Below are 220,615 nucleotides of genomic sequence, written 5' to 3'. Positions count from 1 at the left end.
ATTTCGACCTGCCGGCGACCTTCGAAGGCATCCGCCGTCCGGACGGCCGCGTCGCCACGCGCAATTATATCGGCATCCTTACCTCGGTGAACTGCAGCGCGCATGTCGCCAGCCTCGTCGCCGACGTCTTCAAGAAGAACCCCTTCACCGGCGACAATCCGCTCGCCGACTTCCCCAATGTCGACGGCGTGGTCGCGCTGACCCACAAGACCGGCTGCGGCATGACGCAGAACGAGCCGCTGGCATTGCTCCGCCGCACGCTCGGCGGCTATGCGCGGCACGTCAATTTCTCGCATGTCATCGTGCTCGGCCTCGGCTGCGAGGTGAACCAGATCGGCGGCCTCATGGAAGAGCAGAAGCTCGCCGGCCGCCTGCGCGCGATGGACATCCAGGAGGTCGGCGGCACCCGCAAGACGGTCGAAGCCGGCATCGCCTTCGTGCGCGAGGCGCTCGCCGACGCCGACAAGGTCAAGCGCGAGACCGTGCCGGCCAGCGAGCTCACCGTGGCGCTGCAATGCGGCGGCTCGGATGGCTATTCCGGGGTGTCAGCCAATCCGGCGCTCGGCGCTGCGAGCGACCTTGTCGTGCGCCATGGCGGCACTGTGATCCTGTCGGAAACCCCGGAGACTTACGGGGCCGAGCATCTGCTGACTCGCCGTGCCGTCAGCCGCGAGGTCGGCGAGAAGCTGGTCGATCTCATGCGCTGGTGGGACGAATACACCGCGCGCGAAGGCGCCGAGATGAACGCCAATCCGAGCCCCGGCAACAAGGCCGGCGGCCTCACCACGATCCTGGAAAAGTCGCTCGGCGCGATGGCCAAGGCGGGGACAACCAATCTGGTCGAGGTGCTCCGCTACGCCGAGCCCGTCACCAAGAAGGGCTTCGTCTTCATGGACACGCCAGGCTACGATCCCGTGGCTGCGACCGGGCAAGTCGCGGGCGGTGCCAATCTGGTCTGCTTCACCACGGGCCGCGGCAGCGTGTTCGGCTGCAAGCCGGCGCCCTCCATCAAGCTCGCCACCAACACGCCGATGTACAAGCGGATGGAAGACGACATGGACGTCAATTGCGGCACCATCCTCGAAGGCGAGGAGAGCGTGGAGCAATGCGGCCAGCGCATCTTCGATCTGATCCTGAAGACGGCTTCGGGAAAGCCGACCAAGAGCGAGAGTTTCGATTTCGGCGGCGCCGAGTTCGCGCCCTGGGTGCTCGGCGCAACGATGTAGTCGCGCCGGGAGCGGTGCAATCGCAAGGCAGTCGCAACTGGACAATTGATGACAGCGACGCGTGTAGTTTGCAGCCGGTGCAACGATCCCTCGCCACGTATTGGTACGGAAGTGCGAATCTCGCTTGCGGGTTCCCGAACTTACATCTGGTTAACACTGTTCCCGTAGACAGGAGGTGATGCGGCTCCACAGCGTGGCGGGCCGGCCTTTGCGCGAGGGTCCGACAGATGCAAGCGATACGTCCCACGGGGGTGGAAAATCTCCTCGGTGAGGAGGAGTTGATCGTATCGAAGACCGATCTGAAAGGCCGCATCATCTACGCCAACGATGTTTTCATCCGGATGGCGAAGTACTCGTGGAAGGAGCTGATGGGCGCGCCCCACAGCCTGATCCGCCATCCCGACATGCCGCGCGCCGTCTTCAAGCTGCTCTGGGACACGCTGCAATCCAAGCAGGAGATTTTCGCCTATGTCGTCAACTTGGCGAAGGACGGTAGCCATTATTGGGTGTTCGCCCACGTCACGCCGACATTCGACGAGCGCGGCAACATCGTCGGCTATCATTCCAACCGTCGCAAGCCGGATCCCGCGCAGATCGAACGCATCAAGCCGATCTACAAGACGCTGTGCGCGGAGGAGGCGCGGCATGCCAATGCCAAGGAGGGCATGCAGGCGAGCTTCGAGGCGATGGTCGGGCTGCTGAAGCAACAGGGTGTCGGTTACGATGAATTTGTGCTCTCTCTCTAAGGCGCAGGGAGCGACCGCGCTCGCGTGTGGTCTCGCCGTCGTTGCGGTCGTCCTCTCGCTGCTCGGTCTGACCGGCATCGCCAGTGCCGCCTTGCTCGGCGCCACGGTCGCGCTGCTCGGCTACGTCGTCTGGTGTCAGCACCTTACGGCGGTGGCCGTCGACGAGGTGGTCGATGTGTGTCGCAAGGCGGCGCGCGGCGATCTCGAGGCGCGGATCATGAGCGACCGGCAGGCCGGGCGCATCGGCGCGATCCAGAAATCCGTCAACGACATGCTCGACATCACCGACGCCTTCGTTCGCGAGGCTTCGGCGTCGATGGACTATGCCAGCCGTGGCAAGTATTTCCGCAAGATCCTGGCGCGCGGTCTGCCCGGCTCGTTCCGCCGCTCGGCGGTCGTGATCAATGCCGGCACCGACAGCCTCGGGCGCCGCGTCGAGGAGATCGCCGGCCTCGCGCGGCAGTTCGGCACCCATCTCGACGCCGTTGCGGGCGGCCTCATGGGCGCCGCGACCGATCTCGAATCCGACGCCGGCCAGATGGCGGCCGCGGCGGAGAAGACCAGCCGTCAGACCTCAGGCGTGCTCAGTGCCTCCGACCAGGCCTCGCGCAACGTCGCCACCGTCGCCAGCGCCGCGGAACAACTTGCGTCGTCGATCGCCGAGATCAATCGCCAGGTGGCCGGCTCGACCGCGAGCACGGGACGGGCGGTGAACGAAGCCAATCGCGCCGGCAGCGAGATCCGCAACCTTGCGGACGCTGCGATGCAGATCGGCGACGTCGTCAAGCTGATCAGCGAGATCGCCTCGCAGACCAACCTGCTTGCGCTCAACGCAACGATCGAGGCGGCTCGCGCGGGCGATGCCGGCCGCGGCTTCGCCGTGGTGGCGTCCGAGGTCAAGAGCCTCGCCAACCAGACGGCGAAGGCGACCGAGGAGATCAGCGCCAAGGTCGGCGAGATGCAGCAATCGACCGCCACTTCGGTCGCGGCCGTCGAGGCGATCGCGCAGACCATCGCCGAGATCGACGGCATCACGGCCTCGATTGCAGCCTCGATCGAGCAGCAGGGGGCCGCGACGCGCGAAATCGCCCGCAACGTTCAGGAAGCCTCCGCCGGCACCTCGCAGGTCTCCTCCAACGTCACAGGCATCAGCGAAGCCGCGGCCGACACCGGCCGCGTCGCCGCCCGCGTCAACAGCGCCTCCGAACGCGTCCACGGCGAAGTCGGCACGCTCCGCCACGAGGTGACCCAGTTCCTGCAGCGGCTGACCTCGGCGGCGTAGGATCCGTGCCAACAGCAACGCTGACTTTCCTTCTCCCCTTGTGGGAGAAACTGGCGCGAAGCGCCGCTATGCGGCGAGCCACCCTCTCCCACAAGGGGAGAGGGGACGCAGCGCGGCCTTTGGCCAACACCATTCCCCGCCCCGCACCTTAGCTAGGCACCCTCTGCCCGTTGTTAGTGCTTGATCGCACCCTCCTCAGGTGTTCTGCTCAAAAAAGCTGCTGGAGCACCGTACCCCGTGTCGATCTTCGTCGCATTACACCACGTCACGCATTACAAATACGACCGCCCGATCGACCTTGGCCCGCAGACGATCCGGCTGCGGCCGGCCCCGCACACACGCACGCCGATCCTGAGCTATTCCCTCAAGGTCACGCCCTCCAATCATTTCGTGAACTGGCAGCAGGACCCGCAAGGCAACTGGCTCGCGCGTTACGTCTTTCCCGAGAAAGCCACCGAGCTGAAGTTCGAGGTCGACTTCACCGCGCAGATGACTGTGGTCAATCCGTTCGACTTCTTCGTCGAGCCCTACGCCGACAGCTTTCCGTTCGACTATCCGAAGGACCTGAAGACCGAGCTTGCGCCTTATCTGGAGACCATCAAGCCCGATCGCCTGTTCGCCAAATTCCTCGATTCGATCCCGCACGAGGCCCCGAACACCGTCAACTTCCTGGTCGATCTGAACCGCGAGCTCCAGAAGAAGGTCCGCTACATCATCCGCATGGAGCCCGGCGTGCAGACGCCGGAGGAGACGCTCGCCTCCGGCGCAGGGTCGTGCCGCGACTCCGCCTGGCTCTTGATCCAGACCGTGCGCCATCTCGGTCTCGCTGCCCGCTTCGTCTCCGGCTATCTGATCCAGATCCGTCCCGACATCGACCCGATCGAGGGGCCGCCGGAAGTCGAGAACGATTTCACCGATCTGCACGCCTGGGCCGAGGTCTATCTGCCGGGGGCGGGCTGGATCGGGTTCGACGCGACCTCGGGCATGCTGGCGGGCGAGGGGCACATCCCGGTCGCTGCCACGCCGCATTATCGCTCGGCGGCGCCGATCTCCGGCGGCGCCGGCTTTGCCGAGGTCGAGTTCGGCTTCGACATGAGCATCAAGCGCATCCGCGAGGCGCCGCGCATCACAAAACCGTTCTCGGATGAATCCTGGGCGCGGCTCGACGATCTCGGCGAGCAGGTCGACGGCGATCTTTCGAGCGCCGACGTGCGGCTGACCATGGGCGGCGAGCCCACCTTCGTCTCGGTGGACGATCTCGAGGCGGGAGAATGGAATACGGAAGCGGTCGGCCCGACCAAGCGCGCGCTCGGCGACGATCTGATCCGCCGGCTGCGGACGCGCTTTGCGCCCGGGGGCCTGCTGCATTACGGCCAGGGCAAATGGTATCCGGGCGAGAGCCTGCCGCGTTGGGCCTTCGGCCTGTACTGGCGCAAGGATGGCGTGCCGATCTGGAAGAATGTCGACCTCATCGCCAAAATCGAAAATCCGCGCCGTGCCGAGGTGAAAGACGCCGAGACCTTCATGGAAGGCACGGCGGCCCGGCTCGGCCTCGATGCCGGCTACATCATGCCGGCTTACGAGGACACCGCGTACTGGCTCCAGAAGGAGGCCGAGCTTCCCGTCAACGTCGATCCCTCCGATTCCAAATTGGCGGATCCGGAAGCCCGCGCGCGGATGGCGCGCGTGTTCGACGAGGGCCTCAACACACCGCGCGGCTTCGTGCTGCCGGTGCAGCGCTGGAACGCGCCGCCGCGCTGGCGTAGCGAGCGCTGGCAACTCCGGCGCAGTCATCTGTTCCTGATGCCGGGCGATTCCCCTCTCGGCTTGCGCCTGCCGATCGGCTCGCTCGGTTACGTCCCGCCCAGCCAGTATCCCTATATCGTCGAGCAGGACCCGATGGAGGCTCGGGACAAGCTCCCGGTGTTCACGCTCGCCGCGCGTCCGGAATCCCCGCCGCGGGCGGCGCCCGAGAATCTCAATACCTCCGTCCCGGTTCGCACCGCGATGTCGGTCGAAGTCCGCGACGGTGTGCTCTGCGCCTTCATGCCGCCGGTCGAGCGCATCGAGGACTATCTCGAACTGGTCGCCGCGCTCGAAGCCACCGCGGAGGAGATGCAGCTGCAGGTCCATGTCGAGGGCTACCCGCCGCCGTTCGATCCACGAATCGAGGTGATCAAGGTGACGCCCGACCCTGGCGTCATCGAGATCAACATCCAGCCGGCGAAGAGCTGGCGCGACGCGGTCGAGATCACCACAGGTCTCTATGAGGACGCGGCCAAGGTGCGCCTCGGCGCCAACCGTTTCCTGGTCGACGGGCGCCACACCGGCACCGGCGGCGGCAATCATGTCGTGGTCGGCGGTTCCTCGCCGCAGGATTCGCCGTTCCTGCGCCGGCCTGATCTCCTGAAGAGCCTCGTGCTGTACTGGCAGCGGCATCCATCGCTGTCCTATTTCTTCTCCGGCCTGTTCATCGGCCCGACCAGCCAGGCGCCGCGCATCGACGAAGCCCGGCACGACAGCATCTACGAGCTCGAGATCGCGCTCTCGCACGTGCCGCCGCCTGGCGCGCAGACGCCGCTGTGGCTGGTGGACCGGCTGTTCCGGCATCTGTTGGTCGACATCACCGGCAACACCCACCGTGCCGAGATCTGCATCGACAAGCTCTATTCGCCGGAGGGCACGACCGGCCGGCTCGGTCTCGTCGAATTCCGCGCGCTCGAAATGCCGCCGGATCCGCGCATGTCGCTGGCGCAGCAGCTCCTGATCCGCGCGCTGATCGCAAGGTTCTGGCGCGAGCCGCTGAGCGGCAAGTTCGTGCGTTGGGGCACTGCGCTGCACGATCGTTACATGCTGCCGCATTTCATCTGGGAAGACTTCCTGGACGTCCTCACCGAGCTGAAGCAATTCGGCTACCCTTTCGAGCCGGAATGGTACCTGGCCCAGCTCGAATTCCGCTTCCCCGCCTTCGGCCGGGTCCATCATGGCGGCGTGACGCTGGAGCTGCGCCAGGCGCTGGAGCCCTGGCACGTGCTCGGCGAGGAGGGCTCGGCCGGCGGCACGGTGCGCTATGTCGACTCGTCCGTCGAGCGGCTTCAGGTGAAAGCCGAGGGCTTCGTCGAGGGCCGCCACATCGTGACCTGCAACGGCCGCCGCCTGCCGATGACCCCGACCGGCCGCTCGGCGGAGGCCGTGGCCGGCGTCCGCTTCAAGGCCTGGCAGCCGGCCTCCGGCCTGCACCCGACCATTCCCGTCCACGCGCCCCTGACCTTCGACCTGATCGACACCTGGAACGGTCGTTCGCTCGGCGGCTGCGTCTACCATGTCGCCCATCCCGGCGGGCGCAGCTACGACACCAAGCCGGTCAACACCTACGAGGCCGAGGCGCGGCGGTTGGCGCGCTTCCAGGACCACGGCCACACCCCGGGACCGATGCAGCCGCCGCCCGAGGAACGCACAAATGAGTTTCCGCTGACCCTCGACTTGCGGACCCCGCTTCTGCAATGAGTATGATGGTGGGGCAGGGAGAGGCGCATGGCCGAGGGCGCAGCCGAACAGAACGACAAGGGGGGCAGGGAAGCCGGCCAGCGCCGCCTCGCGCAATGGGTCCGCGACTATAGAAGGCTGCCCGGCATCCCCGACGAGTTCTTAGGCCCGGACGGCACGCCGCGCCCGGTCTGGAACCGCTTCTTCGACGCCTTCGGCGCGCTGGCGCCCGACGAGATCGAGCGCCGCTTCGGCATGGCCGACCGCCACTTGCGCGAGGCGGGGGTCACCTATCGTGCGCCCGGCGACAGCGCCGACCGGCCGTGGGCGATCAGCCATCTGCCGCTCTTGATCGATCAGGCCGACTGGCAACAGCTCTGCGCCGGCATCACCCAGCGCGCCGAACTGCTCGAGCGGGTGCTGCGCGACATCTACGGCGAGGGGCGCCTCGTCGCCGAAGGCGCGCTGCCGGCGGCCGCGATCGCCGGCAGCCCCGAATATCTTCGTCCCGTCTGCGGCGTGCCGCCGCCGGGCGGGCGCTATCTCTCGCTCTACGCCGCCGATGTCGGCCGCGGCCCCGACGGCCGCTGGTGGGTGCTCGGCGACCGCACCCAGGCGCCGTCGGGCGCGGGCTATGCGCTGGAGAATCGCCTGGTGCTGTCGCGCGCCTTCTCCGATCTCTACAAGTCGATGAACGTGCCGCGCGTCGCTCCGTTCTTCGAGGCGTTCCGCGATTCCTTGCGCGCGCGCGCCGACCGCGACGAGCCCAGGATCGGCGTGCTCACCCCCGGCAGTTTCAGCGAGACCTATTTCGAGCATGCGACGCTGGCGCGCTATCTTGGTTTTCTGCTGGTCGAAGGCGACGACCTCGCCGTCAGCGACGACCACGTCCACATCCGCACCGTCGCCGGCCTGAAGCGGCTCGACGTGCTCTTGCGCCGCGTCGATTCCAACTCGCTCGATCCGCTCGAGCTCGATGCCTCGTCGCGGCTCGGTGTGCCCGGCCTGATCGACGTGCTGCGCAAGGACGGCGTCGTCGTCGCCAACATGCCGGGCTCGGGCGTGTTGGAGGCGCGGGCGCTGCTCGGCTTCCTGCCGGCGCTGAGCCGCCGCCTGCTCGGCGAAGACCTGAAGATGCCGCACATCGCGACCTGGTGGTGCGGGCAGCGCGCGGCGCGCGACGAGGTGCTGGCGCGGCTCGACGAGGTCGCGATCGAAGGCGCCTATCAACGCAGTGTGCCCGGCTTCGACTCGAGCGGTCCGGTGCTTCCAAGCGAGCTCGATGCGGCCGACCGCCGGCGCCTCGCCGACGCCATTGCTGCGCGCGGCATGGACTATGTCGGCCAGGAGGTGGTGCGGCTCTCGACCATGCCGGTGTGGGAGCAGGGGCAGCTGACGCCGCGTCCCTTCGTGCTGCGCGTGTTCGCGGCTGCCACGCCCGAGGGGTGGGCCATCATGCCCGGCGGCTTCTGCCGGATCGCCGAGCAGCCGGATGCGCGCGCCGTTTCGATGGGCGACGGCGCCCGTGCCGCCGACGTCTGGGTGGTCTCGGACAAGCAGGTCCCGACCGCGACGCTGCTGCCGGCGACCGACAAGGTGCGCATCCGTCGCATCGCCGGCGTGCTGCCGAGCCGCGCCGCCGACAATCTGTTCTGGCTCGGCCGCTACCTCGAACGCGCCGAGGCGACGCTGCGCCTCGTGCGCGCTTTGGGCTCGCCGAGCGGGCCCAACAAGGGCACCGCGGCGTCAGTGCAATCGGCCGAACGCATCCAGCGCCTGCTGGTGGCCTGGGGCGCGATCTCGCAGACCTCGCGCGCCTCGGCCGGGCGGATCACGGCCGAAGCGTTGCAGAGCGAAGCGCGTTTCGGCTCGGCGCTGTCGCTGGTGCGCGCGGCGCAGCGCACCGCGACCTCCTTGCGCGAGCGATTGTCGCCCGACGCCTGGCAGGTCATCACCGAAATGGCCGAGCGCCTGGCTGACGGGGTCGAGGACGACGACGGCGTGCTGAGCGCGGCCGAACTGACCTTACAGGAGCTTTCGAGCTTCGCTGGCCTTGCGCAGGAGAACATGAACCGCGCCGCCGGCTGGCGCTTCCTCGACATCGGACGGCGCACCGAGCGTGCCATCAACACCACGCGCTTCACGCGCCAGTTCGCCTATGACGAGGCAGGCGACGAGGATCTCGACATCCTGCTGACGCTGGTCGATTGCCAGATCACCTATCGCTCGCGCTATCTGCTGGCGCCGATCCTGGCCCCGGTGCGCGACCTCGCCGTGCTCGATCCCTACAATCCGCGCTCCGTCGCGTTTCAGGTAGCGACGCTGAACGAGCATATCGCCGCGCTGCCGAGCCTCAAGGAGCACGGCCTGATCGAGAAGCCGCAGCGGCTGGCGGTGGGGATGCAGGCGATGCTCGCGACCGCCGAGGCCGAGAAGCTCGAGGTCAAGACCCTGTTCGCGCTGGAGCAGGACCTGCTCAGCCTCGCCGAGGCGATCGGGCAGCATTACTTTCCGCATGGTCCCAATGCCAGCCGGCCGGAAAAGCTGACGGGGCTGGCGTGATCTACGACATCCGTCACGTCACCACCTACGAGTACGAGAATCCCGTCAGCTTCGCCCGCTGCACGCTGCGGCTGCAGCCGAGAAGCGGCGGCGGCCAGGAATTGATCTCGCACAATGTCGAGATCCATCCGCGCCCGGCCGAGCGCAATGTGCGGCGCGATTTCTTCGGCACGCTGACCGAAAGCGTCGTGATCGAAGCCGCCCATCGCAATCTGCGCATCGACTCGCGTTCACGTGTCTCGGTGTCGCGCAAGCCGCCGGCGCGCGATGCGGCTAGCCCGCCCTGGGAGAGCATTCGCGACCTGGCCTTCGAGGCGACGAGCCTCGGACCGGCCTCGCCCGTCGGTTACGTCTTCGCCAGTCCTCTGGTGCCGGTGCTCCGCCCGGTCAGCGCTTACGCGGCGGAGAGCTTTGCGCCGGGTGCGGGCATCCTCGAGGGTGCGGTCGATCTGATGCATCGCATCCGCAACCAGTTTCGTTACGATCCCAAGGCGACGGTGATCTCGACGCCGCTCCACGAGGTCTTCGACAAGCGTCACGGCGTCTGCCAGGACTTCGCCCATGTGATGATCGCAGGGCTGCGCGGCCTCGGCCTGCCCGCGGCCTATGTCAGCGGATACTTGCGCACCGCTCCGCCGCCGGGCCAGCCGCGCCTGCAAGGCGCCGACGCCAGCCATGCCTGGGTGTCGCTGTGGTGCGGTGCAGAGCTAGGCTGGGTCGACCTCGACCCGACCAACGATCTCCTGGTCGGCAACGATCATATCGTGCTTGCCGTGGGGCGCGATTTTTCCGACGTCTCGCCGGTCGACGGCATCATCGTCGGCTCGCAGAAGCAGAAGCTCGGCGTCGCCGTCGACGTGCTGCCGGTGGAGTAGGGCGTTGACAGAAGCATCGGCTTGCCAACGCAAGGCGGGAGTTTGCCATCTAGATGTGATCGGCAGCTTGTGACCCGTTGCGGAGTGGGAAAGGAGGCGATCTGATCGAGAACTCAGTTGGCGTGTGTGCCGATAGAAGCCAGCCGCGAGGCATTTTGAGTCATTCGAGTAGCTGTCAGTCGCAGGAAGTACAACGACAAGCCGGGGTTACGCTCGCATAGCTTCTTCAATGCTTCGTCGCTGATGCAAAGCAGATCCACGTCCGTTGCTGCAATTACGGTTTGCGTACGTCGCCTCTCTAAGGAGAACAATCCAATCTCTCCAAAGAGATCACCTGCGCAAAGTCGCTGATTGATCTCCGGGAGCTCGACTTCACCCGATACTACGATATAAAGCAAATCGGCGTGCTGGCCCTTTCTGAAGATCGTCTCCCCTGTCCTGAAATGCATCGGCCTCATGAATGGCTGCATCCACAACGGCGAAAGATCGGTGGCCGCTGCGAGCTTCGCTTTCCGAAGCAAATTCGTCATGCGAACGAGAAATACCACGTTCAAAGGAAGCAGGACGATGTGCAGAATGAGCACGGGGTAAAGCCCGGCCGCCAAACCGTAGCTGATGAACGCGAAGTTGCTGCAGATTGCCACCGCCCGCAGACTTAGCATTGTGCTCATGCAGAACGTCAGCAGGACAAGAGCCGACGCCAAATAGCCTACAGCTTCAACCAAGGTCATTTTGGTGCCCGACCGGCGCAATCAATATCGGAAAGTATGCCGCTAGAGTCGCTTGTGACATGAGGCAAAAATGAGGCTGAGCGAGAGCGTTGAGGTCTCTTCCCGGACTTCACATTCGGAACGCAGCTCTGGCCGCCACCACAAGCGTCACGGGGCTGCCAGGACTTCGCCCATGTCATGATTGCGGGGCTGCGCGGGCTCGGGCTGCCCGCAGCCTATGTTAGCGATACTGCGCACTATTCTGCCGCCGGGCCAGCCGCGCTGCAGGGCGCCGACGCCACCCATGCCCGGGTGTCGCTCTGGTGCGGGGCCGAGCTCGGCTGGACCGACCTCGATCCAGCCAACGATCGCCTCGTCGGCAACGATCACGTCGTGCTTGCCACGAGACGCGACTTTTCCGACGTCTCGCGGGTCGACGGCATCATCGTCGGCTCGCCCAAGCAGAAGCTTGGCGTCGCCGTCGACGTGCTGCTGGTGGAGTAGGGCGTGTGCGAACAAGCGTCGGCTGACTCACGCAAAGCGGAAGTCTGCAATCCGAATTTCATCGGCAGCAATCGGACGTGCGGGGCTGTTTCGATCGAGTTCAGACAAGGACAGGTAGCTCTGATAGGCTTCTGGCAGCTACGTGAACGTTTCTTGCCAGTCACGAGGCCTGAAGCAGTTGTGCAATCAGGCGCGCAGCGCGTCCCGCGCCGTTTGCTTCCACGGGTCTAGATCGAACTGGTTCACGGAGAGCCGTGACCATTGTTTCCGAGATCTCTTCGGGGCTGACGTTGGCAAATTCCAGGCGATGTCCGGCCTGGTATCGATCCAGGCGATGGGCAACGTGGAAGTTCTGTTCGAAGTGATTGCGCAGCGGAAAATAGATGAATGGCGTACCAGCCGCCGTCAACTCCATGCAAGTCGTCAGGCCGCCCTGGACCAGCGCAAGGTCACACGCAGCGAGATGGCGATCAAGATCGGGCACAAACGCAACAACCTCAACATCGACTGGCGCTCCCAATGAGACCGGATCGATGCGGGGGCCTGCAACGACAATCATCCGGAGTTCTGGGATTTTCGCTTTGGCGGTTGGCCAGGCTTGCAGAATTCGCTTGATCAAGTGAGCGCCCACGCCGGATCCGCCGACCGTCACGATGCAGACCTTCTCGTCCGCAGCGTATCCGAGCGTCTCTCTCAATTCTGACCGGCCGCCGAAGTTCTGCGGGTGCTCGCCCATGATGTAGCCCGCGAAATCGAAGTGCTTCGGCACCCATTCGCGCATGGAAGGGAGATCCTTTCCAAATGACATGGGGGCAATGTCCGCTGTTTCCCCGACGAATATCGCCAGATCGCGCACGGCAGGGTGTCGTTCGATATGCTCGATCATCTCGGCGTTATAATCGGTGGTCAGGAACGCTTCGTGCTGGCCGCCTGAGGGCATGGGGATAAAGCCTACGAAATCCGTAAACCAGACCAAGGGAGCTCTCTTGAGTTCGGGGTGCTCGTGCCAGTAATGGTCGATATCCCATGCCTCGTCGGCGATCACGAGGTCGTATTGCTCTTCTTCGACAGCGTCTTGAAACGTCATGAAATTGGCAACCAGGATTTCGTCCATGCGGCGGATGGCTTGAAAAGCGTGAAGCTCGTGTTCGCCGGCCTCTTGTTCGATGTGGCGCGTTTCGCTGGCGAGACGGCCGCTCAAGGGATGTATTGTCTCGCCGCTGGACGCCAGTAGCCGCGTGACGGGATCCTGCGACAGCCAGTCGATCTGCAAACCGGGAACGAGCTTGCGCAGTTCACGACTGACGGCGATGTCGCGGCGGGCATGCCCGAGCCCAATCGGTGACGACAAGTAGAGGGCTCGCCGCGGTTTGGAGTGCGATAGATTCGGCTTCGCTCTGACCGGCAGGCGGAGCTTGCGCTCAAGAAATTCGGAGATCAATCTGTTGCACTTTGCCGGAACACGCCCGAGTGGATTGTGGCCTCCATCCTCGATCGTCGTGAACTCGGCACCCGTCAGTTCCGCGACGAGTCGTCCGCGAGCGTGGGGCTGAATGCGATCGTCATCTCCATGGATCATCATCACCGGACATTTGATCTTCCGGTACATCGCCTCGCTCACATCGAAGGCTGGTGGAATCGATCTCGCATGGACCGTTTTAGCCAGGATAGGCCCTGTCGTCTCGTTGGCCCAGCCAACTGCGTCTTCAATCTGTTTCGTTGAGTGCGGCTCGGAGAAAATGTTGCCGACAAAGTGTGCGGCAAAATCCGAATAATCCGAGAGCCAATAATCCTCGTTGTACTTGCCCCACTCGTCAAAATTCGTGCGCTTGAGCTGAAAATGGCTCGTTGTCATATAGGGATGGCTGGGCCCGATGACGGCCGACGTGCCGACCAGTACAGCAGCGCTGACGCGGTCAGCGTGGTGTGCAGCCGTTATGCTGATGATCATGCCGCCTAATGAAAGGCCAACCAAAACTGCAGCTCCTGTTGCTGTCGCATCCATGATGGCGAGTAGATCCGCAACAAGGTTGTTGAGAGAGTATGCCGCGATGTCGTCCGGCCGATCGGATTTGCCATTCCCGCGAGGGTCATAGGTCACACAGCGAAACCGTTCGGCGAAATAGGGAACTTGCCCCTTGTACACGCGGGAGTGAACGATGCTCCATGGGGGCACGAAAACGATGGTTTCGGTGCCATTGCCGTAGATCTCGTAGTGGAGCTTGACGCCGTCGCGCTCGACGGTTCCTTCCTGGACCGGCAGTTTGGCGCGCATGACGTCACCTCACTTCAGTGATTCCATGATGCGGATCAGATCGCCGAAGCGGCGAAGGGCTTGCCGAACGGGGGCGCCTTTCTTCTCCAGGCCCAGAAGATAGTGACTCTCGGCACCAATGAAGGCGTTGCCGACTAGAATCGCGACTTCATCCGCGGTGAACGGGCCCAATCCGCCAAACTCGCGCTCGGCGCGCCGTGCCAGTTCGGCAATGAGCGTAATCCATCCCATGATGCCGGTTTGAATAACTTTTGCCACCGCGCCATCGGCCCAGCTCGCCGCGATAAGCTCCTGCAGCACACGAACATATCCCGATCCAATGTCTTCATCGAGGTAGTCGCAGGCCTTGTCCCACTGTTCCGACAATTTGAGCGTTTTGTCGTGGAATAGCACGCTCTGGCGATCGAGCAGTTGCGAATTCAAATACTCGAATAGCGCAAGCAGCATTCCCTGCTTCGAACCAAAGTGATAGTGGATCTGGCTTAGCGGAACGCCCGCGGCAGCGGCGACATCGCGGGTAGATAGCTTGGCGTAACCTTTCTGCCGAAGCACCTTCTTGGCGGCCTCCAAAACTACCGTACTGGTTTCTACCTTTGCCAATGTCCGCGCCATCGCCCCTCTGCGAAATCGTTTCGTGGTGCATTAATTCGGTCGGTCGACCGAAGTCTAGCATAACCCGATAGCATTCAGAAAGTAGCGAACGGGCTTGACTCCAACTCGGTCCACGCCATAATTCGGCCGACCGACCGAAATTGGTCGATCGACCGAATTAGGCTCCGGTCCGCAACTAATGGAGTTAGGTCATGACCGTTATCGACAACGACAAGCTCGGTGCGCTCGTCGGGAAGATGCTGGGAGATCTCGGGGGTGCGTTCAGCGTCCCAACGGCCGGTATCGGTTTCCGGCTGGGATTGTTTGACGCGCTGCATCGCGACGGCGCCTCAACTGTATCCGATCTCGCCAAGCGAACGGGACTTGCCGAACGATACGTGCAGGAATGGGCACTTGCGCAGGCGGCAAATGGATACATCGCCTTCGACGGAACAGACCGGCGGTTCAGCTTGACCCCGGAGCAGGCCATGGTGTTCGCGGTCAAGGACAGTCCCGTATACCTTGAAGGAGCGTTTGATTTGGCTGCGGCGATGGTTGAAGGCCGGCCAAAGGTCGAAGAGGCGTTTAAGACCGGAAACGGAGTCGCCTGGGGAGAAAGCTCTGGATGCCTGTTTTGTGCGGTCGGCTCGTTCTTCCGGCCGGGCTATGTCAACAGCATCGTTCAGGCTTGGCTTCCTGCGCTGGAGGGCATGACGGACAAGCTGAAGAGCGGCATAAGGGTTGCGGACATCGGCTGCGGCGTGGGCTTCTCGACGCTGTTGATGGCGAAAGCGTTCCCGGAGAGTTCTTTCGTCGGCTACGATTTCCACGTTCCTTCGATCGAACAGGCCAATGCCCATGCCAAGGCCCACGGGTTAGCCGAGCGCGTGCGCTTCGTAGCGGCGCCGGCCAAGGATATCGTTGAGCGGGAGTTCGATCTTGTCACGATGTTTGACTGCCTGCACGACATGGGCGACCCAAAGGGATGTGCCAGACACGTTCGGGATCTGTTAAAGCCCGGGGGCTCCTGGATGATCGTCGAGCCGATCGCCGCGGATCATCCGGCCGATAACGTCGGAAACCCCGTGAGCCGTCTCTACTACAACGCTTCGACGATGATTTGTGTGCCGACGTCACTTGCGCAGGAGGTCGGCGAGGCTCTCGGCGCGCAGGCCGGAGAGGCGAAACTCACGGAGGTGTTGAAGGAGGGTGGTTTCCGGCAAATCCGGCGCGCCGCCGAAGGGCCGTTCAATATGGTCCTCGAGGCCAGAGTCTAGTTTGCTGTGAATGTCGCGAGCAACTCTCTTCCCAGTCTCCGGGCCTGAGGCTGGGAGAGGCTTGGCGCGCGGGCGCTCGCCGTTCAGCGCACCATGGTCTCGCGATTCCACGCCTTGTAGTCGGGCGAACCCTGGGTGCGGATCGGACCGTCATAGCCGTACTCCACCATGTGGACGGTCACATAGTCCTCCCCAAGGAATGCGACGCCGTAGGATTGCGGCAGGTCGCAGGCGCTCAGCAGCTTGGTCTCGGAGAACAGCGGATAGCTCGCATGGTTGGTGCCGCGCAGCGATGACACGGGGACGCCGGCAATCGAGCCGGCGAGCGGCAAGTGACAGTGTCCGAAGAAGACGTGGCGGATCTTGGCCCGATGGCGGCTGACGAGCTGCCGGAACGGAGCTTCGTCGAGCAGCCCGATCTGGTCGAACGGGACGAGATGCACCGGCATCGGATTGTGGTGCATGAAGAGCAGGAACGGTCCGTCATGCTCGGCAAGCCGTGCTTCGAGCCAGCCGAGGCGATCGTCGCAATAGCGGCCGGCGTGCGTTTCAGGATGGGCGGTGTCGAGGAACAGGCAGCGCCCGGCGGCCGTGTCGTGCATGCCCTGGACGAAGCCGTTCTCGTCGGCGAGGTCTGGGAACACGCTCAGGAAGGCGGCGCGCCGGTCGTGGTTGCCGATGCACAGCCGGACCGGCAGCGGATATTTGTCGATGCGCTGCTTGAGCCATTGATAGTCGGCGAGATCGCCCCAGTCCGAGAGATCGCCGGTGATCACCATCAGTTCAGCGTCGTGATGATCCTTCAGGGCATGCGCGAGCGCCCGCTCGAAATTGGCCCGCGGATCGCGGCCGCCGATGGTCGCGCCGGGTGCCGTCAGGTGAATGTCGCTCAGATGCAGCAGTTTCATCGCAATCTCCGGTCACCGAGGCGGCACGGAACGCCGGAGCGTCCCGCGCCAAGGCTTTCGCATATGACTCGCGGCGGCGGCCTGCGCGCACGCCTCGTCCTTCGAGACGGCGCTTACGCGCCTCCTCAGGATGAGGCTAATTGGCGCTAGTGCTCGCCCAAACTGCCGCCACGCACTCTTGTCCTCATCCTGAGGAGCCCGCCCAAAGCGGGCGTCTCGAAGGATGGCCGCAGGGAATCGCTCTCAAATGCAACTCCCTGCGTGCCGGTGCATGTCAGGACGTTCAGCGCGCCGCGCCGGTGGTCTTCGGCAGCAGCTTCTGCACGTCCGCGGTCATGTCGGCGAGCACCGCCTCGGGCTCCTTGGCGCGGGCGCCGGAGATGATCGCGTTGAGATGATCCTTGATCACGTCGGTGATCTTCAGGCCGTTGTCGCCGGGGAAGGCGTACCATTTGGTGAGCAGCGCGAGCTGGCTGACCGCGGTGTAGTTGTTGGGGTTCTTGACGTAGAAGTCCTTAAGGTACACGTCGTTGGCGACCTTGTTGGGCGGCATGTAGCCGGTGGTCTCCGCCATGATCGCGGCGCCCTTGGGGCCAGTCCAGAACTTCACCGCCTCCCAGGCCGCGTCGCGCTTGGCCTTGTCCTTGGCGAGGATCAGCACGACATTGCCGCCGGCCGGCAGCCTGCCGTTCGGCGAGACGACGTCCGGGAACGGGATCGTCTTCAGCGCGAACTTGCCGCCGGTCATCTGCGTGACCTTGTTGAGGTCCGAGGTCGAGGTGATGTGGAAGCCGGTCTTGCCGGCCGCGAACGTCGCGCGCATCGACGGCTGGTCGAGGTTGGGCATGCCGGCCTCGTTGACGAGCCGCGCAATCGTGTTGATGGCGAACTTGCCTTCCGCTCCGTCGAACGCGACCTTGGTCTCGTCGGCGTTGAGCATGGTGCCGCCGCGGGCGAACACCGGCGCCTGCCACAGCCAGTTGCCGGTGATGTCCCAGGCATAGGTGACGCCGTTGGTGTCGTTGCCGAGCGCCTTGATCTTCTTGGCGAGCGCGATCAGCTCGTCCCAGCTCTTCGGCAAATTGTTCACGTCGCCGCCGGCCTGCTTCACGAGGTCGAGATTGACGTAGACGATGGGGAGCGAAATCGCGAAGGGCAAGGCGTAGACCTTGCCGCTGGCGGTGCCGATGTCGAACATCGCCTGGTGGAAGCCCTGCTTGTCGAAATCCTTTTCGGCGGCGATGTAGCCGTCGAGCGGCGCCGGGATGTTCTTGTCGACCAGGACGCGGATGCGGTTCAGGCCCTGGAAGGAGACGTCAGGCATCTGGTTGGTCACGGCTTCGCGCAGCACCTTCTGGGTGCCGTCCTCGTAGGATTCGTAGGGCGCCCGCATCGTGACCTTGATGTCGGGGCGCACCTTGGCGAACTCCTCGGCGATGCGCTTGTGGGTCTCGGTGAACAGCTCCGGATAGGGATACTGCATCACGATCTCGGTCTGGGCCTGCGCGAGCGCAGATCCAGCCACGAGCGACAGAGCCGCCGCGGCGATGATGGACTTCAGCATGGATAGACTCCTTGGTTGAGGTGACGTCGTTACTTGATCCCGGTCAGGGTGATGCCCTCGATGAAGCGGCGCTGGGCAAAGAGGAAGGCGATGACGAGCGGCGCGATGATCACCATCGCTGCAGCCATCAGCGGGCCGTAGCTGGTGCCGGCCTCGTTGTTGCGGAAATGAGCGACCGCGAGCGGCGGCGTGCGTAAGTGCTCGCTGTTGAGCACGATCAACGGCCAGAAATAGTCGTTCCAATGCGCGACCACGGAGAAGATGCCGAAGGCGGTCACGGCCGGGATCGCGGCCGGCAACATCACCCGCCAGACGATGCCGAACTCGGAGATGCCGTCCATGCGCGCGGCGTCGACGAGATCGTCGGGCACCGTTTTGAAGAACTGGCGCATCAGGAAGATGCCGAACACCGAGATGGTGAAGGGCAGCACCAGCGCGGCATAGCTGTCCAGCAGCCCGGCCTTGTGCAGCAGCAGGAAGACGGGGACCGCGGTCGCCTGCGGCGGGATCAGGATCCCGAACAGCACCAGCGCGAACAGCGTCTCGCGGCCGACGAAGCGAAGCTTGGCGAGCGCATAGGCCGCGGGCAGCGCCACCATCACCTGCAGCACGAAGATCGAGACCGTGACGATGACGCCGTTGAGGAGGAAGCGCAGCAGATTGGCCTTGGCGAAGGCCTCGCGCAGGTTTTCCGTCAGCGCGAACTGATGCGGGATCAGATGCAGCTCGCTGGAAAAGATCTCGGTCTGCGGCTTGGACGCGGTCGAGATCATCCAGATGAAGGGCGCCAGCATCACCGCGGCGCCGGCGATCAGCAGCACATGGCGCAGGATCGCCCGGAACGGGATCGGATGTGCGTTGCTCATGTGTAGTGCACCCCGCGATCGGCGAGCCTCGATTTGACCAGCGTGAGCAGGAGAACGAACACCAGGAAGACGACGGTAATCGCCGCGGCATAGCCCGAGCGGAAGAACTCGAAGCCTTCCGTGTACATGGTGTGGATCAGCACTTCCGTGGATTTCGACGGGCCGCCCTTGGTCAAGACGTGCACGGTGTCGAACACCTGGAACGAGCGGATGCCGGAGATCACGACGACGAATGTCGTGACGGGCCCCAGCATCGGCCAGGTCACGAGGCGGAACCGCGCCCAACCGCTCGAGGCGCCGTCGATCTCGGCCGCCTCGTAGAGCTGCTTGGGGATGGAGACGAGGCCGGCGAGAAACAGCACCATGTTGAAGCCCACCGCCTGCCAGATGCCGATCGCGCAGAGCGCATAGAGGGCGGTGTTGCGGTCCTGCAGCCAGGCGAAGGCCGGCAGGCCGGCGCCGCGCAACAACCCGTTCACGAGGCCGAATTGCGGGTGCAGCATGAATTCCCACACCACGGCCATGGCGATCAGGGTGGCCATCACGGGCAGGAAGTAGATCGTCCGGTACAGGCTGCGCAGGCTGGTGCCGCTCTGGATCAGCAGCGCGATCGCAAGGCCGGCGACCACGGCGCCGGGCACCACGATCACGACGTAGGTCAGCGTGTTGCGCAGCGCGGTCCAGAACACCTTGTCGGCGAACAGGTCCTGGTAGTTGGCGAGGCCGATCCACGAGAGATGCGGCGCGCCGAGCTGATAGTCGGTGAAAGAGAGGGCGATCACGCCGGCAAGCGGACCCAGCAGCATGACCAGCATCAGCGCAGCCGCCGGCGTCACCAGTGCGTAAGCGGCGAAGGTGCGTCGGCTGCCATGGGCCTGCACCGCGCGCCTTGTCGCACCCGCGGGAGCGATGGCGGCGCTGATGGTGATCGAGCCGTCAGACATGGGCGCGCTCACGGATGCGCCCGGCCTGCTCCAGGCGGAGCTCGATCCGTTTCCCGGCCGGATCGAAAAGCCGCACCGCGTCGGGGGCGAAACCGAAGGTGACGGAGCTTCCCATCGCCGGCAAATGCCTGACGTCCGCGAGCCGCGCGATCAGGCGCAATCCGGCGCCTTCGATCGCAAGGTGCACAAAAGCTTCCGCGCCGAGATTCTCCAGATGGACCACAGCGCCGGAGAACGGCCCCGCGCCGAGCTCGATCCGCTCGGGCCGGACGCCGACCCGGCATTCGCCGGTCGCCGCATGGCACGAGAGCTTCAGGGCGGTCCCGAGCACGTCGACGCCGCCGTCCTTCCGGATCCGGCCGGGGAGGATGTTGATCTTGGGGCTGCCGATGAACTCGGCGACACGGATGTCGCCGGGGTCGTTGTAGATCTCCGCAGGCGTGCCGGCCTGGATCAATTCACCGCCCATCATGACCGCGATTCGGCTCGACATCGTCATCGCCTCGGCCTGGTCGTGCGTGACGTAGACGAACGTGGCCTTGAGGCGGCGGTGCAGCTCGGCGAGCTCGGCGCGCATGTGGACGCGCAGCTTCGCGTCGAGATTGGAGAGCGGTTCGTCGAACAGGAAGGCGACCGGCTCGCGCACCATCGCGCGTCCCACCGCGACGCGTTGCCGCTGTCCGCCGGACAGCTGCCCCGGCTTGCGCCGCAGCAAGGGTGCGATGTCGAGCTGCTCGGCAATCGCTTCGACGTCGGCACGGATGTGCCGCTCCTTGGCGCGCCGGCCCGGCAGCAGCGCCCCCAGCAGCGGCAGCCGTTCGATCGCCGAAAGGCGCCGCATCCTGAGCGGCACCGCGATGTTGTCGAAGGTACTCAAATGCGGATAAAGCGCGTAGGACTGGAATACCATCGCAAGATTGCGTGCGCTGGGGCGAATACCGTCCACGGGGCGGCCGTCGATGCGGACCTCGCCGGAATTCTGCGGCTCGAGCCCGGCAATGATGCGGAGCAGGGTCGACTTGCCGCAGCCGGACGGCCCGACCAGCGAGATGAACTCACCGTCCCCGATCCGGAAATCGACGCCCTTCAGGACGTCGGTGCCGTCAAAGGACTTGCGGATTGCCGAAAGTTCGATTTGCGCCATGCGCGCTGATCCCCTGCTGGTCCGTTTGCGGCGCACGAGGAGTAGGAAGCGCATCTGACATTCACATAACGGTCAATGGCCCAGCTTATGGTCGCCAAAGGTTTTGCTTTCGGGTCCGGAAGACGGGGAATGTCGATCTTGGGTTGCTTGTCGTGGCGTTGACGTCCTCGCGCGTCCGGGCGGTCAATGCGGTGTTCGAGACCGGCAGCTTTGCCGCCGCGGCGAGGCGGCTCGGCGTGTCGCAGCCGGCGGTGGCGCAGCTCGTGCGCGACCTCGAGGCCGAGTTCGGGGTTGCGCTGTTCGACCGCCATGCCCAGACGCTGATCGCGACGCCGCTGTGCCGGCGGCTCTACGCCGCAACGAGCCGCATGCAGGCAGTCGAGGCGGATGCGCTGGCCATCCTGCAGCAGCGTGACGAGCTCACGGGAGGTGAGCTTCGCATCGGGCTCGGCAACGCCATGCCGGGCATGGCGCTGATCGCGGCGTTCCGCAATCTCTATCCGAAGATCCAGATCAACATCGAGATCGGCAGCTGGTCGGCGATCATGGCCGCCGTGATCGACCAGCGCGTCGACGTCGCCGTGTTGCCGGAGGTGCCGCAGGACAATCGCTTCCGGCGCGAGCCTTGCGTCCAGCAGCGCGTCGTTGCGATCTGCCATCCCGTTCACGACCTCAGCCGTCAGGCACGGATCTCCATCGCGAGCCTGACGCAATATCCGCTGGTGTTTCGGACCCGGGATTCCGCGACCCAGCGCGCCGTGGACAGGGCGTTTCGCGCCGTCAACCTGCGCGCCAATCCGGCGATCATCGTCAACACCCGCGAGGGGATGCTGGAGGCCGTCGCCAACCGGCTTGGTGTCGGCTTTGTCTGGGAGCACGGCTCGAGCCGCATCGACCGGATCGCGAAGGTGGCGATCGCGGAAATCGAGACGGAGTCGCCCGAGTACATATTTTCGCTGTCCGGCAAGCGCGGCAAGCTGGTCGAGCTGTTCTATCTGGCCAGAAGCCTCTCGCGTCCGGTCGACGGAGCCGACATCCTGGCGGCCCCCTGAAGCGGCGGCAGCGCCGGAGCCTCCCCGGCTTCTTCGGTTGTGCTGGAATGTGACGGCAACTGTGATGTTGCGCAGCGGGACAGGCAAGATAACGGGGAATTTTTGCCCCGGAGTTTGGTGACCCGGGCCAAGATGAGCTATGCTCCAGACTGCGTCGAGGAGAAGAATGAGACGTCGGGAGATGGCATGGGACACCGGCGGCGGACGGGGCTGCATCCATGATAACCTTACCCAGACTGGCGGCTGAATCGCTGGAGCAGTTCCTCGGCAAGTTCATGCGCCGCCGGTACGATGAGACTTCTGCAAACATCGTCGAGAGCGCGACCCGCACCGCGATGGAATGCATCGGCAACAGCGATGCGCTCTACCACAATATCGAGCATACGATGCTGGTGACGCTGGCCGCCCAGGCGATCCTCGGCGGGCGAAGCCTTCATACCCATCTGTCGGCTGAGGACTATGTGCATGTCCTGATCGCCTGCCTCGCCCACGACATCGGCTATGTGCGCGGGCTGTTCGAGGAGGATGACGCCGACGGCTTCGTCATCGATGCGGCCGACACCAAGATCTTGTTGCAGCGCGGCGCGTCGGACGCGAGCCTGATGATGTACCACGTCGATCGTTCGAAACTGTACGTGACCCGGCGGCTGCGGCATATCCCCGGAGTCGATCCGGAGCGCGTTGCGCGCGCCATCGAGGGGACGCGCTTTCCCGCCCGTGAGGGCCAGGAGTACGACGACGAAGCCTCGATCCTGCGCGCCGCCGACTTCATCGGCCAGCTCGGCGATCCCAACTATCTGCGCAAGGCCAACGCGCTTTATTACGAGTTCGAGGAAGTCGGCATCAACCGCCAGCTCGGCTACGACTCGCCCGCCGACATCGTGAACCGCTATCCGCAATTCTACTGGAACAGCGTCGCACCGCACATCCAGACCGAAATCGGTTATCTCAACAAGACCGAGATCGGCCGCCAATGGATCGCCAACCTCTACAGCAACGTGTTCCGCGCCGAGCGCGACATTTCGCTGTCCGGTCCGCAGAAATAGGGTCTTTGCTCTCGACAGGCGGGCCGCAGGCACCGATGCAGGCTGCCACGTGCTGATCGCTTCATACCACGCTGTTGGTGATCGCGTGCGCCTGGCGCCGGATCGCCCGCAGCTCCGCGACGTCCTTGCGGGCCAGATTGGTGTACTGGTGCTTCATCCGGCCGTTGGCTGCGAACCGCGCGCGGTGCTTGTCCAAAAAATTCCAGTACAGCGTCGTGAAGGGGCAGGCGTCCTCACCGACCGCTTGCCTGGGGTCGAAGCGGCAGCGCCGGCAATGATCGCTCATGCGGTTGATATAGTTGCCCGAGGCCGCGTATGGCTTGGTGCCGACGACGCCGCCATCGCCATGCTGGCTCATGCCGAGCGTATTCGGCAGGGAGACCCAATCGACGGCGTCCCAGAACATCGACATGTGCCATCGGTGCACGTCGTAAGGTCTTACCCCCAGCAGCAAGGCGAACAGCCCAAGCACCATCAGCCGCTCGATGTGATGAGCGTAGGCGTGTTCGATGGTGTGGCGGATGGCCTCGGCGAGACAGCGCATGTCCGTATGGCCCGTCCAGTAGAACTTCGGCATCGGCAGATCGGCATCGAGCGCGTTCTCTTCCGCATAATGCGGCATGCGCCGCCAATAGATGCCGCGCACGAATTCCCGCCATCCGATGATCTGACGTGTGAATCCCTCCAATGCATTCAACGGCGCGTTTCTATTTCCTAGCGCAGCTTGGATGACCTCCAAGGGGCGCAGCTGGTGCAGGTTCAACGGTCCCGACAGGACCGAGTGAAACAGGAAGGGTTGACCGGACCGCATCGCGTCCTGGTAGGTGCCGAACAGCGGAAGCCGTTCGGCGATGAAGTCATCGAGCTGCGCCAGTGCCTCCTTGCGCGTCACCGGCAGGTCGAAACCCTCGATCTTGCCGGGGCTATCGGCGAAGCGCTTTTCGACCAGCCGCAGGACGCCTGTCGTGATCTCGTCCGGTGCGCAGGACGGGCGGGGTGGGATCGGTGGGGCGTTCTTGCCGAACGCCTTGCGGTTCTCCGCGTCGAAGTTCCAGGCGCCGCCGACAGGTCGTCCCTCGCGGTCCATCAGCAGACCGGTCTTGCGTCGCATCGCGCGGTAGAATGTTTCCAGCACCGGACGAGGGTGCTGCTCGCAGAAGGTGGTAAACTCCTCCCGCGAGCACAGAAAATGACGGTCGGCGCGCATCTCGGGCGCTTCGGGCAGGCGGCGCAGCTTCTCGGCCACGCGCCAGTCGCCAGGCTCGAGCACGATGGTGCGCGATGGCCTGAGTTCGCGCTGGGCCCGGGCGATCTCGGTTTCCAAACGTCCGGTGTTCATGAGATCGTCGAGGCGGACATAGCGGACACGGCGTCCGCGCGCGATGAGCTCGTTTCGGAAGTGGCGCATCGATGCCAGGAAATAGGCGATGCGCTTTTTGTGCTGGGGGATGTACGAGGTCTCCTCCATCACCTCCATCTGGAGAACGACATCGCTGGCGGGGTCGAAACCATCGAATGCGGCGCTGTCGGCATCGAGCTGATCACCGAGGACCAGCACGAGGTGTCTGATGTTCTCGGGTGTGCGGGTTCGGTCCACCAGGAGCTCGCGGATTGGGGCTGCACAGGCAAACCTCAAACAGCGCAGCCCGCCGGAAGTTGCTGTTCTCGGTCCGTCGGATGTGAACGACCGCCGCGCGTGTCCGGATCACAGGCTCGAGCGGTTGATCAGACCTCTCGGGCGTGCAGCTGCCACAGCTCGTAGACGCCGTCCCAGTCCGGAATCTCGTCACAGGCGTAGCCAAACACCCGACCGGTTCCGAGCGTCCGGAAGTTTTTCATCGCGCGCAGATGCGCCCCGCTCGCGACGAAGCGGCGCATGCTGAGCACGTCCGACCATGCCGTCATGGTGTGGTAGACACCTGCGCGCACTCTGCCGGCCGTGAGCAGATTCCCCGGCGCGCGCTGCGCCTGCGTGAAGGTTTGCACGGTCCTGAACCAGAACGCCGGAAGCTGAATAACTCCTTTCGGGCGAAACCCCGTCATCGAGACGTAGACCATGCCGGCCCCTCGCTTCGTTGCGTGGTTCTGGAACGGGTCCAGCGAGGGATTGGATCACGTCGCCGGCCGGTCTATGCTCAGAAGCCGAGGTACCAGCATGCGACAACATTCAGTAACCACTGACCTCCTCGATATCGGCTATCGCGAATACGGCGCGCCCGACGGCTGGCCCTGCATCCTCGGCCACGGCTTTCCCTACGACGTGAATGCCTACGCCGAAGCCGCGCCGATCCTTGCCGAGGCCGGCGCGCGCGTGCTGGTGCCCTGGCTGCGCGGCTACGGACCGACGCGGTTCAGGTCAGCGTCCACCTTGCGCTCCGGCGAGCAGGCGGCGCTCGGCGCCGATCTCCTCGCGTTCATGGACGCACTCGGGATCGCGCGCGCGGTCGTCGGCGGCTATGATTGGGGCGGGCGTGCGGCCTGCGTGGTCGCGGCGCTCCATCCGGATCGCGTGGTCGGCCTCGTCTCCGGCAATTCCTACAACATCCAGAACATCGCCCGCGCCATGGAACCGGCCTCGCCGCCGGAGGAGGCGGCACTCTGGTATCAATATCTCTTCCACAACGAGCGCGGCCGCCGTGCGCTGGAGCGCAACCGCCGCGGCTTTGCCCGCCAGCTCTGGACGATGTGGTCGCCGAAATGGACGTTCGACGACGCGACGTTTGAGACCAGCGCCATGTCCTTCGACAACCCTGATTTCGTCGATGTCGTGATCCACTCCTACCGCCACCGCTACGCCCTGGTGGCGGGCGATCCCGCCTATGCGGAAATTGAGGCAAGGCTTGCCGAACAGCCGCAGATCCGTGTCCCGACCATCGCAATCGACGGCGACAGCGACGGCGTCAATCCAGGCACCGCCCATCATGCGCGCAAGTTCGACGGATTTTTCGAGCGGCGCGTCTTCACCGGTGCCGGTCATAATTTGCCGCAGGAACGGCCGGCCGAATGGGCGCAAGCCGTGATCGACGTGCGCAAGGCGGCTGCGTAGCCAGTCAACTCATCTTGAACAGCCAGTCCAACTCCTCATCCTGAGGGCCCGCGCAGCGGGCGTCTCGAAGGATGAAGGCCCCAATGTCGCAGCCGGGCCTGCATGGTTCGAGACGCGCTTCGCGCTCCTCAGCATGAGGGTGGTGGATCAGAATCGACGCCCGCGTTTCCGATTTTTCGTCCTTGCGGGAACCTTTTCCAATCGCAGCCGTCCAAGCTGTAGGGCCCCGTCAGGATGCGGGCTCGTGGGAGGGGAGAATTCCGATGAAGTCGCGCGTGCGCAAGCTGGAACGTGTCGCGGTGGCGCAGGCGCCGGTCGAACGGCCCGACCGGGCGGAGGTCGAGCAGGCGGTCCGGACCATGATCCGGTGGGCCGGCGATGATCCCGCGCGGGACGGCCTGCGCGAGACGCCGGACCGGGTGGCACGGGCCTTCCAGGAGTACTTTTCCGGATACGCGCAGGATCCGACCGAGATCCTGCAAAAGACTTTCGAGGAGATCGAGGGCTATGACGAGATGATCGTGCTGCGCGGCGTCCGCTTCGAAAGCCATTGCGAGCACCACATGGCGCCGATCGTCGGCCGCGCCTGGGTCGCCTATATCCCGCAAGGGCGCGTCGTCGGCATTTCCAAGCTTGCGCGCGTGGTGGACGTCTACGCCAAACGCCTCCAGATCCAGGAGAAGATGACCGCGCAGATCGCCAACACAATCAACGACGTGCTCAAGCCCGAAGGCGTCGGCGTCATCATCAAGGCGACGCATCACTGCATGACCACGCGCGGCGCGCACAAGCCCGGCACCGATCTCGTCACCAGCCGCATGCTCGGTGTGTTCCGCGACAACGCGCTGACCCGCCAGGAACTGCTGGGGCTCGCGAATTCGGATTGACTTGGCGCTGACCCGCCGCATTCGATCTTGATTTGCGTCAAGGTTGCGGCAGGCGAGGTCTGATCTGCTGGCTGTTGTCCCTGTCAGGTGCGTGCTATCATGGCCTGTGCCCGGGGGCTCGCATGCAGGAGTGACCCATGACAACTGCGTCAGACACGTCTCATCCGTCCAGTCTCGGCTCGGGTATCTCTGCGCTCCATGCCAAATGGGGCTGGATCGTCGCACTCGGCGTCGTCTACGTGATTGCCGGCTTCGTCGCGCTCGGCAGCATGGTGATGGCAACGGTGGCGAGCGTGATCGTCGTCGGCGCGATGATGATCGTCGCCGGCGTCACCGAGGTGATCGGCGCATTCCAGATGAAGAGCTGGGGAAAATTCCTGATCTGGGCCTTGCTCGGCGTGCTCTACATCGTCGCCGGCTTCCTCACCTTCCAGAACCCGCTCTTCGCCGCGGTTCTGCTCACGCTGTTCCTCGGCGCCGCGCTGCTGGCCTCCGGCGCGGTCAGGCTGTTTCTCGCCTTCAGCATGAAGCGCGAAAGCCCGTGGGTCTGGGTGGCGGTGTCGGCCGTCGTCACGCTGCTGCTCGGGCTGCTGATCCTCGTGCGCTGGCCGGTGAACAGCGTCTACATCCTCGGCCTGTTCCTCGGCATCGACCTGATCATGGCCGGTGCTGGATGGGTCAGCTTGGGCTTGGCCCTGAAGCGGCGGCACTAAAGCGTGTGCGGCGTGTGCCGGGCCATCAGCAACTCGACGCAAGACCATCGCGATGAACTCCGCTGATCTGACGCGCTGACAAGAAGCAGCGCGCCGTGCAGTCATTTTGCCGCGGCGACAATCATCGGGGAGAAACCATGAGAGCCGCCCTGGCCGCAGCGCTGGCTGCCGCCTGCCTGTCCATGCCTGCATTTGCGCAAAAATCCTACGGCCCCGGTGTCAGCGACACCGAGATCAAGATCGGCAACACCATGCCCTATAGCGGGCCGGCCTCGCCGCTCAGCATCACGGGGCGGGTCATCGCCGCTTATTTCGACGAGGTCAACGAAAAGGGCGGTGTCAATGGCCGCAAGCTCAATCTGATCTCGCTGGACGATGCCTTCTCGCCGCCCAAGACCATGGAGGCGGCTCGGCGCCTCGTCGAGAGCGAAGGCGTCGCCTTCATCTTCGCCACCATGGGCACCGCGCCAAGCTCGGCGATCGCGAAATATCTCAACAGCAACAAGGTGCCGCAGATCTTCCTGATCAGCTCGGCCTCGAAATGGAACGATCCCGCCAACATGCCGTGGTCGATCGCCTTGCCCTGGGCGCCGAACTACACCAGCGAAGCCGCGATCGACGTGGCCTACGCGCGCGCCAAGAACCCGAATGCGCGTTTTGCGGTGCTCTACCAGAACGACGACGCCGGCAAGGAATATCTGCGCGGCGTCAAGGAAGCGCTCGGCGCCGACGCCGACAAGGCGATCGCGATGGCCTCGAGCTTCGAGGTCGCCGATCCCACAGTGGACTCCCAGGTGCTGACGCTCGCCAACACCAAGGCCGACGTCTTCCTGATCTATTCGGTGACGCCGCGCGCCTGCGCGCAGGCGATCCGAAAAGCCCATGAGGTCGGCTGGCAGCCGACGCGCTTCATCGCATCCGGCTGTGCCAACAAGGCCACGGTGATGGTGCCGGCCGGGCTCGATGCCGGCAAGGGCGTGCTTTCACTCGGCTCGCTCAAGCCGTTCGTGGCCGAGCCGAAGAACGATCCGGCGATGTCGGCCTATATCGATTTCATGAAGCGGCGCCTGCCCAATGCCGACGTCAACAACGTCGCCGGCCTCTACGGCTACACCGTTGCCGAGGCACTCGTGGTGCTGCTGAAGCAGTGCAAGGACAATCTGACGCGCGAGAACATCATGGCGCAGGCGGCCAATTTGAAGAACGTGCCGCTGTCGCTCCTGATGCCCGGCATCACGCTGAACACCACGCCGCAGGATTTCCGCCCGATCAAGGACGGCTACATGCTCCAGTTCGACGGCAATGACTGGGTGATCGCGAGCGAGCTGTTGCGCGGGACGTGAGGGCAGGGTTCTCGCGAACCCGGAATCGTAGGGTGGGCAAAGGCGCACTTGCGCCGTGCCCACCATCTATCAATGATCACGAGAGAACGCGTGGGCACGCTTCGCTTTGCCCACCCTACGGTACTCAGGAGTGAGAGCGGAGTGCGCGGCGGCAGTATGAACAAGCGCCGGTGTTGCTTAGCCTCACCCTGAGGAGACCGCGAAGCGGTCGTCTCGAAGGGCGAGGCGCGCGCTCCGCTTTCCACGAACAGGAGACCCCAATGGACTTCCACCACTCCGCCCGTTCGCTGGAACTGCAGGATCGCGTTCGCCAGTTCATGCGCGTGCATGTCGAGCCGGTCGAGGAGCTCTATTACGAGCAGGTGAAGCCGGAAGCTTCACGCTACAAGACGCCGCCCGTGCTCCAGGACCTGAAGAAGCTCGCGCGCGAGCAGGGGCTCTGGAACCTGTTTCTATCAGGCGAGCACGGCCCCGGCCTCACCAACCTCGACTACGCGCCCGTGAAGGAGATCATGGGCCGCATCCTCTGGGCGCCCGAAGTGTTCAACTGCTCGGCGCCCGACGTCGGCAACATGGAGGTGCTTAGCCATTACGGCACCAGGGCGCAGCAGGAACGCTGGCTGAAGCCGCTGCTGGAGGGGCGCATCCGCTCCGGCTTCTCGATGACGGAGCCGCAGGTCGCCTCCAGCGACGCCACCAACATCCAGTGCGAGATCACGCGCGACGGCGACGACTACGTCATCAACGGCCGCAAATGGTTCACGTCAGGGGCGATGAACGAGGATTGCGAGATCTTGATCGTGATGGGCAAGACCGCGCCCGATGATCCCGACCGCCATCGCCAGCAATCCATGATCCTGGTGCCCAGAAGCACGCCCGGGGTGCGCATCGTCCGCGACATGCTCACTTACGGCTACGACGATGCGCCCGTCGGGCACCCCGAGATCGTCTACGAAAACGTCCGCGTGCCCGCGGAGAACATCCTGCTCGGCGAAGGCCGCGGCTTCGAGATCGCGCAAGGCCGGCTCGGGCCCGGCCGCATCCACCATTGCATGCGGCTGATCGGCTGCGCCCAGCGCGCGCTGGAGTTGATGTGCCAGCGCGCGGTCTCGCGCACAGCTTTCGGCAAGCCATTGGCCGAGCAGGGCTCGGTGCGCGAGGACATCGCGCACTCCTTCTGCGAGATCGCGCAGGCGCGGCTGCTCACGCTACAGGCCGCCGACAAGATGGACCGTGAGGGCAACAAGGCCGCGCGCGACCTGATCGCCGCCGCCAAGATCGTGGTGCCCAGCATGGCCGCCCGCGTCATCGACCGCGCCATCCAGATCCACGGCGCCGCCGGCGTCTCGCAGGACACGTTCCTCGCGCGTGCTTACGTCTACGCCCGCTTCATCCGCATCGGCGACGGCCCGGACCAGGTGCACCTGGCCGCGGTGGGGAAGGAGCTGATCAAGCGGGGCGGAGTGATGGGTTCGTAGCATTCATTGTGGTCTAAAGAGATCGGGATCAATCGTGACCGCGGTTCAAGCATGAGCAGCAAGCGGGGGAGGTGAGCAAAACACTGCGAAATCGATTCAACCTAAAGCCGTTCCGCTTTATACGAACAGAATCCGCTCCGTCTTTACGATCCGATCGTCGTCCTCGATATCGATGATCCCGAGCGAGATCAGCCCATCGAGTCCCTTCTCGAATTCGGCTGAAGTCAGCCCGCTTCGCGACAGCATCGTGCTTTTCGACACCGCGGCAGCTGGATCGGACCACAGAATGAGCACGAGAGAGGCCTCGCGCTCGCCAAGTTCAACGACGGCGTTCTCGACGAGCGACTTCAAGGCCCTGAGCAGCCCCACCGCGATCCCGAGCTTGCTTGTGCTTGCCAATCCGCCGGCGATGCTCAGGCCTGCATCGAAGAGCAGCTTGTGCCAGTTCAGAACCCAGTTCCGCAGCCTCGCGCTGAGGACCTTCTTGGTGCCGGGCTCTTTTCCTGCCGTGACAACGATGCGCTCGAACGCCAGCTTGGCAGCTGGTGCGCCCGGCTCGTCCGCGTGACCGAGGATGAGGCTTCGGACGTCGTCCGCGGTGCCCGCGTGGCTCAGTTCAGCATCGAGCTGGGAGGGGCTTTCGATGGCTGAGTCACTCATCTCTGGCTCCGTGTTGGTCGAGAGGCGGCAGCAACTCGGTGAACTCGAACTGGAGGCGAACGGTCGGAAATCCAGGCATGTCGAAATGGGCGCTCAATTCGGAAACCGCCGGCTCCTCCAACGACCACACTTCGGGTGGGAAAAGCGGAAAAGAAACCCAATTCTCCAACGCTTCCCGAGCGGCAGGGCCGAGCACGCCACCCAGCCGCTTTTCGATGATGCTTCTCCGGGCCCGTTCGCCCGAGACCAGATGAGAAAGCAGGTCGGCCGTGGCCTGCCGGGCCAGAGACGTGACGGCGGGTGTCTTGGCAAGCGACATCGCGAAGCGCTTTTTCTCGTCGATCGAGACCTTGAGACCTTCTCTCGTCAGAAAGATGTGGTCCTTGTAGTGGTACCAGTGCGGTTCGTAAGGCAGTTGGACCATGCGGCCGTCGTCGTGCCAAACGACGATTCCTGGCAGCGGCGGTTGAGCAATGCCCCAATATTGCGCGATCGTTACGCGTGAGCCCTTCCATTCCCCCATAAGGTTCCAAAAATACTGTTCAAGAGTCTCGGCCTTGTGCAGATGTTCTCGGATCAGAGGTTGGTAGTGATCCAGTCCAGCATAGAGGCGCCAGATCGTGCGCACACGCATCAGATGAACACTGATCCGTTCGCCGGTATCGGTTTCAAGCTCGAGATCATCGAGGTCTTGATCGCGGTGCTTGACGTCCACGAGCAGACCCGTCGCGCGACTGGGAAAATGGAGGCTTGCGCCACATCGCAGCTGCGTTACGAGCTCGTCAGGTTCATCGCCCTCGAAGAAGGGCCGGGTATCCTCCACCAGCTTCGGCGTGCTGAGGTTTTTGTCGGCAATGAACCCGTGGAGATCCCACAATTCAAACGTGCTGAGAGCTTCCTCGTCTTTGAGCGCAGCCGCAATCCGGGCTAGCGCCGGCTGATCGAGTGAAAGCACGCTGTCGAGAAGGCCGGAAATGATCGCGTCTTTGCCGGCCCGTTCTTTCCAGACCTCCGAAATGACGGGATGATCGCACAGCAGCTTGATGAGCAGAGGAAGGGCAATCGTCGGTCGCGCCAGCGCCGGATTGATGCGCCGAATGTGAGCGACGGCGGTTTTTATCCAGAGATATCCAACAAGGTAGGGGCTCGTTTCCGGGCTGTTCGGTTCGGCGAACAGAAGGCGAAGCAGTCCGTCTTGCTTGTCGGGTTTCTCGTAAATCTGAGACTCGCGCGCGATGCGAAGAACCCCGCCGCTGTCCTGATTCCAGGCCAATTCTATCATTTGGGCGTGAAGAGGAACGGGATTGGGGATGATGATGTCGTCGGCCTTTTCGTCGGCATCGAGCTCCGCATAAACGGCCAGTCCTTCCAGGATCGGAAGATAGATGCCGAGCAGGAGCTTCGCGGACGCCGTCAGCGTCAGGTCGCCTCCCTGGCGAAAGGCGCGCAGAAGCCTGGCCGCTTCCGCACTATAGGCAAGTCCGAGGCGCGTCGTTCGCGCACAGGCATGATGGGTCAGTTCGTGATGGATGATCGTGGCGACGCTCCGGTCATCCACCATCGGAGGCTCCACCACAAAGGGAAGCCCATGGAAGGCGTGAACCGCCCAGACGCCTTCGTGCTCGATCAGCCCTGTGAATGGGTGCCAGTGCGCGTCATACCGTGCCGACCGCAAATCCATCCGAGCAGATCCGACCAATGGCGGCTTCAAGTTGAATGGCGATCATCAATCTAGATGAAAACTTTCAGAACTTCAATCTTTGGTAAGCATGCACGCGAATGCCGGATGTGCTTCACGCAGACGCCTGCGACCCAGGTGCCGTAGGTGTTTGGAGCGAGCTGGGTGATCGAACCGCCGCGGCGGGGGCAGCGCCCCCAACGATGCATCATGCGGCTGTTTTGCCCGGCGCGTCAAATGAAGTTCGAGGAATCCGCAAATCGCCGTCGCCGGCAGCTAAGCCGTTGAAATAGCTGTCGCGGTCTACTGTGCATGGGGTTGTTTTTCAGCTTTTGCTGGCGCGGCCCCTTCGCTCGTTCCTGGGTGGCGTCCGCGCGGTCACCCTGCCTTGGCGACCCGCCCGTCCGCCGACCCCGCGCGCAGGTTCTGGAAGAACGCCTCCACCTCGCGTGACAGCGTCTGCGCCGTCTCGGTCACGCTGCTCGCGGCGGTGAGGACCGATGCCGCCGCCGTGTCGGTCTCACCGATGGCATCGCGCAGCGAGGTGATGTTGGCGACCAGCGTCTCGTTGCCCTGCGCCGCGCTTTGGGCGTTGGAGGAGATCTCGCGTGTGGCCTGGTCCTGCTGACCGATGGCGCCGGCGATCGCCGACGTCACCTCGTTGATCTCGCGCACCGCCCCGCCGATCTCGCGGACAGCGTCGACCGCGTTGCGGGTCGAGGCCTGGATCATCGCGACGTTCTCGCTGATCTCGGCGGTGGCCTTGGCGGTCTGGCCCGCGAGCGCCTTGACCTCGTGAGCGACCACGGCGAAGCCGCGGCCGGCGTCGCCGGCACGCGCGGCTTCGATGGTGGCGTTCAGCGCCAGCAAATTGGTCTGCTCGGCGATCGCCTGGATCAGGTTGAGCACGCCGTCGATTCGCTGCGTGGCGGCGGCGAGGCTCTCGATCTCGGAGATCGACTTCTCGGTTCGCTGGCCGGTCTGCTCGACCGCGCCGGCGCTTTGCCGCACCTGGCGGCCGATCTCCACCACCGAGGCCGACAGCTCTTCGGCCGCGCCCGCGACCGCCGTGACGTTGTGCGAGGCCTGCTCGGTCGCGCTCGCCGCGGTGCCGGCGCGGCTGCTCGCATCCGCAGTGACGCGCGTGATGGTCTGCGCGGTCTCGCGCATGGTGGAGGCGTTGTCGCTGAGGCCGCGCATGATCGCGCCGATCGCCTCGCGGAACCCTTCGACGGAGCGCTCGATATGGCGGGCGCGCTCCTCGCGCGCGGCGGCGTCTTGCGACACCTGCGAGGCGAGGTTGCGGTTGCGGCCCATGGCGTCCTGGAACACCTGGATGGCGCGGGCCAGCGCGCCGATCTCGTCGGCGCGATCGGAGTGCGGCACCACGACGTTCTCGGCGCCGTCGGCGACCTGCTTGATGGTGGCGGTGATCGCGGCGAGCGGCCGGGCGATCGAGCGGGCGATGATGGCGATGCCGATGACGACGAGCGCCAGCGCCACGCCGGCGAGGCAGGTGAGGACGAAGGACAGCGTACGGTTGGTCTCGGCTTGTTGCGCGATCTGCTTGGCGCGTTCGGCGTAGACCTTGGAGAGCGCTTCGAGGTCTTTGTTCAGCGCAGAGCGCACGGCGCGGTTGGCGTCGTTGTCGCCCCATTCGCGGCCGGCGGCGGCATTGATCTCGACGCCGCGGCGCACCAGCTCCTTGCGGAACTCGACGAACTGCTCGATGCGCTTCTTGAAGGTGGCGAATTGCTCGGCATCGTCCGCCTTGACGATGGTCTCCCAGCGTTTCACAACGTCGAGGATCTGGGCGTTGAACTTCAGCAGTCCGTCGCCGTATTTCTTCACCACGGCCGGCTCGGTCGACATGTAGACGCCGCGCGATTCCATCACGACGGCATAGACCAGCGAGTTGACCCGCTCGACGTTCAGGGCGGCGGCATTGGCGGTTTCGATCGCGCCGGTCAGCTCGACGCTGCGGCGGCTGTTGTAGTCGGACAGCAGCGCGATCGCCGCGGTGAGCAGCGCGAACAGCGCGAAGATCGCATAGAGCCTGGCAGCAAGCGTGAAGCGGCCTGCCGGGGTGGCGGCATTCCCAGATCGGTCGGATGTCATGTTCAAGGAGCCTGGAATGGCCTGAAGCGGCGGGTGAGCACGGTCGTGCGGAATTGATGCAAAATTATGCGGAACGAAGATGGATGTGGCGTTAACGCGGCCCTTTGGCCGCCTTCGCCCTTGGTCGAAAGAAAGTAAGATATTTCAGCGTCTTGATCCGAAGATATAGTTTGGGGATAGTCCTGGAGTCGGCCGTTGGCCGACGAACCCCCGGAGCGGCCCTTGGTCTACCGCCACAGCATCGACGCCACGACCTACACCTTCCCTGATCTGCGCGACCTGCTCGCCAAGGCGACACCGCCGCGGTCCGGCGACCGGCTGGCCGGCATTGCCGCCGCCAGTTCCGAGCAGATGATCGCGGCACGGATGGCGCTCGCCGACGTCCCGCTCGCCCGGTTCCTGCAGGAAGCCGTCATTCCCTATGAGGACGACGAGGTCACCCGCCTCGTGATCGACAGCCATGACGCAAAGGCCTTCGCGCCGGTGGCCTCGCTCACGGTCGGCGCTTTCCGGGACTGGCTGTTGTCCGACGCCGCAACGCCGGAGGTCCTGAAGACGCTCGCGCCCGGCCTCACGCCGGAAATGGCGGCCGCGGTGTCGAAGCTGATGCGCAACCAGGATCTGATCCTGGCCGCGCGGAAATGCGAGGTCACAACCGCGTTCCGCAACACCATCGGCCTGAAGGGCCGGATGAGCACGCGGCTCCAGCCCAACCATCCGTTCGATGATGCCAGGGGCATCACCGCCTCGATCCTCGACGGCATCCTGCTCGGGGCCGGCGATGCCTGTATCGGCATCAATCCGGCGAGCGATGATCCGGCCGTCATCGCCCAATTGCTGCGGCTGCTCGACGAGGTCATCGCGCGGCTGAACATCCCGACGCAGGGCTGCGTCCTGACCCATGTCACGACGGCGCTGTCGCTGATCGGGCAGGGCGTGCCGGTCGACCTCGTCTTCCAGTCGGTCGCCGGCACCGAGGCTGCCAACCGCAGTTTCGGCGTCGACCTCGCACTGCTCAAGGAGGCGCACGAGGCCGGGTTGTCGCTGAAGCGCGGCACGGTCGGGCAGAACGTGATGTATTTCGAGACCGGGCAGGGCTCGGCGCTGTCGGCCAATGCCCAGCACGGCGTCGACCAGCAGACCTGCGAGGCCCGTGCCTACGCGGTCGCCCGCGCCTTTGCCCCGCTCCTGGTCAACAGCGTGGTCGGCTTCATCGGCCCGGAATATCTCTATGACGGCAAGGAGATCATCCGGGCGGGGCTGGAGGATCATTTTTGCGGCAAGCTGCTCGGCCTGCCGCTCGGGGTCGACATCTGCTACACCAACCACGCCGAGGCGGACCAGGACGACATGGACAATCTGCTGACGCTGCTTGCGGCGGCCGGCGTCACCTTCATCATGGGCGTCCCCGGCGCCGACGACGTCATGCTGAACTACCAGTCGACGTCTTTTCACGACGCGCTCTATGTCCGCGACGTCTTCGGTCTGCGCCGTTCGCCGGAATTCGACCATTGGCTGGCGCGCGCAGGGATTACAGATGCTGATTTCCGCCTTGCAGGCGATTCAGGCCTGCTGCCGGATTTTGCCGCGCGGCTGATCGCATGAGGCGAAGCCGCCAACTCGCCGAGGAAACCATCGGGCGCTCTCGGGATTATGCTCTCGCCACAATATTGAGAAATTCCGGCGGCAGCATTACGCTGGCAATTTCCGCAACCAGGTCGTGGCGGGGGAGCTTTGATGCGAGCTGAAAGTAACGGAACGTCCCGGCGGATTCTCTGCGTGTTTCCGCGCTACACCTCATCCTTCGGCACATTCGAGCATTCCTATCCCCTGACCGATGGCGTCCGCGCCTTCATGCCGCCGCAGGGACTTTTGCTGATCTCCGCCTATCTTCCGCAGGAGTGGCAGGTCAAATTCGTCGACGAGAATCTGCGCCGCACGACCAGGGAAGAGTTCGAATGGGCGGAGGCCGTCTTCGTCAGCGGCATGCACATCCAGCGCCAGCAGATGAACGACATCTGCCGCCGCGCTCATGAGTTCGATCTGCCGGTCGCGCTCGGAGGGCCCTCCGTCAGCGCCTGCCCGGACTATTATCCGTCGTTCGACTATCTGCATGTCGGCGAGCTCGGCGACGCCACCAACCAGCTGATCGAGATACTGTCGCGCGACACCTCTCGTCCCGAGCAACAGGTGGTGCTGACCACCAAAGACCGCGTGCCGATGACGGAGTTCCCGATTCCGGCCTACGAACTCGTCGACGTCAAGAAGTATTTCCTCGGCAGCATCCAATATTCCAGCGGCTGTCCCTATCAGTGCGAGTTCTGCGACATTCCCGGCCTCTATGGCCGCAACCCGCGCATCAAGACGCCGCAGCAGATCATCGCCGAGCTCGACCGGCTGCGCGAATGCGGCATGACCGACACGGTCTATTTCGTCGACGACAATTTCATCGGCAATCGCAAGGCAGCGCTCGACCTGTTGCCGCATCTGATCGAATGGCAGAAGCGGACCGGTTACGTGGTGCGCCTCGCCTGCGAGGCGACGCTCAACATCGCCAAGCGACCCGAGATCCTCGAGAAGATGCGCGAGGCCTACTTCATCACCATCTTCTGCGGTATCGAGACGCCCGATCCGGACGCCCTGAAGGCGATGCAGAAGGACCACAACATGATGGTCCCGATCCTGGAGGGCGTGCGCACCATCAACTCCTACGGCATGGAGGTCGTGTCGGGCATCATCATGGGGCTCGACACCGACAAGCCGAATACGTCGGAGGCGCTGCTTGCTTTCGTCGAGGAGTCCCGGATTCCGCTGCTCACCATCAACTTGCTCCAGGCGCTGCCGAAGACGCCGCTGTGGGACCGGCTGGAGCGCGAGGGACGGCTGGTCGACGATGACGGCCGCGATTCCAATGTCGACTTTCTGCTGCCGTATGACGAGGTGGTCGCGTCCTGGAAGCACGCGATGGCGGTCGCCTACGCGCCCGACAAGGTCTACGCGCGCTATCAGCATCAGTGCGACAACGTCTATGTGAACCGGGTCAAGGTCCCGGTGCCGGACGAGATGAAGACCTGGCGCAACATCCGGCGCGGCCTCGTCATGCTGCGCAACATCGTCTGGAAGGTCGGTGTGCTCGGGGACTACAGGGGCGTGTTCTGGAAGTTCGCGCTCGGGCGGATCAAGCGCGGCGACATCGAGGGGCTGATCGGCTGCACGCTGATCGCGCATCATCTCATCACTTTTGCGCGGGCGGCCTCCAGCGGCAGACAGAACGCCTCGAACTATTCGATCCGGCTGCGCGAGGCCGCAGTTCCCGCAGAATGACGCGACATGTCTGATCCGGCCGTCCCGCGCCGTCCGGCCCTCGATCTCAGGGCGTTCACGCCCGCGCGCGTCGCGCTGGGACGTAGCGGCGCGAGCCTGCCGACCAGGGCACTGCTCGATTTCACCCTGGACCATGCGCGTGCACGCGACGCCGTGCACGCCGCCTTCGATACGCCGCGGCTGGTCGCCGAGCTCGGTGCGCTTGGACTTGCAGTCACCGAGGCAAGCAGCAGGGCCGTCGACCGCGGGCAGTACCTGCGGCGGCCGGATCTGGGACGGCAGCTCGATGCGGCATCGGTCGAGGCCCTGACACGTGTCGCCTCGAAGCCGTGCCAGGTGGCGGTCGTGGTCGGCGACGGCCTGTCGGCGGCTGCGGTCCACGCCCATGCCGTGGCGGTGCTGACGCGCCTTTTGCCGCTGCTCGCAGCCGACGATGCTGTCGCGATCGGCCACATCGTCGTCGCCTCGGGTGCGCGCGTTGCGCTGGGCGACGAGATCGGCTGCATTCTCGGCGCGCACATGATCGTGATGCTGATCGGCGAGCGGCCCGGCCTCTCCGCGCCCGACAGTCTCGGCGCCTATCTGACCTTCGCCCCGAAGCCCGGTCGCACCGATGCAGAGCGCAATTGCGTCTCCAACATCCACCACGCCGGGTTGAGCCATGACGAGGCCGCTTTCAAGATCGCCTGGTTGGTCCGGGAGGGAATGGCGCGGGAGGTCACCGGCGTGGCGCTGAAGGACGAGAGCGCGGACCGTGCGCCGCGTCGAATTGGCACATTCTCGCCCGGATGACCGTTATCCCGGGTCCAGATCGCTCGGTTTCCTGATCGATTCGGCCGCGCTGGCCTGCTTGCGAAAAGACCGGTTGACCTGCTAAACCGCTGCCGGCGATTTTCCGCGCATTTTCAAAGGGCAAGCCCCATTGGTATGGCGTTTTCAAGCCGTTCGCGCGCAATAAGCTCTCAACCGAGCCGATTTAGGAACTGGACAAGGCATGCTCGAAAAGCACAGCGAGAATGAGGTTCATGTCGACAAGGTCGAGCAGGGACCTGCGTCCTCGATCGCCTTCGGGCTGGAGCGCCTCGGGCTGATCGCCGTCCGGGCGCCGATCGTGTCCTGCATCGTGCTGCTCGCGCTGATGGTCGGCGCGGTGTTCGGCATCTACCGCATCAAGATCGACGATTCGCTGTCGCAGCTGTTCCGCTCCGACAGCCGCGAATTCAAACAATATGAAGAGGTGACGAAGAAGTTCCCGGCCGAGGAATTCGACGTTCTCGTCGTGGTCGAGGGCAAGACCCTCCTGGACCGCAGCAACCTCGAGAAGCTGCGCGACTTCGTCACCGACCTGCAACTCGTCGAAGGCACGCGTGGCCTCGTGTCGCTGTTCTCGGCGCGTCAGGCGCCGGCGCCGGGCAAGCTGCCGGCGGCCCTGTTCCCGCCTGAGTTGCCCGAGGGTGACGCGTACAACAAGTTCATCGAGACCGTCAAAAACAACGAGATCATCCGCGGCAAGCTGCTGTCCGAGGACGGCACGCTGGCGCTGATCGTGCTCTCGCTCGATCCGGAGGTGGTCGCTTCTAACAAGCTGACCAAGACCGTCGCCGACATCCGGGCGCTGATGAAGGAGGACCTCGGCGACACCGGCCTCAACGTGCAGCTCTCCGGCGTGCCGGTGATGCAGCTCGAGATCCGCAACGCGGTCGAACGCGACGGGCTGACCTACAACATCCTCGGCATTCTCGCCGGCTGCATCATCGCCATCATCTTCTTCCGCAAGATCTCCTTCATGGTTGCGGCGGCATTCCCGCCGATGATCGCGATCCTGCTGGCGCTCGGCGCGCTCGGCTGGGCCAATTTCAACCTCAACATGTTCCTGAACGTGATGACGCCGCTCATCATGGTCATCAGCTTCTCGGACTCGATGCAGCTCACCTTCGCCGCGCGCGACCGGCTGATCGCAGGCCAGGACAAGTTCACCGCGTTCAAGAACGCGGTGCTCGTGGTGGGCCCGGCCTGCGTGCTGACGCACGGCACCGCCGGCATTTCCTTCATCGCGCTGCAATTCTCCGACTCCGACCTGATCCGCAAGTTCGGCGAGGCGGGCCTCGCCGCCACCATCATCGCGCTGATCGCGGTGCTGTCGCTGGTGCCGGTGTTCGGCGTGCTGCTCGTGCGCAACGAGAAGGTGTTCGCGGTCAAGTTCCAGGGCGCCGATGCCGGCGTGCAGGCGCTGCGTAATTTCTGCTACTGGATCGCGGTGCGCATGGTGGGCCGGCCCGGCCTGTTCAGCCTGCTCGCCGTGCTGTTCGTCGGCGGCCTCGGCGTCATCTACGCCAATCTGGAGCCGCGCTACCGGCTCGCCGACCAGGTGCCGGACAAGCGCCAGGCGGTCGCCGCCAGCGACCGGTTGGATGCCAAGCTCACCGGCGCGAATCCCGTCAACGTGCTGATCGCATTCCCCAAGGGCGAAACGCTCTATTCGCCGGAGACGCTCCAGACCATCGCCGACGTGCATTCGACCGTCGAGAAGTCGGCTGGTGTCGGCAACGTCTGGTCGCTGGAGACGCTGCGTCGCTGGCTGGCGGAAAAGGCCGGCAGCGCCGACGTCGCAACGCTGAAGGAATATGTCAACGTCATCCCCGAGCATCTGGTGCGACGTTTCATCGACGCCGAGCAGGACGCCGTCGTCGTTGCCGGCCGCGTGCCGGACAAGGATTCCAGCCAGCTCCTGCCGATCGTCGACAAGCTCGATTCCGAGCTCGACGCCGTCCGCAAGAAGCATCCGGGCTATGAGATCGCAGTGACTGGTCTTGCCGCCATCGCCGCCCGCAACTCGGCGAGCATGATCGAGAAGCTGAACCACGGTCTCACGATCGAATTTGCGCTGGTCGCGATCTTCATCGGTCTCGCCTTCCGCTCCTGGGTGGTGACGCTGGCTTGCATCCTGCCGGGCATCTTCCCCGTGGTGATGTCGGGCACGGTGCTGTGGGCGATGGGCGAGGGACTGCAATTCGCCAGCGTCGTCGCGCTCACCGTCTCGTTCGGCCTCGGCCTTTCCGCCACCATCCACTTCCTCAACCGCCTGCGGCTGGAGAACAAGCCGGGCGTCGGCTCGGCGCTGGCGGTGGAGCGGGCGACCGTGCTGGTGGGACCTGCGCTGATCCTGACCACGGTGGTCTTGGCCTGCGGCCTCGTCGTCACGGTATTCTCCGACCTGCCGTCGCTGCGGCTGTTCGGCTGGCTCAGCGCCTTCTCGATGGTGATGGCCCTCGTCGCCGACCTCTTCATCCTCAGGCCGACGGCGATGTGGCTGATCAACCTGCACGACAAGCTGCAGGGCCCCGACAAGCCGGCGATCTGAGCAGTTGGCGCCGGACGCTGCCCGGCGCGCCTTTACGCTTCGATGCGGATGATCCCGTAGGGATTGAACTTGAAGTCGCCCTCGGCATAGTCCTGCTCGCGCGACAGCGCGAGCTTGCGCTCGCGCAGCGTTGCCGCGATGCCGCGCTCGGCCATGGCGTCCGCGATCTCGTCCATCAGCTTTGCCGCCTTCCGGTCGCTGCCGCGCGATCGCGCGACATAGATGTCCGGCAGTCCGACGAGGTGGAAGCCGACGCTTTCGTTGTAAGTGTCGCCGGCGAGCGGACGCTTGGCGAAGGCGAGGCGGCAGGCCCGGCCCATGGCTGCCGTGACGGCAGGGCCCTGGCTCGTGTTCGCGGCCGCCTTGCACTCCCGGGCCAGTTGTCGCCATCGTGCAAGGCCGTGGGCAACGCCCGCGCTTTCGCCCTTCACGGCGGTGGCACCGGCCTCGATCATCTCCTCGACGATGCGCAAGGCGGCGGCCGAATAGGCCACCGTCTTCTGCTGCTCCATCGGCGGGCTCAGCACATAGAGCACGGCCTTGTGGTCGAGCACCGCCATTTCGTCCGCCTCGGACCACGCCTTCGGAAAGACGCGGTCCCAGCACACCCCGAACGAGCGCTCCATGTGCGGATCGGGTTTGGCTTGCGAATAGGTGCGGTCGATCTCGAAGTTGAAGTCCGCGATCGTCTTGGCCACTGCCTCGGGTGGATGCAGCAGGCCTTCGTCCTTGCCGAGGAAGCAGAGCACGTGACGAGGCTTCACGGGCGAAGGCTGCATGTCCGCCCCTCGCTGAACTGACGATCGATCATTGGCGAAGGCGCCACTGGCGGCGAAGACGCCGGCCGCCTTCAGGAGGAGTCTGCGGGTTGGGTCCATGTCCGCTAACAGCCAGCAAAAAGCCCCCGGCTCGCGAAAACCGGAGGCTCTTCCCTAACGTCTGAAGGCTTCAGCCCTTCGTCATCGTGATGTTGACGCCGCGGATCTCGCCCTTGGAGGAGATCTGCACCGTCTGCTTGGTGCCGTTGGTGCGCAGCGACAAATTGGCGGCGAAGCCGTTGGCCTCGACGAAGACCTCGATCTGGCCGCCGCCGGCGGTGCCCTGGAGATTGCCGAAGATGTTGCGGCTGGACTCGCTCCAATTGCCGGAGATTCGGTCGCCCTGGCTCGTCACGTCGCTGGTGAGATTGAACTTGTAGCTGTCGGAGGCGCAGTTCAGCGCCTGCTTCAGGTTGAGGCCGCTGCCGGCGACCTTGTAGTCCGCCTTGCAGCGGATGCGCTCGGTGGAGCCGTCGGACAGCGACACCGTGCCGGTTCCGGTCCACGCGCCGTCGAAACCGGCAAACGGTCCGGACGACTGAGCATGGCTTGCCGATGCCGAGAACAGCAGCACCGCCCCGATGCCGGCCGCCTTGATTGCCAGTCCAGATCGCCCAAAGAATGTCATCTCGAATATCCCGTTTTGGAACGACGTTCGCTTCGATCGAGAACGTCTCGCCACATCGAAAGTTTAGTGCTCCGAGCCAGTGTCAGGTTCAAAGCCGGACTGCCAGAGATGGTGGCTCACGTCGTCTCCCGCCATGCCGCGGCGGGGCGATTTGCCGTGTTTCGGTGGGTTTCTGAAGGGGCGGGCAGGGTGAAGAGATGCAGCCCTGCAACAGGCGCGCAGTAAAATGCCGGGTTCCTGAAATCTGACGTAGTATCAATCCCTTACATCTGCCAAGGAAGGCGCAGGGAAGACCTGATTTGGCGGGCGCGGCGCCAATTTGGCCGCATTTGCCAGTGCTTGTGCCTTCTCCGAGGCCGCTGTGGAGGCGGCGACTTGCCATCAGAACAATCCGTTCCGGCCATCCGCCCTGTGCAGCCCGGGATCGGTGCGATTCTGCCGTCAGAATGAAGGAATACAATGCGTAAGCTTCTCGTCGCTCTCACCCTGCTGTCGGCCTCACTTTCGACCGCAGCGCTCGCCCAGCAGGGGCGCGGCACGGATGCCGAGCAGAAGGCCTGCACGCGCGATGTGCAGAAGTTCTGCCGTCCGGTCATCGACCAGGGCGATTTCACGATCCTGGCCTGCCTCAAGGAGAACCGGGCCAAGATCTCCCAGGCCTGCGACCAGGTCCTGAAGAACCACAACCAGTAAGCTCGGCCGCTGGCCTATGGAGGCGGCCCCCGGGCCGCCTCCTCAGGCGCAATCCGAGGGGCGGCCATCGACACACAGGATTGGTTTTGCGGCCGTATTCCCCTATATGGGTTTCACTTTCCTGACTTAACTACTTGATCTTTCTTAACTTCGTTTCCGGCTGTGTCAGTTTCTGTGTCAAAAAGCCGGTCTGTGATCGTGGCGTCTTCGTCGGCGTGCAGATACGTGTTGAACAGGTGCTGAGCCGATTTCCAGCCGCCGAGCTTTGCTACCGTCTTGACCCCTATCCCTTTGCCGTGGAGTGCCGTCGCGAAGCCGTGCCGGCAGCTGTGGAACGTGAGCGGCTCGATGCCGGCCGCTTTCGTGGTGCGCTCCCAGGCGTCTCGCGCTGTGGTGTAGGCAATGGGAAACGGACCTTCTCCACCTCTAGGGAGGTTTGCGAGGGCAAGGAAAATATCAGTTGGAAGGTGCGCTTCTCGCTCGCTCCCAAGCTTTGACTGGCGGATAAGAACTTTGCGCCCTCTAAAGTCAATGTCTCCCCACCTAACATCGAGAGCTTCAGAGATCCTTGCCCCTGTAGAGAATAGAAACAGCGCAAGAACAGCAATGTCGGATCGGTCTGCGTGTCGCCGGAAGGCATTAATCCACTCCAGGGTGACGGGCTTCTTGACCTTGGTGTCGACCTTGAACCGCTTCATCCTCAGCGGAGGGCATAGGTTTAACTCTGCGCAGTGATTGATGACGGCCAAGGTGGGAACGATTACTTGTCGGTTGCGGGTTGAATTTTTGGCATTCGGATAAAGGTCGATCGCCGATTGACGGATAGAACCAGAATTGATGTCCGCAATCTTCGCATCGCCCCAATATTTGACCAGCGGGGCGAGAAACCGAGACGGCTTTCCAGCCGCCAAATAGAGCGCACTTGCCTTCGGCCATGTCAGGGCCTTCTCTTTTCCATCGAGACCACTTTTCCAGAACGTGTCCTCAATATCGGACGCAACTCTTTGCGCGGTTTCCTTGTTAGGTGTGCCAGTAGTGCCGCGGAATCGATGTCCGGCAAGCGTCCCCCGGTAGTGGTAGACAGAGCTTCCCTTACGTCGATAGACTTTGAGGGGCATGGCTTTGTGGCCTCAAGAAGGGTGGAAACATCCTCGGGTAGGAGCGCCATCCGGTTGCCCAAAACGCGACACGCGCCAAGCCTCTTCGCAAGCATGCGCACACGTCTTTCTGACCAGCCATAGCGGCTGGCGAACTCTGCCGGCGTAATGCTCTCTGGTAGCGTCATTCGAACACTCTATCAAACAAAAGCGATTTCGGCAAATCGTGAAAAACGCCACTCACGGTTTTTGTGCGGTGTTCTCGGGCAAACATCGATCATCGTGAATGTGCTTCGATGTGTCGGCTGGCTCGGACGTGAACCAATGCTTGCAGCGGCGACACCGCCAACGCGCCGGTGCGGCCTTGAACATGATCTGAACCTGATCAGTCCGGCATTCCGGGCACTTCGGCTGATGCTTCTCAATCTGCTCCTGTCGGCGCAGAATCTCGCGAAGCTCGGAATGACTGAGGGGACGCACGATCATGCGTAGACCTCCAGCGGCGTCCCGGACTTGATGTAGAGCGGGTGTTTCGGATAGCCGGCTTTGGTCTTTCCGAGGCAGAAGACGGCAGGCCGGTGCGAGCGGAGCAGGCCGCGCACGTCTTTCGCGCGCCGCTCAGCCATCCGATGGGCGCCCCAGGCGCATATAGCCACGTCGCAGCGGCCGATCGCGGCCTCAATAATATCGTCATTCCGCTCGCCGATCGGCGCCAGAGCCTTGGCGAGGTCTTCCGGATCGGTCGCACGGAAGGCGAACAGATTGACGACCTCGAAGCTCCCGTAGTTCAGGCACTTCGACAGCCGAATACAGGAACGGATCGTCGCGTCATCAATCTCCGCGTCGGCCGTTGACGGGTTAAGCATGACGAACAGGGCGCGTGGGAGCTTGTGATCCCACGTCCGCCGCAAGAGATAGCGGTAGGTGCCGCAGTCGGACAGCACTGCATCCCGTTCCAGGAACAGGTCAGCCATGGTCAGGCCCTCGTTCTTGGGAAATGTGCTCGGGGGCGCGGCCGATCTCTTCGCTGAGAATGTCGCGGACCAGATCCCACGCCTTGTTGAAGCCGTGCACGCTGTCGTCCCAGCCCGGCTTCATGTCGCAAAGAACGTCGTTCGCGATCCGATCAATGCGATCCTTCAGTCGCTGCAATTCAATCTTTGTCATTGTCGCAATCCTGATCGTTGTCGAGGTAAAGGGCGACTTCCCAGCCGACCATGCCCATGTCCTTGAGTTGGGCTTCGGCTTGTGAGCGGGAGAGTTTCTTCCCCTGGTAAGCCTCAATGATCGGCCAGTGCTTGCGCGTCTTGGATGGATCGAACGTGTGGGTTTTCATTGGCCAGCCTTTCGTTCATGTGGGATATGTTTCACGCTGCGAACTCCATCATGCCAACAAGTCGAGCTGCACTGGCGGAGCCGCTTTCGGCAAGCCGAGTTGCGAGAGTGCGCAGCGCATACGCTGCTTGAAGGCTGACAACGCCGTTGCCGAGCATGCGAAGTCGGTCCACCCGAGCAACGTCCAGCCGGGAGGCCAGCCCATCAGCCACTCGACGAAAAGCGGGTTCAAGCTCCGGCGCGGATGTGAGGACACTTGCCCAACTTCGTAGATCGGATGGGCCTGGCGGAAAGAGGAGGCTTGGCCGCTGAGCGTCAGGACCGGCTTGTCGTGGTCTCCTTGGCTGTACTGATAGGCTCCGTCCTCCTTCGCGCGTGGCGTGGCCCACTGCGATGCCTGACGGGTAAGCGAGTGCTCGCCCGCTTTGGCGTGGGGAGTCCAGTCTGGGCTGTCGCCCCGCTTCTCCTCCGAACTCGTCGGAGTGCGCCACTGAGCCGCTTGCGCCGGCAGCGGCGTTCCGCCAGAGATGAACTTCTGGTTCGGACCACCCTTCTCCCCGTCCGAGGCGCGGGGCGAGCTCCACAGGATTGCTGCGGTCGAAAGACTTTCCTGAGTGCCGCTCTTGGTCGGGTCCGACCTGTCCTGAAAGCCTAGCCGCGCCTCGCTGGCTGCTGGCGTGGGCCAGTTCGCCACCACGTCCTCCAACCGCCCCCGAGGATCGTTCACGCCATCTCTGAGCGCTCCCACCGCACCATCCCCGACTCGCATGGTCGGCCACCGCGAGGATGAATATGCGCTCGCGCTCATGGCTTGCGCCGACCTCTGCCGCCGTGAACAGTCCTCCCTCAACCTGGAAGCCCAGCCGGTGAAGGTCTCGCCAGACTCTCTCCGCACCGCCCGAAGACAGCATCCCACGGACGTTCTCGATGAGGACGAACCAAGCACCGCTTTGGACGATGATGCGGCGGGCATCTGACCAGAGATCCCGCTCGTCCTCTTCTCCGAGGCGTTTGCCGGCGAGGCTGTGAGGCTGGCACGGGATGCCGCCAATGAGGCCATCCACGAGGCCACGCCATGGGCGGCCGTTGAAGGTGGTAACATCGCTCCATAGAGCGGCCTCAGCCATGAGACCTTGCTGCATCGCGCTGACCAGGTGCGAGCAGGCGAAGGCTTCCCTCTCCACGAGCACGACGCTGCGAGCGCTTGGGATCGCCAGCTCGACGCCGAGGTCAAGTCCTCCTCCGCCTGTGCAAAGGCTGATGAGGTTGAAGCTGTGGGGACGTAGAGCCACATTCACGTATCAGCCTTTCGTTCTTGCGGAGCGTGAGTCGTCCTGCGGGCAATAAGCCGCTCAGCCTCCTGCATGACCGCAATCGCTAAAAGCTTGTATCGCTCCCAGCCTTCGACGCCGCCGACATCAACGCGGTTGGGATCTTCGCCTCTGTGCAGGCAAATTTCACGAGCCATAGATCGGACTTCGTGCATGACTTCGGTCGGCGGTGCTATACCGGCAGTCTGCCTTCCAGGTGGAAGCCACCCGCGCTCACGGTATTCGCCTGCGATAGCGTGCGTTATCGCGTACCAAATTTGATCCAACTCGGCTCGTGTCACTTGCCCTCTCCCACAGTCGATGTGTGCGAGCGGATGGCCGCCGCTATGTTTCGGCATGCGGTTTGATATCCAACGCCGGTCTGTGTGATGGCCTCGCCGTTAACCCAGCTCTTGGCCATGTCCTCAGCAAGCTTCGCAAATTGCTCCCGAGCATTCTCGACCAGTGAGAGCGCCTGGTCGCGCTCGCGTGCCGTGTCGGACAACAGCTTTGCTTGGATGCCGGCGTTCTTCTCCAGCAATTCCACGACACCCTGAAGCCGCTCGACCTCGTAGATGTAGTCCACGCGGTCCATGCCTTCGGATGCTGCCGGCGGCATCTTGTCCTCGACCTGTGAGAGCGCCTGTGCGAGTTTAGCCTCGGCGGCATGCAGCAGCGCGCCTAGCTCGTCCTGCGTATGAACTACCTCGGCATGAGCCAAGTCGGCTTCTTTGCGCAGCCGAACGACCTCTAGGCGCAGCTCAACTTCCTCCTTCGTGGGAGCCGCGCGCAAGGCCTCAAGATCTTCGCGAAGCTGTTCAATCGTCTGTTCGTGCGCCCCAACGATATGCTGAAGCTGAGCAACGGACAGGCCTTCGGATGCTGCCGGAGACAGCTTCATGCATTCCGCGCACCGTCCATTGGGACCGATTGCATCACAAGGCCCGTACCAAGGATGTGGGCCTTCGGATGCTGCCGGAGTGCGAAGGGCTGTGGCGTCGGGGGCCATCGCCCATGCGATACGCTGTTCAAAATCTTGTTGGGCAATGGCCTTAGCTTCATCGGGGCTATCGGCCCGACCGATCAAATTCAGATCATGCTCAACCGTGAACGAGTCTGCACCGATTTCGATTTGGTAAAATGTGCCAAACGGCGTTTCAGCTTCATATCCAGAAAGCTCGCTATATCCGTCGCCGCGATCGATACTGGCTTCCAGCCATCCAAGGCCATTGACCTTGGCTACACCTCTTTGGGCATGACCATCCACCTCCTCAATGGCCGCCATGAGCTTCCGCGGTGTCTGCTCGCGGTAGTCCTCGCGGTCGAGGATGTCGATGATCCTCTTGTTGCGGTCCTGGTCCTTCATTCTAGCCTCCCGTTGCTAAGGCGTAGCCGGCGACCGCGCCGAACATCACAAGCGCGGAGACCGCGCCAGCAGCAATCCCGACGCCGAGGCCCTTGAGTATCAGCTCGATGATGTGGATACCCATCATTCCCCTCCGTTTCTCATATCTGCTGAGTGAGTCAGGCAGCGTCGTCGTCGAACTCTTCGACGCCCCACAGCAGCTTGTGCAGATGGCGAGCAAGTGCTTTGTCGGCCTCTTCCTCAGACCACGGTTCGTAGCGATGGCTGCTCAGGTTGGCAAAGTTGAAGCGGGCAGTTACTGCCGGCGCCCCACCTTCAGAAAGCCAGTTGTGCTCGAACGGACGCTTGACCGTGTTCATCAGCGCGCAAAGCCAAGGGTAGGGCGGCGCCCATGCTGTCTCAAAGCGCAGCGTCAGCGTGTCGTCGGTACGTTCAACCGGATGGTGGTCGTAAGCATTCCATTTGGTGCCCCAATTATGTCGGCACCATTCAAGAGCGGTCATGCCCCTACCGAACGCCTTCTCATGGCGGATGCCAACGCTCCCACGCCAAACCTGCGGCGGGATAGGAACGAGGATTTCGAAGTCAACCTCCCCATCTGCGTTGCAAGTCGCCTTCAGGATATCGTCTTGGACGGCAGCAACGACGTTGCGGAAGATGATTTCGTTGATGCAATGGTTCGGCATTTCTAGTTCCCCTGCTAAGTTATTGAACGCGCCTACGCATTCTCCTGATGTGCTGCTAGGTGATGGTGAGCTTGCTCACCCACCACACGAAGAGCGCTACAAGCGCGAGAACGATCGCTATTCCAATGATCCAAGCCATCACCGGTGCTCCACTGTTCCGTTCATGCGTTTACGTATCCCGCTGGCTTTCGAGCCGGGCATTGGGCGCCGCGACGTCGGCTTTAAGCCAAAGCGCTGCTTCAAGACGCGGTCGGCCTTGCGCATGCGCGGGTTGTCCTCGGTGTGAGTCTTCACGTCAGCGCAGGTCTTGCAGTGGACCTTGCAATTCTCGAGCGTCGGCTCGCCGCCGAGCCCGTCCGGCGTGACGTGCTCGAAGATGATGCCGCGCCGCTCGTTGCACTCCAACCCACATGACTCGCAGTAAACCTTGCTGTTGCGCGTCGCCCGCTTCAGCGCCGCCTTGCGGACGGACTGCGGAAACTCGCGCCGGCGGTGTCCGAGAAGGCTGCTCATGCCGCCACCTCGAGATCAAAGGCGCCACGCTCCCGCAGCCAGAAGAACAGCGACCGACAGCGGCGCAGGTCATCCCATGCGTCGTGCACGCCGGCGCGCGGCTCCTCGCCAAGCAGGATCCGGCAGGCATCGTCCAAGCTCGGCCAGCGATAGGATCCGGACTCATGCTCGCTGGTGAGTTTGCAGAAGGGGGTGGCGGCGGTCATGGTGTCGACGAATTGCAGGCCTGGCCGCGTCCACGTCTTGGCATCACGACCATTACGAGCCAGGACAGAGGTGATCACATCCCGGTCGAAGTCCAAGCCGTGGCCCACGACGTAGCGGGCCTGACTGGCAAGGCTTTCGCGGCCACAGAGCACGCCAAGGGCCGCCAGCTCGGACACCCCTGTACGGCTCGCTAATTGGCTGGAAATGCCATGCACCTTCTTCGCCTCCTCGGAGACTTTCCGGTCTCCAGCCCTAATCCCCGTGCGGATGGCGGCGAGCTCGTTGCCGGCGCCGTCGCAGAGCTGGGCGGCCAGGCTCACCACCCACGGCTGGTTGGGATCCTCCAGTGGGAGGTTCTTCTTGAGCAAGCCGCTGGTTTCGCAGTCGACGAACAGGAGCATCACAGCAGCTCCCTGAGTTCGGATTCGATGGCGTCCTTGTTCCCGAAATTGACCCAGAACGCGTCATAGATCGCGACCGCGGTTGGGCCGCTGGGACCGTCCTTGTGAGCCGCCCAGCCGCCGCGCTGATCCCAGAACTGGGTCGCGTATTTGGGCAGGCTTTCCTTCTTCTGAGCCCGCCGCAGGGCCGCGGCATATTCGATGCCCCATCCTTCAGGCAGTGGCGGGGATGATGTATCGCCAGCCGTACTCGCCGCATCATCCCCGCCGCCTTCGCCCGACGCACGACCAGCGGGCGAATCCTCTGAATTGTTGCCAGCGGACGAGGGAGGCGTGGGGGGCGCTTCGTCCGCTGGCGCATCCGGCTGAGAGTGTGGGGACATCTCGACCGAATTGGAGTCTGGATCATGAAACGTGACGCCGTGGTTGGCGCCGAATGCGTGAATCAGTTCGATTAGGTTGGACATTTCGTCCTTCGAAAGGTCGGAAGACGACCGGCCAAGGTTGACGAAGCCGTTGCCGTCGATATTTGGCACAACCCTTAGTTCGCGCTTCAGGGCGTCCAGGAAGATGAATTTCCAGTCATCCGGCGAAAGCTTGATGCCGTGCCATTGGACTTGCTCAGAGACTTCCGTGAGCATGGCCCAAAGCTTGTCATTCTGCTCGCCCGAGCGCTTGGCTTGCTTGAACTCAATCCTCATCCCCAGCTTCGCGGCCATACACCACCGCGCCGCCTTTTCGCGGTCGGCATTGCCGTTGACGGTGATGAGAAATCGGCTCATGCCGTACGCCTCTCGTATTGAGCCTTGAGCTCCCCCACCTTGCGATCCACCTCCGCAATGAACTCGCGCACCTGTTTCTCCAGGTCAGCAATCAGTTCGTCGTTCCTTGGCACACGAACGATGAACAGGCTCATCATCTCCGGCATGCGCGGGTCGAACGATACGAAATCGCACCATTGCCGACCTGTGCATGCCATCTGCCATTGGACCTGGGTGAGGTATTTCCCGGGCATGGCGCGGCCGAGGAGCGTGTCAATGTGGGTGGAGGTGTTTGGGCACTTGATCTCCAAAAGCCCATCAGAACCGATAAGTCCGTCTGGAGAGGCCCCGCTATTGGCGATTGTGGGATGGTCGACGAATGCAGTCTGCTCGACCGTAGCGTCCGTCCGGAACTCATACGCCGATCTGGCGTGAGGCTCCTGATCCGTGCCCCACTGCATTTCGGGGCTGACGTAGGTGGGGGCCACCTCGCCAGTCAGGCGCTCAGCGATCAGCTGTCCCATGTAGTTGGCGCGCGAGGCCGCTGGGCCGGTCTTGGTTCTAGCGACCACGTCAGAAACGCGTGAGGCCGTCACCTTGCCAAGACGAATGGCGAACCATTCGGGAGAGCCTTGGATGATCTCAGTCATGCCTGGCCCTTCTTGGCGTTGAGGGCGTCGATCGCGCGCTGATACTGCTTTGCCGGGATGGCAGAGATCTCCTCAACCTTCATGTACCCGCAGAAGCGCTGGAGATTGGTCCCGGTCTCGGTGATCAGCTTTTCAATGGCTGTGACCTGTTCGGCGGTAACAAAACCGCCGTTATCCGCAATCCCCGCCGCCTTTGCGTCGTCATCGTTGGACGCAGCGAGGCCTAGCGCAGCCTTGAGCGTGTAGCGCTGCAGGTAGGTGATGGTTGATCCTACCGCCTGAATGCTGTTCTTGTTACCGCTCTCGTCGCGTCCGGCCGAAAGGGTGTTCTCCTCCGAATAGCCACCGCGATGCGACACGATGCAGGTCACCGTGACCGGCTCATTCACGTTCGATGTAGTTTTGAAGCGATACGACAGGCCGTGCTTGGCGAGGATCGGATCGACGGTGCGGGCGATCTCGCCCAAGTCCTCGTGGCGGTAATTGGTCCGCCCCTTCGCCGACGTGAAGTCCACCACCTTGTTTTTGATGATGGTGGGGATCTCGGCTTTTGCCGCTGCCATCGCCTCGTCAAATGCCTTGCGTGCCTGGTTGTTCTCCCATCGCTCCTGGAGCGCCATCAGCTTCTCCAGCACCTCAATGTCGGCGCCGGCGGAAACAGCCTTGTGCAGCATGTCCATCGGCGTCATCGCGACCACTGACGCCTCTTGAACCTTGGCCACAGCCTTACCCATGTTGACCTCCCCCTCAATCACTTGTGGCTTCACGACACACTCCGACGGTTCAGATGCTCGGCAGTCTTGCGCACGACGATGTCGGCACAGACCTTGAGCTGTTCGGCGATCTTGCTGACTTCCTCGGCCGCCAGCTTCTGGCTCACCGAGCTCTTGCCCTGGTTAGCGCCGCGGAGGGCGGCGATCTTCCGGTTGAGGATCTGATGGGCCAGCACGATCTCGCCGATCATCCATCCGGTGTTGGAGTAGAAGTCCGGCTCGGACTGCTCTTGGATTTGCTCTGCGGCGGTCATGGCTTGAACCCCAACACTTCGAGATAGGCGCGCGTTAGCGGGTCATACTGACCGGCGCGGTTGCGCAGCTTCTTGCCGCCGTCTTCCGGGTCTTTCTCCGCGTCCTTCGCAAGCATGCGGGCAACATTGCCTTCGCAGTCCTGCTCCAGGCGTATGCGATACACTTTCTCCGACAGGTCGCGGATATAGGCCGGGTCAAAGGTCGGCTTCGGTTCTCGCTTATTCACCCGAAGAACTCCTGCAGGTCTTGAAGGCTGATCGCGTTGGCCTTCACCAAGACGATGGCGACGACGAAGATGGCGAGCGTCACGACCAACTCGACCGCAACGAGGCCTGCGAATGTGGGTGAGGGTGGCTCTGGGCGGCGCTCAGTCATGCTGTGAAAGCTCCATTGCCCGGGAATGGCTCCAGAGCGGCGTTTGCTGGGGCTGCGGGCGCCGTGGAGAGCCCCGCGGCCAACTCTTCCTTGCTCGGCATGCCGAACGCGGAGAGCGTCTGAGCGACCAGCCTGCGCAATGACAGCTCGTGCGGTTCAGGAAGGACGCCGCTGGCGCAAATCCCCTCGCAGTAGCCGATCAGCTCAGCGACGGCGAAGCGCTTGGGCATGTCGGAAATGGTGCGGTCGAGGTCGGTCATTGCTTGCTCCGATCTGCCGCGCACTGGATGACGCCGAGAAACACCCCGAGCACAACACTCATGTATCCAATCATGACGGCTCCAACGGCGGGCTCTGGGAGCCCAAGAAGCGCGACGGTCTTCAACGAGAGAAGCAGGATGGAGACAATCAAACTTCCAAGTCCCGCAAATATTCCCAACACAAGTGCAACGCTCTTAAGCACGGTCAGAAAGCACTTCATCGCGCCGCCTCCTTGCTGGAGCGTGGGGCCCAGCGACATGTCGCCTGATGGCCGAGAGCCACGACCGTGACGCCAACGGTCACAAGACACCCGCGCCAGCTGATGAATGGAAGGTCAACGACAGACCAAATGACAAACCAGCCGACCAACTGGACCAAGATGCCAATCCATGGATTCATCACGCAGCCTCCTTGCCGAAGGCCTGCGCAGCCGAGATCGCAAACCGCAACGCGGTCTCAACCCGGCTGAGCATGTCTTCCTGAATGAATTGTTCGGGGGTGAACTCGAGCGACAGATCAAAGTCGTCGGCGCCTTCAAACCCGGTCGGGCCGATGTCCCAGACCAGCTTGCCGTCGCGATGGAACATCGACGCGCGGCCGGCTTCGATATTGTCGAGGTAGGCGACGATCGACGAACAACAGCCGTACAGGTTCTTGTTGATCGCGATGCGGAGGTCGGTCGGCTTGGTCATTCGTGCGCCCCGTCGTGCTTGGGATGACCATTCACTTACACTAGATGCAAGGCGCCGTCCAGCACTATTTGCACTAGTTGCAAGAAAAATGTTGAGGAGCGAATCGGCCTATTGCGCCAGGTGCAAGGCGAGGGCATATATGTTCATGGTTTGTGCCCGTGGTGGGCCAAAGAAAAAGCCGCCTTCGCGGGGCGGCTCACTAGAAAGTATTTTTATGCAGGTTGGTACAAAACACCATCAGTCAACTCTTGTCAACGACAATATCGAGGACCTGGGAGCCATCAGGCTGGCGCGGGAACCGTGGCGCTTTCGGAAGGCCGTCCTGAAAGCAGACCTCCCTATGGGAGCGAAGATTGTCGCGGTCGCCATCATCGAGTTCGTGAACCGCAAATCCGGCCAGTGCTTCGCCTCCGAGAAGACGATCGGGGAGAGCTGCGGCCTCACCGAACGCGGCGTGCGCAAGGCCATTAGCCAACTCAAGGATGCGGGTTGGCTCAGGGTAGTGAGGCGCGGCGTCAAGCGCACCAATCTGATCTTCCCATTGCTGCCGGTGACAGGAACGGCTGAGCATGGTGACCGGCACGAGCAGGTAGGAGTGACCGGCACCACGGTGCCGCCTAACCTTAGAGAAGAACCTTTGAGAGATAACCATACTGATAGACCTCTCGTGGAACTACCAGAGAGCCCTACTGCGGAGATTTTGGCTTTCGATAGCAGGAAGGAGGAAGCTTCAGATCCAACCGACAGCCCGATTCGACGAGCTATCAGCGATCACGCCGCTTACTGCTACATCTCTGCGGCTGCAGTGACGCTGCTAGGGCGCCAAAAGAGCCCAAAACTGCCAGACGGCAGGTTCCTTGATAAAGCAATTTGGGATGCGATCCCGGCCGGAACTCGCTTGGCTATGACGGAGAAGGCCAGAAAGGGCCGCCTGATGCGCTCTGAGGTGGCAGCGGTCGTCCGGGGTATTGACGTGGATGGCCTCTCAGCGGGCGTCTAATGGCCCCCTGTCCCCGTTTTACTGCCGACAATTCGCTGAGCCATATCCCGGATGACATCGCGCTCGACAGCCTTCGCCTGATCCCAGATCGACCAGATGGCATCGGGGTCGTTCGGGTTCCGCATCAGTAGTGAAGCTGCATCGGTCTGCAAGGCATCGGCGATGGCTTCCAACGTATCTTGGGTATAGGGCTGCTCTCCCTTTTCGATCCTGGAAATGCTGCTCCCACTGGTGTCCAGCCGCTCACCGAGCTGATCCTGGGTCAGGTTCCTAAACTCGCGCCATTCCCTGATGAAGGTACGGCGCCGCTGCTTGGGGCGGGGATATCCAATTCTCTTTGGCATGCGCCTATCTTTGCATTAGATGCAAAAGAAATCCTCATCGCTAGATGCAAAAGTGATTGCCAAGCGTCTTGCATCTAGTGTAAGAAAGGCGGCATGCACAGTGACCGAGAAACAGCAATCCGGAGATGGCGCAAGGAAGCGGGGCTGAGCCTCGAGGAAGCCTGCGACCGATTCCCCATGCATGGGTTTAAGCGCCCATCCACCGCGAAACTTTCGCGGATCGAGAATGGTCAGGATGTCCCGCCTGACATGGTGGCTGAATTTCAGGCGGTGACAGGCCTCATGCCAAGCGAGATCAGTCCAAAGCTCGCCAAGATTTTTGCGGCCGAGAGCGGAGCCGCCTAATGCGCCCCCTGCAGCCGCTTCTTCCCCATCAACTCGCGCATGTTGAACGCTTCCAGGGCAAGCTGTTCGCAATAGCGGGAGAACATCAGCAAATCCTCCGTGGAGGAGACGACGGTGTAGAGCCAGTTGATCTGGCCGAAGCGCATCGCGCCGCAGACCAGACGAACATCGTGGCCGCTTCCGCCTATCTCGCCGTGGATCTTGGTCACGACGTATTCCGGCAATCCGAACGTGTCGACAGTCTGCTCTCGCACTTCCGGCATTTCCATTTCCATTCTCCCGCCCTCGTTGGCGCGAAATGCGCGCGGGAGAATCATGCAACCGGTTCCGCGTGTCACGCAAGTGACAAAGAAGAACCTCCGGTCTCTTACGTGCATTTTTGAACAGTTCCACCGCGGAACTCGCAAGATGTATCACTTTGGAACACAACTTGAGGGGAATGACATGAACAAGCTACCGACTACGCCCGGTGAGCAGCTTATGGCGCGCGATCGTCTCCGCGATTCGGCGCTCAATCTCCTCGAGCGCGGCTTTGTGGCGCTCTTCACCGCCGGCGCGATGCTCGCCAGCGCGTTCCTGCTTCTGTTCTGCGAGATTCGATAGTCGCGCGATTTCAGCGTTGCAGCGGAATCGGTTGAGCAGGATTTCGGCTTCAAGTTTCACAGCATCACCCTGGAAGTTCGTCATGGCCACAGCATCCTCCATTGATCGGAAATCGGCAAATCAGGCGGGTGAAGCGCGCTTCGTAAATGCGAAGGGTCGCTCAGACTTTTTTGGCCAACTCGTTGAGATCATTCGCAGGACATGGCCGCGTAAGACGGTGGCCAACGTCGCGCACATCACCGGAGTTTCAGAGCGGTCAGTGCAATTCTGGCTCGCTGGACAGACGAACATGTCCATCGAGAACGTCGCCGCTCTGCTCAGAACTGATGCCGGCTACGACATCCTCATAGCGCTTATGGGAGATGCCGACCCGGCGTGGTGGGTTTCGCTGAAGCTCGCCTACAAAATCCGCCAGTCCAAGCGAGTCATCGCGGCGGAAAAGAAGCGCACGGAAGAACTGCGAGCCCTTCAGGCTCAGATCGATCTTTTCGACGAAAAGTAAGCATCACCAAGTCGCGAGGCCGCGCGCGATCGGCCGTTCTGTCGGGCAGGACATATCGTGAAAACACTATTGGTGCGGGCCGCATTGCGGCTCGCGGAATGGCATACGGCGCGGGCGACGTTCTGGAATGACGTCGCCGAATGGCTGAACACGGGCAGGCCCTTTGCTGAGATCCGCAAGCATGAGGGGGATGGCGAATGAGAGTCGTTTGCGTCGACCCCACCGTATCGCAGGGGAAGCTATCGGCCGACGCCGTCTACACCGTCATCGAGATTAGCTCTGGCGTGGGTGGCGACTACTTCGTGCTCGCCGAGACCGGCACCTCGACTTGGTTCGTGGATCGCTTCCGTCCGTTCAACGACAACAGCCAGTTTCTGTCCGGTGCCGATGCCAAGACAGAGGTTTTTGACAATCGCCGCAAGCAGGAGGTGCGAACGTGAACATCCATGTGAGAGCGTTGAAAAACTCCTTCTGGACGCCAGAGCGCGACCGGGAGCTGATCCGGGCAATAGAGGACAACAAGAGCTGGGGTGAGATCGCAGAGTACATGGGCAAGCACCCATCCGCCGTAGCCGGCCGCATCAAGCGGCTCAAGGACGCTGGGGCCGTGGTCATCCCAGCCGATTATCGCATCAAGCAAGTCGCCATCGCCAATAAAGCCCGCGCTGGCAAGCCGATTAATAGGCCAGCGCCGCCCGTGGACGCGAACTTCCAGATCATCGGAATTGCTGGTCTCGACGCGTTGGAGCCGTATCACTGCCGCTTTATCGCGAACGACGATATGTCAGAGCCGCTGTACTGCGGCCACTCCGTCGAGAAGGGAAGCTACTGCGCCCACCATCGCAGGGTCGTCTACCAGGCTCATGACGATCGGATGGGGGCGGCGCGATGAACCGAAAATCCAAGATCCCGGACACCACCAAGCAAGAGTTGCTGGAGCACTATCTGCAGCACGGTTTTGCGAAGTCTACCGTGCGGTGCGCCGCTCTCGGCCTTAGCCCGAAGTATGCCGCCAACATGGCAGCGGCGATGGGCATCCATCGGCACAAGAACAACGGCACGAAGACATCGACTAGGTCGGCCGACGATCCGAGATGGGCCCGAGCCGTCGCCGTCGGCGAGGTGATCGCATGACACCTCCAGACTTCAAAGACCCCAAGATGGTCGAGGCGCGCAAACGCATCATCAAGCAAATACTGGACGAGTACGACATCACGCGCGAAGAGCTGCTCGGCAACCGCCGCTATGGCGCCCTTGTGGAAGCCCGCCGCGACGCCGCTCATCGGCTGCGCCATGCCGGCTTCAAAACCTGCAGGATAGGAAAGATCCTGCGGCGCGATCACACGACCATCTGCCAGTATTTTTCCGAGCAGATGGGCCCACGCAAATTGGACCGGATCAGGCTTGCCAGGCTGCTTGAGGCCGTTCCTGAAGATGCTCGCGCCGTCATCACAAGGGCTGCGGAAGCCGTAGGCGTGCATCCATACGCGGTTGTTCGTGAATGGCTGGTCGAGCGCGCCGCAGTAGAGGCGGGGAGGATGGCAGCGTGAACATCAGCAAGGAATCCATCGTCGTCACAGACCATGCCGTCTGTCGCTATCTTGAGCGAGCCATGGGCCTCAACCTGGAGCTGGTTCGCGAGCACATCCTTTCCATCTGCGGCGATGCCGCGGCGTTCGGGGCGGTCTGTGTCCGCGCTGAAGGACTCCGCTTTGAGATCGACGGCAATCGCATCTGCACGGTGACACCGGATCACGTCATCCCCAACAGGACGGGCCGTGAAATGGCAATGCGGAGGGCGCGGGCGTGACCGAAAAAAAATTGCCAGAGGACAAATCCAGAACGGTAATCCTGTCCGATGAGATCGCGGACATGCTCGACGCCTACGCCAAGGCTGAGGGCATCACGCGGGATTTGGCGGCGAGGCAACTCATTCGTGACGGGCTGGAGGCGGCATGACCTACCAGCGAAAACACAAAATGTGGACCGGTGTTGAGATCGCCAGGCTCGGCAGGTTTTGGCCCGCAATGTCCAAGGATGGTCTTCTGGCTGAGTTCGCGCCTCGGTCTTGGGAGTCCATCAAGACGATGGCCTATCAAAACGGCTTCAAGCGTCCCCGCCACCTTGGCGGCAAGACGAGTTGGGTGAAGGTCGCGAAAGACCATCGGCCCACGTTCCATTTCCCGGAAGTGCCGGCGCCACAACCAAAGAGGCCATGGTCATGAGAAAATTACTCCCCAATCGTCGCGCCCATGAGGCTTTCCATTTCTACCATTGGGAGCAGAAATTCATTGCCGGCATCGGACGCGCAACACCGTCGGCCCAGATCTTGGAAGTTTGGATCAATACGGGAAAGACAGGCACCCAAGCGGAAACACTTGCGAGGGATTCAGCTGTGCTCTTGAGCCTAGCGCTTCAATATGGCGCGCCGCTTTCCGAGATAAGCAGGAAAATGATGAGAGACGCTGATGGCACGCCTTCGGGCCCTATGGGCCAGCTTGTGGAAATCCTCTCGCGCGGCGAAGGCGATTCCGGAACCGCAGAAAGCGCGCCTCGCGTACCTGACGGCCCCGGAGCCGGCGGTGCTCTTGCTGAATTTGCAGATTGAGGGGGAGTTGATGCGGGTTGAGATCAGCCGCGAGCAGCTATCCGGAATCGTGGTTGTCGGCACGCGTGAGCTGCTGTCGACGGGGGGCGGCCGGTGATCGTGGCAGGCTTCGACATCGCGACGACGACTGGGGCGGCCATCCTCGATGGCAGCAAAGTCGTGCACATCGAAGCCTTCCGCGCGAAGGGTGACGATGATGCATCGATCTTCACCAGCTGGCGGGCTTGGTTCAGGGCCATGCTGATCTCGCATCAGGTCGAGGCGGTTGCGATCGAGGCGCCGTTGGTGACGGACATCAAGGCCCCCGACAAGCGGCCGAATGCCAAGCCTGGCCAGGTCCGCAACCCCGTCACCATGAAGACCTATCTGCGCCTGTACGGGCTGCGCGGTCATGCCGTGCAGATATGCAACGCGCTGAACATCGAATGCCGGGAACTGCACCAGTCGACATGGCGCAAGGCGTTCACAGGAAACGGACGGGCGAGCAAGGAGGACACTCTGGCGCTCGCCCGCCGCATCTATCCGAACCTGAAATCAAAGGACGCCGCTGAGGCGCTGGGCGTGGCTTGGGCGCTGAACGGCGAGCTGAGCAAGCGCGATCTGTTCGAGGGGGCAGCATGACGCCATACGAGGACTGGAAAGACGCCGCCAATACGGCACCTCTACTCACTGTAGCGCAGATGTTTGGCGCCAAACTCAAGCGAGCCGGGCAAGAGTGGGTCGGCCCCTGCTGCTTTTGTGGCGGCACCGACCGTCTAGGCATCAACCCCGGCAAAGGGAAATGGGTCTGCCGTGGGCATGGGGGCGGGAGGTCTCCGGTCGCTCTCGCCATGCATCTTGGGGGTCTCACATGGAAAGCGGCTGCAGAGCAGATTGCAGGACCATGCCCCAGCGGTCCAGCGCGGCCCCTCAGTGAGGCGGAGAAAGCCGAGCGCAACAGACGTCGGCTTGAAATGGAAGCCACTCAGCGAGCCCGGGAGGCGCAGCAAATGCAGCAGGAAGAGAACAGCAGGGAAGCAGCGCGGCGCATCTGGGAGGCATCCAAGCCGATCCAGGGGACGCTTGCGGATACCTATCTGGTCAAGCGCGGGTTCATCGGGGTGGTGGAGCCGGTCTTTCGCTTCCACGGGTCGTTGCCGTATCCGGGCAAGGAGAAGCGATACCCGGCTCTGATCTGCCGGGTTGACGACATGATGGGGGAGTTCACCGCGGTCTGGCGCATTTTCCTGCGGGAGGATGGGCGCAAGGCGGATGTTCCCAACGCGAAGCTCGGGCTTGGCCCGGCCGGCGGCGGCGCTGTCCGCATCGGCGGCATGGCCGGCAAGATCGCCATTGCCGAGGGCATCGAGTCCGCTCTCGGCTATTGGTGCATGACCGGGCGCAAGCAGCCTTGCTGGGCGGGCCTGTCGACAAGCGGGCTCATCGGGTTTGAAGCACCGCTCGGTGTCGAGCAAGTCGTGATCGCTCCCGACGGCGATGCTCCGATCAAGAAGCAGGGCGACGAGTACGTTCCAGCCATTCCAGCTGGCCGCAAGGCTGCAGAGGCATTGCGCGGCCGGATGCTGGAGGAGGGCGTGGCGTGCGCCATCGTGGCGTTCCCGCCGATCGGGAAAGACTTCGCGGACCTGTGGCTCGAGATGCAGAGGGAGGTGGCGTGATGGCCGAGAACAGTAAGATTGAGTGGACAGATCACACCTTCAACCCATGGATTGGCTGTCAGAAAGTCTCTGCCGGCTGTGACCACTGCTATGCCGAGACGCTATCGAACCGCTACGGCTGGGTTCAATGGGGCCCGCACGGCGAGCGCAAGCGAACCAGCGCGGCTAACTGGCGGAAGCCCGTCCAATGGGACAAGGCCGCGAAAAGCGCCGGGCGGCGTCCGCGCGTGTTCTGCGCAAGCCTTGCCGACGTATTCGACAACCAGGTGCCAGAGCACTGGCGTATCGATCTGTTCGACCTGATCGGCCAGACCGAGAACCTAGACTGGCTCTTGCTGACCAAGCGACCGGAAAACATCATCAAGATGCTCCCGACAAATTGGAGCGTTCCCGACTTCCCCAATGTCTGGATAGGCACGACGTGCGAAGATCAGGCCGCCTATGATCGCCGCTGGCCAATCTTGGACGATGTCCCGGCTATGGTCCGGTTTATCAGCTACGAGCCGGCTATCGGTCCGCTGCGCCTCCACAACGGTCCTCAGCAACCAGACTGGCTGATCTGCGGCGGCGAGAGCGGACCCGGCGCGAGGATGATGGACCCGGATTGGGCGGCGGCGATCAAGCGCGATTGCGAAGCGGCCGGCGTCCATTTTTTCATGAAGCAGATGACCGGCAAGAAGCCGATCCCGAACCACTTGATGCTGCGCGAGTTTCCGAGGTTCGCAGCTTGATTCACGATTCCCTCGCCAACGAACGGAACTTCATCGGCGCGTTGCTGCGCTCGCCGCACGACCTCTGGTCCGTGCACGAGATCGTCACGCCCGACTGCCTCACCGTCCAGTATCACCGGGACATCTATCTCGCGATGCTGAAGGTGGCGCCGCGCGGGACTGTTTCGATCACGGCGCTGCAAGCCAACCTGCCGGAGGAGTACGCGGAGGCAGGCCCCACCATCGCCATCCTGATGGCGCTGAAGGAGAGCGCACTGGAGGCAGGCAGCGCAACCGACTATGCGCCGTTCCTTGCCGAGCGGTCTGCCATGCGCAAGCTGGACGCGCTCTCGGACTGGCTCAAGAAGGAGACCCGCAAGACCGAGAAGACGGCGGAGGACATTTCGGCGGAGGCTGGACTACGGCTCAACTCCATCCTGCTCTCAGCGGCCACGCAGAAGCCGCGGCCGATTGGAGAGATCGCGGAGGCCGTCACCAAGCACGCCAACAGCGCACAGATGGCTGATACTCCCGAGGGCATCGTGTCCGGCATCTCGAGCCTGGATGAGATCCTTGGCATGTTGCTGCCGGGGGACCTCGGGTTCGTCATCGCGAGCCAGGCGGACGGCAAGTCGGCACTGTCGGCCCAGATCGGCATGCACGCGGCAACGCAGGGCATACCCGTGCTCTTCATCCAGATGGAGATGGCAGCCGAGCAGATGGGAGCCCGCGAACTCGCAAAGCTCTCAGGGCTCTCCGTCGCCCAGATCAACGAAGGCGCCATGGATGCCTACCAGTTCGATAGCCTCGTGGCGGCCCAGCGCTCACTCAACACCGTCCCGTTCTACGTCCTCGACATGGAGGAGGCGACCGTTCGGCAGGTGAGGGCTCAGTGCCTCGCCATGCAGCGCAACGGTGGCCTCGGCCTCGTCATCATCGACCAGCTCGACAAGCTTAAACCTGAGGGCAAGTACCGGGACCGCTTCGAGGCCTATAAGGAGGTTACTCGGGACCTCAAGCGCATGACCAAGGGTCTCGGCATCCCCGGCATTTGCCTTGCCCAGCGGACGCGCTCTGCCCAGCGCAGGGACGATCCGACACCCCATGTGCTCGACGCAGATATTCCCTCGATCGAACGTGATGCGGACTGGATTATTGGCCTGTGGCGCCGGGAGAACTTCTTGCAGATGAACAGGCCGGACCACCGCGGCGGCGAGGAAGCCAAAGCGCGATGGGAAACCGAGATCAACAATTGCCGCGGCTTGGCCGAGGCCATCACCTTGAAGCATCGCCGGCGCAAGGCGTTCCGCCAGTGTCGGATGCACTTCGATGGGGCCCTGATGAAATTCTCGGAGGGCAAGTGACCGATCTCCCTGCCATCCTCTCCGAACTTGGGATCAATCTCATCCCAACCACCGCGCGTCGTCACCCCGGTGACACCAAGTGCGCGGAGGTGCTTCAGAGCCTTTTAGAGCGCCATGGAGAGGGGCATGTGATCCTGCTCCTGCGAACCATCATGGAGAGCGCACGCAACCGGATGGCGCTTGTAGAGCCGGTAATTAGGGCTGTGTCGAGCGTCATGCTTGCGCGGCCGGATTGGCCGAACAAGGGGCTGGCTTGGCTTGAGGCCTTTGATGACATAGACCTCTGCCACCTATGGGAAGAGGCAAAGCGGGATCAGGGAGCGCCGGCGCCAAGGCTTGGGGTCGAGGCACGGCTGAACGAACGGCTGAGAGCGATCTTCGGAGAGCGGATACAGGAGAGGTTAATATGAATATTTCCCAGATACGAGGGGCTGACCAATGACCGATGCGTTGTTTGATGGGGTCGTTATTACCGTCTTGACCCAAGCATATCTTGGGATTGCGATTCTGGTAACACGAGTGTCGCGAAGACGGCGCATGGCGCACGGCCTTGAGCCGTCGTGGCTCGCGGCTTCTCTCGTTGGAATCGCATGGCCGCTGGCGGCGGTCTTGTTTGGATTTGTGACCATCGTTACCGGCAATGCCGGAATCTACGGCGAGCCGCACAATCACGATATCAAAGCAGGAGAATCTTGATGTGGACTCCCGACCTTGTGAAGGCCCGCTTCCTCGAAGCAGCCGACACCGAGAAACTTCTGCCGCGCCCTCGCGTTGGCAACGGTGCCGGCTTCTGGCCCAAGCACATGTACACGCAGGACGATCTCGACGGCTGGGACGAAGTCGCGCGCACCGACAACGCCGACCGTTGGGCGACGAACCGCAAGCTGACCCGTGAGGCGATCTCGCGCCACGACGAATGCCTCGACTGGACCATCCGGCTGCTGGATGATGAGCGGCGCCGACACATCGTCTGGCGCTGGGCTTTCTGTCAGGTCAACGGCTGGAGCTTCAGCGAGGCGTGCAAACGGCGCGGGTGGGTGAGGATGACGGCTTATCGTCGCCTTGATGCCAGCTTTGAGCATATTTCAATGCAACTCGGTCTAGCGAGCACTTGGGTGCGCTATCCGGCCCAAGATTGGCTGTTACAGGTTTCGGGCTGTGATGCTACAAGTCTGCCAGCATACGGAAGAGGCGCGGACGCACCGCAGCCCATCAAATTCACCCCAGGTTATCGCACCGAGAAGTCATCGCACCTCCTCAAGGATGAGGCAGCGGTTGAGGACTTCCAATCGCATCTTGATGCGGTCAATGCCGAACGGCGGAGGCTGCAGGAGAGAGAGGCGAAGCGGAGAGCGAAGATCGGCGAAAGAGCTACGGCTTAAGCATTACCGGGCTTGGTGCCAGTAGCGCGCCAAGTCCGGAGCTGAAGGAGCAGTACCTGGCTTTCCCGGATGCGCTCTCGGTAGAACTCAGGGCTCAAGCTGCGGTTTCCGTATTTGCCTTTAGCGTCTTCTCGCATCATGTGGCGCCAGCGCCGCAAGGTTCGCAGGGAAGTTGAACGGTCATAGGCAATCCGCTCAGCGGTAGACATGGCGGCAAGTGCGCGATTGTGCGCAGCGATCATTGCCTCGGTCTCAGCATCGAGTTCTACGACGGTAGAAGGTGGTCGCTTCTTCTTGGCCATGCGCGATCAAATCACGAAGGCCTGAGTCCTTCAACCCGCCCGCCCCACCCGTGCGGGGCCGGGACGCCGTATAGGGGCGGGCTCATCTGTGCCATGGCTCGCGAAGGCCATGGCAGCGGCTCTCGGTCAAGGCCGAGAATGTCCGCCTCGCGGCCCCGCAAGGGATAGGGTTCGCGCCCGAAACGCCGGCCATGCAAGTGGGGCGTGCCGCAGTATCCAAATCGGGGCACTCAGCCTAACCGCAGAGCTGCATCACCTCCCCGGCGGCCCGTTCTACGTGGCCAGAGCTCGCACCTGGCGAGTGCCCCGAGACCTTTGAGGACAACATGAACTTCGGCATCCCTGAGGCCTTCACCTATCTCGAGCCGATCTTGTTCGGGGTGGCCGTGGTCTCTGCGTTCTTCCTTGGGATGCTTGTGAGGGGTTTTCGTGGCTGACCCGAACGGCACGGCTGAGTGGTTGATCGCGCTGTCGATCGTCGGGTTGGTCATTGTGTCCTTTTCGCTGACCGAATGGTGGGATTGATGGGCGAGGTCGTGCAGTTCATCCCGCGCAACCGGCGCTATCTGGAAGACTTCCCGGTGATCCCGTTCAAGATGCCGCAGGTGGTTGCGCCGGCGAATGCCCATGAGCGTGAGATCTTCGCCACCGCGCCGTCGGAGATGAACCCCGACAAGGAGCCCGCATGAGCGCCGTTACGGACTTCAAGGCGATCAAGCTCAAGCTGGATCGCATGGAGCAAAAGGCGGAGTTCGAGAAGAACAATCCGACGCCAGCGCAGCAATACGCGGCGTTCGATTGGTCCAACTTCGTCGGCGGTGTCTTTGTCGCACCGGAGACCGACCCCGCATGAAGTGGTCCTATGACCAACCTCTGGTGATCGAGCTGGGCCCCAGGCCCCTCAGCATCGTCAAGGTGAAGCATGGGGTCACAGAGGCCAAGCTGAGCGATGGGCGCCTGGTGCGCCTCTCCGTGCATCTGGACAGCGTTGCGAACAACAGTGAAGGCAACCTCGATATCACCCATTCGGTCACGGCCGAGGTGATGGCAGAGCCGGACTCACTGATCCACGACATCCACGAGCAGGTTCAATGATGATGATCTGCGGGCTGAAGGTCATAATCTCGTGCGAGGTCCCGGAAATTCTTAGGTACGGGGTCAACAGTGTTGTTTTGACGCCTCGCGAAGCCATGGATGTAGCGGTCGACTCATATGCGCCGAAACCCGGCGGGCCGCTTGTGAGGCTGATTGAAGGTCATTCGCGCTATTTGGAGAAAGTGTGCTCTTCGGCTTCTTGCTGACCGCGTTGTTCGTCCCGGACTGGTCCGGTGCGGCCACCACGCCGCGGTGGGCACTGGCTGCGGTTGCGCTTCCGCTCATGTTGCGGAGTGGCGGGATCAGGTTCACAGCTGCCCACCTGTTCGGGCTTCTGTTCGCCGCCTATGCCGCGGGCTCGGTGCTTTGGGCGCCCCAGAAATGGGAAGCGATCGACGCGCTGCTCAAGCTGGTCGTGCTGGCTGAGGCCTTCGTGCTCGGCTCGCAGATGAAGGACATCAGGCCCATCGTCGCCGGCGCTGCGCTGGGGCTTGGGGTCTCGAGCGCGATCATCCTGCTCGGCATCCAGGTGCCGCAGACCAGCGATTATCCGGCTGGGCTGTTCGTCAATTCGAACGCTTTGGGTGAAATCGCCGCGCTGGCCTTGGTCGGTGCCTTGGTGCACCGGATCTGGTGGGCCGTGCCTCTGATAGCGCCGGCTCTGGTCGCCTCGCACTGCCGCGGGGCGTTCCTGGCGCTCGGTGCGGCCGTCATCCTGTGGGTGTGGGGCAGGTCCAAGGCCGCTGCGCTGGCGCTGTCAGCCGCTGGCATCGCCATGGCGCTATGGATGGGCTCAAGCGATTCAGCCCAACAGCGCCTCGACATGTGGGCCGCGATCGTCCCGCAACTGACTGTGTTGGGGAAGGGGATAGGCTCGTTCTACACCCTGTTCCCGCTCTACTCGCCATTTGACACGCTGCTGCAGCGCCCGGAGCACCTGCACAATGACTGGCTCGAGTTCGCCTTTGAGCTCGGAATTGTCGGAGCCGTTCTATATTCCGCATTCCTCTGGAGCGCGCGTTCCATCGTCCTTGCCGTCCTCGTCGTCGAGGCCGTCTTTGGCTTCCCGCTTCATCTCGCGGCTACAGCGGTACTTGGCGGCATCCTGTCAGGTCACGCTGTTCGGGATCGGGTTGGCGTTCGCGGTAGCGTCGCTTTCTGGCGAGACTTCATATTCGGCCGGGGTGAGTTCGGGTGTTCCCGCGGAAGCGGTCATGCACCTGCGTTCGGCGGCGGTTTCCTATCCCGGTAACAGGATATTCCGGCAGGAGTCGGCGCTCTATCTGTCGAAGCTGGCGGACAGCCAGCCGGACGACGGATGGAAGCAAGCCACGCTCGCCGAGATCTATCACGCGCTGGAGAGCGACCCAACGTCGCCGGCGCTGCTGTTCAACATGAGGCGCATGGAGAATGCGCTGGGCCGTGAGCCCACCCATCAGCCCATGTTCGATTACCTCGCCCGCGTCAGCGAGCCCATGAGGAAGATTAAGGCCGGCGCTGTCCCGGAATAGGCAGCAACCCGCCGGTTCACACGGCATCAACAAGAGGAAAGACCATGTTGAAAGCGCTTCGCGGCGCCGCCGTTGCGGCCGTCGCTACCCTTGGCACTGTCGCCATCGCCTATGCGAATGGCATGTTCACCAATCTCCCGGTCGTGGAAGGCGCCGCCTATTGCGCCATGTACGCCGGCGACGGCACGACCTGCGTTCAGAACGTCCCGGCGGGCCCCACGGCCGTCACCGGCAACGAGCGCGTCCCGGCCGACACCCGTCTCCCCAACGGCCAGAGCCCGCAGACCGTGCTGTTCAGCATGGCCAACCTGAACGCCCTGCCGCTCACCGTGTCCAGCATCACGACCAACCCGCAGACCGTCACCGCGGCGGCCACCTCGGGCGGCGTCATCCTGCGCAACGCAGGCGGCGGCACGGTCATGACCGCTGTCACCATCAACTTCCCGACGGCTCCGGTCGACGGCCAGCAGTTCGCGGTCTCCGGCGATGCCAACGTGACCACGCTCACCCTGACCGCCCAGAACCTGCCCGCTGGCGTCACCATCAAGCAGAACCCGACCGGCCTCACCGCGGTGAACTCGGCCGCCATGGGATTCCGCTGGATGTACAACTCGACCAACAACGCCTGGTTCAGGCTCCAGTGATCTGAAGGACCACAGCCCATGAAACTCTCCCGCAAACTTGCAATCGCAATCCTTGCGCTCGTGGGCTGTGCCTCGGGCGCTCTGGCCACCGGCCCGCTCCAGAACGGCAGCTATGCCACGATCGACCAGGGATGGCTCTATGACCTCTCTGGCGGTCGCAACCGGACCTATCAGTCCGGTGTGGCAGCCGCCGGATCCAGCCAGGCCACCGCCACCCAACTCTCGGGCGGCGTGGCTCTGATCATGATCGAGTCCGGCACCGGTGGTTTCAACCTCCCGACCTGTCGGGCCGGCATCGAGCTGTGGGTCTACAACAAGAGCGGCGCCACCCTGACCGCCTATCCCACCGTGGCCAACAACCCGGTCACCGGCGCTCAGGACACCATCAACGGCTCGACCACCAAGGGCCCCCTGTCCGACGCAACGCCGTACTTCTTCGGCTGCGCCAAGGATGGGGCCTGGTTCTCGAAGTAAGGGAATCGTCATGAACGAACTCGCCGCCTCTCTGTTCGGTAGTCCGAGTCTGGTTGCCCCACTGGGCGGTGAGCGTGGGTGTCTCGGGGCCGCATCCAGATACCAGCGCGCTGTTGAGCAGATGAGGCAGCAGGGCAGCAACCTCCCTAGTACCGTTGGGATTCTTGGTGGCTCATCCCGCGTTACTCCCGAGCTCACCCGCTTCGACCCCTCCACCAACACCCGCGTCCCCGTCACCCAGGAATGGGTAGACGAGGCCGTGGCGGAGATCGTGCGGCTCAATATCGAGCTGAGCGCCATGCCCGGTTCTGACCCGGGCGTTGCATTGCAAGAAGTCGACCGCATCTGGGAAGCGGTGAGGGCGGCGAGCGCCGTTTAAGTCATTGCCAGCACTAGCAAATCCCAAACATGAGCGTTTTGCTCAAGAGATGGCAAAAGGCAAGACGGCAGACGAGGCCTATCAGCTGGCCGGGTACAAAGCCAATGATGGGAATGCCGCTCGTCTGAAAGGAAATGAAAGGATTTCTACCCGGGTGAAAGAGATCCTGGAAAGGGCCGCAACCCGGGTGGAAATCACACAAGCCAAAGTGCTGGAGGAGCTGGCCAAGATCGGCTTCTCGAACATGCTCGACTACATGACGATTGGTCGTGATGGCGACCCATTCGTTGACCTCTCCAGTATGAGCCGAGAGCAGGCGGCTGCGGTCCAACAGATCGTGGTTGAGGACTACAAGGACGGCCGAGGCGAAGACGCCCGCGACGTCCGCAAGATCACATTCAAGCTCGCAGATAAGCGCGCTGCCCTCGTGGACATCGGCAAGCACCTTGGCATGTTCAAGGAGGTTCATGAGGTGAGTGGCCCGGACAAGGGGCCCATCCAGACCCAGGACGTGTCCGCCCGTGACAAGCTCGCTGATCGAATCGCTGGCATCGCTACAGCCAGAACAGCGAAGGATGGTCTTGGCTGACCTGACTGAGGCAGAGGCTGAAGCCCTGCTCTGGGACTGGCGTGCATGGGCAAGGCCGAACCAGTTGGCCCCTGAGGGCGACTGGATGACCTGGCTGGTGCTCGCCGGCCGTGGGTTCGGCAAGACCAGGACCGGGGCCGAGTGGATCCGGGAAGAGGTTACAGCCAAGCGGATGGGCCGGATTGCCCTGATCGCTGAGACTCAGAAGGACCTTGAGGAGGTCATGGTGTTCGGGGACAGCGGGATCAATTCCGTGTTCCCGCCGCATCAACGGCCGCGGATCACCAAGAAGCCGGTGAGGATTGAGTTTCACACGGGCGCGGTGGCCTTTGGCTACAACGCGACCGAGCCCGACCAGCTCCGAGGCCCGCAGTTTGACGGGGCCTGGGGCGATGAGCTCGCCAAATGGCGCTACGCTCGAGAGACATGGGACCAGCTGCAGTTCGGTCTGCGGCTTGGTAAGCGGCCAAGGCAGATCGTCACCACGACGCCGCGGCCCATTCCGATCCTGAAAGAGATTCTGGCCGCCAGCACCACCGTGGTGACGCGCGGCGTGACGACGGACAACAGGGCCAACCTGGCGGCCTCGTTCATCAAGAGCATCACCGAGAAGTACGCCGGCACCCGGCTTGGTCGGCAAGAGCTGTCAGCCGAAATCCTGGATGATGTCCCTGATGCGCTATGGACGCGGGCGGCGCTGGATCGTGATCGCCGGAAGCCTGATCAGGTTCCACCGCTTCGTCGGGTGGTAGTGGCGGTCGACCCGGCAGCGAAGAAGAACGACATCCCAGAGGATGGCGCGGCCACGGGCATCATGGTTGCCGGCGTGGGCGAGGATGGGCGCGGCTACGTGCTCGATGACGCGACCTGCCGGGAAAGCCCGAATGGCTGGGCCCGCAAGGCCATCGCCTGCTTCGACCGCTACGAGGGCGATTGCATCGTTGGGGAAATCAACAACGGCGGGGACATGGTGGAGAGCACCATCCGCGCCGTCCGCACCACGGTGCCGTTCAAGGAGGTCACAGCCTCCCGAGGCAAGTGGGTGAGAGCCGAGCCGATCGCCGCCCTCTACGAGCAGGGACGCATCTCGCATGTTGGGACGTTCGCGGCGCTTGAAGACGAAATGGTCAATTTTGGGCCGAATGGAATGGTTGGCGATGCCAGCCCGGACAGGGTCGATGCCTTGGTCTGGGCGCTCACCGAGCTATTCCCGGCCATGGTGAGGAAGGTGGTCAAGGTCGTGGACAAGCCCAAGATCGATCGCCCCGCGCACCCGCAAAGCTGGATGGGCTAAGCCTCCGTGGACCGCAAATTCACCCCCGCCGAGACAGAGAAACTGATCGAGCGGGCCCAGAAGCAATTCAAGTCCTACATGGACTGGGAAGGGCCGTTCCGGTCATCGTTCGAGGAGGACATCCGCTTCGCCAATGGCGATGCCGACAACCAGTGGCAGTGGGATGGTGAGGTGCTGCAGTCCCGCAAGGACTGCCCGTCCATGACCATCAACATGACCTGGATCCACTGTGCCTTGGTCCAGAACGAGATCAAGAAGAACCCGCCGGCCATCACCGTGCGCCCCGTCGGCGGCGGCGCCACGATGAAGTCGGCCGAGGTGTATGGTGGCCTGATCCGGGAAATCTCCCGCGCCTCCGACGCCATCAACATCTACCTCAAGGCCTCGGAGAGCCTTGTGCAGGGCGGGGTGGGCTACTGGCGCGTCCTGACCGAGTACGAGGCCGAGGACAGCTTCGACCAGGTTATCCGCATCAGGAGCGTCCGCAGCCCGCTTGGCGTGGCCATGGATCCGGATGCCAAGGAGCCTTCAGGAGCAGACGCCAACTGGGGCATGATCTTCGAGGACGTGAAGAACGAATATCTCGAGGACGAATACGAGAAGTACAAGACCACCGTTGGCGCCGAGAACGCCATCACGGCCAATATCGCGGCCTCGGACTGGAAGAACGAGGACTATACCCGCGTTGCGGAGTGGTACGAGAAGGAGAAGTTCCAGGACCAGCTTCTAGGCTTTGCCGACCCGGAGAGTGGGGCATTTGCGACCGCGTTCCTTGGCGATATCAAGGAAGCCGGGATCAGGCAGCGTATTCTTGCCGACACACGCACCCAAAAGCGCGCGGTCACACGCTCCCGCATCTGCTGGTACAAGATTTTCGGCGACAAGATCGTGGATTACCGGGAAGTCCCCGGCAAGCGCTTTATCCCGATCGTCCGGGTGGTGGGCCAGGAAACCATCATCGACGGCAACCTCGACCGCAAGGGCATCGTCCGCGGTCTGAAGGACAGCCAGCGCAATATGAACTACTGGGTCTCCGCCGGCGCCATGCAGGTGGCGTTGCAGACCAATGTGCCGTGGGTCGGCCCGGCCGAGGCCTTCGAGAACATCAAGCAGTGGGAGGATGCCAACCGCGGGCGCTTCGCCTACCTGCCATACAATCACAAAGATGCCGACGGGGAGAAGATCGACCCCCCATCGCGTCCCGCGCCCCCGGTGCTGGCCACGGCCTACATCCAGGGCATCCAGATCGCGTCCCAGCAGTTCAAGGACATCACCGGCCAGCACGAGGCCACGCTGGGAAAGCAGGACAACGCCGAGTCCGGCCGCGCCATCCAGGCGAGGCAAGGGCAGGGGGAGACATCGACCTTCCACTTCCCCAACGCGCTGGCGCAAGGAGTGGCCCATACCGGGCGCATCATCCTGGACATGGCGCCAGAGGTCTACGACACGCCGCGCCTGATCCGCATCTCCAATGCCGACCTGTCGCAGTCGGAGGTGAACGTCGACCCGATGGCCCAGGAGGCCCACACCGAGGTCGACAAGCAGGACGAAGAGAACACCACAGAGGTCACGTGGAATCCCAAGATCGGCCGGTATGAGGTCGAGGCCGAGGCCGGCCCGTCCTACCAGACCCAGCGTGAATGGACCGCTGAGGCGCTTGGGACGCTGCTGGCCCAGAACAAGGACCTCTGGCAGATCATCGGCGATTTCTACGCCCAGAACCTGGACTTCCCGGGCGCGGAGGAGATGGCAGAGCGCATCCGCCGCGGCATGAACCCGGCCATCCTCGGCAAGGGCCCGTCACCCAACGAGCAGAAGCTGCAGGGCGAGATGCAGAACTTGCAGCGCCTGCTTCAGTCGCTCACGGAGACGCTGGCGCAGAAGCAGCGCGAGCTCGACGACAAGGAAGACGAGATCCAGGTCAAGGTCGCCGACGCGCTCACCAAGCGCATGGATGCGGAAAGCCGCCGCCTCAAGGAGGCCGGCAACGCGCAAGCCAACTTCGCCGCGGCCGGGCTTGAGCCCGACATCCGCAACATCATGGCCGACGCCACGGCGGAAGCGATGAACCCTGGTCTGGCAGAGACGCTGCTGGAGCGGAAGGCGGTTGAGAAAGAGACCGAGAAGGAACCAGCCGAATGAAGAAACTCGCCCTCATCCTCGCCCTGATCTCGGGCCCGGCGCTGGCCAATGAGGCCAAGCCCACGCTCTGGATCATGGCGGTGCAGCTCAAGGGATCGGCCTTGACGGTCACCTATCCGACCGAGGCGGCCTGCCGTGAGGCGGCGAAGATGACCTCTGCCAGCATGAAGAAGGCGGCCATCGGGCGCGCCGACTGCCTGCCGGTGGTGCAGCCTTGACCTCACAACTGATCCGCATGCAGGCGAAAGAGATCGCCGGCATCTTCTACGACGAGAGTCAGCGGTCGCTCCGGTTTCGCATCGAGAACCCCGACCAGGACGCCTATGTGGCCGCCAACTGGCCGCATTTCGTGGATGTGGGGATCGCGGCCCTGACCATGACGCTGCGGGATGAATCGACACCACAGCACCAGAAGGACGTCATCTACGAGGAGCTTTGCGAGCACTGGGAGCGGTCGCAGCGGCCCAGCGCCCGGGAAGTGCTCCAGGCTTCGCTTGAGCCCCGCGAGCGCGAGGACATCAAGCATGTGGATGCCATCCCCGAACTACCAAGCGTGGGGATGTGATGGGCGCTGAGATGGCCGCGGCTGCCGGCGCCTATGACGACGCGGCGGCGCTCGTATTCACGCTGGTCTGCATTGGCTGGCTGGCGATCGGTGCCCTCGTCATGAGGGCCGATCAATCTGAAGACATGGAGAAAGACTGCAAATGAGGAACCGTTTCCTGAACGGTGTCAGTTTCCTGCCCTTGTTCGCCCCCGAGACGGGCGATGGTGGCGGTCAAGCCGAGCTCGAGCTGGATGCCGGCGGTGGCGACATCGCCGAACAGCTGGAGGCGGCAGCCGACGACGACAAGAACGACCTTAACCACTCTGGCGACGACGATGGCGCCGAAGAGGTCAAGGCCGGCGACGACGGCAAGGAGCCCGAGAAGGCGGAGGGGGACGAAGCCAAGGGCGACGAAGAGCCCGAGGACGAGAAGGCCGAGCTGGAGCAGCTGCGGAAGGCCAACAAGGCCCTCGGCAAGCGCATCAGCGCGCTGTCCAAGGACAAGCGTGAACTGCACGCCAAGCTCCAGGAGAACATCCGGGAGGTCCCCAAGGCCGAGGACGACGCCGGCGGCGAAGGCGAGGACGCGCCCCAGCGCTCCGACTTCAAGACCAAGGCCGAGTTCGAAGCCGCGGTGGAAGCCGCGGCCGAGCGCAAGGCGGCCGAGCGCCTAGCGGTTCAGGAGTTCAACAAGGCCTGCAACGCGGTGGAAGCCGCCGGCTCCAAGGCATTCGGCGACAAGTGGGCCCGCGCCAAGGCCGAGCTCTCCATGCTCGACGACCACGGCCGGATCCCGATGGATATTCTCTCCGTCGCGCTGGAGACCGAGAACCCGGCCCGCGTGCTGTTCGTCCTAGGCAATGACATCGAGAAGGCGACCGAGCTCATGGGCATGACCCCGATCAAGAGGGCCATTGCCATGGATAAGATCGCCTCCAGCAAGCCGGCCGAGCGGCCTGTGTCCAAGGCGCCGGCTCCGATCGAGCCCGTGGGTGGCCGCGGCAGCCGCGATGATAGGCCTTCTGACCGCGACTCCGACGAGGAGTGGAATCGGAAGGAAGAGGCCCGCGAGCGGCGGTTGATGGAAGAGCGCCGGAAGCGGGGGTATTGAGATATGGCCGACTACGATTTGTCGATCCACACCAACCCGGACGCGCGGGCTTGGGCAAAGTTCTTCATGGAGTGCAATCCGAGCTCCAGTGTTGACGAAGAGACCATGATCGGCTGGTTCGCCAACGCGATGATGGCCATGCACGATCACTTGCTACCGGCTTCGGCGCCAGTGGTTTTGCCGGATGGCTCCGCTTTCTGCGTAGCCTGATTTGACGTTAGAGCCCTCGATCGCGGCTTAAAGCGACGTTCTTGCACGCATCCGCGGGCCTCGTGCTCCCGCCCCGCCGCTAGGGTCAAGTGCGTTTGCGCCCGCCAATTCCTCACAGCTCGGGCGAGTGAGGATCACCCCAAAACCCCTGTTCCGACGACGCTTGGAAGCGGTCGCGGACGCATGCCCCGAGGCATTTCCCCATGTCGAATACCCTTCTGACGCGGCTCGAGATCACCCGCAAGTCCATCCGCCTGTTCATCAACTCCAACGCCTTCATCAAGAACATCGACCGCCAGTATGACAGCCAGTTCGCCGTCACCGGCGCCAAGATCGGCGCCACGCTGCGCGTCCGCCTGCCGAACGACTACACCGTGACCGATGGTCCGGGCCTGTCGCTGCAGGACACCGCGGAGCAGCAGACCACGCTCACGGTCGCGACCCAGCGCCACGTCGATACCGGCTTCACCACGGCGGAAATGGCCCTGTCCCTCGACGACTACGCCGAGCGCATCGCCAAGCCGAAGATGAACAACCTGGCCGGCAACGTCGCCAAGACCGTCATGCTTGCCATCGGCGAGTCCGCGGCCAACGCGCAGGCGAACTTCAACGGCACCACGATCGTATCGCCGAACGCGCAGACCTTCGTGCAGGCCGGCGCCGTGCTGGACGACAACTCGGCCCCGATGATGGGCACCAAGGGCGACCGCAAGATCGTCAACGATCCCTGGACCGACGCCCGCACCTCGACCTCACTGGCCGGCCTATTCAACCCCGTGGCCCGCATCTCCGAGCAGTACGAGTACGGCTCGATGAAGCAGGCGCTGGGCTTCAGCTGGATGCGCGACCAGACCGTGATCAAGCACACGGCCGGCTCGTTCAGCGCCGGCACGGTCAACGGCGCCAACCAGTCCGGCACCACGCTGGTCACCAACGCCATCACCGGCACGCTCAAGCAGGGTGACATCATCACCATTGCCGGCGTGATTGCGGTCAACCGCGTGACCAAGCAGTCGACCGGCATGAGCCGCCAGTTCGTCGTCACGGCGGACGCGGCCTCGGGCGCCACCTCGCTCAGCATCTATCCCGCCATCGTGGCGGCGGGTGCGGGCGGCGCGGACTCGCAGTACCAGACCGTGGTTTCCGCCCCGGCCGACGGCGCGGCGATCTCGCTCTATACCGCAGCGGGCGCGGTCTACCGCAAGTCGCTGGCCTACGCGCCGGAAGCCATCACCATGGTCACCGCCGACCTCTACATGCCCACCAAGGGTGTGATCGACTCGGCCCGTGCCCAGTACGACGGCATCTCGATGCGTTCGATCTCGGCCTACCTGCCGGGCTCGGATCAGGCCATCAACCGCGATGACGTGCTGTTCGGCTATTTGGCGATTAGGCCAGAATGGATGGTTGGTCTTTACGATGCAATTTAACTAGCTGTAATCGCTAGTTAATTTCCGCTGGCGGGGGTCATCTCCGCCGGCATTTTCATGGAGCAAACTATGTCGCGATCCGCGATCCCCAACTGGGGGCAGGAATACCCCGAATACGAGTACAAGGCTTGGCCCAAGTATGTCGGCATGACCGACGAGGGCGAAGCTTTGATCGCCAAAGACAAGGACGAGTTCCACGAGTTGAAGGAGCTTGCCGTCTATCCGAAAGTCCTCGGCAAGGACAAGGATGGCAACGACGTCGTTGCGCAGACCCCGCGCGATGAACAGTGGCTGAAAGCCTCAGTGGCCAAGCCGTCGGAAGACCCGGCTGTGGCCGCCAAGCGCGAAGCCGATCGGATCGCCGCGGAGGAAGAAGTCAAGCGCAAGGCCGAGGCCTACGACAAGATGATGGCCGAAAAGGAGGCAGCTGACAAAGCTGCCGCCGAGAAGGCCGCTGCCGAGGCTAAAGCCGCCAAGGCTGCCGAGGCTAAAGCCGCCAAGGAAAAGGCCTCCTGATGCCCACAGGCACGGACATCTGCACGTCTGCGCTGATCCGCGCTGGCGTCCTCGGTGTCGGCAACCCGCCTTCCGCCGACCAGATCAGCCGTGCCTTGGTGCTTCTGAACGACATGCTGGCGCTTTGGTCCGCCAAGCGCTGGCTCAACTATGCCGAGATTGACCACACCATCGTGGTGACGGGGGCTCAGTCCTACACGATCGGACCCGGAGGCACGGTGAATGTGACCGCGCGCCCAGACCGCATCGAGTGGGGCTATGTCCGCCTGCTCAACGGTGGCGGCGCCGGAAATCTCCCGGTCGACGTCCCGCTGCAGCAGATCTTCTCCTATGAGGACTACGCCAAGGGCGTGGCGCTGAAGACGCTCAAGACCCAGCCCATGGCATTCTTCTACGACTCGGACTTCCCGCTGGGGAAGATCTACCCGGTCCCGATCCCGAACGACGCCACCCGCTACGAGCTGCATTTCGGCACCCGCACCATCCTGCCCGTGCTGGTGACGCCGGCCACCAACATCGTCCTGCCGCCGCAATACACCTACGCCATGCGGTGGAATATGGCGAGCGAGTGCCGGGCCGAGTGGCGCCTGCCGCCATCCAAGGCGATCGACGAAAAGGCTGCCGACGGGCTCAAGACCATCCGCTCGTCTGCGGTCCAGGTGCCGTCGCTGGCGCTTCCTGGGGGCCTTGGCGGCTCGCAGGGCGTGTACAACCCTTGGAACGATTCTTCGACGAATGTGCCATGATCGGTAGAAGAATTGGTTGTTGGACATTCATTGCCGCCGACCCGGATTTCTCGGGAAGATGGGTCGCTAGATGTCTTTGCGGTGTGGAGCGTTCCTTCCCCGAGCATCGTATACGCAAGCCACAAGGGCTTAGTTGTAAGTGCCAGGGCGGATTTAGCGCGGCCCGCGCCAAACACGGCATGTCCCATGAGCCGATCTACGCGATTTGGGGCGGCATGAAGAATAGATGCAGCAACCCCAAACACCCAGCTTTTGAAAACTACGGGAAGCGCGGGATTGTTGTTTGCGACCGCTGGCTGAAGTTCGAGAACTTTTTAGCTGATATGGGCGCCACTTATCGTCCCGGGCTTACGCTGGAACGGGAGGATAACGATGGCGACTATGGTCCGTTCAACTGTTTTTGGGCGACCATGGCCCAGCAGAACCGCAACCAGAGGCGCAACGTTTACATCGAGACATGCCGCGGGCGCATGACCATGCAGGACGCCGCAAAGATTGCTGGCATTACGTGGCGTGCCATGGCGCATCGAGTTAGGGCTGGGTGGAGTGGAGAACGTTTGTTCGTCGCTAATACCGCGCCAAATAAGGCTCGCGCAGCGTGACTCGCATAGCGCTAACGAGCGGAGCCTATCAGGCTAGGAGCATAATTTCTAACGCACAACGCTCGATCAACCTCTACTGCGAGAACAACCCGCCCGAGACCAATCCGCCGGTCCCGTTCACGCTCTACCCGAGGCCGGGATTGCGCCGGCTGGTTCAGGCGCCCACCTTCGGCATCGGCCGCAACGTCTACTGCGACAGCCAGGGCAACGGCTACATGGTGGCCGGGCAGGTGGTCTACTACATCGACCCCAGCTTCAACCTGACCGCGCTGGGGACGATCGCGGCGGGAACGTCGATCGTGTCCATGTCGGACAATGGCACCACCGTGCTGCTGGTCGACGGCACCACGGCCGGCTACACCATCGACATCCAGTCGAAGGCGTTCTCAACCATCAGTGACCCGGCCTTCTACGGCGGCAACTGGGTCAACTACATCCGGACGTTCTTCGCGCTCAACCGGCCGGGGACCAACCAGTTCTACATCTCCGGCTCCAACGCGGTGACGTGGGATGCGCTGGACTTCGGCCAGAAGACATCGAGCGCGGACCCGCTGGTGGCCGCGGCGGCGCTGAACGATCAGCTCTGGCTGCTCGGCACGCGCAAGGGCGAGGTCTGGTACTACTCGGGCAACGTCGATTTCCCGTGGCAGCAGCTGCCCAACGTCATCATCGAGCACGGCGTTGCGGCCACCTATTCGATCGGGCAAACCGACAAGTTCCTGTTCTGGCTGACGCAGGACAAGGATGGCAGGCCCTGGATCGCACGCGGTGCGGCCGATTACTCGGTGCAGAAGGTCTCCACCTTCGCCATCGAGAACGAGATTCAGAACTACGTGAAGTGGTCCGACGCGGTCGGTTATTGCTACCAGATCATCGGCCACACCTTCTACCAGATCGACTTCCCTTCCGCCGACAAGAGCTGGATTTACGATCTCAGCAACGAACAATGGAACCAGTATTCATCCATTGACGTGAACGGCAACCATCACAGGCTGAACGGCTTCCTCTCGGCCTACATGTACAACACCAATGTGATGATCGACTGGAAGAACGGCGACCTCTACGCCTTCGACCAGGACACGTTCACCGACAACACCTTCCCGATCGTCTGCATCCGCGGCTTCCCGCATCTCGGGGCGCAGGGCAACGAGGTCTCATATCCCGGCTTCATGGCCGACATGGACGTGGGCGAGGTGCCCAACATGCTGATCGACGACGACGGCACTGCGACCGCCAATCCTTGGGCGTCGGGGTTCAGCTCGGCCTTCGGGCCGTTCCTGGATCAGGGCACGCCGATCGTCACCATGCGCTTCTCCAACACGCGCGGGAAGACGTTCGGCAACAAGCGGCAGCGCTCGCTTGGCTCAACCGGCCAGTACAGCCAGATCCTGAAGTGGGACAGCTGCGGCATCGCGCGGGACGGGGTGTTCGAACTCGAATGGGCGGTGCCGTGCAAGACCGCGCTCAACGGCGCGTTCCTGTGGCCGGAGCCGGAGCAGGCTGAGACGTGACGGACAGCCCCACATTTGGTCTGCCGGCCGATCGCAAGGCGGTGGACGCCAAGACCGGGGCCTGGATCAATTACTGGTATCAGTGGGCGGTGCGCATCTCGCAGCTGACCGCCGAGAAGCCGATGGCGCCTGTTTCGGTGGGCGCCTCACCCTTCACATTCACGGCCGGCACGATCGGCAACATGTTCGTCACCGGCGGAACGGTGTCGAGCATCGTCCTGACGCGCTCCGGCACATCGATCACGTGCCAGGCCAACCAGTTCATCCCGATGGCGGCCGGCGACACTATCACCGTGACCTATTCATCAGCGCCGACCATGACCTTTGTCCCGAGCGCGAGAGCATGACGCAGGAAGACCAGATCGCGCTCACCAAGGCCTTCGGCCGCTGGTTCAATGGCAACGAGGCGGCGGCCCGTTTCTGCGCCGACATGACCGAGATTGCCCATGTGTGGGACGATCTGGTCGACGCCGACAAGCCTGTGCCGAGCGCAGAGGCTGAGCGCATCATGCGCAAGGCGGTGCTCGAGCTGCCGGCCAACGAGTTCTATCGGGCCAATTTCGGCTTTCTCCATCCCGTCATGGTGATGGTGTGGGGGCAGTGGGCGTCGGCGAATGCCATGGAGGCCCGTCCGATCCGGGGCGACCGCGAGAAGGCCTTCATGCTTCGCGCCTCGCTCTATCAGCTATTCCACGCCTGCGCCGTCCTGTGCGGCGGGCTGGATTGGGCCGCCCAGATCGGCCCTGAGATTTATCGCTTCTACGGCGAAAGCCTGGAGTCCTTTGATGCCTGATCCGGTCAGTGGCGTTCTTGGAGCAGCCGGCATCGGCAGCTCTGTCGCCAACATCTTCGGCGCACAGTCGGCGGCCGAGGCCCAGAAAGAGGCTGCGGCCAAAGCCAACGCGCTTGCCTTGGAGCAGCAGCAGAAGGGCCTCGACACCCAGAAGAGCTATTTCGACACCAGCACCAAGGACCTTGCATCAATCGCCGGGCAGGGCTCGGAGGCCTACAAGAACCTGCTCTCCGCGATCCCCGATCTCGTCAAGCCGATCGTGATGGATCAGAAGGCGCTTGAGGCAACGCCTGGCTACCAGTTCAACCTGGAGCAGGGCATCCGCGGCGTGAACCTGTCGGGCGTGGCCTCTGGCATGTCTGGTGCACAGGCAAAGGCCGCGTCGCGTTATGCGACGGGTCTCGCCGACTCGACCTACCAGAACCAGTTCAACAACGCGAACACCAACAAGCAGAACGCGTTCAACTTCCTGCTCGGCTCGGCAACGCCCGGTATCGGCGCTGCGGGCACCTACGCGGGCGCGGGCACGTCGGCCGGAAACGCCGCGCTCAGCAACACGCAAGGCGTCGGCAACACGCTCTCCGGCAACACGGTGGGCGCCGGCAACGCGCAGGCCGCGGCCGACATCGCGACCGGCAAGCAGATCGGCAACATCTTTAGTTCGGCGGCCAGCATGGTTGGGGGCGGCGGCTCCAACCCGTTCGGCAACTACGGCATGTATGGCGCCGTCGGCAATCCGACCAAGGCCGGGAGCCTGTACTGATGGCTGAGGTTGATACGTCGTTCTACAAGATCGCGGCGGACGCCGACCCGTTCGAATTCCAGAACCGACTCCTGGAGAACAGGCAGAGGCAACAGTCCGTCGAGGCCAACAACATCAAGCTTGCCACGGAGCGGTTCAAGACGATCAACGACGCCGCGTCCGGGATCCTCAGCGATCCGGAACTCGGCAAAACCGATGTCACCAAGAAACTCTGGGACACGCTCGGCCGCCTGACCAAGGGCGATGCCATGACCGCCCAGCATGCCGTCCAGTTCATGCAGCAGTTTCCGACCGACCCGCAGCGCCAGCGGGAGGCCATCCAGGGCGTCCACGCCCAGACGCTGGGGGCATGGGAGCGCGGCAAGGCCTATCTGGGCACCGTCGAGGGCATCAACACAGGTGGTGGCATCAAACTGGTCCAACAGCCGGCGTTCGGTGGCGCCCCGCCGCGCGAGCTCGGCTACATCCCGAACACGCTCTCGCCGCAGACGGAGACGGTCAACCCGGACCTGTCCCGGAGCTATGTCGGCGGCACCGGCAACCCTCCCATTCAATTGCCCTCCGCACCCGCAGCGGCGCCCGCCCGTGCGGCGCGCCCCGCGCCTGCCGCCACAGTGCCCGTCGCTCCGAAAGCTGCTCCAGCGGGCGTTATGGCCGCCCCAGCGCCCGGCGAAGCCGAGGCCAAAACCAAGGCCGGCGGCGCCGGTGGTGCCATGCTGGCCGACGAGCGCGTGCGCGCGTCCAACTTCCGCCGTGAAGTCTACCCGCTCGAGCAGGCCATCCCGGCCCTTGAACGGCTCGGCAAGACCGGCACCGGCCCCGGCACGGAGGAAGTCAATAAGATCAAGTCCTTCCTGCAGTCCGCCGGCGTCCCGGGGATCGACGTCAACAAGATCAAGGACTTCGACGAGGCCCGCAAGTACCTCACCGACTGGGTCACGGCGAACGGCGACAGCTCGACCAACGACAAGCTGGCGGCGGCCTTCGCCTCCAATGCCAGCACCAAGATCTCCAACGCCGCCGCGGTCGACGTGGCGAAAGCCGCCCTGTCGCTGCGGCGCATGAAGCAGGCCCAGCTCGAGGAGTTCGAGGCGTCCGGCCTGCCGGAATCGCAGTACGGCAAATGGGCCGCCAAATGGAATCGCGAGCAGGATCCGCGCATCTATGGCTGGGACTACATGAACGACAGCCAGAAGAAGACTTTCCTGCAGAGCGTGACCGGGCCCAAGCGCGACCTGATCATCATGCAGTTGCACAAGGCCGCCGATAGCGGCTTCGTCGACCCGCAATCCCTCGTACCTTCGAAGAAGTGACCTATGCCCGTTGATCCACGCGCATTCGAGAAGGCATGGGGGGTGCAGGCCGCTCCCGATTCCGTCGAAAGCAAGGGCGTGGACGTCGATTCCTTCCTGAAGGCGTGGGGCGTCACGGCCAAGGATCGCATAGACCAGGCCTTTGAGGACGTGAAGGGCGCCAAGCCGACGGTCGTGAAGTCGAAGGGCGGGATCGCCCGGGAGGCTGGCGCCGGCATCAAGCGCGGCGTGATGGATTTCTACGACACGGCGGGCGAATATCTCTGGCGCGGCATCGACAATCTCGCGAAGGGGCACCCAAACGAGCGTGAGATCAATCGGCTCACCGGCAGGGATCTGTTGGCGGCCAAGTTCGGCGAGAACGCCTACGAAGGCGAGTTCGGGGACAGCATCCCGGCGACCGCCGGCCGCATCGCGGGAAATGTCGCGGTCACGGCTCCGCTCGTCTCGGTCGGCTCAGCGCCGCTGGCGGCGGGTGCTGCCCGGCTCGGTGCTGCGGCTCTGCCTGGCGCTGCGGAGGCCATCAACGCCGCTCGCGTGGGCACCGGGGCGACCAATCGCCTGATCGCCACCGGCGCCAATGTCGGCAGTGCGGCGGCCCAGGGCGCCGTGCAGGGGGCTATGGGCAATGCGCTGTTGGCCGGGGATGAACCGCTCAGCAAGGCCGTCGGCGAAGGCGCCACCATTGGCGGTGCCGTGGGCGGCGCAGTTCCTTTTGTCGGTATGGCTGCTCGCGGCCTTGGCCGTCGGGCTGCTTCTCTGGTTGAACCGTTCACGGAGGCGGGGCGCAGCCGCATCGTGGACCGCACGCTGCGCGGGTTTGCTGGCGAAGGCCCGACCACGGCCGTTCTGGACGAACTGGTTCCGGGCTCTCGCCCGACGCTGGCCCAGGCGACCGGGAACGCGGGGCTAGGCGCGGCGGAGAAGAATCTGCGCAATGTCCCGGGCGTCACCAACATGTTCGCCGAGCGCGAGGCCGCCAACAAGGCGGCGCGCACCCAGGCTTGGGAACGACTGGCCGGCACCGAGGGCGACATCGTGGCTGCCACTGCCGAGCGCGACGCGGCTGCGGGCCCGCTGCGCGAAGCCGCATTCATGGGCGCCAGGCCGGCAGATGCCGCCCCGGTCGTGTCCAAGATCGACGAGATCCTGGCGAGCCCCTCCGGCAAGCGCGATGCCGTGTCCTCGGCACTGAAAACCATCCGCGGCAAGATCGCCATGAAGGACGGCACGCTCGAGAGCGACGTGGAGCAGCTGTACGGGGTCCGCAAGGCCATCGACGATATGCTGAGCCCGCTGGCGCAGGGTACGGGCAGGGACGCCCGGCAGGCCGCGCGCGAGTTGCAGGACATCAAGACGGTGCTGGACCAGCGCATCGAGCGCGCCGCGCCCGGCTTCAAGGATTACCTCTCCGAATATTCCGAACTATCCAAGCCGCTCGACCGCATGTCGCTGCTGCAGGGCCTCAAGATCACGGATTCTCAGGGCAACATCACCCTCGCCAAGCTCGACAACGCCATCAAGTCGATCGAGAAGGCGCGATCGTCAAAGGGCGTCCACGCCGCCAAGTCGCTGTCCGATGAGGAATTGTCCGCTCTCCGCGCCTTGCGGAAGGATATGCGCCGCGAGTCGCTGCCGGCCGCCAAAGCCAAGCCGCCGGGCTCCGACACGGTGCAGAACCTTGCCACATCGAACGCGCTGGGGCGGTTCCTCGGAAATGCGGCGTCCGGTACGGTCGGCGGCGGCCTGATCGGGGCTGGTTATGACCTCTATCACGGCAATTTGCCGGGGACCGCGGCCGGCGTCGGTGCTCTCGCTGGAATGGGCGTCAGGCGCGCTCTGGCGTCCAAGGACGCGCAGGTGCTGGACCTACTCGCCAACCGACTTGTCAACCCACAGATCGCGCCCACGGCGCTCCAGAGTGCCCCGGTGAACCGGCTCTATGTCGGGCCGAGCCTCACTCCCGCCGCCGTGGTCGGGGCCAACCGTCTGCTCGCTTCGCCGCTCCCGCCAGCCCGCAATGAATGAGCGGATGAAAACCGGCACCCAAACCAGAATCGCCGTCACGATTACCGTTCTCAGCGTCATCTAAGGCCCAAAGCACTCATGATGAAAGTCAGGAGCCGCGTCCTCGCGGCCATCGTTAGCGTGTGTCTGTTGTACCTGAACGCAGGTTCAGTTGCCATGGCCGGCACGCTGCTCCCGCCGGGGGAACAGACGTTTCTCGACGAGAACGGGAACCCTCTCGCCGCCGGCTGCGTGTATTTCTATACCCCCGGCACCTTCAGCCCCAAGGCGACCTACCAGAACGCGGGCCAGACCGTAGCCAACACCAACCCGGTGCAGCTGGATGCCGCCGGCCGGGCGATCATCTACGGCACCGGCACCTATCGCCAAGTGGTCAAGAAGACCGGTCCCAACCCGGGCCTGCCGTGCTCCCCTGCCGGTGACCAGGTCTGGGACCAGCTGACCGCGAGCACCGATTCCTCGACCACGATCTTCGCCGGCGCCAGCGCGGGCACGCCGAACGCCATCACGGTGACGGCCCCGGCCTTCTCCGGAACCGATGGTCAGGTCATCAACTACATCTCGACCAACACGAACACGGCCGCCGCAACCATCAACCCGTCCGGCTTCGGTGCGGTGCCGATCGTCCGAGACTCCGCGACGGGACCCGGCGCGCTGACCGGCGGCGAGCTCGTCGCCACCAACGCGGTGTCACTGATCTATGACGCCACCGCCGGCACGTTCCACATCCTCTCCCCGGTGACCTGGCCGAACACGTCGGGCGTGCCGGTCGGAACGACCATCGACGTCATGGGCTTTACCGCCCCGACGAACTATGCCTTTGCCTATGGACAGGCGGTCAGCCGGACAACCTACGCCGCCCTGTTCGCGGCACTGACGACCAGCCAGTCCGGGACGATTTCCAACGGCTCTCCGACGATCACTGGCCTGACAGACACCACGCAGTTCGGCCGCGGCATGCCGGTCGAAAGCCTCGGCATCCCGGTCGGCACGACGCTGCTCAGCTGCACGTCGACCTCTTGCACCATGAGCGCCAACGCAACGACCTCGCGCACGGGCACGATGACCTTCTTCGCCTACGGCGCTGGCGACGGGTCGACCACGTTCAATTTGCCAGACTTGCGCGGCATGGTTCTGGTCGGGCGAGACAACATGGGTGGCACCGCGGCGAACATTGCCCAGGTCTCGACCACGCTCACCACCACGGCGGCGTCCAGCACGGCGACCGTAGGATCCGCAGCCGGCCTCACCATCAGCATGGTGATCACCAACGACAACGTCCCGAGCGGCACCGTTATCAACTCCATTTCCGGCACGACCATCACGATGAGCGCCCCGGCGTCGGGCTCGGCCATCGCTGCTCCGGCGCGGTTCAGCCCGTTCCCGGACGCGCAGGCAATGGGCCGCGCCATCACCTCGCTGAGTGCAACACTCACCACGCCGAACCTGCCGCCATACACGCCGGCCGGCACCAACACCCTCGGCGCGGCCAATTTCCAATACAACCAAATCTCGAACGGCTCGACTGGCGGGTCTCAGAACGTCATCACCCAGATCGTCAACTCTGGCGGTGGCCAGGTCATGATTACGAATTTCACACAACCGACGTTCACCGGCGCGCCTCAGGGCGGCACCAGCGTGCCGTTCAGCATCATGCAGCCCTCCCGCATCGTCAACCGCGCAATCAAGCTGACCCCATGAAAAAGCTCGCTCTCGCGCTTCTTCTGGCCCCGCTCTGCGGGGCTTTTTTTATGGCCGCGCCGGCGCACGCGCAGAAGACCAAGGCCGAGCTGAACGCTGAGGTCAGCACGACCTTCCCGGACAACACGTCCGGCCTGATCACACCGTCCGGCGTCCGCACGTTCCAGAACGACCTGATCAACTCGATCATGCCGACGGCACCGGTGGTGTCCGGCAACCTGGCCTGCTTCAACGGCACCACCGGCCTGCTGCAGGATTGCGGCACAGCCCCCAACACCATCACCATTGGCGTCACGACCATTGCCAACGGCACCAATTCGCGCGTGCTCTACAACAATGCCGGGACGGTAGCGGAATACGCTATCACAGGCACCGGCAGCGTGGTGATGTCGACCGGTGCTGCGATCGGCACCCCGACCATCACCAACCCGACCTTCTCCGGCACGGCATCCGGCGCCGGCACGCTTCCGACCACGTTGCTGAGCGGCACGCTCCCCGCGGCCAATCTCGGGGCCCTAACCGGCGATGTCACCACTCCCGGCGGGAGCTACGCCACATCGATCGCCGCGAATGCCGTCACGAACGCCAAAATGGCGACGATGGCTGCCCGCACGGTCAAGGGCAATGCCACCGGCGGCTCGGCTGTCCCGACCGACGTTGCGCCGGCCGCAGCTCGCTCGAGTTCGCTGCTCAACATCGACAGCTTCACCGGGCACGGCGACTCCATCTACACGATCCTGGCGACCGACCGCGTCGTCGGCACCAATGCCGCATTCACCGCCTCGCGGACCTGGACCCTGCCGGCGGCGAACGCCGTCAACGCGGGCCAGTCCATACTCGTTGCCGACTTCCAAGGCACGGTCACGGGCAGCAACACCCTCGTCATCGCGCGCGCCGGCAGCGATACCATCAACGGCGGCACCAGCGTCACGATCAGCTCGGCCAATGGCGGCTTCTTGCTGGTGTCGGACGGCACATCGAAATGGACCGCCCAAGCCATCGGCGCCTCGGTGGCATCCGGCGTGTCCTCACTCGACGGCGCCACCGGCGCGATCTCTGCTCAGTCCGGCAGCTTCAAGGTCGTCGGCTCGACCTTGTCTGGCAATGTGCTGTCATCCCGGACCTTCGCCGCGACGCAGGACCTGTCGGCATTCTCCGCCATCCAGACGCTCGGCTATTCGGCGGCCGGCGACGGCGGCGGCGCGATCTTCCAGAAGACGGCCGGCAATTTCATCGACACCCGCATCACCGGCGGCACGCTGACGAATAACGGCACATCAGGCTGCACCGACGGCACCTATTACACGCTCTCTTTCACGGGCGGGAACGGCCGCGGCGAGCTCGGTGGCACCACGGGTGTGATCACGGTGTCCGGCAACGTCGTGACCTCGATTGCCAACGTGGGCGGCTACAACGGCGCCATGGCCGTCGGCTACCTCGCCGGCGACGTGCTCTCCGTGACGGTGCCGGGCTGCGCATCGACCGTGACATGGACGGTATCCAGCGTCTCGACCCCGACCGGATCCTTCACGGACTCCGCCGGCAACAAGTGGCAGATTACATTCCCCGCCGCCGGCCTTGATGCGCGTTCGATGGGCGTCAAGTTCGATTGGGACGGCACCGACGGCACCGCGACCGACAACTTCACCACGCTGCAGAACGCTTTCAGCTTTGCCTGGTACAAGACCAGCACGAGCGTAGACGTCGGCGGCTCGCAGGGTGGCCTGGTTCTTCTGACGAAGCAGACCGCAATGATCGGCTGCGCAGCGTCAAACCCCATCGTGGTGCCCTACGGCGTGAAGGTGAAGGGCCAAGGGAATTACGCATCCGTCATCAAGATGTGCGACACGTTCCCGACCAGCTCCAACCAGTGGGAACTGTGCAATTCGTTCTCGCACCTGGCTTGCTTCGCGACGCTGCTTGAGGATTTCCAGATTTTCAACGTGATCGCCACCAACGGGTCCTCGGGGCGGTCGGTGGTCTACACCAACAATGCCCAGCACGAGGCCGGCATGCGCCGGATGGCGATCTATCCCGGCGGCTGCGGGCGTGGCGCGACCTATGAAACCGGGTATGGCGGCGCGACTTACATCCTGCTCGACAGCGTCGAGTTCAAGGGCGGGAAGTCCGATGCCAATTGCGGCGGTGCGGCTGGCGCCCAGATGTTTATCAATTTCGGCTCGGTTCAGGTCATCGTCGATAACCTGAACGTCTCCGGCTATTCGGCCGGCATCGGTGGCCCGCGCACCAACGGTCTTTCGATCAATGGCGGGTTCGTCGACATCCGCGGCTTCCATTCGGAGCAGGTCGTCAACCCCGCCACCATCAACATCGCCGGCGGCGTGGCCAATGGCATGGTGCGGGCACGGAATGCGATCGGCGGCGTCGACTGCGTCGGTCTATTCCTCCTCCCCAACGGCAACACCTTCGGCAACTTCATGATCTCACCGCCGATGGCGCAGAACGGCTGCACTCACATGGTCGTCAACAACATGGCGGGCGGTGCCGGCAACATGACCGCGGCGACCGCAACGGATGTTGTCTTCCTGTCGTCCGGCGGCGGCGGCAACAAGGCTTGGTAGCGTCAATAAGGGCGGCAGCCACGGGCGACGTGAGACCCTATCGAGTAACAGGTCTCGTCTCTCTGCGGCGTGACTGGGCCAGCGCTCACGGGCGCTGGTGCCGAGGCGCCGGGTTTGGCCGGCTTGGGTGGAAGTGGTGGCGGTGCAGGCTGCACCAGCGCCCAAAGGACATAGACAACGGCAATAACGCCGCTCGCTTTGACTGCGATCCAGTCGAGCGGGCTCAGCACCGGCATGGGGTCCATGTCGGTCACCAGCGGTCTAGGCCGAAGTGCTCGGGGGGAAGTTCCTGCATCCGATCGCGGGCGATCTGGTGGCAGCGAACCCGATGCAGCCGACGGCCGAGCCAGGCTAGGGCGGTGCGAAGGAGTGGCAGCATGGCGTCACGTCCTGAGAAAGATGAGCAGAATCAATATAGCGCCGAACGGCCAGACAATGGCCGCAAGTCGCGCGACTTCCTTGGCGTGGGTGCTCATTAAGGTTGCGTAGCACCGCCGCGCGCCAACGGTCAATCGGTGACCCATAGGGTCGTCTTACGGAGTTGTTCATGGTCGATTTCGACGCTCTCACCCGGGCGGGCCTCAGGCGCTGGGAAAACGCCAAGCTCACCCGGAAGACGCTGAGCGACAACGTTGCCAAGTCGCTCGTCGGCGCCAAGAAGCGGTATCAGGCTGTCGAGGCCAAGACGGGCGTCCCCTGGTTTGTGATCGCCGTTATCCACGAGCGGGAGTCATCCCAGAACTGGGGCCGCTCGCTGGCGCAGGGTGATCCTTGGAACAAGGTTTCCGTCCGCGTGCCGGCCGGCCGCGGCCCATTCAGTTCATGGGAAGAGGCTGCGATCGACGCGCTGGTCAACTGCCACCCGCATCTCGCCAAGCGCAAGGACTGGAGCCTGGCTGGCATCCTGATCGCGCTAGAGCTCTACAACGGCCTTGGCTACGCCAACAAGGGCGTCCCGAGCCCGTACCTCTGGGCCGGGACCGATCAGTACAAGTCCGGTAAGTACGTCGCGGACGGCCGCTACGACGCCTCGCACGTCGACCAGCAGCTCGGCTGCGTCGCTATGCTCAAGTCGATGATGGCGATCGACCCGACCATCACATTCACGGGCGCCAAGTTGACGCCTCAGGCGCCCAACTCAACGCCTAAGCCCGCCGAGTCAACGCCTTCGGCCGCCGGCGGCTTCCTTTCCGCAATCCTCAAACTCTTCGGGAGAAAGTAAATGGAGATCTTCAGCCTCATTGTTGGCTTTGTCGGCGGCGGCGCGCTGATCTGGTTCTGCAAGGAGCCCGTCACGCTCTGGTACAAGGGCGCCGAGGACTACGTCGGATCACTCAACGACCGGATCCAGAAACTGAGGGCGAAGCTGTGAGCCCGGAGATTATCGCGCCACTGGCGCGCGTTCTCCTCCGCTACATCGGCGGGGCGATGATCAGCGCCGGTGTTGCGATCAGCCCGGGAACGCTGACAGATCCGGACTTGATCCAGGTTCTGTGCTTCCTGATCGGAGGCATCTCCACCGCAACGTCCGAAGGCTGGTACATCATCGCCAAGAAGAAGGGGTGGAGCACCTGAGATGCTTTCATCCATCCTCAACTGGCTCCTGTCGGGGCCGCTCGACCGCATGCTCAAAAGCGTCGACAACGCGGTCGACAACGAGACGACGCGAGAGCAGATCAAATCTGAATTGGCGAAAGCCTACCTCTCGGCGCAAGTCTCCGTCCTGACGGGGCGAGGGTGGTGGTTTCCGCTGTTCTTTGTGGCGCCGGCGGGGTTCTGGTTTGCCTCCGTCTGCGTTTACTCGGTGTTCTGGTGCAGGGACTGCGCTTTCGCACAGCCATGGACCATTGCCGCGCTACCGCCTCCGCTTGATGGGTGGGTTGGCGGCGCGATCATCGGTTCTCTTTTCGTTGGGAAGGCCGGCGGGGAGATCATTTCGAGGCTCCGGCGATGAGCCATTTTCATTACCTGTCCAACATTCTTCCGCAGAGCAAGATGGAAACCATCACCGACGTTGCCGCAGTGTCGGCCATCGCCAGCCCGTGGTGGTTGCCCTACCTGAAATTCGCATCTGAGGAAGCCGCCCTCCTGCTCGCGCCGGCGGGCCTGCTTTGGTTCGTCGTGCAGATCGTCGCCAAGATCATGGTGACGCGGAAGGTCCTCCGGGACGACCGCAAATAGTCCTCAATCCAAGAGGTGATGAGTGAAGATTGCCACAACCGGCATTGTGCTGGGGATTCTGGCTGGGCTGACGCTCGGCAACGCCAAGGCCCACGACAAGAACAAGCCGGGTCTGGACGACTGGTATTTCTCGCTCCGGAGCAAGGGTAATTCGCCCTGTTGCGGCGGGCCATCTGAGGACGCCACGAAGCTAGAGGAGCTGCAGTGGCGCGCAAAGGGCAGCGCCTTTGAGGTGTTCATCGACGGCGCCTGGATCGACGTTCCGGAGTCGGCTGTCGTGCCTGTCCCGAACAAGGATGGCCGGGCGCTGGTTTGGCTGTCCTATGCGGATGGCAAGCCGGTGGTTCGCTGCTTCATGCCTGGTACGATGGGTTAAGCCCCGATGGCATCCAAACCCACGCCGGAAAAGACCATCATTGAATCGCTCAAGGCCTTACGCCGCTATGACGGCAACCAAACCCACGCTGCAGCCGCCCTCGGCCTCTCGCGAGGGGGCCTCCAGGATCACATTAGGCAGGCGGAGAGAAGGAAAATCGAGCTGCCCCCTGCGGAGGAGCCGGCGGAAGAAGAGGCCCCCAATCCCTTCGCTATCCCTCACGCGCCACAGGTCTCGACGGCCACCGGTGCGAAGTGGGTCATCCAGTCAACCAAGGACAACCGGTACATCTTCGGCGCCATGGGCGACCTCCACGCCGCCAGCAAATACACCCGCTGGGATGTCCGCGAGGACCTGATGCGGCGGGCGGTCGAGGAGGGGGCCTCCTGCATCTTCGACACCGGCAACTGGATCGACGGCGAGGCGACGTTCAACCGGTACGACGTGGAAGCCGTGGGTCTCGACAACCAGGTTGGCATCCTCGCCAGGAATTATCCCAAGGTCGGCATCCCCACCTATGCGGTGACCGGTGACGACCACGAGGGCTGGTACATCCGCCGGGAAGGCATCGACATCGGCCGCTACACCGAGAGCGTGATGCAGGACGAGGGCCATGAGTGGCACAACCTCGGCTACATGGAGGCCGATGTGGTGCTTCAGAACGCCAATTCCGGCGCCACGTCCATCCTGCGCGTCGTCCACCCCGGCGGTGGCTCGAGCTATGCAACGAGCTATCGCCCGCAAAAGATCATCGAGTCCTATGAGGGCGGCGAAAAGCCGGCTGTTGTCTTCTTCGGCCACTATCACAAGCTCGACTGCAACAACATCCGCAACGTCTGGTCTGTCCAGACCGGATGCTCGCAGGACCAAACCCCGTTCATGCGCAAGAAAAACATCGAGGCGCATGTCGGCGGCGCCATCGTGGAGATGGAGCAGGATCCCAAGACAGGCGCCATCATCGCCTTCAAGCCGGAGCTGAGGCGCTACTTCAACCGGGCCTATTACGTGGCGGAGGGCAAGGCCAACGGCCGATGGTCCGGCCACGGCAAGGTCCAGATGATCCCGAGGCGCGCGGGACAGCGATGAACTACCGAATCCGCGAGGTGGACGCGAGCGATGACGAAGTCGCCGACACCATCCGCGCGTTCAACCGCGACACCGGGGATTTCCCGGACCTGACCGACAACGAGCTCGACGGCTTCCACTGCTATTGGTGGCTTGCCTATCTCGGCAAGGAGCCAGTCGGCTTCGCCGGCATGGTCCCGTCGCAGCGGTACAAAAACACTGGATACCTGAAGCGGGCAGGGGTGGCGCCCGGCCACCGCGGCCACGGCCTGCAACTGAAATTCTTCAAGGTCCGCGAGCGCAAGGCCCGCGCGATCGGCTGGACGCACCTCGTCAGCGAAACCACCAACACTGTCTATTCGGCGAACAATTTCATCCGCGCCGGATACCGGCTCTTTGAGCCTGAAGTCCGATGGGCGTTCGAAGCGTCCTTGTACTGGAAAAAGCCTCTCTAACTGCCACCACCTGGAGAACTACCATGCTGCGCAAACTGCTTGCGACGGCCTTGCTTTGCTTTGCGGGCATGGTCGGAAATGCGGACGCACAATCCCTCAACCTGATCAAGGTCACGAGCTGCGGCGCCGGCTCCTACAATGTGCCGTACCTGACCGTTGACGCGACCGGCACGCTCTGCACCGCGGCCTCGGTCTCCGCGTCGATCTCCGGATTTGCTCCGACGACCACTGGCACGCCCATCAGCGTGACCACCGGCGGCGTCACAGGCTCGCTCCCGGCAGGGGCTGTGGTTGTCGCCACCAACGTCGGCACCGCCCAAGGCGCCTACTGCAAACTCGGCGCGAGCGCGACGACGAGCGACCAATACATTGCCCCGAATGGCGGCTGGTTCGCCTTCACCGTCGGCGCCAATACCCAGCTGACCTGCATCACCTCCACAAGCACCACGACGGTGAACATGGTGGGCGGCTCTGGCCTGCCGACCGGCACGGGTGGCGGTGGAGGTGGCGGCGGAGGTGGTGGCGGCGCTGTCACCATGGCTTCCGGTGCAGTGGCCTCCGGTGCTTACTCGTCCGGTTCGATCGCCTCTGGCGCCTTCGCTAGCGGCTCGATTGGCGCCGGTGCCTTCGCCTCTGGCGCGGTGCCGAGCGGTGCCTATGCCAGCGGATCGTTGGCATCCGGCGCGGTGGTCGACATCACCAACCTGTCGACGCCGATCACTCCAGCCACCGCAACCGCCACCAAGGGCACCTTGCTCGGCGGCCAGTACAACTCGACCCAGGCCACCTTCACCAACGGCCAGCAAGGCTCGGTGCAACTGTCCGCACGCGGCGCCATCATGGTTAACCCGGGCGCGGAGACGTTCAACGTTGCCAACGCCGGCACCTTTGCCACGCAGGCGGCGCAGTCAGGCACATGGACCGTCCAGCCCGGCAACACCGCCAACACCACGCCTTGGCTTACCAGCATCAGCCAGGGCGGTAACACGGCTGTGGTCAAGGGCGCGAGCACGGCCGCGTCGGCAACTGACCCCGCCGTCGTCGTCGCGATCTCTCCAAACGGCCAGAACGCCAACGGGCAGGCCACGGCGGCGAACAGCTCGCCGGTGGTGCTGGCGAAGAATACCGGCACCGGCGCGACCATCGCCGGCGCTGCGGTCGGCACGGCAGGTTCGGCCGCCACGGAAGTGGTCACGGTGCAAGGCATCGCCGGCGGAACGGCCATCCCGATCTCTGGATCGGTGACGGCATCGGGCACCGTCGCGGCGACGCAGTCCGGCAATTGGGCGATGCAGGCTTGCACGGCCTATCATCTGTCCGGCGGAACGGCGGCCTCGACCAACTCCACATCGATGAAGGCCTCGGCCGGCACGCTCTGCCGCCTCACGCTGATCAACACCCAGGCGAGCACGCTTGGCTACATCAAGGTCTATGACAGCGCGACGGCGCCGACCTGCTCCAGCGCCACCAACCTCAAGCACGTCTATCCGATCTTGGCCGGGCCTGCCGGCGTGCAGGTCATCGACGGCATGGGTGAGGTCTACAGCAACGGCATCGCGTTCTGCGTGACGGGCGGCGGTGGCGATACCGACAACACGAACGCCCCGACCGGAATCTACGTCGAAGCCAGCTACAGGTGAGCAGCCATGAAGCGCTATCTCTTCATCCTCGCGGCGCTTGCGTTTGCGGCGCTGGCTGGGCCGGCTGAGGCTGCGACGCGGTTTTGGGTCGGTGGAACCGGAACGTGGGACGGCTCTGATACCACACATTGGGCGGCAACCACTGGAGGCGCCGGTGGGGCGTCTGTTCCTGGTTCCGGCGATACAGTTACCTTTGACGCGAATTCCGGCGGCGGCACGGTCACTGTCAACACGACCGTCAACGTCACATCGATCACTGCTGGCGCTTTTACATCAGGAACGCTCGACTTTTCTGCGAACAATAATAACGTCACGGCTCAAACTGTTTCATTCACCGGAAACAACACCCGCACCATCAACATGGGCAGCGGGACGTGGACGATCACAGGGACGTCCGCCACGGTATTCGATTGCACGACGACCACCGGCCTGACCCCCACGTTCAGTAACGCCACCATTGCGTTGAATGCGAACTCAGCAGCGCGCGTGTTTTCTGGTGGCGGTCAAACCTACGGCGCAGTATCGGTCGGCGCGAATTCCACCAAAGGCGTCGTAAATATCAGCGGGACAAACACGTTTGCCTCCATCACCGTTGATAGTGGCAACACGCTAACCCCTCCTCAAGGCGCCACCACAACGATTACGGGGGCGCTCTTGATGACTGGCACGTCGAGCGCGCCAGTGGGACTGATGTCAAGCGGTCCAGCGACAAACGCTGCAACCGTCTCGGTCGGCTCTGCCTCAACAATCGATTGGGGAGGCATCTTGCGCGTGACGAAGGCGGGAGCAGGCTCGATCACCGCAACCAATTCGCTCGACATGGGCGGCAACACGAACATTTCGATCAGCGCACCCTCGGGCGGGGGTGGCACTGGTCACGTTTGCGTGGGTTGCTGACATGCGGTTCTTGACGCTCGTACTAGGGTTGCTTCTCGCGCTCTTGAACCCGGCTTCTGCGCAGTTCGGGTTCAACCAATCATGGTCCGGGTCTCCAAACGGCACCAGGAACGTCACTCAGCCGATCGTCAATATGGGCGGCGGACCGAACATGCTCGAGCGGAGCCTGTTCGCGACGAACACACCTTCGCTCGATTACAGCCAATGGTATACGCCCGGCAACGGCAGCCCGGCCATATCGACCGCCGACTACTACCTCATGTCGGGGTTCTATTGGTCGAGGCCATATGATCTCGACACGATGGGAGCTGATGGCGCCGCGATCAAGGCGCGGGAGGGCTATCGATACGTCTGGATGATGTGGGGCGATCATCCGGGTAGCATCACCTTTCAGGCGACAAATGATCTTTACGTCGGGTATTCCAACGACCCGCAGGTTTTGCCCGATCCGACGACAATGCGGATGCTGCGTCGGCAGGAGCAGTCGATCAACGTTGTCGACCAGAACGGCCACTTGCAGAACACGTTCTTTCCCTACCAGACGCCTTTCCTTGTCTATAATCCAGACCCAGGCGCACTTGCTCCGTTCTACATCTACGCTGAAGGTCAATCGCTCTCATCGCAGCGTCAGCACGAACTGACGCTGATCACGACAACCGATTTTTTGACATCCACGATCGTCGGCCCCACCATCCCAACTACCGACTTCAATGGGTGGACGAGCTACGGCATGCCGCAGCGGCTTGGCGTCAACAATTGGGTGGTTTACTCTTTCGGAAAGATTGATGGGTCTGCGACAAGCGTCGTCCACTACAAATACACAAGCACCGATGGTTGGGCTTGGACACCAGACTATTCGACGATCGTCGCGGGGCCCGGCCCGTACCTGACAATCTCGGGCCAGACCTACCTCCTAACGAAAGAGACGAGCACAACCAACGACTATTTGGCGCTGCTAGCTGTTGATGCGAACAAGGTTTCGCTCGGCGCATACACGCGGATCAGCACTGCATTCGGCCCAAGCCAAGGTGACGCCACGACAGCCTATCCCGGACCAACCTACCTTCAGGACGTGATCTCCTACGAGGAGGACGGGATCGCGTCAATTTATGTGCCGCGCGGGTTCTATCGAGCCAACGCCAACAACAAACTCGCACCAGGGCCGTTCCTCAACAAATTTCCAACCTTCATCTCCGTCACCGGGACAATTGCCGCGACCACCGGCAGCAACGGTATCTTCACGCTCATATCGAACACGAGCGGGTATCCGCTTGAGGTGAACCAAGGCATCCTACAGTGGGCCGGGAATCCGGTCATAACCTCCGACAACGGCGACGGCACCTATGGGATTGCCATTGGAGGCGGCACCGTAACTCCGACCACCGGCCCGACAGTTTTCCCCATCACTCGGAACGGTGGGTTGTGGCAGCAGTTTGTCGATCAGTATTTCTACATCACTGACCCGACCGCGGCCGCGAGCGCGGCGCCTCTCGGCGTTCGAGCAAGCTGCGCTGCAGGCGTCGCTACGATCCAATGGAACAACTCTCTTCCGCACCAGAACTATCGCGTCTATTACGGCACTACGGCCGGCACGCAGTCGACCCTCGTTGGTGACGTGACCGGGGTCTCGACCACCTACTCCCCGACGCTCAACCAGATGTCGTGGTTCAAGGTGGTCACGCTGAACGGCGGCGAGCAGAAGTCCCGCGTGGTGAACACCTATTGCAGTTCCAATACTGCGATGGTGAACAAGCATGTCACGCGGGTCTACAATGACGGCGGCGACATCTCCCGCATCAACATGAGCTTCCTGGCGACCGCGGACGCCACGCTCACGTCGACCAACACCTGGAAGACGCTGGAGCTGTGGACCGACCTTCGCTTTGGCTACAAGGACAGCGGCGGGTTCATCACCAAGATCTACGATCTCGGCACCACGAAGCTGCCGCGTGGGGGCGACTACACGCCGACAACGAGCAGAACGTGGCCATCGACGACCAGCGGCACGACCTACAGCGCGACAGGCTTCCGCGGGACGACGCCGGCGTGGTCGAACTCCTCCACCTCGATCGGCTACTACGGCAACGGCCGCGGCAACCCAATCCAGCGCAAGAGCGCGCTGACGTTGATGGCCGCCTACCAGAAGTCCAGTACCTCTGGCGTGGCCGCGCTCTTCGGCTACGGCCAGAACGGCGGCATGTATTTGCAGCAGGCTTCAGGATCTTCCGGAGACGTTGTGTTCGGGATGGCCGCAAACTGGGAGGCAAGCACCTACGTCACCGCGACTGTTCCGTTCAGCTCGGCGACTACGGCCCATGTCGCCGCTGCGACGTTCTCATCCAATGGGACGATGACCGCATGGCTCGATGGCACGGCGGGGACACCCTTTGCCTCGAGCTTGGGGAACCCAATGCCGAACATCAACAACAGCGTGATTAAGGGGCAGTACGAAAGCACCAGGTCGACCGGCCCGGTTCTCTGCTCCGGGTCCGCAACATGCCTCCAGACCTTCGCGACACAGGCCTACTCGGCGGCGACAACTCAATCCGTGTCGATCCAGGCGGGCTTGCTGGTCTGGGAGGAGGATCTGTCCTCGACGAAGGTGCAGACCTTCACCAACCTCTACAACTGAGGCCAGCGATGTGGACCCGGCGCGCTTTTACTGGACTTCTGCTGGGCGGTCTGGCTAGCAGTCGGCTGCTGGCCGCTCCTTTCAACCCTTCGTGGTCAGCCTCTCCGAATGGCACGCGCAATGTTTTCGACAACGTGCTGGACTTTTCCTCTTTCGGGGGCTCGCCCGGCGCGAGCGGCGCCACCAACATCGCGGCTGTGGCGGCGTTCAATGCGGCTTACGCGGGTCTGTCTGGCCGAACGCGCCTCTATATGGCGCCAGGAACGTATAACTTCAGCTCGACATTCAACATTGCCAACACGGCGCCGCCGGCCGGCAGTAGTCTTGTTATCGATGCCTACGGTGTGACGATCGCGGCCCCGAGCGGCACGGCAAATGCCGTCGCCGCAAATGCCGGCATCGTTCAAGGCTCTGACAACTTCAAGGAAACAAGAATTGACACAGTCAGCGCGGGCTCTGACACGGTAACGCTCAAGACGCCGAGCGAGACGAGCCGATATTCTGCCGGGAAATGGGTAGCTGTGACCGGCATCAACATGCAGGGTGCCGGCGACCCTCCAAATCCCGGGATCTTTGAGTTCAAAAAGATCCTGAGCGTCGGTGTAGGCACACTGACATTCACCGAACCGTTGGTGAATACCTACCTTGACACATGGCCAGCGTACCCTGGCGGCGGCGTCGGTCGCGGCGGACCGGCATCGGTCTATCCGCTGCAAGGCGCTTGGGACCAAGAGGTGGAGTTCAAGGGCGCTGCCTTCGCCGACACAAATAATCTGGTGTACGGCAAAGTGCGCGTCATGCAGTGGACGGACTGCGCGTTTGCTACGTTTGGACCGTGCCCATCTGTCAATCTACTCTATCGCAGCCTTCGGTGCTCCGGGCCTGGGACCGGCGCTTTGGAGGTTGACAAATTCGTGCAGCGCGCGGAGTTCATCGACAGCACCCACCGAGCTGTAGACTTTCAAAGCGCGAGTGTGAACGAGCTATATGTCTCTAATGTAGTGCAGGCCGGGGCAACTGCCACGAGGTGGCGAGGTGGCGCGAGGGTCAGTAACGTCTTTAGCGGTCTATCGACCAGCAATTTCAATTTTGGCGAGATGAACTATGGCTGCATGGGACCGGCGTCGTTGACGGATTGTTTCGCCAGCGCATCGACGTTCTTCAATCAGACCAGCCCATTCTCCGACTACACGGAAGAGGGAGGCGGTGTCTTGAGCTACCCTGGCGGCCCTGGGACAGCAAGCAACCCTGCGCATTGGTGGGGGACACCAGGTGGTAATGCCGTGCTGCTCGATAGCAGCAATAATTTCGCCAGATCCTTCCAGGTCAGCGACGTGTCGCAGGCAGCCGGGCGCACCTACATCCACACCAACCTTCCGTTTCCGGTGCCAGCGACCATCAACGGCCGGTCTGCTCCGTGGAAAATTATCGCCCACCCGTGCCCGTCCGTGACGATAACGAACTCTTCCGGCAATGCGCAATTCGCGGCGCAGTCGGCGCTGCCGGCTGGGTCACCGTTCAACAACTGGACGCTTTAGCCGCCGAGTTCATGACTGCTCGCAGTCTGGCTGGCGCCCTGCGGTGGTGATAGATCCGCTCCATCAGGCTGGTTGCCTTGGCCATAAGCGGGCTTGGTCGGTGGAACTGCTTGCGGGCCAGCGCCTGCTTTTCAGCCGGCAGCGTTCGGATGACACCCTCCCAATCGTGATACCAGATAGGGTCCGTGACGAACCTCGCCGTCCCGTGCTCTATCATCAGATCCACGCAGGCTTCATCGTGCCATGTGAAGTGATCATCCACGATCGATGTCATATCGATCCCGGCTTGCTCGTAGCCGCCGATCCAATCCTTGTCGAACTCGACGCGCTGCGATGACTGCCTGACGATGTCGAGGATATGGCCCTGCCTATAGAGCTTCCTGCGCTCGAATGCGGGCCGCGTTCCATAGATGTTGTCCAGCATGCAGTAATAGCGCATCTTGGCTTCGCCGAGACGCTTCCGGATTCCGGAGTAGTGCAGCATCTTGATCTGATGGCACGTCAGAGTAGGCGTCCTGTGATCGATCGGAGTGCTCTTGGCGTGGATCGAGGCGACCTTGAACTCTCTCCCGTCGTCCACATAGCCGCGGTCAATGACCGAGTGAATGTAGCACTCCGAGAACGAGAACAGCTCGACCCTGGGAATGCAGATGACCGTCCCAGGAGGGGCGTTGAGGATCGTTCTCCACTCCGGAGATGCGGTCGCGTTCGCAGTCAGCGCCTCGTCAGCGTCAAGCCGGATGATGACCTTCGATCCCTGAACTTCAGATCGGGCCAGTTGGTAAAGCCTGCTGATTGTGTTAGCTTCGTTCAGGTGCTGTTCTGTGTTCTCGAACAGCTTCACCTTTGGGAAGCCGGCGGCGATCTCTCGCGTGTCGTCCGTCGATTGCTGGTCTAGCAGAATGATGGTGTCGGCGAACGTGCTGTTGGTTTCGAGAAAGCGCTTGATGCTCCTGCCTTCGTTCTTGATCTGCGCAATCACGACAACGCGAACGCTCATAAAACACCTCAAATTGCAATAAACAAAACTACCCCACGTTGCCCCTCCCGCCTAGCCCCTAAAGAGGGTTAATGGGCGGGCGTACTCTTAGGGTGAGCGAGGAGGTGCTGGGCGAGGCATCCAATGCGTCAGGTTTTCTTCCCCGATATAATGGAAGGAGGACGTATTCTCGGAATAGGCTTGATACCAGTGCCCTTCCTCGTCCCACTCCTCTTGCATGAACTTGCAGTCCGGCAGCCTTGCTTTGTAACTGGTTGACCAGAGGTCGATCAAAGTTCCGTCCCTTGGAGCCGTTTCGATCGGCTGCCAAACTTCGAATGTGCAGTTTTCCATGGGGAAAGTATTCATCGCTTCCTCGTACTTGGCTTAACTCAGGGTGTGCGCGGGGCTGTTTTCCGATCTAAATCATGAAGGCGCCTTCTTAGGTTCCTTCCCCGTTGGATGTAGGGTTGGTCCGGGAATTTCTCTTCCTGTTCAATCAGGAGGACGATCAGCATGTTTCGCTCCTCCTCGGTCAATTCTAGCAACATGGTCATCGCTTCCTCGTACTTGGCTTAGGTGCCAACGGGTGAGGCAAAATAAGCGTCTAGCGCCGCCAGCACAATTTCGTCGTGGACGGGATCTACGAGGAGCTTTTCCCTAGCTCTCCAATCCCCTTTGGTGCCGCCCCAGAAGTATTCGCCGCTCGCGACCACGTAGGCGTCTGTCTGTGTGCCGATGACCGCCCCGTCTGCATCGTATTTCATCGTGCGATACTCGCTCTTGAAGCCCAAGCAGCGGCCAGCAGCACCATTGAAAATGAACAGGCCGGGAGGGCAGTTTTCAAGTCGTTTTGCCATAGGCATCCTCATCCTGCTCAGGTGCTCGGGTCTGGGATCACATTCGCCGAAACAAACTTGGCGCCACGCTGGGCGGCCTTCTTCCAGTTATCGTGCAGCACCCGCACGTTGTCGCCAGGCGCAACCATAGTATCGATCTGGTTGATTTCAACGCGAACCCAGATCCCCAGCAAATTGGCTACCCTGACGGCATCGGCGATGGCTTCTTCAACGCCAGGGCCCGCAATCGTCTCAAGCTTCAGAAATGTCGCGCTCATTGTCGATCTCCATTCGAGTGAGTCTGGCTGTCGATGGGGCGACCCTCGATCTGATGATCGCTCCAGCACATCCAGCACAGTCCGGTTCCCTCGTGCGGCTCTGGCTTGTCGAGGTAGTCAAAATAATACGCCTCGCCGCACTCTTTGCAGATCGGTCCCTTGTGTTTTCGCATCAGCATATCTTTCAGGTGAGTCAGGCTGGGTCTGGAAACAGCCGCTCAAGGCGGTCTATGATAGCCTCGATGGTGGATTCGAGCGCATTCATCTTGGCCTCGTCCCATTCAGCGTCGGACGATACGCGCTGCCGAACCTCCAGCAATTCTCTGATCTGCTTCCATGTCTCTTGCATGTCGTCCTCTTCCAATGTGCTTCATGCTAATTTTGCGCCGTCAACAGCCCGCGCGACCTCCCCAAGTGTGAGGCTGGCCGTGTCGGACCCATCGTAGTTAAGGCGGGCAACTAGCAGGTTGAACAGTTGGCCCGTCGTGATGTCGTCAACGGCCAGAAGATATTCTGCCTTGTGGGTTTCATCCTCCCACGTGAGGGAGGATTCTGGCGCGAACTTGTGCCAAAGACGGATGCCGATTTCGAGCCTCGCGTCACCGTTGGCGATAGCCTGCGCTTCCTTCAGGTAGCGATCCGCTGCGGCATCGTTCTGGATTGTGTTCTTCTTCCAGTCCGGAGACTGCATCCTGTAAAAAGCTGCCTTGTAGTTGGCGATTTCCTCAGGGGCGGCATCGTGTGTTCTGATTTTGCCTTCGCTCATACTGACCTCCGCAGTCGTTCGATTTCTTCCTTGATGCCCTTCGGGACATAGAATCCGCAGTCGCCTACCATGACGACTTCAAGGTCAAATGGATCAATGACTCGTCCGCCGCGTTTATAGAGCCGTGCGACTTTTGAGGGGCTCATCTGGATGGTGCGGCCTATGCTGTCAGACACGCGCCATCCGATCATGCGGCTGAAGAATCCCATGCAATGGATGTTATCGCGACGGCGGATGAGCCAATGCCAACAGTCGTCGCGCGGGAGTAATCCATCCCATTCATCTACGGTCATCTGAGTATCCCTAAAACGTGCCAAGCGGAGTTAGTGGCTATCCTGTTGCGCTTTCGCATTTCCTATATGTGCTCGACCCTGCCGGTGATCTCGACAAGTTGGCCGTCAGTGAACTTGGCGTTGTACTCATGCCACTCGCCGTCCTCCAAGCCATAGAAGTTCAGGATGCCGTGGAAGTTTGTGTCGATCTCGCCGTGTTTCGCATCCGGAGGGTTGATGTCGTACTTTGGCTTATGGTGGATCAATCGGCCGTCGGCGCGGATAACGTAGGTTTCAAGATACGGGTCATCGAAATCCTTCGTCTGGAGTTCTCCCTTCCAGCCATCGGGCAGCGGCAACTCGCACTTCACGTAGTCGAACATTCCCATCGGCGTTCCCCTTCAGGTCCGAGCACACATTCCAGATGCGGCTATCTGCCGGCCTCGATCGCATCGGCCTTGGCGCGCATAGCATCTGCCTTGGCCTTGCGGAGCTCGGCTTGGTAAGCCTCGCGGATGTCTTCCGGGAAGGCGTCGATCACGCCCCGAGCATACTCGCGCTGATCGCGATAACCCTCGACGTCGCCGCCATAGCAAACGGCATCCATGCACATCATGTCGGCCCAGAACTTGGCGTGAGCCAGTTTCTCCAGCACTCGCCTCTGTTCGTCGATCGTCATTTGTCGCATTGTCTTGTCTCCAGGTAGCATTACTTTCATGTGAGCGGGGCTGTCAGCCAGCGAAGGCCGCGGCGCCGCCCAGGAAGGCCTGCCGGCGCTCGCGCCACCTCGCGCGGTATAGACGGTCGATGTAGGGGGCTGCCCATGTTCGGTATTGCCAGTAACCGATCGGATGCCCGATCGCCGCGTAACGAAATCTAATCCCTGCCATGTCGTCCTCTTCCAATGGTTGCCTTGACGTTCATCCGGTTTGTGCGTCGTTAGGGCGTGAAGTGCTCGACCGCCTCGCTGATCACCCATACGAGGACGCAGAAGCCGGCGAGACCCCAGATGGTCAGGATGGCCAGCCCGACGTTGCGGTGCCAGCGCTCCAGCTTCTGCTCGTCCGCGTAGCTTCTGATGCGGGTCGGGCCGGGGTGGTTGCGGAGGCCGTTGGTCATGTGTCGCTCCGGTTAGGCGGGCTTGCTTCGATAGCGGGCGAAGTCGTAGCCGCTGCCATCCTCGTACTTGCGGACCTTGAGGAGCTTTCCCAGGGCCTCAGCGTGTTTCTCATGGGCATCGGTGTCTCGGCAGCACGCGCAACCCTCACTGCGCATGTAGTCGGCGATCATGGTCCTGATCTCGGCTCGCTCCTTCGGGGTCATCCCACCACCTCGCTCTTGGACTCGACGGGAGGGGCGGCAGGCAAGACCGCGATGTCGATACGAAAGGAACCGTCCGCTTCCAATTCGCAACCGGTGATGTAGGATTTCCAAGCCAGCTTCGGGTTGATGTCGGAGCCCAAGGCCGCATGAAGCCTGCCAAGAGCACGCATGCTTCCGCCGACGGTCGCGAGGTCCAGCAGCCGCCCCGGCAGCGGCGTAATCCGGAACGAGAAGCGTTGATCCTCGGGTATCTCGGCAACGCCGACGTAGCGCCTCTCTTCCTCGCTCACAGCGCCACCTCCGTCTTGGCGGCCGGACGCGGCGGGATGATCTCGACCCGCACAGGGCCTTCCTCGGCGTACTGAGCTGCGTAGCGGTTGATCTCCTGCTCGACCCTGGGGCCATCGGGTCCGGACACGGCGGCCACCACCATACCATCCTGCCAGACCCGGCCGCGCCACTCTGTCTTCTTCCATCCTGATTTGCTCATGCCTGCACCTCCGTCTTGGCGGCCACCCGAACGCGGGGCCTGAGGATGGCGTCCTGACGGGCCTTGAAGGCCGGCGTCGATCCCTCCCGCTCCATGCCCATACGGAGGCCGAGCTGCATGCGGCGGGTATCGTCGCGCTCGTTGCGGAGGGCGCAGTCCAGGGCATGAACAAGCCCGGAACGGCGCTGTGTCAATTGCGTGTCAATCTTCTCGCACGTTCTCGACTCGTTCGCGCTCGAAGTGACGGAACTTGCAGGGCCTATAGCCGCCTCTGCGCTGATATCGTTGTAGTTTTCACCCTTTGCCATCTTCCGCGTATTCCCCTATATGGGGGCCGCGGCGGCATCGCCGGCACGAGCCCGTGCGAGCGGAAAAGCCCTTCCTGTCCAAACGATTGTAAACCAGCCCTCGATGACCTCTGCGAGCGAATTGCGATCCGGTAAGGGTGACCGCGACGAGAATTTTCCCGTCGCGTCCTGGATCATTCACCCGCGTCATCGCGCGCTGATCCTGGCCTACTACAACTTCGTCCGCACCGCCGACGACATTGCCGACCACGCCACGCTGCCGGCCGACCAGAAGCTTGGCTATCTCGACCTGCTCGAGGCGGAGCTGCTCGGCAAGGGCGACACCCAGGCCGAGGCCGTCGCCCTGCGCCGCGCGCTGGCCGAGCGCGGCATGGCGCCGCGCCATGCGCTCGACGTGCTGATCGCCTTCCGCATGGACGTGACCAAGCTGCGCTACGAGACCTGGGACGAGGTCATCCACTATTGCCGCTATTCGGCGATGCCGGTCGGCCGCTTCATGCTCGACGTTCACGGCGAAAGCACCTCGACCTGGGCCGCGTCGGACGCGCTCTGCGCAGGCTTGCAGATCAACAATCACCTTCAGGATTGCGGCAAGGATTTCCGCGAGCTCAACCGCGTCTATCTGCCGCGCGATGCGCTGGCCGCACACGGCGCCTCGGTCGAGCAGCTCGGGCTCGCCCAATCGCCGCCGGCGATGCTGGCCTGCCTGCAGTCGCTCGCCGCGCGCAACGAGGCGCTGCTCGAGGAGGGCAGGTCGCTCACCGCGGAGATCCGGGACTTCCGTCTCGGCGTCGACGTCGCCGTCATCCAGGCCTATGCGGATCGTATCGTGCGCCTCCTGAAGGTGCGCGATCCCTTGCGCGAGCGCGTGCATCTCAACAAGTTCGAGCTGCTTGCCTTCAGCCTCGCCGGGATCATCGGCGAAGCCGGTCGCCGCGCGATCGGACGCAAGGCCGTTTCCAGACCGGGGGCTGCCCATGACGCTTGAGGCGACCACGCCCGGCGCCAATTACGGCTCGACCGCATCCGGCAGCTCGTTCTACGCCGCGATGCGCATCCTGCCGCGCGACCAGCGCCAAGCGATGTTCCTGATCTACAGCTTCTGCCGCCAGGTCGACGACATCGCCGATTCCGATGGGCCGCGCGAGGAGCGGCTCGCCGCGCTTCAGGAGTGGCGCAACGACATCGACGCGCTCTACCAGGGCCATCCGCCGCCGCGACTGAAGGACTATGTCGCCTCGGTGAAGACCTTCAGCCTCAAGCGCGAGGATTTCCTCGCGATCGTCGACGGCATGGAGATGGACGTGCCGCAGGATATCCGCGCGCCCGACATGGCGACGCTGGACCTGTATTGCGATCGCGTCGCCAGCGCCGTGGGGCGGCTGTCGGTGCGGGTGTTCGGCATGCCCGAGGACGACGGAATCCTGCTCGCCCACCATCTCGGCCGCGCGCTGCAGCTCACCAACATCCTGCGCGACATCGACGAGGACGCCGGCCTTGGCCGGCTCTATCTGCCGCGCGAGGCGCTGCTGCATGCCGGCATCACGTCCGATGACCCGAACCGCGTGATCGCCGAGCGCGCCCTGCCGAAGGTCTGCCTGCCGCTGGCGCAGCGCGCAAAATCGCATTTCGAGAAGTCGGACGAGATCATGAACCGCAACAAGCGCCGCCTCGTGCGCGCGCCGCGGATCATGTCGAAATACTATCATTCCATTCTGGACCTGCTGATCGCGCGCGGCTTCACCGCGCCGCGCGAGCCGGTGCGCGTGTCGAAGGTCACACGCATCCTGATCCTGCTTCGCTACGCTTTCATCTGATGCAAAACACAGCTCATATCATCGGCGCTGGAATTTCCGGCCTCTCCGCCGCCGTGCGGCTCGCCAATGCCGGCTTCAAGGTCGCCGTGCACGAGGCGACGCACCAGGCCGGCGGGCGTTGCCGGTCCTATTTCGACGGCGCCACCAACCTCACCATCGACAACGGCAATCATCTGCTGCTGTCGGGCAACAGCCACGCCCGCGCCTATGCGCGCGCGATCGGCACCGAGGCCGGGCTCGTCGGCCCCGAAAGCGCGCAGTTTCCCTTTGTCGACATCAAGACCGGCCAGCGCTGGCAGATCGATCTCGGCGACGGGCGATGGCCGACCTGGGTGTTCGACGAAAGCCGCCGCGTGCCAGACACCGGCCTCACCGACTATCTCAAGCTCGCGCCGCTGATCTGGGCGTCGGAACAGACGCTGGTCGGCAAGTCCATTCCGACCGAAGGCGTGCTCTATCAGCGCCTGGTGCAGCCGCTGCTGCTCGCCGCTCTCAACGTCGATCCGCCCGAGGGCTCGGCGGGGCTTGCCGGCGCCATCGTCCGCGAGACGCTGCTTGCGGGCGGGCAGGCCTGCCGTCCGCTGATCGCGCGTGACGGCCTCAGCGCCGTGCTGATCGAGCCTGCGGTGAAGTTTCTGCAGGATCGCGGCCACACCGTTCAGCTCGGCCATGAGCTGCGTTCGTTCGTCAGCGCGGACGGAAAGGTGACCGCCCTGAATTTCGGCGGTGAGGATGTGGTCCCGCTCGGCACCGGCGACGTCATCGTGATGGCGGTGCCGCCGCGCCCGGCAGCCAGCCTGCTGCCCGGCCTGAAGACACCGACCGAATTCCGCGCGATCGTCAACGCGCATTTCCGCTTTGAGCCGCCCCCGGGAGCGGCGCCGATCCTCGGCGTGATCGGCGGCGTCGTGGAGTGGCTGTTCGCGTTCCCGAACCGGCTGTCCGTCACCATCAGCAACGGCGACCGTCTGGTCGAGATGCCGCGCGAGGAACTCGCGCAGACGATCTGGAACGACGTCTGCAAGGCCGGCGGGGTGTCCGGTGAGCTGCCTCCTTGGCAGATCGTCCGCGAGCGCCGCGCCACCTTCGCCGCCACGCCTGCCCAGAACGCCCTGCGTCCGGGGCCGGTCACCGCGCTGAAAAACCTGTTTCTCGCCGGCGATTGGACTGCTACGGGATTGCCAGCAACCATCGAAGGATCGGTCCGGTCCGGTGATCGCGCCGCCGATCTGGTTCTGGCCGCCAAAGCTTCCTGACACGCGGCCCTGACGGGTGAATGTCCCGGTCAATTTCGTTGGACTATCGGAGCAATCGAGCGACATGGATTCCGTGAACGCGACCAGCCGCGAGGCCTTGAACTCGAAGGGTCTGGATTCGAAGCTATTGGAATCGAGCATTGCATCGGCGGCCGAAGGCGTTCTCGGCTTCCAGCAGCCCGACGGCCATTGGGTGTTCGAGCTCGAGGCCGATGCCACGATTCCCGCAGAGTATGTCTTGTTGCGCCATTATCTGGCCGAGCCGGTCGATCCCGTGCTCGAGGCCAGGATCGGCAATTACCTGCGCCGCATCCAGGGCGCCCATGGCGGCTGGCCGCTGGTGCATGACGGCGAGTTCGACATGAGCGCCAGCGTGAAGGCGTATTTCGCGCTGAAGATGATCGGCGATTCCGTCGACGCGCCGCACATGGTGCGTGCACGCGAGGCGATCCGCGCGCGGGGCGGCGCGATCCACAGCAACGTCTTCACCCGCTTCATGCTCGCAATGTACGGCGTGCTGACCTGGCGCGCGGTGCCGGTGCTGCCGGTCGAGATCGTGCTGCTGCCGTTCTGGTCGCCGTTCCACCTCAACAAGATCTCGTATTGGGCGCGCACCACCATGGTGCCGCTGATGGTGATCGCCGCGCTGAAGCCGCGCGCGAGAAATCCGAAGGGCGTCGGCATCGACGAGCTGTTTCTCCAGGATCCGCGCTCGATCGGCATGACGGCGAAGGCGCCGCACCAGAGCATGGCCTGGTTCCTGCTGTTCCGTTCGCTCGACGCGATCCTGCGCGTGGTCGAGCCGATGTTTCCCAAGAGCCTGCGCAAGCGCGCGATCGACGCCGCGCTCGCCTTCACCGAAGAGCGACTCAACGGCGAGGACGGCATGGGCGCGATCTACCCGCCGATGGCCAACATCGTCATGATGTATGATGCGCTCGGCAAGGACGAGAATTTCCCGCCGCGTGCGATCACGCGCCGGGGCATCGACAAGCTGCTCGTCATCAACGGCGAGGAGGCCTATTGCCAGCCCTGCGTCTCGCCGGTGTGGGACACGACGCTGACCGCCCATGCGCTGCTCGAAGCCGGCGGCGACAAGGCGGTGCCGGCGGCCAAGCAGGGCCTCGACTGGCTGATCCCGAAGCAAGAGCTCGAGCTGAAGGGCGATTGGGCGGTGAAGCGGCCCGACGTGCGTCCGGGCGGCTGGGCCTTCCAGTACAACAACGCCCATTACCCCGATCTCGACGACACCGCCGTGGTGGTGATGTCGATGGACCGCATGCGGCGGGAGCACGGCGCCACCGGCTATGACGACGCGATCGCCCGGGGCCGGGAGTGGATCGAGGGCATGCAGAGCGACGACGGCGGCTGGGCCGCCTTCGACGTCAACAATCTCGAATACTACCTCAACAACATCCCGTTCTCGGACCACGGCGCGCTGCTCGATCCGCCGACCGAGGACGTCACCGCCCGCTGCATCTCGATGCTGGCCCAGCTCGGCGAGACCGCGGCAACCAGCAAGCACGTGGCCGACGGCGTCGCCTATCTGCGCAAGACCCAGCACCCGGAGGGGTCCTGGTACGGCCGCTGGGGCATGAACTTCATCTATGGAACCTGGTCGGTGCTGTGTGCCCTCAACATGGCCGGCGTCGACCACGAGGACCCGATGATTCGCAAAGCCGTGGATTGGCTAGCATCGGTCCAGAACGGGGACGGCGGCTGGGGCGAGGACGCGGTCAGCTATCGCCTGGACTACCGGGGATGGGAGCCTGCCCCCTCGACCGCCTCGCAAACGGCATGGGCCTTGCTTGCCCTGATGGCGGCAGGCGAGGTTGATCACCCGGCCGTCGCCCGCGGGGTGGAGTACCTGATTGCAACACAAAATAAAAAAGGACTGTGGGACGAGCAGCGGTACACCGCCACAGGCTTCCCCCGCGTGTTCTATCTACGTTATCATGGTTACCCAAAGTTCTTCCCGCTGTGGGCATTGGCGCGGTATCGGAACTTGCGGAACACCAACAGCAGGGTGGTAGGGGTCGGAATGTGACTTTGGGGACGGGGGACTACGCTACCGCGGGTTACGCCATCGATCCGCGGCCAATACTGATCGTGACCGGATTGGTTCAGGAGGCCCGCATCGCGGCCGGCCCTGGAATGGCGGTCATCTGTTCATCCAGCAGCCCGACCCAGTTGCGGGCGCTTCTGACGGTGGTGGATCCCCAGACGATTCGCGGCGTCATCTCGTTCGGCGTGGCCGGCGGGCTCCACCCGAGCCTGCGCTCCGGCGACGTCGTGCTGGCGACCGAGGTGCTGTCCGGCGACACCCGCTGGGCTGCAGGCCTGTCGCTCGGCGACGACCTGATCGAGCGCCTGACCTCGGGCCGCCGCCGCGTCGTGCGCGGCAGCCTCGCCGGGGCGGAGGAGGTGGTCACCGGGCGGTCCTGCAAGGCGGCGCTGCATTCGGAGACGGGGGCGTTCGCCGTCGACATGGAGAGCCACATCGCGGCCGCCTACGCCGCCGAGGCCGGGCTGCCCTTTGCCGCGGTCCGCGTCATCAGCGACCCCGCCCACCGCGCGCTGCCGGCGCTCGCCCGCGCCGCGATCAAGCCGAACGGCCAGATCGACCTCGGCGCCGTGCTGCGCGGCATCGTCCGCAATCCGACCACGCTGCATGCGCTGGTCTCGACCGGCATCGACTTCAACCGCGCCCTGCGGAGCTTGCGCGGCTGCCGCGACTATCTGATCGGCACCGAGCTGATCGAGAGCGAGGAGCTGGTGTCGAAAGCGGCTTGAGCGGGGTCGTTCGAGCACGCAAGAGGAAAGGCCCGGTCGTGCGACTGGGCCTTTTGTTTTGAGCTGCGCGATTACCGTCACGGCGAGTGGCGTGCATCTGCTCGCTTGAATGTAAGCCCATCTGAGCTTATCTTACATTCGTCTTACCTCGGGAAAATCCAGGCAATGGCCGGCACGGACAAGCTCACCACCGTCGTTTCCACTAAGGGACAGGTCATCCTGCCGAGCGCTATTCGCAAGGCGCGGGAATGGAAGGCAGGAACGCGGCTCACCGTCGAGGAGACCTCGGAGGGCGTCCTGTTGAAGCCGGCGCCGGCCTTCGCGGCGACGCGACCGAAAGACGTGTTCGGCATCTTGGCTTATCGAGGCAAGCCGAAAACGCTCGAAGAGATGGACGCAAGCGTGCTGGCCGAAGCCAGGCGGCGGCATGATCGCGATTGATACCAACCTCATCGTCCGCTATCTGACCGGGGATCACGTCAGCCAATCCGCGCGGGCCCGCGCCTTGATCGACGCCGAGAGCGTCTTCGTTCTCATCACGGTGCTGCTCGAAGTCGAATGGGTGCTGCGAAGCGCGTACGGCTATCGGGCCGCCGACGTTGTGCACGCGCTACGTGCTTTCGCCGGACTTCCGACCGTCACCGTCGAGGACGGCACGACGATTGCGGCGGCGCTCGACCTTGCCGAAACAGGAATGGATTTCGCCGATGCGCTGCATCTAGCGAGATCCGGACATTGCGAGGCCTTTGTTACTTTCGATCGTAAGCTCGTCAAAGCGGCGAAAGTGGCGGGCCATGAGGGGGTACGCGAAGCGCGGTGATCGCTCGCGGTATCGGGTCAGAATTAGGTGACAGTGCTGGACTGCACCCCTGAAGGGACACACGACAATTACAGTGACACTGTCATCGTGATTCCCAACGCTTGCGAGCCTCACGCCCTCGTCCAGTCCTCCAGCCGCAATCCGGCAATGCGCTGGAATTCGGCGGTGTTGTTGCTGACGAGCGGCAGGCCGCGCGCGATCGCCTGACCGGCAATCAGGATATCATAGGGGCCGATCGGCGTGCCGCGCCGCGCCAGCTCCGCCCGGATCTCGCCGGCGGCTCGCGCGTCCTCTTGGTCGAGGTCGAGGATGTCGAGATCGGCAAAGAGGAGACGGAGCGTCTCCAGATTGAATTCAATCTTCTGGCTGCGATAGGCGCCGAAGTAGAGTTCGTGGGCAACGATGGCCGAGATTGCGAGTGCACCGGGCTGGCTGGATTCGACCCGGCGCAGGAGAGGCTCTGACCGGCGTGTGACGAGTGAGATGATGGCGTTGGTGTCGAGCAGCCATTTCGTCATCGAAACGCCTGCTCCAGATTGGGCCGCGTCTGCTCTTCGGGTTGCTCCCGGCCTTCAGCCATGAAGTCTGGGCTGAAGCCGCGCGCGATAGCCGCGCGAAGCGACGCCCAAGGGCCGGTGGCGCTTCGTTTCGGGCGCAGGATCACGGCATCGCCTTCGCGTGAGACCTCGACTTCCTCAACCGTAAAACGAAAATCCTTCGGAAGCCGGACGGCCTGAGAGTTGCCGGACTTGAATACCTTGGCGATGTGGGACATGGCGACCTCAAGTATATCCCTTTGAGTATATACATCATCGTAGCGTCATCTGCAAGACTGAGCCCCGGTCTACTTTGCATGGGGTTGTTCTCAATGTTTGCGAAGACGCGCCGAGCGGCGTCGGGCAAAACACCTGTGGCCGGGTCAATCCCTCCTCGCGAAAATATTCCACTTTCCCGAATTTCGGATTTATGGCATAGAGCGCTCATCCCGGCCCTGCCGGAGGGGCGCTTCGCGATCGTCACGAGATGCGGGCCGGGGTGCGGTGGACGCGGCAGCGCCGGCGCGATAGGCGGTGACAGGGACGGGCGACCGTTGAGTCATGCGCGACGCGGTACGACACGGCGCGGTCACAGCGGTCTTGTTGATGGTCAGGGGCGCGCACATCGGGCCCCGGATGCTGAGGCAGGGCCGTCCGCGGACGGAGAAGTCGTGTGGTCCCGACGCCCGGGGTTCTGGCGTCAAGTCTTGCGGTGATGTGGCGGCCAACCGGCACGCGCGTCGATCAGCGGCGAGACGACGGGGGCAATAGTGCAACGCTCCCCGAGGAGAGCACGAAGGACACCGTTAAAACCATCCGCGCAGGGAAGGCCGGGCGACCGGCACACCTGTGGTCCACCCCGTGTGCGTTCTTGACGCCCACGGACCTGCGGGTGCCGCCGGCGCCCGGCCTTCCCTGCGCCCTCTGGCCTTCATGGGGCGCGAACGAATAGCAAAGCTCGGGCGAATGAAGCCGCGAGAACGCGGTGGTGTGTCTGCAGGGAAGAGACCTCATAGCAGAGCAAGCTGGCGCCGCACGGCGGAGAGTGAGCGTGACGCGATGTCCTCTCGTGCCCCGGACGCAGCCAGCGCGCACTTGCTGCGCGGTGCGCTGCAGCGCGTCCGGGACACGGACCGTCGGCACAACGCCCGCAGACGAAAAGGCCCGGTCGCGTTGGCGGCCGGGCCTTCGTGGTATAGTTGTTTGCGTGCCTTACGCCGCCGTCGAAGCCTTCTGCGCGGCCTTCGCCTGGGCCGTGGCGGCCTCGTCCTTGCGGATCTCCGACAGCTTCTTCTGGACCTGTTCCGAGAAAATGTACTGCGCCGGGCGCTGCTTGCTCATGTCGATCTCCGGCGCCATGGGACCGGAGGTCTTGATGCCGCGCAGCGACACCCACATCGCCTTCAGCGGGTTGTTGAGTGCAGCCGTCGCCGCGGTCGGCTCGTAGCCGCAATGGGCCATGCAGTCGGCGCACTTCTCATAGCGGCCGGTGCCGTAGGAATCCCAGTCCGTGGTCTCCATCAGCTCCTTGAAGGTTTTCGCGTAGCCTTCACCGAGCAGATAGCAGGGCTTCTGCCAGCCGAAGATGTTGCGCGCGGGCATGCCCCAGGGCGTGCACTCGTATTCCTGGTTGCCGGCGAGGAAGTCGAGGAACAGGCCGGAATGCATGAAGTTCCACTTCTTGCCCTTGCCCATGGCGAAGACGTCGCGGAACAGCTTCTTGGTCTTGGTGCGGTTGAGGAAGTGCTCCTGGTCGGGCGCGCGCTCATAGGCATAGCCCGGCGACATCGAGACGCCGACACCGAGCTCGACGGTGAGGTCGAGGAACTTGGCGATCTCCTCGGCCGGGTGGCCGTCGAAGATGGTGGCGTTGACGTTGACCGTGAAGCCGCGCGCCTTGGCCGCCTTGATCGCGGAGACGGCGCGGTCGAACACGCCCTTCTGCGACACCGCCTTGTCGTGGTGGTCGCGCAGGCCGTCGAGATGCACCGAGAAGAACAGGTAAGGGGAGGGCTCGAACAGATCGAGCTTCTTCTCCAGCAGCAGCGCGTTGGTGCAGAGCGAGACAAACTTCTTGCGCGCGACGAGGCCGCGCACGATCTCGCCGATCTCCTTGTGGATCAGCGGCTCGCCGCCGGGAATGGCGACCATCGGCGCGCCGCACTCATCGGCCGCGTCCCAGCACTCCTGCGCCGTCATGCGGCGGTTGAGGATCGCGTCCGGGTAATCGATCTTGCCGCAGCCGACGCAGGCGAGGTTGCAGCGAAACAGCGGCTCCAGCATCAGCACGAGCGGATAGCGTTTGCGGCCAAGCAGTTTCTGCTTGAGCAAATAGCCGCCGATACGCATTTCCTTGAAGAACGGGATAGCCATTACAAGTTTCTTTCTGGGCTTTTCAATTCGGGTGAGTCAGCTCGCGGCCAGTTGGGCCGGAAGCCGGAATTCGATGTTTTCCTCGCGGCCCGGCAGCACCGAGACCTTCACTGGTCCGATCCGCCGCATCGCTTCGATCACGTCATCCACGAGTACCTCGGGCGCCGAAGCGCCCGCCGTGACGCCGACGGTTTTGGCATCCTTCAACCACTCCGGATCGAGCTCGCTACCGTCCGCAATCAAATAGCTCGCGACGCCGGCCTCAGTGCCGATTTCGCGGAGCCGGTTCGAGTTCGAGCTGTTGGCAGCGCCCACCACCAAGATCACGTCGACCAGCCGGCTCAAGTCCCTTACCGCAGATTGGCGGTTCTGTGTCGCATAGCAGATATCCCGGATATCCGGGCCTTGAATATCTGTAAAGCGGGCCTGAAGGGCAACGATGATGTCCTTGGTGTCGTCGACCGACAGGGTCGTCTGGGTGATGTAGGCCACTGGCGTATCCGGCGGCAGCGTGAGGGCCTTAACCTCTTCAACGCTTTGGACAAGCTGCACCGGCCCCAGGATCTGGCCCATCGTCCCCTCGACCTCGGGGTGGCCGGCATGGCCGATCAGGATCAGGGTCCGGCCCCTGGCAATGTAGCGCTTCCCCTGATTGTGAACTTTCGTGACCAGGGGGCAGGTGGCATTGAGCACCGGAAGGTCGCGCGCGGCGGCCTCTTCCTCGACGCTGCGGGCGACGCCGTGGGCGCTGAAGACCGTGACGGCCTTCGGCGGAACCTCGGAGAGTTCCTCGACGAAGATCGCGCCCTTGTTCTTCAGGCTTTCGACGACGTATTTGTTATGCACGATCTCGTGGCGCACGTAGACAGGCGCGCCGTACCTCTCCAGCGCCCGTTCCACGATTTCGATCGCACGCACCACGCCCGCGCAGAAGCCGCGCGGCTGCGCCAGATAAACTTCCATGGGACGCCCATCACGCAAGTTGCACCAATCCGCTTCCGTCTGTCCCCAAGCGGCACCCTAATACTGACCAATGAGTTGCAATATCCGCACCATTGGTTCGCACATGCGGTAGCCGCGCACCCGTGCACCATGCAGGCGCAACACTTTGTGTCAAAAAATCGGCAGCAAGGAAAGCTCGGAACCTTGACGGGACAGGTGGAGGTATTTTAGTAGGGTTTAGATGTCCTTAAGTGCGCGATATTTGTGCATCGGGAATGGTCACTTTCCCGCCTCAACTCCCGGGCTATACCGGCCGCCCGCATGATTTTGCCATGGTCTCCCCGCCGTTTACCTCGAACCATCGCGCGGCGAGAACAACCCAAACAGCAATAGGTTTCGCCCGGGAACTCCGATAAACAGCGGGCGTTTCCGGCAAGCTGATAACCGCAGAAAGAAAAGAAGTGCTGCAAAGCGTCGTCGTTGCCATCGTCAGGGCCTGTACCCGGTTCGCCTCCCTCGTCGTCGTTCTCGGGCTGCTGCTCTCGGTGGCCGCGGGCTATTACGCCGCTCGCCACTTCGCCATCAACACCGATATCAACTCGCTGATTGCCCAGAATCTGGACTGGCGGAAGCGTGACCAGCAATTCGACAAGGCGTTCGATCAGAACGAACTAATCCTCGCTGTGGTCGAGGCCCGCACGCCGGAAATGACAAGCGCCGCGGCAGACGCGCTCTATGCCAGGCTGAAGGACGACAAGACCAACTTTCACTCCATGCAGCAGCTCGGCAGCGGCGAGTTCTTCGAGAGGAACGGTCTGTTGTTCTTGCCGACCGAGGAGGTCGCCAAGATCACCAGCCAGTTCGAAGCCGCCGCGCCGCTGATCGAGATCATGGCCGGCGATCCCTCGATCCGAGGCCTGACCGGCGCGCTGGAAACCGGACTTGCCGGCGTCAAGCGCGGCCAGGTCAAGCTCGACAACACCGAGCGGCCCTTCAATCTGATCGCGCAGACGGTCGAGACCGTGCTCAACAAGGGCAATGCCAGCTTCTCCTGGCGCGAACTCGTCAGCGACGAGCCGCTCAAGGATTCCGACAAGCGCGCCTTCATCGAGTTCAAGCCGATCCTCGACTACAACGCGCTGGAGCCCGGCAAGGATGCGACCGACGCGATCCGGAAAGCGGCAGCCGAGCTCGATTTTCCAAACAAGTACCAGGCGCGGGTGCGGCTGACCGGTCCTGTGCCAATCGCCAACGAGGAATATGCAACCGTCCAGGAGGGCGCCGTCGTCAACGGCGTCGGTACTATCCTGGTCGTGCTGCTGATCCTGTGGCTGGCGCTGCATTCGTCGAAGATCATCTTCGCCGTGTTCGTCAATCTCTTCGTGGGCCTTGCGATCACGACGGCGGCCGGCCTGATCATGGTCGGATCGTTCAACCTGCTGTCGATCGCGTTCGCGGTGCTGTTCGTCGGACTCGGAGTCGATTTCGGCATCCAGTACAGCGTCCGCTACCGCTCCGAGCGCTACAAGCACGATGACCTCACGGGCGCGCTGGTGCTGGCGGCGAAGCGCTCGGCGGTGCCGCTGTCGCTGGCGGCGATGGCGACGGCCGCAGGCTTCCTCTGCTTCATGCCGACCGACTACAAGGGCATCGCCGAGCTCGGCCAGATCGCCGGCGTCGGCATGATGGTGGCGTTCATCTCGTCGATCACCGTTCTGCCGGCCATGCTGAAGCTTCTGAACCCGCCCGGCGAGCCGGAGCCGGTCGGTTACGCCTTCCTGGCGCCGCTCGACCACTTCCTCGAGACGCACCGCGTGCTGATCGTCGGCGGCACGCTGCTGCTCGCGCTCGGCGGCCTGCCGCTGCTCTACTTCATGAAGTTCGACTTCAATCCCATGAACCTGCGCAATCCGAAGGCCGAATCGATCGCCACCTTTCTCGATCTGCGCAAGGATCCCAACACCGGTGCCAACGCCGTCAACGTGATGACCACCTCCCAGGAGCAGGCAAGGCAGGTCGAGGCGAAGCTGGAGAAGGTGCCCGAGGTGCTCAGGGTGATGTCGCTCAACAGCTTCGTGCCGGAGGACCAGGCCCCGAAGCTGAAGCTGATCGCGCAGGGTGCCAAGGTGCTGAATCCCGCGCTGAGCCCGGAGCAGATCGATGCAGCGCCGTCGGATCAGGAGAATGTCGAATCGCTGAAATCGTCAGTCGACAATCTGCGCCGGACGGCGGGCGACGCGAAGGGGCCGGGGGCGGTCGCCTCGCGCCGTCTTGCAGACGCGCTCCAAAAGCTCGCCGATGGCGACGAAGCCACGCGCAACAAGGCGCAGGACGTGTTCGTCACGCCGATGAAGATCGTGTTCGATCAGCTCAGGAACGCCATGCAGGCCGGGCCCGTCACGCTGGAGTCGCTTCCGCCCGAACTCGTCAGCGCCTGGAAGAGCAAGGACGGCATTATCCGGGTCGAGGCGCTGCCCAAGGGCGATCCCAACGACAACGACACGCTGCGCAGATTCGCGGCGGCGGTGCTGGCGGCCGAGCCGACCGCGATCGGCGGACCGGTCTCGATCCTGAAGTCCGGCGACACCGTGGTGAAGGCGTTCATCCACGCCGGCATCTACGCGCTGCTGGTGATCGGGCTCTTGCTGTGGATCACGCTGCGACGGTTCGTCGACGTGCTGATGACGCTGGTGCCGCTCCTGGTTGCCGGCGCGGTGACGCTCGAGATCTGCGTGTTGATCGGGCTGCCGCTGAACTTCGCGAACATCGTCGCGTTCCCGCTGCTGCTCGGCGTCGGCGTCGCGTTCAAGATATATTATGTCGTAGCCTGGCGCTCGGGCAGGACGAACCTGCTCCAGACCAGCCTGACGCGCGCAATCTTTTTCAGCGCGCTGACGACGGCGACTGCGTTCGGTAGCTTGTGGCTGTCGAGCCATCCCGGCACGTCCAGCATGGGCAAGCTGCTGGCGCTCTCGCTGGTGACGACGCTCGCCGCCGTGCTGCTGTTTCAGCCTGCCCTAATGGGCAAACCCCGCGATCTCAGGGAGTAGGCAGATGTCGCCGACGGGGTCGGCGGCGGCGGTGCCCTTCTGACCGGGCTTCGCTGCGGCGGCGGCCTTCTGAGCCGCGGGCGCAGGCGGCGAACTGGCGCCCGCCGTGGCTTGGGCTGCTTGCGCGCCTTGCGCCTTCGGCGCGGCGGCGGCGCCGGATTTCGGCGCGCCCTTCGCCATGGCGTTGACAGGGCTCGAGGGGATTGGCGGGGCCACCCGGGTCCAGGTCTCGCCGCCGCAGAGGAAGCCCATCACGCAGCCCTTGATTTCGAGCTGGTCGGGCCCTGCCGGCGTGATGGTCGCGCTGTAGAGCTGGCCATCCTTGGCGTTGTAGACCTGTCCCTCCCACTGATCGACGCCGGACTTCTTCTTCATGTCGATCAGGGTTGCCATGCCAAGCGTCGGCCTGTTCTTTTTCGAGGCGTCCGGATTGTTCTCGTCGCGTCCCCCGGGCTGCTTTTCCCAGGAGACCGCGCCCCACATGCTGCCATAGCATTGGGCGACGCGAATGTTGGCGACGCCGTCGGCGACGCGCCAGTCGCCAGTCGGGTCTGCAGCGAGCGCGGGGGCCAGGCAGGTGTAACCGCCAGCCAGTATCAGTCCGCTGTAAAGGGCTAAACGCATGATGGTTCCTTGGCAGTGCAACATGATCTAAAAGCTGTGCTTGCGAAGATGGGTAGAAAAAGGGCAAAAGGCCGCACAAACCGTTTTCGGCAACGCTCCATTTTCAGTTGACGAGACGGCCCTCAAGCGAAGTATGTAGCGGATGCACAGCCCAAATCCAGACATGTCTCAGCTTTTCGCGGACCGTCAGGCCCAGCGCAGCACCCTGCATAACCGGTATTTGAACGAACAGTTCGTCCGGGTTCTCAAGACCATCGGCTACGATGTCGGTTTCCAGAAGGGGCAGGGACAGTACCTCTACGATCGGGACGGCGCGCGCTACCTCGACCTTTTGTCGGGTTTCGGCGTGTTTGCGATCGGGCGCAATCATCCGGTCATGCGCGAGGCGCTCAAGAGCGTGCTCAATGCCGACCTGCCCAACCTCGTTCAATTCGACGTCTCCGTGCTCGCCGGCGTGCTCGCCGAGCGGCTTCTGAAATACGTTCCCTATCTGGACAAAGCCTTCTTCGCCAATTCCGGCGCCGAATGCGTCGAAGCGGCGATCAAGTTCGCGCGCGGCGCCACCGGGCGTCCCGGCATCGTCTATTGCGCTCACGGCTATCACGGCCTGACCTACGGCGCGTTGTCGCTCACGGGCGATTCGAACTTCCGCACCGGATTCGAGCCGTTGCTGCCGGGCTGCACCCCGATCCCGTTCAACGATCTCGCCGCGCTGGAGAAGGCGCTGGCCTCGCGCGAGGTCGCGGCCTTCGTGGTCGAGCCGATCCAGGGCAAGGGCGTCAACATGCCCACCGACGAGTTTCTGCCCGGCGCGGCCGCGCTCTGCAAGAAATACGGCACGCTGTTCGTCGCGGACGAGATCCAGACCGGCATGGGCCGCACCGGCCGGTTTCTCGCGGTCGAGCACTGGAATGTCGAGCCCGACATGGTGCTGCTGTCGAAGTCGCTGTCGGGCGGCCACGTGCCGGTCGGCGCCGTGCTGACGCGCAAGAGCATCTTCGACAAGATCTTCAACCAGATGGACCGCGCGGTGGTGCACGGCTCGACCTTCTCCAAGAACGACCTCGCGATGGCCGCGGGCATCGCCACGCTCGACGTCATGGAATCGGAGAAGCTGATCGATGCCGCTGCCAAGCGCGGCGCCGAGCTGCGCCTCGCGCTGACGCGCATGGTGCCGGGTTACGAGCTGTTGAAGGAAATCCGCGGCAAGGGCCTCATGATCGGGATCGAGTTCGGTCCGCCGAAGTCGCTGCGCTTGCGCGCCTCCTGGAACGTGCTGGAGACCGCCAACAAGGGCCTGTTTTGCCAGCTCATCACCGTGCCGCTGTTCAAGGATCACAAGATCCTGACGCAAGTCGCCGGCCACGGCAGCCACACCATCAAGCTGCTGCCGCCGCTCACCATCACCGAGGAAGACTGCAGCTGGATCGAGAAGGCGTTCGACGACGTCATCGCCGGCAGCCACAAGGTCCCCGGCGCGATCTGGTCGCTCGGCAAGACGCTGGTGGACAACGCGGTGCGACGGTCGGCCTGACCTTGATCGTATCGCAGCCCGGTTGCGCTGCGTCGATCCGGGCTACGGCCCGAGCTTTGCGAACTCTCTCACGGCCTCGACCACGGCTGCCGGCACTTCCTGCGCGACACAATGCCCGGCGTCCTCGAAGACCAGCGTGCTGACACGCGGGATCAGCGACACCGCGCGTCGCGCCATCTCCTTGTAGATCGGCCCCGAATTCGCGGCGGTCGTGACGCGCACCTGGCAGTCGATCTCGGTCAGCCAGGAAAACGGATTGCCGCGGGCGTCGCCCAGGTACACTTGCTCCATCGCCTCGTATATCGGGCGCAGGATCGCGGACTCGATCTCGGGTGTGCAGCAGAGGCGGACGCGTCCATCGGCGAGCGGCACGAAGCCGTGACGCACATAGGCGCGCAGCGAGGTCTCGGTCCAATCCGCAAAAGCTGGTGCCGCGCGGTAGCGTTCGAGCACAGCGTCGGTGCTGTCGAATTCGGCCCGCCGTCGCAGCGTGCTCTTGAGGCGGACGACGGATTCGTCGCTCAGATCCCCGGAGCGCGCCGCGCGCGGATCCATGACGGTTGGCTCCATAACGAACAGACGCGTGAAAAGGCCAGGCCGAAGCTTCGCCGCGAGCAACAAGTCCGTCGCCCCTGCGCTGTGGCCGATGCCGTAAACGTCGCGCAGCTCCAATTCGTCGATGACCCGGCAGACGTCATCTGCGTAATCCAGGAAGTGATAGGCGCCGGGCTTGTGGCTTGCGCCATGACCGCGGCGGTCGAGCGCGTAGACGGTGTAGGTCGATGCAAGTTCGCGCGCAACCTCGTCCCAGACATCGGCGACGAAACCGGTGCCGTGGACGAGCAGGGCAGGCGGCCTGCCGCTCTCGCCCCACTGCAGCATGGCGATGCTGGCCTCGGCCGGGCCGATCGAGAAACGGTGCGGGTCGATCATGGGTGGCAAGACGCTACTTCGCATCCTCCAGGATCATCGTCGCGCCCTTCTCGGCAATCATCGCCGTCGGCGTGTTGGTGTTGCCTGAGGTGATGGTCGGCATGATCGAGGCATCGACGATGCGCAAGCCCGAGAGGCCGTAGAAGCGCAACCGCTCGTCCACCACGGCCATCGGATCGTTCGCCGTCCCCATCTTCGCCGTGCCGACGGGATGGAAGATGGTGGTGCCGATGTCGCCCGCGGCCTTCGCAAGCGAGGCGTCGTCGTCACCGACGGAGGGGCCGGGCAGATATTCGCTCGGGCGATATTTGGCGAGCGCCTTCTGCTGCATCAGGCGGCGCGTGGTGCGGATGGCGTCGGCGGCGACCTGGCGGTCGTCGTCGGTCGACAGGTAGTTCGGCGCGATCACCGGCTTCTCGTCCGGCGCGGCCGCGCGCAGCCGCACGGTGCCGCGCGAGGTCGGCTGGAGATTGCAGGCGCTGACCGTGATGGCAGAAAAGCGGTGCAGGGGATCGCCGAACTTGTCGAGCGACAGCGGCTGCACGTGAAACTGGATGTTGGCGCGGGCGCGCGTCGCATCGGAGCGGGTGAAGATGCCGAGCTGCGACGGCGCCATGGTTAGCGGGCCGCGGCGGCGGAAGGCGTAGTCCAGCCCCATCAGGCCACGGCGGAACAGGTTGTAATAGGTCTCGTTCAGCGTGCGCACGCCCTCGACCTTGTAGATCGCGCGCTGCTGCAGGTGGTCCTGGAGATTGCGCCCTATTCCGGGCTTGTCCATGACGATGTCGATGCCGAGCGGCGACAGCCAGTCGGCAGGGCCGATGCCGGAGCGATGCAGCACCTGCACCGAGCCGATCGAGCCGGCGGAGAGAATCACCTCACGCCTGGCGCGTGCCTCCATGATCTCGCCGTTCTGGACGAAGCGCACGCCGACGGCGCGGCCCTGCTCGATAATGAGCTGGTCGACCAGCACGTGCTTCTCGAGCCGCAGGTTCGGACGGTTCAGTGCGGGCTTGAGGAAACCGCGTGCCGACGACCAGCGCCGGCCGCGCTTCTGGTTGACGTGGAAATAGCTGGTGCCTTCGTTGTCGCCCGTGTTGAAATCCGGGATGCGCTTGACGCCCATCTCCTCGGCGGCGTCGCCGACGGCATCGAGAATGGCCCACGACAGCCGCGGTGCCTCGATGCGCCAGCCGCCGCCCGCGCCGTGATGCTCGCTGGCGCCGAGGAAGTGATCCTCCAGCCGCTTGAACAGCGGCAGCACGTCATCATAGCCCCAGCCGGTCAACCCAAGTTGGCGCCAGTGATCGTAGTCGGCGGCCTGTCCGCGCATCGAGATCATGGCGTTGATCGCCGAGCAGCCACCGATCACCTTGCCGCGGGGATAGGCCAGCGATCGGCCGTTCAGGCCAGGCTCCGCCTCGGTCTTGAACATCCAGTCGGAACGGGGATTGCCGATGGCGAAGAGATAGCCGACCGGGATGTGGAACCAGATCCAATTGTCGTCGCCGCCGGCTTCGAGGATGAGCACGCGCTTGCTGCGATCGGCCGACAATCGGTTCGCTACGATGCAGCCGGCAGTGCCCGCTCCGACGACAATGTAGTCAAATTCACCTTCGAGCCGCCTCGGCATTCTGTTTCCACCCGGATCGTCACTTGACGTTCCATCCTAATAGGCAGACGCAGCGGGCCGGGACAAGCCCGGCCATGCCGCGTCGGCAGGGCTAGACCCCGATGCTGGACGGTTGGGTGGACCGGCGCTTGCATGATAGATTGCATATTTCCAACAAGCTCGAGACCCTCCATGCCCATCGTGAACCGCGTCGCCGACCTTCAACCCGATATCCAGGCTTGGCGGCGGGACATCCACCAGCATCCCGAGCTACTGTATGATGTCCATCGCACCGCAGCATTCGTCGCAGAGCGCCTTCGGGAGTTCGGTTGCGATGAAGTCGTCACCGGGCTCGGCCAGACCGGCGTGGTGGGCGTGATCAAGGGCAGCAAACCCGCCGATGGGGGGCTCAAGGCCATCGGCATGCGCGCCGACATGGACGCGCTGCCGGTAGAGGAGCAGACCAACCTGCCTTACGCCTCCAAGATCCCCGGCAAGATGCACGCCTGCGGCCATGACGGCCACACCGCGATGCTGCTCGGGGCGGCGCGCTATCTCGCCGAGACCCGCAACTTCGCCGGCGATGCAGTCGTGATCTTCCAGCCCGCCGAAGAGGGCGGCGCCGGCGGTGCGGCGATGGTGAAGGACGGCCTGATGGAGCGCTTCGGCATCGAGCAGGTGTACGGCATGCACAACGGCCCCGGCATTCCGGTCGGCTCGTTCGCGATCCGGCCGGGCCCGATCATGGCGGCGACCGACGAGGTCGACATCATGATCGAGGGCGTCGGCGGCCACGCCGCGCGTCCGCACAAATGCGTCGATTCCGTTCTGGTCGGCGCGCAGGTGATCACGGCGCTGCAGTCGATCGTGGCGCGCAGCGTCGATCCCCTCGAATCTGCGGTGATCTCGATTTGCGAATTCCACGCCGGCCACGCCCGCAACGTCATTCCGCAGACGGCGACGCTGAGAGGCACCATCCGCACGCTGTCGCCGGAAGTGCGCAAGCTGGTCGAGAAGCGCGTGCGTGAAGTCGTGGCGGGCGTGGCGCAGATCACCGGCGCCAAGATCGACCTGCGCTACAAGCGAAATTATCCCGTCGTGAACAACCATGCGGCGGAGACCGAGGTGGCGCGGCGCATTGCCACGCAGGTCGCGGGCGAGGCCAACGTGCACGACATGGCGCCGCTGATGGGCGGCGAGGATTTCGCATACATGCTGGAAGCGCGGCCCGGCGCCTTCATCTTCTGCGGCAATGGCGATAGCGCCGGCTTGCATCACCCCGCCTACAATTTCGACGACGAGGCGATCGTCTACGGCACGTCCTACTGGGTGAAGCTGATCGAGGAGCAGCTTGCGGCGTCGTGAGCCGCACTGCCGTCTGATCAGGCGGCGCGCGCAGCTTTCCTCTGCAGGCCGGCGGCGATCTTCAGATCTTCGACGAAGCGCCGATATTCCAGCGCCCTGGCTTCGGGATCAGGCAGCCGCAGCAGATAGGACGGGTGCACGGTCACCAGCGCCTTGCGGCCTTCGGGAAGCTCGATGAGCCGTCCGCGGTTCTTCCCGATCGGGGTGATCTTGCCGAACACGCTTTGAGCGGCGGTTGCGCCCATCGCGACGATCAGTTCGGGCTGAAGCGCCGCAACTTCGCGCTCATACCACTGCCGGCAGGCCCGGATCTCGGGCGTGTTCGGCTTCTGGTGCAAGCGGATCTTTCCACGCGGCACGAATTTGAAGTGCTTCACCGCGTTGGTGACATAGACCTTCTTGCGGTCGACGCCTGCCTCCTCCAGCGCGCGGTCGAGCATCTGACCGGCAGGGCCGACGAAGGGATGGCCGGCGAGATCTTCCTTGTCGCCGGGCTGCTCGCCGACCAGCATGATGTTTGCGGACTTCGGGCCCTCGCCAAATACGGTCTGCGTCGCGTCCTTGTAGAGATGGCAGGCGCGGCAATGCGCGGCTTCCTCACGCAGCGCTTCGAGATCGCTAACGGCAGACTTGCGTGGCATCGGGGCCTCCGGCCGCTTCTGAGGCTTGTGCGGATCGCTTGCGGCATTGGCGATCATGGCACCGGTCATGCGCTCGGCGTCCTCGATCAAGGGCTTAATGATCGAAGCCTCGGGCAGGTTCCTCCAGTATTTCTTCGGCATCTCGGCCTGCATCGCCTTCACCTTGAGCCGGGCGGGGTTGAAGATGCTGGCGTAGTAGCGCCGCCAGGTTTCCTCCAGCCGGTCTTCGCCCGGCGCCTTGCTCTTGCTGACGCCCTGCGTGAACGAAAGCGCGTGGCCGTCCCAATGCGCGCAGAGGTCCGGCGTCAGGATCGACCAGGGCATGTCGGCAAAACGTTTTGCGAAGAACGGGGCTGCGAGCTCGACGATGTGATGCTCCGGCTCGAACCAGGCGACGTAATGCGCCTCGCGTTCCCTGCCGATCTCACGGAAGCGCACGAAGGCATGCATCTTGTGCTCGTCGCGATGGACCGCTTTTGCCATGGAAGTGACCTGCGCGACATCGGGGTTGGTCGCGACCTCGATAAGGTCGCTATTGTCCTTCAGCCGGAACAGCAGGCGATAGAGGATCGCAAAGCGTTCGCCATCGCGGTGCAAGATGGCGGCCTTGGCGAGCTCGACGAATTTGCCTGGTACGTTGAAGGTGCCCTCGTTCACCTCGAGGATCGGAGACGGCGAGGGCGGTGCGAACAAATCCGCTTCGCCGCCGTGCACGGTCCAGGTGACATCCGCTGGATCCACGTGATGAAGCACGAGACTTCGCGCGGCTCTGCGCCAGCCGTCGAAATCGGTTTCGGTGTCGAGCGTGATGTACTGCATCAGAAGCCAAATCCCAGTTGCGTTGCCTTCGGCTTGAACCGTTCGATGAGACCGGCGGCATCGAGGCGATGCGGCGAGGGACGGTGGTCGCTGAGGACGATGAAGGGCAGCGCCTTGCGCTGGGGCACGTGCAGCCGCGTGAGATCGGCCGCGCGGATCGTGGTGGTGCGCCGCGCCGCGATGATGCGTTCGACCGCCTTGGTGCCGAAGCCCGGCACGCGCAGCAGCTCCTCGCGGCTGGCGCGGTTGACGTCGAGCGGAAAGCGGTCGCGGTGACGCAGCGCCCAGGCGAGCTTGGGATCGATGTCGAGCGGCAGCATCGCGCTGTCGTCGACGATCTCCGCAACGTCGAAGCCGTAGAACCGCATCAGCCAGTCGGCCTGGTAGAGCCGGTGCTCGCGCAGCAGCGGCGGCTGCACCAGCGGCAAGGCGCGGCTGGCATCGGGGATCGGGCTGAAGGCAGAATAATAGACGCGCCGCAGCTTGTACGAGCCGTAGAGATTGGCACTGGTGTGCAGGATGGTGTGGTCGTTCGCGCTGTCCGCGCCGACGATCATCTGCGTGCTCTGTCCAGCCGGCGCGAAGCGCTGCGGCTTGGCCTTGGTCTTCGTCGCGCGGTTCTCCTCGGCCTCGTCCAGCTTCAGCCGCAGCCGCCCCATGGTGCGGCGGATCGCGCGGACGTCCTTCTCTGGCGCGAATTGCTGCAGGCTCGTTTCCTCAGGCATCTCGATGTTGATGGAGAGGCGGTCGGCATATTTGCCGGCCTCCGCGATCAGCGCGTCGTCGGCTTCGGGAATGGTCTTCAGGTGGATGTAGCCGCGGAAATGATGTTCCTCGCGCAGCTTGCGCGCGACGCTCACCACCTGCTCCATGGTGTAGTCGGGGCTGCGGATGATACCGGAAGAGAGAAACAGGCCCTCGATGTAATTGCGCCGGTAGAAGTCGAGCGTCAGCTTGACCACCTCGTCGATGGTGAAGCGGGCGCGCGGCACGTTCGAGGAGGCGCGGTTGACGCAATAGAGGCAGTCGTAATTGCAGGCGTTGGTCAGCAGCACCTTGAGTAGCGAGATGCAGCGTCCGTCCGGCGCATAGGAATGGCAGATGCCCATGCCTGGCGCGGTCGAGCCCATGCCCTTGCGGTCGCTGGAATCCCGCTTCTCGGTGCCGCTGGAGGCGCAGGAGGCGTCGTACTTGGCGGCATCCGCCAGGATCTCCAGCTTGCGTTGCACGTCCATATTTGAATCCCTTTGATTCCGCTCATGAATCCGAAGTCGCGCCAATTCGATTGACTCTTCGGATGCCGTTAGCTTTATATTAGAACATATCATGAACAAATGAGCCAGCCGCAGGTTCTTCTTTTTGAGAATCTCGGCAATCACTTCTGAGGAGCGGCGAAGCATGAGCGGCGCACGTATGAGCGCGCTTGCGATCCTGCGCGGCCAGATCGAGCGCATCGAGACTGCGGAGGTCGTGCATCAGCACGATCGCGCCGCGCTCGGCCATCACGAGGCCGATGGCGCGCTGAAGGGCGGGCTTGCGCGTGCGGCGGTCCATGAGGTGTTTTGCGAGGGGCGCCAGGGCGCGGCCGCGACGGGTTTCGTCATGGGTCTCGCGAGGCTCGTCTCGGCACGCAAACCGCTGCTGTGGGTTCGGCAGGATTTTTCGGAAGTGGAAACCGGCGCGCTGTCGATGAACGGTCTCGCCGAGCTCGGCCTCGATCCGCGCCGCGTGGTGACGGTGCGCGCTGCCGATGTCGAGAGCGCGCTGCGCACCTCGGCCGATGCGCTCGCCTGCGATGCGCTCGGTGCCGTCGTGCTCGAGCTCTGGGGCGATGTCAGGCAGTTCGATCTGGTGGCGAGCCGCAAGCTGACGCTGGCCGCACAAGGCTCCGGCGTCACCGGCCTGATGCTGCGGATGGCCGCGCAGCCGCTGCCCTCGACCGCGGAAACGCGATGGATGCTGCGCGCGGCGCATTCGCCGCCGGGTGCCGCATGGGATGTCTGGGGCACGCCGCGCTTCGATGCCGAGCTGTTGCGCAATCGTCATGGCCCGTGCGGCCGGTGGATCATGGAATGGAATTGTGATGAGTGCCAGTTCAGCGAGCCGTCGACGTATTCTCAGCCTGTGGCTGCCGCGCCTGCCCATCGACCGGATTCAGCGGTTCTTCAGCAGCGCCGGACTGGGTAAGAGCAACAATGAGCCCAGCATCGTCGTCATCAAGGACAACAATGCGCTGGTGATCCATGCGCTGGACGAGGCCGCGGAGCGTCTCGGCCTGTATATCGGCCAGCCGCTCGCCAATGCGCGGGCGATGTGCCCAGACTTGCGCGTGTTCGACGCCGACCTCGTGGCCGATGCGAAGACGCTTAGTGATATCGCCGACTGGTGCGACCGCTTCACGCCGCTGGTGGCGCTGGATCCGCCGCACGGGCTGTTCCTGGATATCACCGGCTGCGCGCATCTGTTCGGCGGCGAGGCCACGCTGCTCACGACGCTGGTCCGGGCGCTGGCCCGCCAGGGCTTTGCCGTCGGCGCGGCGATCGCGAGCACTTCGGTCTGTGCGCGCACGCTGACGCGGCAGGCCTCAGGCAGCATCGTTGCGGATGGCGGGGAGGCGGCGGCGATCGGCGCATTTCCGGTGTCCGCGCTCGGCGCGGGCGAGGCCATCACCACCGGCTTGCGCCGCGCCGGCCTGAAGACCATCGGCGATGTCGCCGCGCGCGCGCCGGGCGAGATCACCGCCCGGTTCGGTGCGCGGTTCTCCACGCTGCTCGCGCATGCGCTGGGGCAGGGCGATGCGCCGATCAGCCCGCGCAAGCCGCTGCCCGATTACATCGTGGAGAAGCGCTTCGCCGAGCCGATCGCGACCGACACAATGATCGCAATGACGCTGTCGCGCCTGGCGGACACGTTGATTGCCTCGATGGAGAAACAGGGCAAGGGCGCACGCCGGCTGGAAGCCGCCTTCTTCCGCACCGACGGCGTGGTGCGTACGATCACGGTCGAGACCGGGCGTCCCGTGACGCGTAGCGCGGTGATCGACCGCCTGTTCCGCGAGCGGCTCGATGCGCTCGCCGATCCCCTCGATCCCGGCTTCGGCTTCGACATGGTGCGATTGTCGGCGAGCCGCACCGAGATCGTGGTGCAGGAGCAGCGCGATCTCGACGCCCACGTCCATGACAATGACGAGCTTGCCGCGCTGATCGACCGCATCGCCGCCCGCATCGGCGGCAAGCGCGTCGTCGTGCACCTGCCGCAGGACACCCATATCCCCGAACGCGCGGTGCTGGCCGCATCGGCGCAGCACCATCTCGCGGCTGCCATGCAGGCCGAATGGCCTGCTCGCACCGAGAGCGAGCCGCCGCTGCGCCCCTTGCGCCTGTTCGACAAGCCGGAACCCATCAAGGTGCCGTTCGCGACCGTGCCCGATGGCCCGCCGCATCAGTTCACCTGGCGGCGTGCACTGCATGCGGTGGTGCGGGTGGAAGGGCCCGAGCGCATCGCCATGGAATGGTGGCGGCAGGACGGCAAGCAGCTGACGCGGGACTATTTCCGCATCGAGGATGCCGAAGGCCTGCGGTTCTGGATTTTTCGCGACGGTCTTTATGAAGGCGAGGTGTTCGACGGTGACGGCAAGCCCGCGTCTCCCGGCTGGTATGTGCACGGTCTCTTCGCATGAACAGCCCCGCTTATGCCGAGATCGGCATCACCACGAACTTTTCCTTCCTGCGCGGCGGTTCGGATCCGCGCGCCTATGTGCATCAGGCGAGCGCTTTGGAGATTCCGGTGATCGGCATTGCCGACCACAACACGCTCGCGGGCGTGGTGCGGGCCTACAAGGAGCTCGACAATGACGAGGTGCTGCACAAGCCGAAGCTGCTGATCGGCGCGCGCATCGTCTTCAGCGACGATACGCCCGACATCCTGGTCTATCCGCGCGATCGCGCCGCCTATGGCCGGCTCTGCCAGCTTCTCACAAGGGGCAAGCGCGGCGACGACATCACGCGGATCGAGAAGGGCGAGTGCCGTCTCACCTTCGCCGATCTCCTGGAATTCTCGGAAGGCCAGCTCCTGGTCCTGACGCTGCCGCATCGCTTCGAGCCGTCGCAGGTGCTGGATGTGCTCGCAAAGCTGAAGGCGAGCCGCGCTGAGGGCGTGTGGCTGGCGGCGAGCCTGCTCTATCGCGGCGACGACAAGCGTCGCCTGGCGCGGCTCGATGATCTCGCGATGAAGGCCAAGGTGCCGCTGCTCGCGACCAACGAGGTGCTCTATCACGATCCCCGCCGCCGTCCGCTTCAGGACGTGCTGACCTGCATCCGGGAAAAGACCACGATCGCGGCGATCGGAAGGAAGCTGGAAGCCAATGCCGAGCGTTTTCTGAAGACGCCACGCGAGATGGCGCGGTTGTTCCGCGATTTCCCCGAGGCGATCGCGCAGACCATGCGTTTTGCAGACAAGATCGACTTCTCGCTCGACCAGCTCAAATACCAGTATCCGGACGAGCCGGTGCCGCCGGGCAAGACCGCGCAGGGGCATCTGGAGGACCTCACCTGGGCGGGCGTCGACAAATATTTCGGCGGCATCGACAAGATCGACGCAAAGCTGCGGGCGACGCTGAACAAGGAGCTCGCGCTGATCGCCGAGCTGAAATACGCGCATTACTTCCTCACCGTGCACGATATCGTCCACTACGCGCGCAGCCAGAACATCCTGTGCCAGGGCCGCGGCTCGGCGGCGAACTCGGCCGTGTGCTACGTGCTCGGCGTCACCTCGGTCGACCCGACCAAGGTCGACCTGTTGTTCGAGCGTTTCATTTCCAAGGAGCGGCTGGAGCCGCCCGATATCGACGTCGATTTCGAGCATTCCCGGCGCGAGGAGGTGATGCAATATGTCTACCGCCGCTACGGCCGCCACCGCGCCGCCATCATCGCCACCGTCATCCACTACCGCCCGCGCAGCGCCATCCGCGACGTCGGCAAGGCGCTGGGCCTGACCGAGGACGTCACCGCCGCGCTCGCCGACACCGTCTGGGGCAGCTGGGGCAAGGGCCTCAACGACATGCAGGTCAGGCAGGCCGGGCTCGATCCGAACAATCCCATGATCAACCTCGCGGTTGAGCTTGCGACCGAGCTGATCGAATTCCCGCGCCATCTCTCCCAGCATGTCGGCGGCTATGTGCTGACCCAGGACCGGCTCGACACCTATGTGCCGATCGGCAATGCCGCGATGGACGACCGCACCTTCATCGAATGGGACAAGGACGACGTCGACGCGCTTCGTATGATGAAGGTCGACGTGCTCGCGCTGGGCATGCTGACCTGCATCCGGAAGTGTTTTGATTTGATCGATCAGCACAAGGGCCAGCGATTCGTGCTGGCGAGCGTTCCGCAGGACGACCCCCGGGTTTACGACATGCTGTGTGCCGGGGAGTCGCTCGGCGTGTTCCAGGTCGAGAGCCGCGCGCAGATGAACATGCTGCCGCGCCTGAGGCCGCGGACCTTCTACGATCTCGTCATCGAAGTCGCGATCGTGCGTCCCGGGCCGATCCAGGGCGACATGGTGCATCCTTACTTGAGGCGGCGGAACGGGCTCGAGAAGGTGAGCTATCCTTCGCCGTCGCCCGAGCATGGTCCCGCGGACGAACTCTACAAGGTGCTGCACAAGACGAAAGGCGTTCCCCTGTTTCAAGAGCAGGCGATGCGCATCGCAATCGAGGCGGCAAAATTCACCTCCGAGGAAGCCAACGGCCTGCGCCGCTCGATGGCGACCTTCCGCAATGTCGGCACCATCGGTCAATATGAAGAGAAGCTGATCGGCAACATGGTCGCGCGCGGCTACGATCCCAACTTCGCCAAAAGCTGCTTTGACCAGATCAAGGGATTTGGCTCCTACGGTTTCCCTGAGAGCCATGCCGCGAGCTTCGCGCAGCTCGTCTACATCTCCTCATGGCTGAAGCACTATCACCCCGACGCCTTCTGCTGTGGCCTGTTGAACTCGCAGCCGATGGGCTTTTATGCGCCGGCGCAGATCGTCGGCGATGCCCGCAAGAACGGCGTCGAGGTGCGCGACATCGACGTGTCCTACAGCTTTGCGCAGAACACGCTGGAGGAAGGGAGCGGCAAATACTGCGCCGTGCGCCTGGGCTTCCGCCAGATCGACGGCTTTCATTGGCTGGACGAGGATGAGGAGCGCCTGAAGCGCTCCCGGTCGTCATTCCGGGACTTACCCGAAGAATTTTCCGTGATTGGGCCGGTCTTGCCGCAGGCTCCGTTCACCTCTCCCTATGGGAGAGGTGTAGCACCGCCGATGCCTCAGCAGGACTGGGCCGACCGCATCATTGCCGCCCGCACCCGCCGTCCCTTCACCTCGCTCGAAGACTTTGCCCGCGACACCGGCCTGCCCAAGCGCGCGCTGATCCTGCTAGCCGATGCAGACGCGTTCCGCTCGCTCGGGCTCGACCGCCGCGAAGCGCTGTGGCAGGTGCGGCGGCTGCCCGACGACGTGCCGCTGCCGCTGTTCGAGGCCGCCACCGCGCGCGAGCAGCCGGACGAGCACGCCAAGCCGCTGCCGCTGATGCCGCGCGCCGAGCAGGTGGTCGCGGACTACCAGACCATCCGGCTCTCGCTGAAAGGCCATCCGATGGAGTTCTTGCGCGAGATGTTGTCGCGTGAGCGGATCGTCGCCTGCAAGGAGATCAGCCATGAGAACGAGCGGCGCCGCGTCCGCTGCGCCGGCGTGGTGCTGGTGCGGCAGCGGCCGGGCAGCGCCAGCGGCGTCGTGTTCATGACGCTGGAGGACGAGACCGGCATCGCCAATGTCGTGGTCTGGCCCAAGATCATGGAACAGTACCGCAAGGAGGTGATGGGCGCGCGCCTCATCGAGGTTCAAGGCTACATCCAGAGCAGCCCCGAAAAGGTGACGCATCTCATCGCCCAGCGCATGGTCGACCGCTCGCATGATCTGGTCGGCCTCGCCAACGATGCGCTCGCCCGCAAGCATCCGCTGCCGGCAGGCGCCACCGTCGTCGAACCCCTCAACGAAGACCCCCGCGCGCTCACGGACATGCCGGCCCAAAAAATCCGTCACCCCCGCAACGTCCGCATCCTGCCGCCCTCGCGGGACTTTCATTGAGGGATTATGGACAACCGCAGGAATCGGCCGATCCTGCCCAGCGATCAATACGATTTGAATCGAGTCTCTAAGCAACCTGAAAGCGAGGCGCGCCTATCATTCGTAGTGCCCATTTTGACACGGCGGGAGTCAATATTTGCAGCTGAAAGCGCCGCAACGATCGCGCGGCCTCGCCGTCGCCGTAAAGCCGGAGCGAAGGCCCTCCCGCATCGACAGGCTGGGCCTCTGGTTCTCCAAGAGCAGCATGATCGACGGACTTTGGATCGGGACAACCGAAAGCAAGCCTTACCCGGCGTTGCGCCGCGTGGAAGAGGCGCTCCAACTCATCAAGCGTCACGATACACTCAATTATTCCCGTATCTCCCGCAATCTCGATCGAATATGGGTACATCTGCTCCCCAGCGCCCAGGCGCACTATGATCGGTCACTGAACGCCTGCGCCCTCGATGAACGTTACGTTCTCAACGAGACAATGACACTTGAGCGGATCGCCTCCACTATCGTCCATGAAGCGACCCATGCACGGTTAGAGGGATGGGGGATCATCTATGAAGAATCGAGCCGCTATCGAATCGAGGCGGCCTGTCTTCGGCGCGAGCTCAGCTTTCTCAAGAAGCTGCCTGACACCGGGCTCATGCAGGAGGAAATCGTTCGTACATTGGAGTGGTGTGAAAGCGACGAGACCTACCTTTCCGACGCCAGCTTTCGGAGCCGCGAACACCAGGGCCAGATCGATACATTGCGCTATTTGAACGCACCGGATTGGCTCATACAATTTGCAATGTGGCTCATTCGCAGGCGACGTTCGCGCGTATCCGCCCCATAAGCGTCTTTGCCTCTGCGAGGAGAGAAGCGGCGAAGCGTCCAGACTGTTCCCCGGGAAGATTCTGGCTTTCTTCTCTGAGCCCGTCATCGGGCCGCGCTTTGCGCAATCCGTTAACTCGCAATGCCAAGTTTGTCGAGAGATCGCGCGCCCACGCTCAGTCGTCATACCCGCGAAAGCGGGTATCCAGTACGCCGCGGCCCCTCGGCTCAATCACAACCGTCTCTGGAATACTGGATCGCCCGGTCAAGGCCGGGCGATGACAGTGTGCCCCTCAAAAATTCACCCGGTTCGAGATCGCGCCGTCCACCACGAGATTCGATCCCGTCGTGAATCCCGACACCGGGCTCGCCAGAAACACCGCCGCGCTCGCGATCTCCTGGGGCGTTGCCATGCGTCCCGTCGGGTTGCGGCTCATCGCATCCTTGTAGCGCTCGGGCATGTTCTGCTCGATCATCTCCCAGACGCCGCCCTTGAAATAGACCGTGCCGGGCGAGACCACGTTGACCCGGATCTTCTTCTTCGCATATTGCCGGGCCAGCCCCTTGGCCATGTGGATCAGCGCGGCCTTGACCGGGCCGTAGGAGCTGGCCGTGTCGGCCTGCGCCGCCGCGATCGACGAGATGATCACGAAGGCCGCATCGCCGCTGCTGGCGCCGCTTGTCTCGAGGAACGGTCGTGCGGCATCGAACGCATGCACGGCGCCGAGAACGTCGAGCCGGAAATTCTGCTCCCACGACGCGGGATCGCCGCCTTGCGCCATCGCGCCGGCATTGGAGAACAGCATGTCGATGCCACCGAGCTCCTTTGCAGCAGCTTCGATCCAGCCCTTCAGCGCCGCGCCGTCGGTGACGTCGACCGTGCCGCCGGTGGCGTTGATGCCGCTTGCCTTCAACTCCGCGACAGTTGCCGCAACCTGATCGGCATTGCGCGCGCACACCGCGACATTGGCGCCTTCGCCGGCCAGCGTCGCCGCAATCGTCCGCCCGATGCCGCGCGTGCCGCCGAGCACGATGGCGTTCTTGCCCTTGAGACCGAGATCCATTGTTTGACTCCTTTTTCTTGGTCGGTGCAGTGTAGTCTCGTGTGTGGAGGCGCCGCAAATCCATAGTCAGACCGTCACCCTGAGGTGACCGCTTCTTCAGCGGCCCTCGAAGGGCGACAGCCCGGCTGCCACCTCGGCCGTTCATCCTTCGAGGCTCGACTTGTGATGCGTGGCATCGCAAGCCTCGCACTTCAGGATGACGGGAATGGCAGCGAAAGCTTCAACAATTCCATCCTCACTCCGGCGCTGCCCCCACCGGCGGACCGCCCGGCGGGCGGTGCAGGAAGGTCAGCGAGGCATAGGCGCCGACCCAGGAGCCGATCGCCGCGAACGCGACATAGAAGGCATTGTCGGTGTAGCTGATCACCGCATAGGAGGACAGCAGGTACCAGACCGCGCTCCAGTTCGCCGCCGGCACGCGCTTGCGCGCGATCACGGCGGAGGTGAACATCACATAGACCGCGTCGGTGGCCGCCGTAGCGATGAACACGGCACCTGCGGTGAGGGGATCAATGGCGGCCATGGCGATCCTTCTTGTGTTGATGAAAGTCCGAAATCAAGGGAGAGGCTCGGTCACGCAAAAACCTGCCGGCATTCCCGGCCTTATCTGGAGCCAAGTCGGGCGCGCCGGCGGATGACGTCGTACATGCTGCGTTCATCGAGAGCATGCCATCTGGCCTCGGCATGTTGAAGGCAGCGCGTCATGCCGCGATTTGTCGAAGGCACCGGCACGACGTCATCGCCGGCGATACCGTTCAGCAGCCATCCTTTCCGATCGCCGGCGAGAAGCTGACATGAAGCTTACAGCTCTGCAAATTTTAACGCTAACAGCGAAGAGCCGGGCGCTTTTTAGGTTGTTCGAAATCGGAATTCGGGACTATTAGCGCGACCGATAGGGCACTCATTCGCCGAGATCGTCGCAGGCACGACCGGGCTCCATGACAGCAAAAAATACGATGCGATTGCATGTGTTTACAAAACGACGGATGATCTCTTCCGTAGTTTTACTGGCCCTTGCCGGTGCCGCTGCCTACGGCGTGCTCTACGCCGCGCCTAAAGAGAAGAAGCACTCCGAGATCTCCAGCCAGTCGCGCAAGAATGCGGTGGCTTTCACGCCGACGCCGTCCGAATGGGCGACGCTGACCATCGAGCCGGTCAAGGCGAAAAGCTTCCGCGCCGAGTATGTCACCGAAGGCAAGGTCGCGATCGACGAAGACCGATCGACGCCGGTGTTCTCGCCCTATGCAGGCCGGGTCACCAAGCTGCTGGCCAGGCCGGGCGAGATGCTGAAGCAAGGCCAGCCGCTGTTCACGATCGAAGCCGCCGACACCGTGCAGGCCCAGAACGATTTCATCGCGGCGATGACGGCGCAGAACAAGGCAAAGTCGGCGATCGACCTCGCCGACCTCCAATTCAAGCGCGCCAAGGACCTGTACGAGGGCCACGCCATTCCGCTGAAGGATTATCAGCAGGCGGAGGCGACCCAGGTCCAGGCGCAGAATGACATGCGCTCCTCTGTGACGGCGCTGGAAGCCTCGCGCAACAAGCTGCGTATCCTCGGCTTCACCGACGAGGCCATCAAGGCGTTCCAGGAAAAAGGCGTCATCGATCGGGAGATCACGATCTATTCGCCGATCTCCGGCACCGTCGTGCAGCGCAAGATCGGCCCCGGCCAGTACGTCAACTCCGGCGCCAGCGATCCGGTCTTCGTGGTCGGCGATCTCTCCACGGTGTGGCTCACCGCCTTCGTGCGCGAGAGCGATGCGGCCGCAGTTTGCATCGGGCAGGACATCACCGTCAACGTGATGGCGCTGCCGGGCCGTCCGTTCAGCGCCAAGATCAACTACGTTGCCGCCGCGATAGATCCCGCCACCCGCCGCCTGCTCGTGCGCGCCACCATCGACAACAAGGATGGGCTGCTGAAGCCGGAGATGTTCGCGAACGTCACGGTCTATTCGGCCGGCGACCGCGCCGCACCCGCCGTGCCGAAGCAGGCGCTGATTTATGAGGCCGACAAGGTCCGCCTCTGGGTTGCGCGCGAGGACAAGTCCGTCGAGCTGCGCCAGATCAAGATCGGCCTCATCAACGGCAACCTCGTCGAGGTCACCAGCAATTTGAAGCCCGGCGAGCAGATCGTCACCAAGGGCAGCCTGTTCATCGACCGCGCGGCGTCCGGCAGCTGATCGACGACCCAAGAAAATTGAAGACCTGAATGGATCGTCTCGTCGCCCTTGCCGTCAACCGGCGCTTCCTGATGATCGGGATGTTCGCGGCCGTCCTGATCGGCGGCCTGATCGCGTTCAGCCGGCTCAACATCGAAGCCTATCCGGATCCGACCCCGCCGATGGTCGACATCGTGACGCAGAGTCCCGGCCTGTCGGCGGAGGAAATCGAGCGCTACATCACCATCCCGATCGAGACCCAGGTTGCGGGCCTGAAGAACATCACGACCATCCGCACCATCTCGCTTTACGGCCTCTCCGACGTCAAGATCCAGTTCTCCTTCGCCTACACCTATGACGAGGCGGCGCAGCAGGTCCTGAACCGTCTGGCGCAGCTCGCGCCGCTGCCCGGCAACGTGCAGCCGCAGATCTCGCCGCTCAGCCCGATCGGCGAGATCTTCCGCTACCGTCTCGTCGGGCCGCCGAACTACAGCGTGCTCGATCTCAAGACCATCCAGGACTGGATCCTCCAGCGCCGCTTCCGTGCCGTGCCTGGAGTGATCGACGTCACCGGCTGGGGCGGCAAGAGCAAGACCTACGAGATTCAAGTCGACTTCAACAAGCTGGTCGCCAACGGGCTGACGCTGCCGCAACTGCTTCAGGCGGTCGGCAATTCCAACGTCAATGTCGGCGGCAACACCGTCGATATCGGCCAGCAATCGGCGGTGGTGCGCGGCGTCGGCCTGATCCGCTCGATCGACGACCTCGCCAATACGATGGTGGCGCAGACCGGCGGCAATCCGGTGCTGGTCAAGGACGTCGCCACCGTCACCGTCGGCGAGAAGCCGCGTCTCGGCATCGCCGGCCTCGACGAAACCGACGACATCGTGCAGGGCATCGTCCTGATGCGCCGCGGCGAGCAGAGCTCACCGACCATCAAGCGCGTCCACCAACTCGTCCAGCAGATCAACAACTCCAGCATCCTGCCGCCCGGCGTACGCATCGAGCGTATCTACGACCGCGGCGACCTGATCGAGCTCACCACCCACACCGTGCTGCACAACATGGTGGTCGGCATCCTTCTGATCGTGCTTTTGCAGTGGATTTTCCTCGGCAATCTCCGCAGCGCGCTGATCGTCGGCGCCACGATTCCGTTCGCGCTGTTCTTTGCCGTGATCATCCTGGTGCTGCGCGGGGAATCGGCCAACCTGTTGTCGGTCGGCGCCATCGATTTCGGCCTGATCGTGGACGCCACCGTCATCATGGTGGAGGCGATCTTCCGTCGCCTGACGCAGACGACGCCGGTCTCGGAATCCGGGCATATGTCCTCCGAGACGCTATTCGGCATGAAGAGCCATGCCATCCTCAGCGCGGCCGCCGACGTCTCGCGCTCGATCTTCTTCGCCGCGGCGATCATCATCGCCGCCTTCCTGCCGTTGTTCACGCTCTCCGGGGTCGAGGGCAACATTTTCGGGCCGATGGCGCGGACCTATGCCTACGCGTTGGCCGGCGGGCTGCTTGCGACGTTCACCATCACGCCGGCGCTGTCCGCGATCATCCTGCCCGCCCATGTCGAGGAAACCGAAACGAAGGTGATGCTGCTCCTGCACCGGTTGTACTCGCCAGTGCTGCATTGGGCGGTCGCCAATCGCACCATCGTCCTCGGCGCTGCGGTCGGCCTCGTGCTGACGACGGTCTTGCTCGCCCGGCTGCTCGGCCTCGAATTCCTGCCGAAGCTGGAGGAGGGCAATCTCTGGATCCGTGCCACCCTGCCGCCGACCATCTCGCTCCAGGAAGGCAATTCCTACGTCAACGAGATGCGCAAGCTGATCCGCGCGCGGCCGGAGGTCGAGTCGGTCGTGTCGCAGCACGGCCGTCCCGACGACGGCACCGACGCCGCCGGCTTCTTCAACGCGGAGTTCTTCGCGCCACTCAAGCCCGTGAGCCAGTGGCCCGGCACCCGCGACAAGGAGGAGCTGACCGCGCAACTTCTCAAGCAGCTCGACGATCGCTTCCCCGGTGTCGAGTTCAACTTCTCGCAATATCTCCAGGACAACGTGTCCGAAGCCGTCTCCGGTGTGAAAGGCGAGAACTCGATCAAGCTGTTCGGCAGCGACCTCCAGGCGCTGACCGACACCGCCAACAAGATCAAGCAGGTGCTGGCCACCGTGCAGGGCGTCACCGACCTTGCGGTGTTCACCTCGCTCGGCCAGCCGACCGTCCAGATCGACATCGACCGGGCCAAGGCGGCGCGCTACGGCCTCGCGCCGGGCGACATCAACGCCACCATCAAGGTCGCGATCGGCGGCGACACGGCCGGCGATCTCTACGAGCCCGGCAGCGACCGTCACTTCCCGATCATCGTTCGCCTCGCGCCGGAATACCGCCGCAGCGCCGAGGCGATCCAGAATTTGCGGATCGGCGCGCCCGGGCCGAACGGCACCGTCACGCAGATCCCGCTGAGCGAGGTCGCCACCATCAGCCTCGTCTCGGGCGCGGCCTACATCTATCGCGAGCAGCAGGAGCGCTATCTGCCGGTCAAGTTCTCGGTGCGCGAGCGCGATCTCGGCAGCGCCATCCGCGAGGCTCAGGACAAGATCGCCGAGCAGGTGCAGCTGCCGCCCGGCTCGCACATGGAGTGGGTCGGCGAGTTCGGCAACCTCCAGGACGCGATCCGCCGCCTGTCGATCGTGGTCCCGATCTCGCTCGCGCTGATCGGCGTGCTGCTCTGGTTCAATTTCGGCTCGATGACGGACACGCTGCTCGCGATGAGCGTGATCCCGATGGCGATCTTCGGCGGCGTGCTTGGCCTCTTGATCACAGGCACGGCATTCAGCGTCTCCGCGGCGATCGGCTTCATCGCGCTGTTCGGCATTGCCGTGATGGACGGCATCATCATCCTGTCGCAGTTCAACCAGCTCATCGAAGAGGGAATGGACCGCATGAGCGCAGTCGTTCGCACCGGCGAGCTCCAGTTGCGACCCGTGCTGATGACCTGTGTCGTCGCCGGCGTCGGCCTGTTGCCGGCGGCCCTGTCGGAGGGCATCGGCTCGCAGGTGCAGAAGCCGCTCGCAGTCGTGGTCGTCACCGGCATGATGCTGGCGCCGGTCGTGATCCTCGTGACCTTGCCGGTGCTGATCTCCTTCTTCTCCCGCCGCGCGCGCTGACGCATGATCCGGAAAAGTGCGTAGCGGTTTTCCGAAAGATCATGCGCAAAAAAGATCAGCGCGATGGTGCTTCATCGATCTCATCGCGCTGTAACGCGCAGCGGTGATCTCAGAACCCGTAGAGCCGCGCCGGATTGCCGACCAGGATCTTCTTGCGCACCTCCGCATCCGGCGCCCACACCGGCAGCTGGTTGAGCAGGCGGCCGTCGTCGATCTGGTAGAGCGGGGCGATGTCGGTAGGCTTGCGACCCTCGACGCGGCTCGAATCCGGATGCGGCCAGTCGGTACCCCAGACGATTCGGTCCGCATTGGCCGCGATCAGCGCGCGGGCATAGGGCACCATGTCCTGATAGTCGGGGGCGAGCTTCGAGGAGCGATAGGCGCCCGAGATCTTCACATGGGCCTTGCCGGACTTCACGAGCGCAACGAGATCGGAGAAGCCCGGCTGCTCCAGCCCGAGCGAAGCTTCGAGGCCGCCGAAATGGTCGAACACGACCGGCACCGGCGCCGTCTCGACCAGGTCCTTGATCGCCGAGATCATGGCCAGCGTGGTGTAGAGCTGCACGTGCCAACCGCGCGTCTTCATGCGCTCGACGGCGGCGGTGAAGCGCGGCCGGCCGACAGCGGGATCATTGACGCCGCCCGTCGCCAGATTGAGGCGGATGCCGCGGAAGCCGTCCTGATGCATGGCATCGAGTTGGGCCTCCGTCGTCTTGTCGTCGATCACGGCGACCCCGCGCGCGGTCGCGCCGCGCGCCTTCATGCCGAACAGGGTGGAGGAATTGTCGGTGCCGTAGACGCTCGGGGTGACGATCACCACGCGTTCGATGTGCAACGCCTTGTGCAGCGCGGCCATCTCCTCCGGACTGGCCGGCTCCGGCGTGTACACGCGCCCGGCGAAGAACGGGAATTTCTCGACGTCGCCATGGATGTGCGTGTGGCAATCGCAGGCGTGCGCGGGGACGTCGAAATTGACCGGCGTCGCGGGCTGTGCCGCACGTGCCTGCGCTTTGCTGGTCATGGCTACTCCGGCGGCAAGGGAGGCGAGCAGGACGCTGCGTCGGCTGAGCATGGTTTCTCTCCCGGCTTGTTGTTTTTATCGGCGAGTGGGGGAGACTATCACATCAGCCGGGCAACCGCTCCGTTTCGCTGCATAGCTGCCCGACAAGACCCGCAAGCGGACGTGAGCCGTCCACGCGCACGACCGGGCAGGGCAGGCCCGAGAGCCACGCTTCATGCTTGGCGAGACTGCGGCCTTCGCGATCGCCGGCTTCGTAACGGGAAGCCCATTCGACGAAGTCTTCGGTCTCGCCATGGCGCCAGCCACCCGGCGCGACAGCATCAGCGCCGAAATGGGCGGCCTCGCGGGCACGCAATCGTTTCATCCGGATCTCGCGCGGCGCAGTCACGAAGACGACCAGATCGAAGTACGAAACGAGCTCTTCGCCCCAGCCGGTGACGGATCCGCTCAGCACCCAGTCGAGACGCGGCAAGAACATCTCGCGCATCAGGCGCAGGCGATCGGCGACGGGGCGGGTCGTTCGATAAGGCGGCACGGTCGGCAGCCAGAAATAGTCGTCGCTGTCGTGATGCGGCAGCGCCAGCCGGCCCGCGAGCGCGCGACCGATCGTGGTCACTCCGGAGCCCGAGGCTCCCATCAGATGGATGCGGCAGCTCTTCATATGCACAACCTGAGACTGGCCGAAAAGACGTGAAAACCGCCGGAAAACGGAGATGGGACGTATGAGGGCGACTCACACGCCCGTTCAGGAGGCGCGGCGGCGCCTTGATGTCCGTCCGCTTGTCGCGGGTTGGGCCGACAATGTCAGGCCCAACGCGCCGAGGATGCGCATGACCGTGCCAAACTCGGGATTTCCCGTCTCGCCGAGGGCCTTATACAGGCTCTCTCGGTTCAAGCCGGCCTTTTTCGCGATCCTGCTCATGCCGCGCGCGCGTGCGACGAGCCCAAGCGCGTCACGCACGAAGTCGGCATCGCCGGTCTCCAGCGCAGCCGCGATATAGGCCGCCTGACGCTCCTCTGTATTGAGATAGTCGGCGGTATCGAAACGCGTCGTCCTGGATGTCGTCTTCAACGCCGATTTTGCTGCCTTCGGCATCACAATGTCTCCGCTAGTTGCTCGGCTAGCTTGATGTCTCGTCGTTGCGTCCCCTTGTCGCCACCGCAGAGCAGGATCACGATCTGTGCTCCGCGCTGCACATAGTAAATCCGGTAGCCCGGGCCGTAGTCGATGCGCGTTTCCCGGACATTACGCCCGACGCTTTTGCTGTCACCGGGGTTGCCCATCTCCATGCGGCGAATACGAACGGTGATCCGGGCAACCGCGTTGGCGTCTTTGAGGCGCTCCAGCCACTCCGAAAAATGTCCGGTTTGCCTTACCTCGACCATAAGCTGCAATTGTAGCCCATAGGCTACAGAATGTCAAAGAGGCGGGAGGCTATGGTGGCAGCTCGAGATGCTGATGCGATATGGTTGGGCTTGGAGGTGCTGCGCGCGAGGCTACTGCCCCGACGGCGTCCGCAGGCCGTGCCAGGCGTCGCGAACCTGATGGTAGTGCACCTCGGGCAGATAGTCCGGCGTGTTCAGGTTCAGCGTCTTCACGTCGAGATGGCCGATCGCGCTGAGCAGCGTGTAGGAGGCGATCACGCGGTCGCGTTGCGCGCCGATCAGGCGGGCCTTGGCCAGGATCAGATCGGCCTGCGAGTTCAGCACGTCGACGGTCGTGCGCTGCCCGCCGGCGGCCTCGCGCTGCACGCCCTGGAGCGCCACGGTCGCAGCCTTCACCTCGGACTCCGAGGCCGACACCGTGACCTTGGCGCCCTCATTGGCGACCCAGGCGCTCGTCGCCGCAGCGCGTGCCTGGTTGCGTATCTGGTCGAGCACGAGCCGGCTCTGCGCCGTGATCTCCTTGGCCTGACGAGTCTGCGCCGCAGCCTGGCCGCCGTCGTAGATCGGTGCCGTGACGTTTGCGACGATGGAGGCCTGGTCCTCCGCGAACGTGCCGAGCGTCGGGTCGTTGTTTCGGCTCTTGCTGGCGCTGCCCTGGATGGTCGCGCTCGGCAGCAGCGTGCCTTCGGCGATGCGGATGTTGGTGGAGGCGAAATCGACATCGAAGCTGGCGGCCATCACCGCCGGATGCTGGCGGATCGCCATCGTCTGGGCATCCTCGCGGCTCTTCGGCAGATAGCGGTCGACGGCTTCGGCGGGCCTGAGCTGCGACGGCGCATTGCCGATGACCTGCGCATAGGTGGCCTGGCTGACGGCAAGCGCGACTTCGGCCGCGTTGAGATCGGCAAGGCCGCGGTTGAGGCGGGCTTCGGCCTGGGCGGAATCGGTCGGCGTGACGTCACCGGCGTTGAGGCGGCGCTGGGTCACCGCGAGCGTTTCGCGCAGGAAGGCGACGTTGGAGCGCTGTGCCTCGACCAGCGACTGGTTGGCGAGCACGTTGGTGTAGGCGGTGACCGCATCGAGCAGCACGCCCTGGCCGACATTGCGCAGCGCCTCGCGGCCGGACTGCACCTGAAGCTCGGCGGCCCGCACGCTGTTGGCGGTGCGGAAACCGTTGAACAGGGTCTGCGTCACCGTGACGCCGACGATCCACGGCTTCAGATTTGCGGTTTGGATGGTGTTGTCGGGCAACAGATTGCGCACCGATTGCAGGCCGGCGCTCAGGCTGGCGACGATCTGGGGCCGGTAGCCTGCGAGCGCCTGCGGCACGTTCTCGTCGGTCGCGCGCTGGCGCGCCCGTTCGGCATTGAGCTGCGGATTGGTTTGATAGGCCTTGGCGAGTGCCTCGGGGAGAGCCTCGGCCCAGGCCCGGGAGGAGGGGGCGCAAGAAAGCGCCAGCGCGGCCCATGTTGCAAACACGGAAACCACGCCCGATCGATGCCGCATCATCACGCGACCAGCTCTGGCGGCACGCCCAATCATGTAATCCCGCAAACCTTGCCTGTCCGCCCCCGCCGACGGCGGCCGTCTTAACTGTTTAACCAGCGCAGGTCTCGCAGGCAAACTGCCGCGGGGAAAACCCCCATGAAATCCGTGCTTGTTGCAGCTTCGTCACAGCGATTTCCATCGGGGCGAGAGAGACTTACACCAGCCTGACTGGTTTGCCTCTATCGGTTCTTGTTCACCGGCTTGCGCTTCTCGATGAACGCCGCCATGCCTTCGGAACGGTCTTCCAGCGCGAAGGTCGAATGGAACAGGTTGCGCTCGACGCTCATGCCCTCGGCGAGCGTGGTCTCGAAAGCGCGATTCACCGCTTCCTTGGCCATCGCGGCCGCAGGGCGCGACATCGCGGCGATCTTCTCGGCTGCCGCCATCACGTCGTCCATGAGCTTGTCCGCGGGTACGATGCGGCTGACGAGGCCCGAGCGCTCGGCTTCCGCAGCATCCATCATCCGGCCGGTGAGGCAGAGGTCCATCGCCTTGGACTTGCCGATCGCACGCGTCAGGCGCTGGGTCCCGCCAATGCCGGGAATGGTGCCGAGCGTGATCTCGGGCTGGCCGAACTTGGCGGTGTCGGCGGCGATGATGATGTCGCACATCATGGCAAGCTCGCAGCCGCCTCCCAGTGCATAACCGGCAACTGCGGCGATCGTCGGCTTGCGGCAACGCGCGATGCGGTCGCCGCCGATCGCGGCGAAATCCTCGGAGAACATGTCGATGAAGCCTTTGGGCTGCATCTCCTTGATGTCGGCGCCGGCGGCAAAGGCCTTCTCGCTGCCGGTCACGACGATGCAGCCAATGGCGTCATCGGCCTCGAGATCCTCGACCGCTGCGGCGATCTCGCGGAAGACGCCGAAGGAGAGCGCGTTGAGCATCTTCGGCCGGTTCAGCTTGATGATGCCGACCGCACCCTGGCTTTCGACGATGATGTGTTCGAACGTGCTCATGCTCCACCCACGCTTTTGATTGGATGAGCAATGTGCCCGCTGGCGCGGTGGGCTTCAAGGGGGCCGGACCGAGCTGCGCGTTGGTCGCGCGTCCCGGCGGAACCTGCGATCAAGCCATGAACATGCGCGCGGCAGAGGCCAGGGTCAGCAGCGTGCCGACGCCGATGAAGATCTTGCCGATCAGGGAGCTCTGGTCCCAGGCCGAGCTCTGCTGGCTGGCCATCACCGGTGCCGGCCGTGGCTGCGCCTCGGTTGCGGCAATCACCGCCGTCTGCACCGGCGGGTTCTCCTGCACGGCACGATCGATGTCATTGATCTGATCGGGCGCGACGACCTGGCTGTCCTGGCTCTCTGTGCTGGTATTATCGGCTGCTGCCTGGACGTTGTCGTTGGCCCGATTGGTCATCGCGGAGGCCGCAGCGGCACTTGGCGTGTCGGCGGTGAGCTGTGCATTGGCGTTGGCGACCTCGGGCGGCATCTGGGCCCACGCCGGCATCTCAGCATCGCTCTTGTTGATCTTGTCTTGCTTGGCCTCATCAGCCTTGGCCACGGCGTCCTTCTTGTCGGATTTCTGGGCAGCCTTGCTGCTGCCGCTGGTACGGCGCGCGTCATGGCGGCGGGGCTTGGCCGTGTCGGATCCCTTCGCGGCGCCGTCGGATTTGTTGCTTGCGGCCGAATCCGGCGCCGCCTGTGCAACGCCCCCGAACAGCAAGACAAGCCCGGCCAAGAAGATCAGGGCTGCGCGCGTGCTGGCTTTCATCATGTCGACGATCTCCCCAATTCCGCCCGTCCCGGCTGCGAACAGAGACCCCGGCGCGTGACGACAGCGGGGCAAAAAAGGGGAATCTTCGGGCTACGCCCGCCAAAAAAGCGGCAAACGCTCGCGCGCAAGCTGGCTGCCCGATGCAGGCGGCACCGATCGGTGTTATGAGGCCTCGCAGACGTCGACGGCGGCTTTGGTCGCGCAGGTGCGGTTTTGATCACGAGTTTGTGATACGAACGTTGTGCGCGTAACAAATTGATTGAGCGGCCGAATTGCAAGTGAGGGGCGCGGGTGCGCGGACGTGAGGACGAATGGACCGGCCTGATGCGGTCGGCCATGGCGGGCGATGATGCGGCGTATCATCGCTTGCTGAAGGCAGTCGCGCCGGTGCTGCGCGCTGCCGCGAGGCGCGGCTTGGCGCGGGCTGGTCAGCCTCCCGATCAGGCCGAGGATATCGTGCAGGAGATTTTGTTGGCGGTGCATCTGAAGCGGCATACCTGGGACAGCGAAGCTCCTTTCGCGCCCTGGCTGTTTGCGATCGGCCGTAACAAGCTGATCGATGCGCTCCGGCGGCGCGGCAAGCGTGTGTTCGTCAATATCGACGATTTCGCCGAGACGCTGCCGGGCGAGGCGGCGCAGGAGACGGCTTCGGCCGGCGAGGTCGCCGCGCAGCTCGGCACGCTGCCGCAGCGCCAGCGCGACGTGCTGCAGTCGATCGCGGTCGAAGCCGCGTCGATCAAGGATACGGCGGCGAAGTTATCGATGAGCGAGGGCGCGGTGCGGGTGGCGCTGCATCGCGGACTTGCGGCACTGACGGCCAAACTGCGGGACCATTAGTCATGCACACCGATCAACTCATTCGCTCGCTCGCCGCCGACAACCCGCACCGCGCGCCGCGCGTCGGCGCCGTGCTGAGCATGGCGCTGCTGGTGGCTGCGCCCCTGTCGATCCTGATCTTTGCGACGTTCTTCGGCGTGCGCGCCGACGTGATGACCGCCATGCGCAACCCGTTCTTCGACATGAAGTTCGCGGTGACGCTGTCGCTCGCGATTCCCGCCATCATCGTCAGCCTGCATCTGTCGCGTCCCGAAGCCCTGCTGCGCGGCTGGGGCTGGCTCTTGCTGCTTCCCGTCGGGCTGCTCGCCGTGGCGATCGGCAGCGAGGCGATGATGGCGCCGGCAATGCCGATGACGATGCGCCTGATGGGCAAGAATTCCAGGGTATGCCTGGTGGCGATCCCCGCGATGTCGCTGCCGCTGCTTGCAGGGGCATTGTTCGGGCTGCGCCACGGCGCGCCGTCGCGACCCGCGCTTGCCGGAGCGCTCGCCGGCCTGGTGTCGGCCGGGCTCGCCGCGACCCTCTACGCCTCCCACTGCACCGACGATTCCCCGCTGTTCGTCGCGACTTGGTACACGCTCGCGACCGCGTTGGTGACCGCGATCGGCGCGCTGGTGGGGTCGAGGGTGTTGCGGTATTAGCAGCGCGCCGGCTCACGCCGCCGGGGTCGCTTGCAGCTGCATGCGGTGGAAGCGCAGGACCTGCTGCGCGGTCGACGCGCGCAGCGCCTCGTAAGTGTCGCGCAGCGTCAGCATGTCCGTCTGCGAGCCGCTGGAGAGCTTCTCGCGCATGGCGATGATGGCGCGCACGCTCGACCATTGCATGCCGGCGACCTTGGCGAGGATCATCACGCCTTCGGTGCGGCTCTCGATCATCATGGTCTCGGCGGTCTCGACCGCGACGCCTGCGAGCGCAGCCAGCGCCGCATTGGTCTCGTCGAACTTGCCCTGCTCGGCGAAGGCCTTGACCTGGAGCTCGTTGAGGCGACCGTCCGCGTGCAGCGACGTCACCAGCGCGCGGGCCATCTCGGTCTGCTTCGTCATGGCGACGGCGCGAACCCGTTGGGCCGCTTCCTCGACGGCCCGCGACACTTCGATCGCGAGCTCGGGATGGGCGGCCGCGAGCTTCTTGCGCACGCTTAGGGATGCCTTGGCGACCAGCCTCAGATAGTGATGACGCGGCAGGTCGGGCCGCAGTCCGATGCAGTTGGCGAGGTCGTCGTCGCGTTCGGCGCGGACGACGAGGTCGGCGAGGCTTTGCTCGGAGAGCCGCGCGCCGGGATTGCCGACGGTCGACTGCACCACGTCCTCGTTGCCCCGCGTCACCAGCACGTCGGTCAGCGCTTCCGACAGCGTATGCCGCAGCGAGATCGCCTTGAGGTGGGCCTGGCCCCTGGTACGCGCGATCTCGATCAGGGTCGCTTCGTCCAGCCGTTCCGATTTCGACAGCACCGGGCCGGCGACCTCGATGACCTCGTCGAGCGCGAGCGTACGGATGGTCTGCGGCGGCGCACCCGCGATCGGCGCCAGGCGTTCGGCAAGCAGCGTCCTGGCCGAGGTCTCGATCTGCCCGATCAGGCACTGGAACACGTCGTCGAACACGCGGACATGGTCGTCGGAATAGTCGAGGGCGTTGCCCGCGAAAAGATCGGTGACCCTGCGCAGCGTCTCGACCCGGCGCGCGACCGTGCCGTGCGAGAGCGCAGCCTGCAATTCGTCGAGCAGATCTTCGGATTGTCTTGAGGATTTGGATCTCATTGCCCTGTCCTGGAGCGTTCGGCCCGGCGTCTGCCGTGCCGGAAGAAAATGGATTGGTCAGCCCGTTGCAATGCAGTTGCGCCCCTGCGCCTTGGCGGAATAGAGCGCGCTGTCGGCGCGCGCGAGAAACGAGTCGGCAGTATCATTGTCGCGCAGCGTCACGACGCCCGCGGAAATGGTCACCCGGATGCTCGGGGAGAATGCGCTCCAGTCGAGGTCGGCGACGATGCCGCGCAAGCGCTCGAGCATGCGGCACGCCACGTCGCCCGGCGTGTCCGGCAGCAGCAGCAGGAATTCCTCGCCGCCGTAGCGCCCGAAACTGTCGGTCGCGCGGATGTTGGCGAAAATGGTGATTGCAAACGTGCGCAGCACTTCGTCCCCGACCGGATGGCCGTGGGCGTCGTTGATGCGCTTGAACCAGTCGAGATCGAACAGCGCGATCGCGCAAGGCGTGGAGTCCTGCCGTGACTTTTCGATCTCGGCGTCGAGGAGCCGCATGATGCAGCGGCGGTTGTAGGAGCCGGTGAGCTCGTCGAGCTCGGCCAGCTCCTCGATGCGCTGATAGGCCGCCTTCAGCTCGATGCTGCGGCGGTACAGGACTTTGCGCAGGGTGGCGCCGAACAGCCCGAGGAAGGCGCATTGGCCGATCACCAGCACGAAGCAGAGCATGGAGGCGGTTCGCTGCAGCAAGGTCGCGACCGGCAATCCGATCGGCAGGTCCGATCCCAGGAAAACCGAAGCGAGCCCGCAGGTGGCAAGGCCCCAGGTCAGTACTGCCTGACTCGAGGTCATGCGCAGCGTGCCGAACGCGAAGATCAGGAACAACACGGCGAGGAACGTGACCCCGATCGTCGGCACCGCGAGCAGGAACACCAGCTGCAGGGCCATATGCGCCGAGATCTGATAGACGGTGAGGTAATGATCGTCGAACCGGTCGCCGAAACCGGCTTCAGACAGCACCGTGAAGGTCCCGATGATCAGGAGGCCGCTCAGCCAGAACAGCGACGGAACGACCATCGAGACCGCGCCGTCATAGGCGTAGAGCAGCAGGACCGAGGCGCCCAGCGAATAGCTTGCGACCTGGGCGATGTACATCTGGCGGCGCTGCCGGGCCCGGCGCGCCTTGACTTCGGGAGCCGTCGTCTCGGGCACGGAGACGACATCCGCGACCTCTGCGGCATTCCTCTCCGGAAAGGACGTCGCGGCCGTGCTCATGGTCCCGCCATTGGTCGATGTCAGCGTAAAAACCTACGTGGCAAGCCTTTAGGTTTGGTATCCTTTGAAATCGAATCCGGAGCGTGCAGGACCGAACAAGGTGATCAGCCAGCTTGGGTTTACCGGCGATCAATATCGTTTGCGCTGCGGTCGAGCCGAAGCAGGGCTTGGCGCGACAAAGGTGGTGCAGGGCTGCTATGGAACCGGATGAGGCCGGCCGCCTGTGCCCGGACAGGCATTCCGCAGGGAAATACCGAGTATTATGATACCAATTCGGATTGGCGATGCTGACCACCACGGGTGGGACCAGAAAAATGCCCGTATGTGGGTTAGCTCACACAGGCCCCCGTATGACTGCGGTAGCATGAACAATTTTGCCCTCCCCGTCGAACCGTCCAGCGCATCGACCCGACCAACTTTGCGAGACGGCCATTGAGCGCGACACAGGCGGCTTCGGACGAGATCCTGATCGCCAGGATCGCTCAAGGTGACCGGCTTGCCATGCAGGTGCTGTACGGGCGGCACCATGTCAGGGTTTACAGGTTCGGTCTGAGGCTCGTGCGGGACGAGCAGGCGGCGGAAGACCTCATCAGCGAGGTGTTTCTCGACGTCTGGCGTCAAGCCGGCAAGTTCGAGGGCCGATCCGCCGTTTCCACCTGGCTGCTGGCAATCACCCGATTCAAGGCCCTGTCTGCGCTCCGGCGCAGGAAGGATTTCGAGCTGGACGAAGAAGCCGCCAACGCGATCGAGGACACGTCCGACGATCCGGAAACGGTGGTGCAGAAGAAAGACACCAGTGAGGCGTTGCGGGAGTGTCTGACGGGCCTCTCGCCGGACCACCGGGAAATCGTCGATCTCGTCTACTACCACGAGAAGTCCGTGGAAGAGGTGGCCGAAATCGTCGGGATACCGGAGAACACTGTGAAGACGCGCTTGTTCTATGCGCGCAAGAAACTTGCCGAACTGCTGAAGGCAGCCGGCGTTGAGCGAGGCTGGCCATGATGGCTTTGAGCAAGAAGATGCTGGAGCAAGAGCCCGGTGAAATTGAACTGCTGCTGCCCTGGCACGCTGCCGGCACGCTGAACGTGCGTGATGCGCGCCGTGTCGAGGAAGCGCTGGCGCGCGATCCCGAGCTGGCCAGGCAATATGCCGCCATCCGCGGCGAGTACGAAGAGACCATCCACCTGAACGAGAGCCTGGGGGCGCCGTCGTCGCGCGCGATGCAGAAGCTGTTCGCCGCGATCGACGCCGAACCGGCGCGTGCGACTGGCTCGCTGCCGCTGTCGGCGCGCATTGCGACCTTCTTCGCGAGCCTGTCGCCGCGCACGCTGGCGTGGTCGGCGAGCCTCGGCGCCGTCGCGCTGGTGCTGCAGGCCGGAATCATCGGCGCGGTGCTGATGAAGAACCAGCCGGCGACCTTCCAGACGGCTTCGGTCTCGACCAGCGCGCCGATCACGCGCGAACTCGGGTCATCCGCCGCGCCGTCGCGCGCGTTGGTGCGCTTCACGCCCGAGGCGCGCGTCGCCGACATCACTGCGCTGCTCGACAGCTACCAGGCCTCGATCATCGGCGATGCCAAGGGCGGCATGTTCCGCCTCCAGTTCGACAAGGCGATGAGCCAGGACGAGCTCGCCTCGCTGCTCGGCAGGATGCAGCGCGAGAAGTTCGTCAACCTCGCCGTCGCGGCGCCCTAAGGGCGCCGCTGAGCCGATGACGGGCAAGTCCAAGAGCAGGTTGCGCGCCAAGGCCCACGCGTCATCGGTCGCCGCCGTGCTTCTGATCGCCGTCTGTTTCGGTGCCCAGCAAGTGCAGGCGCAGGCGGTCATGCGTACGCCGACGATCAGCGTGCCCTCGCGCACGCCGACCATCACGCCGAGCATCACCCCGCGCGTCAGTCCCAATGTCGCGGCGCGCCCGGTCGGCGTCGCCGGCGGCCCGCGGACCATGGCGACCATTCCCAACACCACCTCGCGCATCCGGCCGACGGTGCCGGTGCTGCCCTATGCACGCTATTCGCCGAACCTCTATCCGGCCTGCACCGCGCCCAATCGCGGGGCCGACGGCGAATGCGCGGGCCAGCCGAGTGCTGGCGGAGATGGCATCGGAAAATCGGGCAAGAAGACCGCCGGCAAGGGGCGCGGCAGCAGGACGCCGGCCGCGGTGACCTCGACCAGCTTCGCAGGCGAGTTCGTCGCCGAGATCGACGCTGCGCTGTCGTCGGCCGAGGCCGACCAACTGGCGCGCCGGCACGGCTTAAGGCGCATCTCGTCGGAAAATTTCCCGCTGATCGGAGCCACCTTCGGCCTGTTCCGGATCAGCGACGGCCGGCCCTACGAGACGGTGCGGCGTGAATTCGCAGCCGACGGCAGCGTGCGCTCGCTCCAGCCGAACTTCCGCTACGTGCTCCAGGATCAGAGGTCGTCGCGGACGACCGAGGGCGATCCTGCGCAATATGCGCTGACGAAGCTCCGCCTGCCGCAGGCGCATACGCTGGCACATGGCGCCAACGTGACGATCGCCGTGATCGATTCCGGCATCGACGCCAGGCATCCCGAGCTTGCCAATTCCATCGCCGATAGTTTCGACGCGCTCGGCAGCTCCGAGGGACCGCACGTCCACGGCACCGGCATCGCCGGCGCGATCGTGGCACATGCCCGGCTGATGGGCAGTGCGCCGGAGGCCCGCATCATCGCGATCCGGGCTTTCGGCGGCGCCAATGGCGGCGCCGAAAGCTCGTCCTACATCATCCTGCGCTCGCTGAATTATGCCGCCGAGCACGGTGCGCAGATCATCAATATGAGCTTTGCCGGCCCGAAGGACGCGGTCATCGAACGCGCCATCGCGGCGACCGCCGCGCGCGGGCTCGTGCTGATCGCCGCCGCCGGCAACGCCGGCCCGAAATCGCCGCCGCTCTATCCGGCCGCCAATCCCAACGTCATCGCGGTCAGCGCGACGGATCAGCAGGACCGGCTGTTCACAGCGTCCAACCGCGGCAATTACATCGCCGTCGCAGCACCCGGCGTCGACATCTTCCTGCCGGCGCCGGACGGCAAGTACCAGATGACGTCGGGGACCTCGTTCTCGGCCGCCTACGTCTCCGGCGTCGCGGCGCTGCTGCTCGAGCGCAACCATGCCCTGAAGCCGGAAGCGCTGCGGACGACCCTGACGAAGACCGCGCGCGACCTCGGCTCGCCCGGGCGCGACGAACTCTTCGGCGATGGTCAGACCGATGCGTTTGCCGCAGTGATGGCAGTTCCCGCCGACAGCGCGTCGCCGGTTGCGGCGGCACCCGGTACAACAAAACGTGAAGATGCCGCCAAGCGCCGCGATGAGCCGGGCAGCCGCGCGATCGAGCAGCCGTCGCTGTCGAGCACGGACGATAAATCCACGATTTCTCAGGCGGATAGGCCGGCGACGCGATAGCGTCTGCGACAAAGATGCGCGCGAAGCCGAAAGCAAAAAAGCGAACGCCGCCTTGAACGTTCAGCCAGCTGCCACGACCAAATTATGTGGGAGCGGTCATCCCTCCCCATCGGTCATATCAGGCGCGAGCGCCCATCCACCCCAAGCGCCCATATGGCTTGACCCGTCCGGTTGTCCCCCCGGACGGGTCTTTTCTTTTCAGAGCGTTTTCCTCCGACATGGATTCCGTTCGCGCGAAGAGCATGCGTCAAACCGAAAATCCAGAGCTCTGATCTTCCTTCGATCAAAACCGAGACTCCGGGTGTCCGATCCTTCGAAGTCTCCCATTCGTTCATCTTGCGGTTGAGGTTCTCCGGAATTTGGCTCGCCGTCGCGCGCGCAATGCGCCGCAACTCCGTTATGCTTGCGGGGAGCTTGACTCGAAAACACGGTAATTCTCCGCACGACTACGGTGTTTGATGACGAACGCCGTGTCGCTGCTGGACAAGTCAAAACTTTTCCACAAAATATTCATGTCGCGTCTAAATTGATTCGTGTGCGTTGCGTCTCCGCGTCCGTATTTTCTCCCGACGGGCTGGTTCATGACACATCGCCTAGAGTTTATCCGCGACGCGGCTGGCAGCCGCCAGATTGCGGCGCGCTGGTGCGCTCTCGCCGAGCAGCGCCTGCAGCATCTCTCCGAGATGTTCGAGACCGGCCGCTGGCGCCGCTATCATTCCGAGATCGCGTTCCTCGAAAACATCCAGGAAGCCAAGCGGGCAGTCCAGACTTGGCGCGCGCTCGCAACCGGCGGTGACGTCGCCGAGGCAGCTGCGAGCGTAACGCCTGCCTTCGGTTGGTCGCCGGCGGCGATGCCGCGCGAGCAGCCGCCGCACACCGTGCAGCCGAAGGCCGTGCATATCGTGCCCGAGACCGCCGTGCCGGTCAGACTCGACCCGCAGCCGGATGTGCTCGCGGAGATCACCGAAGCCCCGATTGCGCCGCTCTCCGAGCCGCCGGCGCTGGCGCCGCTCACGGTGCCCGATGTGGCGGCATTGCCCGCAATGCCCTCGTTCACCGCCCCAGCCGAGATGCCGCTGCTCAGGGCTCCCGCGGCGAAGGCACCGCTCACTGCGCCTGCCGTGAGGTCACCACTCGCGCCCGCCGTGGCACCGTTCACCGCGCCCGAAGTAAGGCCGCCGCTCGCGCCGCCCGCTGTGAAGACGGCGCCGGCGGCCATGACCGCGCTCCTGCCGCAGTTTTCCCCGCCCGCCGAGGAAATCGTCGCCGCCCCCGAGCGCGTCGTCGAATTCACCTTCAGCCTCGACGGCCTGGAAGCCAAATACCCGTTGCTCAGGAACGCATTCTGAGGCGGTGAGTGAGGCTAGAGAGTATCGGCCGTGTTTCGCGCCCCGTCATCCTGAGGTGCGAGGCATGGGACGCGACGCGTCCCATGGGGAGCCTCGAAGGATGAGCGGCCCATCTGCCGCCCCCATCTGTCGCCACAACGAGCTTACTACTTCGACCTAGGCGCTCCCGCGCGTCGCCGCGCAAACTTGCTCACCGAACTCCAATCGGAACGAATGAGTGCTTCCTTCTTGGCGCGGCTCCACCCCTTGAGCTGACGCTCGGCGGCTATCCCATCGGTGATCCGATCGAAATACTCCGACCAGACCAGGATGACCGGGCGTCTTGAATAAGTGTAGCCCTGGTGAATTCCCGCATTGTGTTCATCGACACGCTTGGACGTGTCCTCGCCGGTCGCGCTTCCGATATAGAACGAGCCGTCCGCGCAGCGCAGCATGTAGACATAGATGCCCACAACATCATCCTTCGAGGCTCCCCACGTGGCGCGTTGCGCCACGTGTCTCGCACCTCAGGATGACGGCCGTGTTTGGGTTGTCAAGTTTTGATGCAACAATCTCAGGATATCATCCTGAGGTGCGAGGCATGGGACGCGACGCGTCCCTTGACGAACTCCGAAGGATGCGTGGCCCAGCTCTCAGCCGCGCCTACCGTCGCACCGCATTGCCGCCGACCACGATCTGGGCGAACCGCTGGGCTCCATCGGCCGAGAGATCCGATGTCACCGCCCGGGCGTGGTCGAGCCCGACCACCGCACCGCGCGGCGTCTCGGAGATCATGTTGTTGTTGACGAGGGCGGTGCCCGCGCCCGGCATCACGGAAACGCCGACACCTGCCAGCGCCTTGCGGATCACGTTGCCCGTGATCGCGACGTCGCGCAGATATTTGCCCCAGCCGGCGACGATGCCGTAGGACGGCGCGTTCTCGATCACGTTGCCGGTCACCGATGTGTCAGCCTCGACGTAGATCCCGACGCCGGCATCGTCGTCGGGCGCCGTGCCGATCGGCCGTTTCGGGATCAGGTTGCGGATGATGTTGCCCTGGACCACCGCGATGCGGCCGCCTTCGTTGAAATTGCAGACGGAGACGCCGACGGCAGCGCCATCCACGATGTTGTTGGCGATCACTGCGGCCTCGAACGCGAACTCGGAATAGAGCGCGACCTCGCGCACATCGCTGACGCTGTTGCCTGATATGTGGATGTTCGAGGCTGAGTTGCCGCGCACGGCCGAATAGTCGCAATTCCTGATGCGGTTGCCGCGCACGATCACGTTGCCGGCACGGAACGCGTTGATGGCATTGCCGTACTGGCCCGAGCCGCCGGGCCCCGCCTTGATGTTCTCGATGCGGTTGTCCGCCACCAGCGTGCCATCGTCGCCGATCGCGGTGCGCAGGATCTCGATGCCGTTGTCATTGGTGCCGGTGATGGTGTTTCGGGACACGCTGAGGCCCCGGGCATCGAACGAGACCACCGCCGTCAGCGCGATGTCAGTGAAGATGTTGCCGGAGATCTCGCCCGCGACCTGCTCGAGCCAGATGCCGCTGCCGCCGGAGTTCGCGATGGCGCAATCGGTGATGCGAACGTCCTGGCCGCCGAGGACGTGGATCAGGCCGCGCCGCGCCGGCAGCGGGATGTTGCCGCCGTCGAAGGTGATGCCGGTGAGGCCGATCGCATCGGAGCCGTCGCTCTGGATTGCCGAGGCCCCGCCGCTGAAGACGAGCCTGGTCGCGCCGCGCACGCCGATCAGTTGCGCGCCCCTCGGAAGCCGCAATAGGCCGGCCCGGTAGATGCCGGGCGGCAAGGCGAGCGGCACCTGCGCCCGAGCGGCCTCGTCGATCGCACGCTGCAGGGCGCGGGTCTGATCCTCGCTGCTGCCGGGCCGCACGCCGTATTGCGTCGCGTCGCGGCCGAGCAGCGACGTCAGCGGCGCCGCGCGCGCAGCGTCAACTGGCATGACGAGCGCGCCGGCGGCAATGCCGGCGGTCGAAGCCCCGATGAGATGACGGCGATTGAGGTCCATGACGCGTCCTCCGGCGGACGCGGGAGATGTCCGCGCCGCCTAGGTAGCGCAGGGCGGCGAAGGCGGTGAGGATTGTTTGCGGTAGGGTTAAATGTTTACGCAAGAGACGGTGCCGTAGGGTGGGTTAGCCGTAGGTAGGCGTAACCCACCGTGTTGCCGCGAATACGGAACCGCTGATGGAGATGTCGTGGATTGCGCTTTGCTAATCCACCCTACGAAGCGGGCTACGAGACCGGCGTGTTCCGTGCCTTCCGTGCCAATTGAACCATCTCCATCAGCATCGCTTCCCCCGCATCCACCAGCTCCTCCAGCGTGATCCGGGCGCTGCCCTTGCGCCGTACGGCGCCGCTGCGTGCGAGCGGGGGGATGTGGATGAACGCCGCAAGCTGCGGACCACCGGCCTTCATGGTCTCGATCGCCCGCCAGCTCAGATAGTTGCAGAGATAGGCGCCGGCATCGCGCGAGGCCCGCGCGTCGATGCCGGTGAGGCGCGCGGCGCGCAGCAGTCTTGCGGTATGGGGGCCGAACATCATGGCATCCGCCTGGCCTGCGATGCCGCGCTTGCTCGATCTCGTATTGGCCGCATCGGGCCAGAGCATGGTGACGGCGTTGCGCGCGCGCGTCTCGATGCGCAGGTAGGGCGTGCGCGCGGCGAGGCCGAACATGAGAAGCGCATCGGGCTTTTGCGCGGCGAGCACGTCAGGCAATTGGCGGTCGACCGCGGCATAGGTCACCGGGAAAATGTGACTCGACAGCGCGACATCGTCGAGCGCCGGACGGCGCAGCTGGGTCAGCCGGGCCACCAGCGGCTGGGTCGGGTTATAGGGCGCGCCCGGAAACGGTCCGAAGCCGGTGAGGAGAATGCGAAGCTTGTCGCTCATTGCAGCAATTCCAGGATCTGCTCGGCGGCGAGCGCCGGCGTCAGATGGCCGTCGGCCACTTCAGTCTCGATCTTGCGGACCTTCGTCCGCACCGACGCTTCGCTGCGCAGCCTCGCCAGCATGCGCTGCTCTAGCATCGACCACATCCACTTCACCTGCTGCTCGCGCCGCCGCGCGCCGAACTCGCCGGACGCGTTCATCGCGGTGCGGTGATCGAGGACTTTTTGCCAGATCGTTGCGATGCCATCGCCGGTCAGCGCCGAATAGGTCTCGACCGGCGGATGCCAATGTTCGGACCTTGGTGCCAGAATGTGTAGCGCGCCGCGATAATCGGCGGCGGTGACCTTGGCGCGCTTGAGGTTGTCGCCGTCGGCCTTGTTGATCGCGATCATGTCGGCGAGCTCGACCAGGCCCTTCTTGATGCCCTGCAGCTCGTCGCCGCCGCCCGGCAGCATCAGGGCGAGGAAGAAGTCGGTCATGTCGCAGACCGCGGTCTCGGACTGGCCGATGCCGACGGTCTCCACCAGCACGACATCGAAGCCGGCCGCCTCACACAGCAGCATCGCCTCGCGCGTCTTGGCCGCGACGCCGCCGAGCGTGCCCGAGGACGGCGAGGGGCGGATAAAGGCCTCGCTCGAGGCCGACAGCCGTGCCATCCGGGTCTTGTCGCCGAGGATCGAGCCGCCGCTGCGCGCCGAGGACGGATCGACCGCGAGCACCGCGACCTTGTGGCCCTGCTCGATCAGGTAGACGCCGAGCGCGTCGATGGTGGTGGACTTGCCTACGCCCGGTGATCCCGTAATGCCGACGCGGAACGCCTTGCCGGTGTCGGGCAGCAGCATCTGCACCAGCTCACGCGCCAGCGCCTGATGATCGCCGCGCCGGCTCTCCACCAGCGTGATAGCGCGCGCCAGCGCCGCGCGGCTGCCGGCGCGGAGCTCGCGGGCAAGGGTCTTGATGTCGAGCGAGGCCTTCTCAGTCATGCCTCTGCTTTACAACGCCGAGGCGGAGCAGGCGAGGGCCCGCCCGCCCGATATCAACGGGTGGTCACAGCCGCGGCCTGCGCCGGCTTTACCTTCCGCCACACCCACACCATCACCGGCCACAGCAGGGCGCCGATCGCCATGGCGGCGAGCACAGCGGCGACCGGCCGCTCGAAGAACGGCAGGATGCTGCCGTCGGACTTGATCAGCGAGGTGACGAAGGCCTGCTCGACCATGGTGCCCATGACGATGCCGAGCACCATGGCCGCGACGGGATAGCCGTTCGCCTCCATGACGTAGCCGATCACGCCGAAGGCGGCGACGGTGACGACGCCGAACATGTTGTTGCCGATCGCGAACGAGCCGACCGCGCAGCACAGCATGATGATCGGCATGATGGCCGAGCGCGGCGCCAGCAGGATGTAGCTGGCGACCCGGATCATGGCGATGCCGAGCGGGATCATCATGATGTTGGCGATGATGAACATCAGATAGATCGCATACATGCTCGACGCCTTCTCGGTGAACAGCGTCGGGCCGGGATTGAGCCCCTTCATGTAGAGCACGCCGATCGCGATCGCCGCGATGGTGTCGCCGGGGATGCCGAACAGCAGCGAAGGCACCCAGCCCGAGGCGATGCTGGCATTGTTGCTGGCGCCGGCCTCGACCAGGCCTTCGACATGGCCGGTGCCGAACTTCTCCGGCTCCTTGGAGAAGCGCTTCGACATCGCGTAGGAGACCCAGGCGGCCATGTCGGCGCCGGCACCCGGTAGCACGCCGATGATGATGCCGACGATGTTTCCGCGCGTCATCTGCCAGTGATACAGCTTCGTCAGCCTCCATTGGCCCGCCATGATGCTTCCGAATTTGCGCCGCGGCAGCGGCGGCGGCTCGGGCGTCAGCATCGCGCGCATCACCTGCGCCACCGCGAACACGCCGACCAGCGCCGGGATCGGCTCGATGCCGCCGAACAGATCGGTCAGGCCGAAGGTGAAACGCGGCACGCCGCCGGGATTCTCGATGCCGATGCAGGCCACGAGCAGGCCGATGAACATGCCGGCGATCGCCTTCACCGGCGAGGAGCGCGCCACCAGGGTGGCGCACATCAGGCCGAGCAGTGCCAGCCAGAAATATTCGAAGGTGGAGAACGACAGCGCGATCTCGGCCAGCGGCGGCGCCAGGATCATCAGCGACAACACGCCGGCGATGCCGCCGACCGCGGAGAACCAGACGCCGGCACCCAGCGCCAGTTCGGCCTGGCCCTTGCGCGTCATGGCGTAGGCCTCATCCGCATACGCGGCGGAGGCGGGCGTGCCGGGGATGCGCAGCAGCGCGCCGGGAATGTCGCCGGAGAAGATCGCCATCGACGAGGCCGCGACGATGGTCGCGATCGCCGCGATCGGCGAAAGATAGAAGGTGACGGGGACGAGCAGGGCGGTCGCCATCGTCGCGGACAGGCCGGGCAGCGAGCCGATCACCAGCCCGTACACGGAGGCCGCGAACATCGAGATGATGACCTCCCAGGTGGAGATCAGCGCGAACGCGTCAATCAGGGTTTTCAGCATCGATCACCAGGGTGCCGGCAACAGGCCGGCGGGCAGCGGCACGCGCAGCAGCTTGCCGAAAATGAGGTGGATGGCGAAGGGCGAGAGCGCCGCGAGCGGCAGAGCCAGCTTCCACCTCGCCCCCAATGCGGTCGAGGTGATGTAGACCATGATGGCAGCGGTGATGATGAAACCGAGCCGGTCGGCGGCAGAGACGTAGAACAGCAACAGCGCCGGTGGCAACAGCGCGCGCAGGCCGTAGAGCTTGCTCTGCGGCGGCGGCGCGGCGGCCTGGCCGTCCTCGAACGGGACCAGCTCTTCCTCCTCCTCGAAGGAACGGCCGATGCCGAACGCGATCGCGAGCCCACACAGCGCGAGGCCGCAGCCGATCACCAGCGGAAAGACGTTGGGACCGACCGGTTGCCCCGGCACCGGCGGCAAGAGGTAACCGCCATAGGCGGCGGCCGCACCGAGCGCGACGAGAAACGATCCCGTGATGGAGTCGGGAAGACGCATGGGAAGTCCTGTCAGAGATAAACGCCCTCTCCCCGCGTGCGGGGAGAGGTGATCAGGGCGTCGCAGCCGCAGATCACGCCTTGCTCAGGCCCGCGGCCTTCATCGCCTCGCCCATCTGGGCGTCGCCCTTGTCCATGAAGCCGGCGAAGTGAGCGGCATCGCCCCACACGGTGCCGAAGCCGCGATTGCTCATGAAGTCCTTGTACTCGGCGGAGTCGTAGACCTTCTTCAGCGCCGCGGTCAGCTTCGTTGCGATCTCCGGCGGCAGGTTCTTTGGCCCGGCAATGCCGCGCCAGGCGCCCGTCGCGTAGTCGATGCCCATCGCCTCCTTCAGGGTCGGCACGTCCTTGAAGATCGGGTTGCGGGCCGGCGCCATGATGGCGAGGCTCCTGGCCTTGCCGGCCTCGATGATGGCGCGCGCCTCCGGCACCGAGCACGTCGTGAGGTCGAGGCCGCCGGCGGCGAGATCCTGCATCGCAGGTGCTGCGCCGTTCGAGGGCACCCAGGCGACCTGATTGGCGGGCAGGCCCATCGCCTGCATCCAGCCGACCAGCGCCAGGTGCCAGATGCCGCCCTGACCGGTGCCGGAGGCCTTGAACTTGCCGGGAGGCGCCGCCTTGATCGCGTCGGCGAGTTCCTTGACCGTCTTGTAGGGCGAGGAGGAGGAGACCTGGATGCCGGGCGGATCCTCGTTCATCAGCGCCAGCGGGGTGTAGCTCTTCGGTGTCAGCTCGGTCAGGCCCTGCCAGTGCATCATCGAGATTTCGACCGTGAGCATGCCGATGGTGTAACCGTCGGGCTGCGCGGTTGCGATCGCGCTGTGGCCGACCACGCCGGAGCCGCCGGTGCGGTTGACCACGTTGAAGGGCTGGCCGAGGTCCTTCTCCAGCAGGGCTGCGACAATGCGCGCCGTCGCGTCGGTGCCGCCGCCAGCGCCCCAGGGGACGATCACGGTGACCGGTCGGGCCGGATAGGCTTGCGCGAATGCGGGCTTGAAGCCGAAAGCGGCGGATGCCGCGGCTGCGGCGGTCGAAGCCGCAAAGGTGCGGCGCGAAATCTTGGACATTGAATGCCTCCCAGCGGCGCCCGTGATGCCGGGCGCTCTTGTCAATGACGGCATTCTAGTCGGCTTTGCAGCGCCGCCGCAAGGTAGCGCTACCAACGCGTTGTGAGCAACATGTCGCTGCTCAAGCCTTGATCACTGCTCTTCCTCATCGCCCTTCGGCCGTGAACCGCCGAAGATGCGCGCGCCTTCCCCCGTGAGGTACGGCTTCAGCGTTTCCCACGGCACGAAGGCGACATATCCGCCTTCGGCGTAAGCTCCGACCGCATAGGGCGGATAGTGGAACGTCAGGCCGGAACTCTTGCCGGGTTCGGTTGACGGTGCGAGCGTCACCGCGCCGATCTTGAGCAGGCGCGGCTCCACCGACTTGAACCACTCGTCGGTCGCGGTCTCGCCGGCGCCGCGCTTCTTTTTTTCGTCCTTGAGCGAAGCAACGATCGCCTTCACCATGGCCTTCAGGGTCGCCCCGTTGTCGGCGGTCTCGGTGAAGAACGGGCGGATCGAGATGCGCTTCTTGCCGGCCCTGTCCCACAGGATCGTGTTCACGTCCGAGTTGGGATGCGCGCCGCGCGTGTTCATGTAGTCGTTGCGCAGGACGCTGACATAGCGGTCGGCAATGACGGAGCGGATTTCATATTTGCGCTCGAACTCCCAGCGACCTTCCCAAGAGGTCTGTGGATCGGCTTTGCGCGCGGCGGCAGCTTCCGCGGCATTCTTGTTGAGCCACTTCTTGCCCTCGGCGAGACAATCCGCGGCCAGCGCCGCATCCGCCTTGATCCTGTCGTCGAGGAACACGCGTGCCTCGATGCTCCTGGTCTTGACGATCGCATCGGGCTTGGGGTCGGCGGCGTGCGCGGGACCGAACAGCGCGCAGACCGTGGCAACAGCGAGCGCGCGCATCAACGTGGGCGCGAGAGACATCACGCAAATCCTTCTTGTCGGAAACTGACGGTGAAACTATTCCGCCGCCTCGCTATGCCCGAGCCGGGCGTTCAGCTTGCGGATCAGCTCCTCGGCCGCTTCGGCGATCACAGTGCCCGGCGGGAAGATCGCCTCCGCGCCGGCGGCATAGAGCGCGTCGTAATCCTGCGGCGGCACCACGCCGCCGACGATAATCATGATGTCGTCGCGACCCTGCTTCTTCAGCGCGGCCTTCAATTCCGGCACGGCGGTGAGATGGGCGGCGGCGAGCGAGGAGACGCCGAGGATGTGGACGTCGTTCTCGACCGCCTGCCGCGCGGCTTCGTCGGCGGTGGCGAACAGTGGCCCGATGTCGACGTCGAAGCCGATATCGGCGAATGCTGAGGCGATCACCTTCTGGCCGCGGTCGTGGCCGTCCTGGCCGATCTTGGCGACGAGAATGCGCGGGCGGCGGCCCTCGGCCTCCTCGAAGGCGTCGATCAGCGCTTGCACCTTCTCGACCTGGTTGCCCATGCTGGACGCCTCCCGCTTGTACACGCCGGTGATGGACTTGATCTCGGCGCGATGGCGGCCGAACACTTTCTCCAGCGCATCCGAAATCTCGCCGACGGTCGCCTTGGCGCGTGCGGCATCGATGGCGAGCGCGAGCAAATTGCCGTTGCCTTCGCCGGCCGAGCGCGTCAGCGCGGCGAGCGCGGCGTCGACGTCCTTCTGGTTGCGCTCGGACTTGAGCCGCGTGAGCTTGTCGATCTGAAGCCGGCGGACATTGGTGTTGTCGACCTTGAGGATCTCGATCGGGACCTCGTCGGTCGGCTTGTACTTGTTGACGCCGATCACTGCCTGCCTGCCGGCGTCGATGCGCGCCTGGGTCTTGGCCGATGCCTCCTCGATCCGCAGCTTCGGCACGCCAGCCTCGATCGCCTTGGCCATGCCGCCGAGCTCCTCGACCTCCTGGATATGGCTCCAGGCCTTCGCCGCGAGGTCGCGCGTCAGCCGCTCGACATAATACGAGCCGCCCCAGGGATCGATGATGCGGGTGGTGCCGCTCTCCTGCTGCAGGAACAGCTGGGTGTTGCGGGCGATGCGGGCCGAGAAGTCGGTCGGCAGCGCCAGCGCTTCGTCGAGCGCGTTGGTGTGCAGCGACTGGGTGTGGCCTTGGGTGGCCGCCATCGCCTCCACCGTCGTGCGCATCACGTTGTTGAAGACGTCCTGCGCGGTCAGCGACCAGCCCGAGGTCTGGCTATGCGTGCGCAGCGACAGCGAGCGCGGGTCTTTCGGGTTGAAGGGCTTGAGCAGCTTGGCCCAGAGCAGGCGCGCGGCGCGCAGCTTGGCGACCTCCATGAAGAAGTTCAGGCCGATCGCCCAGAAGAACGACAGCCGCGGCGCGAAGCGGTCGACGTCGAGGCCCGCGGCAAGGCCTGCACGCAGATATTCGACGCCGTCGGCCAGCGTATAGGCGAGCTCGAGGTCCTGCGTCGCGCCCGCCTCCTGCATGTGATAGCCGGAGATCGAGATCGAATTGTACTTGGGCATCCGTTGCGAGGTGAAGGCAAAGATGTCAGAGATGATCCGCATCGAGGGCGCGGGCGGGTAGATATAGGTGTTGCGCACCATGAACTCTTTCAGAATGTCGTTCTGAATGGTGCCCGACAGCTTCTCCGGCGGCACGCCCTGTTCCTCGGCGGCGGCGACGTAGAGCGCGAGGATCGGCAGCACCGCGCCGTTCATGGTCATGGACACGCTCATCTGGTCGAGCGGAATGCCTGCGAACAGCGTGCGCATGTCGTAGATGGAATCGATGGCCACGCCGGCCATGCCGACGTCGCCGCCGACGCGCGGATGGTCGCTGTCATAGCCGCGATGAGTGGCGAGGTCGAAGGCGACCGAGAGGCCCTTCTGCCCCGCAGCCAGGTTACGGCGGTAGAACGCGTTGGAATCCTCCGCCGTGGAGAAGCCGGCATATTGCCTGACCGTCCAGGGCTGGTTGACGTACATGGTCGGGTAGGGGCCGCGCAGGAACGGCGCGATGCCCGGATAGGTCTCGAGAAAATCGAGCCCGGCCAGATCAGCCTCGCCATAGGCGGGCTTCACCAGAATGCCCTCGGGCGTCAGCCACGGCTCGGCGCTGGCGCTCGGCGCTGCGGTGGTTGCTCTCTCGAAGGCGACATTGGCAAAGTTCGGAATGCGGCTCATGGCTTCAACCATATCATCAATCATGATCCGGATGCTGATGGCTGACGATGGTCGCCATCTTCTCCGGTCCGTAATTCTGCTGCGTGGTCTGGCTCGGCAAATTGGCGATGCCGACGACCCAGCCGAGGCGGGATTCTGTGCCGAACTGGCGCGTCGGGATCACCCGGTCGGGGCGGTCGAACGCGCCGGTCATGATCTCGATGCGCTCGCCGTCGATGCGCCCGAAGCTCAGCGGCGTGCCGCAGGCGGCGCAAAAGCCGCGCTCGGCGATGGTCGAAGATCGGAACAACGACGGCTGTCCCCTGGTCCAGGCAAAGTCCGTCTTGTTGATGTCGGCAAACGAGGCGAACGGCGCGCCGGCTGCCTTCTGGCACATCCGGCAGTGGCAGATCGAGACCCTGTTCGGTGCCGTCATGACGGCAAAGCGCACGGCGCCGCATTGGCAGCCGCCAGTGAGAACAGGTTTGCTGGTGTCGGTCATGACTGCTCCATCCGTCGGTATGCGTCTTGCAGCGTGGCAAGCGCATCGCCTCCGGCGAAGACAAAACCCGTGACGCCGGCGGCCCGTAGCGTCGCCTCGGCATCCGCCGGGCGACCTGCCAGATAGATAAGCCGACTGCCTGCGGTTTGCAGGGCCTTCGCCGCGGCTTCGGCGTGTTCCGCATAGACCTTGTCGCTGGAACAAAGACAGGCAATCGCGGCGCCGGAGGCCTTGAACGCGGCGGCAAGCGTGGCCGGATCGGCAAAGCCCTCGCTGTCGATGGCCTGGATGCCGCCGGCTTCGAAGAAGCTCTTCGCAAAGGTCGCGCGCGCGGTGAAATCGGCGGGCGTGCCGAGATTGGCCAGAAATACGCTCGGCCGCACGCCGCGCGCTTTCAGCACGGCATCCGACCTGTCGCGCAGCGCCTCGAACGGTTCCGCGAGCCGGATCGGCGAGAGCGGATCGAACTTGTACTTTTGCTCGCCATACGGTGCCAGCGCGATCGGCGCCGCCTTCAGCACGGTGGCTTCGCTCTCATGCAGGTTCGGAAACTCGCTGGCGCCGGTCAGCACGTCGCGGCGCTTGGCGATGTTGGCCTCGCGCGCCTTGCGCGTGGCCGCGACCCTGCTCTGGAATACGCCCTGCTGAAGCGCCGTGAAGGCGCCGCCGGCCTTCTCGCTCTCCTGAAACAACGCCCAGGCCGCTTCGCACAGCTGCGCCGTCAGCGTCTCGATGCCGCCGCTGCCTGCCGCGGGATCGCTGACCTTGGCGAGGTTGCTTTCTTCCAGCAGCAGAAGCTGGGTGTTGCGCGCCACGCGCCGCGCGAAGGGATCGGGCAGGCCGAGCGCCAGCGTATGCGGCAGCACCGTGATCGCGTTGGCGCCGGCAAGCCCCGCCGCGAACGTGGCGATGGTCGCGCGCAGCATGTTCACGTAGGGATCGCGCTGCGTCAGCATGCGCCAGGCCGTGTCGGCGGCAATGAACATTGGCTTGGGCGTCAGCCCGCATGCCGTTTCGATGCGCGCCCACAACAGCCGCAGCGCGCGGAATTTCGCCATGGTGAGGAACTGGTCGGCATCGGCGGCAAGCCGCGCATAGACCATGCCCTGTGCGGCTTCCAGCGGAATGCCGGCGCCTTCGATCGCGCGCAGATAAGCAATGCCGCAGGCAAGCACGAAGGCGAGTTCCTGCACTTCCGAGCCGCCGGCATCGTGGATCACGCGCCCGTCGGCAGAGGCAAACGGCCCCTTGAAGCCGAGCCCGGCGAGGCCCTGGATGGCGCCGGTGATTGCGGGTGCGATCTCCTCCCAGGTGTATGGGGTGTGGCCCCACACGGCGCCCGCCGCAAGCGGATCGAGGCCGAAGCGGATGTTGCAGGCGGTGGGATCGAGGCCTGCGCTCTTCACGTATTCCGCGACATGGATCGCGGCCATCCGCGACTGCGGTCCGATCTCGAGCTCAATGCCGATGCCGGCGTCGAGATGAATGCCCTGCAAGACCTTTGCGACCGCCTCGGCCGAAGGTTCCAGGCCGAAACCGCGCGCGCCATTGGCGCCGGCGAACACCAGCGCGAGCCCGGTCGCGCCGTTCTCGAGATCCTGCAGCGCCTGCGCATTGGCGAGTGCTGCATCGGGATGGTCGATCCGCTGCAGGATCTGCCACGGTGCTGCCGGCAGCCGTCCTGGCACGGTCGCGGCGCCCTTGGCGCGCGGATAGAGCGGATCGATCTTGATGCCGTCATAGGTCTTGCCGACCAGCTTCTCGAACGGCGCGCCCTTCAGCACGCCGTCGACCAGCTTGCGCCAGTCTTCGACGGTGGCCTTGGGAAAATCCGCCGCCAGCGGCAGGTCGTCAGTCACGGAGGTCATGCGGCGCGGGGCTCCCGAATATCTTGTTATTCGCGGGGCGAAATTGCCACGGCGAAGCGTCCCTGCAAACGGTTGTTTTTGGTTAACCGGTATCCGGAAGCCGCTCAATGCCTTGCGTCGAGACGCTGGCAAGCCCGTCGCGTACACGAATACCCGAGATCACGCGTTCGGGCGCGATTTCGGCCAGCGGCACCAGCACGAAGGCGCGCTCGAACAGGCGCGGATGCGGCAGCGTCAGGTCGGGCTTTTGCAGGGACACGTCGTCATAGGCGATCATGTCGAGATCGAGCGTGCGCGGCCCCCAGCGCCGCTCCTTGGTGCGCGTGCGGCCGAACTTCTGCTCGACTTTCTGCAGCACGAATAGAAGCGCGTGCGGATCGAGGTCGGTCTCGATCTCGATGCAGGCGTTGATGAAGGGATCCTGGTCCTCGTCGCCCCAGGGCGGGGTGGCGTAGTCCGAGGAGCGCGCGATCAGCGCGCCCTGCGCCATGCCGCAGATATGGGCGATCGCCTTGCGGAACGTCGCGCGGACATCGCCGACATTGCCGCCCAGCGCGATCAGCACGTTTCCCATCAGGGATGCCGCGAGCGCGTCAGCACGATGCCGACGTCGTCGAAGATCGCGGCGATCGGCGCATGCGGCTTGTGCACGGTGATCTTGACTGCGCGGATGCGCGGGAACTTCGACAGGATGGCATCGGCCACCGCTCCGGCCGCGCGCTCCAGGAGCTTGTAATTGGTGTTCTTGAAGGCTGCGGTCGTGGTCGCCACGACATCGGCATAGGACACGGTGTCGGCAAGCCGGTCGCTGCGCGACGGCTCCGACAAGTCGGTATAGAGCTCGAGATCGATGACGAAGCGCTGGCCGACTTCGGTCTCGTGATCCATCACGCCGTGGCGGGCATGGATCGACAGGCCGGTAACGAAGATCGTGTCGGTCATGGCTTGCTCTCGATGGCATGCACCACCCGCAGCGCCTGCAGGGTTTCGGCGACGTCGTGGGTCCGGATGATCCTGGCGCCGCGCTGCGCGGCGATCAGATGTGCCGCGATCGAGCCGGCCAGCCGCTCCGATGGCTCCGACGGCGACACCGAGGCGATGAAGCGCTTGCGCGAGGCGCCGACCAGGATCGGCAGGCCGAACATGTCGAGTTCGCGCAAGCGCGCCAGCGCGGTCATGCTCTGCTCGACAGTCTTGCCGAACCCGATCCCGGGATCGAGCACGATTTTGTCGCGTGCGATGCCTGCCTTTGCGGCAACATCCAGCGAGCGCAGGAAGAACGCCTTCATGTCAGCGACGATGTCGATGGCGGGATCGACGCTGTCGCGGTTGTGCATGACGATGACGGGAGCGCCTCTCGCGGCGATCAGCGGCGCCATGCCGGCGTCGCCTTGCAGGCCCCAGACGTCGTTGGCGATCGCCGCGCCCTGCGCGAGTGCGAAGGCCACCACCTCCGCCTTCATGCTGTCGATCGAGACGGGCACGCCGAGCGCCACCACCTCGGGCAGCACCGGTTTCAACCGCGCCAACTCTTCCGCCGCCGTGACCGGCCGGGCGCCCTTGTAGGGCCGGGTGGACTCGGCGCCGATATCGATGATGTCGACGCCCTCAGCGATCATCGCCCGCGCGCGCGCCAGCGCCTGCGCAGGTGCGGTGAACGCGCCGCCGTCGGAGAAGGAATCCGGGGTGATGTTGAGCACCCCCATGACCGCAGGAAACGGCCGCCCCACGAGTGTCCGCAGTGCCTCGAACCGGGCCGAGCCGGCTGCCGGGACGGATTGGGAGGGCGAGGCGTTCATGCGGGTGGCTTTGCGCGGTCGCGAAGGGGGTGTCAAGACGGATTGGGGGCGCCGACGGCTACGGGCATCGCTCTCTCGCCGTCACCCTGAGGTGGCCGCTTCTTCAGCGGCCCTCGAAGGGCGACGGCCCGGCTCTGTCCGTGCGGATGGAGCGGTGGCCGTGCATCCTTCGAGGCTCCCCGCGCGACGCTAAGCGCCGCGCGTCTCGCACCTCAGGATGACGGGGAGGGAGCGTAGCCGATCAATACGTGATCTTCGGCGGCAGCTTCTTGGCCTTGGCGATGATGTCGCCGACCGACTTCTCGGAAGGCAGCACGCGAACGAGCTTCTTCTTCTCGTTGGCCTCGCGCATGCTCTGCGCCAACCTTGCCGGATTTCGATAGGCGAGCTCCCGCACGGTGGTCACGCCGGCGGCGCGGACCAGGCCGACCTTGGCTCTGCCCATGCCGGGGATGCGCATGTAGTCGGAGACGTTGGCCCATTCCAGCAATTGCTGCTCGCTGATGCCGGTCTTGGCCGAAAGGGCCTTGCGGCCCTTCACGGTGGAGGCGGCCTCGAGCAACGCGTCGGTCGTGCGGATTCCCTGCGCCTTCAGCTTGTTGGCGGCAAAGGTCGGCAGGCCCTCAATCTCGGAGATCGGATATGTCATGATGCTCGATGTGAAAAGCGTCGCTCAGGCGAACTGGCTCAGGCCCGGCGTCCCCGCGATGATCTTGCCCATCTGATCCGCTCCGATTTTGTCTCGCCCGTAGCGGAAAAGTTCACGGGCGACGTTCTGTATGTCGGACATTCCGAGGCCGAGGCCCATCAGGCGCGTGCCGACCGCCATCAAGCCGCCGCCCATCAGCCGCGACAGGCCGCCGCCGCTCTTCGAAGCCTCGATGGCAGCTTCTGCTCCGGGGATCTGGTCGATCAGGGCCTGCACGCTCTCGGAAGGACCCTCGCTGCGGAGGAAGCCCAGGATAATGCCGACGGTCTTTTCGGCGACAGCACCATCTATGCTGGCGTTTGTCGCCAGCCGTCCGATCAGCTCGTCCATAAAACCCGCCCCTCAACCGGTTTACATGCCGGAGTCTTGCTTTCGAAAATGATCTTGAGCCGGTGTGATGTGAAATTCAAGCGATGAACGCACGCGCTGGCGCGATTCATCTTCGAACCCGCGAAGAGTGTTGCTGCCGTGCAAGAGCGAAGACGGAATCGGCGAAAAATTGCTGCCTTGCGAACACCTCATTCCGACTTTCGGCTGATGTCTCCGTCCGTTTCCGACGATGTCGCACGCCTAGAACGCGTTGAACGGTTTAAATTGGTGCGCGACATGCGTAAACTACGGAACTGGTGCATTCGGTTTCGATACGCGAAACCACGCAGAGAGATCAGAGAGAATAATGACCGCACAGGACAGCAAGCTCGGCGATACCGACGAAAAGATATTCGTCGGCAAGGGAGACGAGCAGGCATGGCTGACGCTGGCGCTCGCCAATCGCCACGGCCTGGTCACGGGTGCAACCGGAACCGGCAAAACCGTGTCGCTGCAAGTGATGGCGGAAGGATTTGCGCGCGCCGGTGTTCCGGTCTTCGCAGCCGACATCAAGGGCGACCTCGCCGGTATCTCGGAAGTCGGCGAGGCCAAAGACTTCATTCTCAAGCGCGCCGGCGAAATGGGTCTCAAGTTTCAACCGGACCAGTTCTCGACCGTGTTCTGGGACGTGTTCGGCGAGCAGGGTCACCCCGTGCGCGCGACCGTCACCGAAATGGGGCCGCTGCTGCTCGCGCGCATGCTCGACCTGAACGACGTGCAGGAGGGTGTTCTCAACGTCGCCTTCCGCGTCGCGGACGAGAGCGGCCTGCCATTGTTGGACATGAAGGATCTGCGATCGCTGTTGGATGCGATCGTGCCCGCCAGCGGCAAGAAGGGACCAGATGCTGAGGAAGATCCGTTAGCAGAGATCCGGAAGGCCGCGCAGAGCTTCGGCAATGTGAGCAAGGCGACGGTTGGAACCATTCAACGCCAGCTGCTGGTGCTGGAAAACCAGGGCGGAACGAAATTCTTCGGCGAGCCTGCACTGGAGCTGAAGGATTTCATGAAGACCGATAGCGACGGTCGCGGCATCGTCAACATCCTGGTGGCCAACAAGCTGATGGAGAGCCCCAGGCTCTACGCGACGTTCCTGCTGTGGTTGCTGTCGGAGTTGTTTGAGGAGTTGCCGGAAGCCGGCGACCTGCCGAAGCCAAAACTGGTGTTCTTTTTCGACGAGGCGCATCTCTTGTTCAACGACGCGCCGAAGGCGTTGATGGACAAGATCGAGCAGGTGGTTCGTCTGATCCGTTCCAAGGGCGTCGGCGTCTATTTCGTCACCCAGAATCCGATCGACGTGCCGGACAAGGTGTTGGCCCAGTTGGGCGGTCGCGTGCAGCATGCGCTGCGCGCCTTCACGCCGCGCGACCAGAAGGCGGTCGCCGCTGCGGCGCAGACCTTCCGGCCCAACCCGAAGCTCGACACCGCCAAGGTGATCACGGAGCTCGGCAAGGGCGAGGCGCTGGTGTCCTTCCTCGAGGGCAACGGCACGCCTTCGATGGTGGAGCGGGTGATGATCCGGCCGCCGACGGCGCGGATCGGGCCGATCACGCCCGAGGAGCGCAAGACGATCATGAGCAGGAGCCCGGTGAAGGGCAAATACGATACCGCAGTGGATCGTGAGTCCGCCAGTGAGATGCTGCAGAAGCGCGTGGCCGGCACGGCTGCGCCTGCCGACGCACAAAATGGTGGAGCCGGCGCAGGCGGCGGAATTCTTGGGCAGTTGGGCACGATCGTCGGCACCATCTTCGGCACCAACGTCAAGCGCGGTCGCCTCTCGACCGGCCAGGTCATTGCACGGGACGTGACGCGGTCGGTGACCAACCAGGTGATCGGCGGGCTGGCCGCCAATGTCGGCAAGTCGATCGGCGGCCAGCTCGGCGGCTCGATCGGCCGCACGCTGGTCCGCGGCGCGCTCGGCGGATTGCTGCGGCGGTAGGCAGAACGCCGACGGGTACACATTCAGGTGAGGGGACTCTCCAATCCTTTGCCGGTCTGTTACGTCCTGTTTCGCCGCCGCAACAGGACCGCATTGTGACCACGCCCGCACCGTTTCCCAAGCCCGACGCACCCAGACGCTTCTCGCCACGTGCGCCGCTGGACCTGCTCTTTCTGTTCTGCTGCGTTCTCCTGACGGCCGACGTGCTCGTCCCCGAGATCTTCGGCCGCGGCAAGACCAAGGACTATCTGCTCTGGTACTGGGCGGGGCAGCAGGTCCTGGAAGGCGCGCCACTCTATCCAGCCACGCCGCAGGGCTATTTCGACTTCATCTATCCGCCGCTTCCGGCGATCCTGCTGGCGATCCCGAGCTGGTTCGGCAAGATTCCGCTCTACGTCGTCCTGTCAGTCTTGAACGCCGTGGCGTGGTGGTACACCGGGGCGCTCTCCCAGGTCATGACCGGCTCGGACCGCAAGCCTGGCCCCTGGCTGGAAGCGCTGCCGGCCATCGTCACCGTCACCTTCGTGTTCGACATGTTCGATCTCGGGCAGCCAAATCTCCTGCTGCTGGCGATGATGCTCTACGGTTTCTGGAGCTTGCGGCAACATCGGTCGTGGCTCGCCGGCTTCATGTTCGCGCTCGCCGCTGCCATCAAGGTGTTTCCGATCGCCGTGCTGCCCTATCTGCTCTGGCGACGCAAATGGGCCGCCCTCGCCAGCACGATCGTTTTCACCGGCATTCTGCTCTATGTCCTGCCGGCCCCGATCCGTGGCTTCGAGCGCAACGCGGCCGAACTTGCCACCTGGTACCAGGGCATGGTCGGGACGAGCTCGGAAAAGGGCTTCGGCCAGCGCGACGAGCAGAACTGGTCGTGGGTCAACCAGTCCCTCATCGCGGTTACGCATCGCCTGGTCCGGCCGATCAACTACAATCAGGATGATCCCAGGAAGCCGCCGCGCACGATGAATGTGATCGACGTCGACTACCGAACGGCAAACTGGATCGTGCTCGCGCTGTCGGCGCTGCTCGGGCTCGCCTTCGTCGCAATCATGCCGCGGCAAGCGCACCGAACCGCGCGCTCCGATGCCGAGGAGCTCGGCATTCTGTTCTGCCTGATGACGGTCGCCTCGCCTTTGGCCCGGCAATACTACTTCATGTGGCTGTTCTTTCCGATGACGGTTCTGATGCATCGCGCGGCCTTCGACACGCGTGCGCGCGTGCGCCTCGGAACCTGGCTCGCTCTCGCTGCGGCCGGCATCCTCATGCTGCTGTCGCTGCCGTGGTTTCCGACCCTCATCCAGGCCTGGGGCAACAACCTCGCTGCGACCGCCATCCTCGCGGGGTGTCTCGCCTGGCACATCAGGCATCCGCCGGTTGCGGCTAGCTCCCACGCCGCCGTGGCGCTAAAACCCGGGACCTCTTGAGACCAACAGTCAGGATCGCAATCATGGCCAATGCGCAGCTCCAATCCGTGCTCGACCACATCGACAAGGATTTCGACAACAGCCTGGAGCGCCTGTTCTCGTTGTTGCGGATCAAATCGATTTCGGCCGATCCGGCCTTCGCTAATGATTGCAAAGCTGCGGCCGAGCATCTCGCCAGGGACATCGCCAGCCTCGGTGTCGCCACCGAGGTGAGGCCGACCGCGGGCCATCCCGCCGTCGTCGGCAAGACCGGCGCGGGCGGGCGGCCGCACGTGCTGTTCTACGGCCACTACGACGTGCAGCCGGTCGATCCGCTCGATCTCTGGCACCGTCCTCCGTTCGAGCCCGTCGTCACCGATCATGCCGACGGCCGCAAGATCATCGTCGCGCGCGGCGCCGAGGACGACAAGGGCCAGGTGATGACCTTCGTCGAGGCCTGCCGCGCCTGGAAGAAAGTGACGGGCTCGCTGCCGGTCGACGTCACCTTCCTGATCGAGGGCGAGGAGGAGGTCGGCTCGAAGAATTTCGTGCCTTTCATCGAGGCCAACAAGGACGAGTTCAAGGCCGACTACGCGCTGGTGTGCGACACCGGCATGTGGGACCGCAACACGCCGGCGATCACGACCTCGCTGCGCGGCCTGCTGTACGAGGAGCTGAAGATCACCGCAGCCAATCGCGACCTGCATTCCGGCGTTTACGGTGGCACCGCGATGAATCCGATCCGCCTGCTCACGAAGATCCTGGGTGGCCTGTTCGACGACGACAACCGCATCACGATCCCGGGCTTCTATGACGGCGTGAAGGATACGCCGCCCGACATCCTGGAGCGCTGGAAGAAGCTCGATTTCACACCCGAGACCTTTCTCAAGCCGGTCGGCTTGTCGCTCCCGGCGGGCGAGAAGGGCAGGCTCCTGGTCGAGCAGGCCTCGACGCGGCCGACCTGCGACGTCAACGGCATCTGGGGCGGCTATATCGGCGAGGGCTCCAAGACGGTGATTCCCTCGCATGCCTCGGCCAAGGTCTCGTTCCGCCTGGTCCAGGGCCAGGACCCGCAAAAGATCCGCAAAGCCTTCCGCGACTACGTGACGGCGCGCATTCCGGCGGACTGCAAGGTCGAGTTCGGCGACCACTCCGCCGGGCCCGCGATCGCGCTCGACTGGACCATGAAGCCGCTCGCCGCCGCCAGCAAGGCGTTGACGGAGGAATGGGGCAAGGAGACCGTGCTGATGGGATCCGGCGCCTCGATCCCGATCGTCGCCGATTTCAAGCGCACGCTCGGCCTCGACTCGCTGCTGGTGGGATTTGGCCTCGACGACGACAACATCCACTCACCGAACGAGAAATACGACCTGCAGAGCTTCCAGAAGGGCATCCGCTCCTGGGCGAGAATCCTCGCTGCACTGGCCGAGGTGAAATAGGCTGGGTGCGGTAGGGTGGATTAGCCGAAGGCGTAATCCACCAACCGATGCGCCTGCTCCGAGAGAAGAGGTGGATTACGCTTTCGCTAATCCACCCTACGAATTTCACGAAACAAAAACGCCGCCCGGAATTGGGCGGCGTTTCATTCCAAAAGGCGTAGAGGTTCGTTGGGCTCTACTCTACACCAGATCCCGACAATCTCAAGACCTGTAGCCCGGGAGCTCGCGGTCGAGCTTGCGCAGCAAGGGCGGCCACACCAGGGTGGTGGCGCGCAGCTCGGCGCGGTCGCGGTTGGCGAGCAGCTCGGTGTTCTTGTCGATCGCGCTGTGGTCGACCGGATAGACCGGGGTCCCCAGCGCGCGCGTGCGCACCTGCATCGAGCAGGCGCGCTCCAAATGATACATGCGTTCGAACGCGGAGGCGACCGAGCGGCCGACCGTCAGCGTGCCGTGGTTGCGCAGCAGCATGTGGTTGTGGTCGCCGAGATCCTTTTGCAGCCGCGGCCGCTCGTCGTGATCGAGCGCGATGCCTTCATAGTCGTGATAGGCGAGGTCGTGGGTGACGAGCTGCGCGGTCTGGTTCAGCGGCAGCAGGCCTTCCGCGCTGCTCGACACCGCGGTGCCGTCGAGGGTGTGGAGATGCAGCACGCAGATCGCGTCCTCGCGCACCTCGTGGATCGCCGAATGGATGGTGAAGCCGGCAGGGTTGATGCTGTATTCGCTCTCGGAGAGCTGGTTGCCGTGCAGGTCGACCTTGACGAGGCTGGACGCGGTGATCTCGTCGAACATCAGCCCGTAGGGATTGATGAGGAAGTGATGGTCGGGGCCCGGCACGCGCGCCGAGATGTGGGTGTCGACCAGATCGTCCCAGCCGTACAGCGCGACCAGGCGATAGCAGGCGGCCAGATTGACCCGTTGCTGCCACTCCGCCTCCGTCATGTTGGAGGGCACTTCCCTCAGGCGGGCTTCTGCTGGCGACATGGCTGATCTCTCCGAAACATCGTTGTTGCGGAGCGGGAGCGTAGTCGCGGGCGAGACCGGCAGCAAGGCGCATCGGAAGCGCGGCAGGCCAGCGCCGCCCGCATGCTTGTCCGTCCTGGCCGAAGAGCGAAGGCGCGTAGCCCGCATGAGCAAAGCGACATGCGGGGCCACTCCAACAGAGATCCCGGATCTCGCCTGCGCCCATCCGGGCCACGGCTCGCGGAGAAGAATCCTACGGCGCCGGGATCGACAGCAGGCCGGAAATGGCGCGGCCTCGGATGTCGTAGACGCGGGCGAACACCACGTCGTCGCGCTTGATCTCGACCATGACGGGCGCGGTGAGGCCCTTGCAGTAGAACTCGCCGAGCGTCATGGCGAAATCGGCCGCGTTGGAATCCCAGCCGATGGTGAAGTCGGGCCCGAGCGCGACCTGCGCCGGGCGCTGCGGACCGCACACCGCCACCTTCCATTTGCGGTTTGCGGGCGGCACTTCCTGGCGCTCGACCAGCTGCTCGCGCAATTCGTCGGAGGCCTGCTTCAACGCGAGGCCCCAATAGTCCAGCATGAAACGGTTGTCGGCGCCGCGGACGGTACCCGCGACGTGGTTGAAATGGCTGTACTGATACGGATGCAGCCGGATCATCTCGGCGAGCGGGAGCGCGAGGCCGAAGCAGAACACCGCCAGCACGACCGGCTGCCAGGTGCGGTGATTGGCGCGCAGGCGCTCCATGGTCCAGGCGAAGGCGACGCCGCCGAGCACCGCCATCGGCGGGATCACGAAGACGAAATGGCGGATGCCGTTGTAGAGCGCAGGGCGCTTCACCATCGCGATCGCGAGCGGCAGCGTGGCAGCCAGCGTCAGCATCAGGAGGATGGTCTTGCGGCGCGCGGGAACCTCGCGCCGCGGCAGCATGGCGAAGGTGCTGAACACCGCGCCCGCCGTCAGCACCAGCATCACTTCGGGCAACTGCAGTGCGAACAGCGTCGGCAGATAGGACCAGGGCATGTCCGGGACCGACACGATCGCGCCGTCGAACATCTCCTTCCACGGCTTCTCGAAGAAATGCGAGAAGTAGGTCAGCGCCTCGAACGGATTGCCGGGCCGCATGATCGACCACGGCCAGATCAGGCCCATCACGAGGTAGCCGAGCACGAGGCCGGGCAGCAGCACGTAGACGACATGGGCAAAGCGGCGGGCCGACTCGCGCAAACCTTCGTTGCGCAGTTCCTCCAGCAACAGCGGTACGAAGCCGACCATGGCGTAGACCAGCGCGAGCCCGCCGAGAACGCGGCAGCCGAGTGCAAGGCCGGCGCCCAGGCCAACGATCAGGATCGTGCGCGGCGACGGCTGCGGATATTCCTCGGCGAGCCGGACGAGCCCGAGCATCAGGATGATCATGGCCACTGCGAAGGGCGCATCCTTCGGGTTCATGAACATGTGGCCGTAGAAGGTCGGGCATAGCGCGAGCAGCAGCAGTGCGGCAAGACCGGCAAGGGGCCCGCCGACGCGTCGGCCGAGCCGCCACGTCACCGCAAGCCCGATCACGCCGACGATGGCGCCGACCAGACGGCGCGTCTCGAACAGCTCGAGCGGAATGACCTTGTGCAGGAGGGCTGCGGCCATGTCGAAGCCGCCGCCATACATGTAGAGATTGGCGAAGGAGAGCGCCGCGGTGTCCTTGAAGCCGGAACTGAACATGCGCAGCAGCAGGTCGGCATATTCAGCGTGGGTGTAGTCGTCCCAGCCGAGCCCGTAGTCGCGGAAGGTCAAGCCTGCGATGACGGCGACCGCGGCCAGCACCAGCATGGCGAGATCGTCGCAAGTTCGTTCGATCGAGCGCCGTTGAGGCGTGTCGATCGCCGACGTCGTGATGGATGTCATGGCTATCGGTGCCCCGGAATCCCCTCTTGGCCCTGCTGGCGCGCGCGGGCCTCAACCCCGGACTCCGTATAGCGCAGTTCCATTACCAAGTAATTGGGCATTATGGCTAAAATCCTGATGCGACGCAGCAATTCCGGGTTGGCCGCAATTCCGATAATCTCGAGTGCGGCCTAAGCCCTACCCACCCGCAGCTGAAGGGAATGTGAATAAGTCCCTGATTTCCTTCCCTTTAGGAACGCCGCCCAGAATTGGCCGTTGGCGTGGAACATCGTATGACGGTATCGTGGCGAAGCGGTTGTCGCGGCGGGTGCGCGGCCGGGGGTGAGTTCGATGAATTTGGCATTGTTGATCGCGGGGATCTGCGCCGTCCTGGCGGGCCTCCTTGCGGTCATTTTCGGCCTGACAATCAGTGAATTCAGCCTCGGCGGAACGCTCATAATCGCTGGCACCATTGCCGTCTGCTCCGGAATGTTACTGGTCGGCCTGCATCTGGTGCTGCTTGAACTGAAGGGCATCGCGCGCCGGCTGACCGATGCGGTGGCCTCGTCCGAGGTTCGGGTCAGGCCCGTGCTGCCGGGGCTCGCGGTGCCGGACGCCGGCACACCCGAGCCGGTCGCCGCTGCGACGGCGCGAGCCGAGTCGGCGCCGGCACGGCCGCCAGCAAGTCCGCCGCCATGGCAGAGCGAAGCTGCCGCGCGCGAGCGTTCGCGCGCCGAGGGACCGCAGGAGGGCGAAGCTGCTGCGCCGCCCGCCGCTGCGGAAGCGCCGCGCCGGCGCAACCTGCTGTTCGCCTCGACCTCGCGCAAGGAGCGCGAACGCGCGGAGGCGAAACTGCCCGAAGATGCGCCGCCGCCTGCCGAGCCCGGTGAGGCCCCGAACATACCGCCTGCGAACTTCGATGCTGCCTGGCCGAAGCCGGATCGTACGCGCCCGCCGGAGCCGCCGGTCGAGTCGCGCCGCCCACCCCGGCGCTCGCCTTCATCCCTTGCCGAGACCGCCCCGCCACCTGCCCCCGAACCGCCCCAACCGGTCGAGCAGCCGCCGGTGACGGTCCTCAAATCCGGCGTCGTCGACGGCATGGCCTATTCGCTTTATTCCGACGGCTCGATCGAGGCGCAGATGCCGGAGGGCATGATGCGCTTTGCCTCGATCGACGAGCTCCGATCCCATCTCGACCAGCGCGGTTGAGGCGCTCGCCCCACAAGTATGGCGGCGCTGCGCACCAGTCATCCGCGCATCGTCGTCAGTTATCCCAATCCAGCCGAACGCTGTTGACACGGAATACTCTGGCGGCGTCAATCCGGCAGACGCAAGCGGGAGAAGGGACGGCGCATGTCGGATGCCGGGGCGAAGAACTTCATCGAGCTGACGGCCAGCATCGTGTCCGCCTATCTCAGCAACAATCCAACGCCGGCGGCTGAGATTCCCAACCTCATCAGCCAGGTGCATGGTGCGCTGGTGCGGGTCTCGTCGGGCCGCACCGAGACCGCGCCGCTGGAGCCCGCCAAGCCGGCCGTCTCGCTGAAGAAGTCGATCGCGCCCGACTATCTGGTCTGCCTCGAAGACGGCAAGCGCTTCAAGTCGCTGAAGCGCCATCTGCGCACGCAGTACAACATGACGCCGGAGCAATATCGCGAGAAATGGGGCTTGCCGGCCGACTATCCCATGGTCGCCCCGAATTATGCGGTGGCGCGCTCGCAGCTCGCCAAGCAGATGGGCCTCGGACAGCAGCAGCGGAAGAAGGGCAAGTAGAGCCGGCGCGCTCAGTTTCGTAGGGTGGGCAAAGCGCAAGCGTGCCCACCTTCTGTGTGTAGTCGACGAAAGCTCGTGGGCACGGCGCAAGGGCGCCTTTGCCCACCCTACGAGAGCATCTTACGTCGCTTCCGCGAGCGCCTCTTTCGCATCGGCCTTGATGCGCTCGACCATCGAACGCAAGCCGTTGGAGCGCTGCGGCGTCAGATGATCGCGGAAGCCGAACTCGTTGAACACGGCGATCGCGTCGGTAGTGAGGATCTCCTGCGGCGTGCGCCCCGAATAGAGCGCGAGCACGATCGCGACCAGCCCGCGCACGATATGGGCATCGCTGTCGCCGCGATATCGTAGGACCGGCGCACCACCATCGCGGTCGATCAGCTTCTGCAGCCACACCTGGCTCACGCAGCCCTGCACCTTGTTCTCGGCGGAGTGTTCCGCCTCCGGCATCGGCTCCAGCGTACGGCCGAGCTCGATGACGTACCGGTAGCGGTCGTCCCACTCGTCCAGAAGCTCGAAATTGTCCCTGATTTCGTCGATCGTCGCCATGCTGGCCCTTGTTCCCGCTTCCGGCCAATATAGGGATGCGAGGCCCCGAAATCGATAGGGTTTGGCGCTAATTCGCAAGTCCCGGGCCGCGCCATTCCAGCGCGAGGTCGTCCTGGGTCAGGGTATCACGCGGCGCTTCGCTCGCGGCGATGTCGCCTTCTCCGGCAAACGCAATGGAGCCGGTATGGTCGGGCGCCTTCTTGTGATCGGCCTTGCTGCCGTCGTTCTTGTCGTTGGTGATCTGCTCTTTCTTGTCGTTGATGATCTGGTAGAGCTTCTTCGCACCGTCCTGGGCGCGCTGGCCGATGATGGTCGCGGCCTGGCCGCCGACCTCGCAGGCCGCCGGCTGGCGCTTGCAGAACTGGGTCATGTCGGAGACGGCCGCGGTCGCAGCCTGCACCGCATCGGAGGCGCCGATCTGCGGCATCTTCTCCGATTCGGGCGTCTTGTCCCTGGGCAGGAGCACCAGCACCAGCCCGAGCCAGAATGTGATGCGGAGCAGAAAGCGCATCTTGTCGACCTGTCGGTTAGAGTCCGCCCGGGGCGATCTCCGGGGAAGTCGGACCTAGCAACCCTCGATAAATCGCAAGTGATTGCCTTGAGCTTAATTCGCGGAAAATTGACCCAAGATTCTTCGCAAGCCGCGGTCTCGTAAATTTTCGATTGACGTCCACGGGTCGCGATTTCCCCGGCGGCCCTTCGTCCACCAATTCGAAACCATGCGGAGGATGGTGAAACCCTGTGTTCACCATCCGCAGCGAAGACCTCGCCAAATTGTCTAAAAAGCTCCGCGATCACGCGGTGTTCCGCGGCACTCGGCACCGCCTTAGCACTCGTTTAAGGTCGCTCTGACACGGTGGCTCAACGACAAGGAGGCGTTCCGGCGCGTCTTCCATAAGACGATTGAGCTGAAGCGCGAGACCCGTGACAGTTTTGAGTATCATCCGCGATTGTCTCGATGCGCTGCTGCATCCCTCCGCGCGCTACGATGCGCTGATGCGGGCGCGCCATCGTGCTTTCATGGCACCGCGGCTGCTCGGCAGCCTGGTCGCCTTCGCCGCATTCCCGGTCTATCTCGCCATGCGCGGCGCACCGAGCGCGATCGAGGTCGCGGCCTTCGCCTGGCTGATCGCGCCGATCATGTTATCCTGGTTCCTGTCGCGCACCGGCCGGTACGAAGGCGCGCATGTGCTGTCGTCGCTGGCGCTCGCCGGCCTGATCATGGCGGTCGCGGTCACGACAGGCGGCATCGAATCCTTCGCTGCGGTCTGGCTGGTCGTGGTTCCCCTTGAAGCCGCGCTGTCGGCATCGCGTCGCGTCGCGGCTTTCGCCTCGCTGCTCGCGCTGTCCTGCGTCGGGATGCTGATCCTGATCGGCCAGCTCGGCTGGGTGCCGGCGGTGGAACCGAGCGCTGCGGAGCGTGGTGTGCTGATGGCCTTCGGCGTTGCGTCGGCGACCCTCTATGCCGCGGGCCTCGCCTTCGGCGCCGAGTCGCTCGCGCGTACCAGTGTCGCACTCCTGTCGCGCGAGGAGGAGCGCTACCGGCTGCTCGCCCGCAATATGAGCGACGTGATTTCGCGGCACCAGCGCAACGGCGCCGTCGAGTTCATCTCGCCTGCGGCAGAGGCGATGCTCGGCCTGCCGGTGACGCAACTGCTCGGTCATGGCTTGTTCGACCGCGTCCATGTCGCCGACCGGCCGGCATATCTCACGGCATTGTCCGACGCGGCGCGCGGCGATGTGCGCAGCGTCGAGTTCAGACTGCGGCGGGAACCCGTCGGTGCCGAGCGCGGTCAGGTCGATTTCATCTGGGTCGAGATGCGTTGCCGCCCCCTCGACCAGGAGAGGGCCCATGGCGTCACGCAGGAGAGCGAAGTGGTCGCCGTGATGCGCGACGTCACCGGCCACAAGCTGTCCGAGCAGGCGCTGGATCAGGCGCGCAGCGCCGCCGAGGCGGCCGATGCCGCCAAGACGCGCTTCCTCGCCACCATGAGTCACGAGCTGCGGACCCCGCTCAACGCCATCATAGGCTTTTCCGAGATGATCGCGCAGGAGCAGGCCCTGATGCTGGGCGCAGCCCAGCGCAAGGAGTACGCCGAGCTCATCAACGCGTCCGGCCAGCATCTGCTCTCGGTCGTCAACGGCATCCTGGACATGTCGAAGATGGAGTCCGGCAATTACGAGATTGCGCCGGAACCGTTCGCGCCGCGCGCCTCACTCTTGCATTGCTGCAATCTGCTGGCGCTGAAGGCGCGGGAGAACGGCATCGACCTGATCACAGACGCGCCGCAGGACCTGCCGGTCATGACCGGCGATCCCAGGGCCTTCAAGCAGATCGTGCTCAACCTCGTCGCCAACGCCATCAAGTTCACCGAACGCGGCGGCCAGGTTTCCGTTTCCGCTGCGGTGGCGGGTTCGCAGCTGACACTGCGCATCAGTGATACCGGCGTCGGCATCGCACCCGACGACCTCGAGCGCGTCGGTGCGCCGTTCTTCCAGGCCGGCAAGACCTATCAGCGCCGACACGAAGGTACCGGCCTCGGACTTTCGATCGTCAAGAGTCTCGTGGCGTTGCATCTCGGCGAATTGACGGTACAAAGCAGGTTGGGGGAGGGCACTGCCGTCACCGTCAAGCTGCCGCTCGTCTACGCGCCGCCGCAGGTCAAGCCGGCGAATGAGAAGGCGAGCGAGGGCAAGATCGCGACCTTGACGCCGGGGCTGCGCCAGGACCTTCACGACCAAACTCACGACCAACCCGCTCTGGTGAAGAAAAGTGCCTAGGAAGTCTGCAAAGGACGACAGCGCGCCGCGCCGCCGTGGCGCCAAAGCGGCGGTCGTCGATGTCGAGACCGAGCGCAACCTCGTGCTGCGCGTGCTGCTGCACAGCCCCAAGGATACGCTGGCCGGCCTCGTCGCCGTCGGCGCGATCGCTGCGATCGTGGCCAATGCGCTGTTTCTCCAGACCGGCCGCCACCCCGCGCCGATGTTCGGCACGGTGATCCATCTTCCCGCGCCGTCCTCCGTGCCGCTCCCGAATCCACTGCCGCGTCCACGCCCGGTCGGCGCCGATACCTCGCCGCTCGAGCCGCGCGCGACGGAGTTCCGCGCCGAATCCAAGCCCGTCGAGTCTAAGCCTGCCGAACGCATGGCCGAGAAGGCGCCCGAAAAGCCCGTCGAAGCGACCGCCTCGACGCGGTCGAACGATCCGATGACCAATCTGGTCAAGGCCACGACCTCGACGCCGCCCGCGGCCCTGCGTCCGCCGGCGCCGATTCCGGCGCAAGGCCCGGCCGCACGGCGCATCGCCGGCGTGCAGCGCGCGCTGTCGGAATACGGCTACGGCAATCTGAAGATCACGGGCACGATGAGCGGTGAGACCCAGGCCGCGATCCAGAAGTTCGAGCGCGAGCACAAGATGCAGGTCACCGGGCAAGTGTCCGACCGGCTGCTGCGCGAGCTCGCCGCTGCGATCGGCCATCCGGTCGAATAGCCGCACCGCCAGTCATTGACGCCGATCAATTCCGCGTAACGCGCTCTGCACATCAGCTCGGCGTCCGCGGGCGAGCGCGATTTGCGTGGGATCAATGAACGTCCGCGGCCTCCCGGAACATGATCGCTCATCCTCATCAAGGAAGAGAGGTCGTCATGTTCAAGGTCTCGATTCTCGTCTGGATCATGCTCGGAACGGTGCTGGCGGGCGTCAGCCTCATCGTGGTGCTGATGGTCCCGAGCTTCGCCGCCGACGCCATCAGGAACATCCCCTATGCCGTGGCGCTCGGATTCGCGCTCGCGATGCCGCTGTCATATGTCGTCGCGACGCAAATTCGCGGTGGTCAGGGCGACATACGCTAAGCGTGAGATGCACGAGGCTGGCGCGAGACCTCGCGCTGGCTTATCGTCGCACTCATGCGTCTAAAATCCAACATCTGGGTGGCCGCCTACCTGCGCCGCTGCCAAACGGAAGGCGTGTTCGGCGCCGTGCGGCGTCGCGGTGCCGAGGAGGCGGGCGCCGTGTTCGTCAAGGTGTCGCTGCTCGACGGCAATGCGGTGCTGTATGCGCCGGCGCCGCAGTCGTCTTACGACGACGGCCGGCCGGTCGATCGCTTCTTCGTGCCGGTCGCGCCGCAACCACTGCCGGAGCAAACCGTCGAGGAACGGTTGACCAAGGAAATCCGCTTCGATCCTGATGCCTGGATCGTCGAGACCGAGGACCGCGCCGGGCGGCATTTTCTGGATCTGGCGAAGACGTAGCTGCTGCCATGGGTTGGAGTTTGTTGCGTGCCCCACCGTTGCCGCTTGTTGAGTTGGCGCGGGGACATCAACGCTCTGATGATCCGCCCGCACCCGTCCGCACCGCCGGGCTCGCGCCCGGCTGCACGCCCGGTCGCGTCTGGCTTGCGCCGGCGCGGGCGCGCTGGCGGTCGCCGTCGTGCAGCGCCGATTGGTACTTCGCGCGGGTGACGGCGAGCGTCGAGCCGCGCCAGGCGGCCAGCATCACCAGCGCCGAGCGCTCGGCGAGGCGGTCGTAGAGGCGCGACAGCCGGTACACGGCGTTCACGGACGTGCCGATCTCCGGCTTGAAGAACAGCAGGATGCGCTGGAACACCGGGCTCGGCATGTCGAGCGCGCGCGCGGCGACCGCGAGCGCCTCGCCGCCGGCATCGCCGACGATCTGTGCCGCGACGCGCGAGGGCAGGATCAGGCTGTCGCCGAGCTCGAAGGCGAAGTTCTCGACGTCACCTGCGATGGCCGCCATCTCCAGGATCTGGATAGCGCGTCTGGCGCGCACGGTGGGAATGCGCGGCGCCGCCTTCAGCGGGGTCTGCGAAAGATTGTGCAAGATCAGCGCGCGCTCGGAGGCGCCGGCGCGAAAGAACATGTCGTGGATTTCGGCGGCTTCCTTCGGCTGCATCGCCATGTTGGCGGTCAGGCGCTGCTCGGCCTCGGTCGGCTCGCGCACCGGAGGGGGTGCAGGCGACGTCGTCGGGATCTCCCGGGCCAATGGAACCCGGCGGCCTTCCTGTGCCGCGACCAGCCCGAGCTTCTGCAGCACGGGGACAGGCGTTCGCGGATAGACCGCGAGCCGCGCCTTGACGGCTGCGCGTGTCGCATCGTCGACCTGGTCGATCAGCCGCGTCGCGAGCTCGACGAACTGCCGCTGCTCGTCTTCGCTGTGGGTGCTCGTCTGGACATAGAGGTCGGTCAGCACGCGCAGCAGCGTCGGGCGGACGTCGACACCTTCGCGACGGGACAGGGTCATCAGCCCGTCGAATCCGGGAAACAGCGACTTGGTCATGGAGGCGTACGCAACTCGGAAGAGATACTCGGGGCGAGCCTAGCGCACGTTCTTTTAAAGGCTCGTTAAGGAAAACGAGCCGTGAAGCCGGGCGTGCAATTTGCGGCGTTGTCGTGCCGCAACGGGACGGCGCGGTGCAGCCCGTGGGGTTACGGTTCCAATACCGCGTTTACACCCCGTTAACCATGAACTGATCTTAATGAATGCATGTTGCTGGGGCGCGTTCGGTCGCGCGGCAATCGAGAGAGCTGACATGGGGACCATCATCGAATTTCCGGCCGGTCGCCGGGTGGGCTCGTCCGGGGATGTCGCTCCGCGCGCGGACATGGGAACGATCCTGATCCTTCCCGTGATCCGCATCGAGCGTGAGGCGGACGAAACCAGCGGCGATCGCGGGCCGGAGCAGGGCACAGCGCCGGGGCGCCGTCGTCGCCGCCGCTGACATCCGGCTTCATGCTATGCCGGACTCCATCCGCCAGATCCGGCCCCTTGTGACGGCCGTCCTGCTCGCGCTTGCGGGCGCGACGCTCTGCGCCTGCAGCGGCGGCGATTTCGGCCGCACCCGCGAGAGCATGCGCAGCGACGACATGCATCGCTGGCTGGGTGCGGAGGTCACCTCCAGCGTCGGCCTGAAGCCCTCGCAATTCCAGCTCACCGACGAAGAGCGTCAGCTTCGCGATCTCGCCTATCCCATGATCGAGCCGCCGCTGTCGCGCCCGGCATGGAAGAGCGTGTTCGGCGACTACAAGGCGATGCCCTCGCCCTGGCGGCAGAAAGTCGTGTTCGACCGCACCATGTACGGCCGCACGCTGATCGACGAGCCGCACCGCTCGCACTCCTCGCGCTATGCCCAGCTGATCGAGGACGTGCGTAACGACATCACCCGCTTCGAGCCGTTCTTCGCCTCGGCGATCCGCGTCATCGATCTCGACAGGAAGCGCGATGCCAGTATGGCGCGCGTCTCCGCGCTCTCGCCGAGGGAGAGGGACGATGCGGTCGCGCGCATGCAGGAGAACTCGCTGATCGTCCAGTGGGTGCAGCAGTGCCTGGAGCAGCGCATCTCGTCCTATCGCTGGGCGTTGGAGCGCCTGGTGATCCAGGCGCCCGACGGCATGGCCGCCGATGCCGACCGCCTGATCGGCGAGCTTGCCGCGCAGACCGCCAATCCGCCGGTCCAGGGCCAACCGCCTTACGGGCGCGCGGTCGTCTCGAAGGGCTGATCCGTACCACCAATGTGCCGGCCGAACGCGGCCACCCTTTCTTTGCGGCCAATCAGCACGATCAGCTCGAGCCGCCGACTCGCTGTCCGCGGAACTCATGCGGACCGCAGCCACCAGCCCTGTTGAGGCATTTGGGAACCGCCTTGATTGCCCTTGTCCTTCCGCGCGGCCGGGATAGGATCATCTCGTTTTCTTCAAGTCATTTTTCCCAAAGGTCCTTCGATGAGCTTAGAGGCCATTGGCCCGTTTAAGAGTCGTCCGAACGTTAGCTCGCGCCACCTGCTGGCACTCGCCATTCTGCTTCTATCGACCGGCTCTGCAGCCGCGCTGTCGAGGGAGGCTGCGCTCGAGAATTGCCGGATGACGGTCGGCAAGCCGATCGTGCAGGCGTGCATGCGCGCAGGCGGAGGGCCGGGCGGCGGCGCCAATCTCGAAGCCTGCCGCGCCAAGGCAACGCCTCAGGTCAGGGCCTGCGTGATGGCGGCGCTGACGGCCGCCAATGGCCGCGCCAATGTTGCCGTCGAGCTTCCCAAGGAGGCGGCACCGAAGCTGGACATTGGTGCAGAGCTCCCGAAAGACTTCGTCGCGCCGCCGCGCAGCATCGCCGACATCACGGCGATCCTCGACGGCGACAAGCCCGACGAGAAGATGATTGCAGAACTGAAGTCGGAAGCCGACGCCGTGCCCACCGGCAAGGAATCCCGCCCGGATCTCGCGCAGCTCTATTTCGATCGCGCCAATGCACGCGCGCAGCTCGGCCGGCTCGCCGAAGCGATGGCTGACGCCGACAAGGCGGTGGAGGTCGGGCGTGGCGCCGTCGGCCCCAACCAGCTCGGGCGGATGCTGCAGCTTCAGTCGCTGCAGCACTCGCTCGCGGGCGATCCGAAGCGCGCGCTCGAGATCATGCAGAGGCTGTTGCGCGAATCGGCCAGCATGCCCGGCGCCAAGGGGATGCAGTTCGTGACGAACCGCGGGATCGCGGCCGTCCTCCTTCAGATGGGCGACCTCGGGCAGGCTGAGGCCTATCTTCGCCGCAGCCAGGCCGCGATTCAGGAGGCCCGCACCAGCGCCCATCCGAACTGGCGAGCGGCCTATGCCAAATTCGGCCAGAGCTGGGAAGGCGAGCTGGAGCTCACCCGCGGCGCGATCTTCGAGGCACGCGGACAGTTTGCCGATGCCGAGGCCGCCTATCGCACCGCCGAGCTGCGCAAGCGGGCCAGCACGAAGGCGATCATGGCGTCGGACAGTGCGCCGGCCGAGACCATTCTGTTGCAGGCGATCGACGGCATCGTGTTGAGCCAGGCACGCATGAAGGCGAAGCAGGGCAGGCTGGCCGAGGCCGAGGTGGACGCGCGCCGGGCGCTGCTGTCGCGCCTGAAGGATACGGGCAAGTACAACTCTGTGACGCCGCGTTTCGTCATGGGCCTGGCGGGCATCCTGGTCGACCAGGGCCGTTATGAAGAGGCCGAGAAGCTCGGCCGTGTCGCCCTCGACATCAACACCACGGTGGGTGTGCCCGCGGATTCGCAGGCGACGGTTCAATTGCTGTCGCAGCTCGCCGGCATTCTGACGCTTCGGCGCCAGAACGCCGAAGCGGGCGAGATGTTTGCGCGGATTGAAAAGGCCGTCGTCGGCTGGGACCCGCAGCGCCGCCAGGTGTTCGAGCTCAATCCCTCGCGCATCCTGTCGCTCTATGGTTCCGGGCAGCTGGACGCCGGCATTGCCGCCGCCGAGCAGCTCGTGAAGAAGCAGATCGCCCGGGTCGGGGAGAATCATTTCGAGGCCGCCGCGGCGCGCGGCACGCTGGCGGTCGGGCTGATGCGCGCCCGCCGCGATGCCGATGCGATCCGCGAGTTCAGGGCTGCCATCCCGGTGATGATGGCGAGTGCCAATGAAAACGCCGACGACGAGAACACGACCGTGGTGGCCGCGCGCAGCCAGCGGCTGCAGATCATCGTGGAAACTTACCTGTTGCTGCTCGGCAGGGCGGAAGGCGCCGGCAAGGACGTCGGGGACGAGACGTTCAGCCTCGCCGACGCGGTCCGCGGCCGCTCTGTGCAGCAGGCGCTTGCAGCCTCGAGCGCGCGTGCGGCGGCGAAGGATCCCGCGCTCGCCGAACTCGTGCGCAAGGAGCAGGATCTCACCAAGCAGGTCAACGCCCAGCTCGGCACGCTCAACAATGTGCTCGCCCTTCCCGCAACGGAGCGCGACGAAAAAGGCGTTCAGCAGATTCAAGCCTCGATCGCCACTCTGCGCGGCCAGCGCGACACGGCGCGCCTGGAGATCAAGCGCAAGTTCCCGATCTATGCCGATCTCGTCTCGCCCAAGCCGCCGAGCGTTGCCGAGATCCGTGCGACCCTCGCCGATGACGAGGCGATGCTGTCGTTCTATTTCGGACAGAATGGCAGCTTCGTCTGGGCCGTGCCGAAATCCGGACCGGTGGCGTTCGCCGTCGTGCAGGCCAGCATGGGTGATGTCGAGAGGAAGATCCGCAAGCTGCGCGAGGCGCTCGAGCCGCAGGCTGCGATGATCTCGGACATTCCGCCGTTCGACCTCAAGCTCGGCCACGAGCTCTACGAACTGCTGCTCAAGCCGGTCGAGAGCGGCTGGAAGCCGGCCAGGAACCTGATCGTCGTCACCAACGGTGCGTTGGGCCTGCTGCCGCTCGCCCTGTTGCCGACGGCAGCAGCAGAGGTGGCCGCCGACGAGGACCCGCTCTTTATCGGCTATCGCAACGTGCCGTGGCTGGCGCGAACCCATGCGGTGTCGACGGTGCCGTCGGCGGCGGCGTTGCGCACGCTGCGGCAATTGCCGCCGGGCAAGCCCGGCCGCGGCGACCTCGTGGCCTTCGGCGATCCCTATTTCAACAGCGAGCAGCACGCCGAGGCGGAAGGCGGAGGAGAGAAGGTCCAGATCGCCGACGCCGGCGGCAACATCACGCGCGGCGGCCCGCTGAAGCGGCGGAACAGCCCAAAGCTCGACGGCGTCGACAGCGCCGAACTCGGTCTGCTGCCCCGTCTGCCCGACACCGCCGACGAGTTGAAGTCGATCGCGCTGGCGCTGCAGGCGGACCCGTCGAAGGTGCTGTTTCTCGGCAAGAGCGCGACCGAGAGTGCGGTGAAGACCATGGATCTCTCCGGCTTCAGGATCCTGGCCTTTGCCACCCATGGACTGGTCCCGGGCGAGCTGAACGGGTTGACGCAGCCGGCGCTCGCCTTGTCGTCGCCGGCGGTGACGGGCGAGGGCGGCGACGGCCTCCTGACCATGGAGGAGATCCTCGGCCTCAAGCTGGACGCGGACTGGGTCGTCCTGTCGGCCTGCAACACCGGCGCCGGCGCCGGCGCAGGGGCCGAGGCGGCATCCGGGCTCGGGCGCGCATTCTTCTATGCCGGAACGCGCGCGCTGCTGGTGACGAACTGGTCGGTGCATTCACAATCGGCGCGGCAATTGGTGACCGATCTGTTCAAGCGGCAAGCCGACGATCCCAAGCTGTCGCGGAGCGAAGCGCTGCGCCAGGCGGCGATGGCCCTCGTCGATGGCCCCGGTTATCTCAACGGCGAAGGCAAGACCGAATTCGCCTATGCGCATCCGCTGTTCTGGGCGCCGTACACCATCATCGGCGATGGCGGCTCGCGTTGATGATCAAGGAAAGGGGGCACTGACATGAAACGGAATGTCTTGCTTGGTCTTGCGGCTGCAAGTTTGTTGGTCTCGGCGCCGTCGCGCGCCACGTTGCTGATCACGGAAGAGGAAGCCAAGCTGCCGCCTCCGAAGGGCGCGGTCGCCGTCGACCAGCGCGGCATCATGCGCGGCCCCAAGGTCGAGTTCGTCTCGCCGGGCGATTCAGCGAGGTCGCCCCTGCCGCTGGTCTTGAAGTTTCAATCCTACGGCGGGGCCAAGATCGATCCGGACTCGGTCAAGATGATCTTCCTCCGGACGCCAAACGTGGACCTGACCCCGCGGGTGAAGCCTTTCGTGAAGGCCGATGGCATCCACATGCAGGACGCAGAGCTGCCGCCGGGCGAATACACCGTGCGCGTCGACATCAAGGATAGCGACGGCCGGCCGGGCACCACGATCTTCACCCTGAAAGTGGCGCCCAAGTGAAGTGCCCTTATTGCGGGTCGGGACATGCGGAGGGGGCGCTGGCTTGCGCCGCCTGCGGGCGCGACATTGCCGTTCCTGCGACGCTGATCGCAGAGCGCGACGATCTCCTGCGCAAGCGGGAGGAGCTGCGCGATGAACTGCGCCGCGCCAGGGACCAGGTCGATGCCATCAGGCTGCGAAGGAAGTCGCGCTAGCGATGGAATGTCCGTTCTGCGCCGAGACGATCAAGGACGAAGCCATCGTCTGCAAGCATTGCTCGCGGGACTTGCGCGTCGTAAGGCCGATGCTGCGCGAAATCGACGAGATCGTGACCGAGCTCGACAAGCTCAGGCGGGATCTCGATCGCGTCAATGTCCGGCTCGAGCGCTACAACAATCCGCTGCGCTACTACGGAACGCATGCGGTGCTCTATGTCGCGATTCCGTCGCTGTTGCTGGTGATCGCGCATGTGCTCGTAACCATCACCTTCAACCTGTCTCCGGTCCCGCTCCGGATCGCATCGATCGTCATACCGCTCTTGTTCGGATTCATCGCCTATCCGCTGCACAGAGTGTTCGCCCTGACGTCGTTCGTGCTGGCATTGCTGACCGCGACTGTCAGCATCCTCGCAATGCTGACGGTCACCGGGATCCACGATCATGTTCCAATCCTTCCGACGATCTGGATCGAGTGGCGCGAGGTGTTCGAATATGGCGCGAGCATCCTGCTCGCCTTCGTCTCGGGCAACATTCTCAGCGTCGTGATCTTCCAGATCCTGCCGCGCGTGCTCACCCAGGGCGGCAAGCCAAACGCCTTCGCCTTTCGCGTGGCACGTCTGCTCGGGCATCATGTCGGCGAGGAGCAATTGCGTCGCCGTGCCCGCCTGATTCAGGACCTCATGCAGACCGTAGGGCCGTTGGCCGGCGTCGCCGCGACCGGCATCGGCTCGATCTATGCGGGCCTGAAGGGCTTGCTCGAATAGCCCGCGCTCGCTGCCGGCTCGGATGCGGTGATGTCCGCCACAGGCTCAGCAAGCTCCGAAAAAGGCCCCAGCTCGCGGGGGATAGTGGGGGGCATTGAGCTGGGGCCATTCGGGGCGCCCTTGGGGAAGGGCATCGGGAAAACGTGGCAGTCGCCCGATCGTTCCGTCTCAGCTCAACCCGTTGCGTTCAGCTGCGGCAACGGTTCTGAAACCATCCGGCCGCCGCCCTGTGGCTGGAACCGCGTCGTACAGCGGAACAAAATACGCTGTGTGCACTTTTAAACAGAACGGTAACGGGGGAAGCAATGGCGCCGGATCTACCAATCGTCCTGGTCATAGAAGACGAAGATGCCATCCTGGCTCTCGTTGAAGACGCCTTGGAAGAAGGGGGCTTTCAGATTGCGACCGCGAAAACGGGCGAAGAGGCCATCACGCTGTTGAAGGGTGATCTCTTGCCGTACCGTGCTCTCGTGACTGACGTCAATTTGCCGGGCCGCGTCGACGGCTGGGACATCGCGAGAGCCGCCCGTGAAGTCGATCCTCATTTTCCCGTGGTTTACATGACCGGCGGCGCCGCGGAAAAGTGGCCGGTTCTCGGCGTGCCAAACAGCATTCTGCTGCAAAAGCCGTTTGCGCCGGCCCAGGTCGTCGCGGCTGTTTCACAGCTCCTCAATGCGGGCTCGCAGCAGGCGGGTCCCGCCTGAGGTACCGCACTCCGTGTTCTGCACGTCCGACAAACGAGCGGCCCGAGGAGACGCGCCGCGAGCCTATCGCGTCTCCACCACTTCGCCGTCTTCCTTCACGAACCGGCCGACCGGACTATCCAGGAGATCGATCACGACCTCCGAAGGCCGGCACAAGCGTGTGCCCTTCGGCGTCACGACGATCGGACGGTTGATCAGGATCGGATGCGCGAGCATCTGGTCGATCAGCTCGTTCTCGGACCATTTGGGATCATCGAGGCCGAGCTCGCGATAGGGCGTACCTTTTTCCCGCAGCAGCGCGCGAGCTGAGATCCCCATCGCCTTGACGAGCTCGACCAGCTTGTCGCGCGAGGGCGGCGTCTTCAGATATTCGATGACGTCAGGCTCGACGCCGCTCTGCCGGATCATCGCCAAGGTGTTGCGCGACGTGCCGCAAGCCGGGTTGTGATAGATCGTGACGCTCATCGACGTATCTCTCTATGACTGGCAGACCGGCGTGCTGCTCGGCCGCCCGCGCACGATGATTTTATTGGCGGGCCTCGGCAGCCGCGGGCACTTTACCCGCTCCCGCTTCGTACCACCCCCGCGTGGCCTTGACGATGCGGACGACCGACAGCATCACCGGCACCTCGACGAGCACGCCGACCACGGTGGCTAGCGCCGCGCCGGACTCCAGGCCGAACAGGCTGATCGCGGCGGCGACTGCCAGCTCGAAGAAATTGCTGGCGCCGATGAGTGCCGCTGGGGCCGCCACGCACCAGGCCACGCCGAACCGTCGGCTGAGCCAATAAGCCAGGCCCGCATTCAGGTAGACTTGAACGAGAATAGGGACGGCGAGGATCGCGATGACGCCGGGCTGCCTGACGATCTGCTCTCCCTGGAAGCCGAAGAGCAGCACCAGCGTCGCGAGCAGTGCGACAAGCGATACGGGCTGCAGCATGCGCATGACGCGGTTGAAGCCGTCCTGGCCGTCTCTCAGCAGGATTTTGCGCCACAGCTGGGCGACGACCACGGGAACCACGATGTAGAGCACGACGGACAGCAGCAATGTGTCCCAGGGCACGCTGATCGAGGCCACTCCGAGCAGCAACCCCACGAGGGGCGCAAACAGGAAGACCATGATGACGTCGTTCAGTGCGACCTGGCTCAGCGTGTAGTGGGGCTCTCCCTCGCAAAGATTGGACCACACGAACACCATTGCTGTGCAGGGTGCGGCGGCAAGCAGGATCAAGCCGGCGATGTAGGACGGGATCTGACCGGACGGCAGCCACGGTGCGAAGAGGTGGCCGATGAAGAAGGACCCGAGCAGCGCCATCGAGAACGGCTTCACGGCCCAATTGATGAAGAGGGTCACGCCGACGCCACGCCAATGCTCCCGGACCTGGCCCAGCGACCCGAAGTCGATCTTCAGCAACATCGGCACGATCATGAGCCAGATCAGCATCGCGACCGGCAGGTTGACCTTGGCAACCTCGGCGGCCGCAACGGCGCCGAAGAAGCCGGGCATCACGTGGCCCAGCGCAACGCCGACCACGATGCAAAGCGCGACCCACAAGGTAAGGTATCGTTCGAAGATGCCCATCGTCACGCCACGTCGCTCTTGCCCGAGGTCGTTCCCTCGGAGCGGCCGATTTCCCGAAGCTTGGTCCCGAGCGAAAGCCGGTCGATGCCGTCGAGGGGCAGGTTCACGAACGCGCCAATGCGGTTCTTCAGGTAACGGAACGCCCTCGAGAAGGCCGCAGTTCTTTCGAGCTCGGTGCCCTCGACCGCCGCCGGATCTTCGATGCCCCAATGCGCCGTCGTCGGTTGGCCCGGCCAGACGGGACATGCTTCGCCAGCGGCGTTGTCGCAGACGGTGAAAACGAAATCCATCACCGGTGCGTCGGCGGCTGCGAATTCCAGCCAGCTCTTCGAGCGCATCCCGTCGATCGGATAGTCCATGCTCTCGAGCGTGCGCAGCGCCAGCGGATGCACGGCGCCTTTCGGTGTGCTCCCTGCGGAGAAGGAGCGAAAGCGTCCGCCACCGTCCTTGCGAAGGATCGATTCGGCGAGCACGGAACGGGCCGAATTGCCCGTGCAAAGGAACAGCACATTGTAAATGCGATCAGACATGGACCTTTCCCTTTCGCTTGGGCGGAGAGCAGGGCTGCAAGCTCTCGAGGACCGGCATGCAGACCTCCGGTCGTCCGCCGCAGCAGTCCCGCAACAAGAAAACCGCGACGTCTCGAAAAGCGCCGAGGTTGGCGCGGTAGACAATCGAGCGGCTGTAGCGCTCGGATGTTACAAGACCGGAGCGAGACAGGACCGAGAGGTGAGCCGAAAGCGTATTGGCCGGGACTTCGAGGAGGCGCGCGAGGTCACCTGCAGCAAGCCCCTCGGGCTCGTGCTTCACCAGGATTTGGAAGGCCTGCAAGCGCGTGGATTGGGCAAGCGCAGCGAGCGCCAAGACAGCTTGTTCATTTTCCATACATCCAGAGTTATGGAAATTACGTATTCATGTCAAGACAGGGCTATTTTTTGGCCACCGCTTCGAGATCTCCATGTCGAATGAGACATCGCGATGCCGTCCGCAACGGCTCGAGTGAGGCTTGCAGCATAAAAGAGCTTGCTCAGCTGTCATCAAAACTTAAACTTGTGTTTCCATAATTCTATTATTAAAGAATTATGGACACGTTGTCCGGTCGCGAAAACTCAGCATCTGGTCGCTTGAGAACGGACGTTCAGCCGCCGAAGCGCCGAACCACATCCCGCTGCCTGCCAATCTGGTTCAGCAAGATCGAGAACGACTGGAAGGACGACCTCGGCGGCTGAGGCTTTGCAAGTGGGTGAGATTCGATGGGGCGAATTATGCCGACTGACAGCGAGCAACGCGGCGGAAGGGGCCTTGCGAGTGACTGTGACTGCGGCTGCGGACGTGGACCCCGGTCACAGAATTCGACCAACCTCGCAGCGAGACCGGTTGAGATCGACGTATACGAAGCCGCGCGCCTCGCGGCGCTGGAAGAGAGGAATACGGAGCTGAAGCGCCGGCTCGCCGAGCAGAGGCGCGAGGCGAATGCACTCCGCGCTCAATTGGCGAGCAAGCGACAGCGGCCGCCCGGCATCGATCCATGACGTCAGGGCGCAAGCCGCGTGGTGTCGCCGATTTCGTCAAGCCTTGTTTTCAGAGCCGCGCGGTCTAGGGACTGCAGCGGAAGATTGACGAAGGCTTCGACGCGCCGCCGGATCATCGCGTAGAGTTCATTGAGCAGGGTGGTCCGCTCGGATGCCGAACCACTGAACCGTGCCGGATCCGGTAAAGGCCACGCCGCTGTGAGCCGATTGCCAAGTTGCTGGCATATTTGCCCGTGCGGTACGTCGCATAGGGCGACGACAAAGTCCATGCGCGGCGCATTCGGTCCCTTGAATTCGCTCCAGGCCTTGCAGCGCAACTGGGATGTCTCGTAGCCCAGGATCTCGAGCCGCCTGACGACCTCGGGGAGCGGCGCGTTCGCGGGCTCGGTGCCGGCGGAATAGGCCCGAAAACGCCCGCTACCAAGTCTTTCGAGCAGGGCTTCGGCCATAATGGAGCGCGCCGAATTCTGGGTGCAGAGGAACAGCACGTTGAAGGCGGGCACGATCGCATCGATCGGTTCCTCGCCCTCCTTCAACGCGGCCGCCGGTTGGAAGCCGCAGATATCGGGCCGCCCCTTGCAGCATTCACGGGTGAGGAAGTCGACGAGTTGCTCGAAGGCTTTTGTATTTGCGCGGTAGTTCATGACCCGGCCGTCCCGTTCGACCTCAATGAGGCCCGCACGGGAGAGGATGCGAAGATGGGTCGACATGGTGTTGTGCGGCACGGCGCAGCGCCGGGCGATTTCGCCCGCTGGCAAGGTGTTGGGATGGACCGCAAGAAGTTGGCGGACGGCCGCAAGTCGGGTCGACTGCGCAATGGCGCCGAACCCCTCGATGGCTTTTGTGCTCGGCAAGGATCGCTTCATTAGGTTATTTGCTTCTGTCGACGATTGCCGACAGATACCCCGCAAGTTTTGCGGTAAAATGTCGGGAAGCAAAGTCAGTCGAGCGCAATCCCGGCGCGCTGTTGGGGCGGTAGGATAAAAGCGGCGCGGGGATCGCTGCGTTTGAGCTTGATAGGGTTGAGCACGACGCCGCTTGCCGAAAGGCTTTCCTGTGTTGCGATCAGTTCGTCATCGGCGACCGGCCCAAGGTCGACGTCCCTGTCCGGCAAGACGACGATCGCGCGCACGCCTATTTTTACAATGACTTGTCCGCGTCCGGCGACCGCACGCCGCGACCATTCCTTGAGCTTGGCGTAGTAGGGCGCGCGCGTCCAAGCATCAGACCGGGTGGGATCGACATGGACGAAGATGGTTCTGTGGCTGACATCCTCGAAGCCGATGAGAAGCCTGGCGGTGGACGGACGCCAACCTTCGTCAAGCTCATGAAGCGTCAGAAAGCCGCAGAGAAAGTCCCGACATTCGGCAGGACGCAACTCGTATGCGCGGCAGCCGGTGCCAATCGCACATTGCTCGCACCATTTGCCGAGCGGCTTGTTCAAGGTTTGGACCTCCAGCAGCTTGCAGCAAAGCGTACAAGATCCGCATCCTCGCAGCGGGTGGGTCGACGAAACGCTAGGGCCTTTAATGTCCATAAGTCGAGATTTATGGACATATGCGTTTGCACTTTCATGACGCTGCCACGACACCCCGTCACTTATATTTCGAAATTGCTAGAATTACGGTTGACGCCGGTCAGCGGCTGGCCCATATTGGCCGGATGAAGATAGATGATGCGGCCGCCCGACTCGAAGCGCTGGGCAGCCCGACGAGGTTGAAGATCTACCGAGTGCTGGTGCGCGCGGGAAGCGTCGGCATGCCGGTTGGCCGTCTGCAGGAACGCCTGAAGATCCCGGCATCGACGCTATCGCATCACGTCAAGGCGCTCGTTTCCGTAGGGCTAATCACTCAGGTTCGCGAAGGCACCACGCTTGTTTGCCACGCCGAATACGACACGATGCGGGGCTTGGTGGATTTCCTCGTCGACGAATGCTGCGTCGATGAAAATCAATGCAAGGAAACCCAGACAGCGGCCTGAGCACTTTGCCCGCTTATTCGGTCATTCTAGAAGTATGGGATCAGAAATATGATTACAGGAAAGACGGTCGCGATCATCGGTGCCGGGCCAGTCGGGCTCGCAGCAGCCGCCCACATTCTGGAACGGGGTATGACTCCGGTCGTCCTAGAGGTGGGACCGGAAGCCGGCCACGCAGTGAGGCAATGGCGGCACGTCCAGCTCTTCTCACCGTGGCAATACAACGTCGACAAGGCGGCCGCGCGCCTGCTCGCGCCGACCGGCTGGAATTCGCCGGACCCGAGCTCCTATCCGACCGGCGGCGAACTGATCGAGCGCTATCTCGCGCCGCTCGCAACGCGAACGAAGCTGCGCGATACCATCCGGACCTCGAGCCGTGTCACGGCCATCAGCCGCGCGGGCTTCGACAAGGCGAAGACGAAGGGGCGGGAGCAAGCGCCTTTCGAAATTCGCTATCAGAACGGCAAGGGCCCTGAGGTGCTGCGCGCCGATGCCGTCATCGACGTCTCGGGTACGTGGTTCTCGCCCAATCCCGCCGGCAGCAACGGCCTGCCTGCGATCGGCGAACGCGAGCACAGTGCTCATATCGCCTACGGCATGCCGGATGTGCGGGGCACGGATCGCGGCAGATACGCCGGCAAGACCGTGGCCGTGCTCGGGGGCGGCCATTCCGCGCTGGGCACGCTGATCGAACTTGCACGGCTCGCCGAGGAGGTGCCCGGCACGCAACCTGTTTGGCTACTGCGCGGCGACGATCCTGCCAAGGCCTTCGGCGGCGGCAGCAACGACAAGCTCGCCGCGCGGGGCGAGCTTGGCTCCACCTTCGCCGCGCTCGTGGCTGCCGGGAAAATCAAGGTCGAGGCAAATTTCGGCGTTACCCATCTTTCGGACTTCGAAGGGCGTCTCAGGATTTCGGCAGGCGCCTGCTGCGGAGCGCGGAGCGTCGTTGCGGACGAGCTGGTGGTGTCGACCGGCTTCCGTCCTGATCTGTCGTTCCTGTCGGAGCTACGGCTGCGGCTCGACCCCGCGATCGAGGCGCCCGTCGCGCTTGCCCCTCTGATCGACCCCAACGAGCACAGCTGCGGCACGGTGCGGCCTCACGGCGCGCGCGAGCTCGCGCATGACGAGCCCGGCTTCTACCTCGCAGGCATGAAATCCTACGGCCGGGCGCCGACCTTCCTGATGATGACCGGTTACGAGCAGGTCCGTTCGATCGTCGCCGACATCGCCGGCGACAAGGAGGCCGCGGCCCGGGTCGAGCTCGTGCTGCCGGAGACCGGCGTCTGCACGCGCGGCGGCGTCGAGTCCACCGGCGCGGCGGGATGCTGCGGTGGTCCCGCGACGCAAGACGTCTCGGCCTGTTGTGCGGCCGATGAAACCGCGAAGAAGGCCGGCGCTTCGGGGTGCGGCTGTTCATGATGCGGGTTGCCGGCGATCGGCCGACGGGTCCGCTCGCTCTGATCATCGCACTCGGCACCACGCAAACCATCGCGTGGGCGTCGAGCTATTATCTTCCGGCGATCCTGGCGGCGCCGATCGCGCGAGATCTTGGCCTCGTGCCGACTTACGTGTTCGGGGCGCTGTCGGGCGCGCTGGTCATCTCCGGCCTTCTCGGTCCGCGGGTCGGCCATGCCATCGATACGTTCGGGGGACGCGGGCTGCTTGCGATCTCGAACCTCGTCTTTGCGGCGGGCTTGCTTACGCTGTCCTTTGCGCAAGGCGTGGTGGTGCTGATGGCCGCCTGGATGCTGCTCGGGATCGGCATGGGCATGGGCCTGTACGAGGCTGCGTTTGCGACGCTCGCCCGCATTTACGGCACCGGCGCGCGGAAGTCGATCACGGGCATCACGCTGATCGCCGGCTTCGCCAGCACGCTCGGCTGGCCGCTCACGACATGGTTGGAAGCAAGCTACGGCTGGCGCGTGGCGTGCGAGGTTTGGGCCGTGATCCACATCCTCGTGGCGCTGCCGCTCAACCTCGCGCTGCCGCGCGCGGCGGCGATGCCGCAGACGTCGGGATCGGGCTCGGGACAGGGCCAGCGTACCGGAGGCCAGAGCGAGACGTTCGCGATGATCCTGCTGGCCTACATGTTCGCGGCGGCCAGCTTCGTCAGTTCGGGAATCTCGGCCATCCTGCCGACCATGCTGGTTGCCTTCGGCGCGACGCCGGCGCAGGCCTTGCTTGCGGGCGCGTTGGTGGGACCCGCTCAGGTCGGAGCCCGTCTCCTCGAAGCCGGATGGCTCGGCCGCTTTCATCCGCTGTTCTCGGCACGGCTGGCGACATTGACGAACCCGATCGGTGTGATTGCGCTGGTCGCGGGCGGGCCACTGTTTGCGCCGGCCTTTGCCGTCTTGTACGGCGCGGGCAACGGCATCATCACCATCGCGCGCGGCACGTTGCCGTTGACGCTGTTTGGACCGGCCGGCTTCGGCAAGCGGGTCGGCGTGATCTCGCTGCCGTCCCGCGTCACCGGCGCCCTCGCGCCGCTGGTGCTGGGCCTGATGGTGGATCATATCGGCCGCGGCGCGCTGTGGATCAGCGCGCTCGCTTCCGTCTCCGCGTTCGTCGCGCTTCTGCTGCTGCGCGCGGACCGGACGACATCGGAGCCGCTGCAGGCGGGAGGAGCCAATTCGTAAGCTGACCGGATGGTCGCTGATCGCGATGATGTGCATCGGCCAGATCGGCAATCTGCTGCCGCACGTGACACTCTCTGCGAATCTGGCGCAGCACCTGATGCCGGCCTGGGGGCTGTCCGCGGCGGAGGGCGGCCTGATGGCGAGCGGCTATGCCTTCGGCTACATGCTGGCGGTGCCGGTGCTGACCACGTTGACCGACCGCATCGATGCCCGGCTCGTGCTCCTGGGCGGCTCGATCGTCAGCGGGCTTGCGACAATGGCGTTCGGCCTCTTTGCGCAAGGCTTCTGGTCGGGCATGGTGATCTGGTCGCTTGCGGGCCTTGGCTTTGCCGGCGCCTACATGCCCGGACTGAAGGCGCTGACGGATCGTCTGCCGGCCGGCGACACCTCGCGGGCGGTCACGCTTTACACGTCGAGCTTCTCGCTCGGCGTCGGCCTGTCCTTTCTGGTCGCGCAACTCGTCGCGGATGGCTGGGGATGGCGCACCGCCTTCCTCGTGACCGGCATCGGACCGGTTGCGATGGTCATTGCGTGCGTTCTGATCGAGCCGCGGCGGCCCGCGCCCAGATCGGGACGTCTCCTGAACTTTGCGCCCGTCTTCGCCAACCGCGAGGCGCTGGGCTACATCCTGGGCTACGGCGCGCACTGCTTCGAGCTCTACGGCATCCGCACCTGGCTGGTCGGATTCTGGACCTTCGTCGTCTCGCATCAAGGCGCGCCGTCCTGGTTGAGTCCCATCGTGCTGAGCGTCTGCTTCGCGGTGATCTCGATGCCGGCCAGCATCCTCGGCAACGAGGCCGCGCTGAAATTCGGGCGCCACCGGGCGATCACGGTGGTGATGATCGCGTCGGCCTGCGTGGCGGCCGTCATCGGCTTCAACGCAACCGCGCCGGGATGGGTGCTGGCCCTGCTGCTGCTCGTCTATGGCCTGACGGTGCCCGCCGATTCCGGTGCGTTGACCGCCGGCATGTCGGCGGCGGCCGTCTCCGAGCATCGTGGCGCAACGCTCGCCCTGCATTCCACCGTCGGCTTCGGCCTGTCGGCGGCCGGCGCCTGGGGCACGGGCGTGGCGCTCGATATGGCCGGCGGACCGCAGAGTGCAACCGGCTGGCTGCTGGTCTTCGTCGTGCTGGCGGCCGGAATTGCGCTCGGCCCGCTGGCGCTGCTCTGGGCGCGGACGAGGCCGCCCGCCCTCAAGCTCACGCGTGAAAACACCAGATGATGGTGGCGGACATCGGCTGAACGTCCGGCGGCTTCCTGTGAAGCGGGACGGATAGCCGCCGCCCTTCAGGGCTGCGGTGGATAACGCTCGAACGCCGGCAGATCGTGCGCGTGCTCCATCCAGCGCAGGCGCTCGGCGACCTGCATCTGCATCATCGGCGGCACGGCCTCGGGATCGTCATAGGTCGCGCTCTGGATGTCGATCATCCCCGGCAGGATCTCGCCGTTGACGTAGAACAGGCCGGTGCCGCAATCGCCGCAGAAATGCCGCCGCCCGTGCTCCGAGGATTTGTAGACCTTGGGCTCCCCCTTTGTCACCTTGACGGCGTTTTCGGCATACATCGTCCAGCCGACGACCGGGGCGCCGGCGTGCAGCCTGCAATCGCGGCAATGGCATAGCGCGTGCACGATCGCCTCGCCCTCGACCTCATAACGGATTGCGGCGCAGTGACAGCCGCCGGTGATGGTGCTCATTCGTTCCTCCCCGACCGAGACGATCTTCAATCGATAGTCATCGAGACGTGCGGCTTCAACATCCCAAGCGGATCGAAGTTGCGTCCTACTGTCGCCTGACAGCTGCTGCCATTGTGCGCGGATGCGAGATCGGCTCCGGATAGGGATACGCGCTGCTCCCTAGTCCCGATCAGCTGACGCCGTGCGCAGCGATGTGGAGACGTACTCCTCGATGCCAACATGCCTGTGTTTTGCCCGACGAGTCAAAGGAGCTGCACGTCGCCGGAGGCAGAGTGATGGTTGAGTAAAGAGCCCAACGATTTCAACGCCAGCTCTACTGTGCATGGGGTTGTTTTCGCACTTTCGATTGGGCGCTTTGAAATTCCAGGCCTCAGCGCCGGCGCGGTGCCTCGGCCTTGGCGGGCGCCTCGGTCTGCGGTGCGCAGGTCGCAGCCTGGAGCGAGCCTTGCGCCTGCTGCATCAGGCCGGGCTCGGGGGCGAGTGCCTTCATCAGGATCAGGCCGGTCGTGGTCGGGGAATCGATGATCAGGCGGTCGGCCGCGGTGACCTCCTCGTCCTCCGGCAGCTCGCTGTGCTGTGCTTCCGTCATCAGATCGAGCTCGATCACCTTGCGGCCCGCGGAGCGGTCGTTGATGGCGTAATAGGCGATTTCGTTACGGGTGTAGAACGACACCGAGGTGTAGGCCTGGCTCACCGGCACCGTCAGCTTGATCGGTCCGCCCGAGAGGTCGTAGCGGCAGATCGCCAGCGCAAAGGCCGGGTCCATGAACGGCATCGGCGAATCGTTGGGGGCGGCGAGGGGAAGCTGGGTGACGGCGTTCACCTTCGTCATCGGCGTCAGCCGCGAATAGGCATCCTGCGTCGCGATCCGCGGCAGCGCCAGCACGCTGACGAGATGGACCACGAGGCCCAGCACCACGCCGGCGATGATGGTGAACGCGAGCCGGATCATGAGCAGCCCACCGTGGTGATGCTGGGCATCGGCGCATCGCGCTGGGTGCGCGTGGCGACCCCGACCGGCGTATCGTAGAGCCGCAGCATGAGTGCGTAGCGCTCGATGCCGCCGGTCGGCAGCCAGTTGCCCGCGCGTGAGCGCGAGGCGATGCGGATCTCGAACGAGCCGTCGGATTGCCGCACGATCTCCTGGCTGGTGAAGCCGTAGCGGGCCAGCGAGTTTGCGACGAGGTGGCCCTTGCGGTCGTACAGCGTCAGCGTCCAGAACCGCGCGGGCGGCGTCACGCCGGAGACGACCACGTCGCAGCGGCCGTCGAGCGCCTTCTTCTTGTCGTCGGTCGTGGCGGTGAAGGCGACGCCGTCGCCGGTGCCGATCGGCAACTCGCCGTTGCGCACGATGGTAGCGCGCGAATAGGGGTCGACGTCTGCGGTGCCGGTGCGCGGCCGCGCGGTCCAGGGGCCGATGGTCAGCGCGCCGATCTCGGTGCCGCGCGTCGTCGTCATCCAGGTCGCACCCAGGCCGACCGCCGTCGCGAGAAGGAGCGCCGTCAATGTGATCAGGATCAGCCGCACTTGTTTCGATCAGTTCTTGCGTGGGGCGGAAGCGTTGGCGTTCTCTTCCGCATAGTTCTGCGGGAAGGCGAGCGCGCTGGTCGACGACGACGGCTTCGCCGGCTTGCCGTCGTTGGCCGCCGATTTGTTCGCGGTCTTGGCCGCATCGTCGAGCAGCTTCTCGACGCGTACAAGAATGTCGGCGCCGCGCTTGGTCAGCACCGGCGGGGGGCCCGGCTTGGTCTCCAGCACCTTCGGCCCCGCATTGGCTTGCGCGTTGCTGACATGCTGCGGCGGCAGCTTCTGGCCCATGCCGATGCCGGGGATCTCCCGGACCTCGACGCCCTGATGCGCCACCAGCATGATGTCGTGCCAGGTCTGCGCCGGCAGCGAGCCGCCGGTCATGCGGTTGGTCGGCGAATAGTCGTCGTTGCCGTACCAGACCGCGCAGGTGAAATTGCCGGTGTAGCCGACGAACCAGGCATCGCGATACGCATTGGTCGTGCCGGTCTTGCCCGCGGTCGGAATGCCGTCGAGCGCGGCACGGCGCGCCGTGCCTTCGCTGACGACGTGGCTCATCATGCCCGCCATGTCGGCGGCGACGGAGGCGGGGATAGCCTGCCGCGGCTTCGGCCCGTCGCGGTCCCAGCGCCAGACGAGGTCGCCGGCGCCGGTGCGCACCTCCAGCACCGCATGCGGCGTCACCGCCTTGCCGCGGTTGGGGAAGGTCGCATAGGCGACCGCGTGCTCGAGCACGTTCACTTCGTCCGAGCCGATCGGCAGCGACGGCGTGTCGGGCAGCGGCGCCTTGATGCCGAAGCGGCGGGCGACCTCGACGATTTTGGCACGGCCGACCTTGGCCGGGTTCTGCGCCTTCGGCTCGTTCCTCCGGCCGATCTCGATCGACAGCTTCACCGGCACGACGTTGATCGATCGCGTGATCGCCTGCGTCAGCGTCACCGAGCCGGAATAGGAATGGCCATAGTTCTGCGGGCACCAATTGCCGATGCAGACGGGGCCGTCGACCACGATCGAGTTCGGCGTGTAACCGTTCAGGAGCGCGGTGGTGTAGACATAGGGCTTGAACGAGGAGCCGGGCTGGCGATAGGCGTCGGTGGCGCGGTTGAACTGGCTGGCGCCGTAGTCGCGGCCACCGACCATGGCGCGGACGCCGCCGTCGAGATCGGCGACCACGGTCGCCGCCTGAGTCGCGTGGTAGTCGCGGCCGAACTGGCGCAGCTGGTTCTCGACCGCTTCCTCCGCAGCCTTCTGCACGTTGGTGTCCATCGCGGTGCGGACCACGAAGACGCGCTCGGTGTAGGATTTCGGGAACGTGTCGACCAGCTTGCGCATCTCGTCGAAGGCGTAGTCGAGATAGTAGTTCGGCGACGCCTCGTCGCGGCGGTCGACCGCGAAGGCCGGATTGCGGCGGGCGCCGAACACCTGGCCCTCGGTCATGAAGCCGGCATCGACGAGATTGTCGAGCACGACGTTGGCGCGGGCGCGGGCGGCGGGCAGGTTGATGTGCGGCGCGTATTTGGTCGGCGCCTTGAACAGGCCGGCGAGCATCGCCGCTTCCGCCAGCGTCACGTCACGCGCCGACTTGTTGAAGTAGAAATGCGCCGCGCCGTCCACGCCGAAGGTGCCGCCGCCCATATAGGCGCGGTCGAGATAGAGCTTGAGGATCTCGTTCTTGGTCAGGCGCCATTCCAGCCAGACCGCGAGGAAGGCCTCGTTCACCTTGCGCTCGATGGTGCGCTCGTTGCTCAGGAACAGGTTCTTGGCGAGCTGCTGGGTGATCGAGGAGCCGCCCTGGCGGACGCCGCCGGCCTGGGCGTTGGTGACGAGCGCGCGCGCGGTGCCGGCGATGTCGATGCCGAAATGCTCGTAGAAGCGGCGGTCCTCGGTCGCGAGCGTCGCCTTGATCAGGACGTCGGGAAAATCCTCCAGCGGGATCGAGTCGTTGTGCTTGATGCCGCGGCTGCCGATCGGGTTGCCGTAGCGGTCGAGGAAGCTCACCGCGAGATCGGACTTCTTCAGCCAGTCTTCGTCCGCGGTCTCGCGGAAGGCGGGGATGGCGAGCGTGAGCATCACGATCAGGCCGCCGAGGCCGAGCGTCGCCGCCTCCGAGAACGGCTCGATGAAGACCCAGCGCTTCCACCGCCCGACATAGAAGCGGTCCATGAAGGTGGAGTAGCGCTCGTAGAGCTCGCGGATGCCCTTGGCCGAGGAGAACAGCGAGGAGTCGATGCGCGCATCGAGATCCAGGAAGAAGTTCCGGATCCTCTGCTTCCAATGCGGTGGTATGATCTGGCGCACCTAGAACCCTTGCGGCTTGCTTCGAAAGCGTTCAAGCACCCGGCCGGGGCGGCATCGAGACGTCTTGCGGGAATGTTGCGGCAAACCCAAGGCGCCCGGCCAGCATCCGAGGGGCTTGCTGTTCCTTCTAGCCGAGCGGGGCCCATAAACCAATGGTCACGCTCGCGATTTTGAACAACAGGCTGAGTTGACCCCGGGTCATTACGGGCCTCAAAGGGGCCTTGCTTGCACCCTTGCCGCCGCGCGCCCTAGATGGCGTCGCCGTAGCTCTTTTTAGAATTTTGTTGAGGCGCATGACCGCAGCTCCCAAACGACCTTCCGGACAAGAAGGATTCTTCTGGAAAACCAAGACGTTGGAAGAGATGTCGGGGGACGAATGGGAAAGCCTGTGCGACGGCTGCGGCCGCTGCTGCCTGAACAAGCTCGAGGACGAGGACACCGGGCAGATCTACTTCACCCATATCGGCTGCAAGCTGCTCGACGGGATGAGCTGCGGCTGCAAGGACTATCCGAATCGGTCCGACAAGGTTCCGGACTGTGTCCGCCTGACCCCGGCCAACGTCCGCACCCTGAACTGGCTGCCGCCGAGCTGCGGCTACAAGCTCGTCGCCGAAGGGCGCGACCTCTATTGGTGGCATCCGCTGGTGTCGGGCGATCCCAACACCGTGCATGAGGCCGGTGTCTCCGTGCGCGGCCGGGTCGAAGGCAGCGAGGAGCAGGTCCCGGACGAGGAGCTCGAGGACCACATCGTGCAATGGCCGGCGACCTTGCCGAAAGCGGCCCGCCTGAAGCGACGTCCGAAGGCCTGATCCGCCGCGCGCCTTTCAGTCACGCGTTCGGGATGGCCCGGGGGCGGGATGCACCCATGCGCCGCGGTGCCTGCCTGGGAAAAGCTTTGCTGTCTACATTGGGCTGCATAGAACGAATCCTTCGCGGCGTTGCGCCGCCACATGACGCCCGATCGAGATGAGCAAGTTCGAACGGCAGAGCGACTCTGCCGACATCCAGGCATTGCCCGACGATATCGCCGAGGAGCTGTCGCGCCTTCCGAGCGAGGTCATCAGCGTCGACGACGCGCCGTCCATCGCGCCGCCGGTGCCGTTGAGTTCCGACGAGGTCCGCACCATCGTCATCAGCCTAATGCTGACGATGTTCCTGGCCGCGCTCGACCAGACCATCGTGGCGACCGCGCTGCCGACCATCGGACGCCAGTTCCAGGACGTCTCCAATCTCTCCTGGGTGATCACCGCTTATCTGCTCGCCTCGACCGCGGTTGCGCCGGTGTTCGGCACGCTCAGCGACATCTACGGCCGCAAGGCCATGATCATCACCTCGCTCAGCCTGTTCGTCGCGGGCTCGGTGCTGTGCGCGATCGCCCCGAACATGCCGATGCTGATCCTGGCGCGCGGCCTTCAGGGCCTCGGCGGCGGCGGCATCATGCCTGTGGTGCAGACCGTGATCTCCGACGTGGTCAGCCCGCGCGAGCGCGGACAATACCAGGCCTATTTCTCCAGCGTCTGGATGGTCGGCGGCATCCTCGGCCCCGTCATCGGCGGCGTGTTCGCCGAGCATCTGCACTGGTCGATGATCTTCTGGATCAATCTGCCGCTGACGGCCGCGGCGCTCGCGCTGCTGCTGCCGAAGATGAAGAAGATCCCGGTGTTTCACCGCAGGCGCAAGGTCGACTGGCTCGGCGGCGTGTTGCTGATGGCCTCTGCCGTGGTCTTCATGCTGGTGCTGACTTGGGGCGGCACGCGCTATCCATGGCTGTCGCCGACCGTGCTCGCGATGCTCGGTGGCGCGGTCGCGCTCGTGGTCAGCTTCGTCTGGCACGCCCGGCGCGCCGACGAGCCGTTCCTGCCGCTGCCGCTGCTCGGGGGACGGGTGGTGCCGTTCGGACTGATGGCAGGCGGTTGCGCGCTCGGCGCGATCACGGGCCTGACGGTCCAGCTGCCGCTTTACTACGAATCCGTCTATCACCTCAGCGCCAGCGAGGCGGGGCTTGCGCTGATCCCGCTCGCGGCGGTCTCGACGGTCGGCGCGGCCGTCGCCGGCCGTACCATGGCGCGGGCCAAACACTATAAGCGCGTCGCCATCATCGGAACGTCCTGGGCCGCGCTGTGCGGCCTCGGCCTGACGCTGACGACGCTGCCGCTGTGGGGCCTGCTGACTCTGATGGCCGCGTTTGCACTCGGCCTCGGCACCACCTTTCCGGTCTGCGTGGTCTCGGTGCAGAATTCGGTCGCCCGGCCGCAGGTCGGCACCATCACCGGCGCGTTGAACTTCTTCCGCTCGCTGATGTCGTCCTTCACGGTCGCGGCGTTCGCGGCGATCCTGCTGATCGCCCTGGGTGCCGACATTCCGCTCGCCGGCGAGCACCATGTCGCAGGCGGCATCCCTGCCATTCCCGCCGAGGACATGCGGCATGCGTTCCGCTACGTCTTTGGTGCCGCGACGGCGCTGATGACGGGTGCTGCGCTGTGCCTGATCGCGATGGAGGAGCGGCCGCTGGCCGGTCCCACCGTGACCAAGCACGTCGAGATGGCGGAGTGAGCGGCTCCGCCGGCTGAGCATGATCCGTTGCACCGCGGCGCGCGCCTCGTCCTTCGAGACGCACGCGGGCCTTCAGGATGAGGCTAGGCGACATCGGTGCTCATTGAAACCAGCGCAACGCATTCGGTCCTCATCCTGAGGCCCGCCCACGGCGTCTCGAAGGATGGCTACAGGCGATATCGCTCCCGGATGCGATTGCCTGCATGTTCAAGGAGCGCCCGTCTCACGTCCCCGGCCGCGACACCTCGGTCTCCTTGCTGGTGATGAACTCCAGCAGCACGGGGATGCCTTCCTGTGTCTTCTGGATGCCGCGCCTGATCGCGGGGACGATGTCCTCCGGTCGCGTCACCCGCTCGCCATAGCCGCCGAAGGCGCGTGCCATAGCGGCGTAGTCGCCGGAAATGTCGGTCGAGCGGTATTTCTCGGTCGAGACCGGCATCACCTTCAACTCGATCGCCATGGAAAAATTGTTGAGCAGGATCGACATGATCGGGATGCGCTCGCGCACCGCGGTCTCGAAATCCATGCCGGTGAAACCGATGGCGGCATCGCCCCAGACGTTGATGCAGAGCTTGTCGGGCTTTGCGAGCTTGGCTCCCATCGCGAGGCCGAGGCCATAGCCGAGTTGTGTCGTCTTGCCCCAGCCGAGATAGGTGAGGGGTTTTGTCGATTTCCAGAACGGCGAGAGCTGGTCGCGCGGGCTGCCGGCATCATGGGTGATGATGGTGTTGTCGATGTCGACGGTATGCTGAAGGTCCCACAGCACGCGGTAGGGGCTGAGCGGCGCCTCGTTGCTGGTGAGCTTCGGCATCCACTTCGCCAGCCATTCCTTGTGCGAGGCCGCGATCTCGGCCGCAACAGCCGAGGCATCGCGATCCGACGTGACGGTCCGGCCGATCTCTTCGAGCAGCGCGTCGAGCACGAGCCCGGCGTCGCCGACGAGGCCGATCCTGGCCTCCACGTCTTTGTTGAGATGGTTCGGATCGAGCGTCGAATGGATGATGGTCTTGCCCTTCGGCATCGCGATGCCGAAATTGGTCTCCGTGAACGAGCAGCCGATGCCGAAGATGACGTCGGCCTCAGCGAGGAATTTCGGCACCGCGCGCGGCACCGCGAGCCCGCCCGAGCCGAGCGACAGCGGATGCGTCTCCGGAAACGATGATTTACCCCCTAGGCTGGTGGTGACGGGGATCGCCAGCCGCTCGGCCAGCCGTTTCAGCTGCGGCCAGGCCTCGGCATAATGCACGCCCTGGCCGGCATAGATCACCGGCCGCTTCGCATTGACGAGCAGGCTGGCAGCCTCCTTCACATGCACGGGGTCGGCGCCGTACCGCGTGCGCAGCACCGGCGTGTAGTTCAGCGGCTCCGGCACCTCCTCGTTCCACATGTCCGAGGGAATCTCGACGATCACGGGGCCGCCGCGGCCGTTCTTCAGCTTGGTGAAGGCGCGGCGAAAGATGTTGACGACCTCAGCGGCCAGGATGATCGGCTCGGACGATTTCGCGAACGGCTTCATCGCCTCGCTGGAGTTGAAGTTCGGCTCGACATGCGCAAGCCGGCGCTGATAGCCCATCGGCAGCACCAGCACCGGCACGGATTCGCCGAAGCACTGTGCGACGCCGCCCATCGCGTTCTCCGCGCCCGGCCCGTGCTGCATGCAGAAGGCCCCGATGCTGCGTCCCGACGTAACCCGCGAGATCGCATCCGCCATGTGGATGCCGATGCGCTCCTGCCGCACCATGACGGGTCGGATCTCGGCCTTGGCCGCGTGCTCGATCAGATGGTTGACCGGATAGCCGCAGAGGATCTCGATCCCCTCGCGCCGCATGATTTCTGCGATGGCGGTGCCGAGCTTCATGGCGTCTCTCTCCTTGGGCCTGGCCGGTTGGTCCGGCTGATTGACCGAGAGAGGATCAGGAATTTACGGTGGCGTAAAGCGCGTGCGGGGAGCGTGGCGGTAGGCCAGCTATGCATCGCGAGTGTGAACAGGCCCCGACTGTTGACGATGGCCGCGGTCGCGCGCGGTCGGCCTCGCGCGTTGCAGCAAGCGTGAGGCAGCAAGCAGGTCCGGCGTCTGGAAGCCTTCGGTGAAGTCGTCATGGATCGGGGCAAGCAGTCGGACGGCCTTGGCTCTGCGGCCGGTCGCAATCCAGTGTGAAGCGAGATCGGTGGCGATGCGCAGCGAGAACGTCTTTGCGCCGATGGCTCGCGCCTCCGTGAGGGCCTGTTGCAGCCGCTTCTCGGCGCGCAGCGGCTCGCCGGCCTGGAAAAGGACCGCCGCGTCGACGCGCTGAAGTTCTGCCCGGCACCAGCGCTCGCCTTGACGCTCCTGATGGCCGATCGCCCGCGTGATCGCCTCGCGCGCCTCCGCGAGCCGGCCTTGCCGTAAGTATGCGCGAGCGAGGAATGCGAGATAGCTGCCGATCCGCATCAGGAAGCGACATTCGATCAATTCTTCGATCGCTGTGCGAATGTCCTCCACTGCACGCGGATCGCCGCGCACGTCGCGAAGACAAGCCGAGAAATAACGCTCGACCGGAACCCAGCGCGAGATGCGCTCGCGTTCCAGGTTGCGACGCAGACGCTCGGTGAAGCCCGCAAGCGCGTCCAGATTTCCGGTTTCGAGCGCGACGGGAAGCGCAGCGAGCCCGAGTGCGTTGGACTGCGACACCCAATGGCCGCTGCGGTCGGCGGCGTCGACGGCATCGCGAGCCAGTCTTGCTGCGTAGTCGGCTTGTCCTTGCATCCAGGCCACGAAGGGCAGGTTGAAGCGGACGGTGATGAAGCGGTAGACCTCGTTCGCATCCTTGCGTGAACGGCCCTCGGCCAGCGAATGGGTTGCGGCGAGACGATCGAGTACCGGGCGGCTCTTGCTCAGTTCGCCGGCAAAGGCGTGGGCCCAGGCCAGCGCGCGGTCGGCTTCGGACGTTGCGGTCAGGTCGCGGTCGCGGTCGGCCAGCGCCGTGGCCTCCTCGAGACAGGTGGTGGCGCGCGGGACCTCGCCGATCTGAAGGAGGTAGAACGCAAAGCCCACCAGCGCGCGCTGCTGATACTCGGTGCTGCCTGCCAACCTTGCGAAGGCGATCGCATCGAGCCAGGCGACCTCGTTCTCGTTCGACATCTTGCGCGCGTAGAACAGGCTCCATCCGAGGGCACAGGCGAGTTTTGCCTTCAACAGATCGTCGCATGGAACAGCTTTCGCCAAGGCGAGGGCATCTTTCAGTCGCGCTTGCGCTTCGGAGAGGATGGAGGTTTCCGACCACAAGGTGATCGCTGCAACCGTGAGCCTGATCCCGAGGGCAGGATCGCCTTGCCCACCGAATGCCCACGACAGCGCGGCGCGCAGGTCGGCGATGCGACCAAGGTAGCGCTGTGTCCAATCGACCGGCTCGCGCCAGTTCCACTCCTGCTCCGATTGTTCGAAGAGAGCGAGGACGCGCTGCGCGTGGCGGCGCTGCGCCCGGCCGCAGGCAGGATCGATCTGACGCTGCTCGGCGGCATAGCGCCGAGTGCTATCAAGCAGGCGATAGCGCAGGCTTGAGCCCCGAGCCTGTGCGCTCAGAAGCGATTTGGCCACGAGACTGCCAAGGCCGGTGACGACGTCGACGGGCGAGAGCCCTGCCGCCTCCGCGACGAAGATCGCATCCTCGGCCTCGAAGGCGTCACTGAAGACCGACAGCAGGCCGAACAGCCTCGCCTCCCTCTGCGACAGCAGCTTGTAGCTCCAATCGATCGTCGCCATCAGGGTTTCGTGGCGCGGCGGCGCGCCATCGGCCGCAGGGGCACGGAAACGCAAGGTGTGGTCGAGCTGCTCCACCAATTGCCGAGGATTGAACCTGCCGATCTGGGCCGCCGCCAGTTCGATGGCCAGCGGAAGGCCGTCGAGCGCGTGGCAGATCGAGGCGACCGCCTCGCAATCATCGTCGACGACCTGGTAGTCGGACCATTCGGCAGCGCGGCTGACGAACAACTGCACCGCCGGAAACCTGAGGGCATGATCGAGGGGCACGCCGTGGCCGGGCTTCGGCGAGGCCAGCGAGCCAAGCCGGACGACATGCTCGGTGGTGGTGCCGAGCGGCTCGCGGCTCGTCGCAAGCAGCCTGGACGGCGATGTGTCCGCCATGAACCTGCCGGCGAAGATGGTTGCGGCGGGCAGCACATGCTCGCAATTGTCGAGGATGAGCAGCATCTGCCGCGGTCGCAGATAATCGAGGACCGCAGCCAGACTGTTGTCCGTATTCCCCCTGATACCAAGTGCCGTCACCAGCGCCGAGCCGAACAGCGTGGGATCAGAAATCGTGGCGAGATCGACGAAGCAGATGCCGTCGCGGCATTGTGGCGCAAATGTCCGGGCGACGGCCAGGGCAATTGTCGTTTTGCCGACGCCGCCTGCGCCAGCCAGGGTCACTTGCTTGTTGTCAGTGAGCAAATCGGCAATCTCGACGATTTCCGCTTCACGACCGACGATGCCGCGCAACAACGGCGGCCGGGGCAAGGGTACCGGCTCGGCGAGCGCCGGATCGTTCTCGATCTCGCCCATGCTGATTTGCACTTCGGCGATGAACTTGTACCCGCGGCGTGCCACCGTCGCGATGTAGACGGGCTCGATCTGGGTATCTCCCAGCGAACGCCGCAAGCTCCACATGTTGACCTTGAGATTGCTGTCGTGGACGAAGGTGCCCGGCCAGGCCGCGGCCATCAATTCATTCTTGCTGACGAGCTCGCCGCAGTGCTGCACCAGCAACTGCAACAGCTCGAATGCGCGCCCGCCCAGCTTGACCGGACGCCCGTCGAGAAGCAGCAACTGGCGCCGGGGAAGCAGCCGAAAGCGGCCGAAGCAGTATGCAAGCTCCTGTCGGTCTGTGCCCCGTTGTCGTGTCTCCGTGGCAGCCCGCATTGCTCATTCCAGTCGATCGATCAGATCGCCCTGCAATTATCATGCGCTGCACACTTGTTGAAGAGAGCCGTTCCGATTGGGCCCGCCATTGGTCCGGAACACGCTGCGACAAAACGGCTCGCCGGCCGCCACGTGCTCGGTTGCGAGGCCTTCGACTATTTTTTGGGCTTTGCAAGAACAGCCATGTGCATGACCTCGACGCCGCCGTCGGCAAGTTCCGGCAGCTTGGCGAACCAGTCCTTCACGTATGGCATCGCGTTGTGCGCGTCGAAATCGGCGCGGCTGGCGAAGATCTCGTAAAATATGAAATGGCCCGGCTTGGCGCGGTCTTCCTGCAGGAAGTACACCAGGTTCTTGGGATCGCCGCGAACCAGGTCGATCAGCGGCAAGGTGGCGGCGCGCAGCAGATCTTCTTTTCCGGGCTTGGCGCGCACCTGCGCCACCACGGAATAGGCGCCGTCGGGAACCTGCTGGTAGCGAACGCCCGGCGATTCCTGAGCTGCGGCAGAGAGGGTCGCGATGGCGAACAGGAGGGCCGCAAGCAAGATACGAGGGACAGTTTGCATGATGAAGACATCCTCTGCATGTGGGGTGAGCGGCGGCGACCAGGTCAAGGGCACTGACCGGTTGCCCGCCGCGTCCAAAGGAATTAGCGCACGATCTTCTGTTGCCGTTTTGCCAGGGCCTCGCTGAAGCGCTGCTTGACGGGGCCGAGCGCCTTGACGAACTCGAGTTGCTCGCCTTCAGGTCCCTTGCAGTAGATCAGCTCCCAACCGTTCGAAGGTTCGGCGGTCACCCGGTTCGTGTTGGCGCTGCGGGGCGCGGCCTTGCGCTCCGTCTCCGTCATGACGCGGATGGTGCGGTTCGCTCTCACCTGCGTCATGCCGCGGCGCGCGGACTCGGCTTCGAGGTCGGCGATGAACTTGTTGAAGTCGACATCGTCGCGAACGTAGAAGCAGATGTGCATCATGCGCGGAAAAGCCGGGCTCATATGCTCCAGCGGCTCGGCAAAGCTCTTCGCGCTGCCGATGGGCTGATCGGCCTCGCGATACTGCAGCAGTTCGAGCACCATGTTGTCGAACTGGATGAAGCGGACGTCGAGCCGTTGGGCTCCGCTTCGAAGGTCGGGAACACCGATCGTCCGTGGATTGACCCCGCGTGCGTTGGCCTCGATCTCCTGGTCGGCCAGCAGCGTGTTCTGCACTTCATCGCCCTGGAAGTCGCCGTGGCGGAACACCTCGGTGCCGCCGAGCACCTCCGTGTAGAATTGATAGGCGCGCTCCATGTTCTGGACCGTCAGCCCGAAATGCTGGACGCCCTGGAGCCGCGCGCCGAGCGGCGCCTCGTCGCGCTGCGCATCCTGTGTCGCTGCCCGTGCGTCGATTGTCGTGCCGGCGACGAGGCCGGTGATGACGGCGGCGCCGGCGGTCTGAAGCAAGGCGCGGCGGTCCATGTGGGTGGCGTTGTGAGCTGCATCTGTCATGTTGTTCTCCTTGATCGTTCGGTGGGTTTGCTCAATCTGCGGCGGGAAGCGGAGCTGCGGGGCTAACCAGCCCCTCGGAGCGCAGCTCGCGCCAGAAGTCCGCCGGGATGGCTTCCTCGAGCGCTGCGCGATCCTCGGCGATGCGGCCCGGGCGGCTCGCACCGGGAATGACGGCGGCGACCACGGGATTGGCGAGCGCGAACTGCAAGCCGGCCGCCTTCATGCTGATCCGATAGCGATCTGCGATCGCCTTGATCCGCGCCACCTTGTTGAGGATTTCCGCAGGTGCCGGCGCATACTCGAAGTTCGGCCCGCCGACGAGCGCGCCCGAACTGTAGGGGCCGCCGACGACGATCGCGAGCTCATGCTCCGCAACCATCGGCATCACCCGTTGAAGCGCCTTGGCATGATCGAGCAGCGTGTAGCGGCCCGCGAGCAGGAATCCGTCGGGGCGTGGCTCTTCGAGTGCGAGCAGCAGCTCGATCGGCTCGACCCGGTTGACGCCAAGCCCCCACGCCTTGATCACGCCTTCGTCGCGCAGCCGGTCGAGCGCCTTGAACGCGCCCTTGCGGGCGCTTTCGAACACCGACAGCCACTCGTCGCCGTATAAATCCTGCGCAACGTCGTGCACGAAAGCGACGTCGATGTGGGAGGTACTGAGCCGCTTCAGGCTGTCCTCGATCGAGCGCAGCGTTCCATCCCTGGAATAGTCGTTCACGATCCTGTTCGGGCGACCGTATTTGAACACGCCGCCCTTCTCGCCGAGGTCGCGCACACTGACATCCTCGATCTCGTCCAGGATCAGGCGCCCGACCTTGGTGCTGAGGACATAGTCGGTCCGCGGCCGGCCGGCGAGCGCGGCGCCGATGCGGATCTCGGCCAGACCCGCGCCGTAGAACGGCGCGGTGTCGAAGTAGCGGATGCCGTCTTCCCAGGCGGCATTCACCGTCGCGAGCGCTTCCTGCTCCGGGATGTCGCGGAACATGTTGCCGAGCGGCGCGGCGCCGAAGCCCAGTTTTCCGGGCAGAATATCCTTGAGGGCCATGGTGCGAGTCCTTGTCTATCCATGTGCGGCGCGGCCGATCTCAGTCGGTCGCTGACGTGTCTGCGCTTCTGATGAAGGCCGCCACTTCGCGCGGATGCGACAGCATCACCGCATGGCTGCTCTTCATCTCCGTCACCTTCGCGCCCGAACGCTTGGCCATGGTGCGCTGCGCCGTCGGCGGAATCATGTGATCCTCGCTCGTCACCATGTAATGGGTCGGCTTCGTCTTCCAGGCCACGCGATCGACCTTGGTCTGCACCGCCTGGAGTCCCCAGGGCAGTTGCGCCGCGGCCATGAAGCGGGTCGTGGCCGCATCGACGTCGGCCGCGAAAGAGGTGGGGAATTTCTCGCGCTCGACGAGAAGATAATTGCCCTCGGTGACCAGCGGAGCCTTGTGCTCGCCGGCCGGCACCGGAGCTTCCGCCAGCGTGCTGACCGATTCACCGGCGTCGGGAGCGAAGGCCGCGAGATAGACCAGGCTGCGAACCTTCGGGTTGTCGCCGGCTTCCGTGATGACCATTCCACCATAGGAATGTCCGACGAGAATGACCGGATGCCGGGCCTTGGCGATCACGCGTTCGGTCTCCGCGACATCGTCGCGCAGGGTGATCGTCGGCTGCTGCACCACGATCACCTCATAGCCCGCGTCCGCGAGGATGTTGTAGGTGTCCTTCCAGCCCGAGCCATCGACGAAGGCGCCGTGGACGAGGACGATGGAAACGGTCTTCTCGGCAGCGACCGCGGGAGCGGCGGTTGCGATCGACATTGCAGCGAGTGCGGAGATCAGCGGCTTCATCTCAGGCTCCTATCCTCGATACGGCGACATCGCCGTTGATGGGCCCTTCACTAGCGCACGCCCGCATTGCGGTATTTCCGATTCCTGCGCGATGACGCACGCATCTTGCTGATGTGCGACGAGATCGGGCTTCCGAGTCGAGATGCACTGGCTCCAAGCCCTTGCCTTGTCTGGCTTTTACCTCTTTTAACCGCGCCGCCTCTGGACTCTGCTGCCGCGGCTTGTGAGTAATACGCTACCGGCGTGGCAGTAACCGGGGCTGCAAATCTCCACTGGATGGAATGATCGCTCTCGCGCGATACGGGGCCGGGAATCGCCGCAACGAAGCGGAGGTCGTAATGGCGCTCGTGACGCATGGAGATCACAAGTACAAGAACAGCGAGAAGCTCGCTGAGGCCAATGATTGGCCGGGCTTGAGCATCGAGCATCGCAAGTTCGAGGCGGGCTGTCAGGCAACGCCCGTTCCCATCTGCACCGAGCTCGTCATGCTGCTGTCGGGCGGAGGCATGGTGTGCCGCGCCGGCAACGGCGAAGTCCAGAAGAGTCTCGCACGGCCGGGCATGAGTTATCTCGTGCCCGTGGGGACGCAGGAGAGCCATCTCGAGCTTTCCGACCGAATGGAATGTCTTCTTCTCTATCTGCCGCCGGCGCTGCTGGACCATAGCGCACTTGCGGATTTTGGCGTCGATCCGGCCAAAGTTGAGATCGCCTACGCTCACGGTCTGGCGGACCAGGTGCTCTTCCACATCTGCGCGCCGCTTCGCGATCTGCTCCATCGCCCGCGCCAGCCGACCGACGCGCTGTTCGTGGACGGGATCCAGGTTGCGCTTGCGGCGCATCTTCTGGGCAACTACACCATCGATCGTTGGCGCGCGCCCGACAAGTCGCCGGCGCTCGACCCGCGGCGCCTCCAGCGCGTGCTGGACTATATCGAGGCGTCTCTCGGCAGCGATATCAGGCTGGAGGATCTGGCGGCCCAGGCCTGCCTCAGCCCCTATCATTTTTCCCGGCTGTTTCGCGAGGCGACCGGATTGTCACCGCATCGTTACGTGACCGATCGCAGAGTCCAGGCGGCGCGGCAAGAACTCGCGCGCGACCGTTTCTCCCTGGTCGAGATTGCCCTCGAATTCGGCTTCGGCTCGCAGGCCAATTTCACGCGCGTGTTCAGGAAGGCTGCAAATCTCACCCCGGGACAGTATCGCGAATTGTGCTGCGGCGGGGCCGAGACGGAAGCCGACCAGGGCGAGACCGCATCGCGCAGGATTTGCGCATGATCCCGCAGGATCCGGAAATATTCATCGACGTGTATCGGGCAGTGCTGTTGTGGCGGCCTGCCAGGCGAGAGGATGTATCGATATGATCGAGCTCACGGTGAACGGGATCAAGCGCCAGGTGGACGTCGTTCCCGAGATGCCGCTGTTGTGGGTGCTGCGCGACGAACTCGGCATCACCAGCGCCAAATACGGCTGCGGCGTCGCGCAATGCGGCGCCTGCACCGTTCACATCGACGGCCTGGCCGTGCGGTCCTGCCAGTCGCATATCGGCGAGGTCGCGGGCAAATCGGTCGTGACGCTCGAAGGCCTGGACAACAGGGATCAGCACCCGGTCTTGCAGGCCTGGATCGAGCATCAGGTGCCGCAATGCGGCTACTGCCAGACCGGACAGATCATGCAGGCGATCTCGCTTCTGGGATTGATCCCGAGGCCCACCGACGAGCAGATCGATCAGGTGATGTCCGGCAATCTCTGCCGCTGCGGCACCTATCCGCGCATCCGCGCTGCGATCCACGCGGCTGCGGCGGCGAGCAAGACGGCGGAGAAGTGAGATGGGCCACATGCAGACCCTTTCGCGTCGGGCCTTCGTTTTCGGATCGGCCGCCGTCGCCGGTGGCATCGCGTTCGGCGCCTACGGCAATGTCGAGGCCGCGACCGCGAGCACCGACGGCAATCCGCTGGCCACGGGCCTCGGCCCAAATTCGGTGACCTTCAATCCCTGGGTCGAGATCAGCCCGGACAAGATCACGCTGATCGCGCAACATGCCGACATCGGCCAGGGCGTCGGATCGGTGCAGCCGATCATGATCGCCGAAGAGATGGATCTCGACCCCGGCCAGTTCGAAATCCGGTTTGCCGGCCCGAGCCCCGCCTATTTCAACACGGGCTTCGCCGACGAGTTCGCGCCGTTTGTGGCTGCGGACCAGAGTCCGGCCGCGGAGGAAGCGCGCGCCGCCACGCTCGAATGGCTGCGCAAGTCCGGCCTGCAGATGACGGGTGGATCGAGCACGATCCCGGACACCTACGAGAAGTTGCGTGTTGCCGGCGCGGTCGCACGCGAGACGCTCAAGGCCGCCGCGGCCAAGCGTTCTGGCGTGGCGATAGCCGACCTTCGCACGCAATCGGGTCATGTGATCCTGCCCAACGGTAGCAAGATCGCCTATGTCGCGCTTGCGGCCGAGGCGTCCAAAATTCCGCCGGTCCTCGACGCAAAGCCGCGCGACCCGTCCAAATGGCGCATGCTCGGCAAGCCGATGATGCGGCTCGACGTCCGCGCGAAGGTGATGGGCGAGCTGAAGTTCGGCATCGATATGAAGATGGACGGCATGCTCTACGCGTCAGTCAAGCTGAACCCGAACAAGGGCCAGCCGATTAAGTCGTACGACGCCAGCAAGGCGCGGACGATGCCGGGCGTCAAGAAGGTGCTGGAGATCAAGAACGGAGTCGCGGTGATCGCGACCAACAGCTGGTACGCGATGAAGGCGGTCGACGCCATCGCCTGCGAGTGGGCGCCCTCGGCCTATCCCGCCGAGCAGGCCGACCATTGGAAAGTTCTGGAATCCTCGTTCAAGCCCGAGTTCCTGGGCAAGGAGTGGAAGAAGATCGGCGACATCGACACCGGCCTGAAGACGGGCAAGCTCGTCGAAGCCGAGTATCGCGCACCCTATGTGGCCCATCAACCGCTGGAGCCGCTGAACGGCATCGGCCTCGTCACGGACAAGGGCATGGAGATCTGGGTCGGCCACCAAAGCCCCCGCTTCGTGCAATGGGTCGCGGCGACGGCGATCGGCCTCAAGCCGGAGCAGATCACCTTCCACAACCAATGGACCGGCGGAAGCTTCGGCCACCGTCTGGAATATGAGAACATCGGAGTGCTCGCCCAGATCGCCAACCAGATGAAGGGCACGCCGATCAAGCTCGTGTTCTCGCGCGAGGAAGATTTCCTCCAGGACATTCCGCGGCAGATTGCGATCGCACGGCACCGCGGCAGCGTCGACAAAAGCAGGATCGTCGCCGCCGATCTGCAGCTGGCTTCGACCACGCCGCTCAAGGGACTGCTCGAGCGTTCGGGCACGCCGTCGAAAGATCCAGACGGGCAATTGGCCGCCGGCCTGTGGAACGTCTACTACGATATCCCCAATTTCCGGGCCACCAGCTACGAGGCCCAAGGATTGTCGCCAAGTACGGCATGGCGTTCGGTCGGCGCCTCGACATCCGGTTTCTTCACCGAGAGCTTCATCGACGAATTGATCCATGCGGCCGGTCTCGACCCGATGAAGGCGCGCATCGCGATGTGCACCGTGCCGCATTATCGCAAAGTGCTGGAGACCGTCGCGGAGATGTCGGACTGGAAAGGACCGCTCGGCAACGGTCGTGGCCGCGGCGTTGCTTTCGTGGAGTCCTTCGGGACACCCGTCGCTGAAGTCGTCGAGGTGACGGCGACGGAGCGAGGCATCCGGATCGACAAGGTCTGGGTTGCGGCCGACGTCGGCAAGGTCGTCGATCCCGTCAATTTCGAGAACCAGGTCCAGGGCGGCGTGGTCTGGGGGCTTGGCCACGCCATGAACTGCGAGCTCACCTACTCAAAAGGCGCAGTGCAGCAGACCAATTACAATCATCATGAGGCGATGCGGATCTACCAATGCCCGATCATCGAAGTGCGGGGGCTGGAGAACGATCCGAAGGTGAGGGGGGTCGGCGAGCCGCCGGTGCCACCCGCCG

Annotated in this window: 237 protein-coding genes and 1 pseudogene (2 of these 238 running past the window's edge); 126 read left to right on the top strand and 112 right to left on the bottom strand. The window is 64.1% G+C overall.

Going from position 1 to position 220,615, the window contains the following annotated elements:
- From AC3WLX_RS07995 to AC3WLX_RS07970, 6 genes are all read left to right on the top strand, one after another.
- On the top strand, positions 1 to 1,226 hold the 3' portion of the coding sequence (locus AC3WLX_RS07995; RefSeq protein WP_492335404.1) for a UxaA family hydrolase. It extends 298 nt beyond the left edge of the window; 1,226 of the gene's 1,524 nt are visible here — the last part of the coding sequence; the start codon falls outside the window, past its left edge; it ends in the stop codon at positions 1,224 to 1,226.
- Positions 1,227 to 1,453: 227 nt separating this feature from the next.
- On the top strand, positions 1,454 to 1,972 hold the full coding sequence (locus AC3WLX_RS07990) for a PAS domain-containing protein (protein ID WP_291623890.1): 519 nt from the start codon (positions 1,454 to 1,456) through the stop codon (positions 1,970 to 1,972).
- Entirely contained in the window at positions 1,950 to 3,254 is a 1,305-nt protein-coding gene (locus AC3WLX_RS07985) for a methyl-accepting chemotaxis protein (RefSeq protein WP_492335403.1), read from the top strand. Before AC3WLX_RS07990 ends, AC3WLX_RS07985 begins: the two co-directional genes overlap by 23 nt.
- Before the next feature lie 237 nt (positions 3,255 to 3,491).
- Positions 3,492 to 6,761, top strand: coding sequence for a transglutaminase family protein (locus tag AC3WLX_RS07980; RefSeq protein WP_492335402.1), 3,270 nt, complete (start codon positions 3,492 to 3,494; stop codon positions 6,759 to 6,761).
- Positions 6,762 to 6,788: 27 nt separating this feature from the next.
- The gene (locus AC3WLX_RS07975) at positions 6,789 to 9,302 is read left to right on the top strand and encodes a circularly permuted type 2 ATP-grasp protein (RefSeq protein ID WP_492335401.1); all 2,514 of its coding nucleotides are present in this window, start codon (positions 6,789 to 6,791) and stop codon (positions 9,300 to 9,302) included.
- A complete protein-coding gene (locus AC3WLX_RS07970) occupies positions 9,299 to 10,177 on the top strand; it encodes a transglutaminase family protein (RefSeq protein WP_492335400.1) in 879 nt (292 codons plus the stop codon). The genes AC3WLX_RS07975 and AC3WLX_RS07970 overlap by 4 nt, the downstream gene beginning before the upstream one ends.
- Positions 10,178 to 10,290: 113 nt before the next feature.
- On the opposite strand, the gene AC3WLX_RS07965 is transcribed toward AC3WLX_RS07970, so the two are convergent.
- On the bottom strand, positions 10,291 to 10,908 hold the full coding sequence (locus AC3WLX_RS07965; protein ID WP_492335399.1) for a Crp/Fnr family transcriptional regulator: 618 nt from the start codon (positions 10,906 to 10,908) through the stop codon (positions 10,291 to 10,293).
- 177 nt (positions 10,909 to 11,085) lie between these two features.
- Here AC3WLX_RS07965 and AC3WLX_RS07960 point away from each other — a divergent pair, with 177 nt between their 5' ends.
- Positions 11,086 to 11,391 (top strand): hypothetical protein, encoded by a 306-nt coding sequence (locus AC3WLX_RS07960; RefSeq protein WP_492335398.1) that lies wholly within the window; start codon positions 11,086 to 11,088, stop codon positions 11,389 to 11,391.
- A gap of 160 nt (positions 11,392 to 11,551) precedes the next feature.
- Here the strand turns inward: AC3WLX_RS07960 and AC3WLX_RS07955 are convergent, their stop codons facing one another.
- Positions 11,552 to 13,666 carry an alpha/beta fold hydrolase gene (locus AC3WLX_RS07955; RefSeq protein ID WP_492335397.1) on the bottom strand — a complete coding sequence of 705 codons (2,115 nt, stop codon included), beginning with the start codon at positions 13,664 to 13,666 and terminating at the stop codon, positions 11,552 to 11,554.
- Between the two features lie 9 nt (positions 13,667 to 13,675).
- Positions 13,676 to 14,278 (bottom strand): TetR/AcrR family transcriptional regulator, encoded by a 603-nt coding sequence (locus AC3WLX_RS07950; protein ID WP_492335396.1) that lies wholly within the window; start codon positions 14,276 to 14,278, stop codon positions 13,676 to 13,678.
- A gap of 191 nt (positions 14,279 to 14,469) precedes the next feature.
- Here AC3WLX_RS07950 and AC3WLX_RS07945 point away from each other — a divergent pair, with 191 nt between their 5' ends.
- Positions 14,470 to 15,534, top strand: a complete 1,065-nt coding sequence (locus AC3WLX_RS07945; RefSeq protein ID WP_492335395.1) for a class I SAM-dependent methyltransferase — start codon at positions 14,470 to 14,472, stop codon at positions 15,532 to 15,534.
- Positions 15,535 to 15,617: 83 nt separating this feature from the next.
- On the opposite strand, the gene AC3WLX_RS07940 is transcribed toward AC3WLX_RS07945, so the two are convergent.
- The 5 genes from AC3WLX_RS07940 to AC3WLX_RS07920 form a co-directional block, all read right to left on the bottom strand.
- Positions 15,618 to 16,442, bottom strand: coding sequence for a phosphodiesterase (locus AC3WLX_RS07940; protein ID WP_492335394.1), 825 nt, complete (start codon positions 16,440 to 16,442; stop codon positions 15,618 to 15,620).
- Between the two features lie 283 nt (positions 16,443 to 16,725).
- Entirely contained in the window at positions 16,726 to 18,006 is a 1,281-nt protein-coding gene (locus tag AC3WLX_RS07935; RefSeq protein WP_492335393.1) for an ABC transporter substrate-binding protein, read from the bottom strand.
- A 29-nt stretch (positions 18,007 to 18,035) separates the two neighbouring features.
- Positions 18,036 to 18,872 carry a carbohydrate ABC transporter permease gene (locus AC3WLX_RS07930; RefSeq protein WP_492335392.1) on the bottom strand — a complete coding sequence of 279 codons (837 nt, stop codon included), beginning with the start codon at positions 18,870 to 18,872 and terminating at the stop codon, positions 18,036 to 18,038.
- Positions 18,869 to 19,816, bottom strand: a complete 948-nt coding sequence (locus AC3WLX_RS07925) for a carbohydrate ABC transporter permease (protein ID WP_492335391.1) — start codon at positions 19,814 to 19,816, stop codon at positions 18,869 to 18,871. The genes AC3WLX_RS07930 and AC3WLX_RS07925 overlap by 4 nt, the downstream gene beginning before the upstream one ends.
- Entirely contained in the window at positions 19,809 to 20,960 is a 1,152-nt protein-coding gene (locus tag AC3WLX_RS07920; protein ID WP_492335390.1) for an ABC transporter ATP-binding protein, read from the bottom strand. Before AC3WLX_RS07920 ends, AC3WLX_RS07925 begins: the two co-directional genes overlap by 8 nt.
- 152 nt (positions 20,961 to 21,112) lie before the next feature.
- Here AC3WLX_RS07920 and AC3WLX_RS07915 point away from each other — a divergent pair, with 152 nt between their 5' ends.
- Together AC3WLX_RS07915 and AC3WLX_RS07910 are read left to right on the top strand one after the other, a co-directional pair.
- A complete protein-coding gene (locus AC3WLX_RS07915) occupies positions 21,113 to 22,012 on the top strand; it encodes a LysR family transcriptional regulator (RefSeq protein ID WP_492335389.1) in 900 nt (299 codons plus the stop codon).
- A gap of 218 nt (positions 22,013 to 22,230) precedes the next feature.
- A complete protein-coding gene (locus AC3WLX_RS07910; protein WP_492335388.1) occupies positions 22,231 to 23,058 on the top strand; it encodes a metal-dependent phosphohydrolase in 828 nt (275 codons plus the stop codon).
- Between the two features lie 61 nt (positions 23,059 to 23,119).
- Here AC3WLX_RS07910 and AC3WLX_RS07905 read toward each other — a convergent pair whose 3' ends face one another.
- A complete protein-coding gene (locus AC3WLX_RS07905; protein WP_492335387.1) occupies positions 23,120 to 24,655 on the bottom strand; it encodes a cryptochrome/photolyase family protein in 1,536 nt (511 codons plus the stop codon).
- Between the two features lie 128 nt (positions 24,656 to 24,783).
- Positions 24,784 to 25,116, bottom strand: coding sequence for a hypothetical protein (locus AC3WLX_RS07900; protein WP_492335386.1), 333 nt, complete (start codon positions 25,114 to 25,116; stop codon positions 24,784 to 24,786).
- A gap of 97 nt (positions 25,117 to 25,213) precedes the next feature.
- On the opposite strand from AC3WLX_RS07900, the gene AC3WLX_RS07895 reads away from it, so the two are divergent.
- The 5 genes from AC3WLX_RS07895 (at position 25,214) to AC3WLX_RS07875 (ending at position 30,525) form a co-directional block, all read left to right on the top strand.
- Positions 25,214 to 26,104, top strand: coding sequence for an alpha/beta fold hydrolase (locus tag AC3WLX_RS07895; RefSeq protein ID WP_492335385.1), 891 nt, complete (start codon positions 25,214 to 25,216; stop codon positions 26,102 to 26,104).
- Positions 26,105 to 26,367: 263 nt separating this feature from the next.
- Positions 26,368 to 26,991 (top strand): GTP cyclohydrolase I FolE, encoded by a 624-nt coding sequence (folE, locus tag AC3WLX_RS07890; RefSeq protein WP_492335384.1) that lies wholly within the window; start codon positions 26,368 to 26,370, stop codon positions 26,989 to 26,991.
- 137 nt (positions 26,992 to 27,128) lie between these two features.
- A complete protein-coding gene (locus AC3WLX_RS07885) occupies positions 27,129 to 27,704 on the top strand; it encodes an HdeD family acid-resistance protein (RefSeq protein ID WP_492335383.1) in 576 nt (191 codons plus the stop codon).
- A gap of 137 nt (positions 27,705 to 27,841) precedes the next feature.
- On the top strand, positions 27,842 to 29,047 hold the full coding sequence (locus AC3WLX_RS07880) for an ABC transporter substrate-binding protein (protein WP_291625806.1): 1,206 nt from the start codon (positions 27,842 to 27,844) through the stop codon (positions 29,045 to 29,047).
- Between the two features lie 260 nt (positions 29,048 to 29,307).
- Entirely contained in the window at positions 29,308 to 30,525 is a 1,218-nt protein-coding gene (locus AC3WLX_RS07875) for an acyl-CoA dehydrogenase family protein (RefSeq protein WP_492335382.1), read from the top strand.
- A 117-nt stretch (positions 30,526 to 30,642) separates the two neighbouring features.
- On the opposite strand, the gene AC3WLX_RS07870 is transcribed toward AC3WLX_RS07875, so the two are convergent.
- The 3 genes from AC3WLX_RS07870 to AC3WLX_RS07860 all read right to left on the bottom strand — a co-directional run bounded on the left by AC3WLX_RS07870 (position 30,643) and on the right by AC3WLX_RS07860 (position 34,981).
- A complete protein-coding gene (locus tag AC3WLX_RS07870) occupies positions 30,643 to 31,185 on the bottom strand; it encodes a hypothetical protein (protein ID WP_492335381.1) in 543 nt (180 codons plus the stop codon).
- Complete coding sequence (locus tag AC3WLX_RS07865) at positions 31,178 to 32,866, bottom strand: hypothetical protein (protein ID WP_492335380.1); 1,689 nt, start codon at positions 32,864 to 32,866, stop codon at positions 31,178 to 31,180. The genes AC3WLX_RS07870 and AC3WLX_RS07865 overlap by 8 nt, the downstream gene beginning before the upstream one ends.
- A 375-nt stretch (positions 32,867 to 33,241) precedes the next feature.
- A complete protein-coding gene (locus tag AC3WLX_RS07860; RefSeq protein WP_492335379.1) occupies positions 33,242 to 34,981 on the bottom strand; it encodes a methyl-accepting chemotaxis protein in 1,740 nt (579 codons plus the stop codon).
- A gap of 222 nt (positions 34,982 to 35,203) precedes the next feature.
- On the opposite strand from AC3WLX_RS07860, the gene AC3WLX_RS07855 reads away from it, so the two are divergent.
- The 4 genes from AC3WLX_RS07855 (at position 35,204) to AC3WLX_RS07840 (ending at position 41,666) form a co-directional block, all read left to right on the top strand.
- The gene (locus AC3WLX_RS07855; RefSeq protein ID WP_492335934.1) at positions 35,204 to 36,586 is read left to right on the top strand and encodes an ethanolamine ammonia-lyase subunit EutB; all 1,383 of its coding nucleotides are present in this window, start codon (positions 35,204 to 35,206) and stop codon (positions 36,584 to 36,586) included.
- 132 nt (positions 36,587 to 36,718) lie between these two features.
- Complete coding sequence (locus tag AC3WLX_RS07850) at positions 36,719 to 38,305, top strand: B12-binding domain-containing radical SAM protein (RefSeq protein WP_291625627.1); 1,587 nt, start codon at positions 36,719 to 36,721, stop codon at positions 38,303 to 38,305.
- 6 nt (positions 38,306 to 38,311) lie between these two features.
- Positions 38,312 to 39,097, top strand: coding sequence for an ethanolamine ammonia-lyase subunit EutC (gene eutC, locus AC3WLX_RS07845; protein WP_492335378.1), 786 nt, complete (start codon positions 38,312 to 38,314; stop codon positions 39,095 to 39,097).
- Between the two features lie 202 nt (positions 39,098 to 39,299).
- A complete protein-coding gene (locus AC3WLX_RS07840; protein WP_492335377.1) occupies positions 39,300 to 41,666 on the top strand; it encodes an efflux RND transporter permease subunit in 2,367 nt (788 codons plus the stop codon).
- Positions 41,667 to 41,698: 32 nt separating this feature from the next.
- Here AC3WLX_RS07840 and AC3WLX_RS07835 read toward each other — a convergent pair whose 3' ends face one another.
- Positions 41,699 to 42,544: a hypothetical protein gene (locus AC3WLX_RS07835; RefSeq protein ID WP_492335376.1), complete on the bottom strand. Its 846-nt coding sequence runs from the start codon at positions 42,542 to 42,544 to the stop codon at positions 41,699 to 41,701.
- A gap of 70 nt (positions 42,545 to 42,614) precedes the next feature.
- Positions 42,615 to 43,112 carry a hypothetical protein gene (locus AC3WLX_RS07830; protein WP_492335375.1) on the bottom strand — a complete coding sequence of 166 codons (498 nt, stop codon included), beginning with the start codon at positions 43,110 to 43,112 and terminating at the stop codon, positions 42,615 to 42,617.
- 459 nt (positions 43,113 to 43,571) lie between these two features.
- On the opposite strand from AC3WLX_RS07830, the gene AC3WLX_RS07825 reads away from it, so the two are divergent.
- Positions 43,572 to 43,805, top strand: a complete 234-nt coding sequence (locus AC3WLX_RS07825; protein ID WP_194388522.1) for a hypothetical protein — start codon at positions 43,572 to 43,574, stop codon at positions 43,803 to 43,805.
- Between the two features lie 113 nt (positions 43,806 to 43,918).
- Here AC3WLX_RS07825 and AC3WLX_RS07820 read toward each other — a convergent pair whose 3' ends face one another.
- The 21 genes and pseudogenes from AC3WLX_RS07820 to AC3WLX_RS07720 form a co-directional block, all read right to left on the bottom strand.
- Positions 43,919 to 44,923 (bottom strand): tyrosine-type recombinase/integrase, encoded by a 1,005-nt coding sequence (locus AC3WLX_RS07820; protein ID WP_492335374.1) that lies wholly within the window; start codon positions 44,921 to 44,923, stop codon positions 43,919 to 43,921.
- A gap of 219 nt (positions 44,924 to 45,142) precedes the next feature.
- Positions 45,143 to 45,388: a hypothetical protein gene (locus AC3WLX_RS07815; protein ID WP_492335373.1), complete on the bottom strand. Its 246-nt coding sequence runs from the start codon at positions 45,386 to 45,388 to the stop codon at positions 45,143 to 45,145.
- The gene (locus AC3WLX_RS07810; protein WP_492335372.1) at positions 45,385 to 45,876 is read right to left on the bottom strand and encodes a DUF1643 domain-containing protein; all 492 of its coding nucleotides are present in this window, start codon (positions 45,874 to 45,876) and stop codon (positions 45,385 to 45,387) included. The genes AC3WLX_RS07815 and AC3WLX_RS07810 overlap by 4 nt, the downstream gene beginning before the upstream one ends.
- Positions 45,869 to 46,069 (bottom strand): hypothetical protein, encoded by a 201-nt coding sequence (locus AC3WLX_RS07805; RefSeq protein WP_492335371.1) that lies wholly within the window; start codon positions 46,067 to 46,069, stop codon positions 45,869 to 45,871. The genes AC3WLX_RS07810 and AC3WLX_RS07805 overlap by 8 nt, the downstream gene beginning before the upstream one ends.
- The gene (locus AC3WLX_RS07800; RefSeq protein WP_492335370.1) at positions 46,056 to 46,238 is read right to left on the bottom strand and encodes a hypothetical protein; all 183 of its coding nucleotides are present in this window, start codon (positions 46,236 to 46,238) and stop codon (positions 46,056 to 46,058) included. Before AC3WLX_RS07800 ends, AC3WLX_RS07805 begins: the two co-directional genes overlap by 14 nt.
- 48 nt (positions 46,239 to 46,286) lie before the next feature.
- On the bottom strand, positions 46,287 to 46,931 hold the full coding sequence (locus AC3WLX_RS07795) for a hypothetical protein (protein WP_492335952.1): 645 nt from the start codon (positions 46,929 to 46,931) through the stop codon (positions 46,287 to 46,289).
- 136 nt (positions 46,932 to 47,067) lie between these two features.
- Positions 47,068 to 47,529, bottom strand: a pseudogene (locus tag AC3WLX_RS07790) (DNA cytosine methyltransferase); the annotation flags it as partial.
- A gap of 316 nt (positions 47,530 to 47,845) precedes the next feature.
- Positions 47,846 to 48,913, bottom strand: a complete 1,068-nt coding sequence (locus AC3WLX_RS07785; protein WP_492335369.1) for a hypothetical protein — start codon at positions 48,911 to 48,913, stop codon at positions 47,846 to 47,848.
- 1 nt (position 48,914) lies between these two features.
- A complete protein-coding gene (locus AC3WLX_RS07780; RefSeq protein WP_492335368.1) occupies positions 48,915 to 49,037 on the bottom strand; it encodes a hypothetical protein in 123 nt (40 codons plus the stop codon).
- 34 nt (positions 49,038 to 49,071) lie between these two features.
- Positions 49,072 to 49,599, bottom strand: a complete 528-nt coding sequence (locus AC3WLX_RS07775; RefSeq protein ID WP_492335367.1) for a DUF1281 family ferredoxin-like fold protein — start codon at positions 49,597 to 49,599, stop codon at positions 49,072 to 49,074.
- A 138-nt stretch (positions 49,600 to 49,737) separates the two neighbouring features.
- The gene (locus AC3WLX_RS07770; protein WP_492335366.1) at positions 49,738 to 50,112 is read right to left on the bottom strand and encodes a hypothetical protein; all 375 of its coding nucleotides are present in this window, start codon (positions 50,110 to 50,112) and stop codon (positions 49,738 to 49,740) included.
- On the bottom strand, positions 50,109 to 50,720 hold the full coding sequence (locus AC3WLX_RS07765) for a 3'-5' exonuclease (protein WP_492335365.1): 612 nt from the start codon (positions 50,718 to 50,720) through the stop codon (positions 50,109 to 50,111). The genes AC3WLX_RS07770 and AC3WLX_RS07765 overlap by 4 nt, the downstream gene beginning before the upstream one ends.
- Positions 50,720 to 51,502 (bottom strand): recombination protein NinB, encoded by a 783-nt coding sequence (locus tag AC3WLX_RS07760; RefSeq protein ID WP_492335364.1) that lies wholly within the window; start codon positions 51,500 to 51,502, stop codon positions 50,720 to 50,722. Before AC3WLX_RS07760 ends, AC3WLX_RS07765 begins: the two co-directional genes overlap by 1 nt.
- A complete protein-coding gene (locus AC3WLX_RS07755) occupies positions 51,499 to 52,131 on the bottom strand; it encodes a lambda exonuclease family protein (RefSeq protein ID WP_492335363.1) in 633 nt (210 codons plus the stop codon). Before AC3WLX_RS07755 ends, AC3WLX_RS07760 begins: the two co-directional genes overlap by 4 nt.
- The gene (locus AC3WLX_RS07750) at positions 52,128 to 52,898 is read right to left on the bottom strand and encodes an ERF family protein (RefSeq protein ID WP_492335362.1); all 771 of its coding nucleotides are present in this window, start codon (positions 52,896 to 52,898) and stop codon (positions 52,128 to 52,130) included. Before AC3WLX_RS07750 ends, AC3WLX_RS07755 begins: the two co-directional genes overlap by 4 nt.
- Positions 52,895 to 53,158 (bottom strand): hypothetical protein, encoded by a 264-nt coding sequence (locus tag AC3WLX_RS07745; protein WP_492335361.1) that lies wholly within the window; start codon positions 53,156 to 53,158, stop codon positions 52,895 to 52,897. The genes AC3WLX_RS07750 and AC3WLX_RS07745 overlap by 4 nt, the downstream gene beginning before the upstream one ends.
- Entirely contained in the window at positions 53,155 to 53,385 is a 231-nt protein-coding gene (locus AC3WLX_RS07740; protein WP_492335360.1) for a hypothetical protein, read from the bottom strand. The genes AC3WLX_RS07745 and AC3WLX_RS07740 overlap by 4 nt, the downstream gene beginning before the upstream one ends.
- Positions 53,382 to 53,534, bottom strand: coding sequence for a hypothetical protein (locus AC3WLX_RS07735; RefSeq protein WP_492335359.1), 153 nt, complete (start codon positions 53,532 to 53,534; stop codon positions 53,382 to 53,384). Before AC3WLX_RS07735 ends, AC3WLX_RS07740 begins: the two co-directional genes overlap by 4 nt.
- Positions 53,531 to 53,794, bottom strand: a complete 264-nt coding sequence (locus AC3WLX_RS07730; protein WP_492335358.1) for a hypothetical protein — start codon at positions 53,792 to 53,794, stop codon at positions 53,531 to 53,533. Before AC3WLX_RS07730 ends, AC3WLX_RS07735 begins: the two co-directional genes overlap by 4 nt.
- The gene (locus AC3WLX_RS07725) at positions 53,791 to 54,015 is read right to left on the bottom strand and encodes a hypothetical protein (RefSeq protein WP_492335357.1); all 225 of its coding nucleotides are present in this window, start codon (positions 54,013 to 54,015) and stop codon (positions 53,791 to 53,793) included. The genes AC3WLX_RS07730 and AC3WLX_RS07725 overlap by 4 nt, the downstream gene beginning before the upstream one ends.
- A 178-nt stretch (positions 54,016 to 54,193) precedes the next feature.
- Positions 54,194 to 54,487, bottom strand: a complete 294-nt coding sequence (locus AC3WLX_RS07720; RefSeq protein ID WP_492335356.1) for a hypothetical protein — start codon at positions 54,485 to 54,487, stop codon at positions 54,194 to 54,196.
- Between the two features lie 139 nt (positions 54,488 to 54,626).
- Here AC3WLX_RS07720 and AC3WLX_RS07715 point away from each other — a divergent pair, with 139 nt between their 5' ends.
- Positions 54,627 to 55,487: a helix-turn-helix domain-containing protein gene (locus AC3WLX_RS07715; protein WP_492335355.1), complete on the top strand. Its 861-nt coding sequence runs from the start codon at positions 54,627 to 54,629 to the stop codon at positions 55,485 to 55,487.
- Here AC3WLX_RS07715 and AC3WLX_RS07710 read toward each other — a convergent pair.
- Complete coding sequence (locus AC3WLX_RS07710) at positions 55,484 to 55,831, bottom strand: helix-turn-helix domain-containing protein (protein ID WP_492335354.1); 348 nt, start codon at positions 55,829 to 55,831, stop codon at positions 55,484 to 55,486. The genes AC3WLX_RS07715 and AC3WLX_RS07710 overlap by 4 nt on opposite strands.
- Positions 55,832 to 55,924: 93 nt before the next feature.
- On the opposite strand from AC3WLX_RS07710, the gene AC3WLX_RS07705 reads away from it, so the two are divergent.
- Positions 55,925 to 56,176 (top strand): helix-turn-helix domain-containing protein, encoded by a 252-nt coding sequence (locus AC3WLX_RS07705; protein ID WP_492335353.1) that lies wholly within the window; start codon positions 55,925 to 55,927, stop codon positions 56,174 to 56,176.
- Here the strand turns inward: AC3WLX_RS07705 and AC3WLX_RS07700 are convergent.
- A complete protein-coding gene (locus AC3WLX_RS07700) occupies positions 56,173 to 56,445 on the bottom strand; it encodes a hypothetical protein (protein WP_492335352.1) in 273 nt (90 codons plus the stop codon). The genes AC3WLX_RS07705 and AC3WLX_RS07700 overlap by 4 nt on opposite strands.
- 184 nt (positions 56,446 to 56,629) lie before the next feature.
- Positions 56,630 to 56,863, bottom strand: a complete 234-nt coding sequence (locus AC3WLX_RS07695) for a hypothetical protein (RefSeq protein ID WP_492335351.1) — start codon at positions 56,861 to 56,863, stop codon at positions 56,630 to 56,632.
- Here AC3WLX_RS07695 and AC3WLX_RS07690 point away from each other — a divergent pair.
- The 17 genes from AC3WLX_RS07690 (at position 56,862) to AC3WLX_RS07610 (ending at position 65,003) form a co-directional block, all read left to right on the top strand.
- Positions 56,862 to 57,281 (top strand): hypothetical protein, encoded by a 420-nt coding sequence (locus AC3WLX_RS07690; protein WP_492335350.1) that lies wholly within the window; start codon positions 56,862 to 56,864, stop codon positions 57,279 to 57,281. The genes AC3WLX_RS07695 and AC3WLX_RS07690 overlap by 2 nt on opposite strands.
- Before the next feature lie 57 nt (positions 57,282 to 57,338).
- Positions 57,339 to 57,482, top strand: a complete 144-nt coding sequence (locus tag AC3WLX_RS07685; RefSeq protein ID WP_492335349.1) for a hypothetical protein — start codon at positions 57,339 to 57,341, stop codon at positions 57,480 to 57,482.
- Positions 57,479 to 57,721 carry a hypothetical protein gene (locus tag AC3WLX_RS07680; protein WP_492335348.1) on the top strand — a complete coding sequence of 81 codons (243 nt, stop codon included), beginning with the start codon at positions 57,479 to 57,481 and terminating at the stop codon, positions 57,719 to 57,721. Before AC3WLX_RS07685 ends, AC3WLX_RS07680 begins: the two co-directional genes overlap by 4 nt.
- On the top strand, positions 57,718 to 58,173 hold the full coding sequence (locus AC3WLX_RS07675; protein ID WP_492335347.1) for a GcrA family cell cycle regulator: 456 nt from the start codon (positions 57,718 to 57,720) through the stop codon (positions 58,171 to 58,173). The genes AC3WLX_RS07680 and AC3WLX_RS07675 overlap by 4 nt, the downstream gene beginning before the upstream one ends.
- Complete coding sequence (locus AC3WLX_RS07670) at positions 58,170 to 58,415, top strand: hypothetical protein (RefSeq protein ID WP_492335346.1); 246 nt, start codon at positions 58,170 to 58,172, stop codon at positions 58,413 to 58,415. Before AC3WLX_RS07675 ends, AC3WLX_RS07670 begins: the two co-directional genes overlap by 4 nt.
- The gene (locus AC3WLX_RS07665; RefSeq protein WP_492335345.1) at positions 58,412 to 58,831 is read left to right on the top strand and encodes a helix-turn-helix domain-containing protein; all 420 of its coding nucleotides are present in this window, start codon (positions 58,412 to 58,414) and stop codon (positions 58,829 to 58,831) included. The genes AC3WLX_RS07670 and AC3WLX_RS07665 overlap by 4 nt, the downstream gene beginning before the upstream one ends.
- The gene (locus AC3WLX_RS07660) at positions 58,828 to 59,091 is read left to right on the top strand and encodes a hypothetical protein (protein WP_492335344.1); all 264 of its coding nucleotides are present in this window, start codon (positions 58,828 to 58,830) and stop codon (positions 59,089 to 59,091) included. The genes AC3WLX_RS07665 and AC3WLX_RS07660 overlap by 4 nt, the downstream gene beginning before the upstream one ends.
- Positions 59,088 to 59,240, top strand: a complete 153-nt coding sequence (locus AC3WLX_RS07655; RefSeq protein WP_492335343.1) for a hypothetical protein — start codon at positions 59,088 to 59,090, stop codon at positions 59,238 to 59,240. Before AC3WLX_RS07660 ends, AC3WLX_RS07655 begins: the two co-directional genes overlap by 4 nt.
- Complete coding sequence (locus AC3WLX_RS07650; RefSeq protein ID WP_492335342.1) at positions 59,237 to 59,506, top strand: hypothetical protein; 270 nt, start codon at positions 59,237 to 59,239, stop codon at positions 59,504 to 59,506. The genes AC3WLX_RS07655 and AC3WLX_RS07650 overlap by 4 nt, the downstream gene beginning before the upstream one ends.
- Entirely contained in the window at positions 59,503 to 59,889 is a 387-nt protein-coding gene (locus tag AC3WLX_RS07645) for a TSCPD domain-containing protein (protein WP_492335341.1), read from the top strand. The genes AC3WLX_RS07650 and AC3WLX_RS07645 overlap by 4 nt, the downstream gene beginning before the upstream one ends.
- Before the next feature lie 99 nt (positions 59,890 to 59,988).
- On the top strand, positions 59,989 to 60,510 hold the full coding sequence (locus AC3WLX_RS07640; RefSeq protein ID WP_492335340.1) for a hypothetical protein: 522 nt from the start codon (positions 59,989 to 59,991) through the stop codon (positions 60,508 to 60,510).
- A 368-nt stretch (positions 60,511 to 60,878) separates the two neighbouring features.
- Positions 60,879 to 61,547 (top strand): DUF7146 domain-containing protein, encoded by a 669-nt coding sequence (locus tag AC3WLX_RS07635; RefSeq protein ID WP_492335339.1) that lies wholly within the window; start codon positions 60,879 to 60,881, stop codon positions 61,545 to 61,547.
- Positions 61,547 to 62,278: a DUF5131 family protein gene (locus AC3WLX_RS07630; RefSeq protein ID WP_492335338.1), complete on the top strand. Its 732-nt coding sequence runs from the start codon at positions 61,547 to 61,549 to the stop codon at positions 62,276 to 62,278. The genes AC3WLX_RS07635 and AC3WLX_RS07630 overlap by 1 nt, the downstream gene beginning before the upstream one ends.
- Complete coding sequence (locus AC3WLX_RS07625; RefSeq protein ID WP_492335337.1) at positions 62,275 to 63,621, top strand: replicative DNA helicase; 1,347 nt, start codon at positions 62,275 to 62,277, stop codon at positions 63,619 to 63,621. Before AC3WLX_RS07630 ends, AC3WLX_RS07625 begins: the two co-directional genes overlap by 4 nt.
- A complete protein-coding gene (locus AC3WLX_RS07620; protein ID WP_492335336.1) occupies positions 63,618 to 64,031 on the top strand; it encodes a hypothetical protein in 414 nt (137 codons plus the stop codon). Before AC3WLX_RS07625 ends, AC3WLX_RS07620 begins: the two co-directional genes overlap by 4 nt.
- Before the next feature lie 28 nt (positions 64,032 to 64,059).
- Entirely contained in the window at positions 64,060 to 64,317 is a 258-nt protein-coding gene (locus AC3WLX_RS07615; protein ID WP_492335335.1) for a hypothetical protein, read from the top strand.
- A complete protein-coding gene (locus AC3WLX_RS07610; RefSeq protein WP_492335334.1) occupies positions 64,317 to 65,003 on the top strand; it encodes a hypothetical protein in 687 nt (228 codons plus the stop codon). The genes AC3WLX_RS07615 and AC3WLX_RS07610 overlap by 1 nt, the downstream gene beginning before the upstream one ends.
- On the opposite strand, the gene AC3WLX_RS07605 is transcribed toward AC3WLX_RS07610, so the two are convergent.
- The gene (locus AC3WLX_RS07605; protein ID WP_492335333.1) at positions 65,000 to 65,305 is read right to left on the bottom strand and encodes a hypothetical protein; all 306 of its coding nucleotides are present in this window, start codon (positions 65,303 to 65,305) and stop codon (positions 65,000 to 65,002) included. The genes AC3WLX_RS07610 and AC3WLX_RS07605 overlap by 4 nt on opposite strands.
- A 524-nt stretch (positions 65,306 to 65,829) precedes the next feature.
- Here AC3WLX_RS07605 and AC3WLX_RS07600 point away from each other — a divergent pair.
- The 40 genes from AC3WLX_RS07600 to AC3WLX_RS07405 all read left to right on the top strand — a co-directional run bounded on the left by AC3WLX_RS07600 (position 65,830) and on the right by AC3WLX_RS07405 (position 100,070).
- A complete protein-coding gene (locus AC3WLX_RS07600; RefSeq protein WP_492335332.1) occupies positions 65,830 to 65,994 on the top strand; it encodes a hypothetical protein in 165 nt (54 codons plus the stop codon).
- The gene (locus AC3WLX_RS07595) at positions 65,991 to 66,158 is read left to right on the top strand and encodes a hypothetical protein (protein ID WP_492335331.1); all 168 of its coding nucleotides are present in this window, start codon (positions 65,991 to 65,993) and stop codon (positions 66,156 to 66,158) included. Before AC3WLX_RS07600 ends, AC3WLX_RS07595 begins: the two co-directional genes overlap by 4 nt.
- On the top strand, positions 66,155 to 66,400 hold the full coding sequence (locus tag AC3WLX_RS07590) for a hypothetical protein (protein WP_492335330.1): 246 nt from the start codon (positions 66,155 to 66,157) through the stop codon (positions 66,398 to 66,400). Before AC3WLX_RS07595 ends, AC3WLX_RS07590 begins: the two co-directional genes overlap by 4 nt.
- Before the next feature lie 184 nt (positions 66,401 to 66,584).
- Positions 66,585 to 67,652 (top strand): O-antigen ligase family protein, encoded by a 1,068-nt coding sequence (locus AC3WLX_RS07585; RefSeq protein WP_492335329.1) that lies wholly within the window; start codon positions 66,585 to 66,587, stop codon positions 67,650 to 67,652.
- Complete coding sequence (locus AC3WLX_RS07580) at positions 67,615 to 67,911, top strand: hypothetical protein (RefSeq protein ID WP_492335328.1); 297 nt, start codon at positions 67,615 to 67,617, stop codon at positions 67,909 to 67,911. Before AC3WLX_RS07585 ends, AC3WLX_RS07580 begins: the two co-directional genes overlap by 38 nt.
- A 44-nt stretch (positions 67,912 to 67,955) precedes the next feature.
- Positions 67,956 to 68,555 carry a hypothetical protein gene (locus tag AC3WLX_RS07575; RefSeq protein WP_492335327.1) on the top strand — a complete coding sequence of 200 codons (600 nt, stop codon included), beginning with the start codon at positions 67,956 to 67,958 and terminating at the stop codon, positions 68,553 to 68,555.
- 18 nt (positions 68,556 to 68,573) lie between these two features.
- Positions 68,574 to 69,029, top strand: a complete 456-nt coding sequence (locus tag AC3WLX_RS07570) for a hypothetical protein (protein WP_492335326.1) — start codon at positions 68,574 to 68,576, stop codon at positions 69,027 to 69,029.
- Positions 69,030 to 69,039: 10 nt separating this feature from the next.
- A complete protein-coding gene (locus AC3WLX_RS07565; RefSeq protein WP_492335325.1) occupies positions 69,040 to 69,408 on the top strand; it encodes a hypothetical protein in 369 nt (122 codons plus the stop codon).
- Positions 69,409 to 69,412: 4 nt separating this feature from the next.
- Entirely contained in the window at positions 69,413 to 69,997 is a 585-nt protein-coding gene (locus tag AC3WLX_RS07560) for a terminase small subunit (protein WP_492335324.1), read from the top strand.
- A complete protein-coding gene (locus AC3WLX_RS07555) occupies positions 69,984 to 71,291 on the top strand; it encodes a DNA-packaging protein (protein ID WP_492335323.1) in 1,308 nt (435 codons plus the stop codon). The genes AC3WLX_RS07560 and AC3WLX_RS07555 overlap by 14 nt, the downstream gene beginning before the upstream one ends.
- 6 nt (positions 71,292 to 71,297) lie before the next feature.
- Entirely contained in the window at positions 71,298 to 73,433 is a 2,136-nt protein-coding gene (locus AC3WLX_RS07550) for a portal protein (RefSeq protein WP_492335322.1), read from the top strand.
- Entirely contained in the window at positions 73,430 to 73,651 is a 222-nt protein-coding gene (locus AC3WLX_RS07545; protein ID WP_492335321.1) for a hypothetical protein, read from the top strand. Before AC3WLX_RS07550 ends, AC3WLX_RS07545 begins: the two co-directional genes overlap by 4 nt.
- The gene (locus AC3WLX_RS07540; protein ID WP_492335320.1) at positions 73,648 to 73,998 is read left to right on the top strand and encodes a hypothetical protein; all 351 of its coding nucleotides are present in this window, start codon (positions 73,648 to 73,650) and stop codon (positions 73,996 to 73,998) included. Before AC3WLX_RS07545 ends, AC3WLX_RS07540 begins: the two co-directional genes overlap by 4 nt.
- Positions 73,998 to 74,144 (top strand): hypothetical protein, encoded by a 147-nt coding sequence (locus AC3WLX_RS07535; RefSeq protein WP_492335319.1) that lies wholly within the window; start codon positions 73,998 to 74,000, stop codon positions 74,142 to 74,144. The genes AC3WLX_RS07540 and AC3WLX_RS07535 overlap by 1 nt, the downstream gene beginning before the upstream one ends.
- Positions 74,141 to 75,091: a hypothetical protein gene (locus AC3WLX_RS07530; RefSeq protein ID WP_492335318.1), complete on the top strand. Its 951-nt coding sequence runs from the start codon at positions 74,141 to 74,143 to the stop codon at positions 75,089 to 75,091. The genes AC3WLX_RS07535 and AC3WLX_RS07530 overlap by 4 nt, the downstream gene beginning before the upstream one ends.
- A 3-nt stretch (positions 75,092 to 75,094) precedes the next feature.
- A complete protein-coding gene (locus tag AC3WLX_RS07525; RefSeq protein ID WP_492335317.1) occupies positions 75,095 to 75,301 on the top strand; it encodes a hypothetical protein in 207 nt (68 codons plus the stop codon).
- Between the two features lie 203 nt (positions 75,302 to 75,504).
- A complete protein-coding gene (locus AC3WLX_RS07520) occupies positions 75,505 to 76,731 on the top strand; it encodes a P22 phage major capsid protein family protein (protein ID WP_492335316.1) in 1,227 nt (408 codons plus the stop codon).
- 147 nt (positions 76,732 to 76,878) lie between these two features.
- Complete coding sequence (locus AC3WLX_RS07515) at positions 76,879 to 77,247, top strand: hypothetical protein (RefSeq protein WP_492335315.1); 369 nt, start codon at positions 76,879 to 76,881, stop codon at positions 77,245 to 77,247.
- Positions 77,247 to 77,993, top strand: coding sequence for a hypothetical protein (locus AC3WLX_RS07510; protein WP_492335314.1), 747 nt, complete (start codon positions 77,247 to 77,249; stop codon positions 77,991 to 77,993). Before AC3WLX_RS07515 ends, AC3WLX_RS07510 begins: the two co-directional genes overlap by 1 nt.
- The gene (locus AC3WLX_RS07505; RefSeq protein ID WP_492335313.1) at positions 77,990 to 78,595 is read left to right on the top strand and encodes a hypothetical protein; all 606 of its coding nucleotides are present in this window, start codon (positions 77,990 to 77,992) and stop codon (positions 78,593 to 78,595) included. Before AC3WLX_RS07510 ends, AC3WLX_RS07505 begins: the two co-directional genes overlap by 4 nt.
- On the top strand, positions 78,592 to 80,106 hold the full coding sequence (locus AC3WLX_RS07500; protein WP_492335312.1) for a packaged DNA stabilization protein: 1,515 nt from the start codon (positions 78,592 to 78,594) through the stop codon (positions 80,104 to 80,106). The genes AC3WLX_RS07505 and AC3WLX_RS07500 overlap by 4 nt, the downstream gene beginning before the upstream one ends.
- Positions 80,103 to 80,453 (top strand): hypothetical protein, encoded by a 351-nt coding sequence (locus AC3WLX_RS07495; protein ID WP_492335311.1) that lies wholly within the window; start codon positions 80,103 to 80,105, stop codon positions 80,451 to 80,453. Before AC3WLX_RS07500 ends, AC3WLX_RS07495 begins: the two co-directional genes overlap by 4 nt.
- On the top strand, positions 80,450 to 80,899 hold the full coding sequence (locus tag AC3WLX_RS07490) for a hypothetical protein (RefSeq protein ID WP_492335310.1): 450 nt from the start codon (positions 80,450 to 80,452) through the stop codon (positions 80,897 to 80,899). The genes AC3WLX_RS07495 and AC3WLX_RS07490 overlap by 4 nt, the downstream gene beginning before the upstream one ends.
- Positions 80,892 to 81,662, top strand: a complete 771-nt coding sequence (locus AC3WLX_RS07485) for a hypothetical protein (protein WP_492335309.1) — start codon at positions 80,892 to 80,894, stop codon at positions 81,660 to 81,662. The genes AC3WLX_RS07490 and AC3WLX_RS07485 overlap by 8 nt, the downstream gene beginning before the upstream one ends.
- Positions 81,662 to 82,975: a hypothetical protein gene (locus AC3WLX_RS07480; protein WP_492335308.1), complete on the top strand. Its 1,314-nt coding sequence runs from the start codon at positions 81,662 to 81,664 to the stop codon at positions 82,973 to 82,975. Before AC3WLX_RS07485 ends, AC3WLX_RS07480 begins: the two co-directional genes overlap by 1 nt.
- 3 nt (positions 82,976 to 82,978) lie before the next feature.
- The gene (locus AC3WLX_RS07475; protein WP_492335307.1) at positions 82,979 to 85,003 is read left to right on the top strand and encodes a hypothetical protein; all 2,025 of its coding nucleotides are present in this window, start codon (positions 82,979 to 82,981) and stop codon (positions 85,001 to 85,003) included.
- Positions 85,004 to 85,159: 156 nt separating this feature from the next.
- A complete protein-coding gene (locus tag AC3WLX_RS07470) occupies positions 85,160 to 86,704 on the top strand; it encodes a tail fiber protein (protein ID WP_492335306.1) in 1,545 nt (514 codons plus the stop codon).
- A 50-nt stretch (positions 86,705 to 86,754) separates the two neighbouring features.
- Complete coding sequence (locus AC3WLX_RS07465; RefSeq protein ID WP_492335305.1) at positions 86,755 to 89,286, top strand: beta strand repeat-containing protein; 2,532 nt, start codon at positions 86,755 to 86,757, stop codon at positions 89,284 to 89,286.
- 547 nt (positions 89,287 to 89,833) lie between these two features.
- Positions 89,834 to 90,508, top strand: coding sequence for a hypothetical protein (locus AC3WLX_RS07460; protein WP_492335304.1), 675 nt, complete (start codon positions 89,834 to 89,836; stop codon positions 90,506 to 90,508).
- Positions 90,509 to 90,658, top strand: coding sequence for a hypothetical protein (locus AC3WLX_RS07455; RefSeq protein ID WP_492335303.1), 150 nt, complete (start codon positions 90,509 to 90,511; stop codon positions 90,656 to 90,658).
- Entirely contained in the window at positions 90,655 to 90,861 is a 207-nt protein-coding gene (locus tag AC3WLX_RS07450) for a hypothetical protein (RefSeq protein WP_492335302.1), read from the top strand. Before AC3WLX_RS07455 ends, AC3WLX_RS07450 begins: the two co-directional genes overlap by 4 nt.
- 1 nt (position 90,862) lies before the next feature.
- Positions 90,863 to 91,240: a hypothetical protein gene (locus AC3WLX_RS07445; protein WP_492335301.1), complete on the top strand. Its 378-nt coding sequence runs from the start codon at positions 90,863 to 90,865 to the stop codon at positions 91,238 to 91,240.
- On the top strand, positions 91,237 to 91,467 hold the full coding sequence (locus AC3WLX_RS07440; protein WP_492335300.1) for a hypothetical protein: 231 nt from the start codon (positions 91,237 to 91,239) through the stop codon (positions 91,465 to 91,467). Before AC3WLX_RS07445 ends, AC3WLX_RS07440 begins: the two co-directional genes overlap by 4 nt.
- A 22-nt stretch (positions 91,468 to 91,489) precedes the next feature.
- On the top strand, positions 91,490 to 91,843 hold the full coding sequence (locus AC3WLX_RS07435) for a hypothetical protein (protein ID WP_492335299.1): 354 nt from the start codon (positions 91,490 to 91,492) through the stop codon (positions 91,841 to 91,843).
- Positions 91,844 to 91,849: 6 nt separating this feature from the next.
- The gene (locus AC3WLX_RS07430; protein WP_492335298.1) at positions 91,850 to 92,929 is read left to right on the top strand and encodes a helix-turn-helix domain-containing protein; all 1,080 of its coding nucleotides are present in this window, start codon (positions 91,850 to 91,852) and stop codon (positions 92,927 to 92,929) included.
- A gap of 17 nt (positions 92,930 to 92,946) precedes the next feature.
- The gene (locus AC3WLX_RS07425) at positions 92,947 to 93,363 is read left to right on the top strand and encodes a GNAT family N-acetyltransferase (protein WP_492335297.1); all 417 of its coding nucleotides are present in this window, start codon (positions 92,947 to 92,949) and stop codon (positions 93,361 to 93,363) included.
- Between the two features lie 23 nt (positions 93,364 to 93,386).
- The gene (locus AC3WLX_RS07420; protein ID WP_492335296.1) at positions 93,387 to 95,003 is read left to right on the top strand and encodes a hypothetical protein; all 1,617 of its coding nucleotides are present in this window, start codon (positions 93,387 to 93,389) and stop codon (positions 95,001 to 95,003) included.
- 6 nt (positions 95,004 to 95,009) lie between these two features.
- Entirely contained in the window at positions 95,010 to 95,900 is an 891-nt protein-coding gene (locus AC3WLX_RS07415) for a hypothetical protein (protein ID WP_492335295.1), read from the top strand.
- Position 95,901: 1 nt separating this feature from the next.
- Positions 95,902 to 98,532, top strand: coding sequence for a hypothetical protein (locus AC3WLX_RS07410; RefSeq protein ID WP_492335294.1), 2,631 nt, complete (start codon positions 95,902 to 95,904; stop codon positions 98,530 to 98,532).
- A gap of 8 nt (positions 98,533 to 98,540) precedes the next feature.
- A complete protein-coding gene (locus AC3WLX_RS07405; RefSeq protein ID WP_492335293.1) occupies positions 98,541 to 100,070 on the top strand; it encodes a hypothetical protein in 1,530 nt (509 codons plus the stop codon).
- Here AC3WLX_RS07405 and AC3WLX_RS07400 read toward each other — a convergent pair.
- From AC3WLX_RS07400 to AC3WLX_RS07330, 15 genes are all read right to left on the bottom strand, one after another.
- Positions 100,051 to 101,070: a glycosyltransferase gene (locus AC3WLX_RS07400; protein ID WP_492335292.1), complete on the bottom strand. Its 1,020-nt coding sequence runs from the start codon at positions 101,068 to 101,070 to the stop codon at positions 100,051 to 100,053. The two genes, AC3WLX_RS07405 and AC3WLX_RS07400, sit on opposite strands and share 20 nt — an antisense overlap.
- A gap of 87 nt (positions 101,071 to 101,157) precedes the next feature.
- The gene (locus tag AC3WLX_RS07395; protein WP_492335933.1) at positions 101,158 to 101,289 is read right to left on the bottom strand and encodes a DUF551 domain-containing protein; all 132 of its coding nucleotides are present in this window, start codon (positions 101,287 to 101,289) and stop codon (positions 101,158 to 101,160) included.
- A 335-nt stretch (positions 101,290 to 101,624) separates the two neighbouring features.
- Positions 101,625 to 101,909, bottom strand: a complete 285-nt coding sequence (locus AC3WLX_RS07390) for a hypothetical protein (RefSeq protein ID WP_492335291.1) — start codon at positions 101,907 to 101,909, stop codon at positions 101,625 to 101,627.
- A gap of 17 nt (positions 101,910 to 101,926) precedes the next feature.
- Positions 101,927 to 102,166 (bottom strand): hypothetical protein, encoded by a 240-nt coding sequence (locus AC3WLX_RS07385; RefSeq protein ID WP_492335290.1) that lies wholly within the window; start codon positions 102,164 to 102,166, stop codon positions 101,927 to 101,929.
- Between the two features lie 193 nt (positions 102,167 to 102,359).
- Positions 102,360 to 102,515 carry a hypothetical protein gene (locus tag AC3WLX_RS07380; protein ID WP_492335289.1) on the bottom strand — a complete coding sequence of 52 codons (156 nt, stop codon included), beginning with the start codon at positions 102,513 to 102,515 and terminating at the stop codon, positions 102,360 to 102,362.
- A gap of 21 nt (positions 102,516 to 102,536) precedes the next feature.
- The gene (locus tag AC3WLX_RS07375) at positions 102,537 to 102,932 is read right to left on the bottom strand and encodes a hypothetical protein (protein ID WP_492335288.1); all 396 of its coding nucleotides are present in this window, start codon (positions 102,930 to 102,932) and stop codon (positions 102,537 to 102,539) included.
- Positions 102,929 to 103,225 (bottom strand): hypothetical protein, encoded by a 297-nt coding sequence (locus tag AC3WLX_RS07370; protein ID WP_492335287.1) that lies wholly within the window; start codon positions 103,223 to 103,225, stop codon positions 102,929 to 102,931. The genes AC3WLX_RS07375 and AC3WLX_RS07370 overlap by 4 nt, the downstream gene beginning before the upstream one ends.
- 62 nt (positions 103,226 to 103,287) lie before the next feature.
- The gene (locus AC3WLX_RS07365) at positions 103,288 to 103,593 is read right to left on the bottom strand and encodes a hypothetical protein (RefSeq protein WP_492335286.1); all 306 of its coding nucleotides are present in this window, start codon (positions 103,591 to 103,593) and stop codon (positions 103,288 to 103,290) included.
- Positions 103,594 to 103,634: 41 nt separating this feature from the next.
- Positions 103,635 to 103,883, bottom strand: a complete 249-nt coding sequence (locus AC3WLX_RS07360; protein ID WP_492335285.1) for a hypothetical protein — start codon at positions 103,881 to 103,883, stop codon at positions 103,635 to 103,637.
- Positions 103,884 to 103,935: 52 nt separating this feature from the next.
- Positions 103,936 to 104,094: a hypothetical protein gene (locus AC3WLX_RS07355; RefSeq protein ID WP_492335284.1), complete on the bottom strand. Its 159-nt coding sequence runs from the start codon at positions 104,092 to 104,094 to the stop codon at positions 103,936 to 103,938.
- A gap of 49 nt (positions 104,095 to 104,143) precedes the next feature.
- The gene (locus AC3WLX_RS07350) at positions 104,144 to 104,323 is read right to left on the bottom strand and encodes a hypothetical protein (RefSeq protein WP_492335283.1); all 180 of its coding nucleotides are present in this window, start codon (positions 104,321 to 104,323) and stop codon (positions 104,144 to 104,146) included.
- 12 nt (positions 104,324 to 104,335) lie between these two features.
- A complete protein-coding gene (locus AC3WLX_RS07345) occupies positions 104,336 to 104,494 on the bottom strand; it encodes a hypothetical protein (RefSeq protein ID WP_492335282.1) in 159 nt (52 codons plus the stop codon).
- A 29-nt stretch (positions 104,495 to 104,523) separates the two neighbouring features.
- Positions 104,524 to 104,817 carry a hypothetical protein gene (locus AC3WLX_RS07340; protein ID WP_492335281.1) on the bottom strand — a complete coding sequence of 98 codons (294 nt, stop codon included), beginning with the start codon at positions 104,815 to 104,817 and terminating at the stop codon, positions 104,524 to 104,526.
- On the bottom strand, positions 104,814 to 105,017 hold the full coding sequence (locus AC3WLX_RS07335; protein WP_492335280.1) for a hypothetical protein: 204 nt from the start codon (positions 105,015 to 105,017) through the stop codon (positions 104,814 to 104,816). Before AC3WLX_RS07335 ends, AC3WLX_RS07340 begins: the two co-directional genes overlap by 4 nt.
- Positions 105,014 to 105,325 carry a hypothetical protein gene (locus tag AC3WLX_RS07330; RefSeq protein WP_492335279.1) on the bottom strand — a complete coding sequence of 104 codons (312 nt, stop codon included), beginning with the start codon at positions 105,323 to 105,325 and terminating at the stop codon, positions 105,014 to 105,016. The genes AC3WLX_RS07335 and AC3WLX_RS07330 overlap by 4 nt, the downstream gene beginning before the upstream one ends.
- 103 nt (positions 105,326 to 105,428) lie before the next feature.
- Between AC3WLX_RS07330 and hpnC the strand changes: the two genes are divergently transcribed.
- The 7 genes from hpnC to AC3WLX_RS07295 all read left to right on the top strand — a co-directional run bounded on the left by hpnC (position 105,429) and on the right by AC3WLX_RS07295 (position 112,011).
- Positions 105,429 to 106,313, top strand: coding sequence for a squalene synthase HpnC (gene hpnC, locus AC3WLX_RS07325; protein ID WP_492335278.1), 885 nt, complete (start codon positions 105,429 to 105,431; stop codon positions 106,311 to 106,313).
- Positions 106,303 to 107,142 carry a presqualene diphosphate synthase HpnD gene (gene hpnD, locus AC3WLX_RS07320; protein ID WP_492335277.1) on the top strand — a complete coding sequence of 280 codons (840 nt, stop codon included), beginning with the start codon at positions 106,303 to 106,305 and terminating at the stop codon, positions 107,140 to 107,142. Before hpnC ends, hpnD begins: the two co-directional genes overlap by 11 nt.
- Positions 107,142 to 108,398, top strand: a complete 1,257-nt coding sequence (gene hpnE / locus AC3WLX_RS07315) for a hydroxysqualene dehydroxylase HpnE (protein WP_492335276.1) — start codon at positions 107,142 to 107,144, stop codon at positions 108,396 to 108,398. Before hpnD ends, hpnE begins: the two co-directional genes overlap by 1 nt.
- Before the next feature lie 64 nt (positions 108,399 to 108,462).
- Positions 108,463 to 110,445 carry a squalene--hopene cyclase gene (shc, locus tag AC3WLX_RS07310; RefSeq protein ID WP_492335275.1) on the top strand — a complete coding sequence of 661 codons (1,983 nt, stop codon included), beginning with the start codon at positions 108,463 to 108,465 and terminating at the stop codon, positions 110,443 to 110,445.
- Positions 110,442 to 111,191 carry a phosphorylase gene (locus AC3WLX_RS07305; RefSeq protein ID WP_492335274.1) on the top strand — a complete coding sequence of 250 codons (750 nt, stop codon included), beginning with the start codon at positions 110,442 to 110,444 and terminating at the stop codon, positions 111,189 to 111,191. The genes shc and AC3WLX_RS07305 overlap by 4 nt, the downstream gene beginning before the upstream one ends.
- A gap of 165 nt (positions 111,192 to 111,356) precedes the next feature.
- Positions 111,357 to 111,632 (top strand): AbrB/MazE/SpoVT family DNA-binding domain-containing protein, encoded by a 276-nt coding sequence (locus AC3WLX_RS07300; RefSeq protein ID WP_492335273.1) that lies wholly within the window; start codon positions 111,357 to 111,359, stop codon positions 111,630 to 111,632.
- Positions 111,619 to 112,011: a type II toxin-antitoxin system VapC family toxin gene (locus AC3WLX_RS07295; protein WP_492335272.1), complete on the top strand. Its 393-nt coding sequence runs from the start codon at positions 111,619 to 111,621 to the stop codon at positions 112,009 to 112,011. The genes AC3WLX_RS07300 and AC3WLX_RS07295 overlap by 14 nt, the downstream gene beginning before the upstream one ends.
- A gap of 110 nt (positions 112,012 to 112,121) precedes the next feature.
- Here AC3WLX_RS07295 and AC3WLX_RS07290 read toward each other — a convergent pair whose 3' ends face one another.
- The 4 genes from AC3WLX_RS07290 to ispH all read right to left on the bottom strand — a co-directional run bounded on the left by AC3WLX_RS07290 (position 112,122) and on the right by ispH (position 115,883).
- Positions 112,122 to 112,529 (bottom strand): type II toxin-antitoxin system VapC family toxin, encoded by a 408-nt coding sequence (locus tag AC3WLX_RS07290; RefSeq protein ID WP_492335271.1) that lies wholly within the window; start codon positions 112,527 to 112,529, stop codon positions 112,122 to 112,124.
- Positions 112,526 to 112,786 (bottom strand): antitoxin, encoded by a 261-nt coding sequence (locus AC3WLX_RS07285; protein ID WP_291628234.1) that lies wholly within the window; start codon positions 112,784 to 112,786, stop codon positions 112,526 to 112,528. The genes AC3WLX_RS07290 and AC3WLX_RS07285 overlap by 4 nt, the downstream gene beginning before the upstream one ends.
- Before the next feature lie 973 nt (positions 112,787 to 113,759).
- The gene (gene hpnH / locus AC3WLX_RS07280; RefSeq protein WP_492335270.1) at positions 113,760 to 114,920 is read right to left on the bottom strand and encodes an adenosyl-hopene transferase HpnH; all 1,161 of its coding nucleotides are present in this window, start codon (positions 114,918 to 114,920) and stop codon (positions 113,760 to 113,762) included.
- A 36-nt stretch (positions 114,921 to 114,956) separates the two neighbouring features.
- Positions 114,957 to 115,883, bottom strand: coding sequence for a 4-hydroxy-3-methylbut-2-enyl diphosphate reductase (gene ispH, locus AC3WLX_RS07275; protein ID WP_492335269.1), 927 nt, complete (start codon positions 115,881 to 115,883; stop codon positions 114,957 to 114,959).
- Positions 115,884 to 116,323: 440 nt separating this feature from the next.
- Here ispH and hpnN point away from each other — a divergent pair, with 440 nt between their 5' ends.
- Complete coding sequence (gene hpnN, locus AC3WLX_RS07270; RefSeq protein WP_492335268.1) at positions 116,324 to 118,912, top strand: hopanoid transporter HpnN; 2,589 nt, start codon at positions 116,324 to 116,326, stop codon at positions 118,910 to 118,912.
- Here the strand turns inward: hpnN and AC3WLX_RS07265 are convergent.
- Positions 118,880 to 119,536, bottom strand: coding sequence for a DUF2147 domain-containing protein (locus AC3WLX_RS07265; protein WP_492335267.1), 657 nt, complete (start codon positions 119,534 to 119,536; stop codon positions 118,880 to 118,882). The two genes, hpnN and AC3WLX_RS07265, sit on opposite strands and share 33 nt — an antisense overlap.
- A 142-nt stretch (positions 119,537 to 119,678) precedes the next feature.
- On the opposite strand from AC3WLX_RS07265, the gene hpnO reads away from it, so the two are divergent.
- Positions 119,679 to 121,070 carry an aminobacteriohopanetriol synthase HpnO gene (gene hpnO / locus AC3WLX_RS07260; protein ID WP_492335266.1) on the top strand — a complete coding sequence of 464 codons (1,392 nt, stop codon included), beginning with the start codon at positions 119,679 to 119,681 and terminating at the stop codon, positions 121,068 to 121,070.
- 42 nt (positions 121,071 to 121,112) lie between these two features.
- On the opposite strand, the gene AC3WLX_RS07255 is transcribed toward hpnO, so the two are convergent.
- Positions 121,113 to 122,003, bottom strand: a complete 891-nt coding sequence (locus AC3WLX_RS07255) for an alpha/beta fold hydrolase (protein ID WP_492335932.1) — start codon at positions 122,001 to 122,003, stop codon at positions 121,113 to 121,115.
- 13 nt (positions 122,004 to 122,016) lie between these two features.
- Positions 122,017 to 123,636, bottom strand: a complete 1,620-nt coding sequence (locus tag AC3WLX_RS07250; protein ID WP_492335265.1) for a GMC family oxidoreductase — start codon at positions 123,634 to 123,636, stop codon at positions 122,017 to 122,019.
- A gap of 171 nt (positions 123,637 to 123,807) precedes the next feature.
- Between AC3WLX_RS07250 and AC3WLX_RS07245 the strand changes: the two genes are divergently transcribed.
- Positions 123,808 to 124,980 carry a M20 aminoacylase family protein gene (locus AC3WLX_RS07245; protein ID WP_492335264.1) on the top strand — a complete coding sequence of 391 codons (1,173 nt, stop codon included), beginning with the start codon at positions 123,808 to 123,810 and terminating at the stop codon, positions 124,978 to 124,980.
- A gap of 17 nt (positions 124,981 to 124,997) precedes the next feature.
- Here AC3WLX_RS07245 and AC3WLX_RS07240 read toward each other — a convergent pair whose 3' ends face one another.
- Together AC3WLX_RS07240 and AC3WLX_RS07235 are read right to left on the bottom strand one after the other, a co-directional pair.
- Positions 124,998 to 126,440 (bottom strand): UdgX family uracil-DNA binding protein, encoded by a 1,443-nt coding sequence (locus tag AC3WLX_RS07240; RefSeq protein ID WP_492335263.1) that lies wholly within the window; start codon positions 126,438 to 126,440, stop codon positions 124,998 to 125,000.
- Positions 126,440 to 127,675, bottom strand: coding sequence for a putative DNA modification/repair radical SAM protein (locus AC3WLX_RS07235; RefSeq protein WP_291619676.1), 1,236 nt, complete (start codon positions 127,673 to 127,675; stop codon positions 126,440 to 126,442). The genes AC3WLX_RS07240 and AC3WLX_RS07235 overlap by 1 nt, the downstream gene beginning before the upstream one ends.
- 163 nt (positions 127,676 to 127,838) lie before the next feature.
- On the opposite strand from AC3WLX_RS07235, the gene AC3WLX_RS07230 reads away from it, so the two are divergent.
- The 4 genes from AC3WLX_RS07230 to AC3WLX_RS07215 all read left to right on the top strand — a co-directional run bounded on the left by AC3WLX_RS07230 (position 127,839) and on the right by AC3WLX_RS07215 (position 134,397).
- Positions 127,839 to 128,627, top strand: coding sequence for an ImuA family protein (locus tag AC3WLX_RS07230; protein WP_291619678.1), 789 nt, complete (start codon positions 127,839 to 127,841; stop codon positions 128,625 to 128,627).
- Positions 128,524 to 130,119, top strand: coding sequence for a Y-family DNA polymerase (locus tag AC3WLX_RS07225; RefSeq protein ID WP_492335262.1), 1,596 nt, complete (start codon positions 128,524 to 128,526; stop codon positions 130,117 to 130,119). The genes AC3WLX_RS07230 and AC3WLX_RS07225 overlap by 104 nt, the downstream gene beginning before the upstream one ends.
- Entirely contained in the window at positions 130,116 to 133,571 is a 3,456-nt protein-coding gene (locus AC3WLX_RS07220) for an error-prone DNA polymerase (protein ID WP_492335261.1), read from the top strand. The genes AC3WLX_RS07225 and AC3WLX_RS07220 overlap by 4 nt, the downstream gene beginning before the upstream one ends.
- 136 nt (positions 133,572 to 133,707) lie before the next feature.
- Positions 133,708 to 134,397, top strand: coding sequence for a hypothetical protein (locus AC3WLX_RS07215; protein WP_492335260.1), 690 nt, complete (start codon positions 133,708 to 133,710; stop codon positions 134,395 to 134,397).
- Between the two features lie 271 nt (positions 134,398 to 134,668).
- Here AC3WLX_RS07215 and AC3WLX_RS07210 read toward each other — a convergent pair whose 3' ends face one another.
- Positions 134,669 to 135,439: an SDR family NAD(P)-dependent oxidoreductase gene (locus AC3WLX_RS07210; protein ID WP_492335259.1), complete on the bottom strand. Its 771-nt coding sequence runs from the start codon at positions 135,437 to 135,439 to the stop codon at positions 134,669 to 134,671.
- A gap of 235 nt (positions 135,440 to 135,674) precedes the next feature.
- Positions 135,675 to 135,962, bottom strand: coding sequence for a hypothetical protein (locus tag AC3WLX_RS07205; protein WP_492335258.1), 288 nt, complete (start codon positions 135,960 to 135,962; stop codon positions 135,675 to 135,677).
- 415 nt (positions 135,963 to 136,377) lie between these two features.
- On the opposite strand from AC3WLX_RS07205, the gene AC3WLX_RS07200 reads away from it, so the two are divergent.
- On the top strand, positions 136,378 to 137,622 hold the full coding sequence (locus AC3WLX_RS07200; protein ID WP_492335257.1) for an efflux RND transporter periplasmic adaptor subunit: 1,245 nt from the start codon (positions 136,378 to 136,380) through the stop codon (positions 137,620 to 137,622).
- A 29-nt stretch (positions 137,623 to 137,651) separates the two neighbouring features.
- Entirely contained in the window at positions 137,652 to 140,768 is a 3,117-nt protein-coding gene (locus AC3WLX_RS07195; RefSeq protein WP_492335256.1) for an efflux RND transporter permease subunit, read from the top strand.
- A 109-nt stretch (positions 140,769 to 140,877) separates the two neighbouring features.
- Here the strand turns inward: AC3WLX_RS07195 and AC3WLX_RS07190 are convergent, their stop codons facing one another.
- The 7 genes from AC3WLX_RS07190 to AC3WLX_RS07160 all read right to left on the bottom strand — a co-directional run bounded on the left by AC3WLX_RS07190 (position 140,878) and on the right by AC3WLX_RS07160 (position 146,445).
- On the bottom strand, positions 140,878 to 141,840 hold the full coding sequence (locus AC3WLX_RS07190) for an amidohydrolase family protein (RefSeq protein ID WP_291619693.1): 963 nt from the start codon (positions 141,838 to 141,840) through the stop codon (positions 140,878 to 140,880).
- Between the two features lie 52 nt (positions 141,841 to 141,892).
- Positions 141,893 to 142,450 (bottom strand): P-loop NTPase family protein, encoded by a 558-nt coding sequence (locus AC3WLX_RS07185; RefSeq protein WP_492335255.1) that lies wholly within the window; start codon positions 142,448 to 142,450, stop codon positions 141,893 to 141,895.
- 84 nt (positions 142,451 to 142,534) lie between these two features.
- Positions 142,535 to 142,885 carry an addiction module antidote protein gene (locus tag AC3WLX_RS07180; protein ID WP_492335254.1) on the bottom strand — a complete coding sequence of 117 codons (351 nt, stop codon included), beginning with the start codon at positions 142,883 to 142,885 and terminating at the stop codon, positions 142,535 to 142,537.
- Positions 142,885 to 143,175 carry a type II toxin-antitoxin system RelE/ParE family toxin gene (locus AC3WLX_RS07175; RefSeq protein WP_492335931.1) on the bottom strand — a complete coding sequence of 97 codons (291 nt, stop codon included), beginning with the start codon at positions 143,173 to 143,175 and terminating at the stop codon, positions 142,885 to 142,887. Before AC3WLX_RS07175 ends, AC3WLX_RS07180 begins: the two co-directional genes overlap by 1 nt.
- Positions 143,176 to 143,286: 111 nt before the next feature.
- Complete coding sequence (locus tag AC3WLX_RS07170) at positions 143,287 to 144,684, bottom strand: TolC family outer membrane protein (protein WP_492335253.1); 1,398 nt, start codon at positions 144,682 to 144,684, stop codon at positions 143,287 to 143,289.
- 218 nt (positions 144,685 to 144,902) lie between these two features.
- The gene (locus AC3WLX_RS07165; protein WP_492335252.1) at positions 144,903 to 145,682 is read right to left on the bottom strand and encodes an enoyl-CoA hydratase; all 780 of its coding nucleotides are present in this window, start codon (positions 145,680 to 145,682) and stop codon (positions 144,903 to 144,905) included.
- A 109-nt stretch (positions 145,683 to 145,791) separates the two neighbouring features.
- Entirely contained in the window at positions 145,792 to 146,445 is a 654-nt protein-coding gene (locus tag AC3WLX_RS07160) for a hypothetical protein (protein ID WP_492335251.1), read from the bottom strand.
- Positions 146,446 to 146,736: 291 nt separating this feature from the next.
- On the opposite strand from AC3WLX_RS07160, the gene AC3WLX_RS07155 reads away from it, so the two are divergent.
- Complete coding sequence (locus AC3WLX_RS07155) at positions 146,737 to 147,282, top strand: sigma-70 family RNA polymerase sigma factor (RefSeq protein WP_492335250.1); 546 nt, start codon at positions 146,737 to 146,739, stop codon at positions 147,280 to 147,282.
- Positions 147,283 to 147,284: 2 nt separating this feature from the next.
- Positions 147,285 to 147,923 carry an NrsF family protein gene (locus AC3WLX_RS07150; protein ID WP_492335249.1) on the top strand — a complete coding sequence of 213 codons (639 nt, stop codon included), beginning with the start codon at positions 147,285 to 147,287 and terminating at the stop codon, positions 147,921 to 147,923.
- Between the two features lie 12 nt (positions 147,924 to 147,935).
- On the opposite strand, the gene AC3WLX_RS07145 is transcribed toward AC3WLX_RS07150, so the two are convergent.
- Together AC3WLX_RS07145 and AC3WLX_RS07140 are read right to left on the bottom strand one after the other, a co-directional pair.
- Complete coding sequence (locus AC3WLX_RS07145) at positions 147,936 to 149,039, bottom strand: DUF2336 domain-containing protein (RefSeq protein WP_291626129.1); 1,104 nt, start codon at positions 149,037 to 149,039, stop codon at positions 147,936 to 147,938.
- A gap of 57 nt (positions 149,040 to 149,096) precedes the next feature.
- The gene (locus tag AC3WLX_RS07140; protein WP_492335248.1) at positions 149,097 to 150,254 is read right to left on the bottom strand and encodes a GGDEF domain-containing protein; all 1,158 of its coding nucleotides are present in this window, start codon (positions 150,252 to 150,254) and stop codon (positions 149,097 to 149,099) included.
- Positions 150,255 to 150,686: 432 nt separating this feature from the next.
- Here AC3WLX_RS07140 and AC3WLX_RS07135 point away from each other — a divergent pair, with 432 nt between their 5' ends.
- The 4 genes from AC3WLX_RS07135 (at position 150,687) to AC3WLX_RS07120 (ending at position 155,026) form a co-directional block, all read left to right on the top strand.
- Positions 150,687 to 151,256 carry a sigma-70 family RNA polymerase sigma factor gene (locus tag AC3WLX_RS07135; protein WP_025035047.1) on the top strand — a complete coding sequence of 190 codons (570 nt, stop codon included), beginning with the start codon at positions 150,687 to 150,689 and terminating at the stop codon, positions 151,254 to 151,256.
- Positions 151,253 to 151,948, top strand: a complete 696-nt coding sequence (locus tag AC3WLX_RS07130) for a hypothetical protein (RefSeq protein WP_492335247.1) — start codon at positions 151,253 to 151,255, stop codon at positions 151,946 to 151,948. The genes AC3WLX_RS07135 and AC3WLX_RS07130 overlap by 4 nt, the downstream gene beginning before the upstream one ends.
- Before the next feature lie 16 nt (positions 151,949 to 151,964).
- Positions 151,965 to 153,677 (top strand): S8 family serine peptidase, encoded by a 1,713-nt coding sequence (locus AC3WLX_RS07125; RefSeq protein ID WP_492335246.1) that lies wholly within the window; start codon positions 151,965 to 151,967, stop codon positions 153,675 to 153,677.
- Positions 153,678 to 154,258: 581 nt separating this feature from the next.
- Positions 154,259 to 155,026: a TIGR03809 family protein gene (locus tag AC3WLX_RS07120; RefSeq protein WP_492335245.1), complete on the top strand. Its 768-nt coding sequence runs from the start codon at positions 154,259 to 154,261 to the stop codon at positions 155,024 to 155,026.
- Between the two features lie 146 nt (positions 155,027 to 155,172).
- On the opposite strand, the gene AC3WLX_RS07115 is transcribed toward AC3WLX_RS07120, so the two are convergent.
- The 16 genes from AC3WLX_RS07115 to AC3WLX_RS07040 all read right to left on the bottom strand — a co-directional run bounded on the left by AC3WLX_RS07115 (position 155,173) and on the right by AC3WLX_RS07040 (position 170,330).
- On the bottom strand, positions 155,173 to 155,478 hold the full coding sequence (locus tag AC3WLX_RS07115) for a GIY-YIG nuclease family protein (protein WP_291631817.1): 306 nt from the start codon (positions 155,476 to 155,478) through the stop codon (positions 155,173 to 155,175).
- A 190-nt stretch (positions 155,479 to 155,668) separates the two neighbouring features.
- Entirely contained in the window at positions 155,669 to 157,042 is a 1,374-nt protein-coding gene (locus tag AC3WLX_RS07110) for a TIGR03808 family TAT-translocated repetitive protein (RefSeq protein WP_492335244.1), read from the bottom strand.
- Positions 157,043 to 157,266: 224 nt separating this feature from the next.
- The gene (locus AC3WLX_RS07105; RefSeq protein WP_492335243.1) at positions 157,267 to 157,923 is read right to left on the bottom strand and encodes a pyroglutamyl-peptidase I; all 657 of its coding nucleotides are present in this window, start codon (positions 157,921 to 157,923) and stop codon (positions 157,267 to 157,269) included.
- Complete coding sequence (gene meaB / locus AC3WLX_RS07100; RefSeq protein WP_492335242.1) at positions 157,920 to 158,906, bottom strand: methylmalonyl Co-A mutase-associated GTPase MeaB; 987 nt, start codon at positions 158,904 to 158,906, stop codon at positions 157,920 to 157,922. The genes AC3WLX_RS07105 and meaB overlap by 4 nt, the downstream gene beginning before the upstream one ends.
- 53 nt (positions 158,907 to 158,959) lie before the next feature.
- Complete coding sequence (locus AC3WLX_RS07095; RefSeq protein ID WP_492335241.1) at positions 158,960 to 160,471, bottom strand: tripartite tricarboxylate transporter permease; 1,512 nt, start codon at positions 160,469 to 160,471, stop codon at positions 158,960 to 158,962.
- A 3-nt stretch (positions 160,472 to 160,474) separates the two neighbouring features.
- Positions 160,475 to 160,966 carry a tripartite tricarboxylate transporter TctB family protein gene (locus tag AC3WLX_RS07090; protein ID WP_492335240.1) on the bottom strand — a complete coding sequence of 164 codons (492 nt, stop codon included), beginning with the start codon at positions 160,964 to 160,966 and terminating at the stop codon, positions 160,475 to 160,477.
- A 73-nt stretch (positions 160,967 to 161,039) separates the two neighbouring features.
- Positions 161,040 to 162,032: a tripartite tricarboxylate transporter substrate binding protein gene (locus AC3WLX_RS07085; protein ID WP_291627063.1), complete on the bottom strand. Its 993-nt coding sequence runs from the start codon at positions 162,030 to 162,032 to the stop codon at positions 161,040 to 161,042.
- A 132-nt stretch (positions 162,033 to 162,164) separates the two neighbouring features.
- Complete coding sequence (locus AC3WLX_RS07080) at positions 162,165 to 162,950, bottom strand: RsiV family protein (RefSeq protein WP_492335239.1); 786 nt, start codon at positions 162,948 to 162,950, stop codon at positions 162,165 to 162,167.
- 36 nt (positions 162,951 to 162,986) lie between these two features.
- Complete coding sequence (gene scpA / locus AC3WLX_RS07075; RefSeq protein WP_492335930.1) at positions 162,987 to 165,143, bottom strand: methylmalonyl-CoA mutase; 2,157 nt, start codon at positions 165,141 to 165,143, stop codon at positions 162,987 to 162,989.
- Positions 165,144 to 165,159: 16 nt separating this feature from the next.
- Complete coding sequence (locus AC3WLX_RS07070) at positions 165,160 to 165,624, bottom strand: GFA family protein (RefSeq protein ID WP_291627065.1); 465 nt, start codon at positions 165,622 to 165,624, stop codon at positions 165,160 to 165,162.
- On the bottom strand, positions 165,621 to 167,492 hold the full coding sequence (locus AC3WLX_RS07065) for a methylmalonyl-CoA mutase family protein (RefSeq protein WP_492335238.1): 1,872 nt from the start codon (positions 167,490 to 167,492) through the stop codon (positions 165,621 to 165,623). The genes AC3WLX_RS07070 and AC3WLX_RS07065 overlap by 4 nt, the downstream gene beginning before the upstream one ends.
- Positions 167,493 to 167,574: 82 nt before the next feature.
- Positions 167,575 to 168,066, bottom strand: a complete 492-nt coding sequence (gene folK / locus AC3WLX_RS07060) for a 2-amino-4-hydroxy-6-hydroxymethyldihydropteridine diphosphokinase (protein WP_492335237.1) — start codon at positions 168,064 to 168,066, stop codon at positions 167,575 to 167,577.
- On the bottom strand, positions 168,066 to 168,434 hold the full coding sequence (gene folB, locus AC3WLX_RS07055) for a dihydroneopterin aldolase (RefSeq protein ID WP_492335236.1): 369 nt from the start codon (positions 168,432 to 168,434) through the stop codon (positions 168,066 to 168,068). Before folB ends, folK begins: the two co-directional genes overlap by 1 nt.
- On the bottom strand, positions 168,431 to 169,291 hold the full coding sequence (gene folP / locus AC3WLX_RS07050; protein WP_492335235.1) for a dihydropteroate synthase: 861 nt from the start codon (positions 169,289 to 169,291) through the stop codon (positions 168,431 to 168,433). The genes folB and folP overlap by 4 nt, the downstream gene beginning before the upstream one ends.
- Before the next feature lie 241 nt (positions 169,292 to 169,532).
- On the bottom strand, positions 169,533 to 169,940 hold the full coding sequence (locus tag AC3WLX_RS07045) for a DUF4332 domain-containing protein (protein WP_492335234.1): 408 nt from the start codon (positions 169,938 to 169,940) through the stop codon (positions 169,533 to 169,535).
- A 24-nt stretch (positions 169,941 to 169,964) separates the two neighbouring features.
- Positions 169,965 to 170,330: a DUF2267 domain-containing protein gene (locus tag AC3WLX_RS07040; RefSeq protein ID WP_291628820.1), complete on the bottom strand. Its 366-nt coding sequence runs from the start codon at positions 170,328 to 170,330 to the stop codon at positions 169,965 to 169,967.
- Between the two features lie 346 nt (positions 170,331 to 170,676).
- Between AC3WLX_RS07040 and AC3WLX_RS07035 the strand changes: the two genes are divergently transcribed.
- The 3 genes from AC3WLX_RS07035 to AC3WLX_RS07025 all read left to right on the top strand — a co-directional run bounded on the left by AC3WLX_RS07035 (position 170,677) and on the right by AC3WLX_RS07025 (position 175,147).
- Entirely contained in the window at positions 170,677 to 172,305 is a 1,629-nt protein-coding gene (locus AC3WLX_RS07035) for a helicase HerA-like domain-containing protein (RefSeq protein ID WP_492335233.1), read from the top strand.
- Between the two features lie 95 nt (positions 172,306 to 172,400).
- Positions 172,401 to 173,729 (top strand): glycosyltransferase family 87 protein, encoded by a 1,329-nt coding sequence (locus tag AC3WLX_RS07030; RefSeq protein WP_492335232.1) that lies wholly within the window; start codon positions 172,401 to 172,403, stop codon positions 173,727 to 173,729.
- 23 nt (positions 173,730 to 173,752) lie between these two features.
- Complete coding sequence (locus tag AC3WLX_RS07025) at positions 173,753 to 175,147, top strand: M20/M25/M40 family metallo-hydrolase (protein WP_492335231.1); 1,395 nt, start codon at positions 173,753 to 173,755, stop codon at positions 175,145 to 175,147.
- Positions 175,148 to 175,348: 201 nt separating this feature from the next.
- Here AC3WLX_RS07025 and AC3WLX_RS07020 read toward each other — a convergent pair whose 3' ends face one another.
- A complete protein-coding gene (locus tag AC3WLX_RS07020) occupies positions 175,349 to 176,128 on the bottom strand; it encodes a class II aldolase/adducin family protein (protein WP_492335230.1) in 780 nt (259 codons plus the stop codon).
- A 232-nt stretch (positions 176,129 to 176,360) separates the two neighbouring features.
- Entirely contained in the window at positions 176,361 to 178,010 is a 1,650-nt protein-coding gene (locus AC3WLX_RS07015) for a glycosyltransferase family 39 protein (protein ID WP_492335229.1), read from the bottom strand.
- A 330-nt stretch (positions 178,011 to 178,340) separates the two neighbouring features.
- Here AC3WLX_RS07015 and AC3WLX_RS07010 point away from each other — a divergent pair, with 330 nt between their 5' ends.
- Together AC3WLX_RS07010 and AC3WLX_RS07005 are read left to right on the top strand one after the other, a co-directional pair.
- The gene (locus tag AC3WLX_RS07010) at positions 178,341 to 179,198 is read left to right on the top strand and encodes a DUF308 domain-containing protein (RefSeq protein ID WP_492335228.1); all 858 of its coding nucleotides are present in this window, start codon (positions 178,341 to 178,343) and stop codon (positions 179,196 to 179,198) included.
- A gap of 144 nt (positions 179,199 to 179,342) precedes the next feature.
- Positions 179,343 to 179,762 (top strand): Ros/MucR family transcriptional regulator, encoded by a 420-nt coding sequence (locus AC3WLX_RS07005; RefSeq protein WP_247972289.1) that lies wholly within the window; start codon positions 179,343 to 179,345, stop codon positions 179,760 to 179,762.
- 120 nt (positions 179,763 to 179,882) lie between these two features.
- Here AC3WLX_RS07005 and AC3WLX_RS07000 read toward each other — a convergent pair whose 3' ends face one another.
- Both AC3WLX_RS07000 and AC3WLX_RS06995 read right to left on the bottom strand, forming a co-directional pair.
- Positions 179,883 to 180,311 carry a SufE family protein gene (locus tag AC3WLX_RS07000; protein WP_492335227.1) on the bottom strand — a complete coding sequence of 143 codons (429 nt, stop codon included), beginning with the start codon at positions 180,309 to 180,311 and terminating at the stop codon, positions 179,883 to 179,885.
- A gap of 67 nt (positions 180,312 to 180,378) precedes the next feature.
- Positions 180,379 to 180,822 carry a DUF5330 domain-containing protein gene (locus AC3WLX_RS06995; RefSeq protein ID WP_492335226.1) on the bottom strand — a complete coding sequence of 148 codons (444 nt, stop codon included), beginning with the start codon at positions 180,820 to 180,822 and terminating at the stop codon, positions 180,379 to 180,381.
- A gap of 413 nt (positions 180,823 to 181,235) precedes the next feature.
- On the opposite strand from AC3WLX_RS06995, the gene AC3WLX_RS06990 reads away from it, so the two are divergent.
- The 4 genes from AC3WLX_RS06990 to AC3WLX_RS06975 all read left to right on the top strand — a co-directional run bounded on the left by AC3WLX_RS06990 (position 181,236) and on the right by AC3WLX_RS06975 (position 184,562).
- A complete protein-coding gene (locus AC3WLX_RS06990) occupies positions 181,236 to 183,092 on the top strand; it encodes a PAS domain-containing sensor histidine kinase (RefSeq protein WP_492335225.1) in 1,857 nt (618 codons plus the stop codon).
- Positions 183,085 to 183,801 carry a peptidoglycan-binding domain-containing protein gene (locus tag AC3WLX_RS06985; protein ID WP_492335224.1) on the top strand — a complete coding sequence of 239 codons (717 nt, stop codon included), beginning with the start codon at positions 183,085 to 183,087 and terminating at the stop codon, positions 183,799 to 183,801. The genes AC3WLX_RS06990 and AC3WLX_RS06985 overlap by 8 nt, the downstream gene beginning before the upstream one ends.
- A 155-nt stretch (positions 183,802 to 183,956) precedes the next feature.
- Positions 183,957 to 184,163, top strand: a complete 207-nt coding sequence (locus tag AC3WLX_RS06980; RefSeq protein WP_492335223.1) for a hypothetical protein — start codon at positions 183,957 to 183,959, stop codon at positions 184,161 to 184,163.
- Positions 184,164 to 184,217: 54 nt separating this feature from the next.
- Positions 184,218 to 184,562: a DUF1491 family protein gene (locus AC3WLX_RS06975; protein WP_492335222.1), complete on the top strand. Its 345-nt coding sequence runs from the start codon at positions 184,218 to 184,220 to the stop codon at positions 184,560 to 184,562.
- Between the two features lie 67 nt (positions 184,563 to 184,629).
- On the opposite strand, the gene AC3WLX_RS06970 is transcribed toward AC3WLX_RS06975, so the two are convergent.
- The gene (locus tag AC3WLX_RS06970) at positions 184,630 to 185,607 is read right to left on the bottom strand and encodes a DUF2336 domain-containing protein (RefSeq protein WP_492335221.1); all 978 of its coding nucleotides are present in this window, start codon (positions 185,605 to 185,607) and stop codon (positions 184,630 to 184,632) included.
- A 253-nt stretch (positions 185,608 to 185,860) separates the two neighbouring features.
- Between AC3WLX_RS06970 and AC3WLX_RS06965 the strand changes: the two genes are divergently transcribed.
- The 7 genes from AC3WLX_RS06965 to AC3WLX_RS06935 all read left to right on the top strand — a co-directional run bounded on the left by AC3WLX_RS06965 (position 185,861) and on the right by AC3WLX_RS06935 (position 192,599).
- Positions 185,861 to 186,049 (top strand): hypothetical protein, encoded by a 189-nt coding sequence (locus AC3WLX_RS06965; protein WP_212067156.1) that lies wholly within the window; start codon positions 185,861 to 185,863, stop codon positions 186,047 to 186,049.
- A gap of 16 nt (positions 186,050 to 186,065) precedes the next feature.
- Complete coding sequence (locus AC3WLX_RS06960; protein ID WP_291625322.1) at positions 186,066 to 186,827, top strand: hypothetical protein; 762 nt, start codon at positions 186,066 to 186,068, stop codon at positions 186,825 to 186,827.
- A 360-nt stretch (positions 186,828 to 187,187) separates the two neighbouring features.
- Positions 187,188 to 190,466, top strand: coding sequence for a CHAT domain-containing tetratricopeptide repeat protein (locus AC3WLX_RS06955; RefSeq protein WP_492335220.1), 3,279 nt, complete (start codon positions 187,188 to 187,190; stop codon positions 190,464 to 190,466).
- Between the two features lie 24 nt (positions 190,467 to 190,490).
- Positions 190,491 to 190,934, top strand: a complete 444-nt coding sequence (locus AC3WLX_RS06950) for a hypothetical protein (RefSeq protein WP_291625318.1) — start codon at positions 190,491 to 190,493, stop codon at positions 190,932 to 190,934.
- Positions 190,931 to 191,128 (top strand): hypothetical protein, encoded by a 198-nt coding sequence (locus AC3WLX_RS06945; protein ID WP_291625316.1) that lies wholly within the window; start codon positions 190,931 to 190,933, stop codon positions 191,126 to 191,128. The genes AC3WLX_RS06950 and AC3WLX_RS06945 overlap by 4 nt, the downstream gene beginning before the upstream one ends.
- Before the next feature lie 2 nt (positions 191,129 to 191,130).
- Positions 191,131 to 191,895, top strand: coding sequence for a hypothetical protein (locus AC3WLX_RS06940; protein ID WP_492335219.1), 765 nt, complete (start codon positions 191,131 to 191,133; stop codon positions 191,893 to 191,895).
- A 305-nt stretch (positions 191,896 to 192,200) separates the two neighbouring features.
- Positions 192,201 to 192,599 (top strand): response regulator, encoded by a 399-nt coding sequence (locus tag AC3WLX_RS06935; protein WP_291628733.1) that lies wholly within the window; start codon positions 192,201 to 192,203, stop codon positions 192,597 to 192,599.
- Between the two features lie 63 nt (positions 192,600 to 192,662).
- On the opposite strand, the gene arsC is transcribed toward AC3WLX_RS06935, so the two are convergent.
- From arsC to AC3WLX_RS06905, 6 genes are all read right to left on the bottom strand, one after another.
- Entirely contained in the window at positions 192,663 to 193,064 is a 402-nt protein-coding gene (gene arsC / locus AC3WLX_RS06930) for an arsenate reductase (glutaredoxin) (protein WP_492335218.1), read from the bottom strand.
- Between the two features lie 61 nt (positions 193,065 to 193,125).
- Positions 193,126 to 194,181: an ACR3 family arsenite efflux transporter gene (gene arsB, locus AC3WLX_RS06925; protein ID WP_291628737.1), complete on the bottom strand. Its 1,056-nt coding sequence runs from the start codon at positions 194,179 to 194,181 to the stop codon at positions 193,126 to 193,128.
- A gap of 2 nt (positions 194,182 to 194,183) precedes the next feature.
- On the bottom strand, positions 194,184 to 194,711 hold the full coding sequence (locus tag AC3WLX_RS06920; protein WP_492335217.1) for an arsenate reductase ArsC: 528 nt from the start codon (positions 194,709 to 194,711) through the stop codon (positions 194,184 to 194,186).
- Complete coding sequence (locus tag AC3WLX_RS06915) at positions 194,704 to 195,066, bottom strand: ArsR/SmtB family transcription factor (protein ID WP_291628727.1); 363 nt, start codon at positions 195,064 to 195,066, stop codon at positions 194,704 to 194,706. Before AC3WLX_RS06915 ends, AC3WLX_RS06920 begins: the two co-directional genes overlap by 8 nt.
- A 649-nt stretch (positions 195,067 to 195,715) precedes the next feature.
- Positions 195,716 to 196,579, bottom strand: coding sequence for an arsenate reductase/protein-tyrosine-phosphatase family protein (locus tag AC3WLX_RS06910; protein ID WP_492335216.1), 864 nt, complete (start codon positions 196,577 to 196,579; stop codon positions 195,716 to 195,718).
- 74 nt (positions 196,580 to 196,653) lie between these two features.
- The gene (locus tag AC3WLX_RS06905; protein WP_291628725.1) at positions 196,654 to 197,157 is read right to left on the bottom strand and encodes a hypothetical protein; all 504 of its coding nucleotides are present in this window, start codon (positions 197,155 to 197,157) and stop codon (positions 196,654 to 196,656) included.
- A gap of 218 nt (positions 197,158 to 197,375) precedes the next feature.
- Here AC3WLX_RS06905 and AC3WLX_RS06900 point away from each other — a divergent pair, with 218 nt between their 5' ends.
- Genes AC3WLX_RS06900 through AC3WLX_RS06885 form a run of 4 tightly spaced genes read left to right on the top strand, consistent with a single transcriptional unit; the run spans position 197,376 to position 201,548 of the window.
- Positions 197,376 to 197,693: an ArsR/SmtB family transcription factor gene (locus AC3WLX_RS06900; protein ID WP_291628734.1), complete on the top strand. Its 318-nt coding sequence runs from the start codon at positions 197,376 to 197,378 to the stop codon at positions 197,691 to 197,693.
- A gap of 48 nt (positions 197,694 to 197,741) precedes the next feature.
- The gene (locus tag AC3WLX_RS06895; RefSeq protein ID WP_492335215.1) at positions 197,742 to 199,109 is read left to right on the top strand and encodes an NAD(P)-binding domain-containing protein; all 1,368 of its coding nucleotides are present in this window, start codon (positions 197,742 to 197,744) and stop codon (positions 199,107 to 199,109) included.
- On the top strand, positions 199,106 to 200,326 hold the full coding sequence (locus AC3WLX_RS06890) for an MFS transporter (protein WP_492335214.1): 1,221 nt from the start codon (positions 199,106 to 199,108) through the stop codon (positions 200,324 to 200,326). The genes AC3WLX_RS06895 and AC3WLX_RS06890 overlap by 4 nt, the downstream gene beginning before the upstream one ends.
- A 28-nt stretch (positions 200,327 to 200,354) precedes the next feature.
- Positions 200,355 to 201,548, top strand: a complete 1,194-nt coding sequence (locus AC3WLX_RS06885) for an MFS transporter (protein ID WP_492335213.1) — start codon at positions 200,355 to 200,357, stop codon at positions 201,546 to 201,548.
- Between the two features lie 65 nt (positions 201,549 to 201,613).
- Here the strand turns inward: AC3WLX_RS06885 and AC3WLX_RS06880 are convergent, their stop codons facing one another.
- The 4 genes from AC3WLX_RS06880 to AC3WLX_RS06865 form a co-directional block, all read right to left on the bottom strand.
- A complete protein-coding gene (locus AC3WLX_RS06880; protein ID WP_492335212.1) occupies positions 201,614 to 202,021 on the bottom strand; it encodes a GFA family protein in 408 nt (135 codons plus the stop codon).
- Positions 202,022 to 202,391: 370 nt separating this feature from the next.
- Entirely contained in the window at positions 202,392 to 202,973 is a 582-nt protein-coding gene (locus AC3WLX_RS06875) for a DUF1254 domain-containing protein (RefSeq protein WP_492335211.1), read from the bottom strand.
- A complete protein-coding gene (locus tag AC3WLX_RS06870) occupies positions 202,970 to 203,548 on the bottom strand; it encodes a DUF1214 domain-containing protein (protein ID WP_492335210.1) in 579 nt (192 codons plus the stop codon). The genes AC3WLX_RS06875 and AC3WLX_RS06870 overlap by 4 nt, the downstream gene beginning before the upstream one ends.
- 9 nt (positions 203,549 to 203,557) lie before the next feature.
- Positions 203,558 to 205,846, bottom strand: coding sequence for a transglycosylase domain-containing protein (locus AC3WLX_RS06865; RefSeq protein ID WP_492335209.1), 2,289 nt, complete (start codon positions 205,844 to 205,846; stop codon positions 203,558 to 203,560).
- 293 nt (positions 205,847 to 206,139) lie between these two features.
- Here AC3WLX_RS06865 and AC3WLX_RS06860 point away from each other — a divergent pair, with 293 nt between their 5' ends.
- Both AC3WLX_RS06860 and AC3WLX_RS06855 read left to right on the top strand, forming a co-directional pair.
- Positions 206,140 to 206,655 (top strand): YcgN family cysteine cluster protein, encoded by a 516-nt coding sequence (locus tag AC3WLX_RS06860; protein ID WP_291627697.1) that lies wholly within the window; start codon positions 206,140 to 206,142, stop codon positions 206,653 to 206,655.
- Positions 206,656 to 206,812: 157 nt separating this feature from the next.
- A complete protein-coding gene (locus AC3WLX_RS06855; RefSeq protein ID WP_492335208.1) occupies positions 206,813 to 208,399 on the top strand; it encodes an MDR family MFS transporter in 1,587 nt (528 codons plus the stop codon).
- Positions 208,400 to 208,622: 223 nt separating this feature from the next.
- On the opposite strand, the gene AC3WLX_RS06850 is transcribed toward AC3WLX_RS06855, so the two are convergent.
- From AC3WLX_RS06850 to AC3WLX_RS06825, 6 genes are all read right to left on the bottom strand, one after another.
- Positions 208,623 to 210,320: a thiamine pyrophosphate-requiring protein gene (locus tag AC3WLX_RS06850; RefSeq protein ID WP_492335929.1), complete on the bottom strand. Its 1,698-nt coding sequence runs from the start codon at positions 210,318 to 210,320 to the stop codon at positions 208,623 to 208,625.
- Positions 210,321 to 210,365: 45 nt separating this feature from the next.
- Positions 210,366 to 213,203, bottom strand: coding sequence for an ATP-binding protein (locus AC3WLX_RS06845; protein ID WP_492335207.1), 2,838 nt, complete (start codon positions 213,201 to 213,203; stop codon positions 210,366 to 210,368).
- A gap of 248 nt (positions 213,204 to 213,451) precedes the next feature.
- Positions 213,452 to 213,910: a putative quinol monooxygenase gene (locus AC3WLX_RS06840; protein ID WP_492335206.1), complete on the bottom strand. Its 459-nt coding sequence runs from the start codon at positions 213,908 to 213,910 to the stop codon at positions 213,452 to 213,454.
- 35 nt (positions 213,911 to 213,945) lie between these two features.
- Positions 213,946 to 214,779, bottom strand: coding sequence for a VOC family protein (locus AC3WLX_RS06835; RefSeq protein WP_492335205.1), 834 nt, complete (start codon positions 214,777 to 214,779; stop codon positions 213,946 to 213,948).
- A gap of 31 nt (positions 214,780 to 214,810) precedes the next feature.
- Positions 214,811 to 215,824, bottom strand: a complete 1,014-nt coding sequence (locus AC3WLX_RS06830; RefSeq protein WP_492335204.1) for an aldo/keto reductase — start codon at positions 215,822 to 215,824, stop codon at positions 214,811 to 214,813.
- A 40-nt stretch (positions 215,825 to 215,864) separates the two neighbouring features.
- On the bottom strand, positions 215,865 to 216,620 hold the full coding sequence (locus tag AC3WLX_RS06825) for an alpha/beta fold hydrolase (RefSeq protein WP_492335203.1): 756 nt from the start codon (positions 216,618 to 216,620) through the stop codon (positions 215,865 to 215,867).
- A 338-nt stretch (positions 216,621 to 216,958) separates the two neighbouring features.
- Between AC3WLX_RS06825 and AC3WLX_RS06820 the strand changes: the two genes are divergently transcribed.
- The 3 genes from AC3WLX_RS06820 to AC3WLX_RS06810 form a co-directional block, all read left to right on the top strand.
- Complete coding sequence (locus AC3WLX_RS06820) at positions 216,959 to 217,894, top strand: helix-turn-helix domain-containing protein (RefSeq protein WP_291621782.1); 936 nt, start codon at positions 216,959 to 216,961, stop codon at positions 217,892 to 217,894.
- Between the two features lie 82 nt (positions 217,895 to 217,976).
- Entirely contained in the window at positions 217,977 to 218,444 is a 468-nt protein-coding gene (locus AC3WLX_RS06815) for a (2Fe-2S)-binding protein (RefSeq protein WP_492335202.1), read from the top strand.
- A gap of 1 nt (position 218,445) precedes the next feature.
- On the top strand, positions 218,446 to 220,615 hold the 5' portion of the coding sequence (locus tag AC3WLX_RS06810) for a xanthine dehydrogenase family protein molybdopterin-binding subunit (protein WP_492335201.1). The gene runs 86 nt beyond the window's last position; only the first 2,170 of its 2,256 coding nucleotides appear in the window; the start codon lies at positions 218,446 to 218,448; the stop codon falls past the right edge of the window.

Source organism: Bradyrhizobium sp. FW305-F6 (genome assembly GCF_058782905.1).
Note: the sequence above shows the minus strand (reverse complement) of the source record. Positions and strands in the feature narration are given on the sequence as shown.

Excerpts from the sequence above, each read along its gene's own strand:
- AC3WLX_RS07520 (WP_492335316.1), top strand. The coding sequence starts at position 75,505 with ATGTCGAATACCCTTCTGACGCGGCTCGAGATCACCCGCAAGTCCATC.
- AC3WLX_RS06980 (WP_492335223.1), top strand. The coding sequence starts at position 183,957 with ATGTTCAAGGTCTCGATTCTCGTCTGGATCATGCTCGGAACGGTGCTG.
- AC3WLX_RS07465 (WP_492335305.1), top strand. The coding sequence starts at position 86,755 with ATGGCCGCGCCGGCGCACGCGCAGAAGACCAAGGCCGAGCTGAACGCT.
- AC3WLX_RS07865 (WP_492335380.1), bottom strand. The coding sequence starts at position 32,866 with ATGGATTTGCGGTCGGCACGGTATGACGCGCACTGGCACCCATTCACA.
- AC3WLX_RS07470 (WP_492335306.1), top strand. The coding sequence starts at position 85,160 with ATGGCCGGCACGCTGCTCCCGCCGGGGGAACAGACGTTTCTCGACGAG.
- AC3WLX_RS07430 (WP_492335298.1), top strand. The coding sequence starts at position 91,850 with ATGGCATCCAAACCCACGCCGGAAAAGACCATCATTGAATCGCTCAAG.
- AC3WLX_RS07720 (WP_492335356.1), bottom strand. The coding sequence starts at position 54,487 with ATGACCAAGCCGACCGACCTCCGCATCGCGATCAACAAGAACCTGTAC.
- AC3WLX_RS07955 (WP_492335397.1), bottom strand. The coding sequence starts at position 13,666 with ATGCGCGCCAAACTGCCGGTCCAGGAAGGAACCGTCGAGCGCGACGGC.
- AC3WLX_RS07245 (WP_492335264.1), top strand. The coding sequence starts at position 123,808 with ATGCCCATCGTGAACCGCGTCGCCGACCTTCAACCCGATATCCAGGCT.
- AC3WLX_RS07125 (WP_492335246.1), top strand. The coding sequence starts at position 151,965 with ATGACGGGCAAGTCCAAGAGCAGGTTGCGCGCCAAGGCCCACGCGTCA.
- AC3WLX_RS07925 (WP_492335391.1), bottom strand. The coding sequence starts at position 19,816 with ATGTCTGACGGCTCGATCACCATCAGCGCCGCCATCGCTCCCGCGGGT.
- AC3WLX_RS07935 (WP_492335393.1), bottom strand. The coding sequence starts at position 18,006 with ATGCTGAAGTCCATCATCGCCGCGGCGGCTCTGTCGCTCGTGGCTGGA.
- AC3WLX_RS07590 (WP_492335330.1), top strand. The coding sequence starts at position 66,155 with ATGAAGTGGTCCTATGACCAACCTCTGGTGATCGAGCTGGGCCCCAGG.
- AC3WLX_RS06835 (WP_492335205.1), bottom strand. The coding sequence starts at position 214,779 with ATGACAGATGCAGCTCACAACGCCACCCACATGGACCGCCGCGCCTTG.
- AC3WLX_RS07390 (WP_492335291.1), bottom strand. The coding sequence starts at position 101,909 with ATGGCAAAACGACTTGAAAACTGCCCTCCCGGCCTGTTCATTTTCAAT.
- AC3WLX_RS07530 (WP_492335318.1), top strand. The coding sequence starts at position 74,141 with ATGAGGAACCGTTTCCTGAACGGTGTCAGTTTCCTGCCCTTGTTCGCC.
- AC3WLX_RS06975 (WP_492335222.1), top strand. The coding sequence starts at position 184,218 with ATGCGTCTAAAATCCAACATCTGGGTGGCCGCCTACCTGCGCCGCTGC.
- AC3WLX_RS07195 (WP_492335256.1), top strand. The coding sequence starts at position 137,652 with ATGGATCGTCTCGTCGCCCTTGCCGTCAACCGGCGCTTCCTGATGATC.
- AC3WLX_RS06940 (WP_492335219.1), top strand. The coding sequence starts at position 191,131 with ATGGAATGTCCGTTCTGCGCCGAGACGATCAAGGACGAAGCCATCGTC.
- AC3WLX_RS07535 (WP_492335319.1), top strand. The coding sequence starts at position 73,998 with ATGGGCGCTGAGATGGCCGCGGCTGCCGGCGCCTATGACGACGCGGCG.
- AC3WLX_RS07185 (WP_492335255.1), bottom strand. The coding sequence starts at position 142,450 with ATGAAGAGCTGCCGCATCCATCTGATGGGAGCCTCGGGCTCCGGAGTG.
- AC3WLX_RS06970 (WP_492335221.1), bottom strand. The coding sequence starts at position 185,607 with ATGACCAAGTCGCTGTTTCCCGGATTCGACGGGCTGATGACCCTGTCC.
- AC3WLX_RS07695 (WP_492335351.1), bottom strand. The coding sequence starts at position 56,863 with ATGACGAACTTCCAGGGTGATGCTGTGAAACTTGAAGCCGAAATCCTG.
- AC3WLX_RS07265 (WP_492335267.1), bottom strand. The coding sequence starts at position 119,536 with ATGCGTTTAGCCCTTTACAGCGGACTGATACTGGCTGGCGGTTACACC.
- AC3WLX_RS07960 (WP_492335398.1), top strand. The coding sequence starts at position 11,086 with ATGATTGCGGGGCTGCGCGGGCTCGGGCTGCCCGCAGCCTATGTTAGC.
- AC3WLX_RS07745 (WP_492335361.1), bottom strand. The coding sequence starts at position 53,158 with ATGACCGCCGCAGAGCAAATCCAAGAGCAGTCCGAGCCGGACTTCTAC.
- AC3WLX_RS06860 (WP_291627697.1), top strand. The coding sequence starts at position 206,140 with ATGACCGCAGCTCCCAAACGACCTTCCGGACAAGAAGGATTCTTCTGG.
- AC3WLX_RS06900 (WP_291628734.1), top strand. The coding sequence starts at position 197,376 with ATGAAGATAGATGATGCGGCCGCCCGACTCGAAGCGCTGGGCAGCCCG.
- AC3WLX_RS07220 (WP_492335261.1), top strand. The coding sequence starts at position 130,116 with ATGAACAGCCCCGCTTATGCCGAGATCGGCATCACCACGAACTTTTCC.
- AC3WLX_RS07105 (WP_492335243.1), bottom strand. The coding sequence starts at position 157,923 with ATGAGCGACAAGCTTCGCATTCTCCTCACCGGCTTCGGACCGTTTCCG.
- AC3WLX_RS07230 (WP_291619678.1), top strand. The coding sequence starts at position 127,839 with ATGAGCGGCGCACGTATGAGCGCGCTTGCGATCCTGCGCGGCCAGATC.
- AC3WLX_RS07595 (WP_492335331.1), top strand. The coding sequence starts at position 65,991 with ATGAGCGCCGTTACGGACTTCAAGGCGATCAAGCTCAAGCTGGATCGC.
- AC3WLX_RS06815 (WP_492335202.1), top strand. The coding sequence starts at position 217,977 with ATGATCGAGCTCACGGTGAACGGGATCAAGCGCCAGGTGGACGTCGTT.
- AC3WLX_RS06880 (WP_492335212.1), bottom strand. The coding sequence starts at position 202,021 with ATGAGCACCATCACCGGCGGCTGTCACTGCGCCGCAATCCGTTATGAG.
- shc (WP_492335275.1), top strand. The coding sequence starts at position 108,463 with ATGGATTCCGTGAACGCGACCAGCCGCGAGGCCTTGAACTCGAAGGGT.
- AC3WLX_RS07800 (WP_492335370.1), bottom strand. The coding sequence starts at position 46,238 with ATGAAAACCCACACGTTCGATCCATCCAAGACGCGCAAGCACTGGCCG.
- AC3WLX_RS07485 (WP_492335309.1), top strand. The coding sequence starts at position 80,892 with ATGCCTGATCCGGTCAGTGGCGTTCTTGGAGCAGCCGGCATCGGCAGC.
- AC3WLX_RS06830 (WP_492335204.1), bottom strand. The coding sequence starts at position 215,824 with ATGGCCCTCAAGGATATTCTGCCCGGAAAACTGGGCTTCGGCGCCGCG.
- AC3WLX_RS07610 (WP_492335334.1), top strand. The coding sequence starts at position 64,317 with ATGTGGACTCCCGACCTTGTGAAGGCCCGCTTCCTCGAAGCAGCCGAC.
- AC3WLX_RS07475 (WP_492335307.1), top strand. The coding sequence starts at position 82,979 with ATGCCCGTTGATCCACGCGCATTCGAGAAGGCATGGGGGGTGCAGGCC.
- AC3WLX_RS07300 (WP_492335273.1), top strand. The coding sequence starts at position 111,357 with ATGGCCGGCACGGACAAGCTCACCACCGTCGTTTCCACTAAGGGACAG.
- AC3WLX_RS07600 (WP_492335332.1), top strand. The coding sequence starts at position 65,830 with ATGGGCGAGGTCGTGCAGTTCATCCCGCGCAACCGGCGCTATCTGGAA.
- AC3WLX_RS07445 (WP_492335301.1), top strand. The coding sequence starts at position 90,863 with ATGCTTTCATCCATCCTCAACTGGCTCCTGTCGGGGCCGCTCGACCGC.
- AC3WLX_RS07210 (WP_492335259.1), bottom strand. The coding sequence starts at position 135,439 with ATGGATCTCGGTCTCAAGGGCAAGAACGCCATCGTGCTCGGCGGCACG.
- AC3WLX_RS07710 (WP_492335354.1), bottom strand. The coding sequence starts at position 55,831 with ATGCCAAAGAGAATTGGATATCCCCGCCCCAAGCAGCGGCGCCGTACC.
- AC3WLX_RS07785 (WP_492335369.1), bottom strand. The coding sequence starts at position 48,913 with ATGAAGGACCAGGACCGCAACAAGAGGATCATCGACATCCTCGACCGC.
- hpnE (WP_492335276.1), top strand. The coding sequence starts at position 107,142 with ATGCAAAACACAGCTCATATCATCGGCGCTGGAATTTCCGGCCTCTCC.
- AC3WLX_RS07000 (WP_492335227.1), bottom strand. The coding sequence starts at position 180,311 with ATGGCGACGATCGACGAAATCAGGGACAATTTCGAGCTTCTGGACGAG.
- AC3WLX_RS07440 (WP_492335300.1), top strand. The coding sequence starts at position 91,237 with ATGAGCCATTTTCATTACCTGTCCAACATTCTTCCGCAGAGCAAGATG.
- folP (WP_492335235.1), bottom strand. The coding sequence starts at position 169,291 with ATGAACGCCTCGCCCTCCCAATCCGTCCCGGCAGCCGGCTCGGCCCGG.
- AC3WLX_RS07190 (WP_291619693.1), bottom strand. The coding sequence starts at position 141,840 with ATGCTCAGCCGACGCAGCGTCCTGCTCGCCTCCCTTGCCGCCGGAGTA.
- AC3WLX_RS07295 (WP_492335272.1), top strand. The coding sequence starts at position 111,619 with ATGATCGCGATTGATACCAACCTCATCGTCCGCTATCTGACCGGGGAT.
- AC3WLX_RS07005 (WP_247972289.1), top strand. The coding sequence starts at position 179,343 with ATGTCGGATGCCGGGGCGAAGAACTTCATCGAGCTGACGGCCAGCATC.
- AC3WLX_RS07635 (WP_492335339.1), top strand. The coding sequence starts at position 60,879 with ATGCAGCAGGAAGAGAACAGCAGGGAAGCAGCGCGGCGCATCTGGGAG.
- AC3WLX_RS07070 (WP_291627065.1), bottom strand. The coding sequence starts at position 165,624 with ATGACCGACACCAGCAAACCTGTTCTCACTGGCGGCTGCCAATGCGGC.
- AC3WLX_RS07020 (WP_492335230.1), bottom strand. The coding sequence starts at position 176,128 with ATGTCGCCAGCAGAAGCCCGCCTGAGGGAAGTGCCCTCCAACATGACG.
- AC3WLX_RS07035 (WP_492335233.1), top strand. The coding sequence starts at position 170,677 with ATGACCGCACAGGACAGCAAGCTCGGCGATACCGACGAAAAGATATTC.
- AC3WLX_RS06895 (WP_492335215.1), top strand. The coding sequence starts at position 197,742 with ATGATTACAGGAAAGACGGTCGCGATCATCGGTGCCGGGCCAGTCGGG.
- folE (WP_492335384.1), top strand. The coding sequence starts at position 26,368 with ATGAAGTCGCGCGTGCGCAAGCTGGAACGTGTCGCGGTGGCGCAGGCG.
- AC3WLX_RS07765 (WP_492335365.1), bottom strand. The coding sequence starts at position 50,720 with ATGCTCCTGTTCGTCGACTGCGAAACCAGCGGCTTGCTCAAGAAGAAC.
- AC3WLX_RS07160 (WP_492335251.1), bottom strand. The coding sequence starts at position 146,445 with ATGATGAAAGCCAGCACGCGCGCAGCCCTGATCTTCTTGGCCGGGCTT.
- AC3WLX_RS07010 (WP_492335228.1), top strand. The coding sequence starts at position 178,341 with ATGAATTTGGCATTGTTGATCGCGGGGATCTGCGCCGTCCTGGCGGGC.
- AC3WLX_RS07400 (WP_492335292.1), bottom strand. The coding sequence starts at position 101,070 with ATGAGCGTTCGCGTTGTCGTGATTGCGCAGATCAAGAACGAAGGCAGG.
- AC3WLX_RS07565 (WP_492335325.1), top strand. The coding sequence starts at position 69,040 with ATGAACGAACTCGCCGCCTCTCTGTTCGGTAGTCCGAGTCTGGTTGCC.
- AC3WLX_RS06915 (WP_291628727.1), bottom strand. The coding sequence starts at position 195,066 with ATGGAAAATGAACAAGCTGTCTTGGCGCTCGCTGCGCTTGCCCAATCC.
- AC3WLX_RS07515 (WP_492335315.1), top strand. The coding sequence starts at position 76,879 with ATGACCGACGAGGGCGAAGCTTTGATCGCCAAAGACAAGGACGAGTTC.
- AC3WLX_RS07480 (WP_492335308.1), top strand. The coding sequence starts at position 81,662 with ATGGCTGAGGTTGATACGTCGTTCTACAAGATCGCGGCGGACGCCGAC.
- AC3WLX_RS07555 (WP_492335323.1), top strand. The coding sequence starts at position 69,984 with ATGGTCTTGGCTGACCTGACTGAGGCAGAGGCTGAAGCCCTGCTCTGG.
- AC3WLX_RS06950 (WP_291625318.1), top strand. The coding sequence starts at position 190,491 with ATGAAACGGAATGTCTTGCTTGGTCTTGCGGCTGCAAGTTTGTTGGTC.
- AC3WLX_RS07015 (WP_492335229.1), bottom strand. The coding sequence starts at position 178,010 with ATGACATCCATCACGACGTCGGCGATCGACACGCCTCAACGGCGCTCG.
- AC3WLX_RS07240 (WP_492335263.1), bottom strand. The coding sequence starts at position 126,440 with ATGCAGTACATCACGCTCGACACCGAAACCGATTTCGACGGCTGGCGC.
- AC3WLX_RS06885 (WP_492335213.1), top strand. The coding sequence starts at position 200,355 with ATGTGCATCGGCCAGATCGGCAATCTGCTGCCGCACGTGACACTCTCT.
- AC3WLX_RS07395 (WP_492335933.1), bottom strand. The coding sequence starts at position 101,289 with ATGCAAGAGGAGTGGGACGAGGAAGGGCACTGGTATCAAGCCTATTCC.
- AC3WLX_RS07235 (WP_291619676.1), bottom strand. The coding sequence starts at position 127,675 with ATGGACGTGCAACGCAAGCTGGAGATCCTGGCGGATGCCGCCAAGTAC.
- AC3WLX_RS07945 (WP_492335395.1), top strand. The coding sequence starts at position 14,470 with ATGACCGTTATCGACAACGACAAGCTCGGTGCGCTCGTCGGGAAGATG.
- AC3WLX_RS07575 (WP_492335327.1), top strand. The coding sequence starts at position 67,956 with ATGTTGAAAGCGCTTCGCGGCGCCGCCGTTGCGGCCGTCGCTACCCTT.
- AC3WLX_RS07780 (WP_492335368.1), bottom strand. The coding sequence starts at position 49,037 with ATGGGTATCCACATCATCGAGCTGATACTCAAGGGCCTCGGCGTCGGG.
- AC3WLX_RS07990 (WP_291623890.1), top strand. The coding sequence starts at position 1,454 with ATGCAAGCGATACGTCCCACGGGGGTGGAAAATCTCCTCGGTGAGGAG.
- AC3WLX_RS07880 (WP_291625806.1), top strand. The coding sequence starts at position 27,842 with ATGAGAGCCGCCCTGGCCGCAGCGCTGGCTGCCGCCTGCCTGTCCATG.
- AC3WLX_RS07350 (WP_492335283.1), bottom strand. The coding sequence starts at position 104,323 with ATGACCAACGGCCTCCGCAACCACCCCGGCCCGACCCGCATCAGAAGC.
- AC3WLX_RS07145 (WP_291626129.1), bottom strand. The coding sequence starts at position 149,039 with ATGAGATCCAAATCCTCAAGACAATCCGAAGATCTGCTCGACGAATTG.
- AC3WLX_RS07205 (WP_492335258.1), bottom strand. The coding sequence starts at position 135,962 with ATGGCCGCCATTGATCCCCTCACCGCAGGTGCCGTGTTCATCGCTACG.
- AC3WLX_RS07330 (WP_492335279.1), bottom strand. The coding sequence starts at position 105,325 with ATGGCAAAGGGTGAAAACTACAACGATATCAGCGCAGAGGCGGCTATA.
- AC3WLX_RS06960 (WP_291625322.1), top strand. The coding sequence starts at position 186,066 with ATGCCGGACTCCATCCGCCAGATCCGGCCCCTTGTGACGGCCGTCCTG.
- AC3WLX_RS07090 (WP_492335240.1), bottom strand. The coding sequence starts at position 160,966 with ATGCGTCTTCCCGACTCCATCACGGGATCGTTTCTCGTCGCGCTCGGT.
- AC3WLX_RS06995 (WP_492335226.1), bottom strand. The coding sequence starts at position 180,822 with ATGCGCTTTCTGCTCCGCATCACATTCTGGCTCGGGCTGGTGCTGGTG.
- AC3WLX_RS07895 (WP_492335385.1), top strand. The coding sequence starts at position 25,214 with ATGCGACAACATTCAGTAACCACTGACCTCCTCGATATCGGCTATCGC.
- arsB (WP_291628737.1), bottom strand. The coding sequence starts at position 194,181 with ATGGGCATCTTCGAACGATACCTTACCTTGTGGGTCGCGCTTTGCATC.
- AC3WLX_RS07490 (WP_492335310.1), top strand. The coding sequence starts at position 80,450 with ATGACGCAGGAAGACCAGATCGCGCTCACCAAGGCCTTCGGCCGCTGG.
- AC3WLX_RS07285 (WP_291628234.1), bottom strand. The coding sequence starts at position 112,786 with ATGTCCCACATCGCCAAGGTATTCAAGTCCGGCAACTCTCAGGCCGTC.
- AC3WLX_RS07830 (WP_492335375.1), bottom strand. The coding sequence starts at position 43,112 with ATGACATTCTTTGGGCGATCTGGACTGGCAATCAAGGCGGCCGGCATC.
- AC3WLX_RS07645 (WP_492335341.1), top strand. The coding sequence starts at position 59,503 with ATGAGAAAATTACTCCCCAATCGTCGCGCCCATGAGGCTTTCCATTTC.
- AC3WLX_RS06875 (WP_492335211.1), bottom strand. The coding sequence starts at position 202,973 with ATGATCCGGCTCGCGTTCACCATCATCGCCGGCGTGGTGCTGGGCCTC.
- AC3WLX_RS07255 (WP_492335932.1), bottom strand. The coding sequence starts at position 122,003 with ATGATCGACCCGCACCGTTTCTCGATCGGCCCGGCCGAGGCCAGCATC.
- AC3WLX_RS07840 (WP_492335377.1), top strand. The coding sequence starts at position 39,300 with ATGCTCGAAAAGCACAGCGAGAATGAGGTTCATGTCGACAAGGTCGAG.
- AC3WLX_RS07085 (WP_291627063.1), bottom strand. The coding sequence starts at position 162,032 with ATGTCCAAGATTTCGCGCCGCACCTTTGCGGCTTCGACCGCCGCAGCC.
- AC3WLX_RS07700 (WP_492335352.1), bottom strand. The coding sequence starts at position 56,445 with ATGGAAATGCCGGAAGTGCGAGAGCAGACTGTCGACACGTTCGGATTG.
- AC3WLX_RS07250 (WP_492335265.1), bottom strand. The coding sequence starts at position 123,636 with ATGCCGAGGCGGCTCGAAGGTGAATTTGACTACATTGTCGTCGGAGCG.
- AC3WLX_RS07045 (WP_492335234.1), bottom strand. The coding sequence starts at position 169,940 with ATGACATATCCGATCTCCGAGATTGAGGGCCTGCCGACCTTTGCCGCC.
- AC3WLX_RS07770 (WP_492335366.1), bottom strand. The coding sequence starts at position 50,112 with ATGAGCAGCCTTCTCGGACACCGCCGGCGCGAGTTTCCGCAGTCCGTC.
- AC3WLX_RS07975 (WP_492335401.1), top strand. The coding sequence starts at position 6,789 with ATGGCCGAGGGCGCAGCCGAACAGAACGACAAGGGGGGCAGGGAAGCC.
- AC3WLX_RS07910 (WP_492335388.1), top strand. The coding sequence starts at position 22,231 with ATGATAACCTTACCCAGACTGGCGGCTGAATCGCTGGAGCAGTTCCTC.
- AC3WLX_RS07545 (WP_492335321.1), top strand. The coding sequence starts at position 73,430 with ATGAAGAAACTCGCCCTCATCCTCGCCCTGATCTCGGGCCCGGCGCTG.
- AC3WLX_RS07025 (WP_492335231.1), top strand. The coding sequence starts at position 173,753 with ATGGCCAATGCGCAGCTCCAATCCGTGCTCGACCACATCGACAAGGAT.
- AC3WLX_RS07985 (WP_492335403.1), top strand. The coding sequence starts at position 1,950 with ATGAATTTGTGCTCTCTCTCTAAGGCGCAGGGAGCGACCGCGCTCGCG.
- AC3WLX_RS07110 (WP_492335244.1), bottom strand. The coding sequence starts at position 157,042 with ATGGACCTCAATCGCCGTCATCTCATCGGGGCTTCGACCGCCGGCATT.
- AC3WLX_RS07775 (WP_492335367.1), bottom strand. The coding sequence starts at position 49,599 with ATGCCGAACCATTGCATCAACGAAATCATCTTCCGCAACGTCGTTGCT.
- AC3WLX_RS07820 (WP_492335374.1), bottom strand. The coding sequence starts at position 44,923 with ATGCCCCTCAAAGTCTATCGACGTAAGGGAAGCTCTGTCTACCACTAC.
- AC3WLX_RS07835 (WP_492335376.1), bottom strand. The coding sequence starts at position 42,544 with ATGGACCCAACCCGCAGACTCCTCCTGAAGGCGGCCGGCGTCTTCGCC.
- AC3WLX_RS07380 (WP_492335289.1), bottom strand. The coding sequence starts at position 102,515 with ATGCAAGAGACATGGAAGCAGATCAGAGAATTGCTGGAGGTTCGGCAG.
- AC3WLX_RS07150 (WP_492335249.1), top strand. The coding sequence starts at position 147,285 with ATGCACACCGATCAACTCATTCGCTCGCTCGCCGCCGACAACCCGCAC.
- AC3WLX_RS06935 (WP_291628733.1), top strand. The coding sequence starts at position 192,201 with ATGGCGCCGGATCTACCAATCGTCCTGGTCATAGAAGACGAAGATGCC.
- AC3WLX_RS07410 (WP_492335294.1), top strand. The coding sequence starts at position 95,902 with ATGCGGTTCTTGACGCTCGTACTAGGGTTGCTTCTCGCGCTCTTGAAC.
- AC3WLX_RS07805 (WP_492335371.1), bottom strand. The coding sequence starts at position 46,069 with ATGACAAAGATTGAATTGCAGCGACTGAAGGATCGCATTGATCGGATC.
- ispH (WP_492335269.1), bottom strand. The coding sequence starts at position 115,883 with ATGGAAGTTTATCTGGCGCAGCCGCGCGGCTTCTGCGCGGGCGTGGTG.
- AC3WLX_RS07225 (WP_492335262.1), top strand. The coding sequence starts at position 128,524 with ATGAGTGCCAGTTCAGCGAGCCGTCGACGTATTCTCAGCCTGTGGCTG.
- AC3WLX_RS06955 (WP_492335220.1), top strand. The coding sequence starts at position 187,188 with ATGACGGTCGGCAAGCCGATCGTGCAGGCGTGCATGCGCGCAGGCGGA.
- hpnD (WP_492335277.1), top strand. The coding sequence starts at position 106,303 with ATGACGCTTGAGGCGACCACGCCCGGCGCCAATTACGGCTCGACCGCA.
- AC3WLX_RS07460 (WP_492335304.1), top strand. The coding sequence starts at position 89,834 with ATGGTCGATTTCGACGCTCTCACCCGGGCGGGCCTCAGGCGCTGGGAA.
- AC3WLX_RS07755 (WP_492335363.1), bottom strand. The coding sequence starts at position 52,131 with ATGACTGAGATCATCCAAGGCTCTCCCGAATGGTTCGCCATTCGTCTT.
- AC3WLX_RS07355 (WP_492335284.1), bottom strand. The coding sequence starts at position 104,094 with ATGGCAGGGATTAGATTTCGTTACGCGGCGATCGGGCATCCGATCGGT.
- AC3WLX_RS07825 (WP_194388522.1), top strand. The coding sequence starts at position 43,572 with ATGCGTAAGCTTCTCGTCGCTCTCACCCTGCTGTCGGCCTCACTTTCG.
- AC3WLX_RS07360 (WP_492335285.1), bottom strand. The coding sequence starts at position 103,883 with ATGACGATCGACGAACAGAGGCGAGTGCTGGAGAAACTGGCTCACGCC.
- AC3WLX_RS06920 (WP_492335217.1), bottom strand. The coding sequence starts at position 194,711 with ATGTCTGATCGCATTTACAATGTGCTGTTCCTTTGCACGGGCAATTCG.
- eutC (WP_492335378.1), top strand. The coding sequence starts at position 38,312 with ATGTCTGATCCGGCCGTCCCGCGCCGTCCGGCCCTCGATCTCAGGGCG.
- meaB (WP_492335242.1), bottom strand. The coding sequence starts at position 158,906 with ATGACTGAGAAGGCCTCGCTCGACATCAAGACCCTTGCCCGCGAGCTC.
- AC3WLX_RS07900 (WP_492335386.1), bottom strand. The coding sequence starts at position 25,116 with ATGGTCTACGTCTCGATGACGGGGTTTCGCCCGAAAGGAGTTATTCAG.
- hpnO (WP_492335266.1), top strand. The coding sequence starts at position 119,679 with ATGCACAGCCCAAATCCAGACATGTCTCAGCTTTTCGCGGACCGTCAG.
- AC3WLX_RS07095 (WP_492335241.1), bottom strand. The coding sequence starts at position 160,471 with ATGCTGAAAACCCTGATTGACGCGTTCGCGCTGATCTCCACCTGGGAG.
- AC3WLX_RS07510 (WP_492335314.1), top strand. The coding sequence starts at position 77,247 with ATGCCCACAGGCACGGACATCTGCACGTCTGCGCTGATCCGCGCTGGC.
- AC3WLX_RS07715 (WP_492335355.1), top strand. The coding sequence starts at position 54,627 with ATGTTCATGGTTTGTGCCCGTGGTGGGCCAAAGAAAAAGCCGCCTTCG.
- arsC (WP_492335218.1), bottom strand. The coding sequence starts at position 193,064 with ATGAGCGTCACGATCTATCACAACCCGGCTTGCGGCACGTCGCGCAAC.
- AC3WLX_RS07375 (WP_492335288.1), bottom strand. The coding sequence starts at position 102,932 with ATGAGCGAAGGCAAAATCAGAACACACGATGCCGCCCCTGAGGAAATC.
- AC3WLX_RS07345 (WP_492335282.1), bottom strand. The coding sequence starts at position 104,494 with ATGATCGCCGACTACATGCGCAGTGAGGGTTGCGCGTGCTGCCGAGAC.
- AC3WLX_RS07605 (WP_492335333.1), bottom strand. The coding sequence starts at position 65,305 with ATGGCCAAGAAGAAGCGACCACCTTCTACCGTCGTAGAACTCGATGCT.
- AC3WLX_RS07760 (WP_492335364.1), bottom strand. The coding sequence starts at position 51,502 with ATGAGCCGATTTCTCATCACCGTCAACGGCAATGCCGACCGCGAAAAG.
- AC3WLX_RS07735 (WP_492335359.1), bottom strand. The coding sequence starts at position 53,534 with ATGACTGAGCGCCGCCCAGAGCCACCCTCACCCACATTCGCAGGCCTC.
- AC3WLX_RS07335 (WP_492335280.1), bottom strand. The coding sequence starts at position 105,017 with ATGAGCAAATCAGGATGGAAGAAGACAGAGTGGCGCGGCCGGGTCTGG.
- AC3WLX_RS07455 (WP_492335303.1), top strand. The coding sequence starts at position 90,509 with ATGGAGATCTTCAGCCTCATTGTTGGCTTTGTCGGCGGCGGCGCGCTG.
- AC3WLX_RS07690 (WP_492335350.1), top strand. The coding sequence starts at position 56,862 with ATGGCCACAGCATCCTCCATTGATCGGAAATCGGCAAATCAGGCGGGT.
- AC3WLX_RS07965 (WP_492335399.1), bottom strand. The coding sequence starts at position 10,908 with ATGACCTTGGTTGAAGCTGTAGGCTATTTGGCGTCGGCTCTTGTCCTG.
- AC3WLX_RS07940 (WP_492335394.1), bottom strand. The coding sequence starts at position 16,442 with ATGAAACTGCTGCATCTGAGCGACATTCACCTGACGGCACCCGGCGCG.
- AC3WLX_RS06890 (WP_492335214.1), top strand. The coding sequence starts at position 199,106 with ATGATGCGGGTTGCCGGCGATCGGCCGACGGGTCCGCTCGCTCTGATC.
- AC3WLX_RS06825 (WP_492335203.1), bottom strand. The coding sequence starts at position 216,620 with ATGAAGCCGCTGATCTCCGCACTCGCTGCAATGTCGATCGCAACCGCC.
- AC3WLX_RS07665 (WP_492335345.1), top strand. The coding sequence starts at position 58,412 with ATGACACCTCCAGACTTCAAAGACCCCAAGATGGTCGAGGCGCGCAAA.
- AC3WLX_RS07885 (WP_492335383.1), top strand. The coding sequence starts at position 27,129 with ATGACAACTGCGTCAGACACGTCTCATCCGTCCAGTCTCGGCTCGGGT.
- AC3WLX_RS07950 (WP_492335396.1), bottom strand. The coding sequence starts at position 14,278 with ATGGCGCGGACATTGGCAAAGGTAGAAACCAGTACGGTAGTTTTGGAG.
- AC3WLX_RS06855 (WP_492335208.1), top strand. The coding sequence starts at position 206,813 with ATGAGCAAGTTCGAACGGCAGAGCGACTCTGCCGACATCCAGGCATTG.
- AC3WLX_RS07730 (WP_492335358.1), bottom strand. The coding sequence starts at position 53,794 with ATGACCGACCTCGACCGCACCATTTCCGACATGCCCAAGCGCTTCGCC.
- AC3WLX_RS07670 (WP_492335346.1), top strand. The coding sequence starts at position 58,170 with ATGAACCGAAAATCCAAGATCCCGGACACCACCAAGCAAGAGTTGCTG.
- AC3WLX_RS07525 (WP_492335317.1), top strand. The coding sequence starts at position 75,095 with ATGGCCGACTACGATTTGTCGATCCACACCAACCCGGACGCGCGGGCT.
- AC3WLX_RS07705 (WP_492335353.1), top strand. The coding sequence starts at position 55,925 with ATGCACAGTGACCGAGAAACAGCAATCCGGAGATGGCGCAAGGAAGCG.
- AC3WLX_RS07180 (WP_492335254.1), bottom strand. The coding sequence starts at position 142,885 with ATGCCGAAGGCAGCAAAATCGGCGTTGAAGACGACATCCAGGACGACG.
- AC3WLX_RS07875 (WP_492335382.1), top strand. The coding sequence starts at position 29,308 with ATGGACTTCCACCACTCCGCCCGTTCGCTGGAACTGCAGGATCGCGTT.
- AC3WLX_RS07920 (WP_492335390.1), bottom strand. The coding sequence starts at position 20,960 with ATGGCGCAAATCGAACTTTCGGCAATCCGCAAGTCCTTTGACGGCACC.
- AC3WLX_RS07370 (WP_492335287.1), bottom strand. The coding sequence starts at position 103,225 with ATGACCGTAGATGAATGGGATGGATTACTCCCGCGCGACGACTGTTGG.
- AC3WLX_RS07570 (WP_492335326.1), top strand. The coding sequence starts at position 68,574 with ATGAAACTCTCCCGCAAACTTGCAATCGCAATCCTTGCGCTCGTGGGC.
- AC3WLX_RS07175 (WP_492335931.1), bottom strand. The coding sequence starts at position 143,175 with ATGGTCGAGGTAAGGCAAACCGGACATTTTTCGGAGTGGCTGGAGCGC.
- AC3WLX_RS07615 (WP_492335335.1), top strand. The coding sequence starts at position 64,060 with ATGACCGATGCGTTGTTTGATGGGGTCGTTATTACCGTCTTGACCCAA.
- AC3WLX_RS07580 (WP_492335328.1), top strand. The coding sequence starts at position 67,615 with ATGCACCTGCGTTCGGCGGCGGTTTCCTATCCCGGTAACAGGATATTC.
- AC3WLX_RS07365 (WP_492335286.1), bottom strand. The coding sequence starts at position 103,593 with ATGGGAATGTTCGACTACGTGAAGTGCGAGTTGCCGCTGCCCGATGGC.
- AC3WLX_RS06820 (WP_291621782.1), top strand. The coding sequence starts at position 216,959 with ATGGCGCTCGTGACGCATGGAGATCACAAGTACAAGAACAGCGAGAAG.
- AC3WLX_RS07200 (WP_492335257.1), top strand. The coding sequence starts at position 136,378 with ATGACAGCAAAAAATACGATGCGATTGCATGTGTTTACAAAACGACGG.
- AC3WLX_RS07650 (WP_492335342.1), top strand. The coding sequence starts at position 59,237 with ATGACCTACCAGCGAAAACACAAAATGTGGACCGGTGTTGAGATCGCC.
- AC3WLX_RS07130 (WP_492335247.1), top strand. The coding sequence starts at position 151,253 with ATGATGGCTTTGAGCAAGAAGATGCTGGAGCAAGAGCCCGGTGAAATT.
- AC3WLX_RS07165 (WP_492335252.1), bottom strand. The coding sequence starts at position 145,682 with ATGAGCACGTTCGAACACATCATCGTCGAAAGCCAGGGTGCGGTCGGC.
- AC3WLX_RS07860 (WP_492335379.1), bottom strand. The coding sequence starts at position 34,981 with ATGACATCCGACCGATCTGGGAATGCCGCCACCCCGGCAGGCCGCTTC.
- AC3WLX_RS07505 (WP_492335313.1), top strand. The coding sequence starts at position 77,990 with ATGATCGGTAGAAGAATTGGTTGTTGGACATTCATTGCCGCCGACCCG.
- AC3WLX_RS07140 (WP_492335248.1), bottom strand. The coding sequence starts at position 150,254 with ATGAGCACGGCCGCGACGTCCTTTCCGGAGAGGAATGCCGCAGAGGTC.
- AC3WLX_RS07420 (WP_492335296.1), top strand. The coding sequence starts at position 93,387 with ATGCTGCGCAAACTGCTTGCGACGGCCTTGCTTTGCTTTGCGGGCATG.
- AC3WLX_RS07850 (WP_291625627.1), top strand. The coding sequence starts at position 36,719 with ATGCGAGCTGAAAGTAACGGAACGTCCCGGCGGATTCTCTGCGTGTTT.
- AC3WLX_RS07415 (WP_492335295.1), top strand. The coding sequence starts at position 95,010 with ATGAAGCGCTATCTCTTCATCCTCGCGGCGCTTGCGTTTGCGGCGCTG.
- AC3WLX_RS07680 (WP_492335348.1), top strand. The coding sequence starts at position 57,479 with ATGAGAGTCGTTTGCGTCGACCCCACCGTATCGCAGGGGAAGCTATCG.
- AC3WLX_RS07405 (WP_492335293.1), top strand. The coding sequence starts at position 98,541 with ATGTGGACCCGGCGCGCTTTTACTGGACTTCTGCTGGGCGGTCTGGCT.
- AC3WLX_RS07080 (WP_492335239.1), bottom strand. The coding sequence starts at position 162,950 with ATGTCTCTCGCGCCCACGTTGATGCGCGCGCTCGCTGTTGCCACGGTC.
- AC3WLX_RS07930 (WP_492335392.1), bottom strand. The coding sequence starts at position 18,872 with ATGAGCAACGCACATCCGATCCCGTTCCGGGCGATCCTGCGCCATGTG.
- AC3WLX_RS07170 (WP_492335253.1), bottom strand. The coding sequence starts at position 144,684 with ATGATGCGGCATCGATCGGGCGTGGTTTCCGTGTTTGCAACATGGGCC.
- folB (WP_492335236.1), bottom strand. The coding sequence starts at position 168,434 with ATGACCGACACGATCTTCGTTACCGGCCTGTCGATCCATGCCCGCCAC.
- AC3WLX_RS06910 (WP_492335216.1), bottom strand. The coding sequence starts at position 196,579 with ATGAAGCGATCCTTGCCGAGCACAAAAGCCATCGAGGGGTTCGGCGCC.
- hpnC (WP_492335278.1), top strand. The coding sequence starts at position 105,429 with ATGACCTCTGCGAGCGAATTGCGATCCGGTAAGGGTGACCGCGACGAG.
- AC3WLX_RS06965 (WP_212067156.1), top strand. The coding sequence starts at position 185,861 with ATGGGGACCATCATCGAATTTCCGGCCGGTCGCCGGGTGGGCTCGTCC.
- AC3WLX_RS07630 (WP_492335338.1), top strand. The coding sequence starts at position 61,547 with ATGGCCGAGAACAGTAAGATTGAGTGGACAGATCACACCTTCAACCCA.
- AC3WLX_RS07810 (WP_492335372.1), bottom strand. The coding sequence starts at position 45,876 with ATGGCTGACCTGTTCCTGGAACGGGATGCAGTGCTGTCCGACTGCGGC.
- hpnH (WP_492335270.1), bottom strand. The coding sequence starts at position 114,920 with ATGGCTATCCCGTTCTTCAAGGAAATGCGTATCGGCGGCTATTTGCTC.
- AC3WLX_RS07815 (WP_492335373.1), bottom strand. The coding sequence starts at position 45,388 with ATGATCGTGCGTCCCCTCAGTCATTCCGAGCTTCGCGAGATTCTGCGC.
- AC3WLX_RS07725 (WP_492335357.1), bottom strand. The coding sequence starts at position 54,015 with ATGAAGTGCTTTCTGACCGTGCTTAAGAGCGTTGCACTTGTGTTGGGA.
- AC3WLX_RS07385 (WP_492335290.1), bottom strand. The coding sequence starts at position 102,166 with ATGAGCGCGACATTTCTGAAGCTTGAGACGATTGCGGGCCCTGGCGTT.
- AC3WLX_RS07870 (WP_492335381.1), bottom strand. The coding sequence starts at position 31,185 with ATGAGTGACTCAGCCATCGAAAGCCCCTCCCAGCTCGATGCTGAACTG.
- AC3WLX_RS07120 (WP_492335245.1), top strand. The coding sequence starts at position 154,259 with ATGACACATCGCCTAGAGTTTATCCGCGACGCGGCTGGCAGCCGCCAG.
- AC3WLX_RS07065 (WP_492335238.1), bottom strand. The coding sequence starts at position 167,492 with ATGACCTCCGTGACTGACGACCTGCCGCTGGCGGCGGATTTTCCCAAG.
- AC3WLX_RS07040 (WP_291628820.1), bottom strand. The coding sequence starts at position 170,330 with ATGGACGAGCTGATCGGACGGCTGGCGACAAACGCCAGCATAGATGGT.
- scpA (WP_492335930.1), bottom strand. The coding sequence starts at position 165,143 with ATGAGCCGCATTCCGAACTTTGCCAATGTCGCCTTCGAGAGAGCAACC.
- AC3WLX_RS07290 (WP_492335271.1), bottom strand. The coding sequence starts at position 112,529 with ATGACGAAATGGCTGCTCGACACCAACGCCATCATCTCACTCGTCACA.
- folK (WP_492335237.1), bottom strand. The coding sequence starts at position 168,066 with ATGGGAAACGTGCTGATCGCGCTGGGCGGCAATGTCGGCGATGTCCGC.